Source organism: Dactylosporangium sp. NPDC000244, assembly GCF_040300725.1.
In the GTDB taxonomy this organism is placed as follows: Bacteria; Actinomycetota; Actinomycetes; order Mycobacteriales; family Micromonosporaceae; genus Dactylosporangium.
On the sequence record NZ_JBEPEH010000011.1, the window covers coordinates 114,411 to 280,551 of the forward strand.

153 protein-coding genes, 7 tRNA genes and 1 pseudogene (1 of these 161 running past the window's edge) are annotated in these 166,141 nt (G+C 74.1%); 100 read left to right on the forward strand and 61 right to left on the reverse strand.

From position 1 onward, the window contains the following. The 3 genes from ABT369_RS17390 to ABT369_RS17400 all read right to left on the reverse strand — a co-directional run. A protein-coding gene (locus tag ABT369_RS17390; protein ID WP_350612989.1) for an aldo/keto reductase crosses the window boundary here: on the reverse strand, window positions 1-990 show its 5' portion. The gene continues 27 nt to the left of window position 1, outside the view; only the first 990 of its 1,017 coding nucleotides appear in the window; the start codon lies at window positions 988-990; its stop codon lies off the left edge, out of view. 88 nt (window positions 991-1,078) lie between these two features. Next, window positions 1,079-2,113, reverse strand: a complete 1,035-nt coding sequence (locus tag ABT369_RS17395; RefSeq protein WP_350612991.1) for a zinc-binding dehydrogenase — start codon at window positions 2,111-2,113, stop codon at window positions 1,079-1,081. A 69-nt stretch (window positions 2,114-2,182) separates the two neighbouring features. Continuing rightward, window positions 2,183-3,064 carry a helix-turn-helix transcriptional regulator gene (locus ABT369_RS17400; protein WP_350612993.1) on the reverse strand — a complete coding sequence of 294 codons (882 nt, stop codon included), beginning with the start codon at window positions 3,062-3,064 and terminating at the stop codon, window positions 2,183-2,185. 150 nt (window positions 3,065-3,214) lie between these two features. Here ABT369_RS17400 and ABT369_RS17405 point away from each other — a divergent pair, with 150 nt between their 5' ends. The 3 genes from ABT369_RS17405 (at window position 3,215) to infA (ending at window position 4,859) form a co-directional block, all read left to right on the forward strand. Beyond that, window positions 3,215-3,721: a pyridoxamine 5'-phosphate oxidase family protein gene (locus ABT369_RS17405; RefSeq protein ID WP_350612995.1), complete on the forward strand. Its 507-nt coding sequence runs from the start codon at window positions 3,215-3,217 to the stop codon at window positions 3,719-3,721. 179 nt (window positions 3,722-3,900) lie between these two features. Further along, window positions 3,901-4,635, forward strand: a complete 735-nt coding sequence (locus tag ABT369_RS17410) for a GNAT family N-acetyltransferase (RefSeq protein WP_350612997.1) — start codon at window positions 3,901-3,903, stop codon at window positions 4,633-4,635. Continuing rightward, window positions 4,635-4,859, forward strand: coding sequence for a translation initiation factor IF-1 (gene infA, locus ABT369_RS17415; protein ID WP_344619086.1), 225 nt, complete (start codon window positions 4,635-4,637; stop codon window positions 4,857-4,859). The genes ABT369_RS17410 and infA overlap by 1 nt, the downstream gene beginning before the upstream one ends. Here infA and ABT369_RS17420 read toward each other — a convergent pair. From ABT369_RS17420 to ABT369_RS17430, 3 genes are all read right to left on the reverse strand, one after another. Next, on the reverse strand, window positions 4,856-5,431 hold the full coding sequence (locus tag ABT369_RS17420) for an HD domain-containing protein (protein WP_350613000.1): 576 nt from the start codon (window positions 5,429-5,431) through the stop codon (window positions 4,856-4,858). The two genes, infA and ABT369_RS17420, sit on opposite strands and share 4 nt — an antisense overlap. Before the next feature lie 39 nt (window positions 5,432-5,470). Then, entirely contained in the window at window positions 5,471-6,076 is a 606-nt protein-coding gene (locus tag ABT369_RS17425) for a cadmium resistance transporter (protein ID WP_350613001.1), read from the reverse strand. 64 nt (window positions 6,077-6,140) lie between these two features. Then, entirely contained in the window at window positions 6,141-7,982 is a 1,842-nt protein-coding gene (locus tag ABT369_RS17430) for an Hsp70 family protein (RefSeq protein ID WP_350613003.1), read from the reverse strand. A gap of 88 nt (window positions 7,983-8,070) precedes the next feature. Here ABT369_RS17430 and ABT369_RS17435 point away from each other — a divergent pair, with 88 nt between their 5' ends. The 3 genes from ABT369_RS17435 to ABT369_RS17445 all read left to right on the forward strand — a co-directional run bounded on the left by ABT369_RS17435 (window position 8,071) and on the right by ABT369_RS17445 (window position 10,777). After that, window positions 8,071-8,718, forward strand: coding sequence for a LuxR C-terminal-related transcriptional regulator (locus tag ABT369_RS17435; RefSeq protein ID WP_350613005.1), 648 nt, complete (start codon window positions 8,071-8,073; stop codon window positions 8,716-8,718). 68 nt (window positions 8,719-8,786) lie between these two features. Next, entirely contained in the window at window positions 8,787-9,920 is a 1,134-nt protein-coding gene (locus tag ABT369_RS17440; RefSeq protein WP_350613007.1) for a DUF418 domain-containing protein, read from the forward strand. After that, window positions 9,917-10,777 carry a sensor histidine kinase gene (locus tag ABT369_RS17445; protein WP_350613009.1) on the forward strand — a complete coding sequence of 287 codons (861 nt, stop codon included), beginning with the start codon at window positions 9,917-9,919 and terminating at the stop codon, window positions 10,775-10,777. The genes ABT369_RS17440 and ABT369_RS17445 overlap by 4 nt, the downstream gene beginning before the upstream one ends. 7 nt (window positions 10,778-10,784) lie before the next feature. Here the strand turns inward: ABT369_RS17445 and ABT369_RS17450 are convergent, their stop codons facing one another. The 3 genes from ABT369_RS17450 to ABT369_RS17460 form a co-directional block, all read right to left on the reverse strand. Continuing rightward, entirely contained in the window at window positions 10,785-11,858 is a 1,074-nt protein-coding gene (locus ABT369_RS17450; RefSeq protein ID WP_350613271.1) for a carboxylate-amine ligase, read from the reverse strand. 20 nt (window positions 11,859-11,878) lie between these two features. After that, window positions 11,879-13,393 (reverse strand): diguanylate cyclase domain-containing protein, encoded by a 1,515-nt coding sequence (locus ABT369_RS17455; RefSeq protein ID WP_350613011.1) that lies wholly within the window; start codon window positions 13,391-13,393, stop codon window positions 11,879-11,881. A gap of 115 nt (window positions 13,394-13,508) precedes the next feature. After that, window positions 13,509-14,747, reverse strand: a complete 1,239-nt coding sequence (locus ABT369_RS17460) for a YncE family protein (protein ID WP_350613012.1) — start codon at window positions 14,745-14,747, stop codon at window positions 13,509-13,511. 141 nt (window positions 14,748-14,888) lie between these two features. Here ABT369_RS17460 and ABT369_RS17465 point away from each other — a divergent pair, with 141 nt between their 5' ends. Next, window positions 14,889-16,013, forward strand: coding sequence for a PucR family transcriptional regulator (locus ABT369_RS17465; protein WP_350613014.1), 1,125 nt, complete (start codon window positions 14,889-14,891; stop codon window positions 16,011-16,013). A gap of 10 nt (window positions 16,014-16,023) precedes the next feature. Here the strand turns inward: ABT369_RS17465 and ABT369_RS17470 are convergent, their stop codons facing one another. Next, window positions 16,024-16,239: a ferredoxin gene (locus ABT369_RS17470; protein ID WP_350613015.1), complete on the reverse strand. Its 216-nt coding sequence runs from the start codon at window positions 16,237-16,239 to the stop codon at window positions 16,024-16,026. Continuing rightward, on the reverse strand, window positions 16,239-17,483 hold the full coding sequence (locus ABT369_RS17475) for a cytochrome P450 (RefSeq protein ID WP_350613016.1): 1,245 nt from the start codon (window positions 17,481-17,483) through the stop codon (window positions 16,239-16,241). Before ABT369_RS17475 ends, ABT369_RS17470 begins: the two co-directional genes overlap by 1 nt. A 211-nt stretch (window positions 17,484-17,694) precedes the next feature. On the opposite strand from ABT369_RS17475, the gene ABT369_RS17480 reads away from it, so the two are divergent. Beyond that, window positions 17,695-19,365 carry a DUF4438 family protein gene (locus tag ABT369_RS17480; RefSeq protein ID WP_350613018.1) on the forward strand — a complete coding sequence of 557 codons (1,671 nt, stop codon included), beginning with the start codon at window positions 17,695-17,697 and terminating at the stop codon, window positions 19,363-19,365. Then, entirely contained in the window at window positions 19,362-20,042 is a 681-nt protein-coding gene (locus ABT369_RS17485; RefSeq protein ID WP_350613020.1) for a GntR family transcriptional regulator, read from the forward strand. Before ABT369_RS17480 ends, ABT369_RS17485 begins: the two co-directional genes overlap by 4 nt. Here the strand turns inward: ABT369_RS17485 and ABT369_RS17490 are convergent. Continuing rightward, window positions 20,039-21,067: an aldo/keto reductase gene (locus ABT369_RS17490; RefSeq protein WP_350613022.1), complete on the reverse strand. Its 1,029-nt coding sequence runs from the start codon at window positions 21,065-21,067 to the stop codon at window positions 20,039-20,041. The two genes, ABT369_RS17485 and ABT369_RS17490, sit on opposite strands and share 4 nt — an antisense overlap. A 75-nt stretch (window positions 21,068-21,142) precedes the next feature. Here ABT369_RS17490 and ABT369_RS17495 point away from each other — a divergent pair, with 75 nt between their 5' ends. Continuing rightward, entirely contained in the window at window positions 21,143-21,715 is a 573-nt protein-coding gene (locus tag ABT369_RS17495; RefSeq protein ID WP_350613024.1) for a TetR/AcrR family transcriptional regulator, read from the forward strand. Here ABT369_RS17495 and ABT369_RS17500 read toward each other — a convergent pair. Next, window positions 21,675-22,289: an alpha/beta hydrolase gene (locus tag ABT369_RS17500; RefSeq protein ID WP_350613026.1), complete on the reverse strand. Its 615-nt coding sequence runs from the start codon at window positions 22,287-22,289 to the stop codon at window positions 21,675-21,677. The genes ABT369_RS17495 and ABT369_RS17500 overlap by 41 nt on opposite strands. A 182-nt stretch (window positions 22,290-22,471) precedes the next feature. Between ABT369_RS17500 and ABT369_RS17505 the strand changes: the two genes are divergently transcribed. Next, window positions 22,472-22,909 (forward strand): response regulator, encoded by a 438-nt coding sequence (locus ABT369_RS17505; RefSeq protein ID WP_350613028.1) that lies wholly within the window; start codon window positions 22,472-22,474, stop codon window positions 22,907-22,909. A gap of 5 nt (window positions 22,910-22,914) precedes the next feature. Here the strand turns inward: ABT369_RS17505 and ABT369_RS17510 are convergent, their stop codons facing one another. Together ABT369_RS17510 and ABT369_RS17515 are read right to left on the reverse strand one after the other, a co-directional pair. Next, window positions 22,915-23,250, reverse strand: a complete 336-nt coding sequence (locus tag ABT369_RS17510; protein ID WP_350613030.1) for an STAS domain-containing protein — start codon at window positions 23,248-23,250, stop codon at window positions 22,915-22,917. 88 nt (window positions 23,251-23,338) lie between these two features. Continuing rightward, window positions 23,339-24,613, reverse strand: coding sequence for a YbiU family protein (locus ABT369_RS17515; protein WP_350613032.1), 1,275 nt, complete (start codon window positions 24,611-24,613; stop codon window positions 23,339-23,341). A gap of 93 nt (window positions 24,614-24,706) precedes the next feature. Here ABT369_RS17515 and ABT369_RS17520 point away from each other — a divergent pair, with 93 nt between their 5' ends. Continuing rightward, window positions 24,707-25,852, forward strand: coding sequence for an ROK family transcriptional regulator (locus ABT369_RS17520; RefSeq protein WP_350613034.1), 1,146 nt, complete (start codon window positions 24,707-24,709; stop codon window positions 25,850-25,852). Window position 25,853: 1 nt separating this feature from the next. Here ABT369_RS17520 and ABT369_RS17525 read toward each other — a convergent pair whose 3' ends face one another. Together ABT369_RS17525 and ABT369_RS17530 are read right to left on the reverse strand one after the other, a co-directional pair. After that, a complete protein-coding gene (locus ABT369_RS17525; RefSeq protein ID WP_350613036.1) occupies window positions 25,854-26,243 on the reverse strand; it encodes a response regulator in 390 nt (129 codons plus the stop codon). 101 nt (window positions 26,244-26,344) lie between these two features. Beyond that, window positions 26,345-26,776, reverse strand: a complete 432-nt coding sequence (locus ABT369_RS17530) for a hypothetical protein (RefSeq protein ID WP_350613038.1) — start codon at window positions 26,774-26,776, stop codon at window positions 26,345-26,347. Between the two features lie 124 nt (window positions 26,777-26,900). Here ABT369_RS17530 and ABT369_RS17535 point away from each other — a divergent pair, with 124 nt between their 5' ends. After that, entirely contained in the window at window positions 26,901-27,968 is a 1,068-nt protein-coding gene (locus ABT369_RS17535; RefSeq protein ID WP_350613040.1) for a DUF2855 family protein, read from the forward strand. 45 nt (window positions 27,969-28,013) lie between these two features. Here ABT369_RS17535 and ABT369_RS17540 read toward each other — a convergent pair whose 3' ends face one another. The 6 genes from ABT369_RS17540 to ABT369_RS17565 form a co-directional block, all read right to left on the reverse strand. After that, window positions 28,014-28,694, reverse strand: coding sequence for a LuxR C-terminal-related transcriptional regulator (locus ABT369_RS17540; protein ID WP_350613042.1), 681 nt, complete (start codon window positions 28,692-28,694; stop codon window positions 28,014-28,016). Then, on the reverse strand, window positions 28,691-29,872 hold the full coding sequence (locus ABT369_RS17545) for a sensor histidine kinase (protein ID WP_350613044.1): 1,182 nt from the start codon (window positions 29,870-29,872) through the stop codon (window positions 28,691-28,693). Before ABT369_RS17545 ends, ABT369_RS17540 begins: the two co-directional genes overlap by 4 nt. A 78-nt stretch (window positions 29,873-29,950) precedes the next feature. Next, window positions 29,951-30,571 carry a carbohydrate-binding protein gene (locus ABT369_RS17550; protein ID WP_350613046.1) on the reverse strand — a complete coding sequence of 207 codons (621 nt, stop codon included), beginning with the start codon at window positions 30,569-30,571 and terminating at the stop codon, window positions 29,951-29,953. 115 nt (window positions 30,572-30,686) lie between these two features. Continuing rightward, the gene (locus ABT369_RS17555) at window positions 30,687-32,207 is read right to left on the reverse strand and encodes a DUF1996 domain-containing protein (RefSeq protein ID WP_350613048.1); all 1,521 of its coding nucleotides are present in this window, start codon (window positions 32,205-32,207) and stop codon (window positions 30,687-30,689) included. 142 nt (window positions 32,208-32,349) lie between these two features. Further along, complete coding sequence (locus ABT369_RS17560) at window positions 32,350-32,598, reverse strand: DUF3040 domain-containing protein (protein ID WP_350613050.1); 249 nt, start codon at window positions 32,596-32,598, stop codon at window positions 32,350-32,352. 100 nt (window positions 32,599-32,698) lie between these two features. Continuing rightward, entirely contained in the window at window positions 32,699-34,204 is a 1,506-nt protein-coding gene (locus ABT369_RS17565) for an alkaline phosphatase PhoX (protein ID WP_350613052.1), read from the reverse strand. Window positions 34,205-34,409: 205 nt separating this feature from the next. On the opposite strand from ABT369_RS17565, the gene ABT369_RS17570 reads away from it, so the two are divergent. The 3 genes from ABT369_RS17570 (at window position 34,410) to ABT369_RS17580 (ending at window position 38,089) form a co-directional block, all read left to right on the forward strand. Continuing rightward, window positions 34,410-35,759 carry a S1C family serine protease gene (locus ABT369_RS17570; RefSeq protein WP_350613054.1) on the forward strand — a complete coding sequence of 450 codons (1,350 nt, stop codon included), beginning with the start codon at window positions 34,410-34,412 and terminating at the stop codon, window positions 35,757-35,759. 102 nt (window positions 35,760-35,861) lie between these two features. Further along, window positions 35,862-36,017 carry a hypothetical protein gene (locus tag ABT369_RS17575; RefSeq protein WP_350613056.1) on the forward strand — a complete coding sequence of 52 codons (156 nt, stop codon included), beginning with the start codon at window positions 35,862-35,864 and terminating at the stop codon, window positions 36,015-36,017. Between the two features lie 95 nt (window positions 36,018-36,112). Next, complete coding sequence (locus ABT369_RS17580) at window positions 36,113-38,089, forward strand: hypothetical protein (protein ID WP_350613058.1); 1,977 nt, start codon at window positions 36,113-36,115, stop codon at window positions 38,087-38,089. Here the strand turns inward: ABT369_RS17580 and ABT369_RS17585 are convergent. The 7 genes from ABT369_RS17585 to ABT369_RS17615 form a co-directional block, all read right to left on the reverse strand. Beyond that, window positions 38,023-38,985 (reverse strand): lysylphosphatidylglycerol synthase domain-containing protein, encoded by a 963-nt coding sequence (locus ABT369_RS17585; protein ID WP_350613060.1) that lies wholly within the window; start codon window positions 38,983-38,985, stop codon window positions 38,023-38,025. The two genes, ABT369_RS17580 and ABT369_RS17585, sit on opposite strands and share 67 nt — an antisense overlap. A 41-nt stretch (window positions 38,986-39,026) precedes the next feature. Then, on the reverse strand, window positions 39,027-39,911 hold the full coding sequence (locus tag ABT369_RS17590) for a glycosyltransferase family 2 protein (protein WP_350613273.1): 885 nt from the start codon (window positions 39,909-39,911) through the stop codon (window positions 39,027-39,029). After that, window positions 39,911-41,116: a cation:proton antiporter gene (locus tag ABT369_RS17595; RefSeq protein WP_350613062.1), complete on the reverse strand. Its 1,206-nt coding sequence runs from the start codon at window positions 41,114-41,116 to the stop codon at window positions 39,911-39,913. The genes ABT369_RS17590 and ABT369_RS17595 overlap by 1 nt, the downstream gene beginning before the upstream one ends. Window positions 41,117-41,122: 6 nt before the next feature. Beyond that, window positions 41,123-41,605: a cation:proton antiporter regulatory subunit gene (locus ABT369_RS17600; protein ID WP_350613064.1), complete on the reverse strand. Its 483-nt coding sequence runs from the start codon at window positions 41,603-41,605 to the stop codon at window positions 41,123-41,125. Window positions 41,606-41,797: 192 nt separating this feature from the next. After that, window positions 41,798-43,084: an ArsB/NhaD family transporter gene (locus ABT369_RS17605; protein WP_350613066.1), complete on the reverse strand. Its 1,287-nt coding sequence runs from the start codon at window positions 43,082-43,084 to the stop codon at window positions 41,798-41,800. 78 nt (window positions 43,085-43,162) lie between these two features. Then, on the reverse strand, window positions 43,163-43,456 hold the full coding sequence (locus tag ABT369_RS17610; RefSeq protein ID WP_350613067.1) for a hypothetical protein: 294 nt from the start codon (window positions 43,454-43,456) through the stop codon (window positions 43,163-43,165). A gap of 68 nt (window positions 43,457-43,524) precedes the next feature. Beyond that, a complete protein-coding gene (locus tag ABT369_RS17615; protein WP_350613068.1) occupies window positions 43,525-44,202 on the reverse strand; it encodes a M23 family metallopeptidase in 678 nt (225 codons plus the stop codon). A gap of 256 nt (window positions 44,203-44,458) precedes the next feature. On the opposite strand from ABT369_RS17615, the gene ABT369_RS17620 reads away from it, so the two are divergent. Both ABT369_RS17620 and ABT369_RS17625 read left to right on the forward strand, forming a co-directional pair. After that, window positions 44,459-46,351, forward strand: a complete 1,893-nt coding sequence (locus ABT369_RS17620) for a protein kinase (protein ID WP_350613070.1) — start codon at window positions 44,459-44,461, stop codon at window positions 46,349-46,351. 192 nt (window positions 46,352-46,543) lie between these two features. Then, window positions 46,544-47,518, forward strand: a complete 975-nt coding sequence (locus ABT369_RS17625) for a TerC/Alx family metal homeostasis membrane protein (RefSeq protein ID WP_350613072.1) — start codon at window positions 46,544-46,546, stop codon at window positions 47,516-47,518. A gap of 324 nt (window positions 47,519-47,842) precedes the next feature. Here the strand turns inward: ABT369_RS17625 and ABT369_RS17630 are convergent, their stop codons facing one another. After that, on the reverse strand, window positions 47,843-51,520 hold the full coding sequence (locus ABT369_RS17630; protein WP_350613074.1) for an nSTAND1 domain-containing NTPase: 3,678 nt from the start codon (window positions 51,518-51,520) through the stop codon (window positions 47,843-47,845). A 176-nt stretch (window positions 51,521-51,696) separates the two neighbouring features. On the opposite strand from ABT369_RS17630, the gene ABT369_RS17635 reads away from it, so the two are divergent. Next, a complete protein-coding gene (locus ABT369_RS17635) occupies window positions 51,697-53,598 on the forward strand; it encodes a putative bifunctional diguanylate cyclase/phosphodiesterase (RefSeq protein WP_350613076.1) in 1,902 nt (633 codons plus the stop codon). On the opposite strand, the gene ABT369_RS17640 is transcribed toward ABT369_RS17635, so the two are convergent. The 3 genes from ABT369_RS17640 to ABT369_RS17650 all read right to left on the reverse strand — a co-directional run bounded on the left by ABT369_RS17640 (window position 53,584) and on the right by ABT369_RS17650 (window position 59,604). Then, window positions 53,584-55,614 (reverse strand): MDR family MFS transporter, encoded by a 2,031-nt coding sequence (locus tag ABT369_RS17640; protein ID WP_350613077.1) that lies wholly within the window; start codon window positions 55,612-55,614, stop codon window positions 53,584-53,586. The two genes, ABT369_RS17635 and ABT369_RS17640, sit on opposite strands and share 15 nt — an antisense overlap. A 174-nt stretch (window positions 55,615-55,788) precedes the next feature. Further along, the gene (locus ABT369_RS17645; protein WP_350613079.1) at window positions 55,789-56,751 is read right to left on the reverse strand and encodes a helix-turn-helix domain-containing protein; all 963 of its coding nucleotides are present in this window, start codon (window positions 56,749-56,751) and stop codon (window positions 55,789-55,791) included. A gap of 915 nt (window positions 56,752-57,666) precedes the next feature. Further along, window positions 57,667-59,604: an ABC transporter ATP-binding protein gene (locus ABT369_RS17650; RefSeq protein ID WP_502891778.1), complete on the reverse strand. Its 1,938-nt coding sequence runs from the start codon at window positions 59,602-59,604 to the stop codon at window positions 57,667-57,669. A gap of 185 nt (window positions 59,605-59,789) precedes the next feature. Between ABT369_RS17650 and cbiM the strand changes: the two genes are divergently transcribed. The 4 genes from cbiM (at window position 59,790) to ABT369_RS17670 (ending at window position 63,758) form a co-directional block, all read left to right on the forward strand. Then, on the forward strand, window positions 59,790-60,857 hold the full coding sequence (cbiM, locus tag ABT369_RS17655) for a cobalt transporter CbiM (RefSeq protein WP_350613081.1): 1,068 nt from the start codon (window positions 59,790-59,792) through the stop codon (window positions 60,855-60,857). Next, window positions 60,854-61,783, forward strand: a complete 930-nt coding sequence (gene cbiQ, locus ABT369_RS17660; RefSeq protein WP_350613083.1) for a cobalt ECF transporter T component CbiQ — start codon at window positions 60,854-60,856, stop codon at window positions 61,781-61,783. Before cbiM ends, cbiQ begins: the two co-directional genes overlap by 4 nt. Then, complete coding sequence (locus ABT369_RS17665) at window positions 61,780-62,541, forward strand: energy-coupling factor ABC transporter ATP-binding protein (RefSeq protein ID WP_350613085.1); 762 nt, start codon at window positions 61,780-61,782, stop codon at window positions 62,539-62,541. Before cbiQ ends, ABT369_RS17665 begins: the two co-directional genes overlap by 4 nt. A gap of 248 nt (window positions 62,542-62,789) precedes the next feature. Beyond that, the gene (locus ABT369_RS17670) at window positions 62,790-63,758 is read left to right on the forward strand and encodes a GrpB family protein (RefSeq protein ID WP_350613087.1); all 969 of its coding nucleotides are present in this window, start codon (window positions 62,790-62,792) and stop codon (window positions 63,756-63,758) included. A 46-nt stretch (window positions 63,759-63,804) separates the two neighbouring features. Here the strand turns inward: ABT369_RS17670 and ABT369_RS17675 are convergent, their stop codons facing one another. The 3 genes from ABT369_RS17675 to ABT369_RS17685 form a co-directional block, all read right to left on the reverse strand. Further along, window positions 63,805-65,250, reverse strand: a complete 1,446-nt coding sequence (locus ABT369_RS17675) for an AF_0692 family protein (RefSeq protein ID WP_350613089.1) — start codon at window positions 65,248-65,250, stop codon at window positions 63,805-63,807. 67 nt (window positions 65,251-65,317) lie between these two features. Further along, window positions 65,318-65,983, reverse strand: a complete 666-nt coding sequence (locus tag ABT369_RS17680) for a response regulator (RefSeq protein ID WP_350613091.1) — start codon at window positions 65,981-65,983, stop codon at window positions 65,318-65,320. Next, a complete protein-coding gene (locus ABT369_RS17685; protein ID WP_350613093.1) occupies window positions 65,980-67,095 on the reverse strand; it encodes a sensor histidine kinase in 1,116 nt (371 codons plus the stop codon). The genes ABT369_RS17680 and ABT369_RS17685 overlap by 4 nt, the downstream gene beginning before the upstream one ends. 263 nt (window positions 67,096-67,358) lie before the next feature. Between ABT369_RS17685 and ABT369_RS17690 the strand changes: the two genes are divergently transcribed. From ABT369_RS17690 to ABT369_RS17725, 8 genes are all read left to right on the forward strand, one after another. After that, a tRNA-Trp gene (locus tag ABT369_RS17690) sits at window positions 67,359-67,431 on the forward strand. A gap of 88 nt (window positions 67,432-67,519) precedes the next feature. Beyond that, window positions 67,520-67,594 (forward strand) — tRNA-Glu (locus ABT369_RS17695). Window position 67,595: 1 nt separating this feature from the next. Continuing rightward, window positions 67,596-67,667 (forward strand) — tRNA-Gly (locus ABT369_RS17700). Window positions 67,668-67,690: 23 nt separating this feature from the next. Beyond that, window positions 67,691-67,762 (forward strand) — tRNA-Gly (locus tag ABT369_RS17705). Between the two features lie 35 nt (window positions 67,763-67,797). Beyond that, window positions 67,798-67,869, forward strand: a tRNA-Gln gene (locus tag ABT369_RS17710). Between the two features lie 33 nt (window positions 67,870-67,902). Further along, window positions 67,903-67,974: transfer RNA gene (locus ABT369_RS17715), tRNA-Thr, on the forward strand. 29 nt (window positions 67,975-68,003) lie between these two features. Beyond that, window positions 68,004-68,076, forward strand: a tRNA-Leu gene (locus tag ABT369_RS17720). A gap of 46 nt (window positions 68,077-68,122) precedes the next feature. Then, on the forward strand, window positions 68,123-68,476 hold the full coding sequence (locus ABT369_RS17725) for a hypothetical protein (RefSeq protein WP_350613095.1): 354 nt from the start codon (window positions 68,123-68,125) through the stop codon (window positions 68,474-68,476). Window positions 68,477-68,867: 391 nt separating this feature from the next. Here ABT369_RS17725 and ABT369_RS17730 read toward each other — a convergent pair whose 3' ends face one another. After that, window positions 68,868-69,257, reverse strand: a complete 390-nt coding sequence (locus tag ABT369_RS17730; protein WP_350613097.1) for a PPOX class F420-dependent oxidoreductase — start codon at window positions 69,255-69,257, stop codon at window positions 68,868-68,870. Between the two features lie 233 nt (window positions 69,258-69,490). Continuing rightward, window positions 69,491-69,886, reverse strand: coding sequence for a pilus assembly protein CpaE (locus ABT369_RS17735; protein ID WP_350613099.1), 396 nt, complete (start codon window positions 69,884-69,886; stop codon window positions 69,491-69,493). A gap of 61 nt (window positions 69,887-69,947) precedes the next feature. On the opposite strand from ABT369_RS17735, the gene ABT369_RS17740 reads away from it, so the two are divergent. Both ABT369_RS17740 and ABT369_RS17745 read left to right on the forward strand, forming a co-directional pair. Continuing rightward, complete coding sequence (locus tag ABT369_RS17740; protein ID WP_350613101.1) at window positions 69,948-70,874, forward strand: NAD-dependent epimerase/dehydratase family protein; 927 nt, start codon at window positions 69,948-69,950, stop codon at window positions 70,872-70,874. A 145-nt stretch (window positions 70,875-71,019) separates the two neighbouring features. Then, a complete protein-coding gene (locus tag ABT369_RS17745) occupies window positions 71,020-72,159 on the forward strand; it encodes an FAD-dependent oxidoreductase (protein ID WP_350613103.1) in 1,140 nt (379 codons plus the stop codon). Between the two features lie 16 nt (window positions 72,160-72,175). Here ABT369_RS17745 and ABT369_RS17750 read toward each other — a convergent pair whose 3' ends face one another. Continuing rightward, window positions 72,176-76,003: a CHAT domain-containing protein gene (locus tag ABT369_RS17750; RefSeq protein ID WP_350613105.1), complete on the reverse strand. Its 3,828-nt coding sequence runs from the start codon at window positions 76,001-76,003 to the stop codon at window positions 72,176-72,178. Window positions 76,004-76,116: 113 nt separating this feature from the next. Between ABT369_RS17750 and ABT369_RS17755 the strand changes: the two genes are divergently transcribed. Next, a complete protein-coding gene (locus ABT369_RS17755; protein ID WP_350613107.1) occupies window positions 76,117-76,587 on the forward strand; it encodes a hypothetical protein in 471 nt (156 codons plus the stop codon). Between the two features lie 12 nt (window positions 76,588-76,599). Here the strand turns inward: ABT369_RS17755 and ABT369_RS17760 are convergent, their stop codons facing one another. After that, entirely contained in the window at window positions 76,600-79,368 is a 2,769-nt protein-coding gene (locus ABT369_RS17760) for an AfsR/SARP family transcriptional regulator (protein WP_350613109.1), read from the reverse strand. Window positions 79,369-79,411: 43 nt separating this feature from the next. Here ABT369_RS17760 and ABT369_RS17765 point away from each other — a divergent pair, with 43 nt between their 5' ends. Then, window positions 79,412-82,234: a glycoside hydrolase family 2 TIM barrel-domain containing protein gene (locus ABT369_RS17765; RefSeq protein WP_350613110.1), complete on the forward strand. Its 2,823-nt coding sequence runs from the start codon at window positions 79,412-79,414 to the stop codon at window positions 82,232-82,234. Between the two features lie 93 nt (window positions 82,235-82,327). Here the strand turns inward: ABT369_RS17765 and ABT369_RS17770 are convergent, their stop codons facing one another. Next, a complete protein-coding gene (locus tag ABT369_RS17770; protein WP_350613112.1) occupies window positions 82,328-83,293 on the reverse strand; it encodes an Lrp/AsnC family transcriptional regulator in 966 nt (321 codons plus the stop codon). A gap of 84 nt (window positions 83,294-83,377) precedes the next feature. On the opposite strand from ABT369_RS17770, the gene ABT369_RS17775 reads away from it, so the two are divergent. The 5 genes from ABT369_RS17775 to ABT369_RS17795 all read left to right on the forward strand — a co-directional run bounded on the left by ABT369_RS17775 (window position 83,378) and on the right by ABT369_RS17795 (window position 88,001). Beyond that, the gene (locus ABT369_RS17775; protein ID WP_350613114.1) at window positions 83,378-84,814 is read left to right on the forward strand and encodes an MFS transporter; all 1,437 of its coding nucleotides are present in this window, start codon (window positions 83,378-83,380) and stop codon (window positions 84,812-84,814) included. 13 nt (window positions 84,815-84,827) lie between these two features. Then, window positions 84,828-85,799 (forward strand): carboxymuconolactone decarboxylase family protein, encoded by a 972-nt coding sequence (locus ABT369_RS17780; RefSeq protein ID WP_350613115.1) that lies wholly within the window; start codon window positions 84,828-84,830, stop codon window positions 85,797-85,799. 261 nt (window positions 85,800-86,060) lie between these two features. Further along, window positions 86,061-86,342: a hypothetical protein gene (locus ABT369_RS17785; RefSeq protein ID WP_350613117.1), complete on the forward strand. Its 282-nt coding sequence runs from the start codon at window positions 86,061-86,063 to the stop codon at window positions 86,340-86,342. Further along, window positions 86,317-86,802, forward strand: a complete 486-nt coding sequence (locus ABT369_RS17790) for a hypothetical protein (protein WP_350613119.1) — start codon at window positions 86,317-86,319, stop codon at window positions 86,800-86,802. The genes ABT369_RS17785 and ABT369_RS17790 overlap by 26 nt, the downstream gene beginning before the upstream one ends. A gap of 110 nt (window positions 86,803-86,912) precedes the next feature. Then, window positions 86,913-88,001, forward strand: coding sequence for a HEAT repeat domain-containing protein (locus tag ABT369_RS17795; RefSeq protein ID WP_350613121.1), 1,089 nt, complete (start codon window positions 86,913-86,915; stop codon window positions 87,999-88,001). A 9-nt stretch (window positions 88,002-88,010) separates the two neighbouring features. Here ABT369_RS17795 and ABT369_RS17800 read toward each other — a convergent pair whose 3' ends face one another. Together ABT369_RS17800 and ABT369_RS17805 are read right to left on the reverse strand one after the other, a co-directional pair. Then, the gene (locus ABT369_RS17800; RefSeq protein ID WP_350613122.1) at window positions 88,011-88,604 is read right to left on the reverse strand and encodes a leucine-rich repeat domain-containing protein; all 594 of its coding nucleotides are present in this window, start codon (window positions 88,602-88,604) and stop codon (window positions 88,011-88,013) included. Window positions 88,605-88,841: 237 nt separating this feature from the next. Beyond that, window positions 88,842-89,273, reverse strand: coding sequence for a hypothetical protein (locus tag ABT369_RS17805; protein WP_350613124.1), 432 nt, complete (start codon window positions 89,271-89,273; stop codon window positions 88,842-88,844). Window positions 89,274-89,678: 405 nt separating this feature from the next. On the opposite strand from ABT369_RS17805, the gene ABT369_RS17810 reads away from it, so the two are divergent. Then, entirely contained in the window at window positions 89,679-91,280 is a 1,602-nt protein-coding gene (locus ABT369_RS17810) for a methyl-accepting chemotaxis protein (protein WP_350613126.1), read from the forward strand. Between the two features lie 165 nt (window positions 91,281-91,445). On the opposite strand, the gene ABT369_RS17815 is transcribed toward ABT369_RS17810, so the two are convergent. The 3 genes from ABT369_RS17815 to ABT369_RS17825 form a co-directional block, all read right to left on the reverse strand. Further along, window positions 91,446-92,153 (reverse strand): DUF8817 family protein, encoded by a 708-nt coding sequence (locus tag ABT369_RS17815; RefSeq protein ID WP_350613128.1) that lies wholly within the window; start codon window positions 92,151-92,153, stop codon window positions 91,446-91,448. 206 nt (window positions 92,154-92,359) lie between these two features. Beyond that, complete coding sequence (locus ABT369_RS17820; protein ID WP_350613129.1) at window positions 92,360-92,719, reverse strand: hypothetical protein; 360 nt, start codon at window positions 92,717-92,719, stop codon at window positions 92,360-92,362. Between the two features lie 111 nt (window positions 92,720-92,830). Continuing rightward, window positions 92,831-93,778, reverse strand: a complete 948-nt coding sequence (locus ABT369_RS17825) for a DUF1152 domain-containing protein (RefSeq protein WP_350613131.1) — start codon at window positions 93,776-93,778, stop codon at window positions 92,831-92,833. 246 nt (window positions 93,779-94,024) lie between these two features. Between ABT369_RS17825 and ABT369_RS17830 the strand changes: the two genes are divergently transcribed. Beyond that, window positions 94,025-95,611 carry a TIGR03086 family metal-binding protein gene (locus ABT369_RS17830; protein WP_350613133.1) on the forward strand — a complete coding sequence of 529 codons (1,587 nt, stop codon included), beginning with the start codon at window positions 94,025-94,027 and terminating at the stop codon, window positions 95,609-95,611. 13 nt (window positions 95,612-95,624) lie between these two features. Here the strand turns inward: ABT369_RS17830 and ABT369_RS17835 are convergent, their stop codons facing one another. After that, complete coding sequence (locus ABT369_RS17835) at window positions 95,625-96,008, reverse strand: DUF998 domain-containing protein (RefSeq protein WP_350613135.1); 384 nt, start codon at window positions 96,006-96,008, stop codon at window positions 95,625-95,627. Between the two features lie 48 nt (window positions 96,009-96,056). Between ABT369_RS17835 and ABT369_RS17840 the strand changes: the two genes are divergently transcribed. From ABT369_RS17840 to ABT369_RS17860, 5 genes are read left to right on the forward strand one after another with little or no spacing between them, the layout of a single operon-like run. Further along, on the forward strand, window positions 96,057-96,269 hold the full coding sequence (locus ABT369_RS17840; RefSeq protein ID WP_350613137.1) for a DUF2997 domain-containing protein: 213 nt from the start codon (window positions 96,057-96,059) through the stop codon (window positions 96,267-96,269). Next, window positions 96,266-96,823 (forward strand): 4Fe-4S single cluster domain-containing protein, encoded by a 558-nt coding sequence (locus ABT369_RS17845; RefSeq protein WP_350613139.1) that lies wholly within the window; start codon window positions 96,266-96,268, stop codon window positions 96,821-96,823. The genes ABT369_RS17840 and ABT369_RS17845 overlap by 4 nt, the downstream gene beginning before the upstream one ends. 14 nt (window positions 96,824-96,837) lie before the next feature. Beyond that, window positions 96,838-98,448 (forward strand): Ycf46 family AAA ATPase, encoded by a 1,611-nt coding sequence (locus ABT369_RS17850; protein WP_350613140.1) that lies wholly within the window; start codon window positions 96,838-96,840, stop codon window positions 98,446-98,448. Next, on the forward strand, window positions 98,445-99,383 hold the full coding sequence (locus ABT369_RS17855) for a hypothetical protein (protein WP_350613142.1): 939 nt from the start codon (window positions 98,445-98,447) through the stop codon (window positions 99,381-99,383). The genes ABT369_RS17850 and ABT369_RS17855 overlap by 4 nt, the downstream gene beginning before the upstream one ends. Then, window positions 99,380-101,059 (forward strand): hypothetical protein, encoded by a 1,680-nt coding sequence (locus ABT369_RS17860; protein ID WP_350613144.1) that lies wholly within the window; start codon window positions 99,380-99,382, stop codon window positions 101,057-101,059. Before ABT369_RS17855 ends, ABT369_RS17860 begins: the two co-directional genes overlap by 4 nt. On the opposite strand, the gene ABT369_RS17865 is transcribed toward ABT369_RS17860, so the two are convergent. After that, window positions 101,037-101,597 carry an NUDIX hydrolase gene (locus ABT369_RS17865; protein WP_350613146.1) on the reverse strand — a complete coding sequence of 187 codons (561 nt, stop codon included), beginning with the start codon at window positions 101,595-101,597 and terminating at the stop codon, window positions 101,037-101,039. The genes ABT369_RS17860 and ABT369_RS17865 overlap by 23 nt on opposite strands. A gap of 98 nt (window positions 101,598-101,695) precedes the next feature. Between ABT369_RS17865 and ABT369_RS17870 the strand changes: the two genes are divergently transcribed. Both ABT369_RS17870 and ABT369_RS17875 read left to right on the forward strand, forming a co-directional pair. Further along, window positions 101,696-103,297 (forward strand): Hsp70 family protein, encoded by a 1,602-nt coding sequence (locus ABT369_RS17870; protein ID WP_350613148.1) that lies wholly within the window; start codon window positions 101,696-101,698, stop codon window positions 103,295-103,297. 9 nt (window positions 103,298-103,306) lie between these two features. Beyond that, window positions 103,307-103,711, forward strand: coding sequence for a DUF1257 domain-containing protein (locus tag ABT369_RS17875; RefSeq protein ID WP_350613150.1), 405 nt, complete (start codon window positions 103,307-103,309; stop codon window positions 103,709-103,711). 75 nt (window positions 103,712-103,786) lie between these two features. Here the strand turns inward: ABT369_RS17875 and ABT369_RS17880 are convergent, their stop codons facing one another. After that, the gene (locus ABT369_RS17880; protein WP_350613152.1) at window positions 103,787-104,368 is read right to left on the reverse strand and encodes an NADPH-dependent F420 reductase; all 582 of its coding nucleotides are present in this window, start codon (window positions 104,366-104,368) and stop codon (window positions 103,787-103,789) included. A gap of 66 nt (window positions 104,369-104,434) precedes the next feature. On the opposite strand from ABT369_RS17880, the gene ABT369_RS17885 reads away from it, so the two are divergent. The 3 genes from ABT369_RS17885 (at window position 104,435) to ABT369_RS17895 (ending at window position 107,883) form a co-directional block, all read left to right on the forward strand. After that, a complete protein-coding gene (locus ABT369_RS17885) occupies window positions 104,435-104,806 on the forward strand; it encodes a winged helix-turn-helix transcriptional regulator (protein ID WP_350613154.1) in 372 nt (123 codons plus the stop codon). 163 nt (window positions 104,807-104,969) lie between these two features. After that, window positions 104,970-106,358: a DUF1996 domain-containing protein gene (locus tag ABT369_RS17890; protein ID WP_350613156.1), complete on the forward strand. Its 1,389-nt coding sequence runs from the start codon at window positions 104,970-104,972 to the stop codon at window positions 106,356-106,358. A gap of 115 nt (window positions 106,359-106,473) precedes the next feature. Continuing rightward, on the forward strand, window positions 106,474-107,883 hold the full coding sequence (locus ABT369_RS17895) for a glycosyltransferase family 2 protein (RefSeq protein ID WP_350613158.1): 1,410 nt from the start codon (window positions 106,474-106,476) through the stop codon (window positions 107,881-107,883). Here ABT369_RS17895 and ABT369_RS17900 read toward each other — a convergent pair. Next, complete coding sequence (locus ABT369_RS17900; RefSeq protein WP_350613159.1) at window positions 107,864-108,838, reverse strand: glycoside hydrolase family 5 protein; 975 nt, start codon at window positions 108,836-108,838, stop codon at window positions 107,864-107,866. The genes ABT369_RS17895 and ABT369_RS17900 overlap by 20 nt on opposite strands. 378 nt (window positions 108,839-109,216) lie before the next feature. Here ABT369_RS17900 and ABT369_RS17905 point away from each other — a divergent pair, with 378 nt between their 5' ends. The 7 genes from ABT369_RS17905 (at window position 109,217) to ABT369_RS17935 (ending at window position 114,615) form a co-directional block, all read left to right on the forward strand. After that, on the forward strand, window positions 109,217-109,762 hold the full coding sequence (locus ABT369_RS17905) for an RNA polymerase sigma factor (protein ID WP_350613161.1): 546 nt from the start codon (window positions 109,217-109,219) through the stop codon (window positions 109,760-109,762). Continuing rightward, window positions 109,759-110,415 (forward strand): hypothetical protein, encoded by a 657-nt coding sequence (locus tag ABT369_RS17910; protein WP_350613163.1) that lies wholly within the window; start codon window positions 109,759-109,761, stop codon window positions 110,413-110,415. The genes ABT369_RS17905 and ABT369_RS17910 overlap by 4 nt, the downstream gene beginning before the upstream one ends. Then, complete coding sequence (locus ABT369_RS17915) at window positions 110,415-111,173, forward strand: ABC transporter ATP-binding protein (RefSeq protein ID WP_350613277.1); 759 nt, start codon at window positions 110,415-110,417, stop codon at window positions 111,171-111,173. The genes ABT369_RS17910 and ABT369_RS17915 overlap by 1 nt, the downstream gene beginning before the upstream one ends. Then, the gene (locus ABT369_RS17920) at window positions 111,170-112,486 is read left to right on the forward strand and encodes a hypothetical protein (RefSeq protein ID WP_350613165.1); all 1,317 of its coding nucleotides are present in this window, start codon (window positions 111,170-111,172) and stop codon (window positions 112,484-112,486) included. Before ABT369_RS17915 ends, ABT369_RS17920 begins: the two co-directional genes overlap by 4 nt. After that, entirely contained in the window at window positions 112,483-113,049 is a 567-nt protein-coding gene (locus ABT369_RS17925; protein WP_350613167.1) for a hypothetical protein, read from the forward strand. Before ABT369_RS17920 ends, ABT369_RS17925 begins: the two co-directional genes overlap by 4 nt. Window positions 113,050-113,081: 32 nt before the next feature. Beyond that, window positions 113,082-113,279 carry a hypothetical protein gene (locus ABT369_RS17930; RefSeq protein WP_350613169.1) on the forward strand — a complete coding sequence of 66 codons (198 nt, stop codon included), beginning with the start codon at window positions 113,082-113,084 and terminating at the stop codon, window positions 113,277-113,279. 115 nt (window positions 113,280-113,394) lie between these two features. Further along, window positions 113,395-114,615, forward strand: coding sequence for an EAL and HDOD domain-containing protein (locus tag ABT369_RS17935; RefSeq protein ID WP_350613171.1), 1,221 nt, complete (start codon window positions 113,395-113,397; stop codon window positions 114,613-114,615). On the opposite strand, the gene ABT369_RS17940 is transcribed toward ABT369_RS17935, so the two are convergent. Continuing rightward, on the reverse strand, window positions 114,612-114,827 hold the full coding sequence (locus ABT369_RS17940; RefSeq protein ID WP_350613173.1) for a hypothetical protein: 216 nt from the start codon (window positions 114,825-114,827) through the stop codon (window positions 114,612-114,614). The genes ABT369_RS17935 and ABT369_RS17940 overlap by 4 nt on opposite strands. Before the next feature lie 341 nt (window positions 114,828-115,168). Here ABT369_RS17940 and ABT369_RS17945 point away from each other — a divergent pair, with 341 nt between their 5' ends. From ABT369_RS17945 to ABT369_RS17965, 5 genes are read left to right on the forward strand one after another with little or no spacing between them, the layout of a single operon-like run. After that, entirely contained in the window at window positions 115,169-116,392 is a 1,224-nt protein-coding gene (locus ABT369_RS17945; protein ID WP_350613175.1) for an ABC transporter substrate-binding protein, read from the forward strand. Between the two features lie 25 nt (window positions 116,393-116,417). Beyond that, window positions 116,418-117,293 carry a branched-chain amino acid ABC transporter permease gene (locus ABT369_RS17950; RefSeq protein ID WP_350613177.1) on the forward strand — a complete coding sequence of 292 codons (876 nt, stop codon included), beginning with the start codon at window positions 116,418-116,420 and terminating at the stop codon, window positions 117,291-117,293. After that, complete coding sequence (locus tag ABT369_RS17955; protein ID WP_350613179.1) at window positions 117,290-118,240, forward strand: branched-chain amino acid ABC transporter permease; 951 nt, start codon at window positions 117,290-117,292, stop codon at window positions 118,238-118,240. The genes ABT369_RS17950 and ABT369_RS17955 overlap by 4 nt, the downstream gene beginning before the upstream one ends. Beyond that, a complete protein-coding gene (locus ABT369_RS17960; protein ID WP_350613181.1) occupies window positions 118,233-119,039 on the forward strand; it encodes an ABC transporter ATP-binding protein in 807 nt (268 codons plus the stop codon). The genes ABT369_RS17955 and ABT369_RS17960 overlap by 8 nt, the downstream gene beginning before the upstream one ends. Next, a complete protein-coding gene (locus tag ABT369_RS17965) occupies window positions 119,026-119,742 on the forward strand; it encodes an ABC transporter ATP-binding protein (protein ID WP_350613183.1) in 717 nt (238 codons plus the stop codon). Before ABT369_RS17960 ends, ABT369_RS17965 begins: the two co-directional genes overlap by 14 nt. A gap of 20 nt (window positions 119,743-119,762) precedes the next feature. Here ABT369_RS17965 and ABT369_RS17970 read toward each other — a convergent pair whose 3' ends face one another. Beyond that, window positions 119,763-120,155, reverse strand: coding sequence for a hypothetical protein (locus ABT369_RS17970; protein ID WP_350613185.1), 393 nt, complete (start codon window positions 120,153-120,155; stop codon window positions 119,763-119,765). Between the two features lie 229 nt (window positions 120,156-120,384). Here ABT369_RS17970 and ABT369_RS17975 point away from each other — a divergent pair, with 229 nt between their 5' ends. From ABT369_RS17975 to ABT369_RS17985, 3 genes are all read left to right on the forward strand, one after another. Beyond that, window positions 120,385-121,224 carry a YndJ family protein gene (locus tag ABT369_RS17975; RefSeq protein WP_350613187.1) on the forward strand — a complete coding sequence of 280 codons (840 nt, stop codon included), beginning with the start codon at window positions 120,385-120,387 and terminating at the stop codon, window positions 121,222-121,224. A 91-nt stretch (window positions 121,225-121,315) separates the two neighbouring features. Next, window positions 121,316-123,487 (forward strand): catalase/peroxidase HPI, encoded by a 2,172-nt coding sequence (gene katG / locus ABT369_RS17980; protein WP_350613189.1) that lies wholly within the window; start codon window positions 121,316-121,318, stop codon window positions 123,485-123,487. Window positions 123,488-123,843: 356 nt separating this feature from the next. Next, complete coding sequence (locus tag ABT369_RS17985) at window positions 123,844-124,299, forward strand: MaoC family dehydratase (RefSeq protein WP_350613191.1); 456 nt, start codon at window positions 123,844-123,846, stop codon at window positions 124,297-124,299. A 76-nt stretch (window positions 124,300-124,375) separates the two neighbouring features. Here the strand turns inward: ABT369_RS17985 and ABT369_RS17990 are convergent, their stop codons facing one another. Then, a complete protein-coding gene (locus ABT369_RS17990) occupies window positions 124,376-124,825 on the reverse strand; it encodes a sensor histidine kinase (protein WP_350613193.1) in 450 nt (149 codons plus the stop codon). A gap of 217 nt (window positions 124,826-125,042) precedes the next feature. Here ABT369_RS17990 and ABT369_RS17995 point away from each other — a divergent pair, with 217 nt between their 5' ends. The 8 genes from ABT369_RS17995 (at window position 125,043) to ABT369_RS18030 (ending at window position 134,254) form a co-directional block, all read left to right on the forward strand. After that, window positions 125,043-126,338, forward strand: coding sequence for a condensation domain-containing protein (locus ABT369_RS17995; RefSeq protein ID WP_350613195.1), 1,296 nt, complete (start codon window positions 125,043-125,045; stop codon window positions 126,336-126,338). A gap of 23 nt (window positions 126,339-126,361) precedes the next feature. Beyond that, window positions 126,362-126,712, forward strand: coding sequence for a hypothetical protein (locus ABT369_RS18000; protein WP_350613279.1), 351 nt, complete (start codon window positions 126,362-126,364; stop codon window positions 126,710-126,712). Between the two features lie 9 nt (window positions 126,713-126,721). Further along, complete coding sequence (locus ABT369_RS18005) at window positions 126,722-127,090, forward strand: hypothetical protein (protein WP_350613197.1); 369 nt, start codon at window positions 126,722-126,724, stop codon at window positions 127,088-127,090. A gap of 35 nt (window positions 127,091-127,125) precedes the next feature. Continuing rightward, entirely contained in the window at window positions 127,126-127,755 is a 630-nt protein-coding gene (locus ABT369_RS18010) for an MgtC/SapB family protein (protein WP_350613199.1), read from the forward strand. Window positions 127,756-127,953: 198 nt separating this feature from the next. Then, window positions 127,954-129,417, forward strand: a complete 1,464-nt coding sequence (locus tag ABT369_RS18015; protein ID WP_350613201.1) for a DUF1996 domain-containing protein — start codon at window positions 127,954-127,956, stop codon at window positions 129,415-129,417. A gap of 108 nt (window positions 129,418-129,525) precedes the next feature. After that, window positions 129,526-131,748 (forward strand): glycoside hydrolase domain-containing protein, encoded by a 2,223-nt coding sequence (locus ABT369_RS18020; RefSeq protein ID WP_350613281.1) that lies wholly within the window; start codon window positions 129,526-129,528, stop codon window positions 131,746-131,748. Then, entirely contained in the window at window positions 131,745-133,013 is a 1,269-nt protein-coding gene (locus tag ABT369_RS18025; RefSeq protein ID WP_350613203.1) for a glycosyltransferase, read from the forward strand. Before ABT369_RS18020 ends, ABT369_RS18025 begins: the two co-directional genes overlap by 4 nt. Then, on the forward strand, window positions 133,010-134,254 hold the full coding sequence (locus tag ABT369_RS18030) for a lanthionine synthetase LanC family protein (protein WP_350613205.1): 1,245 nt from the start codon (window positions 133,010-133,012) through the stop codon (window positions 134,252-134,254). The genes ABT369_RS18025 and ABT369_RS18030 overlap by 4 nt, the downstream gene beginning before the upstream one ends. On the opposite strand, the gene ABT369_RS18035 is transcribed toward ABT369_RS18030, so the two are convergent. The 3 genes from ABT369_RS18035 to ABT369_RS18050 are packed head-to-tail and all read right to left on the reverse strand — an operon-like array spanning window position 134,202 to window position 137,302. Next, complete coding sequence (locus ABT369_RS18035) at window positions 134,202-135,362, reverse strand: PrsW family intramembrane metalloprotease (protein WP_350613207.1); 1,161 nt, start codon at window positions 135,360-135,362, stop codon at window positions 134,202-134,204. The two genes, ABT369_RS18030 and ABT369_RS18035, sit on opposite strands and share 53 nt — an antisense overlap. After that, complete coding sequence (locus ABT369_RS18040; protein WP_350613209.1) at window positions 135,359-136,048, reverse strand: hypothetical protein; 690 nt, start codon at window positions 136,046-136,048, stop codon at window positions 135,359-135,361. Before ABT369_RS18040 ends, ABT369_RS18035 begins: the two co-directional genes overlap by 4 nt. A 45-nt stretch (window positions 136,049-136,093) precedes the next feature. Further along, window positions 136,094-137,302 (reverse strand): SDR family NAD(P)-dependent oxidoreductase, encoded by a 1,209-nt coding sequence (locus ABT369_RS18050; RefSeq protein ID WP_502891779.1) that lies wholly within the window; start codon window positions 137,300-137,302, stop codon window positions 136,094-136,096. A 42-nt stretch (window positions 137,303-137,344) separates the two neighbouring features. On the opposite strand from ABT369_RS18050, the gene ABT369_RS18055 reads away from it, so the two are divergent. The 5 genes and pseudogenes from ABT369_RS18055 (at window position 137,345) to ABT369_RS18075 (ending at window position 141,994) form a co-directional block, all read left to right on the forward strand. Beyond that, a complete protein-coding gene (locus ABT369_RS18055) occupies window positions 137,345-138,199 on the forward strand; it encodes an LLM class F420-dependent oxidoreductase (RefSeq protein ID WP_350613211.1) in 855 nt (284 codons plus the stop codon). Continuing rightward, a complete protein-coding gene (locus ABT369_RS18060; protein ID WP_350613213.1) occupies window positions 138,196-139,056 on the forward strand; it encodes an SDR family oxidoreductase in 861 nt (286 codons plus the stop codon). The genes ABT369_RS18055 and ABT369_RS18060 overlap by 4 nt, the downstream gene beginning before the upstream one ends. A gap of 202 nt (window positions 139,057-139,258) precedes the next feature. Then, window positions 139,259-140,395 (forward strand): annotated as a pseudogene (locus ABT369_RS18065) (acyl-CoA dehydrogenase family protein); the annotation flags it as partial. A gap of 11 nt (window positions 140,396-140,406) precedes the next feature. Then, on the forward strand, window positions 140,407-141,438 hold the full coding sequence (locus ABT369_RS18070; protein WP_350613215.1) for an acyl-CoA dehydrogenase family protein: 1,032 nt from the start codon (window positions 140,407-140,409) through the stop codon (window positions 141,436-141,438). Window positions 141,439-141,475: 37 nt separating this feature from the next. Further along, window positions 141,476-141,994 carry a carbohydrate-binding protein gene (locus tag ABT369_RS18075; protein WP_350613217.1) on the forward strand — a complete coding sequence of 173 codons (519 nt, stop codon included), beginning with the start codon at window positions 141,476-141,478 and terminating at the stop codon, window positions 141,992-141,994. 129 nt (window positions 141,995-142,123) lie between these two features. On the opposite strand, the gene ABT369_RS18080 is transcribed toward ABT369_RS18075, so the two are convergent. Both ABT369_RS18080 and ABT369_RS18085 read right to left on the reverse strand, forming a co-directional pair. After that, on the reverse strand, window positions 142,124-142,894 hold the full coding sequence (locus ABT369_RS18080; RefSeq protein ID WP_350613219.1) for an SDR family oxidoreductase: 771 nt from the start codon (window positions 142,892-142,894) through the stop codon (window positions 142,124-142,126). Then, window positions 142,869-144,020 (reverse strand): acetyl-CoA C-acetyltransferase, encoded by a 1,152-nt coding sequence (locus ABT369_RS18085; RefSeq protein ID WP_350613221.1) that lies wholly within the window; start codon window positions 144,018-144,020, stop codon window positions 142,869-142,871. Before ABT369_RS18085 ends, ABT369_RS18080 begins: the two co-directional genes overlap by 26 nt. A gap of 46 nt (window positions 144,021-144,066) precedes the next feature. Here ABT369_RS18085 and ABT369_RS18090 point away from each other — a divergent pair, with 46 nt between their 5' ends. The 7 genes from ABT369_RS18090 to ABT369_RS18120 all read left to right on the forward strand — a co-directional run bounded on the left by ABT369_RS18090 (window position 144,067) and on the right by ABT369_RS18120 (window position 150,429). Then, window positions 144,067-145,560 (forward strand): FadD3 family acyl-CoA ligase, encoded by a 1,494-nt coding sequence (locus ABT369_RS18090; RefSeq protein WP_350613223.1) that lies wholly within the window; start codon window positions 144,067-144,069, stop codon window positions 145,558-145,560. Next, window positions 145,561-146,214 carry an SDR family NAD(P)-dependent oxidoreductase gene (locus ABT369_RS18095; protein WP_350613225.1) on the forward strand — a complete coding sequence of 218 codons (654 nt, stop codon included), beginning with the start codon at window positions 145,561-145,563 and terminating at the stop codon, window positions 146,212-146,214. It begins immediately after the preceding gene. 21 nt (window positions 146,215-146,235) lie between these two features. Beyond that, window positions 146,236-147,426, forward strand: a complete 1,191-nt coding sequence (locus ABT369_RS18100; RefSeq protein WP_350613227.1) for an acetyl-CoA C-acetyltransferase — start codon at window positions 146,236-146,238, stop codon at window positions 147,424-147,426. After that, entirely contained in the window at window positions 147,423-148,280 is an 858-nt protein-coding gene (locus ABT369_RS18105; protein ID WP_350613229.1) for an SDR family NAD(P)-dependent oxidoreductase, read from the forward strand. The genes ABT369_RS18100 and ABT369_RS18105 overlap by 4 nt, the downstream gene beginning before the upstream one ends. A 62-nt stretch (window positions 148,281-148,342) precedes the next feature. Then, window positions 148,343-148,972, forward strand: a complete 630-nt coding sequence (locus ABT369_RS18110; protein ID WP_350613231.1) for a hypothetical protein — start codon at window positions 148,343-148,345, stop codon at window positions 148,970-148,972. A gap of 37 nt (window positions 148,973-149,009) precedes the next feature. Continuing rightward, window positions 149,010-149,639, forward strand: coding sequence for a hypothetical protein (locus ABT369_RS18115; RefSeq protein ID WP_350613233.1), 630 nt, complete (start codon window positions 149,010-149,012; stop codon window positions 149,637-149,639). 55 nt (window positions 149,640-149,694) lie between these two features. Then, window positions 149,695-150,429, forward strand: coding sequence for a metal-dependent hydrolase (locus tag ABT369_RS18120; protein ID WP_350613285.1), 735 nt, complete (start codon window positions 149,695-149,697; stop codon window positions 150,427-150,429). Between the two features lie 54 nt (window positions 150,430-150,483). Here ABT369_RS18120 and ABT369_RS18125 read toward each other — a convergent pair whose 3' ends face one another. Then, window positions 150,484-151,071: a TetR/AcrR family transcriptional regulator gene (locus ABT369_RS18125; RefSeq protein ID WP_350613235.1), complete on the reverse strand. Its 588-nt coding sequence runs from the start codon at window positions 151,069-151,071 to the stop codon at window positions 150,484-150,486. Between the two features lie 143 nt (window positions 151,072-151,214). Between ABT369_RS18125 and ABT369_RS18130 the strand changes: the two genes are divergently transcribed. The 13 genes from ABT369_RS18130 (at window position 151,215) to ABT369_RS18190 (ending at window position 162,175) form a co-directional block, all read left to right on the forward strand. Next, window positions 151,215-152,072: a CoA transferase subunit A gene (locus tag ABT369_RS18130; protein ID WP_350613237.1), complete on the forward strand. Its 858-nt coding sequence runs from the start codon at window positions 151,215-151,217 to the stop codon at window positions 152,070-152,072. Window positions 152,073-152,154: 82 nt separating this feature from the next. Continuing rightward, window positions 152,155-152,907 carry a CoA-transferase subunit beta gene (locus tag ABT369_RS18135; protein ID WP_350613239.1) on the forward strand — a complete coding sequence of 251 codons (753 nt, stop codon included), beginning with the start codon at window positions 152,155-152,157 and terminating at the stop codon, window positions 152,905-152,907. A 166-nt stretch (window positions 152,908-153,073) separates the two neighbouring features. Next, complete coding sequence (locus ABT369_RS18140) at window positions 153,074-154,126, forward strand: NAD(P)H-dependent flavin oxidoreductase (RefSeq protein WP_350613241.1); 1,053 nt, start codon at window positions 153,074-153,076, stop codon at window positions 154,124-154,126. After that, complete coding sequence (locus ABT369_RS18145) at window positions 154,126-154,758, forward strand: gamma carbonic anhydrase family protein (RefSeq protein WP_350613243.1); 633 nt, start codon at window positions 154,126-154,128, stop codon at window positions 154,756-154,758. The genes ABT369_RS18140 and ABT369_RS18145 overlap by 1 nt, the downstream gene beginning before the upstream one ends. A gap of 4 nt (window positions 154,759-154,762) precedes the next feature. Continuing rightward, a complete protein-coding gene (locus ABT369_RS18150) occupies window positions 154,763-155,515 on the forward strand; it encodes an SDR family oxidoreductase (RefSeq protein WP_350613245.1) in 753 nt (250 codons plus the stop codon). Window positions 155,516-155,523: 8 nt separating this feature from the next. After that, entirely contained in the window at window positions 155,524-155,949 is a 426-nt protein-coding gene (locus ABT369_RS18155; RefSeq protein WP_350613247.1) for an FAS1-like dehydratase domain-containing protein, read from the forward strand. Beyond that, window positions 155,946-156,350, forward strand: coding sequence for a MaoC family dehydratase (locus ABT369_RS18160; protein ID WP_350613249.1), 405 nt, complete (start codon window positions 155,946-155,948; stop codon window positions 156,348-156,350). Before ABT369_RS18155 ends, ABT369_RS18160 begins: the two co-directional genes overlap by 4 nt. After that, the gene (locus tag ABT369_RS18165) at window positions 156,347-157,081 is read left to right on the forward strand and encodes an enoyl-CoA hydratase family protein (protein WP_350613251.1); all 735 of its coding nucleotides are present in this window, start codon (window positions 156,347-156,349) and stop codon (window positions 157,079-157,081) included. Before ABT369_RS18160 ends, ABT369_RS18165 begins: the two co-directional genes overlap by 4 nt. Further along, entirely contained in the window at window positions 157,078-158,214 is a 1,137-nt protein-coding gene (locus ABT369_RS18170; protein ID WP_350613253.1) for an acyl-CoA dehydrogenase family protein, read from the forward strand. Before ABT369_RS18165 ends, ABT369_RS18170 begins: the two co-directional genes overlap by 4 nt. Window positions 158,215-158,222: 8 nt before the next feature. Continuing rightward, on the forward strand, window positions 158,223-159,107 hold the full coding sequence (locus ABT369_RS18175) for an acyl-CoA dehydrogenase family protein (RefSeq protein WP_350613255.1): 885 nt from the start codon (window positions 158,223-158,225) through the stop codon (window positions 159,105-159,107). Continuing rightward, window positions 159,104-159,937 carry an enoyl-CoA hydratase gene (locus ABT369_RS18180; protein WP_350613257.1) on the forward strand — a complete coding sequence of 278 codons (834 nt, stop codon included), beginning with the start codon at window positions 159,104-159,106 and terminating at the stop codon, window positions 159,935-159,937. The genes ABT369_RS18175 and ABT369_RS18180 overlap by 4 nt, the downstream gene beginning before the upstream one ends. Continuing rightward, entirely contained in the window at window positions 159,934-160,668 is a 735-nt protein-coding gene (locus ABT369_RS18185) for an SDR family NAD(P)-dependent oxidoreductase (protein ID WP_350613259.1), read from the forward strand. The genes ABT369_RS18180 and ABT369_RS18185 overlap by 4 nt, the downstream gene beginning before the upstream one ends. Continuing rightward, window positions 160,661-162,175: a class I adenylate-forming enzyme family protein gene (locus tag ABT369_RS18190; protein ID WP_350613261.1), complete on the forward strand. Its 1,515-nt coding sequence runs from the start codon at window positions 160,661-160,663 to the stop codon at window positions 162,173-162,175. The genes ABT369_RS18185 and ABT369_RS18190 overlap by 8 nt, the downstream gene beginning before the upstream one ends. 55 nt (window positions 162,176-162,230) lie before the next feature. On the opposite strand, the gene ABT369_RS18195 is transcribed toward ABT369_RS18190, so the two are convergent. Beyond that, window positions 162,231-165,980: a nidogen-like domain-containing protein gene (locus ABT369_RS18195; protein WP_350613263.1), complete on the reverse strand. Its 3,750-nt coding sequence runs from the start codon at window positions 165,978-165,980 to the stop codon at window positions 162,231-162,233. Between the last annotated feature and the right edge of the window lie 161 nt (window positions 165,981-166,141).

The following is a 166,141-nucleotide window of genomic DNA, read 5'->3' on the forward strand; positions in this document are numbered from 1 at the left end:
GTTGGTCATGGCGTCCTGGGCCGCGGGGTAGCGGGCGCCGACGATCTGGATCTGGTCGGCCGCGGCGCGCAGCTCGGCCAGCTGGCCGGCGCTGAGCTCCACCGCCGCGGCCGCCGTGTTCTCCTCCAGCCGCGCCAGGGTCTTGGTGCCGGGGATGGGCACGATCCACGGCTGCTGGTCGAGCAGCCAGGCGAGCGCGAGCTGGGCCGGGGTGGCCCCGGCCCCGGCGGCGATCCGGTTGAGGACCTCGACGAGGGCGAGGTTGGCGGCGAGCGCCTCGCCCTGGAAGCGGGGCGTCTGGCCGCGGAAGTCGCTGTCCGCGAACGTGGTCCTGGCGTCGATCGTGCCGGTCAGGAAGCCCTTGCCCAGCGGGCTGTACGGCACCAGGCCGATGCCCAGCTCGGCCAGGACGGGGATCGTGTCCTGCTCGCGGTCGCGCCACCACATCGAGTACTCGCTCTGCACCGCCGCGACCGGCTGCACCGCGTGCGCCCGGCGGATCGTGGCGGCGGCGGCCTCGGACAGGCCGAAGTGCAGCACCTTGCCGGCCTCGATCAGCTCCTTGACGGCGCCGGCGACGTCCTCGATCGGCACCTCGGGGTCGACGCGGTGCTGGTAGTACAGGTCGATGTGGTCGGTGCGCAGGCGGCGCAGCGAGTGCTCCACCGCTCGCCGGATGCTGTCCGGACGGCTGCACAGGCCGCCGGGCTCGACCCCGTTCTCGGCGAAGGCGAACCCGAACTTGGTGGCGATCTTCACCTGGTCCCGCAGCGGCTCCAGCGCCTCGCCCACGATGTCCTCGTTGGCGAAGGGCCCGTAGACCTCGGCGGTGTCGAAGAAGGTGACGCCGAGCTCGGCCGCGCGGCGGATCAGCGTGATCGCGTCCTGCCGCGCGGGGCCGCCGGTGGTGCCGTAGGCGCCGGTGAGGCTCATGCAGCCGTAGCCGATCTCCGAGACGGTCAGGCCGGTGCCGAGGGTGCGTTGCTTCACGAGGGTTCCTTTCCCGATGTGGTCGCAGTGACGTCGCCGATGCGGCGGATGGTGTTGAGGGTCCGGGGGGAGCCGGGCTCCGGGCCGGTCACGGCCGGATCAGCACCTTCAGGGCGCTGCGGCCGGCCATGGCCCGGTAGCCGTCCGGGACCTGGTCGAGGGTGACGGTGCGGTCGAAGACCTTGCCGGGCTCGACGCGGCCCTCCAGGACGTCGGGCAGCAGCTCGTCGATGTACGCGCGGGCCGGGGCGACGCCGCCCGTGAGGGTGATGTTGCGCAGGAACACGCCGAAGTCCGCGGGCACGTCCGGGTACTGCGGAGCGCCGACCCGGCTCACCGTGCCACCGTCGCGGACCACGGCGAACGCGGTCTCGATGGCCGGCTTCAGCCCCACGCACTCCAGGACGGTGTGGGTGCCGTCGCCGCCGGTCAGCTCCCGGACCCGTTCGACGCCCTCCGCGCCGCGCTCGGCGACGACATCGGTGGCGCCGAACTCGCGGCCGAGGTCGGTGCGGTCCTTGTGCCGGCCCATCAGGATGATCCGCTCCGCGCCGAGCCGCTTCGCCGCGAGCACCGCGGACAATCCGACGGCGCCGTCGCCGATCACGGTGACCGTGGTCCGCGGGTGCACGCCGGCGGTGACGGCGCAGTGGTGGCCGGTGGGGAACACGTCGGACAGGGCCAGCAGCGACGGCAGCAGCGCCGAGTCCTCGGCGACGGGCAGCTTGACGAGCGTGCCCTGCGCCTGCGGTACCCGGACCGCCTCGCCCTGCCCGCCGTCGATCCCGTCGCGGGCCCACATGCCGCCGTGCCGGCAGGAGGTCTGCAGTCCCTCGCGGCAGAAGTCGCAGGTGTTGTCGGCCCAGACGAACGGGGCCACGACCAGGTCCCCGGCGGCCAGGCCGGACACGTCCCGGCCGACCTCCTCGACGACGCCGAGGAACTCGTGGCCGATCCGGTCGCCGGCGCCGGTGGCGGGGCGTGACCCGTACGGCCACAGGTCGCTGCCGCAGATGCACGAGCGCACCACCCGGACGAGCGCGTCGGTCGGTTCCCGCAGCACCGGGTCGGGCACGTCCTCGATCCGGACGTCCCCGGCACCGTAGATCAATGTTGCACGCATGGTACTTCTTCTCCAAAATGTCCGTTTCATGAGCATGAAGTGCTGGACCACTACCCCTGCACCGCGCGGTCAGTCGGCGGGACGGGCGGCGGGCCGCTCGTGCGCGGCCGCGGTCCAGCTGGCCAGGAGGTTGAGGGCGTCCTGGGAGGCGGAGCCCGGTTCGGCGGTGTAGGCGTTGAGGCGCAACCCGACGTCGGTGATCAGATCGAGCGACTCATAGGCGAGGGTGAGGTCGCCGACCTCGGGGTGGTGCAGGTGCTTGACCCCGGAGCGGTGCAGCCGCACGTTGTGCGCCGCCCACCAGGTCCGGAACACGTCGCTGCGGGTGGACAGCTCCCCGATCAGGTCGGTCAGCGCCCGGTCGTAGGGGTCGCGGCCCGCCTCGGCGCGCAGCAGCGCCACCGTGTCCCCGGCGAGGGTCTCCCAGTCCCGGTAGAACTTCTGGCTCGCCGGGTGCAGGAAGATGAACCGGGCGATGTTCGGCGTGGCCGCCGCCGTGTCGAACAGCGGCGCGAACACGGCCAGGCCCAGCGGGTTGGCGCCGAGCACGTCGAGGCGCCCGTTGCGCACGTACGCCGGGGCCATCGTCATCGCGTCCAGCAGCCGCTGCACCACCGGCCGCAGCTGTGACGTCGGCCGGCGTCGCCCCCGAGCGGCAGCGGCCGTGGTGTTCGCGGTGCGGGCCAGGTCGAGCAGGTGCGCCCGCTCGGCGTCGTCGAGCTGCAGCGCCCGGGCCAGGGCCTCCAGGACGCCGTCGGAGACGCCGGAGAGATTGCCGCGCTCGAGACGGGTGTAGTAGTCCACGCTCACGCCGGCCAGCAGCGCCACCTCCTCGCGCCGCAGCCCGCTGACGCGGCGGTGTCCGCCGTAGGCGGGCAGGCCCGCCTGGTCCGGCGTGACCTTGGCCCGGCGGGTGGTGAGGAAGTCACGGATCTCGGCTCGGCTGTCCACGCCCTCGACGCTACGACCGCCGAGGCCCGTCTGGGAGGTTCTGCCATTACCCCCGAACGCAGACGGATACCCCGGACGGCGGGCGGATGTCGAGAACGGCCGGCCGGCTCCGTCCCCGGGGTACGAGCCGCCGACGAAGGAGCGACCACCATGCAACCGTCCGAGATCACCGAGGTCCTGAACCGGCCGATCAGCCGCGAACTGCTGGCGCGCGACCTGACCCGCCTGGCCTACGTCGCCAAGGACGGCACGCCGCGCAGCATCCCGATCGCCTTCACCTGGAACGGCTCGCAGATCGTCATGTGCACCACGAAGAACGCCCCGAAGCTGCCCTCCCTGCGCGCGAACCCGGTGGTCGCCCTGACCATCGACACCGAGGTCCACCCGCCGCGGATCCTGCTCGTCCGCGGCCGTGCCGAGCTCGATGTCGTCGACGGCATCCCGGAGGAGTACCTGCGGATGAACGGCACCTACGAGATGACGCCCGAGCAGCGCGTCGCGTGGGAGGCCGAGATCCGCTCGCTCTACGACGGCATGGTCCGCATCGTCGTCACCCCGACCTGGGCGAAGCTCATCGACTTCGAGACCACGCTGCCCACCGCGATCGAGGAGCTGGCCCGGCAGCGCGCCGAGCGTCAGGCCGCCGAGATCGCTTAATCGCTGGACGGACGGCGGGCGACGGCGGTAACGTGCCGTCGACCGTGGTCCGGCCCGAGGAGGTGAGCACTGTGAACGTCGTAACGATGTGGGTGCTCCCCATTCCCGTCACGGTCGGGCGGCTGCGGTAGGTGCCGTCCGGGAGCGTTCCCCTTGGGATCTCCCGAAAGGTGACACCGATGCACACACTCGTCATCACGCGCGTCGCCGAGCGGCAGTGGCATGCCCTCGACGACGACCTCGTGGTCGGCCGCGGCGACGTTTCGCCCCGCCCGGACGGCCGCCTCTTCCTCAGCGTCGACGCCTGGCACGACGACGTCTTCGCCCGGCTCGCCGAGGCCATGCTGGCCGCCCTGCCGCGGCCCCTCTACACCGTCGTGGACGAGGCCGACGCCGGCCTGCGAACCCGGTGGGTGCAGGCCGGCCTGACCACCCGCCGCCGCGAGTGGGAGTACGTCATGCCGAGCGGCGGCCCCGGTGCGGTACCGCCGCCGGGTCTGACGCTGTTGCCCGTCGGCACCGCCGAGCTGGACCCGCTGCGCCGCCTGGACCGCGCGGTCCGCGCGGAGATCGAGGCCACGATCGGCTGGGATCACATGCCGGCGGCGGTACTGTCCCGGCCGCTCGACCCCGCCCAGTACACGGTCGCCGCCGAGCCCGGCGGCTACGTGGGCCTGGCCCGCCTGGCGCTGCTGCCGAGGCACACCAGGATCGGCCTCATCGCGGTCCGCTCCGGCCATCGCCGCCGCGGCATCGCCTCCGCCCTGCTCGCGCAGATCCTCGCGGCCACCGCGGCCCGCGGCGTCGCGACGGTCTCCGCGGACGTACACGAGGCCAACACCGCGGCCATCGCCCTCTTCGAGGCCGCCGGCGCGCGCCGCACCGGCAGCAACCTCGAGCTGGTGATCCGCTGATGCCCAGGGCAACGGACGGCATCCAGCTCGAGGGCACCGTGCTGGAGTGCCTGCGCGACGCCAAGTTCCGCGTCGAGCTCGCGAACGGCCACATCGTCCTGGCCCACATCAGCGGCAAGATCCGCAAGAACTACATCAAGATCCTGCCGTTCGACCGCGTGCTGGTCGAGCTGAGCCAGTACGACCTCACGAGGGGCCGGATCCTGTTCCGGTACCGCAACTAACAGGACACGACGGGGTGGCCGTACTCGGCGGCGAGCCGGCTCAGGTCCGGCTCGCCGTACTCGGCGACCATCGCCTTGAACGCCGCGGCCTTGTCCTCGCCGAAGCGGCCGACGGCCACCGTGTACGCCGCGGCCGACACGAAATGCGGGGGCGTTGACTTGCTGTGGAACTTGTCGGCGTACATCACCAGCCGCTCCTCGCCCGTCTCCGCCACGTAGTCGTCGACCGGCAGGGGAAGGCCCTGCCGGTCGACGTCCTCGCGGGTCAGGCCGACGCCGGTGTGGTGCGAGCAGAACCGGCTCAGGGTCTCGGGGAAGCCGAGCCCGGCCAGCGCCTCATGGCCGAGCACGCCGTGGCGGATGTACGCCTCGCCCGGGCCGAGCCGGTACACGCCGATGTCGTGCAGCAGGCACCCGGCGCGCACGAGCGCCGGGTCCACGCCGGGGCCGGCGAGCTGGGAGGCGATCCGGGCGACGATCTCGCAGTGGGTGTAGACCAGCGCGAAGGCCTGCGGGGTCGGCGCGAGGCGTTCGTGCAGCGCGCGGATCTCGGCGTCGTCGGGGATCCTCATGAGGAGCAATACTGCCGCACAGCCCGGTGCGGCGGCGCGCTAGAGGCCGAAGGCGCCGCCGTCGACGAGGATGAGCACGCCGATGCCGATGAGCACGACGGGCAGCAGGACGTGCCCCCAGCGGCTGAGCGCCCGGGCGATGACCGGGCGGGTGGCGAAGTACCGGCCGGCGGCGATCCAGACGGCGAGCAGGACGAGGAACACGACGACGGCGACGGTCATATCACCGGGCCCGGCGGTGGCGAAGACGGGAACGTAGACGCCGATGTTGTCGCCGCCGTTGGCGAACGTCACCGCGGCGACCTCGAGTATCCGCGGGCCGCCCGGCCCGCTCTCGGGGTCCTGCTCCTCGTCGCCGCCGCGGCCACGGTGCCGCCACGCCTGGACGGCGGCCTTGATGCCGAGGCCGAGCGGGAGGAGGCCGAGGTACGGTATGGCCGCCTCGGGCAGGAAGGTGGCGCCGAACGCGGCGGCCACGGCGACGGCGAGGATCGCGGCGAAGCCGAGGTACTGGCCGGCGGCGATGGTCCGGCCCGCGTGCCGGTGGCCGGCACCCTGGGCGAAGAACAAGGCGAGGACGACGATGTCGTCGATGTTGGTGACGGCGAACAGGCCGGCGGCCTGGCCGATGATGCCGGGGTTCACCGCCGAGCCCCCGCGATGGCTCGGACCGGCGCGGCATCGGGGGCGGGTCCGTTCGCGGGGGCGGTCACGTGGGCAGGTACTGCCGCACGGCCGAGCGCACCGACGTGCGGTTCGCGCCGAGGGTGCGCAGGTCCGCGACCTTCAGCGCCGCCCCGCCGAGCACGACCCGGTGGCGCCAGTCGGGATGGGCGGCCAGGGCGTTGCCGGGCCTGGGCACGATGAGCAGGTTCGGCCGCGGGAAGAAGCCGCGCGTGCGCACCTCGGCCCGCTCCAGCTCGCCCCACGGCACGTGCACCGGGCGGCCGCGCACCGTGATCGTCAGGCCGTGCTCATCGACGAGCAGGCGCTGGGGCTCGCCCGGGGCCCGGACCATGCGGGCGATGGAGCTGCCGAGCCAGATCAGGATGTACACCCAGATCAGCAGGGCCGCGATGACCGCCAGATCGTCGTTCTTGGTCGGCTCGTAGATGGCGCCGAAGGCCAGGATGCTGCCGAGGAAGAACGGCAGGGTCCACAGCATGCGGGCGGCCGCCCGGCCGACGATCGCGCCGGTGCTGGTGCGGAACTCGGCCGGCATCCGGCCCCCGGCGGGGAAGAACGGGCGCAGCGGCGCCGGCTGCGGCGGCACGGCCCGGAAGGGCGGCGCCGAGACGGCCTGCTGGGCGATGATCGGGCGCTGGGGCACGATCGGGCCCGTCGCGGCGAACGGCGGCGACACCGGCCGGGGCGAGATCGGCATCGCGGAGACGGGCATCGGCGGTGGCGGGGACGAGACCGGTGCCTGGGCCGGGATCGGGGACTGGGCCGGGATCGGCGACGGGATCGGGGCCGGGTGCGCCCGGACGTCGGTGACCAGCGCGCCCTCGGCGACCACGAGCTCGGGCTGGTCCAGGACCGTCGGGGCGATGCCCACGGCCCGGTGCAGCTCGGTCGCGACCAGCGGCATCCGGGTCGAGCCGCCGACCAGGAACAGGCCCGCGACCTGCTCGCGCGGCACCCCGGACGCGGTGAGCGTCGCCGCCGTCACCGCGACCGTCTGCGCGATGAGGGGCCGGGCCCGCTGCTCCAGCTCCCCGCGGGTCACGTGCAGGTCGCGGTCGAGAATCGGCACGAGCAGGCCGGCCGAGGACTCGCGGGAGAGGCGCTCCTTGAGCATCCGGGCGTCCTCGCGCAGGGTCCGGGCGGCGCGGCGGTCCGGGGCGGTCCGCGGGTGGGACAGCCGCGCCCACGCCTCGGGATCGCTCGCGCCGGCGACGGCCCCGATCTCCTGCACGACGAGCTCGTCGAGGTCGACGCCGCCGACGTCGTCGAGGCCGCGGTACGCCAGCGTCTCGAACCCGTTCGCCGTGCGCCGGACCACGGAGGCGTCGAACGTGCCCGCGCCCAGGTCGTACACGAGGACGCTCGCCCCGGGCGGGACCCGCTGGCCGAGCACGGCGGTGAAGTAGAGCCCGGCCGCGACCGGCTCCGGCACCAGCCGCGGCGGCGGGAGTCCGGCCCGGCTCGCGGCCTGCGTCAGCACCGCCCGGCGCGCCGATCCCCACTCGGCCGGATAGGTCATGACGAGGTCGTCGACCGGCCGCCCGGCCACCTGCCGCGCCTCGTCCGCGACCCTGGTGAGCGTGGCGGCGACGGCGGCGATCAGCGGTACCGTCGCATCACCCAGCAGCAGGTCCGGCTCGTCGACGTGGCGCTTCGGATTCGGCTCGAACCGCACCGGGTCGAGCTTCGCGCTGTTGATCGCGTCGCGGCCGGTCGCGAGGTGACCGTCGGTCATCGCGTACACGGCGGAGGGCAGCAGCGGGGAGCCGTCGAACAGCAGCGGCCGCGTCTTGCCGTCGGGCCAGCGCAGGATGGCCACGGTGTTGGACGTGCCATAGTCGACCGCCAGCGCGAACAGGCTCACCACGGTGACCCTACGCGACGCCGTCCAGACCGGCCCGTGCCGAGGTCGGGTCGGCGGCCCGGCCGGTCGGCACGGTACGGTGTTGCGCGTGCGAGTCGTGGTGGCCGAGGACCTTGCCCTGCTGCGCGACGGGCTGATCCGGCTGCTGGAGGCGCACGGCTTCGAGGTCGTGTCCGCCGTCGACAACGGGCCCGACCTGCAGCGGGCCCTCATCGAGCAGCGCCCCGACGTGGCCGTGGTCGACGTGCGGCTCCCGCCGACGCTCACCGACGAGGGCCTGCGCGCCGCCCTCGCTGCCCGTGCCGAGGTGCCCGGGCTGCCGGTGCTCGTGCTGTCGCAGTACGTCGAGCGCCTCTACGCCCGCGAGCTGCTCGCCGACGGCCGGGGCGGCATCGGGTACCTGCTGAAGGACCGCGTCTCCGACGTCGACGAGTTCGTGGCCTCGGTCCGGCGGGTCGCGGCCGGCGGCACCGCGCTGGACCCGACCGTGGTCGCCCGGCTCCTCGACAGCCGCGAGCGCACCCTCCCGCTGGACCGCCTCACCGCCCGCGAGCGCGAGGTCCTCGCGCACATGGCCCAGGGCCGCTCCAACGCGGCGATCGGCGCCGCGCTGTTCATCACCGAGAAGGCCGTCGCGAAGCACACGAACAACATCTTCGCCAAGCTGGACCTGCAGGCGTCGGAGGACGACAACCGCCGGGTGCTCGCCGTGCTGGCCTACCTGGAACACGGGTAGTAGTACCCCCACCGGTCGGGGTCGCACTGTCCTCGATACCCGGCCGCGCGAGGACGAGGCTCATGGGCATGACAGAGACAGTCCTCGAACCCGGGCCCGTCAAGCGGTCCGAGCGGGCGCTCGCCCCCGACCTCACCCGCGGCGCCATGCTGCTGTTCATCGCCCTCGCCAACGCGGCCAACTTCGCGTTCGCCGGGCAGCCCGGCCTCGACCCGCACCCGAGCGGCCTGGCCCGGGTCGTCAACTTCGTCATGGCCACCTTCGTCGACAGCCGCGCGTACCCGGTCTTCGCCGTCATGTTCGGCTACGGCCTCGTGCAGCTCGCCCGGCGCAACGCCGACCGGGTGCTGCTGCGCCGCAACGCGCTGCTGCTGGGCTTCGGGGCCGTGCACGCGACGCTGCTGTACTTCGGCGACTTCCTCGGCGCCTACGGCATCGTCGGCATCGTGGCGACCCTGCTGCTGGTGCGCCGCGGCGACCGCTTCCACCGGGCGATCCTCTGGCTCTGGGGATTCCAGACGGTGTACGCGCTCGTCTTGTCGGTCATCGCGCTCGCCGGCGCCCACGGCGGGACGGCCGGCATCACGAACACCCCGAACGCGTCGCTCGCGGCCCCGACCTACCTGCGGTCGATGGCCGACCGGCTCGCCGAGTGGCCGGTGCACACCTCCACCGTGCTGCCCTTCATCGTCATCGTCTGGCTCGGCATCTGGGCCGCGCGCAAGCGGGTGCTCGAGGACCCGGCGGCGCACCGCACCCTGCTGCGCCGCACCGCGGTCGTGTCGCTGGGCATCTCGACGCTGGGCGCGCTGCCCTACGCGCTCATGTGCGCCGACGTGCTGCACGCCGCACCCGGTACCGTCGAGGCCATGGCCCGCATGCACGCGATCACCGGCGAGTACGGCGGCCCCGGCTACGTGGCCCTCTTCGGCCTCGTCGCGCTGCGGCTGGCCGGCCGCACCCCGCGCGCCCTGGAGCCCGTGGTGGCGCTCGGGCAGCGGTCGCTGAGCGGGTACCTCTTGCAGTCGCTGTGCTGGGTCGCACTGTTCAGCCCCTTCGCCCTGCACCTCGGGGGAACCTGGGCCGCCGCCGGGTGCGCGGTCGCGGTGTGGGCGGTGTCGTGCCTGGGCGCGAAGGCCCTCGCCGACCGCGGCCACCGCGGCCCGGCCGAGACCCTGCTGCGGAAGTTCGCCTACCGATGATCCGGACCGTCGCCTGGACGCGCCTGGCCGCCGACCTGCGGGTCGCGGCCGGGCGCCGGCCGTTGCGGACCGCCGCGACGGCCGGTGTCGTGATGGCGGTCGTGGACCTGACGGTGTGGGTGTCCACGGGCGGCGGGTACTTCTGGCCGGCCTGGACCATGCTCGGCCTGGCCCTGCTGTTCGGCGCCGTCGCCTGGGTGCAGCGGCGGGAGTCGGCGCTGGCCGGCCGGGTGAGCGCCCTGACCCGCTCCCGCCGCGGCGCGGTGGACCGGCAGGCGGCCGAGCTCAAGCGCGTCGAGCGCGACCTGCACGACGGCGCCCAGGCCCGGCTCGTCTCCCTGTCGCTGACCCTGGGCCTGGCCGGCAGCCTGGTCCGCCTCGACCCGGACGGCGCCGCCAAGCTCATGGAGGAGGCCCGCACGACCGCGGTCGCGGCCCTGGACGACCTGCGCGCGGTGATGCACAGCATCCACCCGGCGGTGCTGGCCGACCGCGGCCTGCTCGACGCGACCAGGGCCCTGGCCCTGAACCTGGCCGTGCCGGTCACGGTGACCGGCGACGCCCCGCGGGAGCTGTCCGCGGCGGCGGAGACGGCCGCCTACTTCGCCGTGTCGGAGTGCCTGGCGAACGTGGTGAAGCACAGCGACGCGACGGCCGCGACCGTGACCTTCGCGGCGACCCCGGCGGCCCTGCGCGTCACCGTGCGGGACGACGGCCACGGCGGCGCCGACCTGGCGGCCGGCACGGGCCTGCGCGGCATCGCGGACCGCCTGGACGCGGTGGACGGCACCCTGCGCCTGCACAGCCCGCCGGGCGGCCCGACCACGGCGACGATCACGATTCCGCTGGACCGCTGAGCCCGGCTCAGGCCGCGGCCGTCTCGGCGGCGCGGGTGCTCAGGGCCTCGGGGACGGTCGCGGCGCGGCGCAGCCGGGTGGCGCCGTTGCCCTCGTCGTGCAGGCGCGTCAGGCCCGCGTGCGCGAGGTCCAGGTCGCCGTGGGCGTCCAGGGCCGGTGCGATCTCGTCCAGCAGATCGCCGACCAGCTCCCACGCGGGGCGCGCGGCGCCGTGGCGCAGGTCGGTCAGCGTGTGGCGCAGGCCCGAACGGCAGGCGTTCCAGTGCGCGGCCCGCAGCAGGTGCTCCGGCACCACCGGCAGCGGCGCTCCCGCGGCGAGCGCGGCGGCCAGGGTGGCGACCAGGCCGCGGACCAGGGCCGCGAGGAGCACCGCGTCGGCGGCCGTCGGGGCCACGTCGGCGATGCGGACCTCGACCGTCGGGTAGTGCAGCGACGGGCGGGCGTGCCACCAGACCAGCTCGGGCTCGTACATGGAGCCGGACGCGACCAGCTGCGCCACCGCGCGCTCGTAGTCGGCGAAGGACTCCAGCGGCGGCGTCGGGCCCAGGCCCGGCCAGCGTTCGACGGCGATGCCGCGCCAGCTGTCGTGGCCGGTGTCCCCGCCCTCGTGGAACGGGGAGTTCGCGAACATCGCCTGCAGCACCGGCAGCCACGGGCGCAGGGCGGTGCACACGCGCACGGCCAGGTCGCGGTCGGCGACGCCGACGTGCACGTGGCAGCCGCACAGGGCCGGGTCGCGGGCGATCGGGCCGTAGTGCCGCGCGATCGCGCGGTACCGCGGCGAGTGGGCCACGCTGCGGTCCGGCTCGGCGACCGGCGTGGCCGCGACGGCGACGAGCCGCACCCCGGCCCGCGCGGCGGCCCCGGCGGCGGCGCGGCGGTTCGCGGCCAGGTGCTCGTGCAGCTCGGGCAGCGTCGTGCAGACCGGCGTGACCATCTCCAGGGTGCTGCGCCGGAACTCGTGCCGGCTGCGCTCGCGGGCCTCCGGCGCCAGCGCGGCCCGCGCCTCGGCCACGAGCGGGAGACTGTGCCACGAGTCCGGGTCGAGCAGCAGGAACTCCTCCTCGACCCCGACCGTCATCGACACGCGTCCAACCTAACTCAGGCCGGCACCCGGGCCTCGGGGGCGGCGAGCGCTTCGGCCTTGCGGGCGGTCTTGATGCGGTACATATCCGCGTCGGCATCCCGCAGGAGCGCGTCGAGCCCGGCCGGGGTGCCGGTGGCCACGCCGACGCTGGCGCCGACGCGGGCCTCGGTGCCGCTGAGTGCGTACGGCTCGCTGAGCGCCTCGGTCAGGGCCTGCGCCAGGCGCCGGGCCACGTCCGCGTCCGTGTCCGGCAGGACCACCGCGAACTCGTCGCCGCCGAGCCGGACGGCGAGATCGTCGGCGCGCACGCGCGCGGTCAGCCGGCGGGCCGCGGCCACCAGCAGCTCGTCGCCGGTGTGGTGGCCGTGGCGGTCGTTGACCTGCTTGAAGCCGTCGAGGTCGAGCACCAGGATGCTCAGGCTCGCGGCCGGCGGCAGCGCGGCCAGGCGCTCGGCCAGCAGCGCCCGGTTGGCCAGGCCGGTGAGCGCGTCGTGGGTCGCCCGGTGGCGCAGCTCCCCGTGCAGCTGCCGCAGCTCGAGCATGCTGCGGTCGAGGTCGGTGAGCAGGCGGTCGTTGTCGTGGAAGGCGACGACCTGGCGGCTGAGCACCAGGCCGGTGATGACCAGCACCCCGGCGGCCACGCCCCACAGCCGCGGGTCGGCGCCCCGGCCGGCCAGCGCGAACACGAGCAGCAGCTCGGTCACGCCGACGGCGACGTACGGCATGAGGCTGAACCGCCGCCGGCGCACCCGGGCGTCCTCGCGCGGGTTGCGGGTCTGCACCTCCTGGATGCGCACGCTCGCCACCGTCAGGATGCACGACAGCAGCGACGCGACGGCCTCCACGCGCGGGTCCGGGCCGCCGGTGACGATGATGCCCGCGGCCGAGCCGAGCGCGGAACCGGCCACGCCGGCGCACCCGGCCACGCCGGCGAGGCGGGTGAACGGTGCCGTGCCGCTCAGGATGAGCTTGAGCGCGCCGAGCACGATGACGAGCATGACGACCGAGGACGCCGCCGAGGCGAGCCGGTCGGCCAGGCGCGGGTTGCCGAGCTGGGCGCCGATGGAGAAGTACCACAGCAGCACGGCGACCCCGGCGAGCACGGTGGCCGCGTCCAGCCACAGGCGCAGCCGGAGCCGCCCGGTGTCCCCGAGCGGGTGGCGCAGCATCAGCACCACCATCTCGGACATCGCGAGCACGACGCACAACGACTGCACGATGCTGGTCGGGGTGCCGGGGCCGCCCGCGATCACGAGGGCGGTCTGCAGCCCGTCGCCCAGCGCGCACAGCAGCCCGGCGGCGGCGAGCCCGAGCCAGAACCGGCGGGCGGGGCGGTCGCCGGCGGTGAGCCGGGCCAGGCGCACCGAGAAGAACAGGATGCCGAGGTCGAGGCCGGTCTGGATGCCCCAGGACAGCGCGGACCCGCCGGGCCCGGCGAGGAACCAGATCGGCACCGCGAGCGCGAGGGCGCCCATGCCGAGCAGCACGGGGTCACGCGCGAGCCCGCCGCTCGACGACCGTGGCGCCATGACACCTCCCCGAATCCGCTCTTCAGGGAAAGCGTTCGGCCGCCGCGGGGGACACCTGAGCGGGCCGGGCGGATGCAACCGCCCGGCAACCACAGTGCTCGGCTTGCGGATCGGGTCAGCTCGCGGCGATGTGACCGATCCGCACGCGCTGGGGGTGGTCGCCGACGGGGATGCTGACGACCTTCTGCCCGGTGGCGAAGCTGATCGCGGTCACCTGGTCGGCGCCGGACTCGGAGATGACGCAGTCGCGGCCGTCGCCGCTGACCGTGGCCCAGTAGGGCTTGCTCGCCGGGATCAGCGCGCCCTCCCGCAGCGTGGCCCGGTCCACCACGGTCGCGTAGTCGTCCATGGTGCCGGCCACGCACAGGTGCGCGCCGTCCGGGCTCATCGACAGGCCGTGGTGGCGGGAGTCGTTGACCCAGGTGGTGCGGTCCGGGCTGGTCGCCGGGTTCTTGGGCAGCTCCCGGACGCGGGTGATCCGGTCGGAGGCGACGTCGTACTCCACGAAGCCGTTGAAGAAGGAGAGCTGGAAGTACAGCGTCCGCTCGTCCGGGGTGAAGACGGCCGGGCGGACGGCGTCGGACAGGTCGCTGCGGCCGAACGCGTCCAGCCGCTGCCGCATGTCGATGGTCCGGACCACCTGGAACGTGCGCGTGTCGGCGATCGTGATGTGCCGGTCGCCCTTGGTCCAGTCCAGCCACGGGTCGTCGAGGTCGGTGTTGACCTCGCCGATGGACATGTTCCACAGGTAGCGGCCGCCGTCGGTGTAGATGTTCTCGTGCGGCTTGTCGCCGGCGGTGAACGAGCCCAGCTGCCGGCCGGTGGTGATGTCGAGCACGTGCACGGTGTTCGACGTGGAGGCGGAGACGGCGACCTGGGTGCCGTCGGGGGAGACGGCCATGTGGTCGGCCCGGAAGCCCGAGACCGGGAAGCGCCAGCGCAGCGCGCCCGTGCGCAGGTCGATGGCGACGACGTCGGCGAAGCTGGGCCGGGACACGACCAGGGCGCTGCCGTCCGGGGTCGTGTACATGTCGTCGACGAGCTGGTCGTGGCCCTCGCCCGGCCCCTGCTGGACGCCGAGGTAGAAGGCGAGCCGGACCGGGTTGAGGTAGATCTCCCAGAGCCGCCGGTCGCGGTCGGGCACGACGTTGATCCGGCGGAGCTTCTCGTAGGTGCCGCTGGAGCGGATCACGTCGACCGTGCCGTCCCAGTTGTTGCCGACGAACATCACCTCCTGCAGCGCGGGCGCCGCGGCGGCGGGCGCGGACGCGGACGCGAGGGGCACGAGCGCGCTCGCGAGCAGGGCGAGGCCGGCGAGCACGGCGCGACGGCGGGGAACGGGGCTGGCGGACACGCGGCCTCCCTGGGCTTTGTCGTTACTCTGCGGTAACGTCCAGGAAATCGCCGATCGGTGGCGGTCGATAGGTCCCGGCGCACAACGCCGCGCCCGGCGATTGTGCCGAACCCACAAACGCGAACCCACAGCGAGGCCGATGTGTCCACCCCGCTCGCGCCGCTGCTGGCCGCCCTGGCCGGCGACGAGGGGCTGGTCGACGAGCTCGTCGCCGCCGCCCGGTCCGCCTCGCCGGACGTGGCGCGGCTGCCCGCGCACGAGAGCCGGCGGCACGTGGCCCTGCTCCTCGCGGCCGGCCTCGCCGCGTTCCAGGGCGGGGAGCCGGAGTTCGGGGAAGCGGCGCGGCTTGGTGCCGACCGGGCCGCGCAGGGCGTGCCGTGTGCCGGGTTGTTGTGTGCGGTACGGGCGGCCCGGACCCGGGTGCTGGAGGTCGCCGTCGTGCGCGGGCGGGCCGCGGGGATCCCGGACGAGGTGCTGCTGAGCGCGGCGCTGGACTTCGACCGGTACGTCGGCGCGCTCGAAGGCCACGTCGTCGAGGGCTATCGCGAGGCCGAGCGGGCCCGGGCCCGGGGCCGGCGGGACCAGCGCGACGCGGTGCTGCGGGCGCTGCTGCTCGGCGGCCAGGCGGACGATGCCGCGGCGGTGGGGCTGCGCGTCGGTGTGCGGTACCGCTGCGTCGTGCTGAACGTGACCGACCCGGCCCGGGCGGAGGCGCTGGAGCCGCGGCTCGCCGCGTGCGGCGGGGTCTTCGGCACCGTGGAGGGCCGCCTCGCCGGGCTGACCCCGGGCTCCCCGGCGGCCGCCGGCCCGGACGTCACGGCCGTCGTCGGGCCGCCGCTGCCGCTCGAGCGGGCGGCCGAGGGCTACCGGCTGTGCCTCGCCGCGCTGACGGGGGCCGTGCGCTTCGCCCGCACCGGCGTGCACCGGGTGGTCGACCTCGCCGCGGAGACGGCCCTGGCCGCCCAGCCGGAGCTCGGCACGGCGCTGGGCGAGGCGCTGCTCGCGCGGCTCGACCCGGCCGACGCGTTCCACCGCGAGCTGGTCGGCACCGCCCTGGCGTACCTCGACCACGGCCGCCGCCTCGACCGCACCGCCGCGGCGCTGCACGTGCACCCGAACACGGTCCGGTACCGGCTGCGCGCCCTGCACGAGCGCACCGGCCTGCCCGTCGACGACGACGGCGCCCCGGTGCTCACGACCCTGCGCTGCTGGTGGGCGTTCGAGACGTGGCAACGCGGCCGGTGCGGCCCACGGGCAGCGCCGTGACGCAGTCGCGTCAGCCCGAGGCCGCGCCGCGGTTCGTGTGGATCTCGATGACGGCGGCCGGGCACCGGGTCGCCGCCTCGTACGCCGCCTCCCGCAGCCGGGCCGGCGGGTACTCGTCGAGCAGGATCACCACCCCGTCGTCGTCGCGCTGGTCGAACAGGTCCGGGGCGACGAGCGCGCAGACGCCCGAGCCGATGCACTTGTCCCGGTGGACCTGGACCCACATCAGTCGCCGTCCTCGTCCCCGGCGGGGAACGCCGGCAGCACCTCGTCCCAGAGCACCGGCACCGCGACCGGCCCGCCCACCGCGGTCCGCGTCTTGAAGCGGATGTCCTCGATCGGCACAGCCAGCCGCAGCGACGGGATCCGCCGGGGCAGCGTCGCCAGCACGGCGGTCAGCTCGAGCCGGGCCAGCTGCTGCCCGACGCACTGGTGCGGCCCGTGCCCGAAGCCGACGTGCGGGCCGGGCGCGCGGCCGACGTCGAACCGGTCGGCGTCGGCGAGGAGCGCGGTGTCGCGGTTGGCGGACTGGATCGCCAGCACGATGAGGTCGCCCGCCCGCATCGGCTGCCCGCCGATCTCGCAGTCCTCGAGGACCTCGCGCATGAGGCCGGTGCCGACGCCGAGGTACCGCACCAGCTCCTCGGCCCCGCCGGCCGCGAGCCCGGGACGCTCCCGCAGCCGGGCCAGCTCCGCGGGGTGCTCCAGCAGCGCCAGCATCCCGTGGGCGATCACGCTCGCGGTGGTGTCGTAGCCGGCCATGAGCAGGCCCGCGGCCATCGACACGAGCTCGGTGTCGGTGAACGGCCGGTCGGTCTGGTCGCTGCGCACGATCATGCGGCTGAGCACGTCGTCGCCCGGGTTGGCGCGGCGGGCGAGGACGGTGCCGAAGAGGTACTCCAGCAGCGGCCGCATCGCCGCCCCGTAGTCCTCGGCGCTGGAGCCGCCGGAGAACAGTGCGTCGGCCGCCCGCTGGAACAGCGCCCGGTCGGACTCCGGCACGCTGAGCAGCTCGGCGATGACGGCGGTGGTCACCGGCTTGGCGAAGGCGGCGTAGAGGTCCACCGGCGGGGCGGTTGCGGCCAAGGTGTCCAGATGCTCGTCGACGATGCGCCGCACGAGCGGGCGCAGCTGCGCGATCCGCTTCATGTTCGACACCTCGGGCGCCATGTGCCGGCGGAAGCGCAGGTGCTCCGGGCCGTCCATGCGGGCGAAGTCGCCCTCGCCGGGCGGCTCGCTGTTGTAGCCGGCGAGGATGTGCGCGGCCGTGCCCGGGCGGGTGGTGAAGCGCCGCGGGTCGCTCAGCACCTCGCGCACGTCGGCGTAGCGCGTCACGAGCCACGCGTCGATCCCCGTCGGGCAGGCCACGCGGATGACCGGGCTGGTCGCGCGGAGCTCGGCGTACTCGGGCGGCGGGCCGAACGGGCAGCCCTTCTCGGCGGGCAGCGGAAGCTCACGCACAGCAGTCATGGGTACCCCCGATTGCGACAGTGCGTTCATCTTGGTCGATGAATGCCCGACACGCCAGGATCAATCCCCAACATGTCCGCTCCAAGTGCTCAACCCGTCTTATGCAGCTATTTCGCGACATAGACCCCCGGCCAAGATGGATCATGTAAAGAGCTGGTAACAGGTGAAAGTCGGTTGTCGACAATCAGCCGTCGACCGTTAAGGTTCTCGCATGCCCCAGCCCGCGGTGCTGATCGCCACTTACCTGGAGCCCGAGCACGTCGGCCGCATCGCGGCGGCGGCCCCGGGCGTCGAGGTCCTGTACGAGCCGGAACTCCTGCCGATCCCGCGGTACCGCTGCGACCACACCGGCACCCCGCGCACCCTCAGCGCGGCCGGGAACGCCCGCTGGGAGCGGATGCTGGCGGGGGCCGACATCGCCTTCGACTTCGACTGGCAGGACCCGGCCCGGCTGGCGCAGCGCGCGCCGAAGCTGCGCTGGGTGCAGGCCACCAGCGTCGGCATCGGCGGCTTCGTGCAGCGCACCGGCCTGGAGCGGACCGGCATCACGTTCACGACGGCGGCCGGCATCCACGCCGTGCCGCTGGCCGAGTTCGCGGTCACCGGCGCGCTGTACTTCGTCAAGGGCGTCCCCGAGCTGCGCCGCCGCCAGGCGGCGCAGCGCTGGGAGCGCTACACCACCGCCCAGCTCGCCGGCCGCACGGTCACCGTCGTCGGCCTCGGCGGCATGGGGCGGCAGGTCGCCCGCTCCTTCGAGGCCCTCGGCTGCACCGTCATCGGTCTCGGCCGCGACCGCATCGCCGAGCTGGACGAGGTGCTGCCCGCCACCGACGTCCTCGTGCTGTGCTGCCCGCTCACCCCGCAGACCGAGGGGCTGATCGGCGCGAAGCAGCTCGAGCGGCTGCCCGAGGGCGCGATCCTCGTGAACATCTCGCGCGGCCCGGTCGTCGACGAGCCCGCGCTGATCGAGGCGCTGGCCGGCGACCGGCTCGCCGGGGCCGCGCTGGACGTGTTCGCCACCGAGCCGCTGCCGGCCGAGTCGCCGCTGTGGGGCCTGGACAACGTGCTCGTCTCGCCGCACTCCGCGTCCACGGTCGCGATGAACCTGACGGGGGCGGTGGAGACCCCGACGATGGGGTCCTCGCCCTACCTCGTCGACGCCGACGGCGCCCCGTACGTGCCGATCGGCTCCTCGGGCGTGGTGCTCGGGGTCCGCCTCGGCGACGGGGTCTTCGACCATGACGCCGACCACGCGGCCCCGGGCGTCACCCTCGAGCACCGTGACCAGGCCGCCCGGCACGCGCTGGCCGCGTTCGCGTGCCTGGGCAACGAGGCCGTCGTGCGCACCGGTGCCGCCGCCGGCGCCCGCGGGACGGTGCTCGGCAAGCGCGGCGAGGAGGGCCGGGTCATCGTGCTCTTCCCCGACGAGGTCCTGGCGCAGCTGCTGCCCGGGGACGCCGTCGCGGTGCGCGCCCACGGGCAGGGCGCGACGCTGCCGGGGCTCACGGTGCTCAACACCGACCCGCGGATGCTGCCCCGGCTCGCGCTCCCGCTCGGCGTGCGCGGGGTCGTCCCCTCGTCCGTCGTCGGCATCGGCATCGGCCGCCCGGCCCAGCTGTGGGACCTCGACCTGCAGGAGGTGCCGCCCGGGCTGCGGCTCGGCGACCTCGTGGCCGTGGACGACCTCGACGTGCGCCACAACGCCGGCTACCGGCGGGGCTGGCGCACGGTGGGCGTGATCGTGCACGGCGGCAGCCCACTGCCCGGCCACGGCCCCGGCCTGATGCCGCTGCTCTGCGGCCCGGCGGCGGATCTGCCCGTGCACGCCGACGGCGACCAGCACCTCGGCCTGCGGGCCGACGACCTAGACTTCCGGCCATGACCGACCCCGGATCGTTCCTGCACCGGTCGCTGCCCGAGGCGGTGTACCTGGTCCTGCGGCGCAAGATCCTCAACAACGAGTACGCCGCCGGGCAGCGCCTCGTCGAGGCCCCGCTGGCCGAGGAGCTCGGGGTCAGCCGCTCGACCGTCCGCGAGGCGCTGCGCCAGCTCAGCGTCGACGGCCTCGTGGACATCTCGCCGCGGCGGCACAGCGTCGTGACGCGGATGTCCTACGAGGACATTCGCGACGCCTGCTATGCCCGCTTCGTCCTGGAGGCCGGCGCGGTGCGCTGCATCACCGGCAACCGGGACGACGTCCTCGGCCGCATGCAGCAGGTGGTGGACCGGATGGCGGACACCGCCGCCGACGGCGACGTGGCCACCATGATCGACCTCGACACCGAGTTCCACGGCTGCATCATCGACGCCGCGGGCAAGCAGCGCCTCGCCGTGCTGTGGCGCACCCTGGACGCCCAGATGGGCGCCCTCATGCGCTCGTCGATCGACCGCCAGCACATCGGCCTGGACGAGGCCGTGCGCCGCCACCAGTACGTGATCGACGTGTTCCGGGTCGGCTCGGGCGACGAGATCGTGGCGATGCTGGAGGACCACTACCTCGGCGCCGTGGACAGCATGGCCGAGGCGGGCGTCCTGGAGGGGAAGGCCACCGGCACCTAGGCCGCCGCGCGGTCGCCCGCCGCGCGGCGGCGCAGCGGGGTCTGCTGCATCTCCGGCGGGTTGTAGGCCATGTCGAGGCGGCCCACGTCGGTGCCGGGCGCGACGACGGCGTCGATCTCGTCCAGGATCGCGTCGTCGAGGGCGACCTCGGCCCCGGCGAGCAGGTCGTCGAGCTGCTCCATGGTGCGCGGGCCGATGATGGCCGAGGTGACGCCGGGGTGGGCGACGGCGAAGGCCATGGCGAGGTGGGTCAGCGACAGCCCGGCCCGCTCGGCGAGCGGGATCAGCCGCTCGACGGCGTCGAGGCGGCGCTCGTCGCGGTAGTGCTGGAACGGCAGGTTGCTGCGGTGGGTGCCGGCCTGCTGCCCCTTGCGGAACTTCCCGGTGAGCATGCCCTGGGCGAGCGGGCTCCAGACCAGCGTGCCCATGCCGTAGCGCTGGGCGACGGGCAGGATCTCGCGCTCGATGCCGCGGTCGAGGATGGAGTACGGCGGCTGCTCGGTGCGGTACCGCTCCAGCCCCCGCCGCTCGGCCGCCCACTGCGCCTCGACGATCGCGGAGGCCGGGAACGTCGACGAGCCGATCGCCCGGACCTTGCCGCTGCGCACGAGGTCGGTGAGCGCGGACAGCGTCTCCTCGATGTCGACAGTCGGGTCGAGGCGGTGCACCTGGTAGAGGTCGATGTAGTCGGTCCGCAGCCGCCGCAGCGAGTGCTCGACCTCGGCCATGATCCAGCGGCGCGAGGTGCCGCGCCGGTTCGGGTCGTCGCCCATAGCCCCGTTGACCTTCGTGGCGAGCACGACGTCCTCGCGCCGGCCCTGCAGCGCCTTGCCCACGATCTCCTCGGACTCGCCGCGGGAGTACACGTCGGCGGTGTCGATGAAGTTGATGCCCGCGTCCAGCGCCCTGTGGATGATCCGGACCGAGTCCTCGTGGTCGGGGTTGCCGATGGCGCCGAACATCATGGCGCCCAGGCAGTAGGGGCTGACCTGGATGCCGGTGCGGCCGAGCGTGCGGTAGCGCATGCTGCGCCTCCTTGCGTACGATGAGCAAAGCGGAACGCTTTATCAGTTACTACGATACGGAACGTCTTCTCACTTATGCAACCGACACCCGGCAAGCGCGTGCGCGCCGACGCCCAGCGCAACTTCGACGCGCTGGTCGAGGCGGCCCGCGAGGTCTTCAAGTCCTCCGGCGTCGACGCCCCGGTGCGCGAGATCGCGACCCGGGCCGGGGTCGGCCTGGCCACCTTCTACCGCCACTTCCCGGAGCGCTCCGACCTGGTGACGGCGGTCTTCCGGCACGAGGTCGACGCGTGCGCCGACACCGCGGCCGTCCTCGCCGCCGAGCACCCGCCGCTTCCGGCCCTCGTGCGGTGGCTGCACCGCTACACCGGGTTCGTGAGCGCGAAGCGCGGCCTCTACGCGGCCCTGCACTCCGGCGACCCGGCGTTCGAGCCGCTGCCGCTGTACTTCCGCGAGCGCTTCGAGCCGGCCCTCACCGGGCTGCTGGCCGCCGCGGCCGAGGCGGGCGAGATCCGGGCCGACGCCGAGCCCATGCACGTCCTGCACGCCATCTCGCGCCTGTGCACCGGCGTGCACCCGGACGCCGACCGGTACATGGTCGACCTGCTCATCGACGGCCTGCGCTTCGGGGCCGGGTCCAGGGACTGACGAACTCGCGCACGATCCGGTTCCAGGTGCGCCAGTGCCGCAGCATCGTGTGACCCCCGCCCGGGACCGGGACGAACCGGGCGCCGTGCGCGACCACGAACCGGCGCGACGCGGCCGGGTCGGTGATCCGGTCGCGGTCGCCGTGCGCGACGAGCAGCGGCAGGTCCGCCGGCACGGGCAGGTCCTGGTCTGGCGGCTCGATCCAGGGGGCGAGCGCGCAGACGCCGCCGACGCCCGGCTCGGTCGCCACGTGCAGGGCCACCCGGCCGCCCATCGAGTGCCCGACCAGGACCACCGGCACCCCCGGGTGACGCCGGGCGGCCTCGGCCAGGGCCCAGCGGGCGTCTCCGACCGGGTGCCGCTCGGGCTCGTTCCAGCCCCGCATCCGGTACCGCAGCCGCCACACGGCCACGCCCGGCCCCGCCACCGCCCGGCCGAACGGGAGCATCCGCAGGTAGGCGACCCCGTAGCGCCGGGCCGCGGCCGTGCTGTCCGCGTTGCCCCCGGGCAGGAGCAGGACCAGCACGCGCGGTTCGGCGGCGCCGCGGACGCTCAGGTGGGGCTCGCTGCTCATGCCGCTGATTCGACACCATGCGACCCCCGGCCGGGCAGGACTCCGGTCACATCCCCATCCGGCGGGTGGCGGGGCGGAGCGGGCTCCTTCCCCTGCCTCCCGGATAGAGTTTGCCGCTGTGCAAGGGGTCCGCGTTTGCCGTACAGTTCGGCCGACCCCCGCTCGGTGAAAGGACCGCCGCCATGCCGAACACCGACCGCGCCGCGACCATCCTCCTCGTCGAGGACGACCCGGGCGACGAGCTCATGGCGCGGGAGGCCTTCGAGGACGACGCGCTCTCCAGCGACCTGCACGTGGCGCGGGACGGGCAGGAGGCGCTCGACTTCCTCTACCGGCGCGGCCGCCACGCCTCGGCGCCGCGCCCCGACTTCATCCTGCTCGACCTGAACCTGCCCCGCGTGGACGGCCGGCAGGTGCTGCGGCAGGTCAAGTCGGACGCGGCGGTGGCGAGCATCCCCGTGGTGGTGCTGACGACCTCGAGCGCGGACGAGGACGTGGTCGCCTGCTACGGGGCGCACTCGAACGCGTACATCACGAAGCCGTCCGGCTACGACGAGTTCGTGGACGTGGTGCGCCAGATCAACCAGTTCTGGATGGACACCGCGCGCCTGCCGTCCTGACGGCCTCAGCTCTCGATGGTCAGGATCGCGTCGAGGCCGGTCAGGGCGAAGACGCGGGAGAGGGTCGTGTTCGGGGCGCGGACCACGAAGCGGCGGCCCTCGCGCACCGCGTGCTTGTGGGCGCGGACCAGGGCCGCCACGCCGGAGGAGTCGCAGTAGGCCAGGCCGCTCAGGTCGGCGATCAGGGTGGCCGCGCCCGACCCGAACGCGCCGGTCACGGCCTCGCCGAAGCGCTCGATCGAGGTGTAGTCGAGGGCACCCGCCACCGACAGCACGACACCGCCGGGCCCCGTGCCGGCCGTGATCGTCAGCCCCGAACCGGAACGCCTGTCACCATTCATGAGGAGGGCAGCGTAACCCGGGCCGGGGCGTCCCGCAGCTTGGGCGGTTGCGTGCCGGTTTGTGCCCCCGAATCCTGCGCAACTCCGGTCAGTCCTTCAGCCCCAAACCCCGACGGCCGGTGGCGTTGAGCTGCTGCGGTCCGAAGCGGTCCGGCCAGGTGCGCTCGTAGTGCTCCTCGGGGAAGTCGCCCGGGCTGGAGCCGGTCGCGAAGGCGTCGCGGACGCTCGCCGCGTAGCGCTCGTTGCGGCCGCACCAGGGGGCCGCGGGGATGTACATGACGTTGCCCCAGCCGCGCTGGTGCTGGACCGGTGCCACGCTGTGGATCATGTCGCAGTGCCACCACACCGAGTCGCCGGCCCGGACGTCGGGGATGCCAGCCTGGGCGCGCAGGAGCAGCGCGTGCCAGCGCTCGGAGGCCGGGAACACCTGGTTGACGGTGACCCCGCACATGTCGTCCTCCGGGACGTCGCCGAGCAGGGGGCGCAGCATGAGGTACGCCATCGCCGACGGGATCGGCACAGTGTGCAGCACGCCCTGGTCGTGGTCCATGTCGGACAGCGCCGTCCAGCCCTGGAACGTGCGGAACGCCGAGCACATCGTCGAGCCCGGGTACTGCGGCCCGTCGGTGCGGTAGGCCGCGTCCCACGGGTCGTACCGCTCGACGTTGCCGTCGAAGAGGTGCCGGAACGCGCGCTGGTACGCCTCGGTCATCCACAGGTCGAGCGTGCCCGGGTCGAGGTGCGTGCCGAGCCCGCCCGAGTCCGCGCCCTCGGGCCGCCGCCGGATCCGGTCGGGGTAGAGCGAGTCGCGGTCGGGGTCGAACCAGACCTGCCCCTCCGAGTCGTACTTCCACTGCCGGTTGAGCAGCGCCTGCACGGTCGCCATCCGCTCGCTCTGCCGCGCCTCCATCTGCGCCGGCGACCAGTAGATCGGGTAGATCTCGGGCCGGGACCCGACGGTGCCGAAGAAGTCGTCCCCGGGCCCGCGGTAGTGCTCGAAGAACGCGTTGCGCTCGACGTACTCGACGATGCCGCGGTCCCACCCGAGCGCCTGCTCCCGCTCGAAGTGCCCCCGCACGACGAGGCACCCGCGCCGCTTGAGCAGGTCGAGCCGCTCCGGCGGCACGGTGCCGGCGGCGATGTCCGCGTAGTCGATCACGGGCCACACCTGCTCGCCGTTCTTGAGCGCGGCCTCGATCTGCTCGACCTCGGCCTCGATGCGCCGCTCGAGGACGGCGAACACCTCCTCGACCGTGCGCCCGGAGGCCGCGATGCGGGCGCGGATGGCCCGCTTGATCTCGCGGATCGCGCCCGGCAGGTCGGCCGGGGTCTCCTCCCAGTGCGGCAGCGCGGGTGCGGACACGGCGGGCTCCTTCTAGTCAGGTCTCCTTATTTGTAAAGCCGACGGTACGCGCCCCGCGGTGTTCTAGGCAAGGCTCCTGCCTAGCATTGGCACATGGACCCCGCGCCGTCGTCGTCACCGTCCCTGGACCTGGTGCGCTCGCTGACCGACGAGCGGGTGCTGCGGGCCCTCATGCGGCACCGGCGGCTGACGCGGGCCGAGCTGGCCGCCGAGACGGGCATCTCGAAGCCCACGGCGGGGGAGAGCGTGCGCCGGCTGGAGGCGCGCGGCCTGGTCGCCGACACCGGCGAGCGCACCCCCGGCGGCCGGGGCCGGGGCCGGGTCGGCTCCTACTACGCCCTGTCGCCCGCGGCCGGCGCGGCGCTCGCGGTCTCGATCGCCCCGTCGGGCATCACGGGGGAGCTGCTCGACGCCTACGGCGAGACGATCGCCCGGACCTCGCACCCGCTCGGCCGCCCGGCGTCCCCGTCCTCGGTCGCCGCCGCGCTGGCCGCCGCCGCCTCCTCGCTGGGCGCCGCCTTCTCGCCGGGTGGGGCCGCATCGCCGGATGGGGCCCGCCCGCGCCTGGCCGTCGTCAGCGCGGCCGATCCCGTCGACCGGGCGAGCGGCCGGCTCGTGCACCTGCCGGACTCGCCCTTCCTGGTGGGCGAGCTGGACCCGGTGGGGGTGCTCGCCGGGCACGTCGCCGGCCCCGTGACGGTCGACAACGACGTGAACTGGGCCGCGCGGGCCGAGCGGGAGCACGCCGGGGACGACTTCGCGTACCTGTACCTGGGCGAGGGTCTGGGCTGCGCGACCGTCGGCGGCGGCGCGGTGACCCGCGGCCGCGGCGGGCTGGCGGGGGAGATCGCGCATCTGCTCACCGCCGGCCCCGGCGGCCGCGCGGTGCCGTTCATCGAGGTGTTCGGCGCGATGGGGGTGCGCCGGCCCGGCTCCACCGCGATCGACCCCGACGCCCTGCTGGCCGCGATGGCTCGTGAGTCCGACCGTCTCCTGGTGGCCCGGGCGGTCGCGGGGGTGGTGGCCGCGATCGTCGCCCTGGCCGATCCCGGCCTGATCGTGCTGGGTGGCCCGTGGGGCCCGGCCGTGCTCGCCCCGGTGCGGGAGGCGGTGGGCGGGCTGCCGCGCACGGTCCCGGTGGAGGCGGCCGTGCTGCGGCAGGAGCCCGCCCTGGCCGGGGCCCGCCAGGACGCCCTGGACCGCCTGCGCGGCGCCATCGTCGCCGACGCGGCCGGCTAGCTCAGGACAGGAGCAGGTCCTCGAGGCTCGACAGCAGCGTGCGGGCCGAGTACGGCTTCGTCAGGTAGGCGTCGGCGCCCGCCATGCGGCCCTCGGTCTCGAAGTTCACCTGGGTGCGGGCGGTGAGCATGATGATCGGCACCGCCACCGTCGTGGAGAGCATGCGCAGCGTGCGGCACACCTCGACGCCCGACATGCCGGGCATGGACACGTCCAGCACGACCGCGTCCGGCGGGCGCCGCTGGATCAGCGCGATCGCCGACGGCCCGTCCGCCGCGGTCGCGACCTCGTAGCCGCCGTTGCGCAGCTGCGTGGCCATGAGCTCGCGCAGGTCCTCGTCGTCGTCGACCGCCACGACATATCCGTTGTGCCCGCCGGCCGGCTCGAACATGCCGTACCCCCTCGTGAGACGTCCCTGCCCCGATCCTCCGCCGGCCGGGGAGCACGGGGCGCCCGTGCGGGGTGCAAGGCGGTTGCAGAAGCGTCCCGGCCTCAAGCCTCGGGCAGGGCCTCGCGCTCGGCCTGGGCGACGAGCTCCAGGGAGTCCTCGGGGCCGAGGCGCCGCTCGCACAGGTAGCCCAGCATCGACCACGTCGCGTCGGAGACGTCCTGCTCCGAGTACGGCTCCAGCAGCCCCTCCTCGCCGAGCTGGGTGCGCAGCAGGGCCTCGCCCACCGCGGGGTCGACCTCCACGTCCTGCGCCATCGTGGCCACGAACTCGGCCACCGAGTCGCGCGGCGTGTCCTCGTCGAAGAGGCTGCGCACGGCGAGGCGGATCGCGGCCCGCAGCACCGGCGCGTCGTGCTCGTCCGGCGGCAGCTCCGCCGCCCGCGCCGCCGCGTCCTCGTCGCCGGCCAGCAGCGCGACGAACACGGCCCCCACGCGGGACCGTGGCGTGTAGCCGTCCTCCTGCTCACTCCCCATGCGACCGAGCGTAGCCAAACAATGCCGCCGCCGAGGACCGCGCCGATCGCCCCCGGCCGTGGGCAGCGTCACCCTGGAGGGGATCGGGCGGGCGGCTTGAACCAAGATGCACAAGGAGTGCAAGATGTGTGCCATGTGGGTGTTCGGGGTCGATCGGCAGCAGCTCGGCGTCACCACCGTCGAGGAGGTCGCCGCGCCCCGGGCCGGGGACGGGGAGGCCGTGCTGCGCGTCGACCGGGTCGGGGTCACCGCGAACAACGTGACCTACGCGGTGCTCGGCGACGCCATGCGCTACTGGCAGTTCTTCCCGCCCGCCGCGTTCGGGCTGCCGCCGCGGTGGGGCCTGGTGCCGCTGTGGGGTTTCGCCGAGGTGGTCGAGTCGGGTGTACCGCACGTGCACCCCGGATCGCGCGTCTACGGCTACCTCCCGCCCGCCGGGCACCTCGTCGTGCGGCCGGGCCGGATCGACGAGACCGGGTTCCGGGACACCAGCGAGCACCGGGCGGAACTCCCCTCGCCGTACAACGCCTACCGGCTCACCACCGGCGACGCCGCCTACCGGGCCGATCGCGAGGACCTGCTGGTGCTCTTCCGGCCGCTGTTCTTCACCTCGTTCATGCTCGCCGACCAGGTGCTCGACCACGACGCCTACGGGGCCGAGCGCGTCGTGCTGTCCTCGGCCTCGAGCAAGACGGCCTTCGCGGCCGCGTTCGAGCTGCGCGGGCGCGGCCCCCGCGTCGCGGGGCTCACCTCGCCCGGGAACGTCGCGTTCACCGAGGCGCTCGGCTGCTACGACGAGGTGCTGTCCTACGACGAGGTCGGGGCGCTGCCGGCGGTACCGACGGCGTATCTGGACCTGTCCGGCGCGGCGGCGACGCGGGAGGCGCTGCGGGCGCACCTCGGCGAGCGGCTCGTGCGCGACATCGCGGTCGGGCTCACCACCCAGTCCCCGAACGCGCTCGCGGCCGGCGAGGTGTTCTTCGCCCCGGCCCGGATGCGCAAGCGCTCCGCCGACTGGGGCCGCGAGGGGCTCGACGCGCGCTTCGCCGAGGCCTGGGAGCGCTTCGCCGCCGCGGCCGCGGGCTGGGTCGACGTCCGGACGGGGCACGGGCCGGAGGCGCTGCGGGCGGCCTGGCTCGAGGTCGCCGCCGGGCGCACGCCGCCCCGGATCGGGCACGTCATCCGGGCGTGAGCGGCATGACTTGACACCCTGAGCCGCCGCGGTCGCGGCACGGGGCTAGCGGATCGAGGTCCAGCGGACCACGGCCTCGGTGCGGCTGCGCACCTGCAGCTTGGCGAAGACGTGGTTCAGGTGGTTCTTCACGGTCTTCTCGGTCAGCCGCAGGCGGTGCGCGATCGAGGCGTTGGACAGACCCTCGCAGAGCAGGTGCATCACGTCCTCCTCGCGCTCGGTCAGGCCGAAGTGGCGGCGGGCCGCGGCGCGGCGCTCGGTCTGCTGGTGCCGGCTGCGCTCGCGGGCCTGCTGGTCGCGGACCATCGACGCGGCGACGGAGGCGGCGACCGGCGACAGCCAGCCGCGGCCGCCGGCGACCTCACGGACCGCGCGCTGCAGCTCGGCCGGGTCGAACTCGCCGTGCACGAGATAGCCGCGGGCGCCCTGGTGCAGCATGCCCGCGATGAGCTCGGCGTCGTCGTCGCTGGTGAGCACGAGGACGCTGCTGTACTGCGCGATCGTGGCGATGACCGACAGCCCGTCCGCGATCGGCATGCGGTGGTCGAGCAGCGTGACGGTCGGCTGCAGGCGCCGGGCCGCGGCGATCCCCTCGCGCCCGTTGGCCGCCTCGCCGAGCACCCGCACCCCGTCGCCGCCGTCGAGGATGCCCCGCAGCGCGCCGCGCACGATCGGATTGTCGTCCACGATCAGCACGCCGATGTGGGGCGCGCCCGGCCACGTCACGCGGCACCGACCGGGGCGCCGAGGGCGACGCGGACGGTGATCGTGGTGCCGGCCCCGGGCGCCGAGTCCACGTGCAGGTCGCCGCCGGCGTTGCGGGCCCGTTCGGTCATGCCCACGATGCCGAAGTGCCCGGCGCTCTGCAGGCGGCTGAGGTCCCGCGGCACGGCGAAGCCCTGGCCGTCGTCGGAGATCTCCAGGAGCACCCCGCGCCGGGTCGGGGCCAGCCGGACGACCACGCGGCGGGCGAGGGCGTGGTTCGCGATGTTCGCGAGGGCCTCGCGCAGGATGCGGCTGAGCTCGTACGACACCGGAATCGGCGGATCGACGGGCTCCAGGATCGTGCGCACCGGCACCCCGGCGGCCGCGCTCCAGGCGTCGCACAGCTCGCGCACGCTGGTGGCGAAGTCGCGGTCGGGCACGTCCAGGCGCATCTCCTCGAGCAGCTCGCGGGCCTGCCGGGCGGCGGCGGTCGCGCCCGCGGCGACGGTGCCGGCGAGCTGCTCGGCCAGGGCCGGCTGGCGGCGCAGCGAGGTGGGCAGCGCGAGGGCGGCCAGGGACACGCCCCGCAGCGTCTTGCTCACCGAGTCGTGCAGCTCGCGGGCGAGGCGGGCCCGCTCGGACGCGGCCGCGGAGCGCTGGGCGGCGTCGACGAGGCTGCGCGACAGCTCCAGGTAGCGGGCCAGCGCCGAGGTCAGCACCGACGTGCCCAGGCCCGCGAGGGCGCCGGCGACCGGCAGGGCGACGACGAACGCGGCCATCTCGGCGGGCGGGTCGAGGCGGTGCAGCACGCGGCCGATGACGGCGAAGCCCAGCGCCCCGTGCAGGATCCACACCGGCACCGCCCGCAGCCCGAGCAGCACCCCGGCCAGGGCACCGGCGCCGGCGGCGAAGCAGAAGTACGCGATGCCGCCCCGGCTCAGGGCCAGCACGGCGAGCACGAGGACCGCGTCGGCGGCGACGGCGGTGACCGGCAGCGCGGCGAGGCGGGGCCAGCGGGCGAGCAGGCCGAGCTGGACGCCCGTGCCCACGGCCACCAGCGCCAGCACCTCCACCAGCCGCCACCGGTCGCTCACCAGGAGCAACCCGGCCGCGGCCGCGATCACCGCCGCGAGCGCGCGGCCGACGAGCACGGCCCGGGCCAGCGCCGCCGCGGCCACCGCACGGTCGGTGTTCACCACGGCAGGGACGCTACTGGGCGCCTGCCCGCGCGCGCAGCGGGGGCTCGGGATTTGCGCCGCAGTTAAGCGAAACCTAAGTCAGGCGATCACGATCTCGTCGAGGTCGGGCGCCGGTGACTCGTCGTTGAACAGCGTCAGCCGGACCTCCCCGGCGGGCAGGTTCGCCGTGAACCGGAACGACTGCGGGACCGTCCAGTCCGGGCCGGTCACCGGGAACGCGCGCGGGGCGGCGGTGCCGATGCGGACCTTCAGCGTCCGGTTCCCGTCGGCCTCGTAGTACACGGTCACGGTCCGGGTGCCGGCGCTCGGCAGCGTGACGCGCACGACGAGAGTGCATTCGGCGCACATGTACCGCACCCGCTTCCCGCCCCGGCAGGTGCCGCACGCGGTCGCGGAGGCGCCGCCGGTGAGCGTGTTCGCGGGGTCCTCGGCCTGGATGCTGATCGGCGCGAACCCGGGCGGCGGGGAGGCGCTCAGGCCGAGACTCAGGCCAAGACTCGGGCTCGCGCTCGGGCTCAGGCCGGGCTGGAACGCGCTGGCGACCGCCTGCGGCGTCCGGCTCGGCCCGGGCTCGGCCCGGTCGTGGTCCGGGGCGATCAGCGGCGGGACCGCGACGGCCGCGCCCGCGATGCCGACGGCCACGGCCGTGACGCCGATCCACTGCCGCGGTCGGCGCGTCGGCAAGCCGCCGTCAGTCACGCGTGCTCCTCGTCCCTCCGGCGACCCGCGCCCGACAATACGCCACGGCGCCGCCGCCCCCTGCGGGACGACGGCGCCGGGTCTTACCGGTGGGGTGTTCTTTTCCGGTGGAGTGTTACGGCAGGACGTAGTTGTTGTTCAGGACGTACGGCGCGGGCTGCTGGTCGTCGCGCCCGTCGTGGCCCTGGGCGTCGCACTGCCGGGCCGCCACGATGCACCCGTCGATCATCGCCTTGAGGGTCCGGTCGTCCCACGCGTTGACGAAGTCGTAGTGGAACGTGGGGCCGGCGCCGCTGGCGAAGTGCACCTTCGACATGTCCCCGTTGACCGGCCAGGCCATCTTGAACTCGAGCTTCGGCACCGCGACCGGGTGGTCGTCGGGGCAGACCACGCCCGCGGCCGAGTGCGTGTCGATCGGGTAGGCCATGTGCGACTGGTGGTCAGGCGAGTCCAGGTGCAGCCCGTCCCAGCAGCTCGGGGCCTGGTAGCGGATGTTGAGCTTCACGCTGCGGTCCGTCGGGCAGCTCAGCGGGATGTTCTTGTTCTCGTAGCTGTCGCCGCACTCGAAGCCCTTCTCGGTCGCGGCGAGGAACTTGTCGGCGTCGGTGTTCTTGGCGTTGCCCACGACGAAGCGCAGGCCCTTCGGGAACGGCCGGATCGTGCGGTAGTCCTGCACGCCGGTCTTGTAGTAGATGGTCTGCAGGCCCTCGGGGTTGACCGCGACGTCACCGTTGTAGAGCGTCGGCATCCAGTACGCGGACAGGTCGCCCTTGGCCTTGCAGGTGGTCGAGCCCGCGACGAGCGAGTCGACGGTCGTGTTCGCGTTCGTCGTGGTGTTGCCCATGAAGGTGTGCATGTGCGACGCGCCCGCGAGCCCGGGGAACACGATCGGGTCGTCCTGCAGGTTGCTGCGGCTGACCGAGCAGTTCGCCTGGAACTCGTGGAAGCCGCCCTTGTTCGGCGGCACCTCGTGCGACGGCTTCACGTTCGTGACGGGGTTCGGCGCCATGATCCAGCCGGCCTGGGCGGTCGCGGTGGACGTCGGCGTGGCGCCGCCGGTCGGGACCGGCCCGGCGCTGGACGGGCCGCCGGTGACCGGGCCGACCGTCGCGGTGGCCGGGGCGCCGGAGGTGCCGAAGACCTGGAACTCCCACAGCGAGAAGCCGTAGCCCGAGGAGCGTGCGGTGCCGTAGAGCCGCACGTAGCGGCTCATGGCGTTGACCGTCAGCGTCTCCTTGCCGCCCTTCGACGTCGTCGTGGAGTACACCGTGAGCCAGGCGGTGCCGTCGGAGGACGTCTGGATCTGGTAGGCGGTGCCGTAGGCGCGCTCCCACTGCAGCACGACCTTGCCGATCGCGGTGGGGGCGCCGAGGTCGACCTGCAGCCACTGCGGATCGCTGAAGGCGCTGGACCACCGGGTGCCGGTGTCGCCGTCGACGGCGGCCGAGGCGGGGTAGGCGCGCCCCTCGCTGGAGGAGGCGGTCGCCGGCTTGCCCTGGGACACGGGCGTGGCGTCGGCGCTGGCGGAGCGCAGCGGCCCGGTGGCGAACCAGCCGAGCAGGCCGACGAGCGCCACCGCGATGCCGGCCAGCACGAACAGCCGCGATCGGGGCTGGTGCCGGAGGGACAGGGTCATCGATTCTCCCGTGGGGGTTGGATCACCACTTGCGTCAGGAACGCTAGTGATCGCCGCCCCCGCGATCCTGGGCCCAAAGGCCCAGACCGGGTCCCAATCGACGGGCTCCCGCGCGGAGCGTCCCGGCCCGCATCTGCCGGGGTCAGGTGTCCAAGGGCTGCCAGAGGCCCGCGGCCACGCCGAAGGCGCCCGCCGACAGCACGGCGAGCGTGGTGTCGTGGGCCATGAGGCTGGCCGGGAGCGCGCAGCCGGCCGAGAGCAGCGCGCCGGTCGTGAGGCGGGTGCGCCAGCGGCGTACCGGGCGCAGGGCGGTCAGCGCCCGCGCCAGCTCCGGGTCCTCCCCGGACAGCGACTGCTCCAGCTGCCGCAGCCGCCAGTGATCATCGGACACCCCGTGATTCTCGGGGCGAAGTACGACGAACGTGCGGAGACGGTATGACGAACACGCGACGAGGCCCGGGCGAACCCGGGCCTCGTCGGTGCACGTGCCGCTAGCCGAGGTACTTCTCCCACGGGCCGGTGATCGCGAGCGTGATGCCCGGCGCCTGGATGTTCACGAACAGGATCTTGCCGTCCGGCGAGAACGTCGGGCCGGTGAACTCCGAGTAGGTCGGGGAGCCGCTCGACGTGCCGTTGCTGAGCATGTTGCGGGCGATCGCGTAGGTCGGGCCGCCCGGGATGGAGCTCAGCACGTGCGAGGCCTTCACGCCGTCCTCGGCCAGCACCAGCGAGCCCCACGGGGTCACGGTGACGTTGTCCGGGCCGTCGAAGACCATGTCGGCGTACTTCGGGTTCGGGCCCTCGCCCTCCGACTCCGGGTTGTGCGGGAAGTACGTCACCAGCGTGATGGTCTCGTCGCTGTAGTCGTAGAACCACACCATGCCGTCGTGCTTGGTCGCGCCGGCCGGCAGGTCGTTGGCGCCGAAGGCGAAGCTGTTGACGATGTAGCAGCCCTTGTTCGTGCTCCACACGCCCTCGAACTTCTTGCCCCGGGTGACCTGGCCGTCGGCGAACTGGGTGCGGACGGTCTTCGTGCGCGCGTCGCGGTCGGGGACCTCGACCCAGCTCACCTTGAACGGGCGGCCCAGCTGCGCCGAGGTGAGGAACGCGACGTCGGGCAGGATGCTGCCGTCGTCGAGGCGGATCTGCATCGCCTCGAGCTTGCCGGCGTCGTCGGCGAGCGTGTTGGCCAGGCCCGCGTGCAGGCGGGCGCCGCGCGGGGCGGTCCAGCGGTAGAACAGGCCGTTGGGGCCGGAGGCGTCCTCGGAGAGGTACACGTGCTTGAGGTTCGGCTCGACCGCGAGGGCCTCGTGCTCGAAGCGGCCGAACGCCTTGATCGGCTTCGGCAGCTGGTGCTTCGAGTCGCTGGTCAGCACCTCGAAGACGTAGCCGTGGTCCTTCTCGTAGGTGCCCGTCTGGCCCGCCGCCGACCACGTGGCGCCGGCGTTGATGAAGGTCTCCTCGCAGGTCAGCCAGGTGCCCCACGGCGTGACGCCGCCGGCGCAGTTGCGCACGGTGCCGGAGATGCCGACCCATTCCGCCCGCTTGCGGCCGCTGCGGTCGGTGGTGATGACCGTGCAGCCGCTGGCGTTCTTCGCGCCCGGGTCGTAGACGGTGCCCTCGATGTGCGGCACGCCGTAGGCGGACATGTACGGCGTCATCTCGTGGTTCTGGATGATGGTCAGGCCGTTGCGGTCCGCGCCCACGACCCCGGTGCCGTCGTGATAGGCGGGCGTCTTGCCCTGGCCGAAGGACATGTCGGTCTCACCCTCGCGGGTGACGATCGCGTATGAGAAGCCCGCGGGCAGCGCCAGGATGCCCTTGGGGTCGTCCTGCAGCGGCGGGAAGGCGCGGCCATTGCCGTTCGGCCGGCCCCCGTCGTTGCCGCCGTTGTGGGCGGCGGCGGGCTCGGCCAGGGTCGGGAGCGCACCCGCAACGGTCAGCCCGACACCCGCGGCGGCCGTGCCGGACAGCACTTGACGACGAGAAATGGTCATGAGGGCACTCTGCTACGCCACAGCCGAATGCAGATGCGTGAGTGTGTGAGTGGCGGGTGGACGGGCGATGAACGGCCCGTGAATCCGCAGGCAGGTTCTACCGCCTCGCCATCGGCCCCGGTCGTTTTGCGCGGCCGATCGAACCTTCGGCGGTCCCCGTCCGTAGTCGCCGGTAGATGGCCGACTCCCGGGCGGTGGTGGACGAATGACGGCTTCGCGCTACGACGTGCCGGTGACCGCGGTGCCGGTCACCTCGGTGATCGGGGCGGAGCGGGGCTGGGACGGCTGGGGCGACGGTCCGGTGCCGCCGCCCCGCCCGCCCGAGTGGAACCGCCCGTCGCGCGCCTACGACCGGTGGCCCGATCCCGGCTGGGGCCCTCCGCCCGAGCCGCGGCGGGTGCTGCGGCGCGGTGGAGCGGTGCTGCGGTGGGCCGTCGGGGTCGTCATGCTCGTCGGGCTCGCCGCGCTGGTCAGCGTCGCCGGGCTGGTGGCCACGCTGGAGGCGCGCTCGGACAGCCCCCGGCCGCGCCCCACACCGACCGCCGCGCGGCCCGGCGCGGTGGTCCCGGCCCCGCCCGGCGACGCGCTGTCCGCCACTCCCGAGGCGTCGCCGGCCACCTCGGCCCCGGCCGCGCCGCTGGACACGGCGACGATCGTGGCGACGGTCAACCGCAGCGTCGTGAACATCACCAGCACCCTCGGGCTGCGCAACGCCCGCGCGGCCGGGACCGGGGTGGTCATCGGCTCCACCGGGCTCGTGCTCACCAACAACCACGTCATCGCGGGCGCGACGGCGATCAGCGCCGTGACCGTCGCCAACGGCCGCTCGTTCGCCGCGACGGTCGTCGGCTACGACCGCACCCACGACATCGCCGTCATCCAGCTCGCCGGCGTCTCCGGCCTGACCCGCCTCGGCGTCGCCGACTCGTCCCGCGTCCAGGTCGGCGACGAGATCGTCGCGGTCGGCAACGCCGGCGGCAACGGCGGGGAGTCGGTCACCGGCTCGGTCACCGGCCTCAACCGCACCATCACCGCCCAGGACCCCGAGGGCGGCGGCTCCCAGCGGCTGTCCGGCCTCATCCAGGTCGCGGCGGACATCAAGCCGGGCGACTCCGGCGGCCCGCTCGTCGACCGCGGCGGCCGGCTCATCGGCATCAACACGGCCGCGTCGACCGACACCGGCCAGGGCGTCGGGTTCGCCATCCCGAGCAACGCGGCCCTCGCCATCGCCCAGCGCATCACGAACGGCGAGTCGTCGGACACCGTCCACATCGGCCCGACCGCCCTGCTCGGCGTCACGGCGTCCGACGCCGGCGGCAAGGCGGGCGGCGCCGAGGTCTCGGGCGTCCTGGCCGGCAGCCCGGCGGAGCGCGCGGGCATCGGCGCGGGCGACGTGATCCGCACCGTGGACGACGAGGACGTGGCCGGCGCGTCGTCGCTGACCGCCCTCATCGACGCCCACCAGCCGGGCGACACCGTGCGGGTGACGTGGATGGACCGCGGCGGCCGCACGCACACGGCGAACATCCGCCTCGCGACCGGCCCCGCCGGCTGAGCCGTGGCGGGCGCACCCCGGCGGCACCGCGCCGGGAACCCGGGGGCTCCGGGCGCTGCCGACCATCATGGCAACGCCATCCGCCGACCTCGGAGGTACGCCATGGGGATCGTCCGACCGCTCACCACCGGGATCGTCGCCGTCGCGGCGTTCCTGGCCCTGCTCCCCGCCTCGGCCGAGGCGGCCCCGCCCGGCAAGGGGCAGGTCCTGCAGTCCGCCGCGTGCAAGTTCCGCTCCCCGGCCTGCCGCTGGAACTGACCCCACAGAGCAACTCGTCGAACGGAGCAAGTCGTCAAGACATTGTCATGAACCGGCGGTAGCGTCGTCGTACTGCGGGGCCACAATGGCCCGCGATGCCTGCCGCGAACCGGACTCACCTCGCCGGCGCGCTCCGTGTGCGGACCGCGCCGGGCGCGCGGGCCGGGCGGGTGCTGCAGCTGGCATCCGTCCTGCCCGTGCTCGCCGTCACCGGCTGGCTGCTCGTGGCCGTCCCGCTGGCCGCGCTCGGCGCCTTCCACGCGTGGACGGTGCTGCCCGCGGCCGCGGCGGCCGCGGTGCTGCTCGTCCGGCTGGCCCGGCCCGCCCTGGCGGCCGCCCGGACCCGGCCCGCGCCGTGGTGGGCGGTCGCGTCGACGCTCGCAATCGCCGCGGCGTTCGCGGCGCTGGCCATGGCCACGCACAGCGAGCAGGCGGTGCTGCACCGCGACGCGGGCACGTACGCGCAGATCGGCCTCTGGCTCAGCGGCCACCCCGGGCTCACCGCGCCGGTGCCGGCCGAGGCCTTCGGGGGCGCCGCCGACGAGGTCACCTTCGCCCATCCCGGGTTCTACGAGCAGGACGGGACGATCGTCCCGCAGTTCATGACCGGCTGGCCGACGCTCCTGGCCGCCGCGCACTGGGCCGGCGGCTGGACCGGCATGTTCGTGCTGCCCGGCCTCGTCGGCGGCCTCGCCGTCCTCGCCGTCGCCGGGCTCGCCGCGCGGATCGCCGGGCCGCGCTGGGCCCCCGTCGCCGCGCTGCTGCTCGCCGCCGCCTGGCCGATGCTGCGGGTGAGCCAGACCACCTACTCCGAGCCGCTCGCCGCGCTCATGCTCGCCGGCGGGCTGGCCCTGCTGCTGGACGCGTGGCAGAGCCGCCGGGCACCGCTCTTCGCCCTGGCCGGGCTGGTGCTGGGCGGGGGCGAGCTCGTCCGGCTCGACATGGCCGTCGACTTCGCGCTCGTGCTGCCCGCGATCGGGTGGTGGTGGGTGCGCCGGCAGCCGGGGGCCCTGGCCTTCGCGTCGGGGGCGCTGGTGGGCGGCGGGCTCGGGTACCTCGACGCCCGGTACGTGACGTGGCCGTACGTCCAGGTGAACTGGTCCTCGGCCCGGCCGATGGCGCTGCTGCTGGTCGCGGCCGTCGTCGGGACCGTGGCCGGGGCGATCCTCCTGCGCCGCCGGTCGCTGCGGCTGAGTCCCAGGCTCGCCGTCGCGCTGGTCGTGGCCGGTGGGATCGCCCTCGCCGCGCGGCCCTGGTACTGGACGGACCACTCGGTCACCGCCGCGTCGACGATGGACTACGTGGCCTCGCACCAGCGGCGGCTCGGGCTGCCCGTCGACGGCACCCGCGGGTACGCCGAGCAGAGCCTGTCCTGGGTCTCCTGGTACTTCGGCTGGCCCCTGCTCGTGCTGGCCTGGGGCGGGCTGATGGCGGCCGCCGCCGGCGTGGCCCGCGGGCGGCAGTGGCGGCTGCTGCCGATCCTGCTCGTCTACGGCGGCTCGGCCGCGGCGACGCTGCTGCGCCCGGCCATCACGCCGGACCACCCGTGGGCCGACCGGCGGCTCGTCGTCGAGGTGCTGCCGGCCGTGGTGCTGCTCGCCGTCGTCGCGCTCGCCGGGCTGGCCCGGATGCGGCTGCGGGTGCCGTGGATGGCGGCCCTGCTCGCGCTGGCGATCGGCCCCGCGCTGTGGGTGACGGTGCCGCTCGCGCCGCTGCGCACCGAGGTCGGCGAGCCGGAGGCCGCGGCGCGGCTGTGCCGGGCCCTGCGCCCGGACGACACGGTGATCATGATCGACACGCAGTGGGCCCCGACCGTGCGCAACCAGTGCGGGCTGCCGGTCGCGCAGCTGCCGGACCCGACCGTCGACCGGCTGCGGATGGTGGCCGCGGCGGTGCGGGCGGCCGGGCGCGACCCGGTGCTGATGTCCACGTCGACGTTGCCGCTGCTGCCGTACGGCCTGCCCCTCGAACGCGTCGTGTACCAGGACGAGCGCGAGGACCAGCATCAGCTCGCGCGGCGCCCCGACGGCACCGACCCGCGGCTGCTGGAGTGCTGGCTGGTCCGGGCGTAGGCGAGGCCGGCGAGCATCAGGTCGGCCGCGGTCATCACGGCCCGGGACAGCAGCGCGACGGCCGCCGCCGCCCCGCCGCCCGCCACGGTGGCGAGCAGCCCGACGAGCACCAGGTCCCGGGCGCCCGCGCCGGCCGGGGCGATGACGACCAGGAACCCCAGGCACCAGGCGAGCGCGAACCCGCCCACGCACACGACCAGGGCCGGGCCCGCCTGCTCGCCCAGGGGCCGCAGGGGCCGCAGCAGCAGCCACACGTGCGCGCCGAACAGCAGCCACGTCACGATGGCCCACCCGGCCGCGGCGAGCACCGCCCGGCCCGGCAGGGGCCGCTCGAGCGGGGGCCGGCGGGTCAGCCGCAGCGCGCGGGCGATGACGCGGTTGAGCACGGCCGGGTGCAGGGCGGCCGCGGCCACCGGGGCGGCGACGAGGAGCCAGCGCAGCCGGCCGTCGGATCCGGCAAGCGCGAGCGGGAGGGTCGCGGCCGCGGTGAGCAGGCCGGCGACGAGGGAGACGCCCATGGTGAGCAGGCCGGCGGCGGCGGTCCGCGAGCGGGGCACCCCGTGCGCCCGGGCGAGCTCCATCTGGGCGACGATCGGCCAGACGGAGCCCGGGAGGTACTTGCCGAGCTGCCCGGCGAAGAAGACCCTCGCGGCCGGGAGTGCCGGCAGCGGGGAGCCGAGCCCGTCCAGCACCGCCCGCCACGACTGGAGGGTGGCCAGCAGCCCGGCGACCGCGGCGGCCGCGCCGAGCCCGACGGCCGCGACCCCGACGTCCCGCGCGGCGGCGGCGACCGCGGCGCGGTGCGGCCAGATCGCGGCCGCGCACCCGGCGAGCGCCGCGGCGAGGAAGCCCCAGCGCAGCCAGCTGCCGAGGACCTGCCGCGCGAGTCGGAGCATCGGCCGAGCCTGACGGGTGGGCCGCGGCGGCCGTCGCCCGCTCACGCGTCCGGGCGCGAGCGCACGACGAGGTCGGCCAGCAGGGCCACGGAGGCGATGATGAGCCCGGTCAGGAACACCAGCACCGTGTTGGTGGCCAGGCGCACCGGGTGCACGACGACGTCGACGACGCTCTTGACCGCCCCGACACCGATGAGCACCAGGGCCGGCGGCATCAGGGCCTTGAGCGGGTTGAAGTACATCACCATGCGCAGCACCTGCAGCAGGTACCGGTAGGCGTCGCGCACGAACCGGAACTTCGAGCGCCCGGCCCGCTTGCCGTAGTCGATCGGCACGTAGGCGACCCCGTGCCCGTTGGACAGGAACGCCAGCGTGATCGTCGTGACGCAGGAGAACCCGGGCGGGAGCAGCCGCAGGTAGGGCGTGGCGACCGAGCGGCGGAACGCGCGCAGCCCCGAGTTGAGGTCCGGGATGTCCTGCCCGGCCAGCCACTCGGCGATCTTGCGGATGGTCCACTTGGCCGGGATCCGCAGCAACCGGTGGCTGCCCTGCTCGGAGGTGCGCGCCCCGACGACCTGGTCCACCGAGCTGTCCTCGCGCAGGCGGCGCACCAGCTCGGGGATGCGCTCGTTCGGGTACGTCAGATCCGCGTCGGTCCACACGACGATCTCGCCCCGGGCCATCCGCGACCCGAGCCGCCGCACCGTGCCCGCCCCGCCGTTGCGGCCCATCTGGACCACCTGCACCGCGGGCAGCACGGCCGCGGCCCGGCGCAGCTCGTCGAGGGTCGTGTCGGTCGAGGCGTCGTCGACGGCGAGCACCTCGTAGCGGAAGCCGGAGGCGTCGAGGGCCGCGCAGATGCGGTCGAGCTCCTGACGCACGTGCGCTGCCTCGTTGTAGCACGGCAGCACGACCGTCACGTCCATCACGTGGTCTCCGGTGCGGGCACGGTCTCCGGCGCGGGCGCCGGCAGGCCGCGCTTGCGGGCGATGCGCCGGCTCAGCGGCTCCAGCGAGCGGGCCAGGATCGGGCCGAGGACCGCGAGCACGAGCACGTACGCGGCGGCCAGCGGGCCGATACTCTCGTTGAGCCCGGCGGACACGGCCAGGCCCGCGATGACGATGTTGAACTCGCCGCGCGGGCTCAGCGCCACCCCGGCCCGGGCCCGGCCGAGCGGGCTGATCCCGGCCCGGCGGGCGGCCCACCAGCCGGTCGCGAACTTCGTGGCCACGCCCACGACCGCCAGCAGCACCGCGATGCCGAGCATCGGCGGCAGCGCGGCCGGGTCGGTGTGCAGGCCGAAGAAGACGAAGAACACCGCGGCGAACAGGTCCCGCAGCGGGCTGAGCAGCTCCCGGGCGGTGTGCGCGAGCGGGCCGGACAGCGCGATGCCGACGAGGAACGCGCCGACGGCGGCCGAGACCTGCAGCAGCTGGGCGACGCCGGCCACGAGCACGGTCAGGCCGAGCGCCTTGAGCAGCAGCACCTCCTCGTTGGGGGAGGCGACGAACATCTCGACGTACCGGCCGAACCTGAGCGCGATGACGAGGATGACGGTGATCGTCCCGGCCGCGATGGCCAGGGTCGTCAGGCCGGCCACGAGCCCGACCCCGGCCAGCAGGGCGGTCAGGATCGGCAGGTACACGGCCATCGTGAGGTCCTCGAAGACCAGCAGCGACAGCACGATCGGCACCTCGCGGTTACCGAGCCAGTTGAGGTCCTTGAGCACCTTCGCGGTGATGCCGGAGGAGGTCACGTACGTCACGCCGCCCAGCGCCACCGCGGCCACCGGCCCCCAGCCGAGGATGAGCGCGGTCGCGACGCCGGGCGCCGCGTTGAGCACGAGGTCCACGACACCGGCCAGGGCGTTGTGCCGCAGGGTGCCGACGAGCTCCGGCGCCGTGTACTCCAGGCCGAGCGTGAACAGCAGCAGGATGACGCCGATCTCGGCGCCGGTCGCGGTGAACTCCTCGCTCGTGGCCAGGGGCAGGATGCCACCCTGGCCGAATGCGAGCCCGGCGATGAGGTAGAGCGGGATGGGGGAGATCGCGAACTTGGCCGAGACGGCTCCGAGCAGGCCGAGGCCGAGGATGACCGCGCCGATCTCGATCAGGGCAGCAGCACCGTGCATGCGCGGTCAGCCGTTGGCGAGGATGTTGATGACCGCGTCGGTGCCGTCGGCCGTGCCGACGACCACGACGAGGTCACCAGGGTCGAACACGAAGTCGGGCCGCGGGCTGGCGAGGATCTGGCCCGCGCGGATCACGGCCACGATCGACGCGCCCGTGCGCGTGCGGGCCTGGGTGGCGCCGAGGGAGCGGCCGTCGTACGGCGAGCCCGCCGTGATCGGCACCTGGACCGTCTTGAGCCCGGTGACCTGCCGCTGCAGGTCGGCGAGGCGCTCGACGATGCGGGCGGTGCCGAGCAGCTCGGCCACGCCGTTGGCCTCGTCGGTGCTCAGCGCGAGGGTGGCCACCACGGTGTCGGGGTCCTCGCTGCTGTAGAGGACCACATCGCGGCGGCCGGAGACGTGCGACAGGACCGCCGCGTGCTGGCCCTTGGCGGTCACGAACTCGTGCCGAAGGCCGATTCCGGGCAGGGCGGTGCGTTCGACGTCCATCGTGCGTGCTCCCAGCTGACTTGCCTGCTTGAGGAGGCGGGCGGGCAGCCGTGTCCGCTGCCCGCCCGCCGGTGCCGCAGCAACCCTGGCGAATCGATATGACCGTGGTCCCGCGGCGCTATGACAGTCTTGTGACGAACTGCCCCGAACCGTTCAGTGGCACTGGACGGTTGTCGTGGCACTGGATGGTTGTCAGGCGAAGTAGCGCAGCCAGACGTACCCCCAGGCGATGACGGTCGTCACGATCGTGGTGATGATGCCGTACCGCGTGAACTGCCAGAAGCTGATCGGCTCCCCGGAGCGGGCGGCGATGCCCAGCACCACGACGTTGGCGCTGGCCGCGACCGCGGTGCCGTTGCCGCCGAAGTCCGCCCCGAGCGCGAACGCCCACCACAGCGACCGGCCCGTCTCCGGGTCCGGCGTGGTGGCCACGATGTCCTCGACGATCGGGGCCATCGTGGCGACGTAGGGGATGTTGTCGAAGAACGCGCCCAGGATCGCCGAGCCGAACAGCAGCCCCGTCGCGGCCGCGAAGTAGTCGTCGCCGACCTGGCCGGTCGCCCAGGTGCCGATGCGGTGGATGACGCCGGTCTCCACCAGGCCGCCGACCATGACGAACAGTCCCATGAAGAACACGAGCGTCGACCACTCGACCTCCTCGAGGTACTTCTCCGTCGCCACCCGCGAGACGAGCACCATGAGGCCGGCGCCGAGCAGCGCGATGATCGCGGGCTCGACGTGGATGACGGCGTGCAGCGCGAAGCCGGTCACGACCAGCGACAGCACCGCGAGGCAGCGCCACAGCAGCCGCCGGTCGGTGATCTCGGCCCGCGGGTCGAGCGCCATGATCTCGGCGACGCGCTCGGGGTGGTACTCGAAGCGCTTGCGGAACATGACCCACGCCAGCAGCACGAAGAGCGCGAACAGCACCGCCACGATCGGCGCCATGTGGATGACGAAGTCGTTGAACGTGAGCCCGGCCCGGCTGCCGATGATGATGTTCGGCGGGTCGCCGATGAGCGTCGCCGCGCCGCCGATGTTGGACGCGAGCGCCTCGGCGATGAGGTACGGCGCGGCGGGAATGCCCAGCTTGCGGCAGACCAGCACGGTCACCGGCGCCACGAGCATGATGGTGGTGACGTTGTCCAGGAACGGCGAGGCCACCGCGGTGATGACCATGAGCATCACGAGCAGCTTGTACGGCCGGCCGCGCGACCGTTTCGCGGCCCAGATGGCCAGGAACTCGAACAGGCCGGTCTGCTTGATGACCCCGACGATGATCATCATGCCGAGCAGCAGGAAGATGACGTTCCAGTCGATGCCGGCGTGCTCGGAGAAGAAGACGTCCTGGCCGGGCACGAGCCCGAGCAGGGCCATGGCCCCGGCCGCGCCGAGCGCGACGGCCACGCGGTGCACTTTCTCGGTGGCGATGAGGGCGAAGGCCACGGTGAAGATGGCGATCGCCAGGACGGCACTCATATGGATGTACCTCCTGAAGGCAAACGGGTTTATGCCGTCGACCCGGACGGGCCACGGCTGATGCGTTTCGGTGTGCCTTCAGGAACTGGGAGGACCCCGGCAGCCGGCGGGCTCGCCGGACCACCCGATGCTGGGCTTCGTCGTGGACTGTTCCGCGGGGCCGCCGGTGAAGCGCGGTTGCGCCTCGCCCTCGGCCGCGACCGGCGTCGCGGACACCGCGTCGCGCACGTCGGCGGCGAGCATGGCGTGGGCGGGCGCGGCGCGCTGCACCTGGAACGTGTCGCCGGGCACCGCGTGGTGCGCGAGGCTGAGCCCGAGCAGCAGCGCGCAGACCGCAAGGGCCAGTCCGGCCACGGCCGCGCGTGCTCGCATGCTCACCCCCTGCTAAAACGCCGAGAATACCAGGGGGTGTGAGTCCACTGTGGACGTTCGGCGGCCGGTCAGGCCGACGGCCGTGCCTCGGTCGCCGTGCAGTTGCGGCTGGTGCGGACCTGGTCCGGCGAGTGGTCGTCGCTGGTGATCCCGGAGGGCACCCCGTCGAACACGGCCTCCACCTTGTCCCCGTTGCCGCGGGTCCGCTTCGGGTCGAGCCGATCGTTGAGCTGCTCGTAGTGCAGGTGGTCGACGGTCGTGGACCCGGTGTGCCCGACGACCCCGATCGGCTGCCCGGGCGTGACGGCGTCGCCGGTGCGCACCCGCGGGGCGGCTCCGAAGTGCCCGTACTCGGTGAACCAGCCGCCGCCGTGGTCGATGATCACGCCGTACCCGAGCCCGCCGCGGGTCCCGGACGCCCCCGCCGGGGCCGGCTTGCCGTCGCCGAGCGTCGCGCTCCACCCCGCCCAGGTCACGGTCCCGCCGGCCGAGGCGAGCACGGTCCGGCCGCCGGTCGACCCCGACGTGGCGAAGAAGTCGATGTCGAAGTCGTCGTGCCCCGGGTACGTCGTGAGCGTCCAGACCTCACCGCAGGGGAACGGCATCTGGAAGGCGGGCCGCGGCCCCGGCGGCGGGGGCGGCGCCGGCGGCTCCCCGGCCCGGTGCCGGATCGCGACGTACGACACCACGACGCACCCGGCGATGACCGCGAGGGCCACGAGCCGGTAGACGCCGCGCGGCGTCACCCGGCCCGTCCGTACCGCACCATGGCCTCAACTGTGCCACGGGCACGCTGTGGTGATCCTGGCCACACGCAAGCCCCCGCGAGGGGGATTCGGACGCCTCGTGGGTATCCGAAAGACCTGTGGATGCCCCGCGGATGGCCCGGGACCAGCCAAATCGACACCTAACCGTCACGTGGCGGGCAGGCGGCGGACGGTAGGGTAGCAGTGCGGCAAGGGTGGGGCATCCGGGCAGAGCTGGGGGGCGTTGCAGGAGACCATGGAGCTTGATGGGCGGTATCGCCTGGACCGGGTGACCGGGACCGGGGGGACCGCGGAGATCTGGCATGGCGCCGACCGGCTGTTGCATCGGCCGGTCGCGGTTCGCATTCCGCATCTGAGCGCGGCCGACGTCACCGACCGGTTCCTTGCCGGCGGGCGCATCGCCGCGCGGCTCGTGCACGCCAACATCGCCGCCGTCTATGACGTGGGCGTCGCCGACCTGCCGGAGCGGGGCTCCACGCCCTACGTCGTCATGGAGCTCGCCGAAGGGCCGTCGCTCGCCGTCCTGTTCGGCGAGGGGGCACTGTCGTGGCGGGAGGCCGCCCGGATCGGGGCCCAGGTCGCGGCCGCGCTCGCCCACGCGCACGGGCAGTGGGTCACGCACGGTGGCCTGACGGCCGCCAAGATCCTGCTCGGCGAGCTCGGGGCGAAGGTCGTCGGGTTCGCCGGGGACGGCGAGTTCGAGCCCGCCGCGGCCGCCGCCGACGTGCGGGCCCTCGGCGGGGTCCTCGCCGGCTGCGTCGGGGGCCAGGTCGGCGACGGCGCCCCGGCCGAGCTGTTCGAGCTGGTCGACCGCTGCCTGCGCGTCGACGCCGCCGAGCGACCCTCCAGCGACGAGGTCGCGCTCATCCTCGCCGAGCTGTCCGGCACCACCGTCGACCTGCCGGCCTGGCTGAGCGAGGCGGCCGAGTCGCGCCGCACGGCGGTGCTGGCCAACCTGCGCCCCGACGCGCACCATGCCGACCGCCGGTCCCGCGCCGCCCGCCTGAGCCGCTCCCTGCGCTCCGGGGGCTCCGCCCTGGCCGACCGCTTCGGCAACGCCGCCCGCGCCATGCGTTCGGAGCGCGCCGCCCGGGCCACGGGCTCGGAGCGCGCCGGCACCGCCGAGGACCTGATCCGCCCCGCCGGCGAGCTTGCCTGGGCCACCGACCCCGGGCGCCCGGTCGCCGGCCGCCTCGATTTCGACCTCGACCTCGCGCACACCAATGCCGACGACGCCATCGTCATCCGCACGGCCGTGGACCCCGCGCACCCGGCCCCCGCCGAGGATCAGGCCTATCCGGTTCGACCGGCCTTCCGCCGCCCCGACTTCGTGCGCTCGGCCGCCGATCGCTCCGACCTCGCCCGGCTGGTCGCGGAGCGCTCCGGCCCGCCTGCGGAGGCGAGCCCGCCCGCGGCTGAGCTGTCCGGGTCTGCCCGTCAGCCCCGGCACGCGGCCGGTGAGGAGACCCGGCCGCTGTTCGCCGCGCGGAGCGGGGCCGGGGCCGGGATCCTGGCGCGGACCGGGCTGGTCGGCGACGGCGGGCTCAACGGGAGCCTCCGGGCGTTCGGGGAGTGGATGCACGAGCAGGCCGGGCGGTTCCGGTCGCGGCGCTGGGCGCTGCGCACCGGGGCGGTGACCGCCGGGGTCGTGGTCGTGCTCGCCGGTGCGGTCGGGGCCCTCGGGTCGTCCGGGACCGGGATGGTGCCGTGGCTCGGGCGGTCGCCCGAGGTCGTCGCGGTGCCGCCGGTCGACCTGCCGCCGACCGGGCAGGACGTCGCGCCGCCGGCCACCGCCGCGCCCACCGCGAATGCGCCCCGGCCCACGCCCACGACCGCGACGACGGGCAAGAACCGGCCGGTCACCAGCACGACCGGGCCCGTGAATCCGGCCCCGCCCCCGCCGTCGGTGCCGCCGGTCGAAAGCTCGGCGTCGCCGAGCGCCTCGGCCTCGCCGTCCGCGTCCGCCTCGCCCACGGTGTCGGTCTCGCCGAGCGGGACGCCGGAGCCGACCGGCTCGGCCGAGCCGAGCGCGTCGAGCCCGGGCGATCTGGTCAGCGCCCCGCCGGCCGGGGCCGACCCGAACGCGGCCGCGGGGCCGCCGCCCGGCTTCGTGGAGACGTCCGGCTGAGGCCTGTCGCATCACTGGGCGGGCCCGCACTCAGGGAACGTCCAGGTTGGGCCCGTATCCTCGGCCGCTGAGGGGAGTACCTCGCAAGGTCGTTCCGGTCAGTACGAGCCGCCGATGCGGTTCCCGGGCGGCCACCCGCCGGGCGGGTGAGGGAGACCTCGAACGTGTGACGCTGCGTTCGAGGAGACCCGCATGCCCGCCGAGTCCATCGCGTCCCCCCAGCTCTGGGCGGCGACCATCGCCGTCCTGCTCGGACTGCTCACCCTCGACTTCATCCTGACCCGTAAGCCCCACGACGTGCCGATGCGCGAGGCCGTGGCCTGGTCCGTGTTCTACCTCGCGCTCCCGGCCGTGTTCGGCGTCTACGTGTGGCTCGCCCACGGCAGCGAGCCCGGCGTCGAGTTCTTCACCGGCTACGTGGTCGAGAAGTCGCTCTCGGTCGACAACCTGTTCGTCTTCATGCTGCTGCTCGGCGCGTTCGCGGTACCGGCGAAACTGACCCAGCGCGTCCTGCTCTACGGCATCGTCGGCGCGCTCGTGCTGCGGGGCGTGTTCATCGCCGCCGGGGCCGCGCTGCTCAGCGCGGGGACGTGGGCGTTCCTGCTGTTCGGGGCCGTGCTCATCGTGACCGCGGCCAAGGTCCTGCGCGACGCGCTGCGGCACGACGAGCACACGGTCGACCCGGGGAACATGCGCGCCACGCGGCTGCTGCGCCGGCTCATGCCGGTCACGGACGAGTACCACGGCGCCCGCCTCACCATCCGTCAGGCCGGGCGGCGCGCGCTCACCCCGATGGCGCTGGTCGTGGCCGCGGTGTTCCTGACCGACGTGGTGTTCGCGGTCGACTCGGTGCCGGCGGTGTACGGCGTGACCAGCGACCCGTACCTCGTCTTCGCCACCAACGCGTTCGCCCTGCTCGGCCTCCGGGCCCTGTACTTCGTGCTGCGCAACGCCCTGTCGAAGCTGCGCCACCTCAACCACGGCCTCGCGATCATCCTCGCGTTCATCGGCGCCAAGCTGGTGCTGCACTGGGCGCACACGGTGTGGTCGTGGGTGCCGGACGTGCCGACCCCGCTCTCGCTGGTCGTGATCATCGCGACCCTGGGCGCGGTGACCGCGACGAGCATCATGGCCAACCGCCGGGAGCTCAGGCGCGCAGGAACGTGAGCACCGCGCCTGGCACGAAACCGGGAGGGGCCGGGTGCGCACCGGCGGTACCGTCGCCGCATGGACGACCTCGACACCTTCGATCCCTATGCGGGGGCCGCCGACTACGACGGCGCCGACCTGCTCGACGACGACCTCGCGCCCGAGGACCCGTCGGCGTCCGCCTAGGAGCGTTCGTCCGGGCGATGTGGGCCGCCCGCCGGGAGCTGGAGAGTGAGCCCGGCGGGCGGCCGCCCCCCTTGGTGCCGGGCAACGTCATCGCGCCTGCACAGCCAACCGTCCGGCGGCGTCCGGCGTCCAGCACTCCGGACGGGTCCGGACGGCTCAGCAGGGCTGGGTGAAGGGCGCCGCCGGCACGTACTGCTCCCACTCCGCCCGGCTGATCGCGGCCCCCGCCCCCGAGCAGATCCCGGTGCCGGCGTGCCGCGGGTCGGTGTCCCACCGGCGGGTCGTGCCGTCGTCGCCGCCCGCGGCCAGGGTGCGCCCGTCGGGGCTGAACGCGACCACGTAGTACGCGTCGTCGGTGCGGCCCAGCGTGGCCAGGGCCGCGGGGCGGGACGGCTCGCGCACGTCCCAGAGCCACACGGTGCCGTCGGTCGACGCGGCGGCGAGGCGGTCGCCGCCGGGGGCGAACGCGACCCAGTCCACGTAGCTCGCGGGGCCGGTGAGGCGGCGGGGGAGCGGTACCGGATGCGCGGGGTCGGCGAGGGTCCACAGCTGGATGCTCTTGTCGGCGCTGCCGGCCGCGAGCAGGCGCCCGTCGGGGCTGAAGGCGGCGCTGTACGCGTAGCCGGTGAACCCGCCGAGCGTGGTGAGCAGCCGGGGCCGGGCCGGGTCGGCGACGTCGAACAGGCGCACGCCGCCGTCGGTGTCGGTCGCGGCCAGCAGCGGGCGGCCCGGGCCGAACGCGACGGAGAGCACGATCGCCTTGGAGCCCGGGATCGTGGCGAGCGGGCGCGCGCCGGGCACGTCCCAGAGGTACACGTTCCCGTCGTCGCCGGCCGCGGCCAGCACGGTGCCGCCGGGGCCGAACGCGAGCGACTCGACGAGGTCCTTCCCGGCGGTCAGGGGCGCCCCGGCGCGGCTCGGGCGGGACGGGTCGGCGACGTTCCACAGGTCGATCTCGCCGGTGCGGGTCGCGGCGGCGAGCAGGCGGCCGCCGGGCGCGTAGGCGGCGGTGCCCGCGTACCCGCCGGCGCCGGGCGGGCGGCTCAGCGGCGCGGTCCACAGGACCGGGCCGGCCGGGTCGGTGAGGTGCCAGAGCCGGACGGTCTGGTCCTTGCCCGCGACCGCGAGGGTGGTGCCGTCGGGGCTGTAAGCGGTGGCGAACACCCCGCCGGACGGGCCGGTGAGCAGTGGCCCGGGCAGCGTCCAGGTGCGGATGTACCCGTCGGTGCTCGCGCTGGCCAGCCCGTGCCCGTCGGGGGTGAGGGCGACGGCGGTGACCGGGGCCGGGTGCGGCAGGCGCTGCCGGCGGCGGCCGGTGGCGACCTCGAACACGGTGACGCTCTTGTCGCTGGAGCCGGCCAGGAGGGTCTCGCCGCCGGGCGCGAACGCGAGCGCGTTGACCCAGCTCGCCGGGCCGGTGATGGGCGGGCCGTGCGCGGCCGCGCGGGCGGGGTCGGCGACGTCCCAGAGCCGGACGGTGGCGTCGCCGCTGCCGCTGGCCAGGAGCCGGCCGTCGGGGCTGAACGCGACGGCGAGGACCTTGCCGGTGTGCCCGGGCAGGGCGGCGAGGTGGGCGGGGGCGGCCGGGCCGGCGACGCTCCACAGGTGCACGAGCCGGTCGGCGGTGCCGGCGGCGAGGGTCCGCCCGTCGGGGCTGTAGGCGAGGGACTGCACGACGTCGGCCGCCTCGGGCAGGGGCGGCGCGGGCAGGACCCCGGCCGCGCCGACCTGCCAGCGGTGCACGGCGTGATCGGCGCCGCCCGCGGCCAGGGTGTGCCCGTCGGGGCTGAAGGCCAGGGCGTAGACGGTGCCGGCGGGCCCGTCGAGCGGCGGCAGGGCCTGCGGGTGCGCCAGGTCGTCGAGGCGCCACACGAAGACCTTCCCCTCCGCGCCGGCCGCGGCCAGCAGGCTCCCGTCGGGGCTGGCGGCGACCGCGTACAGGGCCTCGGCCGGGCCGGGCAGGGGCGCGCCGGCGGGGACGGGAGTGGCCGAGGTCCGCCAGAGCCGGACCGTGTGGTCGGCCCCGGCCGCCGCGAGCAGGCTGCGCCCGGGCAGCAGCACGACCGCCTGGGCCGCGCGGTCGAACGGGCCGAGCCGGGCCGGGGTGGGCGTGGCGGTCGCGTCGAGCAGGGCGGAGCGCGCCTCGAGCGTCGGTGCGGTGCGGTAGGCGGCCAGCGCCACCTGCCCGGCCAGGGTGGGGTCCCGCTCGCGCAGCCAGTCGGCGCGCCCGGCGATCATCCGGGAGAGGGCCTCGTTGCGCTGGTCGACGGCCGCGTGCCGCTGCTGGAACGCGTACCCGGCCAGCAGCAGTGTGCTGAGCGCGAGCGCGGACAGGGCGGCGATCGTGCGGTACAGCCGCCGGGTCGTCCGCCGCGCGTGCCGGGCGCTGGCCCGCAGGAACTCGGCCAGCGGCGGGGAGACCTCGGCCGGGTGCTCGTGGGCCCAGTCCTGCGCCGCGGCCAGCCTCGTGCCGCCGACGAGCGCCGCCGGGTCCCGCCGCTCCCGCTGCCAGCCGGCGGCGGCCGCGGCGAGCTGCTGGCGCACGACGAGCCCGGACCGCCCGTCCCGCAGCCACCCGTGCAGCCGGGGCCAGGCGGTGAGCAGGGCCTCGTGGCTGAGCCGGACGGTGCCGTCCTCGGCGGTGACGAGCCGGTGGCGCACGAAGCGCTCGAGGGTGGCCTCGGCCTCGGCGGCGTCGGCGGTGTCGAACGCGAGCTCGGCGAGCAGGCCGGCGGCCGCGACCACGCGCCGGGTGTCGACGGTGTCGACGCCGACGTGCACGAGCGCGGTGAGCAGGCGCCGGGCCGGCTCCCGGGCGGACTCCGGCAGCCCGGCCCAGACCTCCTCGGCGGTGGCCGCGACGGCGCCGCTGATCCCGCCGGCCCGCCGGTACCCGGCCAGGGTGAGCCGCCGGTCGGCCCGCCACATGGTGAACAGCACGTGCGCCAGCAGCGGCAGCGTCGCGTGCCCGGAGCCGGCCTCGGCCAGCAGCAGCTCGACGAGCCCGTGCTCGACGTCGACGCCGGCCCGCCGGGCGGGCTCGGTGATCACGGCGCGCAGCTCGTCGCGGGTCATCTCCCCGACGGTGAACTGGTGCTGCTGGGCCGCCTCCAGCAGCGCCGGATATGCCAGCGCCGGGGCGTAGAAGTCGGCCCGCAGGGCGAGCACGACGACCGCGCCGGGCGGCGGGGCGAGGCCGGCGACGAAGACAGTGGGGTCGGTACCGCCGGCCAGCAGCTCCTCCGCCTGGTCCACGACGAGCAGCGCCTTGCGGGCCACGACGGAGGGGAAGGCGGGGCCAGCGGCGCCGGGCGTGACGATCTCGGCCGTCCAGCCCTCGGCCCGAAGTGCCGCCACGAGCCCGGCCCGCAGCAGCGAGGACTTGCCGGAGCCGGACGCGCCCACGACGAGCATCGGCCCGCCCCCGCCGGCGTGCCGGGCCGCCACCCGTTCGCGCAGCGCGGCCGTCATCCGCTCGCGGCCGAAGAACCAGGCGGCGTCGGACGGCTGGAAGCTCGCCAGGCCCCGGTACGGCTCCCCGGCGGCGGCGCGGCTCACGGGCCGGTGCCGGATGCGGTGCCAGGCGGCGAGCCAGTCCGCGACCGCCCCGGCCGGGACCGCGCACGCCTCCAGCACCCGCACGAACAGCGGCTGGGAGCTCAGCGACGGCAGCCCCTTGCCGGAGAACCAGTCGCCGAGGGTGCTCAGCGAGTTGCGGGCGCCGGCCTTCGCGGCGACCTGGCGCACCGAGAGCCCCGCCCGTTCGCGCAGCGCGGTGAGAGCCTCGGCGAAGGCGGCGCGGTCGTCGATGCGCCCGGGGTCCGGAGTACTCATTGCGCAGCAGAAGGTACCGAACGCGACGTTTTCGGGGAACAGGACCTAGGATCCTAGGATGCGAAACCGGGTGTGATCCCGACTCGCAACCGCCGCTCCGGTCAACGTGGGCCCCACGGTGCCGACGATCCGGGTAGTGCGGCCCGCGGATGGCACGGGCGCGGACGGGAGCAGCCGTGTCACGATCGCAAGCCAGGCGCCGTGTCGCGTTCATCGGGCTGGCCCTGGTGCTGCTGGGGCTGACGGGCGTGAGCGTGGTCGGCACGGTGGCGACCCGGCACGTGGCGACGTCGGCGCGCACGGCGGCCTGGCTGGCCGAGGTGTACCACCACGCGCACGAGGCGACCGCGAGCGAGGAGATCTTCAAGCTGCAGTACCGCATCGAGCCCGAGCGGCACGCCCGCGTCGACCACGCCGACGCGGCGGCCTCGCTGGAGGCGTCGCTGCGCGACATCGACGCGCACGGCTCCGCGCACGACCGGGCCGTCGTCGCCAAGCTGCGCAGCCTGCACAAGCAGTACCTCGCCGCGGCCGAGCGGTTCTTCTCCGCCGTCGACCGCGCCGACCCGGTGCAGATCCGCCGCGTCGCCGCCGACGACATCGACCCCCTCGAGTCGCAGCTCGGCTCGATGCTGCACGACGCCGAGGAGGAGCAGGACGCGGCGGCCGGTGAGGCCAGCGACCGGCTCGACCGGGTGGAGCGGCTCGTGTTCGTGGCGACGCTGTCGTCCTTCGCCGTCGGGCTGGGCATGATCGTGGTCTTCACGCTCGTCGCGACCGGCTACCAGCGGCGCCTGGTGCGCCAGGCGATGCACGACGAGCTCACCGGCCTGCCGAACCGCAGCGTGTTCCTCGCCCGCACCGCCGAGGCCCTCGACGGCGCCCCGTCGGTGCTCATGCTCGACCTGGACCGGTTCAAGGAGGTCAACGACACCCTCGGCCACCAGTACGGCGACGAGCTGCTGCGGCAGGTCTCGGCCCGCACGACGGCGGCGGTGCGCACCGCGGACACGGTGGCGCGGCTGGCCGGCGACGAGTTCGCGATCCTGCTGCCGGCGACCGGCGCGGCGGACGCGGCCCGGCTCGCCGAGCGGGTCCAGGCGGAGCTGCACCGCAGTTTCGACCTCGGCGACGTGACGGTGGACATCGAGGTGTCGATCGGGGTGGCGTCGGCGCCGCAGGACTCGGGCTCGGCGGACGAGCTGGTGCGGTGCGCGGACATCGCGATGTACACGGCGAAGGACACCAAGGCCGGGGTGCTGGCCTACCAGCCGGAGATGCGCACGGAGGACTCGAGCCGGCTGCTGCTGCTCGGGGACCTGCGCCGGGCGCTGGAGGTCGAGGACCAGATCTCGCTGCACTACCAGCCGAAGGTGTCGCTGGCCGACGGGGCCGTGTGCGGGCTGGAGGCGCTGGTGCGGTGGCGGCATCCGGTGCGCGGCCAGATCGCCCCGGCGGACTTCATCCCGGTGGCGGAGACGACGGGTCTGATCAACCGCCTGACGCTGTACGTCCTGCGCCACGCCCTCGCCCAGTCGCGCGCGTGGCTCGACGCGGGCCGCGAGCTGCCGGTGGCGGTGAATCTGTCCCCGCGCTGCCTGCTGGACCCGGGGCTGGTCGACGACGTGACGCGGCTGCTGGCCGAGCACCGGGTGCCGGCCGGGCGGCTGCGGCTGGAGGTGACGGAGTCGGCGGTGATGGCGAATCCGGCGCAGGCCACGGCGACGCTGCGGCAGCTGCACGATCTCGGGGTGCGGCTGTCGATCGACGACTACGGCACCGGCTACTCGTCGATGGCGTACCTCAAGCAGCTGCCGGTCGACGAGCTGAAGATCGACCGGACGTTCGTGCTGCACATGGACACCGACCACGACGACGTCGTGCTGGTGCGCGGGGCGGTGGAGCTGGGCCACAACCTGGGGATGACGGTGGTCGCCGAGGGCGTGGAGGCCGCGGCGCACGCGGACGCGCTACGGGCGCTCGGGTGCGACATCGCGCAGGGGTACCACTACGCCAGGCCGATGACGGCCCCGGATCTGGAGCACTGGCTGCAGGCGAAGGTTCTAAGCTTTCTGTAGCTCGCCCTGCTCGTCGACCAGCCGCGTCGCGATGTTCGTCAGCGCCTTGTCGAGCAGGGCGTGGTCCCCGGGCTCGGCGAGGGTGATGTCCTCGAGGTGCGCGTCGAGCCACTGCTTCCAGGCGGTGCGGACCCGGTCGAGCTGGGCCTCGCCGGCCGGGGTGAGCTGGACGGCGTCGCCGTCGAGGCGGGCCAGGCCGGCGCCGGCGAGCTCGCTGAACGCGGGCGCGATGACCTCGCGGGGCATGCGGTGGCGGTCGGCGATCGCCGTGACGGTGGCCTCGCCGCGCACGGTGGTGTGCAGGTGGGTCTGGCCGACGGCCCAGGCCTGGGCGGGGCTGAGGCCGCCGCCGGCCGCGGTGAGGATGCGGTTGACGAAGCCGGGGTCGCTGCCGCGGGTGTGGCGGATGGTGTCGCTGATGGCGCGTTCGAGCTGGCCGATGCGGTCGGCGGGCGGGGCGGAGAACGCGTCGCCGACGTCGGTGGCGGCGGCGCGGGCGCTGTCGCGCAGCGGTACCTCGCGCAGGAACCAGGCGATGAGGAAGCCCAGCAGGGCGACGGGCACGACCCAGCGGAACACGTCGGTGATGCTGGAGGCGTAGGCGTCGATGATCGGGGCGGCCTGCGCGTGGGGCAGCTTGGCCAGCAGTTCGGGGTTCTGGGCGGCGGCCGGCGCGACGCCGGGGTCGCCGGCGAGGGCCTTGGCCAGGGCCGGGCCGAAGTGGTTGGAGAACAGGGTGCCGAAGATGGCGGTGCCGAAGCTGCTGCCGAGGGTGCGGAAGAACGTGACGCCGGACGTGGCGGTGCCGAGGTCGGCGTAGGGGACGGTGTTCTGCACGGCGATGGTGAGCACCTGCATGGACAGGCCGATGCCGAGGCCGAGGACGAACATGTGCAGCGACTCGAGCCAGACGCTGGTGCCGGGTTTCATGGTCGACATGAGGTAGAGGCCGGCGGCCATGACGGCGCCGCCGGCGATCGGGAACGCCTTGTAGCGGCCGGTGCGGCTGATGATGGTGCCGGACGCGATGGAGGTGGTGAACAGGCCCAGCACCATGGGCAGGGTGCGCACGCCGGAGTCGGTGGCGGTGACCCCGTCGACGTACTGCAGGTAGGTCGGCAGGAACGTCATGGCGCCGAGCATCGCGAAGCCGACGATGAAGCTCAGCGCCGAGCAGACGGTGAAGACGGAGTTGCGGAACAGCCGCATGGGCAGCATCGGCTCGTCGGCGCGGATCTCGACGGCGACGAACGCGGCGAGGAGCACGACGGCGGCGGCGAGGAGCCCGATGATGACGGGGGAGCTCCAGGCGTACTCGTTGCCGCCCCACGACAGCGCCAGGATCATGCTGGACGCGCCGGCGGCGACGAGGGCGATGCCGAGGTAGTCGATGACGGGCTTGATCGCCGCCCGGATCGACGGCAGCGCGCGGGCGGACATGGCGAGCACGACGACGGCGACGGGGACGTTGACGTAGAACGCCCAGCGCCAGCTCAGGTGGTCGGTGAACAGCCCGCCGAGGGTGGGCCCGACGACGGTGGTGACGCCGAAGACGGCCCCGAGGGCGCCCTGGTAGCGGCCGCGGTCGCGCAGCGGGATGACGTCGGCGATGAGGGCCATCGCGGTGACCATGAGCCCGCCGGCGCCGATGCCCTGTACGGCCCGGGCGGCGATGAGCGTGACCATGCCCGGGGCGAGGCCGCACAGCGCGGAGCCGGCGACGAACACGACCGTGCTGACCTGGAAGACGAGCTTGCGGCCGAACAGGTCGCCGAACTTGCCGGCCAGGACGGTGGCGACGGTCTCGGCGAGCAGGTACGAGGTGACGACCCACGACATGTGTCCGGCCCCGCCGAGATCGGCGACGATCGTGGGCAGTGCGGTGGAGACGATCGTCTGGTCGAGCGCGGCGAGCAGCATGCCGAGGAGGATCGCGGTGAACACAACGTTGATCTGACGCCGGCTCAGCACCGCCGGTGCGTGCTGGGCATCTTCGGCGAGCGCTTGGCTGCTCATGTCTGCCAGTTTCCGCCGGTTCACCCGTTCGGGTGGTCCGTTTTGGCCGATTTCGCCGGTCCGTTTCGTTGGCCGGGTTCGTTTTGGTGCCGATAAGTCGGGCGCTCCGCGCCACGACTTATCGGATTTTTCGCCTGTCGGGGTATTTGCCGGAATTCCTGGCCGCCGGCCTCATCAGGTGCGCAGGGTGCGGCTCGGCAGGTGGCCGTAGAGCGCGCGGTACTCGGCGGTGAACCGGCCCGGGTTGGCGAATCCCCAGCGGCGGGCGATCGCCTTCACCGTCACGCCCGCGCCGGGCTCGGCCACCTGCAGCTCGCGGTGCACGCGCTCGAGGCGGACCCGGCGCAGGTACTCCAGGGGGGTCTGGTCCAGGTGCCGGCGGAACGCGACCTGGAGTCCGCGCACCCCGATCCCGGCGGCGGTGGCGATCGTGGCGGCGGTGAGGGGCTCGGCGGCGTGGGCGTCCATGTAGGCCACGGCCCGGCGGACCGCGGCCGGCGGGATGTGCCCCGGCTCGGGCAGGCGCGCCGCTGTCATCGTGGTGTTCGGGAACACCGTGAGCAGCGACGCGGCGGCTAATCGGCGCAGCTGGTCCAGCAGCAGCGGCGGCAGGTCGGCGTCGGGCACGGCGAGGTGGCGGGTCAGGTGCACGGCGGTCGCGGCCCAGTAGCGGCGCATCGCCTCCGACACCGGCGTCACCGCCTCGAAGCGCAGGTCGGCGGCGGGCATCCCGGTCGCGGCCTCGGCCACGGGGGCGATGACATCCATCGGTACCCGCACGGTGGCCAGCGACGCGTCGTCGTACTCCGCGGCGAACTCGACGCCGAGCGGGTAGAGAAACCCGCCGTGGCGCGGCACCTCGGTGGAGTCCTCGCGCCCGTGCACGATCCCGCGGCCGTCGGCGACGAACCCGGCGAGCAGGAAGTTGACGGGATCGACGTCGGCCGCGTAGTGCATGCCGCCGAGGCGCATCAGGTCGGCGCCGAGCCCGTCGTAGTTCGCGGTCCGCAGCGACACGCCGCCCGTTTCGGTGTCGTCGAAGCGCATCCGGGGCCGGTGCACGGCGACCCGGTTGAGCGACTCCGCGGCCTCGTCCCGGTCACGGGTGCGGATCTCGAAGTATCTGGAACTCCCCACGACGACCTCCAGTCACAGCAGCCCCGTGGGCATCATCGTGCCGCAATCGACGCCCGTGTGGGTACGGTCCGCCAAGTTGGCCGTCCCGCGCTGAGCGCCACGGGCGGCGCGGCGGGGCCGGCGCGGGCGGTGGCGAGCATAGTGACCAGCGCGAACGTCCATTCGCACGGCAGTGGACGCACGAGCCCGTCCATGACGGCGGCGGTCGCGATATTTGGGATCCGAACGATCTGCCGTCCACCACCTGGGCGACGGCGATTTCGGTTTCCGGCCAGCCCGTTCGCCGCGGCGCAATGCCCGGCCGCGCCTCGGATTCGTGCGAAGCCCTCGGCGGCCGCGTCATCGCCACGGCCATCGAGATCGGCTGCTGTTGCATCGTCGGTGTCGGTGTCGGTGTCGGTGTCGGTGTCGGTGTCGGTGTCGGAGTTGGCGTTCGCGTCGGCCCTGGCGTCGGCGGGTGCGGCTGCGGGGCACGTGGCCCGCCGGATCGTGGACCGCGGCCGCGTCCACGTCGCCGGTCCATTGTGGACCGGCCGCAAAGCAACGTCGGGTTGTGCGCGCCACGCGCAATGTGCGAACGCGCACCGCGTGCCGCGGCCAAGACGAACTGCGCGAGTGAACGATGCGAGCCGCGCGAACGCGCATTGTGCGGTGTGTGCAGCCGGGCTGCGCGAGTGAACGATCCGAGCCGCGCGAACGCGCACCGCGTGCCGCGGCCAAGACGAACTGCGCGAGTGAACGATGCGAGCCGCGCGAACGCGCACTGCGCGGTGCGTGCAGTGCGAACTGTGCGAGTCGTGCAAGGTCCGACAAGGTCCGACGCAAACGAATTACTGCGACGCGGACGGCGCGGGGGAGAATCCACCCGGGCGGCTGGACCTGGGCCTGGGGCGCAAGACCAGCCCGGGGGAGGGGTCAGGCCAGGTAGCCCGCGGCCTGGAGGCGGAACAGCTCGCTGTAGCGACCGCCGGCGTCGATCAGCTCGTCGTGGGTGCCCTGTTCGACGATGCGGCCGTGGTGCAGGACGTAGATGCGGTCCGCGTGCCGAACGTTGGCCAGGCGGTGCGTGATGAGCACCGTCGTCAGCCGCCCCTGCCGGTCGCGGATCGCCTGGAACAGGGCGTCCTCCGCGCGCGGGTCCAGCGCCGACGACGGCTCGTCCATGATGAGCAGGTCCGCGGTGCGCAGGAACCCCCGCGCCGCCGTGATGCGCTGCCACTGCCCGCCCGAGAGGTCCTGGCCGTTGGCGAAGGTACGGTCCAGGAGCGTCTCATAGCCGTGCGGCAACTCGGCGATCATCTCGTGCGCGGCGGCCCGCACCGCGGCGGCCTCGATCCGCGGCTGGGACGGCTCGGCCGCGGCGTCACCGATGGCGATGTTCGTCGCCGCGGTGAACGGCCACTTGTGGTACTCCTGCGTCACCACGGCGATGCGCGCCTGCAGCGCCTCGGTGTCCCAGGCGGGCAGCGCGCGGCCGTTCCACTCGATCGCGCCCGCGTCGGGCGTGCGCAGCCCCGCGATCATCGACGCCAGCGTGGTCTTGCCCGAGCCGTTCTCGCCCACGAACGCGACGGTCTGCCCGGCGTACACCGTGAGCGACACGTCATCGACGGCCGGCGTGTCGCGGTCCGGGTAGGCCAGGCTCACCCCGCGCACGTCGAGGCGTCGCAATGCGTCCGGTTCGGCGCGGTTCTCGACACCGTCGTGCGGCAGATACTGCTCCGCCCGCGCCATGAACCCGGTGTAGTCGCCGAAATGCCGGCCGTCGGTGTAGATCCGGTCGATCTGCAGCGTCACGGTCGTGAGCGAACGCTGCGCGGTCTGCACGGCGATGACGCACGTGGCCGCGGCCGCGATCGGGATCTGCCCGCGCATGAGCAGCACCCCGAGCAGCGTGTAGACGCCGACGGTGGCGACGCCGCCGATGACCGACCCGACGCTCGTGGTCGTCGTGACCCGCCGGGCCAGGGCGAGCTGGATGTCGGTCTCGGCGCCCATCACGCGGTCGTACTGGTCGAGCAGGAACCGCCGCAGCCCGTAGGAGCGCAGTTCGGTCGCCGAGTCGCGCTCGGCCATGAGCCGGTGCAGCAGCCACAGCCGCCGGCGGCGCACCGAGCCCGCGATGAAGGTCTGGTACCGCTGATGCCCCGCCCGCAGTGACGCCCACGCGTTCGGCACGGTCGCCACGAGCAGCGCGAGCAGCAGCAGCGGATGGATGACGATCACGGCGGCGGCCACGGCGAGCAGCCCAGCCAGCCCGGCGAGGAGGTTCATGGCGCCCTGCACGAGCCCGACCGCCGAGTCGGTGCCGCGGGAGGCGCGCTCCATGTCGTCGGCGAACGCGTCGGCGTCGAACGCGTCCAGCCGCACGGCGGTGGTCACCTCGAACAGTGAGCGTTCGACCTCCCGGTCGACCCGCGGGGTGAGCCCGTTCTGCGCGTACCCGGACGCGATCCCGAGCGCCGCCCGCAGCCCGATCACGGCGGCCAGCGCGCCGAGCGCGGGCAGCGCCGCGGAGACCCGCTGCGGCGTCGGCCCGCCCGCGAACAGCTGCACCAGCACCTGCCGGGTCGCGAGCAGCCCGAACGACGCGAACACGCCGGAGCCGACGGTCGCGATGCCGACGAGCAGGGTCCGGGCGCGGTCGGCGCGCCAGCTGAGCCGGACGGCAGCGGCGAGCAGGCGGGGCAGCTCGGCGAAGACGGTCCAGGTGCCGGCCTCGGCCCGGGCCCGCGCCCCGCTCTCCCACCACATCGCCCGCAGTTCGGGCAGCACCGAGTCGGCGGGTCCGGCCTGGCGCGGCACGGTCCGGTCCCGGGTGTCGGTCGAGTCCTCGGCGCTGGGTGCGACCACGGCAGGCCTCCGTCCGTCGACATCCGACGATGCCTGACGGCGGGGGCGGGGTACAAGGCGACTCCACCGGAAGGGTGCCGTTGTTCATGTGTTCATTCATGAGTGGCACGCTGCGATGCAGTGGGTTGTCTCACGCACCTGATTCGCTATTGCAAACTACTTGCGATAGCGGAAGACTGCTGATCGTGCACATTCCCGATGGGTACCTGAGCCCGCAGACCAGCCTGGTGTTCGGCGTGGCGATGCTGCCGCTGTGGTGGCAGTCGGCCGCGCGCGTCAAGAAGGTCGTCAAGAGCCGGTACGTGCCGCTGGTCGCGCTCGGCGCCGCGTTCTCGTTCGTGGTGATGATGTTCAACATCCCCATCCCCGACGGCACGACCGCGCACGCCGTCGGCGGCGGGCTCATCGCGATCCTGCTGGGACCGTGGGCCGCGTGCATCGCCGTGTCCATAGCCCTGCTGATCCAGGCGCTCTTCTTCGGAGACGGCGGCATCCTCGCGTTCCCCGCGAACGCCTTCAACATGGCGATCGTTCTGCCGTTCGTCAGCTATGGGGTGTACCGGCTGCTGACCCGCAACGCCGCCCTGACCGCCCGCCGCCGGATGTGGGCCGCGGTCGCCGGCGCCTACGTCGGGCTCAACGCGTCCGCCCTGGCCACGGCGGTCGAGTTCGGCATCCAGCCCGACCTGTTCCACAAGGCCGACGGCACCCCGCTCTACGCGCCGTTCCACCTCTCGCAGGCGATCCCCGCGATGATGCTCGCCCACCTGGTCATCGCCGGCTTCGTCGAGGGCGTGCTCACCGGAGGCGTGGTCGCCTACCTGCAGCGCGCCAACGTCCCCCTGCTGCGCATCAACGCCCCCGAGGTGCCGCTCACCGAGGCCGAGGTGCGGCGCAAGCCCGTCTCCCCGGTGCGCGCCGCGCTGGTCACGCTCGGCATTATGGCCCTGATCAGCCCGCTCGGCCTGCTCGCGCCCGGCGGGGCGTTCGGCGAGGACGCGCCCGAGGACCTCGACCTGGGCAAGTACGGGCTCAGCGCCGTGCCGTCGGGACTCGCCAAGTACACCGACTTCTGGGGCAGCACGATCCTGCCCGACTACGGGGGCGGGAGCTGGTGGCAGTACATCCTCAGCGCTTTGATCGGCGTGGCCGTCGTCGCCGCCGTGGTCTTCGGCGTCACCTGGCTCATCGGGCGGCTGCGCGGCGGTGAGCGGGAGGCGGCCGACCTGGACACGCCGCCGGTGCGGCCATGACCGCCCCGGCCTCGACCTCGGCCCCCGCCTGGCTGCTGCAACCCGAGCTCGGTCTGTGCCCGTGCGGCTGCATCGGCCGGCGGCGCAAGGGCAGCTTCGTCGGCAAGACCCTCGCCGGCGCGTCCGGCGTGCTGCGGCAGGCGATCTATTCCGAGGACGTCGCCGCCGCCAAGGGCCTGCTGCAGCGCCTCGACCCGCGGGTCAAGCTGCTGTCGATGCTCGGGCTGCTCATCGCCGTTGCCCTCGTGCACTCGCTGCCTGTCCTCGCCGGCGCCTACGTGGTGACCGTGGCGCTCGCGGTCGCCTCCGGCCTGTCGCTCGGGTACTTCATCAAGCGCGTCTGGCTGTTCATCCCGATCTTCACCGGCATCGTGGTGCTGCCCGCGACCCTCTCCGTCGTCACCCCCGGTGACGTACTGCTGCCGCTGTGGCACTGGCACGGCCACACCCACGGCGTCACGGAGCAGGGCCTGCACGGCGCCGGGATCATCATCGCCCGCGTCGCGACCTCGATCTCCCTCGTCGTGCTGCTCACCCTGACCACGCCGTGGGCCCGGCTCCTGGCCGCCCTGCGCGCCCTCGGCGTCCCGAAGATCTTCGTGCTCATCATCGGGATGGCGTACCGCTACCTGTTCCTCCTGCTCGACGCGGTCGACGACATGTACACCGCCCGCAAGGCCCGCACCCTCGTCCCCGACGGCGGCCGCCGCCAGACGAAGGCGGGCCGCGCGTTCGTGGCGGCCGGCGCCGGTACGCTCTTCGGCAAGGCTCACCAGCTCTCCGAGGAGGTGCACCAGGCGATGACCGCCCGCGGCTACACCGGCGACGCCCGCACCCTGCACGGCTTCCGGCTCTCGCCCCTCGACGGCTGGTTCGTGGCCGGCGCCGCGCTCTTCGCCACGGCGCTGCTGGTGGCCGGCCGATGAGCGTGGTGTTCGACTGCCGCGAGATCCGTTATCGGTACCTCGAGCGCTTCCCCGCCCTCGACGGCGTGAGCCTGCAGGTCAACGCGGGCGAGACCGTGGCCCTGCTCGGCGCCAACGGCTGCGGCAAGTCGACGCTGCTCAAGCTCCTCGACGGCCTGCTGTTCGCCGAGAGCGGCACGTTCACCGCCTTCGGCGAGGAGGTCACCGAGGACAAACTCGAGGACGAGCAGTTCAACCACGGCTTCCGCGCCCGCGTCGGCTTCGTGTTCCAGAACTCCGACGCGCAGGTCTTCTCCCCGTCGGTACGCGAGGAGATCGCCTTCGGCTGCCTGCAGCTGGGCCTGGACCGAGCGACGGCCGCCCAGCGTGTCGACGACGTCCTCGCCATGCTCGACATCACCGACCTCGCCGACCGCGCCCCGTTCCAGCTGTCGGGCGGCCAGAAGAAACGCGTCGCGATCGCCTCGGTGCTCGTCATGAACCCCGAGGTCCTGCTGTTCGACGAGCCGACCGCGGCCCTGGACCCGCGCACCCAGTTCTGGCTGATCGAACTCCTGGAGCAGCTCCGGTCGGCCGGCAAGACCATCGTCCTGGCGACGCACGACCTGGACTCCCTGCCGTCGCTGGCCGACCGCTGCGTGGTCTTCGGCGAACACCACCAGGTCCTGGCCGACGCCCCGACGCCGACGATCCTGGACGACCGCGACCTGCTGCTGGCGGCGAACCTGATCCACGCCCGCTCGACGTCCCGCGCGTAGCCCGAACGCGCCCGGCGCTCACCCGACCCGACGCGGCGCAACCCGCGTCCTTTCGCTCCCTGACGAGGGCGCGTTCGTGTGGGACGAGCGGGGCCGCCTGCCCTTCCGCGGCGCAGGTGTCCGCCCCGCCATACTGCGCTGCTGCCGCACTGCGCTGCTGCCGCGCCCGGGCTGCTGCGGCACCCGTCGAGGCCGCCCGTCCGCCTCGGCGCCGGGCTCAAAGCCGCATTCGGGCAGACTGTCGCACCATGAGCATCGAGGTCCACGACTACGACCCGGTCTGGCCGCACCTCGCCGCAGCCGCGATCGCCGAACTGCAGGCCACGCACCCAGGCGTGTTCACCGTGATCGAACACCTGGGCAGCACCGCGGTACCCGGCCTGCCGGCCAAACCGGTGATCGACCTCATGGCGGCCGTCGACACCCTGGCCGCGGTGCCCGACCTCGGCCTCGGCTACAAGCCGATCGAAACCGGCATGCCCGAGCGCCTCTTCTACCGCCGCGAGCCGAGCCCCGCACCCGGGCGTGTCGAACCCGAAGCCAGGCCCGCGCCCGCGCCCACGCCAGCGCCCACGCCCACGCCAGCGCCCGCGCCCACGCCCACGCCAGCGCCCGCGCCCACGCCAGCGCCCGCGCCCACGCCCGCGACGGCGTCCATGCCCGCGTCCGTGCCCGTGCCGACGTCCGTGCCCACGCCCGTGCCGCCGTCCGTGCTCGTGCCGACGCCCGCGACGGCCGCCGCCGATCCCAACGCCCGGCCCGCGACGACCCCGGCGCCAGGCGACCACCGCGACGACCGACCCGCGACCGCCGAACCCGACGCCCAACCGGCGGACAAGCCGACCGGCGAACCGACCGGCCAACCCGCAACCGCCGCAGTCCCCACCCCGATCGTGGCCGCCGAGCGAAACAACGCCCTGCCCGACAAAGCCGAACCCGCACAGCAACAGGACCGCGGGCCGGCCGAGCGCCCCGCGGTCCACCTGCACATCGTGACCCTCGAATCCTGGCCGACCCGCAACGAGCGTCTCCTCCGCGACCACCTCCGGCGCCACCCCGCCGCCCGCGACGACTACGGCCGCCTCAAGCAGGCCCTGGCCGCCGCGAACCCCGACGGTGACACCTACACGCGCGCGAAGACCGACCTCATCCAGCGCCTGGTCGACGCGGCCCGAGCCGAACGCGGCCTCCCGCTCGAACCCGTCTGGGAAGAGTGACGGCGGGTACCTCGGTCGGCGCCGTTCCGTTCCAATCAACCGTAACCTACTGAGACAAGTTCACGTTTCGCTCGTCACGCACCGCGAAGCGAGGCAACGCACAGTAGTGGATTGCCGCCGCACCGAGCGCCACCGTGAGCACCGCGACCGTGGCGAGGAAGGCCCGGTCCAGGGCGCCGTCCGCCTGTCCCAGCAGGCCGAACACCGTGTGCGCGGCGAGCGCCCCGGTGCACGCCGCGATTAGGTGCGCCCGCGTCCAGTCCGGCGCGGCGCTCCACCGGCGCATGCGGTACACCAGCAGCACCACGACCGCCGTCGCGCCCGCCATCGGCAGCAGCGCCCACGTGCCGTGGGTGAACATCGGCTGCCTCGCGCCGCCGAAGGGCCAGGCGAGGCCGAAGAAGAGCAGCGCGGCGCCGCCGGTGGTCAGGGCCACGGCCAGGGGGCGAGCCGGTCGCAGCGCATCCGCCGGTCGCAGGTGTACCCGCAGTGCCACCACGCCCAGCCCCAGCGCGACGGCCGCGAAGACGAGCACCGCGCCCAGCGGCATCGTGTAGCCCGGGTCCTCCGTCGGCGGCACCGCCAGCCGCACGAGCCCGGCCCCGGCCAGCGCGATCAGCCCGGTCGCGATCAGCCCGCCGCGGCGCAGGTAGGGCCGGGTGCCGTGCCCGGGGAAGCACAGCTCGACGAGCACGACCGGGATCGTGACGCTGAAGACCGCGTGGTAGACGAGATTCAGCAGCGTGTAGTCCGTGTTGAGCCCGAACAGCCGCGGCGCCCAGTCCGCCGCGTGGTAGAGATGCGGGCTGGTCAGGCTCTGCAGCACCAGGCCCTCCTCGACCACCCCGTAGGCGACGCCCATCAGCAGCAGGTTCGCGTAGCCGCCGCCGGTGCGCCGCACGATCTCGCGGATGAAGAGCGCGCCGCCGCCGTACAACGGCGAGAACACGAGCAGGACCCACGCCATGCGCAGCGGGATCGTGCCCAGGGTGAGCTCGGCGACGAGCGGCGCGACGAGCACGAGCAGCCACGCGGCCCGGCGGTTGCGGGGGCGCTCGTCCGGCACCGCCGGGAACGCCGAGCGCACCACGCGCCGGTTCACCGCCACGATCAACGATGCCAGCAGCAGCAGTTGTACCGCCTGCACGCCCCGCATCCACGCCGGATACTCGCCGCTCAGGAACAGGTACGCCACCGCCACGAACCCCGCCGCCGAGACGATCCGCACCCGCCGGTACGCCCGCGCGACCCCGGCGAGCAGCTGCCGCGTCACCCACACGTACAGCACCGCGACCGCCAGGATCGGGATCGGCCGTGTCCACAATGTACGGTCGAGCGCGGCCGGGTCGGCGCCGGGGTGCCGCGCCTGCTGGTAGGTCAGGACGTCGTGGCGGAAGACGAGGGTGAGCAGGGCGAAGACGGCGCTCATCGACACGCTGGCGATGAGTAGGCCCACGACGATGCGGATCGCGTTGCGCTGCTTGGGATCCATGGTGTCGACGCTAGGCTGGACGGCGGCGGTCGGCGTCGGACCACGGACTGGTCTTCTGCCTCAGTCTTCAGGATGAGGGGCGCGGCTTGACCAGCCCGAGGTCGTAGGCGAGCACCACTGCCTGCACCCGGTCGCGGACCCCGAGCTTGCGCAGGATCGCCGACACGTGCGTCTTCACCGTAGCCTCCGTCACGACCAGCCGCGACGCGATCTCCGCGTTCGCCGACCCGCGCGCCAGCAGCCCCAGCACCTCCCGCTCCCGCTCGGTCAGCTGGGCGAGGACCCCGACCGGCGCCGGCGGCGTCGTGTCCGTGGCCACGAACCGGTCCAGCAGCCGCCGCGTCGCCGTCGGCGCCAGCAGCGCCTCCCCGCGCGCCACGACCCGGATCGCCTCCACCAGCTCCGCCGGCCGGACGTCCTTGAGCAGGAACCCGCTCGCCCCCGCGCGCAGCGCCGCATAGAGCGTCTCGTCGAGGTCGTACGTCGTGAGGATGATGACCCGCGGCGCCGGCCCGGCCGCGGTCAGCCGCCCGGTCGCCGTGACCCCGTCCATGCCCGGCATCCGCACGTCCATGAGCACCACGTCCGGCGCCGTCTGCGCCGCGAGCCGCACCGCCTCCGCGCCGTCGCCGGCCTCCCCGACGACCTCGAGGTCGTCGCGCGCCTCGATGATCATCCGGAATCCGGAGCGGACGAGCGCCTGGTCGTCCGCGATGAGCACCCTGATCGTCACGCCGCTCCTCCCGATGCCGCGCCGATCGGCAGCCGCGCCTCCACCCGGAACCCGCCGTCCGGATGCGGCCCCGCGCTGAACGTCCCCCCGAGCAGGCTCGCCCGCTCCCGCATGCCCGCCAGGCCCTGCCCGCTGCCCCGGTTCGCGGACGGGGAGGCTCCCGCGTTGCCGTCATCCCGCACGTGTACCACCAGTGCCTCCCCATCGATCCGAACCCGGACGATCGCCGTGGAACCCTGCGCGTGGCGCAGCGCGTTCGTGAGCGCCTCCTGCACGATGCGGTACGCCCCGAGCTGCACCGCCGTGGGCACCGGACCCGAGCCCTCCCGCACCACCTCGACCGCCAGCCCCGCCCCGCGCACCGACTCGGCCAGCCGCTCGAGGTCGTCCAGCGACGGCTGCGGCGAGCCCTCGGCGCCGTCGTCCTCGCGCACGGTACGCAGGAACCATCGCAGCTCCGCGAGGGCCTGCCGCCCGGCCTCCTCGGTGCGGCGCACCGCCTCCCGCGCCTTGGCCGGGTTCACCTCGAAGATGTCGTCGGCCGCGGCCGCCTGCACCACCATCACCGACACCGTGTGCGAGAGCACGTCGTGCAGCTCCCGCGCGATCCGCGCCCGCTCCTCCAGCGCCGCCTGCCGCCGCTCCGCCACCCGCCGCGCCCCACGCGCCCGCGCCTGCGCGCCCCAGCTCCACGCCAGCAGGCACGCCACGAGCCACAGGCCGGCCGGCAGCCACCGCTGCTGCACCAGCGCCGGCCCGCACACGGCCACCACGGCGAGCCCGAGCAGCCACAGCGACTCCGCGGCCGGGCGCATCCACGCGCAGGTGCACAGCACCACGAACGCGACCCCCGGCCCGAACGCCGGAAAGAGCACCTGAAACCCGGCACCGGCCGCGAGCACGATCGCCGCCGCACCACGCGGCCGCGCATCGAGCCAGAACAAAGCCGCCGCCTGTACCGCCATCAGCACGACGGCCACGACACGCGCCCCGACCGCCCCGAGCACCGCCGGCTCGAACGACAGCATCGGCGCCGACACGGCCACCGAGCCGATCACGAGCAGGCGGCGCCACTTCGGTGCCAGGCGTGCCGTGTACCCGTCGCCCCCCATGCCCAGCACCTTACGCAGATATTGCGTTGCCCGCCTTCGGCCCCGCTGCGTATCGTCGTCCATGTAAGCGAACGAGGCACACACCGAGAGGCCGCAGCGATGACGACGTGGACGGGAACCGAGACCGGGCAGCAGCAGCTGCTGGGTGCCGGCCTGCTCACGGGCGCCGGGTGGCCGGGACGGTGGCGAGGGTAGAGCTCGAACGAGAGCCGCTCTCAGCCGCCCGCCCCGCACAGGGACCGGGCGGCTTTTTCGTACCGCAGAGGGGCGTAGCTCAACTGGCTGAGCATCGGTCTCCAAAACCGACGGTTGCAGGTTCGAATCCTGTCGCCCCTGCGCAACGCTGTTCGTTGACAACTCCACAGCGGATGGATCTCGTGCCCTCCCGGCGCTTCGGCTCCGGGACGGGACGCGGGTTTTGCTTGGCGGGTTCGGCCAGCGGTCAGGCCGCCGCGTTCTCAGCGCGGAAACAGGGGTTCGACTCCCCTACTCGCTACCAGGCCATCGGGGTGTCCACGGTGACATGCTTGGCTTCCACCCAAGAGTAGCGGGTTCGACTCCCGCCGATGGTTCGAGGAGCGCGGGACGCTCCTGTGTGGACGTGGCGCAGCGGTAGCGCATCGCCTTGCCAAGGCGAAGGCCGCGGGTTCGAATCCCGTCGTCCACTCGTCGTGCGCCGGCCCGGAGGCCGGTCGGCACCGTTGGGGATTGGTGTAACCGGCAGCATGGCTGGCTCTGAACCAGCCGGTCCAGGTTCGAATCCTGGGTCCCCAGCAGACGTGACGACAACGAGAACTTCAGCCTGATGCCAGCGCAGCACGACCGGTGGTGCACCGGATTCGTAACCCGGAGGAGGGAGTTCGAGTCTCCCCGCTGGCTCCCGTCGTCCACGCGGCACGGCACACCCCGCCCGGGTAGCCCAAAGGTAGAGGCCGTCGGCTCAGACCCGACGTGTTGGGGGTTCGAATCCCTCCCCGGGTACCGAGATATCCATCCACTGTGGAGCGCCGCCGGAGAAGGGGTACCCATGCACAAGCTACGCACGCTGCACCTCGGCCCGCGGGACTTCCTGTGGCGAGCCGCGGTCTGGTACGTCCCGGTCGCCGGCGGCGGCCTGCACCGCACGGTTCGCGTCCGCGTGTGGGGCGGCGGCAAGACCGGCCGCGTGCTGCAGGCGCACCTGCAGCCGGCGGAGCCGGACGAGTCGTGCTTCGCGACGCCGAAGGATGTGCGCGCCATCGTCGAGTACGCGCTCGAGCACGGCTGGCGTCCCGAGGCGCGCGGCGGCATGTTCGTCGTGCGCGGAACGCTCGCACCCCGCGGCGCGCCGTTCCCGGCCGAGGTCGTGGCGGCCGGGACGGAAGCGGTCGCCGTGGGCTGAGCGCGCGGCCTGCCGGTCGAGTCCGCGCGGTGTCGGACGTGCGCGGCTGGGCGGGTCCGCGCGGTGTCGGTTCGCGCGGTGTCGGACGTGAGCAGCCGGTCGGGTCCGCGCAGTGTCGGACACGAGCCGCTGGTCGGGTCCGCGCGGTGTCGGTTCGCGCGGTGTCGGACGTGAGCAGCCGTCGGGTCCGCGCAGTGTCGGACACGTGCCGCTGGTCGGGTCCGCGCGGTGTCGACTCGCGCGGTCGTTGGGGGGCCGTCGGTAGGGCGTTCGCGCATTCGTCGTGTGCGTTCGCGCGCGAGGCCGCGAGGTGGTTGCGCGCGGCCGGGCAGGTGCGGTCGGGGGGGACCGCGCGGGCCCGGCCGCGGTCGCGGTGGGGTGTGGGCGGCGGTCACTGACCGGTGATGTGCTCCGGCTCGATGGTCACGAGGAGGCGGACCTGGTCGCGGCCGCCGAACCACGGGTACGGCCCGCCGAGGTAGCGCTGGGCCAGCACCTCGATGTGCTCGGCCGCCCCCTCCTCGGTGACCGCGACGACGCGCCCGCGGACCTGGAAGTAGCGCCGCGACTCGTCCGGGTCGCCGATCGCCACGGCGACGCGCGCGTCGCGCTCGATGTTGCGCACCTTCTGGTGCCCGCGGACGGTGTTGATCAGCACATGCTTGCCGTCGGTGTCTGCCCAGGTCTGGGTGATCTGCGGCGAGCCGTCGGGCATGAGCGTGGTCAGGTAGCAGAGACTGTTGCGCTCCAGTAGGTCGCGCAGCCCATCGGGAAGATCCACGCGGCCAAGGCTACCCGCCGCCCGCGCACTCGGCGTCCGGCGGATCGGTTCATGCCGCGCGCAGCGGCGCCGTGCATCGCGTGCAGCACGCGCAGCAGCGCCGTTCATGCCGCGCGCAGCACGCGCAGGAGGCGCGCAGGAGGCGCGCAGCACGCGCAGCGGCGCCGCTCATCCCGCGCGCAGCACGCGCACCCCGCGGTTCATCGGGCGCGCAACACGCGCAGCAGCGCCGCTCATCCCGCGCGCAGCACGCGCAGGAGCGCCAGGGCGTACGCGTCCTCGGGCGAGGCGCCGAACGAGTCCGGCCGGTCCGACACGGTCACGCGCCAGCCGTCGCCGGAGCGCTCCAGGGCCCGGAAGCCGGGGCCGAGCAGCTCGCGCAGCTGATGCTCGTGCGGCAGCCAGACGGCCTCGTCCCGCTCGACGTCGTCCAGCGCCCACTCGGTGGTGCCGTTGAAGCCGATTACCGCCTCGCCGCCGGGCAGGTCGTGCAGCTGGATGATCATGTCGCTGAGGACGAAGGCCTGGTCGTCCAGGCCCCGGTCCGGGATGGCGAAGCGGTCGCCCGGGGCGGGGTGCCACCGCAGGCCGGCCTCGCGCAGCTCGATGGCCAGTTCGACGCTGATCACGGTTCCATGGTGCCGCAGCCACCGCGATGCCGGGCGGGCCGGGGTCCCGTAGGGTCGGGGCATGATCGTGATCACCGGTGCGGCCGGGGGAGTCGCGGGGCGGCTGCGGCTCGACGGGGACGTCCGGCGGACCGACCTCGCCGCACGGACCGACCTCGCGGCACGGACCGACCTCGCGGCACGGACCGACCTCGCGGCACGGGACGGGAGCGCGGCACGGGCACGGGACGTGAGCGCGGCACAGGCACGGGAGCGCGGCACGGGACGGGACGGGAGCGCGGCAAAGGCACAGGACGGGAGCGCGGCACAAGCACGGGACGGGAGCGCGGCAGGGGACGGGAGCGCGGCACAGGGCGGGATCGTCACCGGGGACCTCGCCGACGCCGGGTTCGCCCGCGAGGTCATCGCCGGGGCCGACGCGGTCGTGCATCTCGCCGGCAACGCCGATCCGAACACGCCGTGGGCGGGACTGCGCGTGTCGAACGCCGACGTCGTTGCGAATGTGCTCGATGCCGCCGTGGCCCACGGGGTGCGGCGGGTCGTGCTGGCGTCTTCGCTGCACGCGATGGCCGGGCACGTCGACGCCGGGAGGACGTTCGTGCCGGAGGACCTGCCGCCGTACGCCTGCTGCCCCTATGGCGCCGGCAAGGTCCTCGGCGAGCAGCTGGCCCGGTGCTACGCCGACGTGTGGGGGCTGTCGACGGTGTGCCTGCGGCTGGGCGGCGTGGCCGAGCGCCCGCTCGCGGCGAGCTGGCGCGGCGGCTGGCTGAGCCCGGGCGACCTGAACCGCCTGGTCGCGGCGGCGCTCGCGGTGGACGTGGGCTTCGGGGTGTACCACGGCGTCTCCGCGAACACCCCGCGCGTGTACGGCTGCACCCTGCCCGGCTACGCCCCGGTGGACGACTCCGCCACGTTCAGCAACCTCCCTGACGACCTGACTCCGCCGCCGCAGGACCGTCCCCGCTGGGGCATCGCACACCGCAGCTGAAGCGCCCCGCAGCTGAGACGCCCCGCAGCTGAGACGCCCGGGAGCTGAGACGCGCCGGAGCTGAAACGCCCCCGGGTGTGCAGGTGTCGGGGAGGTTCGGTGCACGGACGCGGATCCGGGCGCCCCGCGGCCTAGCGTCGAGTGCGTGCAAAGCATCGATGTGCTGGTCGTCGGGGCGGGCCTTGCGGGCCTGCATGTCGCGCGGCTGCTCGCGCGGCAGGGGCTCGATGTCGTGGTGGTCGACAAGCGGCGGTCGCTGGCGGCCGGGGTCCGCACGACAGGGATCTTCGTGCGGCGCACGCTCGAGGACTTCGCGCTGCCCGAGCACCTGCTCGGGCCCGGAGTGCGGGACGTGGTGCTCTATCCGCCGTCCCGCCGGCGGCCCGTCCGGCTCACGAGCGACCGGGACGAGTACCGGGTGGCCGACATGCCCGGCGTGTACGAGCACGCGCGGCGGGAGGCGGAGTCCGCGGGCGCCTCGGTCTGGCTCGGGACGCGGTACGACGGGTCCGCGAACGGCCTGGTCCGGCTGCACGGGCGGGAGCCGGTGCACGCGCGGTTCCTCGTGGGCGCGGACGGGGCCCGTTCCCGGGTCGCGCGGGACCTCGGGCTCGACGTCAACCGGCGGATGCTGGTGGGTGCCGAGATCGTCCATCCGGTCGCCGGGCTCGGGCAGACGCCGACGTTCCACTGCGTGCTCGATCCGCGGGTCGCGCCCGGGTACCTCGGGTGGGTCATCGACGACGGGCGGCACGCGCACGTCGGCGTGGCGGGGTACGCGCGCCTGATGGGCAAGGGTGTGCGGCACCTGCTCGACGAGTTCGCGGGCGACGCGCCCGGGCGGGCGGAGGTGGCGGGGCCGGTCGAGCGGCGGGGCGGGCCGATTCCCGTCGGCGGGGTGCTGCGGCGGCTGGCGTGCCCGGGCGGGCTGCTCGTCGGTGACGCCGCCGGGGCCGTGTCGCCGCTGACCGCGGGCGGGCTCGATCCCTGCCTGCGGCTGTCGGAGCTGGCCGCGGCGGTCGCCGGGGCGTATGTGCGCAGCGGGGACGAGGGGGTGCTGCGGCGGTACGACGGCGGCCTGCTGCGATCCCGGTTCTGGGGGCGGCTGCTGCTGCGGCGGGCGTTCGGCGGGCTGCGCTCGGCGGCGCTGGTGGAGGCGGCGGTCGCGGGGATGCGGGGCCGGGCCGGGCGGGCGGCGGCGGCCCGGGTGCTGTTCGGGGACGGGTCGTTCCCGGACGTCGGGCCGCTGCCGCACGGGGAGAGGGCGCGGCTGGCGGAGGGGTGAACGCCGCCGGGCGGGGTCAGGACGTGGCGGCCAGGCGCTGCTCGAAGTACGACATCCGGTTCCCGGCCTCGAGGACCCGGGCGAGTTCGGCGGCCTCCTGCCACTGCCGGCGCGCGCGGCCCCGATGGCCGGCCGCCTCGTCCAGCGCGGCGATGCGCGCGTGGACCTCGGCCTGGGCCAGGCGCGACGCGGTGTCCTCGGGGTCGAGGACCGCGCGGCGGCGCCGGCTGGCGAGGGCGAGGCGGTAGAGGGCGCGCGCGAGCACCGGGTCGCCGGTGTCGCGCAGCCAGTCGCCGAGGCGCTCGCGGGACTCGGCGAGGTCGCGGTGCAGGGCGCCGGTGCGCGGGAAGCGGTGCACGAGCGCCTCGGTGACCTCGGTCGATCGTTCGAGGTGCCCGCGGACCTCCTCCGGCCGGGAGTTCGCGAGCGCGTAGTCGGCCTGCCGCCGGAACGCGGTGGCCAGGTCCCGCTGCGCGTCGACGCTGCCGGTGTCGTCGCCGGCGAGCCGCTGCGCGAGGGTCATCGCGCCCGCGAAGTGCCCCGCGGCGCAGGCCAGGTCGCCGGCGCGCAGGTCCATGTCGCCGAGGCGCCAGTACGACCGCAGGAGTTTGCGCTGGAAGCCGGTGTTGCCGGAGTCCGCGTCGGTGAGCCGGTCCGCGATCGCCGCCGCTTCCATCGTGAGGTCGCGGAAGTGCTCGGCGTCCAGGTCCGCGAGCGCGTACAGGCAGTCGAACAGGTTCGACTGCAGCGAGCCGTTGTCCGGATCGCCGGAGGCGAGCTGCCGCCAGACGCCGAGCGCCTCCTCCAGCAACGGCCGGGCCTGTTCGGGTCCGGTCGTTTCGGCGACGGTACCGAGGCAGACCGCCAGATCCCACTGCAACGACCCGTTCTGCGGGTCGGTCGCGGCCAGCTCGCGGCGGATGCGCAGCGACTCGGCGGCCGCCGCGCGGGCCCGGTCCGGGTCGGAGTCGTCCAGCGCGACGCGCACGAGCTTGAGCTGGCTCAGGCCGACGTTGCGCCGCAGCTGCAGGTCGTCGGGGTCGGCCGCGGCGAGCCGGGTGTCGATCTCCAGCGCGCGCTCGTAGGCGCGGCGGGCGTCGGCGAGGCGGCCGAGGCGGTGCAGCAGCCGGCCCTGGCTGTCGAGGGCGGCGCTGAGCGAGATCTGCGCGCCGGCGTCGTCGGGCTCGGCCCGGGCGGCGCGGCCGGTGATCGCGACCGCCTCCTCGCCCTTCTCGGCGGCCGCGGCGGTGCTGCCCGTGGCCTCGAGGGCGTCGCGCTCGCGGGTGAGCAGCGACAGGTACGCCGGATGCCGGGCCGGCAACCGCTCGGTCACGTCGCCGAGCAACGCCGCGACCGACACCTCGCCGGAGAGCTTCGGCAGCACCGCGCCGGCGAAGTCGGCGAGGTCGTCGCCGCTGAGGTGGTACACCCCCTCGAGCGCGGTCGCGAAGTCCGCCCGGTCCGCGTCGACGAGCCGCCGGCAAGCGGCCGCCGCGCGCGTGTGGCGTTCGGCCAGCCGGTCGCCCTGCGCCTTCGTGAGCGCCTCGCGCAGCCAGGGCTCGACGACCGCGCCGTCGTCGGACACGCGGACGAGGGTCAGGTCGCGGAGCCGGTCGAGGTGCGCGGCGATCGCCGCGGTGTCCTCAGTGGACGGTTCGCTTCCGAGCGCCGCGAAGGCGAGGTCCTCGGTGCTCATCGCGATCCGGGACACCGCCACCTGCAGCAGCGTCTCGCGGGCGCCGGCGCCGGCGAGGTCGAGCAGCTCGGTCAGCAGCACGTCCTGCGCGCCGAGCGCGACCGCCTTGCGGGCCGCCTCGGACGCGCCCGCGCGTTCGACCTGTTCGTTGCTGCTCAGCGTGCGCAGGCGCTCGGTCACCTCCGGCAGGCGCGCGCCGCCGTGCAGCAGCGCGTCGACGAACTCGACGAGCCGCGGGTGCCCGCCGACCGTCTCCATGATGAGCACCATGTCCTCGGTGGACAGCTCGCGCAGGCCGGGCAGGCGCAGCATGAGCCGGACCAGTTCGGCGTTGCTGAGCGGGCCGACGTCCACCCGGGACAGCGCGGGCGCTCCCGGCACCGGATAGCGGCTCGTCACCAGGATCTTGCCGCGCTCGGCGGCAGCGGCGAGGGTCGCGAACACCTCGCCGAAGCCCGGGTCGGCGAACGCGTCACCGCCGACGGTCAGGTTCTGCTCGAAATCGTCGAAGACGAGCAGAATCCGCCGCGCGTGCAGCGCCTCGGCCAGCTCGTCGGGGTCGCTCACGCCGACACCGGCCGCGGCGAGGTCCTCGAACAGCCGCGGCGGGTTCCACGCGCCGACGTGCACGACGATCGCCCACGGGTCGGCGTCGTCGCGCAGCCGGCCCGCCACCCGTCCCGCCAGCGCCGTCTTGCCGATCCCGGCCGGCCCGGTGAGCACGACGCCGTTGACCAGCGGCGCGGCGACGATCTCGTCGCGCAGCGTCTGGGTCACCACGCGCAGCAGCCCGCGCCGCCCGACCAGGTCCCCGAGCAGCAGCTCGCGCACGCCCGCGCCGGTCGGCAGATCCGTCGGATTTTCCAGGTGTACCGCCGGTGCCGCGCCGTCCCACAGGGGCCCGTCGGACGCGGCGAACAGCGCCGGCACCGCGTACTCGGGGCGCTTCGGCGGCTGAGCCCCGGCCGTGGCGTCGAACAGCTCGGCCCGCGCCCGCGCCACGGCCGCGGCGACGGTCGCGTTGTTCTCGGCGAGCGCGCGGTACACGCCGGTGAGCAGGCGCGTCGCGTACCAGTCGGTGATCGACGTCTGCATCGCCAGCACGCGATCGGCGCCGTGCCGCAGCAGGGTCACGGCCAGCCCGGCGTCGGCGTCGGCGGCCCCGCCGCAGCTGGACAGCACGATGAGCGGCAGCGGACGGCCGCCCCTGCGCAGCGCGCGCACAAGATCCTCGGCGCGCACGTCGACCGCGTTGCCGTCGCGGTCCTCGAGCTCCACGCCGTACGGCGAGCCGTGCGCGGACAGGTGCAGCACGTGGTAGGCGTCGCGGCGCAGCGCCTCGGCGATCTCCGCGACCCCGGCGACCTCGAGGATCGTGATCTCCGCGCGCCCGACCCCGCCGACGACGGACACGATCGCCTGCATCTCCGCCTCGACGTCCAGCGGCGGGTTGCCGGTGCGCTCGGGCGCCCCGACCGCCACGAGGATCTTCAGCGGCCCGGGTGACGCCGGATGCCGCGGTACCCGCACGCCGGTGACCATCCGCGTCAGCCGCACCCCGTCGACGGCGACGAGCACCCGCTGATCGGTGAGCCGCAGCAGCTCGAACGGCAGCTCGTGCGCGGGCCCGTCCGCCTCGACGACGACGTCGAGCACGGTGCCGCCGACGCCGGCGGTGAGCAGGACGGTCACGTAGTCCAGCGCGTCCGCGTCGAACAGCGCCCGGCTCAGCCGCTGCCCGAGCCGCGCGAGCCGCGCCTCGGCGTCGGGCAGGTCCAGCAGGTCCCACACCTCGTCCCGGCCGAACGGCAGCGGCTCGTCGCGCTCGCACACGAGCTCGCCGGCGAGCGTGACGGCGCACCGGACCCGGCTGCCCTCCACCGCCACGGCGAGCCGCAGCTCGTGGCTGACCGTCTCGGCCGCGCGGCGCGCGCGCAGCCACGCGAGCTCCTCGTCGCCGACCTTCACGATCGCGCGCCGCTCGTCGCCCACCTCGAGCACCACGGCGTCGGCGTCGGCGCCGTCGCGGGCCTCGAGCCGCGCGTCGAAGCCGGCCGCCCGGACCAGAATCCAGAGGTCCCGCACCGCGTCGACGTGCGCCGCGTCCCCGGGCGCGTAGACGATCGTGAGCACAGCCGAGTCAGCCATGCGCGACATCATGACAGGAGCCGGACGCGCCCCGGCGGGCACACCGGCCCGGGCGCGCGGCCGATCGCGCGCAATGCCGTTGCGCCTGCGGCGTGGGGTGCCACGATGCCAGGATGGATCTCGAGTCGCTGCTGCCCGCGCACGACCGGTCGCCGGCCGACTACGCGCGCCTGGCCCGCGACCCGGGCCTTCCCGCGCCGATCGTGCGTGAGCTGGCCGCGAGCGAGTACGTGTTCGTCCGCGCCGCCGTCGCCGCGCACCCCAACGCGGACCTGCCCGCCCTGCGGCTCGTGTGGGAAGCCGGCGGCTACGACGACTACGACATCCACCGGGTGCTGCGGCTGCTCGCCCAGCACCCCGGCGCCGACCGCGCGCTGCTGCTGCAGGTGCGGCAGGAGGCGGCGCGGCGGCTCGGCGCGGCGGTCGAGCGGACCCACGCCGCGCTGCTCGCCCTCGCCGCGCGGCCCGAGCTCTCCGGCGAGGAGGTACGCGACCTGACGAACCTGCCGGGCGTGTCCCGCCGGCTGCGGCGCGGCATCCTGGCCGTGCTCGCCGCCCGCACCGGGCCGCGCGACGCCCGGTGACACGCCGCCGCGTCACGCACCGTCGCGCGGCCGCGCCGTGAGGTCGTCGAGCCGCTGCCGGGCCGGTCCGGCGGCGGGGTCGCCCAGCTGCTCGTACAGTCGCAGCGCCTGTCGCCAGGCCTCCACAGTGCCCGGGCGGTCCCCGGCGGCCAGGCGGGTCTCGCCGAGCTCGACGAGCATCCGGGCGTGGGAGGCCCGGTCGCCGAAGTCGTGCATGAGCCGGATCGCCTGCCGGTGCGCGCGGGTCGCCCGGGCGTAGTCGCCGAGACGGTGATGGATCTCCGCGTTGGTGTTCCACGCGAACGCCTCGCCGTGGCGGTCGCCGGCCCGCTGCAGCAACGCCTGCGACCGGGCCCCGTGGTCGAGGGCCCCCGCCAGGTCGCCCGTCTGCACCCGCGACCAGGACAGCGCGTTCAGCGTGCGGCCCTGCCAGAGCAGGTCCCCGGCCGCCTCCGCGAGGGCCAGCGTCCGGCCGAGCTCCTCCATCGCCTCCGCGTGGCGCTCCAGGCCGGTCAGGAGCAGGCCCCAGCTGTACCGCGCCCGCGCCTCCCCGATCGTGTCGCCCAGCTGCGCGTAGAGGCGCACGGACTCGGCGAGATGCTCGGCGCCCTCGTCCCGGCGCCCCAGGCGGTGCAGGACCCGGCCGATCTCGCGGTGGGCGTTGGCGCTGCCGGGCACCTCCCCGATGCGGCGCATGACGCCGAGCGCGGCCGTCTGCGCGGCGATGAGCTCCGGGCGGTGGCCGCGCCAGTCGAGGTACGTCGTCATCGTCCACGGCAGCTGCCAGGCGTGCACGTCGAAGCCCTCGTCGGCGGCGAGCCGCACCGCCGCGGTCAGCACCCGATGGTTGGCCTCGAACCAGCCCAGGGCCCGGTCCGGGTCGCCGATGCGCGGGACGGTCAGCCCCGGCACCGGCTCGGGCGGGTGCAGCGGCCGGCGGCCCGGGTCGACGGCCAGCGCCGCGGTGTGCGCGGTGTGCAGCAGGTGGTCGAGGACCCGGTGGACCGCGGCGCGCCGGTCCGCGGCCGGGTCCTCGGCGTGCGCGAGCCGGGCGGCGTACGCGCGCAGCAGGTCGTGCAGCGCGTACCGCCCCGGCACCGGCTCGGCGAGCAGGTTCGCGTGCAACAGCTCCCGCAGCCGCGCCTGGGTGCGTTCCAGCGGCTCGCCCGCGAGGCTCGCGGCGCCGGGCGAGGTCAGGTCCGGGCCCGGGTGCAGGCCCAGCAGGCGGAAGAGCCGCGCGGAGGCGGGACGCAGCGCGCGGTACGACCACGAGAACACCGCCCGCACGTCGGTGGCCGGGTCGCCGCCGTCGAGCGCGTCCAGCCCGCCCCCGGCCGCTCGCAGCTGGGCCGCCTGGTCCGCGAGCGACACCCCGGGGCGGGTCGCCACCTGCGCCGCCGCGATCGCCAGGGCCAGCGGCAGCCGCGCACAGCGGGCGATGATCTCCTCGACCGCGTCCGGTTCGGCCCGCAGGCGGTCCCGGCCCAGCCGCCCGGCCAGCAGGTCCCGGGCCGCGTCGTCGTCGAGCAGCCCAAGGGGCGCCGCGTGGGCGCCCGGCAGGCTGAGGCCGGTCCGGCTCGTCACCAGCGTCACGGACTGCTCGGCCCCCGGCAGCAGCGGGCGCACCTGCTCGGCGTCGCGGGCGTTGTCGAGCACCACGAGCAGCCGCCGCCCGGCGACGGCGGCCCGGAACCGGGCGGCGAGCTCGTCCGGCTCGTCGGGCAGCGTCTCCGGCCCGTGCAGGGCGGTGAGAAAGCCGCGCAGGGCCTCGGCCGGCTCGGTGGCGGCGCCGCGCGGATCGAAACCGCGCAGGTTCACGTACAGCTGGCCGTCCGGGTACCGGTCCGCGGCCCCCTGCGCCCAGTGCACGGCGAGGCTGGTCTTGCCCACGCCCGGCGGGCCGGTGACGGCACACACCGCCGGACCGCCCCGAGCCGCGGCCCGGTCCAGTCCGGCGAGCTCGGCGGCGCGGCCGCTGAACCCGCGCACGGCCGGCGGCAGCTGGGCCGGGGCCGGCACGGGCGCGGCGGCGGGGGCGGTCCCGGCGCTGAGCGCGGGGTCGTGGCGCCCGATCGCCGCCTCCAGGTCGCGGATCGGCTGGCCGGGATCGAGCCCGAGATCGGCGCCGAGGGTGTCCCGCAGCCGGCGGGCGGTGCGGAGGGCGGCCGGTTGGTCTCCGCATCGGTACTGCGCCAGCATGAGCAGCCCATGCAGCCGTTCGTCGAGCGGGTGGTCCGCGGCGAGCCGCTCCAGGTCCGCCACCACTCCCGCGTGCTCGCCCAGCCGCAGCCGGTCCTCGGCGAGCGCGACCTGCGCCCGCAGCCACACGGTCCGCAGCCGTCGCGCGTCGTCCTCGAGCCCGGTGACGCCGGACAGCGGCCCGCCGCGCCACAGCGCGACGGCGGCGCGCAGCAGGCGGACCCGCTCGCGGGCGTCGTCGGCCTCGGCGGTGGCGCGGATCAGCCGGTCGGCCCGGGCCACGTCGGTCGCGTCCCCGTCGCTGTCGCCGTCGACCCGCAGCACGTATCCGGGCGGGCGGGCGGCGATGGTGCCGCCCCCGGCGAGGGCGCGGCGCAGATACGACACGTGCTGCTGGAGCGTGTTCAGCGCGGTCGCGGGCGGGCCGGCGCCCCACACGGCCTCGACGAGCCGGTCGGTGCCGACGACCTCGCCGTGCGCCAGGGCCAGCACGGCGAGGACGGCCGTGCGGCGCTCCCCGGCGACGGTGCGGATCTCGCCGCCGGCCGCGATGTCGACCGGTCCCAGGAGCCTGATCTGCATGTGAGCAACGTAGGCCCTGTCCGGCCGGGCGTACGGTGGCCGGGTGGAGTACCTGACCGGCTTCGGCCGCCCCATCGGCACCAGCGCGCCGCGCGCCGCGTTCGACACCGACGCGCCGCGCCTGAGCCTCAACGGGACCTGGCGGTTCCGGCTCGCGCCCAGCGTGGCCGAGGCGGCCGGCGGGTTCTGGGCGCCCGGCTTCGACGACTCGGGCTGGTCGCCGCTGCCGGTGCCGTCGAGCTGGCCGATGCACGGCCACGGCCGCCCGGCGTACACGAACGTCGTCTACCCGTTCCCGGTCGACCCGCCGCACGTGCCCACCGACAACCCGACCGGCGACCACCGCCTCGTCTTCGAGGTGCCGGCCGCGTTCGAGGGGCTCGGCGCCCGGCTGCGCTTCGACGGCGTCGACTCCTGCGGGCGGGTGTGGCTCAACGGCGTCGAGCTGGGGGTGACCCAGGGCAGTCGCCTGCCCGCCGAGTTCGACGTGACCGCGGCGCTGCGGCCCGGCGCCACCAACGTCCTGGCCGTGCGCGTCCACCAGTGGTCGGCCGGCAGCTACCTCGAAGACCAGGACATGTGGTGGCTGCCCGGCATCTTCCGCGACGTCACCCTGCTCGCCCGGCCCGCCGGCGGCGTCGACGACGTGTTCGTCCATGCGACCTTCGAGCCCGGCGGCCACGGCCGGCTGCGCGTCGACGGCCCGGCCGACGCGACGGTGAGCATCCCCGCCCTCGGCCTGGCCGGCCTGCCGACCGGGGCCGAGCACGACGCGGGCCCGGTCGAGCCGTGGACCGCCGAGACACCGCGGCTCTACGAGCTCGTCGTCGCCACCGCCACCGAGACGGCGACCCTGCGCGTCGGGTTCCGCACCGTGGCGATCGCCGGCGGCATCCTCACCGTCAACGGCCGGCGGATCGTGCTGCGCGGCGTCAACCGGCACGAGTTCCACCCCGATCTCGGCCGGGTTGTGCCGCTCGAGATGGTCCGCGCCGAGCTGGAGCTCATGCGGCGCCACCACGTCAACGCGATCCGCACCAGCCACTACCCGCCGCACCCGGACGTGCTCGACCTGTGCGACGAGCTCGGCTTCTGGGTCATCGACGAGTGCGACTACGAGACGCACGGCTTCGAAACGGTGGGCTGGCGCGGCAACCCCAGCGACGACCCGCGGTTCGTCGAGGCCTGCGTCGACCGCATGCGGCGGATGGTCGAGCGGGACAAGAACCACCCCTCGGTCATCATGTGGTCGCTGGGCAACGAGGCCGGCGTCGGCGCGAACCTCGGCCTGATGGCGGACTGGGCCCGCGAGCGGGACCCGGGCCGGCCGCTGCACTACGAGGGCGACCGCGGCTGCACCCACGTGGACGTCTACAGCCGCATGTACGCGAGTCACGCCGAGGTGGACGCGATCGGCCGCGGCGAGGACCACGTGCCGCACCTGCCGTTCATCCTGTGCGAATACGCGCACGCGATGGGCAACGGGCCGGGCGGCCTCGCCGAGTACGACGAGCTCTTCGACCGCCATCCGCGCTGCCAGGGCGGCTTCGTGTGGGAGTGGCTCGACCACGGCATCCGCCGCCCCGAAGGCGACTTCGCCTACGGGGGCGACTTCGGCGAGCCCCTGCACGACGGCAACTTCGTGATCGACGGGCTCGTCTTCCCGGACCGCACACCGTCGCCGGGGCTTGTCGAGCTGGCCGCCGTGTACGCGCCGGTCCGGCTCGCCGTCCGGCCCGGCGAGGTGACGGTGCGCAACCGGTACGCCTTCCGCTCGCTCGACGGCGCGGGCCTTCGCTGGTCGGTGACGGTCGACGGGGTGCCCTCGGCCGAGGGGGTGGTGCGGCTGCCGGCGGTCGCGGCGGGGGAGACCGAGGTGGTCGCGCTGCCGGTCGGCCCGGTGCCGCCGGGCACTGGCGAGGCCTGGCTGACGGTGCATGCCGTCGCCGCGGACGGCCTCGAGATCGGCGCCGGGCAGGTTCAGCTCCGCGAGGCTCCCCTCTCCGTCGCCGGCGGGGGATCGGCGCCGCGGCGGGAGGGCGGCGTGATCCGGTTCGGGGCGGCCGAGTTCGAGCCGGTGCACGGGCGGCTGGCGCGGCTCGGGGACCTCGTACTGCGCGGGCCGGTCCTGGACGTCTGGCGGGCGCCGATCGACAACGACCGCCTCGGGCCCGATCCGGTCGCCGCCCGGTGGCGCGCCGCGGGTCTGCACCGGATGACGCACCGGCTGCTCGGGATCGACCTCACGCCCGACGCGGTGGTGGTGGCGACCCGGGTGGCGGCGGCGTCCTCGGACCGGGCGTTGCTGACGTGGTACACGTGGCGGCACGTCGAGCGGGGCGCCGAGCTGACCGTCCGCGTCGAGCCGACCGGCGAGTGGGACGTGCCGCTCCCGCGTCTCGGGGTGCGGCTGGAGCTGCCGCCGGACCTCGGCGACGTCGGCTGGTTCGGGGCGGGGCCGGGGGAGGCGTACCCGGACTCGCGGACCGCGGCGCTGATCGGGCGCTATCGGTCCACTGTGGACGGCCTGGCCACGCCGTACGTGTTGCCGCAGGAGAACGGCAACCGGGCCGACGCCCGGTGGCTCACGCTCACCGGGCCGGACGGCACGGGGCTGCGCGTCGAGGGTGTGCCGCGCATCGACTTCACCGCGCGGCGCTGGTCGACGCAGGACCTGGACGCGGCCCGGCACCGGGCGGACCTGGTGGCTACGGACCGCATCCATCTGCATCTCGACCACGCGCACCATGGGCTGGGCAGCGCGGCCTGCGGGCCGGGGGTTTTGCCGCGGTACGTGCTGCGGGCGGAGCCGGCGACCTTCAGCGTGGTCCTGCGGGCGTTGCCCGGATCTCGCGAGCGGCGATGAGGGCCGCCCACAGCCAGCCGGCGCCGACGAGGTAGGGGTGCGGGGCGAAGCCCGTCGAGGTGAGGACGAACAGGACGGCTATTCCGGGAGGGGCTACGGCACCAGCAGCGTGCCCGCGCCCTTGAGGCGGCGCACGACCGGGGACGTCTCGGCCGCGGTGACGCCGGGCAGGGCGCCGACCCGGTCGGCCAGGTAGTCGTACAGCTCGTCGAGGTCGCGGCAGAGCACGGTGGCCGAGATGTTGGCGGGGCCCGTGATCGCCGCGGCGTAGCCGATCTGCGGATGCGACGCGAGCGCCCGGGTGACCGGGGTCAGCGCGGAAGGGGCGACGGTCAGCCAGAGCATCGCCTCCGCGTGGTAGCCGAGGGAGGCGGGTTCGACGTCGACGTCGAAGTACAGCATCCGGCTCTTGCGCAGTTCCTCGAGGCGCCGGCGGACCGTCGTCTCCGACCACCCCGTCGCCCGCGCGAGGGCGGGGAAGTCCGCGCGGCCGTCCCGGGCGAGGGCGGCGAGCAGCGCGTTGTCGGCCGGCGTCGGGGTGACGGGCACGGGCGGCGCGGGCTCGGGGCTCAGCGCGGCGATCTCGTCGGCGGTGAGCGCGGAGGTGCGGCCGGGCCAGCCCTCGAGGCCGGCGACGCCGCGCAGCACACAGTGGGCGGTCACCGCGGTGACCCTCGGCGAGCGGGGCAGCTTCTGCAGCAGCAGGTCGCCCTCCTCGGCCTGGCGGCGGGTCCGGGTCACGCACGAGATCTCGGTGCCGCCGGACATGATGTGCACCCACGAGGTGTCGGCGCGGCGGGCGAGTGCGGTGGCGACCGGGAGGGCGGCGTCGGGCGTGCAGCGCATCCGCACCAGCCAGTCGACGTGGCCGAGGGCGGCCGCGTGCGGGAGGCCGACCACGCGGAGCAGCCCGTTCGAGCGCATGCGACGGTACCGCCTGGCCACCGTCCGGTCCGAGGCGCCCAGCACCTCGCCGATGCGGCTGAATGGCGCCCGGCCGTCGACCTGCAGCGCGTGCGCGATGCGGCGGTCGAGCTCGTCGAAGGTGAGTGGATCCACCGTCGCAGGGTATTGCGGTGCCGGATCCCGCCGAAAAGCGCATCGGCCGAGTCGCCGGCCGGGAAGCGCGCCAGGCTGCCGGTCATGCGCAAATGGCTGCCCCTGCTCGCGGTCTCGCTGAGCACCCTCATGCTGCTGATCGACATCACGATCGTCAGCGTCGCCGCCCCGGCCCTGGCCCGGGACCTGCACGCGTCGTTCGGGGCGCTGCAGTGGACCGTCGACCTGTACGTGCTCGTCCTCGCCGCCCTGCTCATGGCGGCCGGCGCGCTGTCGGACCGGCTCGGGCACCGGCGCGTCTTCGTCGCCGGGCTGGCCGTGTTCGCCGTCGCGTCGCTGGCCTGCGGCCTCGCCCCGGGCGTCGGCGCGCTCATCGCCGCGCGGGGCGTGCAGGGCCTCGGCGCGGCGGCCATGTACGCCACGAACGCCGCCCTGCTCGGCCTGGCCTACCGCGGCCGGGACCGCTCGGTCGCGTTCGGCATCTGGGGCGCGGCGAACGGCGCCGCGGCCGCGGCCGGGCCGATCCTCGGCGGGCTGCTCACCGAGCACGTCGGCTGGCGCGCGATCTTCCTGGTCAACCTGCCCGTGGCGGCCGCGGCGCTGCTGCTCGCCCGGCACGTCACCGGCGAGCGCAACCCCCGCGCGGCCGGCCGCCTCGACCTGCCCGGCGTCGTGAGCTTCACGGCGGCGGCGAGTCTGCTGGTGTACGGCCTGATCCGCGCCGGCGACGCGGGCTGGCGCGACCGCCTGAGCATCGGCGCGCTCGTCGCCGGGGCGCTCGCCGCGGCCGGGTTCGTGCTGCTGGAGCGGGGCCGCCGCGAGCCGATGCTCGACCTGTCGCTGCTGCGCCGCCCGGCGTTCTCGGTGCTCATGTTCGGCGCGGCGGCCCTGACCGCGTCGGCGTTCGCCGGGCTCGTGTTCGTGTCGGTGTGGGCGCAGTCGGTGCTGCGCCTCGACGCGATGGACGCCGGGCTGGTGCTCGCCCCGATGGCGGTGGTCGCGTTCGTGGTCGCCGGGGCCGGCGGGCGGCTGCTGCATGCGGTGCCGGCGCGGTACAGCATCGGCATCGGCCTGCTCCTCGTCGCGGCCGGCGACGCCCTGGGCCTGCTGGTCGGGCCGGACTCGGGCTGGTCCGCGGTGGTGCCCGCGCTCGTGGTGATCGGTGTCGGGGTCGGGCTGAGCACGCCGGTCATCGCGTCGGCGACCCTGGCGACGGTACCCGCGTCCCGCGCCGGCATGGCCAACGGCGCGTCGAACACGTTCCGGCAGCTGGGGTACGCGCTCGCGCTGCCCGTCTACGCGGCCGTCCTCGCCTCCGGCGCCGGGGACGTGCTGCACGGCGGAACGTCGGCGGCCGCGTTCACCGACGGGCTCGACCGCATCTTCGGCATCGGCGCGGGCATCGCGCTCGCCGGCGGTCTGGCGGTGCTCGGGCTGATGCGTACGACCAGGGGAGTACCCGAAAGTGACAACCCTGGTCCGACGACACCGCAGCCCGCCGTTGCGAACATTGCCTCGTAACCAAGGAGGCCCGATGCCCTACCGGTTCGTCACCCCAGTCCCGAAGCGCGCCGCCACCGGCTCGGTCGCGGCGGTGTATTCGGCGTCCGCCCGCGAGCTCGGCGCGCTCTTCGCGCCGCACCTCTCACCCGCACCGGACCTGCACGCGGCCCTCTGGGCGGTGCTGCGCGAGTCGATGCTCGCCGGCACCGTCCCGCGGGCCCGCAAGGAGGCGGTCGCGGCCGCGGTCGCGGTGGTGAACCGCTGCCCGTTCTGCGTCGACGCGCACGCCGCGATGCTGCACGCGACCGGCTCCCACGACACCGCCGACGCGATCACCCGCGGCGAGGCGCCCGACCCGCTGGTCGCCTGGGCCCGCTCGACCCGCTCGGCGGCGCCCGACCCGTGGCCGTTCCCGGCCGCGCAAGCCCCCGAATACGTCGGCACGGCCCTGGCCAACCACTTCATCAACCGCATGGTCGACGCCCTGCGCCCCGGCTCCCTCCTGCCGGGCGGGGTGCTGCGCACGCCGTCCCGCCGCGCGGCCGGCCTCGCCCTGGCCCGCACCGTGCGGCGGACGATCGCGCCGGGCGAGAGCCTGGCGCTCCTGGAGCCCGGCGCGGGCCCGGCGTCGGCGTGGGCCGGCGACGGACCGGTCGCGGCCGCGTGGCCGGCGTTCGAGCGGGCCGCGCGCGCCGGCGGTGCGCTGCTCGGCGACACCGCCCGGGCCGTGGTGCTCGACGCGGTCGCCGGGTGGCGGGGCGAGCATCCGGAGCTCGGCGGCTGGCCGGGGAGCGCGCTCGGCGCGGTGCCGGAGGACGAGCGGCCGGGGGCGCGGCTGGCGCTGCTCGCGGCCCTCGCGCCCTATCGGCTGACCGAGTCCGCGGTGGCGGCTTGGCGGAGCTCGGTCGGGCCGCGGGGCGATGAGGAACTGGTGCGGGTGCTCGGGTTCGGGGCGTTCGCCGCGGTCGATCGGCTCGCCGGCCGGGTGGCGGTCGCCGCGTAGACCGCGCGCCGCCGGCGGCCGTGGCCGGTAACGACCAGGCCCTGCCACGTAGTGCCGGCCAACGATTAACCACTCGACATACCAGTCCATGGCGATGCACGCTGCTCGCCGTGTCCTGGACCGCGTTGTCCTTGGCGCCGGATCGTTGTTCGCCGGCACGCCGGTGCTTGCGTTCGTGGGTCGCATCGAGCGCAACCACTGATCCAACGACTCCGCGCCGCGCCCTTCTTCACCGCGGGCGTGGTCCGCGAACTACCGGATATGCTGCCGTGGTTCGCACTGACCCGCGAGGAGTATGTGGCCCAGCAGGGCGAGGATGCACTGCGGAGGTCCGAGCTGCTTACGCTCGACGGCTGGTGGATCGAGCTGGGCTACCTGGTCATGCCGGTGCGGGACCGACACGGCGCGTCGGCATGCCGAGTTTTGTCCGACGCGCACTGGGAGTTAGCTGCGGACGGCACCGGCTCAGGCTGGAAAGGAGCTGGACCCGCGACCGAGGAAAAGCGATCATCGATCGGTGAAGGTGTCCTGGAGGGTTGCTGACGGCTACGTACCGATGCCCGACCGGTCGCTGGTCGACGGGGCACGGCCGGTAGAGCGGGTGGAGTTGACCGCCCACTCGTTTGCCGGTCCACCGCGTCGACACCGGGTGCGCCTGCCGATCGGGCCGGCTGACGCGGCGCGATTCCGGCGATTCGACCGGCTTGTTCGGGAGCAGCGGATCGTGTACTTCGTGGCGTTGGGCACCTGGGTATTGATGATCCTCGCGGGCATCTTGCTGCCAGGATGGGTTTTCAAGGTGGGCGTCGTCGCCTTCTGCGCTGCGGCGCTAAGCAACGGCCTGTTCCAGCTCGTGTTGGTGGCGCTGCGGCCGCGGCAGTATCCGGTGCGGGCCGGTCTCGTGTTCAGCCGGAACCCCCGGGTGGTGGTCCGCGGCGTGCACCCCGACGCGGTGGCCGAGTGGCGAATGATTGCCGGCGATTCGGTCCGGATCGAGCCATAGCTCAGGTCTCACCGGCCGACCAGCCGCCAGTCGTGGGTCCCGCTTCGGCAGCGATGCGTCCCGCCGTCGGCGCGGTTCGCGGCTGTTGCGCGGCCATTACCCTCATGTACGTGGGCGATGCGGACGAGGCCGCGGACGCGCGGCGGGATGCCCTGCTCGAAGAGGCGTTCCTGGCCGAGGAGCCGTGGGATCGCCATCGGGCGCTGAGCATCCTGGCTCGCGACTGGCTCGCCGACCCCGACGTCCGCGAGTTGCTGCGCGAGTGCGCCCTTGGCGATCCGGACGGGGAGGTCCGGGACGCGATGCTCGAAACCATCGCCCACCGCGGTCGTGCGGAGCCGGAGACGGTCGAGTGGCTGTTCGCGCTGGCGACCGGTGCCGATGAGCGGCGGCTACGGCGTACCGCGCTCGTCCAGCTCGCGCAGCTGCGTCCCGCCGATCCGCGGGTCCGGCCCCTGGTGCGGGTCCGGGCGGTCGACGACCCGGAGGGTTGGATTCGCCGCCAGGCCGTCGCCGCGTACGCGAGCGGCTGGCGCGACGAACCGGGCACCGTTGCGTGGCTGCTGGAGCGCGGCGTGGCCGACCCCGACCACAACGTGCGCCGGCAGGTGGTCAACTCGCTGGCCCGGCTGTGGCCGGGCCATCCGCGGGCGGGCGCGCACGTGCGCGGGCGCGTGCGCGAGGACGGACACGGCGCGGTGCGGTACGAGGCGGCGTACTGGCTGGCCCACGGCTGGCCCGACGCGCCCGGCACCGAAGCGGTGCTGCGCCGGTGCGCCGTCGCGGACCCGGCCCAGGAGGTCCGCCGGTGCGCGATCGACGTGCTTGCCGGGTCGGCCCCGCATTCGCCGCCGTACGAGTACCGTCCCGGCCTGTGGCGTGACCGCCCCGGCGTGGTGGCGCTGGTTCGCGAGCGCGCGCTCGACGATCCGGCGCCGCTGGTGCGCCGCGCGTGCCTGGAGACCCTCGCCGCCGGTTGGACGGCCGACCCGCAAGTGCGCTCGATGCTGCGCGAGCGGGCCGTCGCCGACCCGGACTGTTCCGTGCGGATCGGCGTGTGGGAGGCACTGGTCCGCCGGTGGCCCGTCGATCCATCCACAGTGGACCTCCTGCGGGAGCGGGCCGCCGCCGAACCCACCGAGTTGGGGCGCCGCAACGCGCTGCGTGTTCTTGCCGAGGCGTCCGGTTGCGCCGAGTAGGCGCCGGCGTCACAAATCCAGGCGGTACCCCAGCCGCAGGCGCAGTTCCACGCACACCTCGTCGGCCGGGATCGTGTAGACCGCCGGGCCGCCCCAGTCGGCGTACTCCCGGTCGTGGTCGGCGATGTCGTTCTCGGACAGGTCGAGCAGGGTGAGCCTGTCGAGGGCCGCCGCGCGCAACAGTGCGCCCAGCCCGCCGCAGCGTACGTTGCGCAGTACCAGTTCCCGCAGGGCGGGCATCGACGCGTCAGCCAGTGCATCGAAGCCTTCCGGCGTCACCGGGTTGCCGCTGAGGTCGAGCCGGGTCACGGTGGTGCGCAGCGGGCTGTTGGTGAGTGCGCGGATGCCGTCGTGGCCGACCGCGTTGCCGACCAGCTCCAGGTGCGTCACGGCGGTCAATGCGGGGTTGGCCGCCAATGCCGCGGTCCCGCTGTCGCCGAGCTGGTTGTGGTGCAGCGCGAGCCGCTCCACGTCGGCGAACCGGGTGTCGGTGCGCAGCAGATCGTACGAGTCGGGCTCCAGCCCGACGTCGCGCAACGTCACCGACCGGGTCTGCGCGGCCTGGCTCAGCTGTTCGGCCAGCGCTCGATGCCCATCGCTCATGCGGTCTGCGCCTCTCCGTGGGAAGTACCGGTCATCGACCGTAGCGACCCATTGCTACGGTGCGGGGATGCGGGCTCGCGGCGGCGGAGCGGACGGGGAGCGGCACTGTCCGGCCCGGCGCCCGGAGCTGGTGTCCACGGTGCCGGTGCCGGACGCCTGGCACGAGTCGTACCTGCCGCCGGCGGTCGGCGGCGGGGCTGCTGCTCGCCGCCGCGGGTGCCGCGTACGAGCGCAGCTCTACGGTTGGAGCGTCACCTGGATGCCTTCCGCAGCCAGCTGGCCGGCCAGGATCGCCATCTCCGCGGGCGTTCCGGCAAGCCCGTCGCCGGTGAGCGCGGCGCAGGCGTCGGCCGTCTCCGCGACCGTCGCTCCCCGCTTGCGAAACACTGCCAGCGCCCGCAGCCGCAGCCCGCGGTTCGCCGCCGGATCGGCTCGCAACCGTGTGAGCCCGACCCGGTCGATGAGGGTCTGCCTGACGATGCTGTCGAAGTCGAACACGCCGGGCCGGTCGCGCATCTCGTCGACATGGCCGCAATCGACGCATCGCGACGTGACAATCCACAGGAGCCGATCACCTTCGACCGTCTCGGCGACATGGAGCGAAATCGCCCCGTCGCAGCGGGGACATGGCCCGCCGAGGTCGCCGCAGGTCAGTACAGTCCGCCTCACCGTGAAGACGGTAGGACCGTCGGACGATGCCGGCATCTCGATTTGCAACCCGCCGGCATCCCCAGGCACCGAGCCGGTCGCCGATCCTTGATCGGCGTCGCGTGTTGGTCGGGCCCGGTCCGTCGTCAACGGGTTGACCGCCTGGCGTTGGCCGGGCAGCGGTGGGCAGTACCCCAACGTGCAGTGACGCCCCGAGCCGCGGATCGGCCTTGCGCGAATCGACCCCGCCGGGTCACCCGCCGTCGTATCGTCGTGATCAGTGCCCCCAAGCAACGGTCGATGCGGGGTTCTCCGATGTTGCGGTTCGTCGCCGCCGCCGACCGGCGGGACCGCTAGGTGTACAGGCGTTATGGCAGCCCTTGCGGCGAGCGTGACGTCCCCGGCACACGTGCGAAGGGTACGTCCATGGCAAGTTCCGCTGGGCCGATCCGGTGGTTCGCCGACCGCAAGGTCGGCACGAAGATCTACACGGCCGTCGCGGCCGTCGTCGTCGCCGCGGTGGCGGGCGGCGTCGTCGCCACCATTGCGCTGTCGCGCACGTACCAGCGCGGGCAGGACATCAACGAGGGGAACCTCCTCCCGTCGATGCGCCTGGCCGAGGCCCGGGTGCAGGCCAACACGGTGCGCATCGCCGTTCGCGACGTGGCGCTCACCTCGGACCCGGCGGCGGTGAGCGCGGCCGAGCAGCGGGTGCGCACCGCCGACGCCGCGGTGGACACGAACATCCAGGCGTACCTGCCGAACGCGGCCGACCCGGCCGCCGTTCGGCGGTTCATCGACCTGTGGGGACAGTACCGCGACGCCCTGAACAATCAGCTGCTGCCGGCGGCCCGGGCGAACGACTTCGCCACCTTCGTCAAGGTCAGCTCGCAGGTGACGTCGCCGCTTTCCGCGCAGGCCATGACCGAGCTGGACACCGCGACCAAGGCGGAGGCGAGCCAGGCCGAGGGCACCGTCGCTGCCGCCCGCTCCACCTACCAGCAGGGCCGGACGGTCCTGTACGCCGTGCTGGGCGCCGGCATCGTGCTCGCGGTGCTGCTGGCCTGGTGGGTCACCCGCATGATCACCAGGCCGCTGCGGCGGGTGAGCGAGGTGCTGTCGGCGGTGGCCGCGGGCGATCTGACCCGCGTGGCCGAGGTGGACTCGGGCGACGAGGTGGGCCAGATGGCGAAGGCCCTCGACGCCGCGACCGGCCGCACCCGGCAGGTGATCGCGGGGGTCGCCGAGACAGCGGGCAGCGTCGCCGCGTCGTCGGAGGAGCTGTCGGTCACCAGCGAGCAGATCGCCGCGACGGCGGAGGAAACCAGCGCCCAGGCGGGCGTGGTGGCCGCGTCGTCGGCGCATGTGTCCAGCAACGTGCAGAGCGTGGTGACCGGCGCCGAGCAGATGGCCGCCTCCATCAAGGAGATCGCGCACAGCGCCGCCGAGGCCGCCGCGGTCGCCGGGCAGGCCGTACGCGACGCCCGCAACGCCAACGAGACCGTGGGAAAGCTGGGCTCCTCCTCGACGGAGATCGGCAACGTGCTGAACCTGATCACCTCGATCGCGGAGCAGACCAACCTGCTGGCCTTGAACGCCACCATCGAGGCGGCCCGGGCCGGCGACGCTGGCAAGGGCTTCGCGGTGGTGGCCAGCGAGGTCAAGGACCTGGCCCAGGAGACGGCGAAGGCGACCGAGGACATCTCGGCCCGGGTCGCCGCGATCCAGACCGACGCGCAGGCCGCCAGGGTGTCCATCAACGGCATCGCGGAGGTCATCGAGCGGGTCAACCAGTACCAGTCGACCATCGCCGCCGCCGTCGAGGAGCAGACCGCCACGACGGGCGAGATGAGCCGGAACGTCACCTTGGCCGCGACCGGCACCAACGAGATCGCCGACAACATCAACGGCGTCGCCGAGGCCTCCCAGACGGCCGCGGCCAGCATCACCGAGACCCAGGCCGCCAGCCAGGAACTGGCCCGCACGGCGGCCCACCTGCAGCAGCTCGTGGCGCAGTTCCGCTTCTGAGTCGAGCCGGCGGCCCGGCGGACGGGGCACGGTTCCGTCTGCGGATCGCGGAACTGCCGCGATCCGCGCGCTACAGACCGTGACGGCCCAGCCGGCGGTTCGGCGCGCGGATCTGCCGATGACAGCGCGTCCGTTCGAGATCGGCGTCACACGGTGGCCGGTGCCTCAGGCGGTGGCGGGCATCCATCGCTCGAGCAGCGTGGGGTCAGCAACAGCGGACTCGACCTGACGACGCTCCTTCGTGGTCAGGCTCAGTCGCCGAAGCCTGGCGCCCCACTCCGGTACCCGTTCCGACTCCGCCAGCGCCGTCGACAGCTCGATGAGCACGGCCAGCGCCACGGCCTGCTGCACGGCCGGTGCGCTTTCGCCGTGGCGGCGCAGTCCCGAGTTCAGGGCCCGGAAGGCGGCCCGGTCGTCGTTCTTGAACTCGCGCAGGATCCGCGCGTTGTCGAGAACCCGGGCGAGCCCTTGGAGCTGCTTGGAGCCGCCGTACTCCAACTCCGTCGGCTCGTCCCGCTGGATGAAGATGATCGAGTTTCCCGACGGGTCCATGACGGTGAACCGTGAGGCACCAGACCGGTACCGCGTTATCCGAGGCAGCCCTTTGGCAAGCACCTTCCCGTACGTGCGGCGCATCGCCTCGGTGAACGCCGCGTGGTACGGCGCGACCGCATCGACCATGACCAGGCACCCTCCGGTGCTCTCCAGAGACGGGTCCACGTTGCTCGACGCGCGCGTGTAGTGCAGATCGAATCCGCGCCACCGGAACGCCAGGTAGAGGTAGGGCTTCATCTGTTCGTAGGTCACGGCGAAGCCCAGGGCGCGCCAGAAGGCCAGGGTTTCCTCCGGAACCACACAGGGCAGCAGCGGCACGGTGGCCTCGTTGGGCTGGACACCTTCGTCAAGCATCGTCACCACCTCATGGTTTGACCAGGCAGGCGAAGTGGCAGTCTGCCAAACCCCCGCCCGTTACGCACATGCAAGAACTCGACTATCGCTGCAAGAACTTGACAGCGCCGCGCCGATGAGCGGATGTACGTTTCACGCCAACTCGTGATCGTCGGGATGGCAGGAGCGGGCTACAGCCACCTGATTCCGGCTTCGGTGATGTTCGCGGCCAGCACCTCGACTCGAGTCGTACTGCGTGACCAGATCTCGGGACGCCGGCTCTCGGCCGCGAGGCGACCGGTATCCATGGGAACACCCTCCTCCCAGAGGGAGGGCCAGTCGGCGAAGCGGCGCACCTCGACCAGGCCATACGAGACCAACGAGACCAGCGCGGGTCCAAGGAGCTCAGCGATCTGATCCTTTGTCGGTGGTTCGCCGACCGCGGAGACAACGAAGTCCTCGGAGACCTCCCAAAGCGGCCGTGGCGTATCGCTGTCCAGCGGGTCCAGTACCAAGCATTCGGCGTTGGTCAACCCATCGATCTCAGCCATCCGCCGGACCCTTCCAACGTTGCGCCTGCTTCGACATCCCACACTGATTCCGTCTGGGCGCTCGCATCCGAACACGGAGCACCCTCTCCTGCCGCGACCTGCCCGGTTTGGTCAGTGCGGGAACGGCGTCCGGGGGCGTGGGGTGACCTCGTCGCGGTACCGGTCGATGAGGTGGCTGACCTGGAGCATGTCGTCGGTGGCGCGGATCCGGTCGAGGTAAAGCGACTGTGCCGCCAGGGTGTGGAGGTCGAAGGTGAAGTACATGGCCATGAGCGGGTTGACGAACAACGGCGTCTCCCTGCTCGGCCGGTCGAGCGGCAGGTCACCGCTCTCGCCGGCCAGGGCGGCGGCGATCTGGCCGTTTACCAGGCTTGACCGGCCTGGCGTGTTCGCGGCGGCGTGGGCAACCGCGTCGCGGTAGAGGGTCGCCTCCCGGCATTGTGACGGGACACTGAACGCGCCGAGGTACCCGCCGGCCCTCTCCAGAGCGGCGATGTTCTCTAGGACCTGGACGTGGTTGACGCCGTGGTAGGCGTCCACACCGAAGCCGATGCAAGCCACCAGCCTGGTCGGTACCGGTGTGCCGTTGACGGCGGCCAGGCTCGTCGCATCCTCGACGGGCGTGCCCAGCGCCGCCTCGTCCCCGCGCATGAGGATGTCGGTACCGCCGTCGACCAGGACGATGGCGTCGAGGTCCAGTCGCTTGGCCAGCCGCCGGTAGGCCGCGCGCAACGGGCGGACTCCGGTGCGGGGCAGGGCGTAGACGGTGTCGGGTAGCCCGTGCCGGGCCAGCCACCGGGCGAGGGTGCCTTCGGGGAAGTAGCGGTCGTCGCCGAGCGTTGCGGCGGTGATCCTGGCGATGCCCGGTTCGACCCACACCTCGCGATCGAGGGTGTACAGATTGACGATCGACAGGTTCGCCAGGTGGACGGTCTTCCCCTGATCCATGAGCGTGAGTGCGAGCGGCAGGCCCGCGTAGACGTCGAAGCCGCCGCCGGCCCCGGCGACGAGGACCCGCTGCGCACCCGCCAATTTGTCGAAGAACGGCGATGGCCACATCACCGCACATACTGATGCCCGCGTCCACGAATCGCACGCGATTTTGCTGCGCGCCTCGTCGCAGAGAGCGCTTGATCACGATTCCGCTCATAGCCGCCGTTGGTGCGCGGCGGCTAGCCGGCGCACATCACAGCGAGTAACCAGCACTGCGGGGCCGGGACTTCGTGTCTTGGCCGATGAAAAGACATGGTGTCGGCCGCGTGGTGGGTTGACTCTCCTATCGTGGGAGACCCGATGGTTGACGGCATGCCCGACGAGGACGCCGTCTTGTTGAGTATCGGCGAGTTGGCGGAGCGGACCGGATTGTCGGTGAAGTTGATCCGTCACTGGTCCGACATCGGCGTCGTACCGCCGACCGGCCGCAGCTCGGCCGGTTACCGGCGCTACGACGCACGAGCGGTGGCCCGCCTCGAACTCGCCCGGACCCTGCGTGATCTTGGGCTGGGCATGGCGCAGATACGCGGTGTCCTCGACGGCGAGCGCAGCATGGCCGATGTCGCCGCTCTGCACGCCAGCGCGCTGGAGGTGCAGATACGCACCCTGCGCGTGCAACGTGCGGTGCTGCGTTCGGTCGCCAACCGTGGTTCCACAACCGAGGAGCTTGCTGTCATGACAAAGCTGGCCCAGCTGTCCGCCGCGCAGCGCAACGCGATCGTTCACCGGTTCATCCGCGACGTGCTGGGTGACCTGGACGTTCCCGGGTACCGGGAGGGACTGCTGGCCGCCACCCCGGATCTGCCCGACGAGCCCACCGACGCGCAGGTCGACGCGTGGATCGAACTGGCCGACATGCTCAACGATCCGCAGCTGCGCACCGCGATGCGCAGGATGGCCGAGTACGCCGCGCGACACGCCTCCGGCCGGTTCGGCGAACACGAGGTGCGCGCGGTCGAGCAGGTGACGGACTTCTGGGCGCGGCGAGTCACCGTCGCGATCGAGGCGGGCATCCCCGTGGACTCGCCGGTGGCCGACTCGATCGTGGCCGATATCGTCGATGCCTGGCTGCCCACACAAGAAGGCAGCGACCTGCGATCGGGTGGTGACGGCGAGCACGCGCGGAGCCGGCTGCTCGAGCAGTTGGAGATCGCCGCGGACCCGCGCGCGGAACGGTACTGGCAGCTGCTGTGCATCATCAACGGCTGGCCGGTGCGACCGAGCCTGGCCGCGGCCGGGCAGTGGCTGATGACCGCACTGCGCGCCAACCCTGCACCAGGCGTCCGCGCCGCGAGCATCGCCGCCGCGCTCGAGCACGCCGCCCCGCCCGACCCGGCAGAAGTGCTGGATGCCTACGTCCGGGTCCTGGCCGAGGTGGACACGATCGTGGCCACCGTCACCGCCGACCGCTTCGATGACCCCACACCCTGCGCCGGCTGGAACGTACGCACCCTGCTCGACCACCTGGTCTACGAGAACCTGATGTGGACCAGCCTGGCCGACGGCAACCCCCGAAGCGACTTCACGGCCGACCACCTCGGCGCGAACCACGTGGCCGCGTTTCGCGCCTCGGCTCAAGCGGCGCTGACCGCCTTCCGCCGGCCCGGCATGCTGACGCAGCGGTACGGGCCGGCCCCGGGTTGGCGGCTCGTCGAGCAGGTCAGCATAGAGATGCTCGCCCATGGCTGGGATCTGGCCAAAGCAACTGGTCAGCCCACCGACCTCGCCCCCGACCTCGCCGCGACAACCCTCGCCACCGTCCACGAGATCTACGGAGAGCTGCCCCGAACGCCTGGCGGCTCGTTCGCTCCCGCCCGGCCGGTTCCCGACCAGGCCAGCGCCGCCGATCACCTCGCCGCGTACCTGGGCCGAAACGTCAGCTGGACTCCCCACGACTGACGCCGGGACGGAATCAGGTCCTGTCGGTCGCTGCCGCCGCCTGACCGCCCCGCCAGATGCCGAAACACACAGCGAGGAGCCACGCGATGAACGCGACGGCCATCACGCGCTCGCCGAGGCCCGCGGCGGAGCGTTCGCCGAAGAGACCGCCGAGTTGGTGATCGAGCAAGCCGGTGAGCCAGAACAGCGCGTAGCCGAGGGGTGTCACGGCCGCGAGCCGGCGCGACGCCCGGATGCCGGTGGCGGCGGCTACCCGCCGGCCCAGCATGGGCGCGGCGATCGCCAGACATGTGAACGACAAAATGCCTGCCATCGCGTGGATGGAGCCTGCGGTGGTGACGAACCGCGGATCGGTCGGGTCGATCGGATCGGTCGGGAACGCGCCGACCACCACCATGGAAAAGCGAGCCGGGAGCGGGTGCGCCGCTGTGCCAAGATGGACCGCATGGCAGACGAGGTCGTCGATGTGGTGATCCGGCCCGACGGCAAGGTCGAGATGCACGTCTCCGGCGTCGACGGGATGGTCTGTGTCGAGCACACCGATCAGCTCGTCAGCCTGCTCGGCGGCGACGTCGAGGCGCAGGAGCTGACCGCCGAGGCCTACGTGCAGGCCGAGGCCGAGACCGAGATCGACCGGCAGAACCGGCTCTGGCATTGACCGGGTCGCTGCTGGTCCACGCGATCGTCCCGCGCAGCCGTGCCAACGGGCCCGGCGAGCGGATGACCGTTTGGGTTCAGGGGTGCACGCTGGCGTGCGGGGGGTGCTTCAATCCGGGCACGCACCCGGGCGGGGAGGCGGCCACGAGCGTCGCGGAGCTGCTCGCGATGGCCGAGGCGCTGCCGATCGAGGGCGTCACGCTCACCGGCGGGGAGCCGCTGCAGCAGGCCGAGGGCGTGGCCGCGTTCGGGGCCGGGCTCAAGGCGCGGACCGGGCTCGGGCTGATCATCCTGACGGGGTACTCGCGGCGCGAGATCGAGGACGACCCGGCGCGGCTCGCGGCCGTCGCGCACGCGGACCTCGTCGTGGCCGGGCGGTATCAGCGCCTGGCGCACCTCGGCGGCGGGCTGCGCGGGTCGTCCAACAAGGCGTACTGGTGGCTGACCGGACGGTACCGGGGCGTGGAGCTCGAAGCGCTGCCCGACCTCGAGGTGCTCGTCGGCGCCGACGGCACGCTGACGATCACGGGCATGGCGGCACCGACCATCGGATAGGCGGGGGAACAGACATGGCTGGCGTCGGGGACGAGATCCGGCTGTACCTGCGGGCCCGGGTCGCGCTCATCGTGCTCGTCACGATCGAGGAGCAGCGGGCCGTCGACATCCTCGACGACGTGCGCCGGGAGCGGGACCCCGGCGCGGACCTCATCGTGTGGGACGTCGCCGACCACTTCACGTCCGCGGCCATGCCGCCGGCGGGGCAGCGGCCGCTGCCGGAGACCGGCGACCCCGGCACCGCGCTGGACAAGATCAAGGAGCTGGCGAACAAGACGCCGGAGCGCCGCGACATCTATCTGCTCAAGGACTTCCACGAGTTCTGGGGCCGCGACCCGCGCATCCGCCGCAAGCTCAAGAATCTGGCGCAGCAGCTGGTGTACACCGGCAGCTCCCTCGTCGTGATCGCGCCGACCCGGGCGGTGCCGGTCGAGCTGCGCAACGACGCCGTGGTCGTCGAGCTGCCGCTGCCGACCGCCCCGCAGCTGCGCCATGAGCTCGACGGGCTCATCGAGGGCACCGCGGGCGTGCGGGCCGCGCTGAGCGGCGCGGGGCGGGCGAAGCTGTCGCAGGCGGCCCTGGGGCTGACCGTGGCCCAGGCCAAGCGGGCGTTCGCGAAGGCGATCGTGCGCGACGGGGCCCTCGACGACCGGGGCATCGACACGGTCCTGCAGGAGAAGAAGGCCGTCGTCCGCGAGAGCGGCGCCCTGGAGTTCTACCCCGTCGAGGAGAGCACCGACGACGTCGGCGGCCTCGACGCGCTCAAGCGGTGGCTCACCCTGCGCGAGCGGGCGTTCTCGGAGGAGGCGACGAGATACGGGCTGCCCGCGCCGAAGGGCATCGCGCTGATCGGCATCCCGGGCACCGGCAAGAGCCTGACCGCGAAGATGATCTGCGGGCTGTGGCGGCTGCCGCTGCTGCGCCTCGACGTCGGCGCGCTGTTCGGCTCGCTCGTCGGGGAGAGCGAGGAGCGGGTGCGCCTGGCGATGCAGCTCGCCGAGACCGTCGCCCCGTGCGTGCTGTGGATCGACGAGATCGAGAAGGCCCTCGCGGCGGGCGGGCTCGACGGCGGGACCTCGCAGCGGGTCTTCGGCACGATCCTGACCTGGATGCAGGAGAAGACCGCGCCCGTGTTCGTGGTGGCCACCGCGAACGACGTGACCGCGCTGCCGCCCGAGACGCTGCGCCGCGGCCGGTTCGACGAGGTGTTCTTCCTCGACCTGCCGACCGAGCGGGAGCGGCGGGAGATCATCGCGGTGCACCTGCGCAAGCGCCGCCGCGACCCCGAGGCCTTCGACGTGCACCACCTGGCCCAGATCTCCGACGGCTTCGTCGGCGCCGAGCTGGAGCAGGCCGTCATCGACGCCATGTACCACGCCTTCGCCGAGAACCGCGACGTGCGCACCGCCGACATCACCGAGGCCCTGCTGCGCACGGTGCCGCTGAGCCGCTCCCAGCGCGAGGTCATCGAGCACCTGCGCGCCTGGCTGCGCCAGGGCCGAGCCCAGCCCGCCTCGGCCGCCCCCGACCGCCGCGACCCCGCCGCCGAGCGCAGCCCCGGCCTGGAGCTGGACCTCCCGCACGACTCGGGCGACTCGGGCTACCCGGACGGCTGGGACGGGTGAACGCGGCCTGGCGGCGCACGGTGGAACGGGCCGCGGCCGGGGACGGCACCGCGATCGTGGCCCTGCGATGGTTGCTGGAGCGGGAGGGCGGCGCGGAGCTGACGGAGGCGATTTGGCGGGCGCTGCTGGCGGTACCGTCGCCGGATCCCGGCCTCTGGGCGGCCGTGCGGGCCGACTGCCTCGCGGCGCTCGACGACGGCGAGCTGCTCATGGCGGCCGCCCGCGGCGACGGGCACCCGATCGCGCAGACCGCCCGGGAACGCATCCGGCTGCGCGGCGGGGCCGAGCTGGAGGCGCTGTGCCTGCTCGCGCCCGGGCGGCCCGGGCTTGCGGCCTGGTGCGCGCAGCACGCGTCCGACCTGGTGAGCCCGCCCGTGGCCGCGATGCTGCTGCTGGTGACGGGGCAGGCGCAGCAGTACCACGCGATCGACCCCGACGGCGGCGCGCTGCGGGCGGTGCTGGAGATGCCGGGGCTGGCGGAGCGCGGGCCGGTCCTCGCCGCCATGGCCGCCGCGGGGGTCGAACCGGCGCTCGTGGCGGGCGGCGCCGGCCCCGAGGCGCTCGTCCTGGGGCTGCCGGTCGCGCGGGCGGCCGAGGCGGCGCGCGGCCTCGCAGGCGGCCCGGCCGGGGCGGCGCTGCTGGGGCTGCTCGCCGCCGCCGACGCCGACCGGCTCGACCGGGCCACGTTCGCCCTCATCCGCCTCGCCCCGCCCGTCGTCGTGGTGGCGTGGCCGGACGGGCCGCCGCGGGTCGTCGACCTGTGCGAGCTGCCCGAGCGGCCCCTCGGCGAGCTGCTGCCGTTCGAGCTGGGGGTGCTGGAGGAGTACCTCACCGCGAGCCGCCCGCCGCCCGACGTCCGCGAGCTGCTGGAGCTGCTGCGCGACTGGCTGCGTGTGCGCTACGGCGACGGCATCGAGCTCGGTGGCCGGCGATGATGAGCGGGCTCGTCCGCTGGTATCTCGGCGACGCGTTGCTGGATCGGGCGGCCGGCGGCAACCGGGCGCTGAACCGGGCGGCGCGCAGGGCCGTGCTCGAGGCGGGCGACCCGCAGGTCCTGGAGGAGCTCGCCCGGCGCGCCCTGGACCGCCCGGACCTGCAGATCTGGTGCGCGCGCAACGACATCGTCCCCGCCGACGCGGTCACGGCCGCCGCGCTGTTCCTCCTGACCGGGCAGCTGGGGCGGTACCGTGCGATCGACCCCGACACCGCCCTGCTCGCCGAGGCCCTGTCCGCCGCGGACCCGTCCCGGCGCGGACGACTCCTGGCCGCCCTCGCCCGGGCCGGCGACATCGAGCCGGTGGTGGTCGCGGCCCGGCAGCGCAGCAGCCGGATGGTCTGGGACCTCCCGCTGGCCGAGGCGGCCGCCGCGGTCGCCGGTTTCGGCTCCTGGCGCCCGGCGGTGCGGGCCGACGCGGCCCTCTTCGACCGTCTCGCCGCCGAGCAGCCCTGGCGGGTGGCCTCGGCCGTGGCCGCGCTGCCCGGACCGTCCCGCATCGACGTGCGCGGCCAGGTCGCCGACCTCGCCTTCGGCCCCCAGGCGGCCCGCATCGCGATCCTCCACCGCCTCGGCACCGACCGCTACCGGCTGGTCGACGCGGTGCGGGGCGGCCTCGGGCGTTACGAGTACGACCTCGACCTCGGCGTGCGCACCCTGACCGAGGCGCTCGCCGTCGGCGTCACCCGGCGCGTGATGGTGCACCTCGGCGACGCCGTGCTCGCCGCCGACGGCCAGGGCCTCGTGCTGTTCTCGCGCGGGCGCCGGCAGGAGGTGTACCCGGGGCGCCTGTTCCACACCCTCGCACCCCTCGGCACCGCCGGCGGCTGGGTCGCGCTCGGCGGGGACGGCCGGCTCGTCCTCGGCGTCCGGGGCGGGAGCGTCCGGGCCGGCGAGGACCGGGTCGTCGACGTGGGGCCCGGCACCCGCCTGGCCGCCGCGCCCGACGGGCGGCACATCGCCGTCGCGACCGAGGACCGGATCGTGCTGCTCGACGCCGACGGCCGGGAGCCGCGGGCGGTGCCGTGGCCGGCGGGGCGGCTGGAGGGCATCGCCTTCACCGGCGACGGGCGGCTCGTCGCGCTCGACCAGCCCGGCGGGCCGGCCGGGCCCGGGGGCCGCCTGCACCGGTGGCGGATCGCGGGCGGCGAGCTCATCGAGGAGGCCGTCGCCGCCGTGCCCCTCGCGCGCAACCTGGAGGCGCTCGACGGGGGCACGCTCGTGCTGGACACCGGCGAGGAGCTGCTGCACCTGCGCGACGCGGAGACGTTCGAGCCGCGGCCGCCGATCGAGGGGTCGACGGGGCGGATTCCGTACCCGCGCGCCGCCGCCGGATTCGTCGCCGTCACCCGGCACTGGCTGCGGCCCGAGCACGCGATCGACGTGGACCCGCCCGCCGCCTACCGCCTCGCCGGGCGCCCGCTGTCGGGGCTGGCCCCGGGCGACCTCGAGATCCTCGACCGGCACACGGAGCCCGATCGGGGCCGGGCGTGGGTGCTGGGGCTGCTGCGCGACTGCCTGGCCATCCGGTTCGACGCCGACGTGGCCCTGGGCCGGCGCGCCGATCTCGCCGAGGACGACATCGCGCTCGGCGTCAGGCCTCCCGGACCGGCGTGAGCAGCCGACCGGCCCGCGCGATCGTCTCGCGCAGGTTGGGCTCGGTGGCGAGGCCGAGCGCCTCGGCCACGGTGAGCCAGCGCAGGGGTGCGTCGGGCTTCTCCGGCCGGGCCGCTTCGGGTGTACCGGTGGCCAGCACGAACCGCACGTCGGCGTGCTCGTGCGCCGGCTCGTCGCCCTTCGCGTTCACCGGCACCACGACGACGTGCACGATCTCGGCGCGGGCGGGATCGGGGTAGGGGACGAGGTCGGCGAGGCCGGTCTCCTCCTCGCCCTCGCGCAGCGCGACGGCGACCGGGTCGGTCTCGCCGGGGTCCCCGTGCCCGCCGACCTGCAGCCACGCCTCCTGCCGCGCGTGCCAGCGCAGCAGCACCCGCCCCGAGGCCGGGTCCACGATCAGCGCGGACGCGGTGACGTGCAGCGGGGTCGCCCGCGACCAGACGTCGCCGCCCCCGTCGAGCAACGCCCGCACCCGCGCGACGTCACCCGCCTCGTCGGCGTCGGCGGGACAGTAGTCGGCGATCAGCTCACGCAGCACGGTCAATCACCCTAGCGCCCGGGTGTCATGCTGGTGACAGGCGCCGGCACGGGGAGGGATGCGTCGATGCAGCGGTGGCCGCGAGCACAGGCACGGGCGTGACCACGCGCATCGGGATCGACTTCGGCACCGCGAACACCGTGGTCGCCGGGTGGGACGCGGCCGGGCAGCGGGCCGAGCCCATCGCGCTGCCCGGCTACGACGTCGTCCGCGAGCCGGTGCCGGGGCTCCCGCAGCGGGTCGTGCCGTCGATCGTGGGGTACCGGATCGGCTCGGAGGGGCGCGTCACCACGGCGATCGGCGCCGGAGGGCTCGCCGACCCCGGCCCCGGCGGGACCGTCTTCCGGTCGATGAAGTCCAACCTGTCCGGGCGGGTCGCCGACGTGCCGCGGACCGTGGGCGGGCGGCAGATCACCGGGCGGCAGGCCGCGACCGACTTCCTGCGTGGCGTCACCGCGCTCGCGGTCCTGGCCGTCGGCGCCGACGACCTCGAGATCGTGGCCACCGCGCCGGTCGAGACGTTCGACGCCTACCGCGACTGGCTCGTCACCGAGGTCGGGCGGGACCTGCCGCAGGCCCGGCTGCGGGTCGTGGACGAGGCGACGGCGGCCGCGGTGGGCTACGGCGGGCGCATGAGCCCCGGCGACGCGTTCTGCGTCTTCGACTTCGGCGCCGGCACCCTGGACGTGTCCGTGGTCGTGGTCCGCGACCCCGACGAGTCGGGCCGCGGCGCCGGCGTGCGGGTCGTCGCGAAGGCGGGCGCGGACGTGGGCGGCAACCACGTCGACGCGCTGCTGGCCCGCTGGGCGCTGGAGCGCTCGGGCGGCGCGCCCCGCGACCCTGTGCGGCACAACCAGGTGTTCGCCGCCGTGCTGGCCGAGGCCGAGGCGGCCAAGGTGGCGCTGAGCCACCGCGACTCGGCCCGCATCGCGGTGCCCGGCGCGGCCCGGCCGGTCGAGGTGACCCGGGCCGACCTGGAGCGGCTGCTGCGCGACGAGGACCTGCTCGGGCGGGTCAACCGGACGCTGCGGCGGGTGCTCGACGCGGCCGCCGCGCGCGGCTACCCGGCGGGCGAGCTGGCCAGGGTGTTCCTCGTCGGCGGCACGAGCCTGATCCCGGCCGTGCAGGAGCTGCTGCGGATGCAGTTCGAGCCGGGCGTGCTGCACCTCGACCGGCCCCTGGAGGCGGTCGCGGTCGGCGCGGCGGGCATCGCCGGCGGCCGCGAGCTGCACGACCACATCCAGCACGACTACGCGATCCGGCACGTCGACCAGCGCTCCGGCGGCTACGAGTTCGAGCCACTGGTCGCCGCGGGCACGGCGTACCCGACCGAGGAACCGGTCAAGTCGCTCACGATCCGCGGCGTGCGCGACGGCCAGCGCCGCCTCGGGCTGGCCGTCTACGAGCTGGCGCACGCCACCTACCGCGACGCGAGCGCCGACCTGGAGATCGTGTTCGACCGCGACGGCGGCGCCCGGGCCGCGCCGGTCAGCGCGCAGCAGCGGCAGGAGCGCAGCTCGCTGTGGCTCAACGAGGACAGCCCGACGTTCCTGGAGGCCGACCCGCCCGCGACGGCCGGCGCGGACCGGTTCCTGCTGGAGTTCCGCATCGACTCGCAGAAGCGCCTGACCGTGTCCGCCTTCGACCTCGACCGCAAGATCTGGCTGCTGGACCGCCGCCCGGTGGTCCGCCTCGCGTAAGGGGAGCCCATGTCGCACTTCACCCGCGTCCGCACCGCGCTGCGCGACCCCGCGCTGCTGGCCAAGGCCCTGGCCGCCGTCGGCCTGGAGAAGGCCGAGGTGCACGACGTCGCGCAGACGCTGTACGGCTACCAGGGCGACGCCCGCCCCGAGCGCGCCGAGGTGATCGTGCGCCGGGCGCAGCTGGGCCGGATGAGCAACGACCTCGGCTTCCGGCGCGCCGTCGACGGCACGTTCGAGGCGATCGTCAGCGAGTTCGACCGCGCGCAGTACGGCGATCCGTGGTTGCAGCGGGTGACCCAGGAGTACGGGCGGGCCGCGACCCTCGAATACGCCGAGCACAACGGCTTCGAGGTGGCCGGCGAGGAGCGGCAGTCCGACGGATCGATCCGCCTGCTCCTACGCCGCTCGTAGCCCCGGCCGCTCCTCGTCCCACGCGACCGGCAGCGCCTCCTCGACGGTGGGCGGCGGGGCGGCGACGCAGAGGGCCTAGCGCTGGGCGGGCTCCGGGAAGATCGCGCGGACCGGGCCGCCCGCGAACCAGACGCCGATCGCCAGGGCCGCGGTCGCCTCCAGGTACGGCGCCCGGTCGAGGCCGCCGCAGTCGGCCGCCGTGCACCCCATGGAGGCGATCAGCGCGGCGACGCGCTCGCCCGCCGGCCGGGTCGCGGCGCAGTAGGGCACGGTCAGCGGGACGCCCTCGAACACCGGCGGGTCGAGCGTCCAGATGCTCGCGTGGCACACGTTGAACGCCTTCACCACCGCGGCCTCCGGCGCCGCCTCGGCGATCCGCGCCGGGACCGAGCCGGTGAGCATCGGGCCCTCGGGGCCGGGCTCGATCGGGTTGGTGCAGTCGAGCACGATCCGGCCGGCCAGGGTGCCGGCCAGGTCGGCGGCGACGAGCGGGGCGGCCGGGGCCGGGACCGCCAGGAGCACGAGCTCGCCGTGCGCGGCGGCCGCCCGCAGGGTGCCGTCGCGCCGGCCGCCGATGCGCACGTCGTGGCCGGCGCGGGTCCAGGCGCCGCCGAGGGACTGGGACATGGAGCCGGTACCGATGATGCCGATCTTCATGCCGGGCAACGCTAGGTGCGCCGATGCACACCGGGCGGTGTGCGTCGGGCGGGGCACAATCGCGGGGTGGACGACGAGTACACCGCGGACTGCCAGGCCCGCATCGCGTTCGAGGTGCTGGCGAACCGCTGGGACAGCGTGGTGGTGCTCACCCTGGGCGCCTACGGGCCGATGCGCCCGCGGGCGCTGGTGGGGCGCGTCGGCGGGATCGGGCCGAAGGTGCTCAACGACGCGCTGCGGCGGCTGGAGCACAACGGCCTCGTCTTCCGGCAGGTGTACGGGGAGGCGCCGCCCCGGGTCGACTACGCGCTCACGGTCGCGGGGGAGGCCCTGCTCGAGCCGATGCGCGCGATGGGCCAGTGGGCGCTGCGCTACCGCGACGACGTCCTCGCCGCGCAAGAGCGCTGGTCGGGGGAGCGCTCTCCCCGGGTGTCCTGAATGAGAGTCTTGGGAGAGCGCTCTCCGATTTCTTGAACCGGGTGCCAGGCCATTGACATGCGTCAAGTGCGGGGTTCACAGTGGGAACCTCACAGAGAGCGCTCTCTGGCAAGATCGGCCGGACTCCGCCCCCGGCCGACCCGCCGACCCCGGAGGATGCTTCATGACCACCCGACCCGCACGCGCGGGCCGATCCCGGCTGCGCACGATCACGTTCGGCGCCGCCGCCACCGCGCTCGTCGCCACCTTCATCACCGGTCTCGCGCTGCGTTCCGCCGACGCCGCCGAGACCCCCATCTCCCAGGGCAAGCCCGCCACCGCCTCGTCGGCGGAGAACGCGGGCACGTCCGCCTCCGCCGCGGTGGACGGCAACGCCGGCACCCGCTGGTCCAGCGCCTTCAGCGACCCGCAGTGGCTGCAGGTCGACCTGGGCGCGAGCGCCACCATCACCAAGGTGGTGCTCAGCTGGGAGGCCGCCTACGCCAAGGACTTCACCATCCAGACCTCGGCCGACGGCGCCGCCTGGACCACGATCAACACCACGGTGAACGGCACCGGCGGCACCCAGACGCTGACCGTGAGCGGCTCGGGCCGCTACGTGAAGCTCACCACGACCAAGCGGGCGACGCAGTACGGCGTGTCCCTGTGGGAGTTCCAGGTCTTCGGCACCGGCGGCAGCACGACCCCGCCGAGCAGCGGGGCCGGCTGGGTGAACATGGACCAGAACAAGTGGCAGGCCCAGGTGGCCGCGTTCAACGCGCTGCCGACGCACCCGGCGCCGGCCGACGCGGTGCGCGTCTCGGAGTTCAACGCGGCGTGCACGTACAGCCACTCGTTCAAGGACGACCCGATCGTCTTCCCCGGGCTGGCCGGTGCCTCGCACATGCACAGCTTCCTGGGCAACCGCAGCACCAACGCGAACACGACGACCGACACCCTGCTCAACAACAGCGCGTCGTCCTGCTCGCCGGCCGGTGACCTGTCGGCGTACTGGATTCCGACGCTGTACGAGAACGGCGTGGCCGTCGAGCCCAGCGGCGTGACCGTGTACTACGGCTCACGGCTGCCGGACCCGAGCACGACGATGCCGTTCCCGCAGGGCTTCCGGATGATCTCGGGTGACGCCAAGCTCCAGGTGGCCACCCCGGCCGGCTCGCCCAACCAGTTCTGGTGCGCCGGGGCCGGCGGCGAGATCGGCCGCAGCACGGACGGCAACTGGCCGCGCTGCGCCCAGACCGCGTTCCTCAACTACCAGCTCGTCTTCCCCGACTGCTGGGACGGCGTCCACCTGGACAGCCCGGACCACAAGTCGCACGTGGGCGGGGCGGTCAACGGCAAGTGCCAGGGTCAGTTCCCGGTCGCGATCCCGAACATCTCGTTCGTGATCGCGTACCCGACCCACGGCAGCGCCGCCGGCTTCACGCTGGCGTCGGGCATGGCGTCGTCGATCCACGGCGACTCGTTCCTCGCCTGGGACAACACCGCCATGGGCCAGCGGGTGAAGGACTGCGTCCGGCAGAAGGCCAAGTGCAACACGGCCGGCAATTTCTAAACGAACACTGAAGGACGGGGTGTGTCGCCGGTCATCGGCGGCACACCCGCGCCCGTCAGCCCAGGTGCCGGTCGGCCGCGAGATTGCCCGGGAGCTTCGCGGGTAGCTCGCCCCGGTGGGAGCATCGCCGCGCCGGCTCGCCCGCTGGCGGCCCGCGTACTCGCCATTGGTGCTGTCGTACCTCATCATCGTGCTCAGCGAGACCTGGCTCACCCAGCCCCACCCCGGCGTGCTCGGCTGGCCGCTGACCGTGCTCTGGACGTGGCCGATCTTCACCACCCTGACCGGCATCGTCGGGCTGCGCCGTACCCGCAAGGCACTGCGGGCCTCCGCTGCGCGGTGGTCCGGCCGCGGCTCGCCCACCAGCGACGGGCTGCTCGTCGTGGTGGTGCCGACGATCGGGCGGCACGACACGCACCCGGCGCTCGAGCGCTCCGTGCACTCGTACATCACCTGGCTCCCGCCGTGCTTCCCCCGCCTGCGCATCGACGTGCTCGTCGACGAGGGCAGCGAGGGCCACGAGCGGATCGCGGCCCTGGCCGCGAGCAGCGAGATGGTCCGGCTCGTCACCGTGCCGGCCGGGTATCGCACGCCCAACGGCACCCGGTTCAAGGCCCGCGCCGCGCACTACGCGCACGAGCTGCGCATCCGCGAGGGCGAGGCCCGCGACGACGTGTGGGTGCTGCACATGGACGACGACACCGGCGTCGGGCCCGACACGGCGCTGGCGATGGCGCGGTTCATCGCGGAGCAGGACGAGGCCGGGGCCGCCGCGAAGCACCTGGCCCAGGGCATCCTGACGTATCCCCGCGAGTACGCGGTCAACCGGCTCACCTGGCTCGCGGACTCGGCCCGCCCGGCCGAGGACGTCGGGCGCTTCTCGGCCTGGACCGGCAGCGGCACCCCGCGCGTGGGCGTGCACGGCGAGCTGCTGCTGGTGCGCGCCTCCGTCGAGGCCACGATCGGCTGGGACTTCGGCCCGCGCAGCCTGGTCGAGGACGCGCAGTTCGCGCTCATCTTCAGCGACCGCTACGAGGGGCGCAGCGCCTGGTTCGCGGGCCGGTGCTACGGCGCGTCGCCGGCCAGCGTGCGGGACTTCTTCCGGCAGCGGGAGCGCTGGTCGTGGGGACTGGCCGGGCTGGTCTTCAACCCGACGCTGCGGCTGCGCAACCGGCTGTTGCTGGGCTACTCGGTGATGTCGTGGGTGATCGGGCCGATCCAGAACGTCGCCGTCGTCATGCTGGTCGCCCTGCTGATCGCCGACCCGAACACGTCGCCGACCACGGTGCTCATCATCCCGCTGTGGGCGGTGAACATGGCCTACGTGGTCTGGATGTACTGGGAGGGCCTGCGGGTCAACGCGGGCGTCTCCGGCGACGGCCGGCGCCGCTGGTGGGAGCCGGTCGCCGTAGTCGCGCTGATCCCCCTGTTCGGGCTCATGGAGGGCCTGCCGGGGCTGCGCGGCTTCGTGAAGTTCGCGCGCCGGACCGAGAACCGGTTCCTGGTCATCGCGAAGCCCTCGTGAACACCGCCGCCTCGCGCGCGGTGGCCCTGATGCCGTCGAAGAGGCGGCGGCCCCAGTCCGTCAGGCGGTCCGGGTCGAAGCCCTCGGCCGCGTCGAGATAGTCCACCCCGTCCCCGTTGCCGCTCCACGACCAGCCGAGGTAGCCGATGCCGCGCGCGTCGGACTCGCGCATGACCGCGTCCGCGGCCACCGGGCCGTCGGTGTGCCGCCAGCCGAACTCGCCGACGACGAGCGGGAGCCCGGTGCGGCCGAACGCGTCGAGGTACTCGGTCACCTTCGCGGCCGTGCCGTACACGCCGTACATGTGCACCGAGAACGCCGTGTTGCGCTGCGGGTCGCGGGCGAACACCGCCGGGGCGGCGTCGCGCATGGTGCCGGACCAGTCCTGGCCCCAGTTCGGCGCGTCCACCATGAGCAGGTGGCGCAGGCCCGCCGCGCGCACCTTCGCGACCGCGGCCCCGGTGGCCTCGGCCCAGCCCGAGGTGTCGCCGTTGCCGTAGGGCTCGTTGCCGATGTTCACGACGACGTACTCCTCCGAGCCCCGCAACACCGAGGAGAGCCCGGCCCAGTAGTCCGCCGCGCGGTCGAGGGTGACGGCCCCCTCGCGCTCGCCGTAGCCGGTCGTGTCGTGGTCCTCCAGCACGCACACGAGCCGGTTCTCCTTGCACCGCGCGACGATCCCGGCCACCTCGCGGCCCGGCACGTCGCCGGTGAGCACCACCCGCACCGTGTTCGCGCCGAGGCGCTTGATGTCCGCGAGCGCGGCGGTGTGCTGGGGGAACCAGGCGTACGGATGGCTGATCCCGCGCATCAGGAACGGCTCGCCGCCGGCCTGCACGATCTCGGAGCCGCGCACGTGCAGCCCGCTCGCGGGCGGGTTCGCGGGCCCGGCCGCGACCCGGGCCGCGGACCGGTCGTGCCGCCAGAATCCGAACACGGCGAGGAGCACTGCCACGATCGCGAGGATAGGAATGGCTCGGCGCATCCGCACGAGGCTGCCAGCCGGGTCACCCGGACCACCACCCCGCTGGCCGGAATCAGTGCCAGTCGAGATGCTCGAGCACGCGGGCGAGCACGACCGGGCCGCCGGTGTGCGCCGAGAGCCGCATGGCCTCGCCGAACGCGTGCCCCTCGGGCCAGACGGTGCCCAGCAGCTGACCGCCGTGCGGTCCGCGGCGGGGGAGCAGCAGCTGGAAGGGCTGCAGCGGCCCCGGCGCGGCGGGCCGGCCGGACGCGGGCCACCGGACGCGCTGCTCGCCTATCGAGGGCCGAGTGTGGCCCGGATCACAGGCGGGTGAGAACCTGGGCCGCGGCCCCGGTCGTCAGGAGAGGTGTGGGACGAGGTCTGGACGCGCTCGACGAGGCGGAGCTGCTGCGGCGCACCGCCCGCGGGGACCGGCGCGCGTTCGACGAGCTCTACCGGCGCACGGCCCCGTGGCTGACCGTGCGGCTGCGGCAGCGCTGCGCGGACGAGGACGTCGTCGCGGACGTGCTGCAGGAGACGTACCTGGCCGTGTGGCGCTGCGCCGGCAGCCAGGCCCGCGCCGGGCTCGGCGGCAACGCGCCCGGGTGGCTGTGGACGATCGCGGCCAACCGGCTCGTCGACGCCTTCCGGCGGCGGGCGCGGGCGGAGCGCCTGCCGCCGCCGATGCCGGCCGTGGCGCCGGCCGCGGAGGAGCAGGCGCTCGCCGGCGATCTCGACGGGGACCTCGGGCGGGCGCTGCTCGCGCTGCCGCCGGAGCTGCGCGACGTCCTGCGCGCCCTGGTGCTCGACGGGCTCAGCGTCCGGGAGACCTCGGCGCTGCTCGGCATGCCCGAGGGCACCGTGAAGACCCGGGCCCGGCGCGCCCGGCTGGCACTGCGAAAGGCGCTGTCATGAACGCCGACGACGACGACATCCGGGCGCTGGTCGAGCGGGCCGCGGCGGGCATCGCGGCCGGGATCGAGGAAGGGCCCGGGCCGGTGCGCGGGCGCCGGTTCCGCCCGGCCGGGCTCGCCGGGCGGGTCGCGCCCTGGCTCGCGGCCGCGGGCGCGCTGATGCTCGCGGCGGTCGCGCTGGAGCAGACGTTCACCAGCCTGCCCTCGCTCGTGCTGCTGCTCGCCCCGGTCGCGCCGCTGCTGCCGGTCGCCGCCGCGTGGAGCCGCCGCACCGACCCGGCCTGGGAGCTGCTCGCCTCCGTGCCGCGGTTCGGGCTGGGGCTGCTGCTGCGCCGTACCCTGGCCGCCCTCGCCGCCGTCATCCCGCTGCTGGCCCTCGCCGGGTGGGCGACCGGGCACGCGCCCGCGCTCTGGCTGCTGCCGGGCCTCGCGTTCACCGCGGCCAGCCTGGCGCTCGGCGGGCTGACCGGCGTGGACCGGGCCGCGCTCGGGCTCGCCGCGGCCTGGGCCGGGTTCGTGATCGTCCCGAGCCTCGCCACCGCCCGCCTGCCCGCAGTCCTCGCGGCCGGGGCCTGGCCGGGCTGGGCCGCCGCCGTGGTCGCACTCGCCGCGGTCGCCGTCGTCCGTACGGCCTTCAACCGGGAGACAACGTGATGTGGAAGGTCCACGCCGAGGCCCTGCGCGTGCGGGCCGGCCGCCGCCTCGCCGTCGACGGGCTCGACCTCGCCCTCGGCCCCGGCGTCCACGGGCTGCTCGGCCCCAACGGCGCCGGCAAGACCACGCTCATGCGCGCCCTCGCCACGGTCCTGCGGCCCGAGGGCGGCCGGCTCGCCCTGCTCGGCACCGCCGTCACCGGCCGGGCCGACCTGCGGGCCGTGCGCCGCGCGCTGGGCTATCTGCCGCAGCACTTCGGCTACTACCCGCGGTTCACGGTGCGGGAGTTCGTGGAGTACATGGCCTGGCTCAAGGAGATGCCCCGCCGCGACATCCCCGGCGCCGTCCAGCGGGCGGTGGACCGGGTCGGGCTCACCGCCCGCGCCGACGCCCGGATGAAGACGCTCTCCGGCGGGATGCTGCGCCGCGCGGGCATCGCCCAGGCGATCGTCAACGACCCCGAGCTGCTGCTGCTCGACGAGCCGACGGTCGGCCTCGACGTCGAGCAGCGCATCGAGTTTCGTGCCCTGCTGCGCGACGTGGGCGCCGACAGCTGCGTGCTCGTCTCCACCCACCTGGTCGAGGACGTCGCCGCCGCCTGCACCGGCGTGGTGCTGCTGGACGAGGGCCGGCTCGTGTGGCGGGGCCCGGCCGCCGGCCTGGCCGAGCGGGGCGCGTCCGGCGACGCCGGCGACAGCGCCACCGAGCGCGGCTACTCCGCGCTGCTGCGCGCCCACCGCGGGCAGGTGCCCGCGTGACCGGTCCATCCACCAGTCACATCATCCGGCTGGAGCTGCGCCGCTCGGCCGCCGCCGTCGTCGCGGTGCTGGCCTTCGCCGCCGGCACCGCGCTGCTGCTCACGTTCCCGCAGGGCTTCGCGGGCCGCTGGCTGCAGCTCGCGGTCGCGCTGCGCCTGCTGCTGATGTTCCTGTTCCCCGTCGCGCTGGCCGGGGGTGCCGCGCTGGGCCGCCGCGAGGCCGCCGCCGGGGTCGGCGAGCTGTTCGCCAGCACGCCCCGGCCGCGCCGCCAGCGCATGCTCGTCACCGCGGGCGCCCTGGCCGCGGCCCTCGTCGCCGCGTACGCGCTCACGTTCCTCGTGGCCCTGGCGTGGGTGCTGCCCCGGGCCGGGTACTTCCCGCTCGCCGCGCTGGGCGTGACCGCCGTCGGGGCCCTCGCGCTGGTCGCCGGCGGCTGGATCGGGCTCGCCGCCGGCCGGGCCGTGCCCCGCTTCGTCACCGCGCCGGTGCTGGCCGTGCTCGGCATCGTCGTCGCCGGCATGGTGCCGCAGTGGGTGATGGTGACGCGCCGGAGTCCCGCGGCTCTGCTGCTCTCCCCGGTGTACAGCGGCAGCCTCGACGACTTCCAGACCGTCTCGGCCCGGGTCAGCCTGGTGCAGGCGCTGTGGCTCGCCGCGCTGGCCGCCACCGGCCTGCTGCTCGCGACCGCCCGCCGCCGGACCGTCGCCCCGGCGCTGCTCCCGGCGGTGCTCGGCGCGGCCGTGGCGGTGCCGCTGCTGCCGCCGGGCGGCTACGCGGCCGCGGCCGCCTACGACCCGGGCGCCGTCGAGCTGGTCTGCGACGACGCGGGCCCGCAGGTCTGCGTCACCCGGGTCCACGCCGGCCTGCTGCCCGACATCGCCGGCCCCGTCCGCGCGGCGCTGGCCACCCTCGCCGCGACGATGCCGGGCGCCCCGGTGCGCGCGGTCGAGACCCGCCGGCCCGCCTACGGCACCGGCCCCGCGGACCCGCCCCACGACGCCGCCACGCTCGTGTTCGCCGCCCCGCCCACCGGCGCCGACGGCCGGGCCGACCTGCGCGACGGCTCGTTCCCCGGGCTCGTGCTCGGCGCCGCGTGGGAGCAGAGCTGCGACCCGGCCCCCGCCGACGCCTTCGACGGCCGCGAGCTCGCGGTCGCCTGGCTCACCGGCACCGCCCCGCCCGACGCCCGGCTCGCCGGGGCCTACGCGGCGCTGCGGGCGCGGCCCGAGGACGAGCAGCGCCGCCTGGTGCTGGCCGCCCGCGACGGGGTGCTGGCGTGCCGGCCGGACGCGTTCGCCGGGCTGACGGCATGAGGTGGCTGCGGCTGTACCTGCGCGCGCGCCGCGTCCACCAGGCGCTCGCGGTCGCCGTGTCCGTCGCCGGGCTCGCCGCCCTGCTCCCCGCGAACGTGCGCGTGGCGGCGCTGACGGCGATGCTCGCGGTGGCCGCGTTCGGCCCCACCCTGGGCGCGGCGGACGAGGCGCTGGAGCGCACCGGCGCCGTGCCCTGGCCGCCCCGCCGGGCGCTGCACCTCGGCGCGGTGGCGCTGCTCGTCGCGGGCCTGCTCGTCGCCCTCGTCGTCGGCCCGGACTCGGCCCGGTTCGAGCCGCTCGTCGTGGCGCTGCGCGACGTCGCCGGGCTGCTCGGGCTGGCCGCGCTCGGCGCCGCGGTGCTCGGGGCGGCGCACGCCTGGGTCGCCCCGCTGCTGTGGACCCTCGTCGCCGTCCTGCCGCTGCTGGGGCCGAGCGCCGACGTGCGGGTCCAGGTCGCCGCGTGGCCCGTGCAGCCCGCCGCGACCACGTCCGCCCTGGTGTGCGCGCTGGCCCTGGCCGCGGCCGGGCTCGTCGCCTACTCGGTGCGGGGTGCGCGCGCGTAGGTCTGGATCGCGGCGCCGCTCGCGAACGTGGTGTGCCCGGTCAGCGTCCAGGACACGGGCGCGTACGGGCCCGCGAACAGGGGGATGCCCGCGCCCGCGACCACCTGGCGCTCAACTGGCTCATCCTCGAGCGGCTCACGCTGCCGGGCGTATTCACCGAGGCCGAGGCCGACGCCCTCGTCGACGCCGCCGTGGACCGGCTCGTGGCCACCGGCGCCGCCGAGCGCTGAGCGCCGGGCCGCCGAGCCGTCCGCAACCGCGCCGCAACCGGGTTTGCCCGCACCGCGCTACCGGACCGGCCCAGCCTGGAAGGACATCGTTGGCGGCGTTCTGACAGGGCGGAACATGCTAGAGCAGCAGCACACCGAGCCGGCCTCGCCCGACGTCGTCGTCGGCCGCCAGGCGATCTACGACGCCGCCGGCGCCGTCGCCGGCTATGAGCTGCTCTTCCGGTCCGGCCCGGAAGCGCTCGGGGCCGACCGCAGTGGCGCCGCCGCCACCAGCCAGGTCATCGTCTCCGCGTTCACCGCGTTCGACTTCGACGAGCTGACCGGCGGCCTGCCCGGGTTCGTCAACCTCACCGACGACTTCCTGCGCGGCGACCTGCCCGTGCCGCTGGTGCCGGGCCGGGTCGTGCTCGAGGTGCTGGAGACGGTGCGGGTCGACGACCGCGTGGTGGAGGGGGTCGCGGCCCTGGCCGCGGCCGGCTACGCCATCGCGCTCGACGACTTCGTCCCCGGCTCCGAGCACGAGCGCCTGCTGCCCGTCGCGACCTACGTGAAGATCGACTTTCTCGGGCTCGACGCGGCCGGGCGGTCCGTCATCCGCAGCCTCCGCGGGCGCCACCCGCACCTGCGCTTCGTCGCGGAGCGGCTCGAGACGCCGGCCGACATCGCCGCGGCCCGGGATCTCGGCTACGAGCTCTTCCAGGGGTACGCCCTCGACCGCCCGGTCGTCGCGAGCACCCGCACCCTGAGCGCCTCCCGCATGCGCTGCATCCAGCTGCTGGGCGAGTTCATGGAGGCCGAGAGCGACGTGCCGGCCATCGTCGCCCACGTCTCGGCCGACCCGGCGCTGAGCTACCGGCTGCTGCGCGCGGCGAACTGCGCCTGGAACGGCTCGGCCCGGCGGGTCTCCACCGTGCACGGCGCCGTGATGCTGCTCGGCATCGCCCAGGTCCGCGACTGGGTCATGCTCATGCTCGTCGGCGACCTGACCCTCGCCGGCGACGAGCGCATGGCCGACGCGCTCATCCGGGCCCAGCTGTGCCGGCTCGTGGCCGAGCAGGCGGGCCAGTCCGGCGAGGAGGCGTTCGTGGTCGGGCTGCTCTCCAGCGTCGCCGAGCTGATCGGGCAGCCGGCGAAGGTCCTCTCCGAGCAGCTGCCGCTCGGCGACGCCACCCGCTCGGCCCTCGTCGACGGCTCCGGGCCGCTGGGCGCGACCTTTTCGGCCGTGCAGGCCTACCTGCACGGCACGCCGCCCCCGGCGGAGGCGGGCGACCTGGTGACCCCCTATCTGCAGGCCGTGCGATGGGCGACGGAGACGGTCCGCCGCGTCGGCGACTAGTAGTCGATCTTGAGCGGGCCGTCGTCGAACGACACGGCCCGGATCTGCGTGCCCGGCGGCAGCGCCCGCAGCTGGTCGTGCAGGTGGTCGTGCAGCTGCCCGGCGATGTTCACGCCGGCCGCGAAGTCGATGACGTCCACGTTGTCCGGGTCGATCGCGCCGCCCGGCGCCGGCGGGTGGCCGAAGTCGTAGACCTGCTCGTGTCCAGCCACCAGATCCCGTCCGCCCCGCGCGGGAACACGTCGCCGAAGAGCGAGGCGAACGCGGGCGTCCTGCCCTCGACCCCGGCCCACTGCCACGACTCGAGGGCAGCGGCGAACCGTTCCGGCGGGAAGGTCTTGATCAGCTGCATCCATCATGTGTACCGCACCACCGGGATCCCAGCTCAGGGCGGTCGGACGTTAACGGTTCTGTTACGCGCAGGTGTCCGGCGTGTCCTTGACACGCTCGGCAGCCCTCGCCAAGATGTAAAAACCAAGCGCTTGTTAGGTTTTGAATCGAGCGAACAATCCGCCCGAGGCTGACGATTCGTATAATTCCGACAGGGGTAGACATGGGCGTTTTAGCGACGAGGTCTCGTCGTATCGTCGTCGGCCTGGCGCTCACGGCGCTCGCGCTGGCGGGCTGTGGCGACAAGGCGGGTGACGAGAAGCCGAGCAACGGCACCGCGACCGGCGAGCCGATCATCATCGGCATGGACGAGGACAGCACCGGCTCCGGCGCGGCGTACAGCGTCATCGCCGGCAAGACGATCCGCCTCGCGATCCAGGAGATCAACAACAAGGGCGGCGTCCTCGGCCGGCCCCTGAAGCTCGTCGTCGAGAACGACGAGTCCGACCCGACCAAGGTGCCGGCGACGCTGCAGAAGCTGGCCAGCCGGGGCGCCAAGGCACTGTTCCTGCAGAGCGGCAGTGCCGCGATCCTCCAGGCCAAGTCGACGCTCACACAGCTCGGCCTGCCCGCGATCGCCCCGACCGGCGTGACCGCCACACTCGTCACGCCGCCGGACAACGAGCTCATCTACATGCTGGCCAACACGACCAACGACTGGGCCCAGGTCTACTGCGGCGCGTTCGCGGCGGCCGGCATCACCAAGATCGGCGTCCTCACCGACGACACCACGACGATCGCGGCCCTCGACAAGGCCCTGTTCGCGCAGATGACGTGCGTGCAGTTCGTGGCCCAGGAGAAGGGCGCGGCCAACGCCAGCGACCTGTCGGCGCAGGTGGCGCGGCTCAAGAACGCCAAGCCGGATGCCGTACTCGTGACGAGCGTCGGCGGCGCCTTCGAGGTGCTCGCGCAGAACACCCTCGGCACGCAGATGGCCGGCGTCAAGCGCTTCTCGCTCGCCTCCATCGGCAACCAGCCGTCCTCGTGGAAGCTGGCCTCGCCGGGTGCGCTCAACGGGCTCATCTTCATGGGCTCCATCAACACCGAGAACCCGCGCACCAAGGAGCTCATCAAGCTCCTGCAGGAGAAGAACGGCAAGGACTACGACATCACCGCGTACGACGCCCAGGCGTGGGACGCCGTGCACGTGCTGAAGCAGGCCATCGAGAAGGCCGGCGGGGTGGACGACTCGAAGAAGCTCAACGAGGCCATCCAGAGCGTCCAGGCCTACCCGGCCACGTTCGGTCAGGCCAACTTCACGCTGAGTTTCAGCGCCAGCAAGCACCTGGGCGCGGATGGGCCGTGCGGCCTGTCTCTGGTCGAGTTCGGCTCGGACAACAAGCCGAAAGGCCCCTGGGCCACGTTCCAGCCCCCGTGTAACAAGTAACCCCACCCGCTAGAAAGGCAACGTCGTGGGCCAGTTGCAGCTGTGGTTGTCCGCGCTGGAGATGGGATGCTTCTTCGGCCTGCTAGCGCTGGCCTACTACCTGGTGCTGGTCGGGGCGGGGTTCTTCAACTTCGCCATCGGCCCGTACGCGATGGTCGGCGGCCTGTGCACGTCCTACCTCGTGCTCTACGAGGACATGAACGTCTGGGCCGCCGCCGTGATCGCGGTGCTCGTCTCCGCCGCGCTGGCGGTGGTCACCGAGCTCGCGGTGGTCCGGCAGGTGCAGCGGCGCGCCGGGCGCGGTGAGCTGCCGGCGCTGGTCGCGGTCGCCGCAGTCCTGTTCGCCATCCAGCAGCTCGGCGGATACCTCTTCGGCTACACCACCCTCCCGGGCCAGGCCCTGCTGACGTTCGACCCGGTGCCCCTCGGCGACACCGTGGCGCAGCCCAGCACCGTGCTGCTGCTCGGCTTCACCGTCGTCGCGTTCGCGGCGGCCGCCCTGTGGATCCGGTACACCCGGACGGGGCGGCTGCTGCGGGCGGTCGGCGACAGCACCCACGCCGCGGGCCTGCTGGGCCTGCCGGTGAACCGGGTGCGGCTCATCGCCTTCCTCGTCTCCGGGCTGCTGGCCGGCATCACCGGCCTGCTGTTCGCCCCGAAGGCGGGCGTGAGCTCCCTGTCCGGGCTGAGCTGGGCACTGTCGGGCTTCCTGGCGATGGTGGTCGGCGGCACCGGCTCGGTCTGGGCCCCGCTCGTCGGCGGCCTGCTGCTCGGGCTGGTCGAGGTGTTCGTCCCGTACTACTTCGGCGGCCAGTCCCACGTCTACGGACTGCTGCTCGTCGCCCTGCTGTTCTTCGCCTTCAAGCCGAGTGGCCTGTTCGTACGGAGGATTCGAGCATGAAGCGGGTTCCCGGGTCCTTCGGTCTCCTGCTGGGCCTGGTCGGCGCGGCCCTGATCCTGCTGTGGGTCGGCGCCGACGGCTACAAGCAGACCCTGATCACCACCACGGCCACCTACGCGCTCATCGCGCTCGGGATGTACGTGCCCTACCTCATGGCCGGCTCGCTGTCGATGGCGTACGGCGCGTACGCGGGCATCGGCGGCTACGCGGTCGGCCTGCTGTCCTCGCGCACCGGCCTGCCGCTGATCCTCGCCTGGATCGCCGGCCCGGTCGTGGCCGCCGCCGTCGCGGTGCTGCTCGGCCTGGCCACCCGGCGGCTGTCCGGGTTCTTCCTGGCCGCCGTCACGCTGCTGTTCGGCATGGCCTTCACCGCGCTGCTCGTCGACGCCGAGGGCCTCTCCGGCGGCTCCGGCGGCCTCGGCTCGCTGCGCAAGCTCAACATCCTCGGCTGGGTGCCCTCGCACTACCAGGTCGTCGTGGGCTCGCTGGTCGTCGTGTGCGTCATCGCGTTCCTGCTCGACCGGCTGCGGATGTCGCCGTGGGGCGTGATCGTACGGACCATGCGCGACGCGCCGCGCGCCGTGGAGGCGGCCGGGGTGCGGGTGTCGGTGATGAACCTCGTGTCGCTGGCCATCGGCGCCGCGATCGCGGCCGTCGGCGGCGGGCTGTTCACCTACTCGGCCGGCAGCGTCACGCCCGACACGTTCACGCTGAACCTGGTGTTCCTGGCCATCTTCATGCCCCTCATCGGCGGCTCCGCGACCCCGTGGGGCGCCGTGCTCGGCGCGGTCATCGCCGTCGAGCTGACGCTGAACTTCCCGGCGGTGCAGACCAGCGGCACGCTGATCCTCGCGCTGGGTGTGCTCGTGATCCTGCTGCTCGCGCCGCAGGGCGTGATCGGCTACGCCAGCCGGCTGGCCCGACTCGTGGGGGGAAGACGTGGCTGAGACCTTGCTGGTCGGCTCCGGGCTGACCAAGCGGTACGGCGGGGTCACCGCCCTGCAGGACGTCTCGTTCGAGCTGCGGGCGGGCGAGATCCTGGGCCTGGTCGGGCCCAACGGCGCCGGCAAGACCACGCTGGTCGACCTCATCTCCGGGGCCCAGCCGGCCACGGAGGGCGAGCTGACCCTGCGCGGGCAGCGGCTCTCCGGGCCGGCCGCCCGGCGCGCCAAGGCCGGCCTCGCGCGCACGTTCCAGTACCCGCAGCTGGCCCTCGACCTCACCGTGGCCGAGAACCTGCTGCTGGGCCGGGCCGCGCGCCGCCACGGCACCGTGTGGCAGATGGTCGCCGGCAGCTTCGCCGGGGCCCTGCGCCCGCACCTGGCGTCGGACACGCAGGCCGTGGCGAAGCTGGCCGAGGAGCTCGGGATCGACCGCCTCGACCGCCCGGCCGGCGACCTGTCCCTGGGCGAGCAGCGCCTCGTCGAGGTCGGCCGCGCGCTGGGCCAGGACCCGCTCGTGCTGCTGCTCGACGAGCCCTTCGCCGGCTCCGACGCGAGCGGTGTGCACGGCATCGTCGAGGTCGTCCGCACGGTGCAGCGCCGCGGCCACGCGGTGATCCTGGTCGACCACAACGTCGACCTGGTCGCCGGGCTGGTCGACCGGATCATGCTGCTCGACCGCGGCCGCGCCGTGTTCGACGGCAACCCGCAGGAGTGCCTCGGCAGCCCCGAGATGCAGCAGGTGTACTTCGGTGTCGCCGCCGCGGAAGACGATCAGGAGGACGCTTCCCATGTCGTCTCATGAGCTCCGGCTCGAGGGCCTGACGGTCCGCTACGGCCACGCCAGCGCCGTGACCGGCCTGGACCTGACCGCGCCCGGCGGCCAGGTCACCGCGCTGGTCGGCCCCAACGGCGCCGGCAAGAGCAGTGCCCTGCTCGCCGCCTACGGCTCCGTGGCCGCCACCGGCAAGGTGTTCCTCGACGGCGAGGACGTGAGCCGGCTCAAGGCCGCCGCCCGCGCCCGGGCCGGGATCGCCGTCGTGCCCCAGGGCCGCCAGCTGTTCCCGAAGCTCAACGTCGCCGACAACCTGCAGGTGATGGCGGAGCTGCTGCGGCTGCCCCGCTCGGCCGTGGACACCGCGATCGACCGCTTCCCGATCCTGCGCACCCGGCTGAAGAGCCTCGTCGGCGTGCTCTCCGGCGGCGAGCAGCAGATGCTCGTCGTCTCCCGGGCGCTCATGGGCTCGCCGCGCGTGCTCCTGCTCGACGAGATGATGACCGGGCTCGCCCCGCTCATCGTCCAGGAGCTGCTGCGCACGGTGACACAGCTGGCGCGGGACGGCGTCGCGGTGCTCATGGCCGAGCCGGCCCTCGGCGCCGTTCGGGGCGCCGTGGACCGCGGCTACGTGCTGGTGCGAGGCGAGACGGTGGCCGCGAGCGAGGCCGGTGGGAAGGCGCTCGACGCGGTGTACCAGGCGAAGATGGGTGTCCTCAAGAGCGCCGTCTGACGGTGCTCTTGAGGGCCCGGCTAGGAGGCGTTGGACCGCTGCCGACGGCGTCCGGCCCGGACCAGCAGACCGCCGACCCCGGTGACGGCGACGCCGGCGACGACGAGCCCGGTGAGCGTGCCGCTCGTCGCGCCGCCGGTGACGGGCAGCTGGGTCGGCGTCGCGGTGACGGTGTGCGACGGCGACTGGGTCGGCGACTTGGACGGCGACATCGACGGCGACTTGCTGGGCGACTTCGACGGCGACTTGCTGGGCCTGGGCGTCGGCGACTTGGTCTCGTGGGTGCGGGACGGGAACGGCGTCGGCCACCAGTCCCCGGTGGCCGGGGCCGGGGCCTGCGCCACATGGGACCAACTCGGCAGGACTCCGGGTCCGGCGACGAGCAGGACGATGCCGGCTCCGGCAAGCAGCATGATACGAACGAATACACGTGACATGCCGGGTAGCTAACCGGCAGGTCTGGTGAGCAGGTCCTCACATTGGGGGGCGGTATCCCGGCGGCCCCTGCATCACCCACGCCCGATGGCCGTGCCGGACTCCGGCACGGCCATTGTCTGTGGGCCCGGCCGCGACCACCGTCACACCGTTGCCGCCCCGAACCCGGGCATCCCCATGCGTCGATCGTGGTCTACTGAGAGGAAGTTGAACACGTTCAAAATCGGGGAGGACGTCATGGGGCTGACCGAGTGGGCGCGCGTGCTCGTCGCCGCGCTGGTCGGGCTGGGCATGCTGGTGGTGGTACCGCTGGGGCTGCGCCTGATCCCCGGGGCCTGGCCCGCCGACCGGCTCCGGTGGTGGTTCGCGGGGGCCGTGCCGGGCGCCGTCTCGCTCTGGCTGCCGCGCGGTCCGGTGGCGGCCGGGCTCGCCGCGCTCTACCTCCTCGTCGCGCTCGCGCTGCTCGCGCGCGCCCGGCCGCGGCTCGGCGTCGCGGCGTGCACGGCGCTCGCCGCGCCGGCGGTGGCGGCGAGCGCGCTGGTCGCGGAGCGCGCTGGCTTCCGGCTGATGGGCTTCCGCCTCGACGTGCTGGCGCTGACCGAGGCGCACTTCCACTACGCCGGGTTCGCGGCGGCGCTCGTGGCCGGGCTCGTCAGCGCGTACGACGGCGGAAGCCGGGCCGGGCGAACCGCCGCGCTCGCCGTGCCCGCGGGCACCGGGCTGGTGCTCGCCGGCTTCTTCGTGGGGGAGTGGGTCGAGCTCGCCGGGGCCGCCGTGCTGACGGCCGGGATGTGGCTCGCCGCGTGGGCCACGCTGCGCGCGGTGCGGCCCGCCACCGCGGACCCGGCCGCGCGGGCGCTGCTCGCCGTGTCGGCCGCGGTGCTCGCCGTGACCATGGTGCTCGCGCTCGACTGGGCGCTGGGCCACGTGACGGCCGTGCCCCACCTGCCGTTGTCGTGGATGGTCGCGACCCACGGCGTTGCCAACGCGCTCGGGTTCGCGTTGTGCTCGGTGCTGGCCTGGCGGCGGGTCGGCGCGTTTTCTTGACTCATTCCAGAAAACACGAAAGACTACCGAGCGTCTTCGTACTGCCTATCACGCGACTTTCGCGCCGGATTCCGAGCCCCAGGAGAACAACGTGGGAAGTGACAGCAACGGTCTCATCTCGGGCGAGGCGCCCGTCCGCCCGCCGACGGCCCGGTCCAACAAGGACTGGTGGCCCAACCAGCTCGATGTGAGCGTGCTGCACCAGAACTCGCCGGCCGCCGACCCCATGGGCGGCGGCTTCGACTACGCGGCCGAGTTCACCAGCCTCGACCTCGCCGCCGTGAAGGCGGACATCACCGAGGTCATGACGACCTCGCAGGAGTGGTGGCCGGCCGACTACGGCCACTACGGCCCGCTGTTCATCCGGATGGCCTGGCACAGCGCGGGCACCTACCGCATCACCGACGGCCGCGGCGGCGCCGGCGCGGGCGAGCAGCGCTTCGCCCCGCTCAACAGCTGGCCCGACAACGCCAGCCTGGACAAGGCGCGCCGGCTGCTGTGGCCGGTGAAGAAGAAGTACGGCAAGCAGCTCTCCTGGGCCGACCTCATGGTGCTGGCCGGCAACTGCGCGCTGGAGTCGATGGGCTTCGAGACCTACGGCTTCGGCGGCGGCCGCGCCGACGTGTGGGAGCCGGAGCAGATCAACTGGGGCACCGAGGAGACCTGGCTCGGCGACCAGCGCTACCACGGCGAGCGCCAGCTCGAGAAGCCGCTCGCCGCGGTGCAGATGGGCCTCATCTACGTCAACCCCGAGGGCCCTAACGGCAACCCCGACGCGCTCGCCGCGGCCCGGGACATCCGCGAGACGTTCCGCCGCATGGCGATGAACGACGAGGAGACGGTCGCGCTCATCGCCGGCGGCCACACGTTCGGCAAGGCCCACGGCGCCGCGTCGCCGGACGACAACGTCGGGCCCGAGCCCGAGGCCGCTCCGCTGCAGGAGATGGGCATGGGCTGGAAGAACGGCTACGGCTCCGGCAAGGGCGGCGACACCATCACCAGCGGCCTCGAGGGTGCCTGGACGCCGACGCCGACCAAGTGGGACAACAGCTTCTTCGAGACGCTGTTCAGCTTCGAGTGGGAGCAGACCACCAGCCCGGCCGGCGCCAAGCAGTGGAAGCCGACCGACCCGGCCGCCGGTGACCTGGTGCCCGACGCGCACGACGCCGCCAAGCGCCACGCGCCGATGATGCTCACCACCGACCTGGCCCTGCGCGTCGACCCGGTGTACGAGGAGATCTCGCGCCGCTTCTACGAGAACCCGCAGGAGTTCGCGGCCGCCTTCGCCAAGGCGTGGTTCAAGCTGACCCACCGCGACATGGGCCCGCTGCGCAACTACCTCGGCCCGCTGGTGCCGGCCGAGCCGCTGATCTGGCAGGACCCGGTACCGGCGGTCGACCACGAGCTGGTCGGCGCGGCCGACATCGCCGCGCTCAAGGCGAGCATCCTCGGCTCCGGCCTGTCCGTGGCCGAGCTCGTCGCCACCGCGTGGGCGTCGGCCTCGACGTTCCGCGGCACCGACAAGCGCGGCGGCGCCAACGGCGCCCGGGTGCGCCTGGCCCCGCAGAACGCGTGGGAGGTCAACGACCCCGACCAGCTGGCCCGCGTCCTGCGCACGCTCGAGGGCATCCAGCAGGAGTTCAACGCCGGTGGCAAGCGCGTCTCGCTCGCCGACCTCATCGTGCTCGGTGGCGCCGCGGCGCTCGAGCAGGCCGCGAAGGCCGCCGGGGTCGAGGTCGAGGTGCCGTTCACGCCCGGCCGCACCGACGCGACCGCCGAGCAGACGGACGTCGAGTCCTTCGCGGTGCTGGAGCCGACGCACGACGGATTCCGCAACTTCCTGGGCAAGGGCCACAGCCGCCCGGCCGAGCAGCTGCTGGTCGACCGCGCCCAGCTCCTGCGCCTCACCGCGCCGGAGATGACCGTGCTCGTCGGCGGCTTGCGCGTCCTCGGCGCCAACACGGCCGGCTCGGCCCAGGGCGTCCTCACCGACCGCCCGGGCGTGCTGTCGACGGACTTCTTCGTGAACCTGCTCGAGTTCGGCACCACCTGGGCGCCGACCTCGGAGACCGAGGAGTCCTTCGAGGGCCGCTCCGGCGACGGCGCCGTGCGCTGGACCGCGAGCCGCGTCGACCTGGTCTTCGGTTCGAACTCGGTGCTGCGCGCGCTGGCCGAGGTCTACGCGAGCGACGACGCCGCGGAGAAGTTCGTCGCGGACTTCGTGGCCGCGTGGAACAAGGTCATGACGGCCGACTTGGCGTAATCGCCTCGTCATCGCGAGGGGGCGCCGGGCACATCGCCCGGCGCCCCCTCGCACGTCAGCTCGTGCGTCGCGGCCGGTGCCGAGCAGGGCGACCAGCGCGGCGCGCCCGCACGGGCGTGGGCCGGCCAGCCGCTGGCCGGCAGCGACCGCGGCGGCGTGGTGCCGAGCCGGCCGCCGAGGTGCGGCACGCCCTCGGTCCGGTCCGGGCAGCCACGCCGGGCGGCCGTCCATGAGCCGCCGCGGCATGGCCGCCCGGGAAGGCCTGCCGATCGCGGGCCACGGCACCGAGGCCGACGTCGGCGTACACCCCGCGACGACATTTCTGTCTGAAGCGTTGCGGTGGCAGGCTGGCGATCGTGCTGGAGTACTTCGAGGACTACGAGCCGGGCACCGTCGTCGAGGGCGGCGCCGAGGTGGCCGACGAGGCGGAGATGCTCGCGTTCGCGCGGCGGTTCGACCCGCAGCCGATCCACGTCGACGCCGCGTTCGCCGCCACCGGGCCGTTCGGCGGGCTGATCGCGAGCGGGTGGTACACGGCCGGGCTCTTCATGCGGCTGTACGCCGAGCGGTACCTCTCCCGCGTGGCGAGCCTCGCCTCGCCGGGCGTCGACGAGCTGCGGTGGCCGGTGCCGGTGCGGCCGGGGGATCGGCTGCGCCTGCGCGCGACCGTGCTGTCGGCGCGCCCGTCGGGCTCGAAGCCGGACCGGGGCGTCGTGCGGACCCGCGGCGAGCTGCTCAACCAGGACGAGCAGGTGGTGCTGAGCCTGCTCGCCGTGAACCTGCTGCGCAAACGGCCCGCCTCGAACACCTAGGTCAGAGACGCGCCTAGGTCAGACGCGTCGTGGGCGAGCAGGGCGACCTGGGTGCGGTTGTTCAGCTCCAGCTTCGTCAGCATGCTCGACATGTGGGCCTTGACCGTGGCCAGGTGCCGCCCGCGATGCCGGCGCGCTCGGCCAGCCCGATGAGCCCGGTGCCGGAGCCGGGGACGCCCGCCGGCCCGGCCGCGAGCGGGTTGTGCAGCGTGACGGACAGGCCCCGCCCGGGAGCCCCGCGCACGGTCACCGACACCGGCTGCCCGGGTGCGTGCTTGCGCGAATTCGTCAGCCCCTCCTGCACGATCCGATATGCGGCCCGCCCGATCGCGGCCGGCGCCGCGGAAGGCGCGGCGACGACGGAGTCGACCGACACGGTGGTCCCCGCACCGCGCGCCTCCCCGACGAGCCGCTCGAGGCCGCTCAGGTCCGGTTGCGGGCGCTCGGGCACCACGGACGCGTCGACGCGCAGCACGCCGATCACCTCGCGCAGATCCTCGAGCACCTGGTGGGCGCACTCGCGCACGATGCCGGCCGCGCTCGCGATCGTCTCCGGCGGGGCCGTCGGCCGCAGCTCGAGCGCGCCCGCGTGCAGGCTCAGCAGCGGAGCACCGCAGTCATGGCGCCACGATTGAGCGCGGACTCCGGGGCTCCGCGAAACTTTCAGATACGACCAGCGCCGATGCCCGGGCCCGGCCCCGGGCGTTGACGGCCGGTCCGGGCGCGGCGGGACACTCGCCCGCGTGGAGATCGTGGTGGCGTTCGCGGGCGACGGCGGCGGGGTCGAGGAGCTGACCTGGGGGCAGCGCGACGTCTGGGACCTCATGCGCCGCACCGGCCGGACGATGAACATCGGCGGCACGGTGCCGGCCGCCCCGGGCGAGACCGTCGAGCACCTCGCCGCCCTGCTGCGCTTCATCGTGAGCCGGCACCAGGCCCTGCGCACGCGCCTCGTGCCCACCGGGGCGCACACGCCACCGCGGCAGGAGGTGCACCGGTCCGGCGAGATCGCGATGGAGCTCGTCGCCGCCGGGCCGGACGCGGAGGTCACGGCCGAGGCACTGCGCGTGCGCTACCAGACCACGCACTTCGACCCGTTCGGCGAGTGGCCGGTGCGGATGGGCGTCGTGGTTGACGGCGAGCGCCCGACGCACGTGGTGCTCATGTACTACCACGTCCTCGTCGACGGCTTCGGCATCGACGCGATCGTGCGCGACCTGGCGAACCTCGCCGACCCGTCGGCGCCGGTGCTGGGGGTCCGGCCGCTGGAGCTCGCCGCGCGGCAGCGCGAGCCCGCCGCGCTGCGCCAGAGCGAGAAGGCACTGCGGCACTGGGAACGCCAGCTCGACCGCGTCCCGCCCCGCCCGCACCCGGAGCCGGTCGACCCGGGCCTCGGCGCGCCGCGCCACTGGGAGGTCGTGTGCTCCTCGCCGGCCCTGGCCCTCGCCGTGCGCGCCGTCGCCGCCCGCACCGGCCTCGCCTCCGGCCCGATCCTGCTCGCCGCGTACGCGACCGCCCTGGCCCGCGCCACCGGCATCGCGACCGCCGCGGTGCAGATCGTGGTCAGCAACCGGTTCCGGCCCGGCTTCGCGGAGGCGGTCACGAGCCTGCGCCAGTTCGGCCTCTGCGTGCTCGGCACCGACGCCCCCTTCGACGAGATCGTCGCGCGGTCCTGGGCGGCGATGCTCGCGGCCTTCAAGCACGGCTACTTCGACGGCGCCGCGGCGGGCCGCGACCTGGAGGCCTGGTCGTGCTACCTCAACGACCGCCGCCGCGGTACCGACGACCCCGCCGGCGAGCCGCCGACGGCCGAGGCGATCCGCGCCGCCCAGGCCGAGGGCAGCGTGCGCTGGGGCGTGCGCGAGGAGACCTACGACGGCACGTTCTACCTGCACGTGGAGGACGAGCCGGGGCGCATCGCGTACACCCTGTGGGGCGACACCCACCGCTATGCCCCCGCCGTCATCGAGCGGTGCGCGCGCGACCTGGAGGCGGTCGTGATCGAGGCCGCCCTGACCCCGGCTACCGTGGGGGCGTGAGCGACGACGACACCGGGTGCACGCTGACCGTCTGCCGCGACTGCTGCTGCGGCAGCGCGGCCAAGCATCCGGGGGTCGACCACACCGCCCAGCTCGACGGCCTGCGGGCCGCGCTCGCGCCGCGCCATCGGGTCCGCACGAGCCTGTGCCTGGACGTGTGCGAGCAGTCCAACGTGCTCGTCGTGCACCCGGCCCGGGCCGCCCGCCGCGCGGGCGCCCGCCCGGTCTGGTTCGGCCTGGTGCTGGCCGAGGAGATCGTGGCGGACGTGGTGCGGTGGGTGGACGCCGGCGGCCCCGGCGTCGCCGAGCTGCCCGCGACCCTGGAGCTGTCGGTGATCCCGGGCCGGGCCGTCGGATCGGCCGCGATCGGATAGATTGCCGTCATGGCGGCGCGTTGGACGGTCCCGGCCGGGCTCGGGGTGCTCTGGCTGGCGGCGGTCGCGCTGCTGACCCGGGACGTCCTGGCCCGCGTGGTCGAGGTCGCCGGACCGGACCCGGTCACCGGCCGCCTCGAGTTCGTCCTCGCGGGGGTGCTCATCGCCGGGCCGCTCGTCGTGGCCGGGGCCGCGGCCGGCCTGCGCGTCGCCCGGCTGCCGCAGATCGCGCTCGTCGTCGCCGGGGTGACCGTGCTGCCCGCGATCATCCTGAGCCTCAACGGCTCCCGGCAGCTGGCGACCCCCGAGCCGGAGCCGACCCGCGGGCGGCAGTGCGTCGTGTTCAGCGGCGGCACCAACACCTGCCCCGGCGGCTGAGTGGCGGCAACGGCGCGGCGACGGTAGAAGATGTCATGGACTGGACCGTCATTCCGCCGCTGCTGCTCGCCCTGCTCCTCGGCGCCGTCGTCGGCCTGGAGCGCGAGATCGGCGCCCAGCCCGCGGGCCTGCGCACCCACATGCTCGTCGCGGTCGGCGCGGCGCTGTTCACCGTGGCCGGTCACGACCTCGGCGCCGACCGGACCCGGATCGCCGCCCAGGTCGTGACCGGCATCGGGTTCCTGGGCGCGGGCGCCATCTTCAAGGAGGGCGTGAACATCAGCGGGCTGACCACGGCCGCCTCGCTGTGGGTCACCGCCGCGATCGGCCTGGCCAGCGGGCTGCGGCTCTACTGGGCCGCGGTCCTCGTCACCGTCGTCGCGCTCGCCGCGCTGTGGCTGTTCAAGGTGGCCGAGGCCAACTGGCTGCCGGACCGGCACCGCATCCAGATCACGCTGACGCTGGCGCCCGACTACGCGCTGGACGAGGTCGAGCGGGCCGCGGCCGAGACGCTGCCGACCGCGCACGTGCTGCGCATCGACTACGCCGGGCACGATCAGTCCATCGTGCTCACCGCCCGCGGGGACAACGACACCTCGCTGCCCGCGATCGCCGAGGCGCTGCGGCGGCTCGACGGGGTGCAAGGGGTCGAGATCTCTCGCTGAATGCTTTCGCGCGTATACGTACCGTCGCTAAAGAAGATTTAAGAACGGACTTTCCAAAAAATGTAATCGAGTCGGGTCATGGGTCCTGACAACGATCTTCCGGAGAGCGCTCTCTAAGTTTTCCTTTGGTCTCTTGAACCCGCATGCGAGCCCTTTGAATACTGGCCGCGGCACCCGAGCCGGCAGAGAAGGATCGACATGCCCAACCAGAGAATCCGCCTGAGAACCCGTGTCCTCATCGCGGCCGCCGCGGTCGCCGTTGCCGGTGGCGCCGGCGGCGTCTACATGGCGACCGCGAGCGCGGACGAGAACACGGCACCCAAGCTCGAGGCCGAGAGCTTCTCGGCCCAGTCCGGCGCGCAGACCGAGAACACCGCGGACACCGGCGGTGGCAAGAACGTCGGCTGGCTCGCCAACGGCGACTGGCTGCAGTACGACAACGTGACCCTCGGCGGCGCCGACCTCAGCGTCCGCATCGCCGCCCAGAACAAGGCCGGCGGCTCCATCGAGCTGCACCTCGGCTCGCCCACCGGCCAGCTGCTGGCCACGTTCCCGGTCGCCTACACGGGCAACTGGCAGTCGTGGAAGACCGTCACCGCGACGGCCACCTCGGTGCCGGCCGGCAAGCAGACCGTCGTCGCGGTCATGAAGAGCGCCCAGCAGTGGGACTTCGTCAACATCAACTGGTTCACGCTCGGCAGCGGCGGCCGCCCGCCGGCCACGGCCACGGTCGCGCCGCCCACCACCGCCGCGCCGTCGCCGACCAAGGGCAACCCGACGCCGACGCCCACCGGCGGCACGGGCACCGGCACCGCCGGCTGGGTGGACGTCGACCAGGCCGCCTGGCAGCAGCAGGTCGCGGCGTTCAACAAGCTCCAGCAGCTCCCGGTCCCGGCCGGCACGACCCGCGTCTCGGAGTTCCACACCGACTGCGCGGTGTCGGGCGAGGCGCCGGACGACCCGATCGTGTTCCCGGGCCTGGCAGGCGCGTCGCACATGCACACGTTCTTCGGCCCGAAGGTCACCGCGACCAGCAAGCCGGCCGACCTGTTCGGCGAGACCACCAACTGCAACGCCCCGGGCGACAACAGCGCCTACTGGGTGCCGCAGCTGCAGAAGAACGGCCAGCCGGTCAAGATGAAGAGCTTCCGGGTGTACTACGGATCGCGCCTGCCCGACCCGTCGGTCACGATGCCGTTCCCGCCCGGGCTGGTCATGATCTCCGGTGACGCCAAGCGCCAGGTCGCCACGCCGAAGGGCGCGAACGGGCAGTTCTGGTGCGCGGGCAGCGCCGAGGTCGGCCGCAGCGCCGACGGCAACTGGCCGGTCTGCGCGGCCGGCGGCAACCTCATCTTCCAGCTGACCTTCGCCGACTGCTGGGACGGCAAGCACATCGACTCGCCGGACCACAAGTCGCACATGGGCAACGCGGTCAACGGCAAGTGCCAGGGCGACTACCCGGTCGCGATCCCCAACCTGTCCTTCATGGTCAACTACGACTCGCTGGGCGGGGACGGGCTGGCGCTCTCCTCCGGCATGGCCTCCTCGATGCACGGCGACTTCATGAACGCGTGGAAGCCCGAGAACCTCGGCCCGCTCGTGAAGGTGTGCCTCGACGCCCACGCCAAGTGCGGCACCACCCCGTCGTTCACCGGCGGCTGATCCCCGGCCCGCTCCACGCCGCCGCGGGCTGAAGTTTCATCTCCATGAAACCCAGCTCGCGGCGGCGGAGGGTAATGTCCCGTCATCTTCGACGACATTGATCCCTTCATCGGCACCGCCGCGACCGACCTGCCTCCCGCCCGGGGCCTGGCCGGCACCTGGTGGTGGCCGAAGCCGCAGGTCGGCAACACGCACCCCGGTGCCACCTCGCCGCTGGGCATGGTCTCCGCCTGCGCGTACTCCGGGGCATACCCCACCGGCTACGGCCGGTACGCCAAGAACACCGAGGGAGTGCCGGAGCTGCTCTTCGACCGGCTCCAGGCCTCCGGGTTCACCCACTTCCAGCAGTCCGGCACCGGCGCGATCCGCAAGTACTACAACTACGTGCGCGTGACCCCGATGGTGCAGCAGCTCGACGCGCTCGGCGAGTCCTGGCCGCTGCGCGAGGAGGTCGCCGAGGCCGGGTACTACGCCGCGACCCTCGGCACCGGCGTGCGCTGCGAGATCACCGTGGGCGAGAAGGTCGCCGTGCACCGGTACACCTTCCCGGAGAGCAGCAGCGCCCGGATCGTCATCGACCTGTCCTGCGGCGGCCTCGCCATCGACCTGGGCCGCACGGTGCCGCTGCGCGCGCAGGCCGAGAGCCTCGGGCACGGCCGGGTGCAGGGCACGGTCGACATGGAGGGGGTGCCCCTCTCCGTGCACGCCGAGGTGGTGAGCCGCGGCTGGCGGCAGATGCTGTGGTACGACCGCCGCCTCATCGACGGCGGCACACGTCTCGATTTCGACAGCATCCGCCACACGACCCTGCGGCCGTTCGGCATGCTGTTCATGGGCCCCACGCGGGCCGGCCAGACGGTGGAGATCCGCCTCGGCTTCTCCCTGCGCGGCTGCGACCAGGCGGCCCGCAACCTGGAGCGGGAGTGCGGGCTGGCCGGCGACGCGTTCGACCGGGTGCGCGACGCGACCCAGGACCGCTGGCGCGAGCACCTCGGGCGGGTGCGGGTCGACGGCGGCAGCCCGGCCCGGCGCACGGTGTTCGCCACCGCGATGTACCACTCCCTGATCAAGCCGTGCTTCGCCGACGACGAGAGCCCGTTCTGGCCGAACTCCGGCCCGTTCGCGTTCGACGTCTGCACCATGTGGGACATCTACAAGACTCAGCTGCCGCTGCTGGCCGCGGTCGCCCCCGAGCGCTCGGCCGACCTGCTCGAGTCGCTGATCCGGGTCTGCGAGGAGGAGGGCAACTTCCCGATCGGCTACCGCATGGCCCGCGGCGCCGACCGCTTCTTCCGCCAGGCCAGCGCGCTCGCCCACACCGTGCTCGCCGACGCCCACGCGCTCGGCACGGCCCCGCTGGACTGGAACTGGGCGCTCGTGCACATGGTCGACGACCTGCGCCGGATGTACGGCGAGGACTTCTTCGAGCACGGCATCGTCCACCCGATCAGCCACACCCTCGACCTCGCCTACGCCCACCACTGCACCGCCAAGGTGGCCCGCGCCCTCAACGACGTGCACCTCGCCGAGGACCTCGAGCGTCGGAGCCGGCACTGGATCAACGCCTTCGACCCGGTCACCGGCCTGCTACGCGACTCGGAGTTCTACGAGGGCGGCAAGTGGAACTACTCGTTCCGGCTGCTGCACGACATGGCCGCCCGGATCGCCCTCGGCGGCGGCGACGAGGAGTTCATCGGCAACCTCGACAAGTTCTTCGGCTTCGGCGCCCCGCCGGTCACCCAGCCGGGCCGCCGCCCGCAGCCCGCGGAGATGCTGGCCGGCTACGCCCTGAACCGGTTCGAGGGCCTCAACAACGAGCCCGACATGGAGGCGCCGTGGGCGTACCACTACGCCGGGCGCCCCGACCGGACCGCCGAGATCGTGCAGGCCGCCCTCACCTGGCAGTTCGGCACCGGGCCGGGCGGGCTGCCGGGCAACGACGACTCGGGCGGGCTCAGCTCCTGGTACGTCTGGGCGTCGCTCGGGCTCTTCCCGGTGGCCGGGCAGAACCTCTTCCTGATCAACGCGCCCGCTTTCGAGCGCTCCGCCGTGCGGGTCGGCGACCGGGAGTTCATCGTGGAGACCAGCGGCCACCGATCGACGCCCATCGGCGCGGACGGGCTCGACGGTGACCCGGCCCCGCAGTACGTCCAGTCGGTGAGCCTCAACGGCAAGCAGCTGGACGCCACCCACATCAGCGCCGCCGAGATCCACCGGGGCGGCCGGCTGCACGTGCGCCTCGGCCCGGAGCCCTCCGGGTGGGGCCACGACCGCCGGCACCGGCCCCCGTCGGCGTCCGACCGCGTGCTCGCAGCGAAGGAGACCAGGTGACGTACATCAACCGCCGCCTCGTCATCGTGGTCCGGGCGGACCCGGTCATCTGCGGCCACTCCGGCGAGGCGCGCAACCTCGCCGAGGTCGCCCTCCAGCGCGGCTTCGACGACGTCCGGCTGCTCACCTGGCCGATCGGCGCGCTGCAGGCCGCCGGGCTGCCGCTCAAGCCGCTCGACCGGCTGCTGCCCTACAGCCCGGGGATCACCGTCGAGCGGCCGGAGCCGGTCGGCGACTACCGGGTGCCCGACGGCCGGCACCTCGCCGGGCTCACCGGGCGGCTGACCGAGCTGCTGCTGGAGCCGGTGCCGACCACCTGCCTGTCCATGTACCTCGTCCCGCACGCCACCGTCGTGGCCGACGCGGTCGCGGCCGTGCGCGCCGCCGGCTTCAACCCGGACGTGCGCACCGTCGCCAAGGCCGTCGGCTCCGACGTGACCAACGTGATCCGCTCCTGCCTGCGCGACGGGCGCATGGGCGCGGCGATCGCCCTGTTCACCACGTTCCTGGGCAACGACGAGCTGGTGGCGGTGTCGGAGTACACCCGCGACGAGATCATCGCCGCGGCCGAGCAGGTCGACGCCCGCTGCGGCACCCGCTTCGCCGAGCAGTGCCGGCTGCGGGTCACCATCGGCTACCCGCCGATCGACGCCTCGGCCTACCTCGACCTCGATCCCGCCGCCGTCGACCGCGCGCTGGCCCGGCGCGGGCTGGAGCGGGACGGGTACATCCTCTTCCTGTCCCGGGTCGCGCGGGCCAAGGGCATCCACGACCTCGTGGAGGCGTACCGGCGGATGCGCTGCCGCCCCGCCGTGAAGCTCGTCGTCGCCGGCACCGGCCCGGCCCTGGACGAGATCCGGGCCCTGGCCGCGGGCGACGAGCGGATCGTGTTCCTCACCGACGTCGACGACGCCGAGAAGCCGCTGCTCATGCGGGGCTGCGCCGCCTACGCGCTGCCGACCCGGCCCGAGCCCGACTTCGTCGAGACGTTCGGCATCGCGCTGACCGAGAAGATGCTGGCCGGCGGCGGACCCGTGGTCACCACGCTCACCGGCGGCACCGGCGAGGCGGTCGGCGACACCGCCGTGATCGTCGAGCCCTTCGACGCGGACGGGCTCGCCGCGGCGCTCGACCGGGTGGTGCTGGAGATGTCGCCGGCCGAGCGGGCGGAGCGGGAGACGCGGGCGCGGGCCTACGCGATGGCCTTCGAGCGGACCGCGGTCTTCGATCGCCTGTTTCCGGATGCGGTACCGTCCGTCCGGTGACCGATTACCGTGCGCTGGGCGAGGCCGCGTGGGCGTGGGTGCTGGATCAGGTTCGCTCCTCCGACGGGCCGTGGCTGCCCGTCTCCGTGCCCGGCGACATGGCCGGCGACCGGGACTCGCTCTACGCCGGGATCGCCGGGATCGCGCCGGTGCTGGCCGAGATTCGGCAGTATCGCGCGCTCACGGCGGGCGAGGAGGAGCTGGCCGCCGGCATCGTCGCGCGGCTCTCCCGGGAGGTTCCGTCGCGCACGGACGTGTCGCTCTACGACGGGCTGGCCGGGGACGTGACCGCGCTGCGGCTCCTGGCGCCCGGCTCGGAGGCGGCCGCCGTCGCGCGCATCGTGTCGTTGCCGCTGCCGGAGTACCACGACATCATCTCCGGCACCGCGGGCGTGCTGCTCACCCTGTCCTGGCTGCGGGTCAGCCTCCCGTCGGCCGCCGCGGCCCTGGCCGAGGCCGGTGACGAGGCCGAGGGCGGGCTCGACTGGCGGATGAAGCCCGACTACCCGTCGAGGAACCCGAACTACTCGCACGGCACCGCGGGGGTCGCCGCCGCGCTGGCCCTGGCCGGCCGCACCGACGCCGCCCGGCGCGGGGCCGAGCATCTCCTCGCGATCGCCGACCTGTCCGACGGCGGGTTCGTCCTGGAGCACACCATTCCGCGCTCGAAGCGGGAGGTGGAGCCGGTGACCTTCACCTGGTGCCACGGGCCCGCCGGCACGTCGCACGTCTTCGCCGCCCTCGACCGCGCGGGCGTGCCGTCGATCGGCGAGCACACCGTGGCCGACCTGCGGCGGCGCTGCCTGCACTCGACGCTCACCTCGGGCATCCCGCAGCGGCTGCGGCCGGGCTTCTGGGACAACGACGGGCGCTGCTGCGGCACCGCGGGCGTCGGCGACATCCTGCTGGACGCGGCCCAGTCCCTGGGCGACGCCGAGTACCTCGACGGCGCCCGCACGATGGGCGACGCGCTGGTGTCGCGCGCCGTCGACGGGCGCTACTGGCGCTTCATCGAGTACCGCATCGAGGAGCCGCTGCTGCCGCCGGGCACGACCTGGATGCAGGGCGCGGCCGGGATCGCGGCGTTCCTGCTGCGCCTGGCCCGCGTGTCGGAGGCGGGGCTCTCGGCCCCGATCGTCGATCGCCCCGACCAGTTCTTCGCCGTGCCGGACGAGCTGCGCGTGTCGCTCAGGGGCCTTCCGGGCTCGACAACGCCAGCCGGGCCAGCTCGGACCTGGTGACCTGGACCCGGCGCGTGTCGCGGCCCCCGGCCTTGGCGATCTGGTCGGCGAGGTCGTGGGCGGCCGCGAGGCGGTGCCGCCGGCGCCGGCGGTCACGCAGGCCGCCCGCGGCCCGGTAGCGGTGGCGCTGCCTCCAGCCGCCGGCCAGCGCGTCGAGCTCGACGGGGGTCAGCACGCCGGTGTCCACCTCGGGCTGCATGACCGCCCGCATGGCGTCGCGCTCCGGGCGCACCGTGACGCGGAAGACGGTGATGACGATCGCGATCGCGACCAGGGAGATGACCACCATCAGCACGACGACGACCAGCCCGTCGCCGCCGCTGAGCGCGGTGGTGGAGTCCCACAGGAAGTGCAGCACCATGGCGGTCAGCATGAGGACGGGCCCGAGCACCGGGCGCCGCCGCTGCCCGGGCGTCCCGAGCAGGTAGACGAGCCCGGCGCAGAAGACGGCGCTGTAGAGGATGTGCGACGAGAAGCCGGTCACCAGCCGCAGGACGTCGGTGTGCAGGCTGGTGGCGAGCTGGTGGCTGCCGAACTCGTCGGGCGCGGACCGCAGCGCGTAGAGGATGTCCTCGACGATCTCGAAGCCCAGGCCGGTGAACGCGCCGAGGATGAACCCGTCGTAGGCGGTGCGCACCACGCGCGGGGCCAGGAACATCAGCAGGAGCACGCCGCTGCCCTTGCCGAGCTCCTCGAAGACCGGCGCGGTCAGCCCGGCGCCCCAGTCGAGGGAGAACTCCGGGCTGACCAGCTTCTGGTACAGGTGCAGCATGCTGGTGTTGGCGTGGACGGCGATGGTCCAGGTGGCGCCGAGACCGCCCCACACGAAGCCCGCGATCACGAGGCCGCGCGGCTGCCGGGAGTAGCGGTCGATGCGGGCGGTGAACCACCAGAGCAGCAGCCCGTAGACCGCGAAGATCAGGGCGCTGGTGCCCAGGGCCGGCCCGTACACGCGCACCTGCGAGTCGACCAGGTTGTACGCGAACCAGAGTCCGTAGCCGACCACGCCGGCGTAGACCCAGAAGCAGGCGTTGCGGGGCTGCCACAGGCTGAACCCGTTGCCCCACCCGGTCCGCTCGATCGCCGCCTGCCGCGCCGCGGTGGTCATGCGCCCCCTCCTTCCCGCGTCGGCCGCCCTTCCCGCGTCGGCCGCCCTTCCCGCGTCGGCTGCACCGAGCGGATCATGCCCGTGATCGCCGGTGCGGAGCTGACGTCCACCGTCGCCGGGCCCAGCACCTCGATCTCCACCCCGGTCCGGTCGAACACGAACGCGGCCACCAGCCCCCGGGTGTGTGCCCCGTTGACCTGCGCCGTCACCCCGCGCTGGCCCGAGCCGTTGAGGATCGCCACCGGTTTGCCGGTTACCCGCGGGTCGCCGTTGCCCCGCAGGCCCGCGTCGGTCGTGCGGATCTGTGCCAGCAGCTGCTCCGGCGTCCCGTCGTACCTGTCGGCGGTCACCGTGAACCGGGCGCCCTCGTACGTCACCGAGGCCCGGTTCGGATAGCCCGCGCCGCCGGTGGAGCGGCGCAGCCCGCTGACCAGGTTCGCGCCGGCCGCCGGGCTGAACTGCACGTCCGGGCCGACCTGCACGACGTCTCCGGCCCGCACCGGGTCGTGCAGTGGCACGGCGGCGTCGACGGCCGGCAGGATCCCCAGCGCGAGCGCCACCAGCAGCGCGACCAGCCCGGCCGGCACCAGCGTGCGGCGGTCCAGCCCGAGGAGCCGGCGCTCGACCGGCACCCAGTGCTCGCGCCGGCGGTGCCGGCCTGGGCCGGGTGCCGCGGTCTGCGTCATGGGTCCTCCCAACCGGGCCGCCCCTCCGGGGCCGCCGGGCGACGATCACGACGCTACCAGCCGAATTGTCGGACTCGCGGCTTCGGTGGCCAGGGCTCGGGCCGCTTGGCCGTGGCCGTCGTCGGCGTCGGGCTTCTGGTCGGTTTCAGGTTTTGGCCTTCTGACCGGTTCCCGGTTTCGGTGGCCGGGGCTCAGGCCGCGTAGCCGCCGTCGACGTCGAGCTTCTGGCCGGAGATGAACTTCGCCCGGTCGCTGGCCAGGAAGCACATGGCCTCGGCGATGTCGGCCGCAGTGCCGAAGGTGCGTAGCGGGATGTTCGAGCGGGTCACCGCCAGGGCGAGCTCGTTCAGGTCGCCGCCGGCCATCAGGCGGGCCGCCATGCCGTCGGTGAGCATGCCGGGCCCGACGCAGTTGGCGCGGACGCCGAAGCGGCTCCTCGGCGGCGATGCCCCGCATCAGCGACTCGACCGCTCCCTTCGGCACCGCCGACAGCCCGTCCCGCACCGGGAAGCGCCGCGTCGCCGCGGTGGTCACCGCGACGATGCTGCCGCGGCTCGCGCGCAGCGCGGGCAGGGTCGCGCGCACGATGTTGAACGTGGCGAGCACGTCCTGGGCGACCTGCTCGGCGAACCGCTCCGGCGCGATCGTGCTCAGGTGCATCATCGGCACGTGGGGACCGGCCGCATGCACGAGCGTGTGCACCTCGCCCGCGCCGCCGATCAGCGCGGCGCAGGCCGCCGGGTCGGTGAGGTCCGCGCACACGGCGATCGCCCGCCTCTCGGTGGCTGCGCCCGCTTCGAGCACACGCCCGTCAGCCGTTTTCGCGCCAGTGTGGGCCGCGCGGGCTTGGGCCGTGCCAGTGCGGGCCGCGCCGGTCTGAGTCGCGCCGGTGTGGGCCGCGCCGGTGTGGGCCGCGCCAATCTGAGTTGCGTCTGGCTGAGTTGCGTCGGGCTGGGTCGTGCCGGGCTGAGTCGTGCTGGGCTGAGTCGTGCTGGGCTGAGTCGTGCTGGGCTGAGTCGTGCTGGCCTGAGTTGCGCCGGGCTGGGTTGCGCCGGCCCGGGTCGTGTCGGTGTCGGCGGGGCTGATGCCGTTGAGCTCGGCGGCCAGGGCCGCGGCCGCGGCGGCGTCCGAGCGGTACGCGAGCACGACCGCGCACCCGCGCGCGACGAGCATCCGGGCGACCGCGGACCCGATGCCGCCCGTCGCCCCCGTGACGACCGCGACTCCCGGGCGGGCGGCGAAATCCTGCGCCATGACGGGTACATTACCAAGCAAGCGTTTGTTAGAGTGTCGGCCGTGGAGCTGAAACTCGGGGTCATGCCCGCGCACGGCGGCGCGGATCCGGCCACCGTCGCGCGGTTCGTGCGGCTGCTGGAGGAACTCGGCTGCGAGTCGGTGTGGGCGGTCGAGCACGTGATCGTGCCGGACGACTACGACAGCTCGTATCCGTACGACCCGAGCGGCCGCATGCCCCTGCGCGGGGACGACGACATTCCGGACCCGCTGCACTGGCTCACGTTCGCCGCCGCGCACACCACGACGCTCAAGCTCGGCACCGCGATGCTCATCCTGCCCGAGCACAACCCGGTCGACCTGGCCAAGCGCCTCGCCACCGTGGACGTGCTCAGCGGCGGGCGGCTGCTGGCCGGGATCGGCGTCGGCTGGCTGCGCGAGGAGTACGACGCGCTCGGGGTGCCCTTCGCCGGGCGCGGGGCGCGCGCCGACGAATACCTCGAGGCCATGCGCGCGCTGTGGACGCAGGCGCCGGCGCGGTACGACGGCCGCTTGGTCTCCTTCGGACCCGTGCACTCCCGGCCCCGGCCCACGCGCGGGACCGTGCCGATCGTCGTCGGCGGGCACAGCCTGGCCGCGGTGCGCCGCGCGGCCCGGTTCGGCGACGGGTGGTATCCGCTGGGCGTGCGCGGCGACGAGTTCGCCGAGCTCCGGCAGGCGCTACGGGACGAGTGCGCGGCGCTGGGCCGCGACCCCGACGAGGTCGAGGTGACCGCCCGCGGCCCGGGCGACCGGGGCGAGCTCGAGCGCCTGCGCTCGCTCGGCGTGGCCCGGGTCGTCATCCGTGCGGACCCGAACGACCTCGTCGGCGTACGGGACAAGGTTCGTCGCTACCAGCGGGAGGTTCTCGGGGCATGAGAACGGTCATCATCACCGGCGCCGGGCAGGGGCTCGGCCGCGCGCACGCGCTCGCGTTCGCCGCGGCCGGGTATCACCTGGTGCTCAACGACCTCGGCGCGGAACGGCTGCAAACCGTCGCCGCCGAGTGCGCGTTTGGACAGGGCACCGTGACCTCCGTGCCGGGGGACATCGCCGACTGGGACTTCGCGGCCGCGCTGATCGAACGCGCAGTGGCGGTGAACGGACGTGTCGACGCGCTCGTGAACAACGCCGGGCTCGCTCGCGACCGGATGACCACCAACGTCACCGAGGACGAGTGGGACGCCGTCATCCGGGTCAACCTCAAGGGCCACTTCGCCCCGCTGCGGCACGCGTCCGCGCACTGGAAGGCGCTCGCCAAGGCCGGGGAGCCCGTGGCCGCGCGGGTCGTGAACACCACCTCCGGCGCGGGGCTCATGGGCAGCGTCGGGCAGGTCAGCTACAGCGCCGCGAAGGCCGCCGTGGCCGCGGTGACGCAGGTGGCGGCGGTGGAGCTGCGGCGCTATGGGATCACCGTCAACGCGATCGCGCCCAGCGCCCGCACGCCGATGACCGAGGAGGTCTTCGCCGACGCCATGCGCGCGCCCGAGTCCGGGTTCGACGCGATGGCGCCGGAGAACGTCTCGCCGCTGGTGGTGTGGCTCGCCTCGGAGGAGGCCGGCTTCGTGACCGGCCGCGTGTTCGAGGTCTCCGGCGGCAGCGTGGGTCTCGCCGACGGCTGGCAGCACGGCCCGGCGACGGACGTGGGCCGTCGCTGGGACGCGGAGGAGCTCGGGCCGATCGTGCGCGGCCTGCTGTCCCGCGCGCCCGAACCGGCGGCCGTGTATGGCGCCTGACGTCCACACTGCCGGCGATCCGGACGACGTCCGTTCGTCCGGCGCGGCGCAAGCGTCCGAGGACGTCCGTTCGTCCGGTGCGGCGCAGGCGTCCGAAGACGTCCGTTCGTCCGGCGCGGCGCAAGCGTCCGAAGACGTCCGTTCGTCCGGCGCGGCGCAGGCGTCCGAAGACGTCCGTTCGTCCGGCGCGCCGCAGGCGTCCGACGACTTCCGTCAAGTCGTGCGGGCCTGGCTCGCCGAGCACCTCACCGGAAAGTTCGCGCCGCTCGTCGGCTCCGGCGGGCCCGGCCGCGAGCACGAGCACTTGGAGTTGCGCGCCGAGTGGGAGCGCGAGCTGGGGGCCGGGGGCTGGATCGGGCTCGGCTGGCCGGAACCCTACGGCCGCGGCGCGAGCATCGCCGAGCAGGTCGTGTTCTTCGAGGAGTACGCGCGCGCGGGCGGGCCGGGGCGGCTGTCGCACATCGGGGAGTACCTGCTCGCGCCCACGCTCATCGCCCACGGCACCGAGGAGCAGCGGGCCCGGTTCCTGCCGCCGATCGCCCGCGCCGAGGAGCTGTGGTGCCAGGGGTACTCCGAGCCCGGCGCCGGCTCCGACCTCGCCGGGGTGCAGACCCGCGCGGAGCTCGCCGGCGACCGCTGGCGCATCACCGGCCAGAAGGTGTGGACGTCGCTGGCGCACATTGCGGACTGGTGCTTCGTGCTCGCGCGCACCGGTGCGCAAACGCGCAAGAACGGACTGTCGTACCTGCTCGTGCCGATGCGGCAGCCCGGCGTCGACGTGCGCCCGATCGTGCAGCTGACCGGCACCTCCGAGTTCAACGAGGTCTTCTTCGACGGCGCCGAGACCGACGCCGGACTCGTCGTGGGGGAGCCCGGCGACGGCTGGCGGGTCGCGACGAGCACCCTCGCCTTCGAGCGCGGCGTCGCGACCCTGGGCCAGCAGCTCGGGTTCGCCCGGGAGCTGGAGTCCATCGTGGACAGGGCGCGATCCACCGGTACCATGGAAGATCCGATCATCGCCGACCGCATCGCGAGCGCCTGGGCGGGACTGCAGGGCCTGCGCCACCACGCGCTGCGCACCCTCTCCGCGACCGAGCCCGACCCCACCGCCGCGTCCGTCGCCAAGCTGCTATGGGCCAACTGGCACCGAGACCTCGGCGAGCTGGCCCTGGCCGTGGAGGGCGCGGGCGCGACGGTCGCCCGGGCCGCGCCCTACGACCTGACCGACGCCCAGCGCCTGTTCCTGTTCACCCGCGCCGACACCATCTACGGCGGCTCGAACGAGATCCAGCGCAACATCATCGCCGACCGGCTCCTCGGCCGCGTCCCCCGAGCCTAGGAGTGTCCACAGTGGAATCCTTTGCCGGTGAGTTCACGGCGGAGCAGACGGCGCTGCGCGAGTCGGTCCGCGACTTCTTCGCCTCGCCCGGTTTCAGCTGGGCCCGCCTCACCGGCGAGCTCGGCCTCACCGCGCTCGCCGTCGCCGAGGAGCACGGCGGCTTCGGCGCCACCGCGGTCGAGGCCGGCATCGTGCTGGAGGAGGCCGGGGCCGCGCTGCTGTCCGCGCCGCTGCTGTCGACCACGGCCGCGATCCTGGCCCTGAACCCCGCGTCCGGCCTGCCGGAGTCGCCGGCCGCCGGCACGACGACCGGCGCCCTGGATTCCGCGTCCGGCCTGATGGAGTCGCTCGCCGCCGGCTCGGCGGTCGGCGCCCTGGCCCTCGGCGACGGCGTCGAGGCCCGGCCGACCGCGAACGGCATCGTCCTCGACGGCCGGGCCGAGCACGTCCTGGACGGCGGCGCCGCGGACCTGTTCCTGGTCGAGGCGGGCGGCGACCTCTACGCGACCGACGCCGCCGTCGTCCAGCCCGTGCCCACGCTGGACACCACGCGCGGCCAGGCGACCCTGATCCTCACCGCCGCCCCGGCCCGCCTGGTCGCCCCGGCCGGCGCCGCGCACGCCCTCGCCGTCGTGCGGGCACTGCTGGCCGCCGAGTCCGTCGGCGTGGCCCGGGCCGCGCTGCAGTCCACTGTGGAGCACCTGCGCACCCGCCACCAGTTCGGCGTGCCGCTGGCGACGTTCCAGGCGCTGCGGCACCGGGTCGCGGACCTCTACGTGCTGCTCGAGCAGGCGACCTCGACGGCCCGCTACGCCCTGCGCTGTTACGGCACTGCCGAGTTCGCGGCCGCCGCGCCGCTGGCGAAGCTGTCGGCCGGCGAGGCCGCGTGGACGATCACTCGCGAGTCGATCCAGCTGCTCGGCGGGATCGGGTTCACGTGGGAGCATCCGGCGCACCGGTACCTCAAGCGCGCCACCGCCGGCCACCTGCTCTTCGGCGACCCGCCCACGCTGCGGCGGCTGCTGCTCACGTTCGTGGGATAATCGACATCTGTCGATTGTGTCACATAGACTGCGTGGCATGAGACGAACCCTCGTCATCGCCGCGGCGGTCGTGCTCGCCGCCGTCTCCTCCTCCGCCGTCGCCCCGCCCGCCTCCGCCGCCACGGTCCGCCCCTTCGGCTCGGTCGTCGAGGCCGAGTCCTACGACGCCCAGCACGGCGTGCGCGTCTTCGCCGACCCGGCGGCCTCCGGCGGCCACGCGGTCGCGTTCTCCGACGGCGACCGCCTGCGCCTCGACGCGGTCGACTTCGGCGTGCCCGGCCAGGCCAGCGGCTTCGCCACCTGGCGCTCCTGCGCGACCGGCGCGGGCACGGTCGAGCTGCGGCTCGACTCGCCCACGGCCACCCCGTTCCTGACCTTCCAGCCCGCGGGCGGCACGTGCGCCCAGTGGTTCCAGTCGAGCACACGCATGGGCGTGGCCACGACCCCGACCGGCGTCCACGACCTGTACCTTTCGTTCACCTCGGCGTCGCGGTGCGAGTTCTACCGCCTCGACAGCTTCCAGCTGATCAAGCAGACCGGCCCGCCGATCCCGTAAGTTCCACCCCGCACCCGGTCCAAACCTGCTCCACGCCCGGCCGGTGGGGCCGATGAGTCGCCCGCCCGGCAGGGGGTCGCCACCTGCCCGGCGCGCGGCAGCCGGCCCATCACTAACCCGGCGGGGCCGTTACTCGGGCGCGGCGCCTCCCGCGGCGTCCAGGAAGCGCGGGACCTGGCCGCCGCCGTCGACGAGCAGGGACGTGCCCGTGATGTAGCCGGCCAGCGGGGAGGCGAGCAGCAGCACCGCGTCCGCGATGTCGTCCGGGGTCGCCATGCGTCCCAGCGGTACCGTCGCCGCCACCGCCGCCAGCGCGGCCTCGTCGCCGTAGTGGACCTCGTTGTCCGACGTGCGCACCACGCCCGCCGTCACCGTGTTGACCCGCACCTTCGGGGCCCACTCGAGGGCCAGCGCGCGGGTGAGGACCTCGAGGCCGCCCTTCGCCGCCGCGTACACCGCGGTCCCGGGCGCCGGGCGCAGGGCCGACACCGAGCCGATGTTCACGATCAGGCCGCCCGTGTCCTGGTCCTGCATGACCGCGTTGGCCGCCTGCGCGACGAAGAACGGGGCCAGGAGGTTGAGCCGGACCACGGCGGTCACGAGGTTCGCCGAGGCGGTGGCGGCCGGCACCGGCGGGCCCCCGCCGGCGTTGTTCACCACGAGGTCGAGCCGGCCGAAGGCGTCCACGGCGGCGGCCACGAGCGCCGCGGCCTCCTCCGGCTCGCGCACGTCCGCGCGGTGGAACGCCACGCCCTCGGGCAGGTCGCCGGGGTCCTTGCGGCCGCAGGTGAGCACGCGGTAGCCAGCGAGCGCCAGCCGTGCCGCGATGGTGCGGCCGATGCCGCGGGTGCCGCCAGTGACGAGTGCCGCGGGGTTAGAGCCGCTCGATGATGGTGACATTGGCCGTACCCCCGCCCTCGCACATCGTCTGCAGACCGTACCGGCCGCCGCGCGCCTCCAGCTCGTGCAGCAGCGTCGTCATGAGCCGGGCGCCCGTCGCGCCGAGCGGGTGGCCCAGCGCCACGGCGCCGCCGAGGGGGTTGACGCGTTCGAGGTCGGCGCCGGTCTCGTGCTGCCAGGCGAGCACGACCGGTACGAACGCCTCATTGATCTCGACGAGGTCGATGTCGTCGATCGTCAGGCCGGCCTTGCGCAGGGCGTGCGCGGTCGCCGGGATGGGGCCGGTGAGCATGTAGACGGGGTCGTCGGCGAGCACGCTGAGGTGGTGGATGCGGGCGCGGGGGCGCAGCCCGTGCTCGGCGACCGCGCGCTCGGAGGCGACGAGCAGGGCCGCGGCGCCGTCGGAGATCTGGCTGGCGAGGGCCGCGGTGACGACCCCGCCGGGCTTGAGGGTGGGCAGGGTCGCCATCTTCTCGAGGGTGGTGTCGCGGCGCGGGCCCTCGTCCACCGAGACCCCGGCGATCGGCTCGATCTCGCGCGCGAACCGGCCGGCGTCGATCGCGGCGGCGGCGCGGCGGTGGCTCTCGAGGGCGTACCGCTCCATCTCCTCGCGCGTGAGGGCCCACTCGGCGGCGATGAGCTCGGCGGCGCGGAACTGGCTGATCTCCTGGGTGCCGTACCGCGCGTGCCAGCCGGCCGAGCCGCGGAACGGGTCCTCGAAGCCGTACTGCTGCCCGGCCAGCATCGCCGCCGAGATCGGGATGGCGCTCATGTTCTGCACGCCCCCGGCCACGACCAGGTCGGCGGTGCCGGACATGACCGCCTGCGCGGCGAAGTGCAGGGCCTGCTGCGAGGAGCCGCACTGCCGGTCCACGGTCACCCCGGGCACGTGCTCGGGCAGCCCGGCCGCGAGCCAGCTGGTGCGGGCGATGTTCCCGGCCTGCGGGCCGAGCGCGTCGACGCAGCCGAAGATCACGTCGTCGACCGCGGCCGGGTCGACGCCGCTGCGCTTGACCAGCGCGTTGAGCACGTGTGCGCCCAGGTCGGCGGGGTGGATGGCGGCCAGCCCGCCGCCCCGCCGGCCGACCGGGGTGCGGACCGCCTCGACCAGATATGCCTCCGTCATGCCCGAGACCTTACCAAGCGAGCGCTTGGTTGGTAAGGTGACTCGCATGGAACCGTTGGACGCCCGCACGATCCCCGATCTGGTGCGGGCCGGCGCGGCGCACTACCGGCGGCGCGAGGCGGTCGTCGACGGCGACGTCCGGCTCACCTTCGCCGACCTCGCCGCCGAGGTGACCCGCTGTGCCGAGGCCCTCGCCGCGCGCGGGATCGTCAAGGGCGACCGGGTGGCGCTGTGGGCGCCGAACGGGTGGCGGTGGATCGTGGCCGCCCTCGGCATCGTCTCAGCCGGCGGGGTCCTCGTGCCGCTGAACACGCGGTTCAAGGGGGCCGAGGCCGCATACATCCTGGCCCGCAGCGGGGCCCGGCTGCTGCTCGTCGACGACGGCTTCCTCGGCAACCGCTACATCGACTCGCTCGCCGAGGCCGCGGCCGAGACGCCCACCCCGGCGCTCACCGACATCGTCTCCTTCGCCGACTGGGACCGGTTCGTGGCGGTCGGCAAGGGCGTCGACGCGGTGGTGCACCCCGAGGACCTCTCCGACCTCTTCTTCACCAGCGGCACCACCGGCCGGCCCAAGGGCGCCATGCTCACCCACCGGCAGAGCACCGAGCTCTACGCCGCGTGGAGCGCGCTCGCGGGGCTGCGGGAGGGGGATCGGTACCTCCTGGTCAACCCCTGCTTCCACATCTTCGGCTACAAGGCCGGCGTCATCGCCTGCCTGCAGCGGGGCGCCACGATCGTGCCGCAGGCGGTCTTCGACGTGCCGGTCAGCCTCGAGCTCGTGCAGCGGGAGCGGATCACGGTGCTGCCCGGGCCGCCGACCCTCTACACCTCGATGCTCGACCACCCCGGCCGCTCCGGCTACGACCTGTCCAGCCTGCGGGTCGCCGTCACCGGTTCGACGACCGTCCCGGTGGTGATGATCGAGCGGCTCCGGGCCGAGATGGCCCTGGAGACCGTGCTCACCGCCTACGGGCTCACCGAGTCGTGCGGGACGGCCACCATGTGCCGCCCCGACGACGACCCGCAGACCGTCGCGACCACCTGCGGCCCCGCGGTCCCCGGCGTGGAGGTCCGCGTCGACGAGTCCTCCGGCGAGGTGCTGATCCGCGGCTACAACGTCATGCAGGGGTACTTCCAGGATCCCGCCGCCACCGCCGAGGCGATCGACGCCGAGGGCTGGCTGCACACCGGCGACGTCGGCGTGCTGGACGAGCGCGGCTACCTGCGCATCACCGACCGGCTCAAGGACATGTTCATCGTCGGCGGCTTCAACGCCTACCCGGTCGAGATCGAGCAGGTCATCGCCCGCCACCCGGCCGTCGCCGAGGTCGCCGTCGTCGGGGTGCCCGACGCCCGGCTCGGCGAGGTGGCCCGCGCCTTCGTCGTGCCCCGGCCGGGCCTGCAGGTCGATGAGCTCGCGGCCTACTGCCGGGATCGCCTCGCCAACTACAAGCAGCCCCGCTCGTTCGTACTCCTCGACGCCCTGCCGCGAAACGCCAGCGGCAAGGTGCTCAAAACGACCCTCCGGAGCGCCTGAATGGACACCGTCATCGTCACGGGCGGCGGCAGCGGCATCGGCGCCGCCGTCGCACGCCTCGCCGCCGAGCAGGGCCTGCGCCCGGTCGTGTGGGACCTGCGCGGCGGCGACCTGGAGGTGGACGTCCGCGACCGGGCCGCGGTGGAGGCCGCCCTGGCCGAGACCGGGCCGGCGCGCTACCTCGTCAACAACGCGGGCCCGGCCAGCGGCGGCCCCGCCCTCGCGTTCGGCGACGGGCTCGTGGCCACCGCCGGCAGCATGGAGCTCGTCACCTCCGCCTGGCTGGCGACCGGCCCGCCCGAGGGCTCGGCCGTGGTCAACGTGGCCTCCGTCGCGGGCAATTTCGTCGGTACCGACAGTGCCTGGTACTCCGCCGGGAAGGCCGCGATCGCGGGCTACACCCGGCACCTGGCCACGAGAGTGGCGCCCCGGGTGCGGGCCAACGCGGTCGCGCCCGGCTTCATCGACACGCCCCGCATGGCCGGCTTCGCCGACACCCCGCTCGGCCGCTCGCTCATCGAGCGCAACCCCATGGGCCGCGCCGGGCGCCCCGAGGACGTCGCCGCGGCCGTGCTCTTCCTGCTCTCGCCGGCCGCCGCCTACGTCAACGGCGTCCTGCTCCCCGTGGACGGGGGATGGACCGTCACCCAATAGCAACTCGGAAGGGAGTCCACTGTGGACGCCGTCATCGTCTCCGCCGCGCGCTCGCCCATCGGCCGCGCTTACAAGGGCTCGCTCGCCGGTGTGCGCGCCGACGACCTCGCCGCCCAGATCGTCGGCAAGGCCCTGGCCAAGGTGCCCGGGCTCGACCCGGCCACCCTCGACGACCTGATCCTCGGGTGCGCGCAGCCGGCCGGCGAGCAGGGGTACAACCTCGGCCGCCAGGTCGCGATGCACCTCGGGCTCGACATGGTGCCCGGCACCACCGTCAACCGGTACTGCGCCTCCTCGCTGCAGGCGATCCGGATGGCCTTCCACGCCATCAAGGCGGGGGAGGGCCACGCGTTCGTCGCGGCCGGGGCGGAGGTCGTCTCGCACTACCCGGCCGGGAAGGCCGACGGCATGCCGGACACCCGCAACCCCCGCTGGCCCGAGCGCACGTCCACGCTGCCCTGGACCGATCCGCGCGAGAGCGGGGGGCTGCCGGACGTGTACATCGCGATGGGCGAGACCGCCGAGAACGTCGCGTCGCTGTGCGGCATCACCCGCCGCGAGCAGGACGAGTTCGGCGTGCGCAGCCAGAACAACGCCGAGAAGGCCCAGGCCGACGGGTTCTGGGAGCTCGACATCACGCCCGTCACCCTGCCCGACGGCACCGAGCTGGCCCGCGACGACGGCCCCCGTGCGGGGGTGACGCTGGAGAAGGTGAGCACGCTGCAGCCGGTGTTCCGGCCCGACGGCACCGTCACCGCCGGCAACTGCTGCCCCCTCAACGACGGCGCGGCGGCTGTCATCGTCATGAGCGCCTCCCGGGCCCGCGAGCTCGGCCTCACCCCGCTGGCGCGGATCGTGGCGACGGGCGTGTCCGCGCTGAGCCCCGAGATCATGGGACTCGGCCCGGTCGAGGCGAGCCGGCGGGCCCTGCACAACGCCGGCATGTCCATCTCGGACATCGACCTCATCGAGATCAACGAGGCCTTCGCCGCGCAGGTGATCCCGTCGTACCGCCAGCTGGGCGCCGACCCCGACAAGGTCAACGTCCACGGCGGCGCGATCGCGGTCGGCCACCCCTTCGGCATGACGGGCGCGCGGATGGCCACGACCCTGCTCAACGGGCTGTCCTTCCGCGACCGGGGCATCGGCCTGGAGACCATGTGCACCGCGGGCGGGCAGGGCATGGCGCTGATCCTGGAGCGGCTGTCGTGACCGGTCACCTGGCGGGCAAGGCCGTCGTCGTCACCGGGGCGGGCCGGGGGCTGGGCGCCGCGTACGCGCGCCTGGCCGCGGCCGAGGGCGCCGCCGTCGTCGTCAACGACGTCGACGCGGACCTGGCCGCCGCAGTCGTGGAGGAGATCCGCGGCGCGGGCGGCCGGGCGGCGCCGTTCGTGGGCTCGGTCGCCGACTGGGACCGGGCGGGCGAGCTGGTGACCGCGTGCGTCGAGGAGTTCGGCGCGATCGACGGCCTGGTCAACAACGCCGGCATCTTCCGCCTGGCCGACCCGCGGGAGCAGGACCCGGCCGAGTTCCGCGCCGTGCTGGAGGTGAACGTCCTCGGCACCGCGTACTGCGGCCTGCACGCCATCCGAGCCATGCTCCAGCGCGGCACCGGCTCGATCGTCAACGTGACGTCGGGCTCGCACGCGGGCTCGGCCGCGATGGGCGCCTACGGGGCCAGCAAGGGCGCGGTGGCGTCGCTGACGTACTGCTGGGCCACCGACCTCGCCGGCACCGGCGTGCGCGTGAACGCCGTGTCCCCGAACGCGCACACCCGGATGGCGGACGCGTACGAGGCGTACCTGGGCGCGGCCGCCCAGGGCCAGAACGTGGCCAAGTCCCCGGCCCTGAACGCCCCGGCGGTGGTGTACCTGCTCGCGGACGCGTCCTCGGCCCTGCACGGCCAGGTCGTGCGCATCGACGGCGACGAGCTGTCGATGGTCGCCCACCCGGCCGTCCAGGGCCACGGCGCCCTGAACCCGGCCTGGACGGTGTCGTCGGTGGCGGCCGCCTTCGCCGCGGGCGAGGTCGGCCCCCTGAGCCCGCTCGGCCTGCAGCGCGTCTGATCCGCCGGATCGCCGGGCGCCCCGCCTGGTGCTCCGGGCGGGGTCGCTGTTAGCCTCCCGCCGTGCGCGTGATGGTGGGAGTTCTGGCGGTCGGCGTGATGGCGCTGGCCGGCTGCGCCGAGGCGCCCGCGGCCCCCTCGGCGGCGGCGTCGGCGACGTCCGCGGCGGCCCCCACGTCGGCGGCCGCCCCGCCTCCGTCGGCGTCCGCGGCACCGGTCGCCACCCCGGCCGCGGCGGACACGATCGCCTACACCGTCGTGCAGCCCAAGACGCTGCTCGGCCGGGCGCCCGCCACCGAGGCCAGCATCAAGGCGCAGGGCGTCAAGGTGGGCGACGGGTGGGGCGTGCGCTCCGGCGGGACGAAGGTGGCCGGCGCCTACGGCACCACCGGCAAGGAGAACGTGCTGCTCTTCGCCGCGTCGACGGCCGACATCACCGACCCGGCCGCGTTCGTGGAGCAGGTGGCGACGCAGGGCTTCGGCAAGTACAGCTTCCGGCCCGTCGACGGCGGTCCGCTGCGGGGCGCGGTCCGGTGCGCCGACGCCTCCACCGCGGCGACCCCGGCGACCGTCTGCCTGTGGGCCGACGCGTACGACACCGGCGTCATCTACTTCTTCTTCGGCGCCGCGCGCGACGCGGAGCGCCTGCTGCCGCAGGCGCGGGCCGAGATCGAGGTCGACAAGAACAAGTAGGGCGCGCGGCCTCGACTCATCAACCCGGGGGGATCTCGTGTCGGACACCGATGTGGCACGGTTCGTGCTGGTTCGTTCGCGCTGGCAGGCGGCCGTCCCGCTGGGGGTCACGGTCGTGTTCCGGGCGCTGATCGTCGCCTACGCCCTGGCGCTCGGTGCCCGGGGGCTGATGCTGTTCGCCGTGCTGGCGCTGTTCGGGGTGACCGGGGCCCTCGGCCTGTTCGCGTTCGTGGCCACCCTGACGGTGCCGCCGGCCGAGGTGACTGCCGACGGGCTCCGGCTGCGCGCGCTGGCCGTCTCGACCGGGCTGACCGACCTCGCCTGGTCCGAGGTGCGGGCCGCGTGGATCGCGTACCTCGGCAGCCAGCGGTGCCTGTTCGCGCTCGCCGGCGAGCGGGAGCGCCCCTACTTCTCGCCGATCCCCGACGGACCGGGGGCCGCGGACGCGGTGCGGGAGCTCAGCGGCGGCACCGTCACCGTCGCGAACGAGCCGCCGCCCCGGCCGCAGACCGACTCGCCGGGGTTCCGGCTGGCCGGGGTCGGGCGGGCCCGCCGGACCCCGTTGCTCGTCGCGGTCCTGCCCTGGGTGCTGATCCTGGTCATGCTCCCGTGGCTGACCCACACGACGCCGGCGTGGGACCAGCCGTGGTGGCCCGGCAACCACTGAGCTCATCACCGGGCTCGTCCCGCATTTGCGTGCATGGATCACCATCGGAAGGGTGATGGGATCTTCACACGCCGTGTCGGGGGCCGCCGGGTGGCTGGCGGGCTGTGCGGCGCTCGCGGCCGCGGGCGTGCCGGCCGAGCCGCCCGTGGTGATCGTCGGGACGGTCGTCGCGGCCGGGGCGGCGCTGCTGCCCGACTGCGACCACCCCAGTTCATGCGTCGCGCACACGTTCGGCCCGGCGACGAAGTTCCTGTGCCGGCGCATCGGGCGGGCGTGTGCCGTGCTGCACGCCCGCACGCGCACCCCGCTCGACGTCCGTGACCTCGACGGGCACCGCACGCTCACGCATACCGTGCTCTGGGCGCTCGTCACCGGGCTGGTCGCGGCCGTGGGCGGGTGGCTCGGGGGCATCGCGGCCGCCGCGGTCGTGACGTTCGCCACGACCGGGCTCGCCGTGCGGGCGCTGTGGCCGAAGCGCAAGCGGGGCACGCTCGGGGCGACGCTCGGCGGGGCCGTCACCGCCGCGGCGCTCGTCACGTTCGGGCCGGCCGGCGGCTGGTGGTGGCTCGGGCTGCCGGTCGCGTTCGGGTGCCTCGCGCACATCGCCGGGGACGCGCTCACCAACACGGGGGTGCCCGCGCTGTTTCCGCTCAAGCTCGGCGGGCGGCGCTGGCGGCGGCTGCGGGCCCCGCGCGGGCTGCGCTTCGGGACCGGCGGCCGCGCTGAGCACCTCGTCCGCTGGGCGATGGTGGCGGGCGCGATCGGAGCGGGCTGGCTCCTGGCCGCCTAGCCCGCGCTCACGTCACTTGCGGGACTGGCCGTCTCACGTGCGCGAAAGGCCGTCTCACTTGCGGGACAGGCCGTCCAGGAACAGCGAGGTGCAGTCCTCGGCCAGGCGCGAGATCGGGTACTCCTTGGTCGGCTTGAACCAGCGCACCGACAACCACACCGCGTCACGCATCAGGCGGTACAGAATCTTCGGGTCGAGGTCCGAGCGGATCACGCCCTGGCCGATCCCGGCCTCGATGACCTGCAGCCAGGCGGCCTGGACCTCCTTGCCGGCGTTGCGCAGGTATCCGAACCGCTCGATCTGGATCAGGTAGTTCACGTCGTTCTGGTAGATCTCGGTGGCGTGCGGGTGTGCCTCCACCACCTCGAGCGACGCCACGATCAGGTCGTGCAGGCGGGTGCGCGGGTCCGTGTCGGCGGCCAGCACCCGCTTGTAGCGTGTCCGCAGGTCCTCGAGGTAGGAGGTGACGATCTCGTCGACCATCGCCTCCTTGGACTCGAAGTGGTGGTAGAGGCTCCCGGACAGGATGCCGACCTCGTCGGCGATCTCACGCACTGTGGTCGCCGCCACGCCCTTGCTGGCGAACAGCGCCGCGGCACTGGCGAGAATCCGCTCGCGTCGCTCTCCAGACTCCCGCGCCATGCCGTGTTCCTTTGCAGAGAAGGTGATGTATCCCGCCGGAGTGTACCGACCCCGTGAGAAAACGAGTGTAGCGTAATCAAGCAAGCGCTTGGTACGGTCGTGTGGCAAGTCAGCCTGCGGGAGTAAGGCGGCCAAACACAGCGATGGCGAACAAGCAGATGTCCCCCGACGAGGTCGTGTCCCGGTTACGCTCCGGCATGACCATCGGGATCGGCGGCTGGGGGTCGCGGCGAAAGCCCATGGCCCTGGTGCGCGCGATCCTGCGCTCCGACCTCACGGACCTCACGATCGTGAGCTACGGCGGCCCCGACGTGGGCCTGCTGCTGGCGGCGAAGAAGGTCCGGCATTTGATCTACGGGTTCGTGTCGCTCGACTCGATCCCGCTCGAGCCGCATTTCCGTGCGGCCCGGGAGAGCGGCGCGGTCGAGGTGACCGAGTACGACGAGGGCATGCTGCGCTGGGGGCTCTACGCGGCCACCTGCCGCCTGCCCTTCCTGCCCTCCCGCGTCGGGCTCGGCTCCGACGTGCTCACCGTGAACCCGTCCCTGCGGATGGTCACCTCGCCCTACGGCGGCGAGGAGTTCGTCGCGATGCCGGCCCTGCAGCTCGACGCGGCCCTGGTGCACCTGAACCGGGCCGACGTGCACGGCAACGCGCAGTACCTCGGCAAGGACCCGTACTTCGACGACCTCTTCTGCACCGCGGCCGAGCAGGCCTACGTGTCCGTCGAGCGGATCGTCCCCACGGCCGAGCTGACGCGCGACGCGCCCGTGCAGAGCCTGCTGCTGCAGCGCTGGATGGTGCAGGGCGTGGTCGAGGCCCCCGGTGGCGCGCATTTCACCTCCTGCGACCCGGACTACGCGCGCGACGAGGCCTTCCAGCGCGAGTACGCCGACGCCGCCGCCGATCCCGAGCGCTGGCAGCGGTTCTACGAGCGGTACCTGGACGGCGACGAGGCCGCCTACCGCGCCGCCGTCGAGACCAGGAGCGTGGCCGCATGAGCGGTCCGGAGCGAAGCGGAGGGGCCGCTCATCATGAACACAGTTTCCTCATGCCGGCGCCGGAGCTTGCGGAGGTGACGGCATGAGTGACGTCACCCGCGCGGAGTACTGCGCGATCGCGTGCGCCGAGGCCTGGCGGGGCGACGGGGAGATCCTCGCGAGCCCGGTCGGCGTTGTGCCGAGCATCGCCGCCCGCCTGGCCCGCGCCACGTTCGCGCCCGACCTGCTGCTCTCCGACGGCGAGGCGATGCTCGGCGTGGGCACCTGGGCGCTCGGGCAGGCCCCGGCCGAGGTCGAGGGCTGGGTGCCGTTCCGGGCCGTGTTCGACCTGCTCTACACCGGGCACCGGCACGTCATGATGATGCCGAGCCAGATCGACCGGTACGGCAACGCCAACATCTCCGCGATCGGCGACTTCGCGCGCCCGACCCGCCAGCTGCTCGGCGTGCGCGGCGCGCCCGGCAACACGGTGAGCCACCCGACGAGCTACTGGGTGCCGCGGCACGGCAAGCGCGCGTTCGTGGCGGCTGTCGACATGGTCAGCGGCGTCGGCTACGACCGCGCCGCCGCCGACCCGGCCGCGGGGAAGTACCACGAGCTGCGGCGGGTCGTCAGCAACCTCGGCGTCTTCGACTTCGACACCGAGGACCACCGCATGCGCCTGGCGTCGGTGCACCCGGGCGTGACGGTCGACGAGGTCCTCGCCGCGACCGCCTTTGATTTAGTTGTACCGGCCGAGGTCCCGCAAACCCGCGAGCCCACCGAGGACGAGTTGCAGCTCATCCGCGAGGTGATCGACCCGAAGGGCGCCCGCTCGCGGGAGGTGTCATCGTGAGCGGTCCGGAGCGGAGCGGAGGGGCCGCTCACCAGGGGGTGCAGGGTTTGCTCGCGTCGCCGGAGCGGAGCGGAGGCGGCGTGAGCGGTCCGGAGCGGAGCGGAGGGGCCGCTCACCATCGGCTCAGGGTTTCCGCCCCGGCGCCGGAGCTTGCGGAGGTGACGGGGTGAGTAGTGCCCTGCGGACGCCGATCTGCGAGCTGTTCGGGGTGAAGTACCCCATCGTGCAGACCGGCATGGGCTGGGTCTCCGACGCCGGGCTCACCGCGGCCACCGCCAACGCCGGCGGCCTGGGCATCCTCGCCAGCGCCACCCTGTCCTACGACGAGCTCGTCACCGCGATCGCCGACGTCAAGGCCCGCACCGACAAGCCCTTCGGGGTCAACCTGCGCGCCGACGCGCCCGACGCCGGCCGCCGGGCCGACCTGCTCATCCGCGAGGAGGTCCGGGTCGCCTCCTTCGCCCTGGCCCCCAAGCCGGAGCTGATCGACAAGCTGAAGTCGGCCGGCGTGGTGGTGGTGCCCTCCGTCGGCGCGCGCCGGCACGCCGAGAAGGTCGCGGCCTGGGGCGCCGACGCCGTCGTCGTGCAGGGCGGCGAGGGCGGCGGGCACACCGGCCCCGTGCCGATCTCCCTGCTGCTGCCCCAGGTCGTCGACGCCGTCGACATCCCGGTGGTCGCGGCCGGTGGCTACCACGACGGGCGCGGGCTCGTCGCCGCGCTCGCCTACGGCGCGGCCGGGATCGCCATGGGCACCCGGTTCCTGCTCACCACCGACAGCCCGATCGCCGAGGACGTGAAGCGGCGCTACCTGGCCGCGACCGTCACCGACACCGTGGTCACCGACGCGCTCGACGGGGTGCCGCAGCGCGTGCTGCGCACCGGGTTCGTCGACGCCCTCGCGAAACCGTCGGTCCCCGGGCGGCGGCTCGCCCGCGCGTTCGGCAGCGCCCGGGCGTTCCGGAAGCTCTCGGGCCGCTCGTGGGTGTCGCTGCTGCGCGAGGGGCGGGCGATGCGCGGGCACGGGCTGCGGTACGACCAGGTGCTCCTGGCCGCGAACACCCCCATGCTCATCCGCAACGCGATGGTCGAGGGGCGGCCCGACGCCGGCGTCATGGCCAGCGGGCAGGTCGCGGGGCTCATCGACGACCTGCCCAGCGTCGCCGAGCTGGTCGAGCGGATCATGGCCGAGGCCGGGACCGCGCTGAAGCGGCTGGCCTGATGCCCGCGTACGCGATCGACGGCCTCGTCCCGGTCGTGCACCCGGACGCCTACGTCCATCCGACGGCGGTGCTCATCGGCGACGTCCACGTCGGCCCCGGCTGCTATGTGGGGCCCCTCGCCAGCCTGCGCGGGGACTTCGGCCGGATCGTCATGCTGGACGGCTCGAACCTGCAGGACTCCTGCGTCTTCCACACGTTCCCGGGCACCGAGGCGGTGCTCGGCCGGCACGGCCACGTCGGGCACGGCGCGGTGCTGCACGGCTGCGTCATCGGCGACGGGGTGCTCGTGGGCATGAACGCGGTCGTGATGGACGGCGCCGAGGTCGGGGCGGAGGCGTTCGTCGGCGCGCACGCGTTCGTCAAGGCCGGCTTCGTGGTGCCGTCGCGCACGCTCGCGGCCGGGTCGCCGGCTCGCGTCGTGCGCGACCTGACGCCCGCGGAGCTCGCCTGGAAGGCCAACGGCACGCGGGTGTACCAGGAGCTGGCCGCCCGCAGCCGGGCCTCCCTCCGCGAGGTCGAGCCGCTGCCGGCGCCCGAGCCCGACCGGCCCGAGCTGCCGACCGGCCCCGAAACCGCGGTCCCGCTCGGCGTCGCCCGGGCTAGTGAACCAAACAAGCGCTTGGTAGAGTGATCGCATGCTGGAGAAGACCGCAGGTCACGGCCTGCTCGCCGGCCGCACGGTGCTCGTCACCGCAGCCGCCGGCACGGGCATCGGGTTCGCGACCGCCGAGCGCTGCCTGGAGGAGGGCGCCACCGTCGCGATCAGCGACCGGCACGAGCGCCGTCTCGCCGAGACCGCCGAGCGCCTCGGCGTGCTCGCGGTGCCCTGCGACGTCACCGACGAGGCCCAGGTCCAGCGGCTCTTCGACACCGTGACCGAGCGGCTCGGCGGGCTGGACGTGCTCGTGAACAACGCCGGGCTCGGCGGCACCGCGAACATCGTGGACATGACGGACGAGCAGTGGTCCACGGTCCTCGACGTGACGCTCACCGGCACCTTCCGCTGCACCCGGGCGGCGCTGCGGCACATGATGCCGCGCGGCCGGGGCGTGGTGGTCAACAACGCCTCGGTCATCGGCTGGCGGGCGCAGGAGGGGCAGGCGCACTACGCCGCGGCCAAGGCCGGGGTCATGGCGCTCACCCGCGTGTCCGCCGTCGAGGCGGCCAGGGCCGGGGTGCGGGTCAACGCGGTGGCGCCCAGCCTCGCGATGCACCCGCACCTGGCCAAGGTCACCACCGAGGAGCTGCTCGCGGAGCTGTCCCAGCGCGAGGCGTTCGGGCGGCCGGCCGAGCCGTGGGAGGTCGCGAACGTGATCGTCTTTCTGGCCAGTGACTACAGCACGTACATGACCGGCGAGGTCGTGTCGGTCAGCAGTCAGCATCCGTAGGGGTTCACATGGTCGACGACAGTGCCGCCGGACGCACCGGCGAGCCGTTCACCCTCGACGTCGAGCGGGGCAAGATCCGCGAGTTCGCCCGGGCCACGCACTCGGCCAACCCGGCCTATCTGGACACCGAGGACCCGGTCGTGCCGGCGACGTTCCTCACCACCGCGTTCTTCTGGCAGTCCGGAGCCGCCGACCCGTGGGAGGCGGTGGCGATGGACCAGCACAAGGGGCTGCACGCCGAGCAGGAGTTCGTGTTCCACGGCCCGCCGCCGCGCGCCGGCGCCCGGCTCACCGGGGTGTCCCGGATCGAGTCGGTGACCCGCAAGGAGGGCCGCTCCGGGCCGCTCGCGTTCGCCGTCATGGTGACCGAGTTCCGCGACGAGACCGGCCGGCTCGTCGCCACCGCGAAGCTGACGGGGGTGGAGGCAGGGTGAGCGGTACGGAGCGAAGCGGAGGCGGTGGCACCGCTCTCGTTGTCGGGCCACTGACACGCACGGATCTGGTGAAGTACCAGGGCGCGTCGGGCGACTTCAACCCGATCCACCACGACGAGACCTTCGCCCGCGAGTCCGGCCTGCCGGCCCCGCTCGCGCTGGGCATGCTGCAGGCCGGGTTCCTGGCCACCTGGGCCACCGACGCGTTCGGCGCCGAGAACGTCCGCACGTTCCGGGTCCGCTTCGCCGCCCGGGTCTTCCCCGGCGACACGGTCACCTGCGACGGCACCGTCACCGCCCGCCGCCCCGGCGAGCTCGACGTCGAGATGACCTGCACCAAACAGGACGGCACCGTCGCCGTGTACGGCTGGGCGACCTTCGCGACCGAAGAGGACCAATGATCACCTCGACTGTGGACGACCGCGGCATCGCCGAGATCGTCATGGACAACCCGCCCGTGAACGCGCTGCCGGTCAAGGGCTGGTTCGACCTCGCCGGCGCGCTGGACGCGGCCGGGGCCGACCCGGCGGTGCGGGCGGTGGTGCTGCGGGCCGAGGGCCGCGGCTTCAACGCCGGCGTCGACATCAAGGAGCTGCAGGCCGCCAAGGACTTCGGCGCGATCGTCGGGGTGAACAAGGGCTGCGCGGCCGCGTTCGCCGCCGTCTACGACTGCCCCGTGCCCGTCGTCGCGGCCGTGCAGGGCTTCTGCCTCGGCGGCGGCATCGGGCTGTGCGGCAACGCCGACATCATCGTCGCCGCCGACGACGCGACCTTCGGGCTGCCCGAGGTCGACCGGGGCGCGCTCGGCGCCGCGACCCACCTGTCGCGGCTGGTGCCCCAGCACAAGATGCGCGCGATGATGTACACCTCGGCCACCGCGACCGCCGCCGAGCTGCACGCGTTCGGGTCGGTGCTGCGGGTCGTGCCGCGCGAGGAGCTGCGGGCGGCGGCGTTCGAGGTCGCGGCGAACATCGCGGCCAAGAACCCCACCGTGATCCGGGCCGCCAAGGAGTCGCTCAACGGGATCGACCCCTGGGAGCCGAAGCGCAGCTACCGGTACGAGCAGGGCTTCACCTACGAGCTGAACCTCACGGGCGTCGCCGACCGCGTGCGGGACGAGTTCGGCCGATGACGGTCGACCTGTCCGACACGCCCGCCGAGGCCGCGTTCCGGGCCGAGGCGCGCGACTGGCTGCGGGCGAACGTGCCCGCCGAGCCGCTGCCGTCCGGCGACACCCGCGAGGGCTTCGCCGCGCACCTGGAGTGGGAGCGGCGGCTGTTCGACGCGCGCTGGGCGGTGGTGTCGTGGCCGTCCGCGTACGGCGGCCGGGACGCGTCGCTGTGGGAGTGGCTGATCTTCGAGGAGGAGTACTACGCCGCCGGGGCCCCGCAGCGGGTCACCCAGAACGGCATCTTCCTGCTCGCCCCGACGCTATTCGAGTTCGGCTCCGACGAGCAGCGCGACACCCTGCTGCCGCGGATGGCCGCGGCCCAGGACCTGTGGTGCCAGGGCTGGTCCGAGCCCGGCGCCGGCAGCGACCTCGCCGCGATCGCGAGCCGCGCGGTGCGGGCCGATGGCGGCTGGCGGCTGAGCGGGCAGAAGACGTGGACGACCCGGGGCGCGTTCTGCACCCACCTGTTCGGGCTCTTCCGCACCGACCCGGACGCGCCCCGCCACCACGGCCTCACGTACTTCCTCGTCCCCCTCGACACCGAGGGCGTGACCGTGCGCGGCTTCGGCCGCCTCGACGGCGACGAGGGCTTCGCCGAGGTCTTCTTCGACGACGTGTTCGTCCCCGACTCGGCCGTGCTCGGCGGCCTGCACCAGGGCTGGAAGGTGGCGATGGCGACCACCGGCTCCGAGCGCGGCCTGACCCTGCGCTCCCCGGGCCGGTTCCTGCACGCCGCCGAGCGCCTCATCGCGCTCGCGATCGCGCACCGGGACCGGCTGCGGCCGGCCACCCGGGAGCGGGTCACCCGCGCCTGGCTGCGCGCCCGCGCGTACCGCCACTTCACCCTGCACCAGGTCACCGGCCTGGTGGAGGGCCGCCCGCCCGGCGCCCGCTCGAGTCTCAACAAGCTCTACTGGTCGCAGCTGGACATCGACCTGCACGAGGTGGCGCTGGAGCTGCTGGGCGCGCAGGCGCTGCTCGACGGCCCGTGGACGCGCGGCTACCAGTTCTCCCTCGCCGGCCCCATCTACGCGGGGACGAACGAGATCCAGCGCAACATCGTCGCCGAGCGGGTGCTCGGCCTGCCCCGATAGGTTCACCGATGCGCTTCGCCCCCACTGACGAGCAACTCGCCTTCGCCGACGCGGTCCGGGCGCCCCTGGCGGCCGGCGACTGGGACGCCCTCGCCGCGATGGATGTCTTCGCCGACCTTGGGCTCGCGGCGACCGACTTCGTGGGGGTGCTGGAGGCGGCCGGGTACGCCGCGATCGACGAGCCCTTCTCCGCCACCGCGTTCGTCGCGGGGCCGCTGCTGGCCGCGCTCGGCGATCCGCGGGGCACCGACGGCTCCCGCATCGCCCTGGCCGGGCCGGGCGGCCTGACCCCGTTCGGCGCCAAGGCCGACTGGATCCTGCACCTCGACGCCGATGTGGCCCGGATCGGCGCCGCCGCCGGAGCCCCGGTGTCCACCGTGGACCCGTTCCTCAGTGCGACCGTCTCCACCGGCGCCGACGTCCTCACGGACGACCCGGCCCTGGTGCGCCCGGCGCGGCTGCGGGCCGGGCTGGCGCTGGCCGCCGAGCTCGTCGGGCTCGGGCGGCGAATGCTCGACCTCACCGTGGCCTACGTCAAGCAGCGTCACCAGTTCGGCGCGCCCGTCGGCAGCTTCCAGGCCGTCAAGCACCACCTCGCCGACGCCCTGCTCGGCCTCGAGTTCGCCGCGCCCGAGGTGCTCGCCGCCGCCTGGGCCGTCGAGCACGACGTGGACGCCGAGCGGGCCGTGGACGCCGCGGTCGTGCTCGCCGCCGAGGCCGCCCACGAGGCCGGGCGCGCCGCGATCCAGTGCCACGGCGCGATCGGCTACACGGTGGAGTACGAGCTGCACCGGTACGTCAAACGGGCCTGGGCCCTGGAATCCCTGGCGGAGACCGGCGCCCGGCTGGACCGCATCGCCGCATCCCTCGCCCTCCCGGAGGCAACCTCATGAGTGACGACGTCGTCCTGTACCGCACCGAAGGCCCCGTCGCCGTCGTGACGATGCACCGGCCGCAGTACCGCAACGCCCAGAACTCCAAGATGACCTACGCGCTCGACGACGCCTTCGGCCGGGCCGCCGCCGACGACGACGTCAAGGTGATCGTGCTCGCCGGCTCGGGCGAGCACTTCTCCGCCGGCCACGACATCGGCACCCCCGAGCGCGACATCGACCAGAGCTTCGAGCGCCGCGCCGGGCTGTGGTGGGACCACGTCGGCAAGGAGGGCGCCGAGAGCCGCTTCGCCCGCGAGTCCGAGGTCTACCTCGGCATGTGCCGGCGCTGGCGGGAGCTGCCGAAGCCGACGATCGCGATGGTGCAGGGCGCCTGCATCGCGGGCGGGCTCATGCTCGCCTGGTGCTGCGACCTCATCGTCGCCGCCGACGACGCGTTCTTCGCCGACCCGGTGGTGCGGATGGGCATCCCCGGCGTCGAGTACTTCGCGCACCCGTGGGTCATGGGCCCCCGCTACGCCAAGGAGTTCCTGTTCCTCGGCGAGCGCGTGCCGGCCGAGCGGGCCCTGGCGCTGGGCATGGTGAACCGGGTCGTGCCCCGGGACGGCCTGGAGTCGTCCACGATGGACATCGCGAACCGGATCGCGGCCATGCCGCGGCTGGGACTGGCGCTGACCAAGAAGGCGGTCAACCAGGCCGAGGACCTGATGGGCCTGCGGGCCGGGATGGACTCCGTCTTCGGCCTGCACCACGTGGCCCACGCGCACAACGCCGAGGTCGGCAAGGACGCCCTGGCCGGGCACGACGCGCGCTCGATGCGTTCCTCATGAGCGCCCAGCGATACTCCGGCAGCGTTGCCCTCGTCACCGGGGCCGCCTCCGGCATCGGGGCGGCCACCGTGCGCCGGCTGCTGCGCGAGGGCGCCCGGGTCGCGGCCCTGGACGTGGCGCCCATGGAGGAGTCGGGCGACGACGTGCTGGCGCTGCACTGCGACGTGCGCGACGAGGCCGAGGTCACCGCGGCCGTGGCGCGCGCGGCGGACTGGGGCGGCCGGCTCGACCTGGTGGCCAACGTCGCCGGGGTCGCCTCCTACCAGCACACCTCCGAGGTGACGCTCGCCGAGTGGGATCGCATCATCGGCATCAACCTCACCGGCACGTTCCTGGTCGCGCGGGCCGCGCTGGAGCCGCTCGTGGCCGCCCGCGGGGCGATCGTGAACGTGGCCTCCCTCGCCGGGGTGCGCGGGTGGCGGTACAGCGCCGCCTACTCGGCCGCGAAGGGCGGCGTGGTCGCGCTGACCCGCTCGCTGGCCGTGGAGCTGGCGCCCTCGGGAGTCCGGGTCACGTGCGTGTGCCCCGGCTCCGTGGACACGCCGCTGCGGGCCGGGCTGGCGCCGGTGCCGAATCCGCATCCCCGGCTCGCGGGCATCGGCGGGGCGCTGGTCGACCCGCCCGTGGCCGATCCGGCGGAGGTCGCGGCGGCCATCGCGTACCTGGGCTCGGCCGAGGCCCGCTTCGCCGCCGGTGCGGTGCTGCGCCTGGACGGGGGAGCGGGTGCCTGAGTTCCCGGCGTCCAGAGTGGACGCGTTCTACGCCGACGGCTCCTGGAGCGCCGACACGATCGCGGACTACGTGGCCCGCAACGATCCCTCCGGCATCGCGTTCCACGCGCCGGAGGGGACGTTCACCTGGCGGGAGTACGACGAGCTGTCCTCGCGCCTCGCGATGTCCTATGTGGACCAGGGCTTCGCCCCGGGGGACCGGCTCGCGGTGCTGCTCACCGGCGGCGCGCTGACCCACATCGCGTACCTGGCCGCGCAGAAGGCCGGCCTGGTCACGGTCGGCATCGGCCCGCGGGCCGGGGACGCCGAGATCGCGCACCTGCTGCGCAAGACCGGCGCCGCCCTGGCCACCCGGGCCGAGCACCGGGGCCGCCCGGGCGCCGCCATCGCCGCCGCGTGCGGCGCGCACCGCCACGTGCCGCTGGACCTCGAGACCCTGCCCGCGCAGGGGCTGGCCGAGGCGCGGATGGGCCCGGACGACCTGTTCTTCCTCAACTCCACCTCGGGCACGACCGGCCTGCCGAAGGTGGTGCGCCAGACGCTGAACAACCGCAAGTACTTCGGCCCCCTGGCCCACGCCGCGGGCCGCTTCGGCCCGGACGAGGTCGTCGCGAGCGTGCTGCCCGCCCCCTACGGCTTCGGCCTGTGGAGCGCGCACGTCGTCCCGGCGATGTACGGCTACCCGGCCGTCCTCACCGCCGAGTTCGACGCCGCCGAGACCCTGCGCCTGATCGAGCGGCACCGGGTGACCGTCCTGTGCGCGGTGACGGCCCAGTTCATCATGATGCTCAACAGCCCCGGCTTCGCCTCGGCCGACCTGTCCTCGCTGCGCGTCATGTTCACCGGCGGGGAGCGGGTGCCGCTGGCCCGGGCGCGGGAGTTCGAGGAGCGCACGGGCTGCTCGGTGCTGCAGTTCTACGGCTCCAACGAGGCCGGCCCGATCTCGGTGACCACGGTGGACGATCCGCCGCACAGCCGCCTGACGACCGCGGGGCGCCCGATCCCGGCGATGCGGCTGCGCCTGGTCGGCGACGGCCAGATCTCCGTCGACGGCCCCGGCTGCACCCCCGGGTACCTCGACGACGACGTGGCCAACGCGGCCCTCTTCCGCCCCGACGGCCGGCTGCTGACCGGCGATGTCGGCGCGGTCGACGCCGACGGGTACCTCGCGATCACCGGCCGCATCGCCGACTTCATCATCCGCGGCGGGCACAACGTCAGCGCCCTCGTCGTGGAGGAGGCCGTCGCCGGGCACCCGGCGGTGGCGGCGGTCGCGGTGGTCGCGGCGCCCGACCCGGTGCTCGGCGAGCGCGCCTGCGCCTACGTGGTGACCCGCGCCCCGCTCACGCTGGACGACCTGCGCACCCACCTCGACGCGGGCGGGGTCGGCAAGCAGAACTGGCCCGAGCACCTGGTCGAGCTGCCGGCGCTGCCGCTCGGCACCGGCGGCAAGGTGGACAAGGCCGCCCTGCGCGCCGATGCCGCGAGGCGCTTCGCCCAGGCCTAGCCGGTCCGAACGGGCCGGCCGGCGGTGCGCCGACCGGCCCGCGTTCTTCAGCGCGTCACCCCGTCCCGCCGGCCGGCGGGCGGATCTGCAGGACGTGCACGCCCGCCTCGCCGCTGTTGGTCGACGTCCGCGTCAGCCCGGTGGCCGCGGTGTCGAGCAGCTGGCCCGGCTGGCGCGAGCCCGGCAGCTCGGCGAAGGTGCCGGCGTCGCCGGAGCCGTTGGCGTACCCGGCCGCCGCCGAGGTGCCGCCCAGGCCACCGGTGCCGCCGCTGGCGTCGCCGGTCTCCCACTGCAGCTGCTGGTAGCTGAGCACGATGTCGAAGGCGCCCGGGGCCACGTCGGCCCGGTCCACCAGGTAGAGCTGGAACGAGTTCAGCTTGTCGTCGTGGCCGTTGAAGTAGCCGACCTGGTGGTAGTCGACGCAGAACGCGCGCCGGCCGTTCACCGTGCCCGTGCCGTACTTCACCGGCTGCGAACTCGCGCCGCGGGTGTCCACGTCGGCCCACCACGCCGCCACCATCGGCGAGCGGAGGTCGGCCATGGCGCCCGGCGTGTAGTCGGAGCGGGGTCCGTCGAAGGTCACGTTGCCGTTGTTGTTGACCCAGACCGAGGTGTACTGGCGGCCCAGGAAGTCGATGCTGAACGGCAGCACGATCTCGGGGCTGGAGCCGTCGTCGTTGGGCGTGACCGAGTTGGCCTGGCAGGTCAGGCCGAGCTGCTGGCCGTCGACCTGGAAGCCGTACCCGCCGGTGCGCCCGCCCGCGTCGAACACCCGCAGCTGGTACTGCCCGGACTCGCGCAGCGCGGTCGCGCCCAGCGAGCCGCAGTCCGGCCCGCGGGTGCGCCCGATCGGCCGGCCGCTCGGCGACACGAGGGTGATCGAGAACGTGTCGGGGCTTGTGCACGCCGCCGGGGTACTGATGAGGATCGTGTCCCCGGCCTGCAGGTCGATGAGGTAGACGTCCACGCCCAGCGGCGCCGAGATGGTCCCGGTGACCCGCTGCCCGAGCGTGATGTGGGCGGTGTCCTCGGCGGGCGTGCCGACCGCGCCGAGGTCCACGGTGGACCGCATGCGCTGGGCGACCACGGCCGCGTCGTCGGCGAGGCGCGCGTCGCCGGTCAGGCCCACGTCGAGGATGCACTGTTCGAGCCCGGCGCCGGGCTGCAGGCCGCGGCCGCGGCAGACCTGCTCGGCCGCGGCGCGAGCGGTGTCCGACAGGTCCGCGATGGACGCGGTGGTCGGCGGCACGATCGGCAGCGCCCCGTCCGGCGGCACGGTGCTGCGGAAGAACGAGGCCGCACCGCTCACCCGCCAGCTCTCGCCGAACACGCCGTACAGTTGGTCGCGGTTGTGCGTTTCGTGCACGACGGTGCCGTCCCGCGCGGTCAGGTCGTTGGCCGGGTCGCGGTCGGCGTTGCCGAGGATGCCGCGGACCTTGCCCCAGCGGCTCGGCGCGAGCGTGAGGAAGGCGTTGTCGCCGGTCCACCGGCCGGCGGCCAGCTCGGTGCCGTCGGGCCACCGCACGACCGCACCGCTGACGCCGGAGAAGCGCAGCACGGCGCCGCCGGGCAGGCTGGTGGTGCCCGGCCGCACCTCGAAGGGCTGGCCGTCCAGGGTTGCCACCAGCGGGGAGCCGGGGGCCGAGGTGGTGTTGTCGCCGAAGGCGAGGATCGAGCCGCCGACCCGGGCCGCGACGCCGCGGTTGAAGGCCACGCTCGGGGAGGTGTTGGGCAGCCTGGTGTACCGCACCTGCACGGCGAAGTCGTCGGTGGTCGACTCCGCCATCACGAAGTCACCGGCGGCCTGGAAGTCGTAGGTGCCGTTGTCGAAGGTCACCATGTGCGGATCGCCGTAGCCGCCGCCCGGACCCGGGTCGTGCAGCCCCGCGTCGGCCGTGGTCCCGCCGTCCGGCGGCAGCCCGTCGCCGGGCACGCTGCCCGGCGGCAGATCGTCAGGCGTGTCGCAGGCGTTGCCGACGTGGTCGCCGTCGTCGTCGGCCTGGTCGGGGTTGGCCACCTGCGGGCAGTTGTCGAGGGGGAAGCCGGCGCCGGTCCACGGCTGCGTCTCCGGCACGCCGTCGCCGTCCGCGTCGTTGCGGTACAGCCCGGTCACCTCGACCGGGTCGGCATCCACCGGCGTTGTCACCTGGAACAGGATCGGCTTGGCGTAGAAGCCGCCGCCGGGCTTCGGGGTCACCTCCAGCCGGCTGAGCGCGATCGTGGCCAGCTCCTCGATACCCGCGCCGAGCTGACCGTCGCACAGATCGATGGAGTCCTTCACGGTCAGCGTCAGCGTGGGCACCACCTCCACCTTGGTCAGCACGCCCTTGGGGCTGGCCGTGGGAACGAGCTTCACCGGCCCGGTGAAGGTCCGCTCGTCGTCGAAGTGGGCGCCGTTGATGGTCACCCCGCTGATGCCACCCGCGATGTTGCCCGGCACGTCGAACGGCCACGCGTAGTTGATGTTCTCCTTGCTGCCGACCGTCTTGCCGTTGTAGCTCAGGGTGGTGATGTCCACCGTGGTCGGATGCTCCGGCGCGGACAGCGCGGGGGGTGTCCGCTCGCCCAGCGCGGCCGCGACGTTGTTCACCACCCGCCTCGTGCCGATGTTCGTTTCGTCCACCGTGCGGAACTGGCGCAGTGCGTCGGCGTTCGTCACCGCCACCCGGCCGGTGGAGGGCACGCCGCCGTCGAGGTACTGGCCCCAGAGGTCGGCGGAAGTGGTGCCCATGGCCACCCTCAGGAACGGCAGCAGTACCTTCTGCATGAAGCCCCGCGCGTAGTCGGCGTCGAACGTGGACGTGAACGGCGTGCACTTCGACGCGGAGCCGCCCCACCGGTTGTTGAAGCGGGGCCGGTCGCGCAGCACCATGCCGTCGAACTCGGTCAGCTGGACCTCCAGCCGCCCGCCGACGATCCGCGACGGCAGCACGGAGCCGGCGGAGGTGTCCGGGTTGATGCCGACGATCTCGGCGTCGCCGGGCTCCAGGCCGGTGGCGCGGGTGTCGATTGAGACCGTCACCGGCCGCAGGAACCGCGTCCCGCTCGGCGACAGGTCGACGATCGGCACGCCCGCGGTGTCGGCCGCGCCGGTGAAGACGAGCTGGGTGAGGTTGAGCTCGACGGTGTTGCGGACCGCGTTCGGCGGTACCGTCAGCCGCCACCCCGGCCCGGAGAACGTACCGCCCCGGTTGGTGACGCGGACGGGCGCGGCCATGTCCTGCAGCAGCGCGTCGCCGACCTGGCCGGCGCCGCCGCCGGCGACCCGCCCGATGCTCAGGCCGCTGATCCGCCCGGGCGCCCGCACCGACAGGCCGACCATGCCGTCGGGCAGGCCCGTGAGGGTGTACCGGCCGTTCGCGTCGGTCTGCGCCCGCCGGGGCCCGTAACTGACCCATGCGCCGGCGATCGCCGAACCGGTGGCCACGTTGACGACCCGGCCCCGCAGCGTCCCGCTCGACGCGGCCGTCCGCTGGCGCACCTCGACCCGCTGCGCCGCCCGCTGGTTGCCGTAGAGCGCGGTCACCTCGAGGCGGTTCTCCCGGTCCGGGCGCAGCACCACCTCGACCGAGAACGCTCCGTCCGCGCCGCTGGCGGTCGACGCCGGGATCAACCCGCCGGCCACCGTGACCGTGCTGCGCGGGATCGTCCGCCCGGTCAGCACGACGCTGCCGAGGGTCGTGCTTCGCGGCGCGTGCACACTCAACCGGGGACCACCGGGCCCGTGCTCGAGCGGGCCGCCGCCGGCCGCGGCCGGGGCGGCACCGGCAATGACCGCCACGACCTGCACCAGCAGAACAGACAACACCGCGACGCCCACGGCCAGCCGCCGCGACGTCGCGCCATGAACGTGCCGAATGGACCGCACTAACCTCGGTCTTTCGTTAGCTGTTGATCAAGGCTGTTTGGCAGCTGGTTGATCTTCTCGTGGGCGGCGCGGATGGGCTGGGCATGGTGGTGACCCGG

Excerpts from the sequence above, each read along its gene's own strand:
- ABT369_RS17565 (WP_350613052.1), bottom strand. The coding sequence starts at position 34,204 with ATGACCATTTCTCGTCGTCAAGTGCTGTCCGGCACGGCCGCCGCGGGT.
- ABT369_RS18170 (WP_350613253.1), top strand. The coding sequence starts at position 157,078 with ATGACGGTCGACCTGTCCGACACGCCCGCCGAGGCCGCGTTCCGGGCC.
- ABT369_RS17475 (WP_350613016.1), bottom strand. The coding sequence starts at position 17,483 with ATGACTGCTGTGCGTGAGCTTCCGCTGCCCGCCGAGAAGGGCTGCCCG.
- ABT369_RS17760 (WP_350613109.1), bottom strand. The coding sequence starts at position 79,368 with ATGCAGATCAGGCTCCTGGGACCGGTCGACATCGCGGCCGGCGGCGAG.
- ABT369_RS17610 (WP_350613067.1), bottom strand. The coding sequence starts at position 43,456 with ATGCGAGCACGCGCGGCCGTGGCCGGACTGGCCCTTGCGGTCTGCGCG.
- ABT369_RS18035 (WP_350613207.1), bottom strand. The coding sequence starts at position 135,362 with ATGACCACCGCGGCGCGGCAGGCGGCGATCGAGCGGACCGGGTGGGGC.
- ABT369_RS18050 (WP_502891779.1), bottom strand. The coding sequence starts at position 137,302 with ATGGCGCAGGATTTCGCCGCCCGCCCGGGAGTCGCGGTCGTCACGGGG.
- ABT369_RS17410 (WP_350612997.1), top strand. The coding sequence starts at position 3,901 with ATGCACACACTCGTCATCACGCGCGTCGCCGAGCGGCAGTGGCATGCC.
- ABT369_RS18005 (WP_350613197.1), top strand. The coding sequence starts at position 126,722 with ATGGCGGCGCGTTGGACGGTCCCGGCCGGGCTCGGGGTGCTCTGGCTG.
- ABT369_RS17455 (WP_350613011.1), bottom strand. The coding sequence starts at position 13,393 with ATGGCGCCACGGTCGTCGAGCGGCGGGCTCGCGCGTGACCCCGTGCTG.
- ABT369_RS18145 (WP_350613243.1), top strand. The coding sequence starts at position 154,126 with ATGCCCGCGTACGCGATCGACGGCCTCGTCCCGGTCGTGCACCCGGAC.
- ABT369_RS17555 (WP_350613048.1), bottom strand. The coding sequence starts at position 32,207 with ATGACCCTGTCCCTCCGGCACCAGCCCCGATCGCGGCTGTTCGTGCTG.
- ABT369_RS17590 (WP_350613273.1), bottom strand. The coding sequence starts at position 39,911 with ATGGACGTGACGGTCGTGCTGCCGTGCTACAACGAGGCAGCGCACGTG.
- ABT369_RS18120 (WP_350613285.1), top strand. The coding sequence starts at position 149,695 with ATGGGATCTTCACACGCCGTGTCGGGGGCCGCCGGGTGGCTGGCGGGC.
- ABT369_RS17685 (WP_350613093.1), bottom strand. The coding sequence starts at position 67,095 with ATGGGGGGCGACGGGTACACGGCACGCCTGGCACCGAAGTGGCGCCGC.
- ABT369_RS17860 (WP_350613144.1), top strand. The coding sequence starts at position 99,380 with ATGATGAGCGGGCTCGTCCGCTGGTATCTCGGCGACGCGTTGCTGGAT.
- ABT369_RS17850 (WP_350613140.1), top strand. The coding sequence starts at position 96,838 with ATGGCTGGCGTCGGGGACGAGATCCGGCTGTACCTGCGGGCCCGGGTC.
- ABT369_RS17725 (WP_350613095.1), top strand. The coding sequence starts at position 68,123 with ATGCACAAGCTACGCACGCTGCACCTCGGCCCGCGGGACTTCCTGTGG.
- ABT369_RS18165 (WP_350613251.1), top strand. The coding sequence starts at position 156,347 with ATGATCACCTCGACTGTGGACGACCGCGGCATCGCCGAGATCGTCATG.
- ABT369_RS18150 (WP_350613245.1), top strand. The coding sequence starts at position 154,763 with ATGCTGGAGAAGACCGCAGGTCACGGCCTGCTCGCCGGCCGCACGGTG.
- ABT369_RS17600 (WP_350613064.1), bottom strand. The coding sequence starts at position 41,605 with ATGGACGTCGAACGCACCGCCCTGCCCGGAATCGGCCTTCGGCACGAG.
- ABT369_RS17880 (WP_350613152.1), bottom strand. The coding sequence starts at position 104,368 with ATGAAGATCGGCATCATCGGTACCGGCTCCATGTCCCAGTCCCTCGGC.
- ABT369_RS17625 (WP_350613072.1), top strand. The coding sequence starts at position 46,544 with ATGCCCGCCGAGTCCATCGCGTCCCCCCAGCTCTGGGCGGCGACCATC.
- ABT369_RS18135 (WP_350613239.1), top strand. The coding sequence starts at position 152,155 with ATGAGTGACGTCACCCGCGCGGAGTACTGCGCGATCGCGTGCGCCGAG.
- ABT369_RS17495 (WP_350613024.1), top strand. The coding sequence starts at position 21,143 with ATGCAACCGACACCCGGCAAGCGCGTGCGCGCCGACGCCCAGCGCAAC.
- ABT369_RS17925 (WP_350613167.1), top strand. The coding sequence starts at position 112,483 with ATGAGGTGGCTGCGGCTGTACCTGCGCGCGCGCCGCGTCCACCAGGCG.
- ABT369_RS17750 (WP_350613105.1), bottom strand. The coding sequence starts at position 76,003 with ATGGCTGACTCGGCTGTGCTCACGATCGTCTACGCGCCCGGGGACGCG.
- ABT369_RS17585 (WP_350613060.1), bottom strand. The coding sequence starts at position 38,985 with ATGCTCCGACTCGCGCGGCAGGTCCTCGGCAGCTGGCTGCGCTGGGGC.
- ABT369_RS17605 (WP_350613066.1), bottom strand. The coding sequence starts at position 43,084 with ATGAGTGCCGTCCTGGCGATCGCCATCTTCACCGTGGCCTTCGCCCTC.
- ABT369_RS17755 (WP_350613107.1), top strand. The coding sequence starts at position 76,117 with ATGGATCTCGAGTCGCTGCTGCCCGCGCACGACCGGTCGCCGGCCGAC.
- ABT369_RS17740 (WP_350613101.1), top strand. The coding sequence starts at position 69,948 with ATGATCGTGATCACCGGTGCGGCCGGGGGAGTCGCGGGGCGGCTGCGG.
- ABT369_RS18155 (WP_350613247.1), top strand. The coding sequence starts at position 155,524 with ATGGTCGACGACAGTGCCGCCGGACGCACCGGCGAGCCGTTCACCCTC.
- ABT369_RS17775 (WP_350613114.1), top strand. The coding sequence starts at position 83,378 with ATGCGCAAATGGCTGCCCCTGCTCGCGGTCTCGCTGAGCACCCTCATG.
- ABT369_RS17675 (WP_350613089.1), bottom strand. The coding sequence starts at position 65,250 with ATGGATCCCAAGCAGCGCAACGCGATCCGCATCGTCGTGGGCCTACTC.
- ABT369_RS17825 (WP_350613131.1), bottom strand. The coding sequence starts at position 93,778 with ATGTGGCCATCGCCGTTCTTCGACAAATTGGCGGGTGCGCAGCGGGTC.
- ABT369_RS18185 (WP_350613259.1), top strand. The coding sequence starts at position 159,934 with ATGAGCGCCCAGCGATACTCCGGCAGCGTTGCCCTCGTCACCGGGGCC.
- ABT369_RS17620 (WP_350613070.1), top strand. The coding sequence starts at position 44,459 with ATGGAGCTTGATGGGCGGTATCGCCTGGACCGGGTGACCGGGACCGGG.
- ABT369_RS17640 (WP_350613077.1), bottom strand. The coding sequence starts at position 55,614 with ATGAGCAGCCAAGCGCTCGCCGAAGATGCCCAGCACGCACCGGCGGTG.
- ABT369_RS17525 (WP_350613036.1), bottom strand. The coding sequence starts at position 26,243 with ATGTTCGAGCCGGCCGGCGGGCACAACGGATATGTCGTGGCGGTCGAC.
- ABT369_RS18130 (WP_350613237.1), top strand. The coding sequence starts at position 151,215 with ATGGCGAACAAGCAGATGTCCCCCGACGAGGTCGTGTCCCGGTTACGC.
- ABT369_RS17505 (WP_350613028.1), top strand. The coding sequence starts at position 22,472 with ATGCCGAACACCGACCGCGCCGCGACCATCCTCCTCGTCGAGGACGAC.
- ABT369_RS17520 (WP_350613034.1), top strand. The coding sequence starts at position 24,707 with ATGGACCCCGCGCCGTCGTCGTCACCGTCCCTGGACCTGGTGCGCTCG.
- ABT369_RS17535 (WP_350613040.1), top strand. The coding sequence starts at position 26,901 with ATGTGTGCCATGTGGGTGTTCGGGGTCGATCGGCAGCAGCTCGGCGTC.
- ABT369_RS18090 (WP_350613223.1), top strand. The coding sequence starts at position 144,067 with ATGGAACCGTTGGACGCCCGCACGATCCCCGATCTGGTGCGGGCCGGC.
- ABT369_RS18125 (WP_350613235.1), bottom strand. The coding sequence starts at position 151,071 with ATGGCGCGGGAGTCTGGAGAGCGACGCGAGCGGATTCTCGCCAGTGCC.
- ABT369_RS17670 (WP_350613087.1), top strand. The coding sequence starts at position 62,790 with ATGAGCATCGAGGTCCACGACTACGACCCGGTCTGGCCGCACCTCGCC.
- ABT369_RS17440 (WP_350613007.1), top strand. The coding sequence starts at position 8,787 with ATGACAGAGACAGTCCTCGAACCCGGGCCCGTCAAGCGGTCCGAGCGG.
- ABT369_RS17530 (WP_350613038.1), bottom strand. The coding sequence starts at position 26,776 with ATGGGGAGTGAGCAGGAGGACGGCTACACGCCACGGTCCCGCGTGGGG.
- ABT369_RS17810 (WP_350613126.1), top strand. The coding sequence starts at position 89,679 with ATGGCAAGTTCCGCTGGGCCGATCCGGTGGTTCGCCGACCGCAAGGTC.
- ABT369_RS17830 (WP_350613133.1), top strand. The coding sequence starts at position 94,025 with ATGCCCGACGAGGACGCCGTCTTGTTGAGTATCGGCGAGTTGGCGGAG.
- ABT369_RS17935 (WP_350613171.1), top strand. The coding sequence starts at position 113,395 with ATGCTAGAGCAGCAGCACACCGAGCCGGCCTCGCCCGACGTCGTCGTC.
- ABT369_RS17630 (WP_350613074.1), bottom strand. The coding sequence starts at position 51,520 with ATGAGTACTCCGGACCCCGGGCGCATCGACGACCGCGCCGCCTTCGCC.
- ABT369_RS17800 (WP_350613122.1), bottom strand. The coding sequence starts at position 88,604 with ATGAGCGATGGGCATCGAGCGCTGGCCGAACAGCTGAGCCAGGCCGCG.
- ABT369_RS17490 (WP_350613022.1), bottom strand. The coding sequence starts at position 21,067 with ATGCGCTACCGCACGCTCGGCCGCACCGGCATCCAGGTCAGCCCCTAC.
- ABT369_RS17480 (WP_350613018.1), top strand. The coding sequence starts at position 17,695 with ATGCCCCAGCCCGCGGTGCTGATCGCCACTTACCTGGAGCCCGAGCAC.
- ABT369_RS17665 (WP_350613085.1), top strand. The coding sequence starts at position 61,780 with ATGAGCGTGGTGTTCGACTGCCGCGAGATCCGTTATCGGTACCTCGAG.
- ABT369_RS18015 (WP_350613201.1), top strand. The coding sequence starts at position 127,954 with ATGCCCAACCAGAGAATCCGCCTGAGAACCCGTGTCCTCATCGCGGCC.
- ABT369_RS17570 (WP_350613054.1), top strand. The coding sequence starts at position 34,410 with ATGACGGCTTCGCGCTACGACGTGCCGGTGACCGCGGTGCCGGTCACC.
- ABT369_RS18080 (WP_350613219.1), bottom strand. The coding sequence starts at position 142,894 with ATGTCACCATCATCGAGCGGCTCTAACCCCGCGGCACTCGTCACTGGC.
- ABT369_RS17910 (WP_350613163.1), top strand. The coding sequence starts at position 109,759 with ATGAACGCCGACGACGACGACATCCGGGCGCTGGTCGAGCGGGCCGCG.
- ABT369_RS18075 (WP_350613217.1), top strand. The coding sequence starts at position 141,476 with ATGAGACGAACCCTCGTCATCGCCGCGGCGGTCGTGCTCGCCGCCGTC.
- ABT369_RS18085 (WP_350613221.1), bottom strand. The coding sequence starts at position 144,020 with ATGACGGAGGCATATCTGGTCGAGGCGGTCCGCACCCCGGTCGGCCGG.
- ABT369_RS17785 (WP_350613117.1), top strand. The coding sequence starts at position 86,061 with ATGCTGCCGTGGTTCGCACTGACCCGCGAGGAGTATGTGGCCCAGCAG.
- ABT369_RS17945 (WP_350613175.1), top strand. The coding sequence starts at position 115,169 with ATGGGCGTTTTAGCGACGAGGTCTCGTCGTATCGTCGTCGGCCTGGCG.
- ABT369_RS18060 (WP_350613213.1), top strand. The coding sequence starts at position 138,196 with ATGAGAACGGTCATCATCACCGGCGCCGGGCAGGGGCTCGGCCGCGCG.
- ABT369_RS17965 (WP_350613183.1), top strand. The coding sequence starts at position 119,026 with ATGTCGTCTCATGAGCTCCGGCTCGAGGGCCTGACGGTCCGCTACGGC.
- ABT369_RS17470 (WP_350613015.1), bottom strand. The coding sequence starts at position 16,239 with ATGTGGGTCCAGGTCCACCGGGACAAGTGCATCGGCTCGGGCGTCTGC.
- ABT369_RS17445 (WP_350613009.1), top strand. The coding sequence starts at position 9,917 with ATGATCCGGACCGTCGCCTGGACGCGCCTGGCCGCCGACCTGCGGGTC.
- cbiQ (WP_350613083.1), top strand. The coding sequence starts at position 60,854 with ATGACCGCCCCGGCCTCGACCTCGGCCCCCGCCTGGCTGCTGCAACCC.
- ABT369_RS17485 (WP_350613020.1), top strand. The coding sequence starts at position 19,362 with ATGACCGACCCCGGATCGTTCCTGCACCGGTCGCTGCCCGAGGCGGTG.
- ABT369_RS17970 (WP_350613185.1), bottom strand. The coding sequence starts at position 120,155 with ATGCTGCTTGCCGGAGCCGGCATCGTCCTGCTCGTCGCCGGACCCGGA.
- ABT369_RS18040 (WP_350613209.1), bottom strand. The coding sequence starts at position 136,048 with ATGACGCAGACCGCGGCACCCGGCCCAGGCCGGCACCGCCGGCGCGAG.
- ABT369_RS18010 (WP_350613199.1), top strand. The coding sequence starts at position 127,126 with ATGGACTGGACCGTCATTCCGCCGCTGCTGCTCGCCCTGCTCCTCGGC.
- ABT369_RS17580 (WP_350613058.1), top strand. The coding sequence starts at position 36,113 with ATGCCTGCCGCGAACCGGACTCACCTCGCCGGCGCGCTCCGTGTGCGG.
- ABT369_RS18095 (WP_350613225.1), top strand. The coding sequence starts at position 145,561 with ATGGACACCGTCATCGTCACGGGCGGCGGCAGCGGCATCGGCGCCGCC.
- ABT369_RS17875 (WP_350613150.1), top strand. The coding sequence starts at position 103,307 with ATGTCGCACTTCACCCGCGTCCGCACCGCGCTGCGCGACCCCGCGCTG.
- ABT369_RS17395 (WP_350612991.1), bottom strand. The coding sequence starts at position 2,113 with ATGCGTGCAACATTGATCTACGGTGCCGGGGACGTCCGGATCGAGGAC.
- infA (WP_344619086.1), top strand. The coding sequence starts at position 4,635 with ATGCCCAGGGCAACGGACGGCATCCAGCTCGAGGGCACCGTGCTGGAG.
- ABT369_RS17915 (WP_350613277.1), top strand. The coding sequence starts at position 110,415 with ATGTGGAAGGTCCACGCCGAGGCCCTGCGCGTGCGGGCCGGCCGCCGC.
- ABT369_RS17955 (WP_350613179.1), top strand. The coding sequence starts at position 117,290 with ATGAAGCGGGTTCCCGGGTCCTTCGGTCTCCTGCTGGGCCTGGTCGGC.
- ABT369_RS17840 (WP_350613137.1), top strand. The coding sequence starts at position 96,057 with ATGGCAGACGAGGTCGTCGATGTGGTGATCCGGCCCGACGGCAAGGTC.
- ABT369_RS17405 (WP_350612995.1), top strand. The coding sequence starts at position 3,215 with ATGCAACCGTCCGAGATCACCGAGGTCCTGAACCGGCCGATCAGCCGC.
- ABT369_RS17780 (WP_350613115.1), top strand. The coding sequence starts at position 84,828 with ATGCCCTACCGGTTCGTCACCCCAGTCCCGAAGCGCGCCGCCACCGGC.
- ABT369_RS17835 (WP_350613135.1), bottom strand. The coding sequence starts at position 96,008 with ATGGTGGTGGTCGGCGCGTTCCCGACCGATCCGATCGACCCGACCGAT.
- ABT369_RS17450 (WP_350613271.1), bottom strand. The coding sequence starts at position 11,858 with ATGACGGTCGGGGTCGAGGAGGAGTTCCTGCTGCTCGACCCGGACTCG.
- ABT369_RS17820 (WP_350613129.1), bottom strand. The coding sequence starts at position 92,719 with ATGGCTGAGATCGATGGGTTGACCAACGCCGAATGCTTGGTACTGGAC.
- ABT369_RS17420 (WP_350613000.1), bottom strand. The coding sequence starts at position 5,431 with ATGAGGATCCCCGACGACGCCGAGATCCGCGCGCTGCACGAACGCCTC.
- ABT369_RS17510 (WP_350613030.1), bottom strand. The coding sequence starts at position 23,250 with ATGAATGGTGACAGGCGTTCCGGTTCGGGGCTGACGATCACGGCCGGC.
- ABT369_RS17595 (WP_350613062.1), bottom strand. The coding sequence starts at position 41,116 with ATGCACGGTGCTGCTGCCCTGATCGAGATCGGCGCGGTCATCCTCGGC.
- ABT369_RS17575 (WP_350613056.1), top strand. The coding sequence starts at position 35,862 with ATGGGGATCGTCCGACCGCTCACCACCGGGATCGTCGCCGTCGCGGCG.
- ABT369_RS18175 (WP_350613255.1), top strand. The coding sequence starts at position 158,223 with ATGCGCTTCGCCCCCACTGACGAGCAACTCGCCTTCGCCGACGCGGTC.
- ABT369_RS17500 (WP_350613026.1), bottom strand. The coding sequence starts at position 22,289 with ATGAGCAGCGAGCCCCACCTGAGCGTCCGCGGCGCCGCCGAACCGCGC.
- ABT369_RS17890 (WP_350613156.1), top strand. The coding sequence starts at position 104,970 with ATGACCACCCGACCCGCACGCGCGGGCCGATCCCGGCTGCGCACGATC.
- ABT369_RS18180 (WP_350613257.1), top strand. The coding sequence starts at position 159,104 with ATGAGTGACGACGTCGTCCTGTACCGCACCGAAGGCCCCGTCGCCGTC.